Origin of the sequence: Olsenella sp. An290, from assembly GCF_002159535.1 — a bacterium.
Taxonomy (GTDB): Bacteria; Actinomycetota; Coriobacteriia; order Coriobacteriales; family Atopobiaceae; genus Thermophilibacter.
The window spans coordinates 113,658-295,220 of the sequence record NZ_NFIU01000002.1; the positions used below are offsets into that span (position 1 = coordinate 113,658).

133 protein-coding genes, 5 tRNA genes and 1 pseudogene (1 of these 139 cut by a window edge) are annotated in these 181,563 nt (G+C 68.7%); 30 read left to right on the top strand and 109 right to left on the bottom strand.

The annotated features are described in order from the left end of the window. From B5F84_RS02085 to B5F84_RS02115, 7 genes are all read right to left on the bottom strand, one after another. Positions 1 to 526: the 5' portion of a DHH family phosphoesterase gene (locus tag B5F84_RS02085; RefSeq protein ID WP_087320189.1), read on the bottom strand. The gene continues 521 nt to the left of window position 1, outside the view; the window shows 526 of its 1,047 coding nt (coding positions 1-526); it begins with the start codon at positions 524 to 526; its stop codon lies beyond the left edge, outside the window. Between the two features lie 12 nt (positions 527 to 538). Beyond that, complete coding sequence (gene rbfA, locus B5F84_RS02090) at positions 539 to 964, bottom strand: 30S ribosome-binding factor RbfA (RefSeq protein WP_087320191.1); 426 nt, start codon at positions 962 to 964, stop codon at positions 539 to 541. A gap of 11 nt (positions 965 to 975) precedes the next feature. Continuing rightward, a complete protein-coding gene (infB, locus tag B5F84_RS02095; protein ID WP_087320193.1) occupies positions 976 to 3,597 on the bottom strand; it encodes a translation initiation factor IF-2 in 2,622 nt (873 codons plus the stop codon). Positions 3,598 to 3,661: 64 nt separating this feature from the next. Beyond that, positions 3,662 to 4,903 (bottom strand): transcription termination factor NusA, encoded by a 1,242-nt coding sequence (gene nusA / locus B5F84_RS02100; protein ID WP_087320195.1) that lies wholly within the window; start codon positions 4,901 to 4,903, stop codon positions 3,662 to 3,664. Positions 4,904 to 4,912: 9 nt separating this feature from the next. Continuing rightward, the gene (rimP, locus tag B5F84_RS02105) at positions 4,913 to 5,404 is read right to left on the bottom strand and encodes a ribosome maturation factor RimP (RefSeq protein ID WP_087320197.1); all 492 of its coding nucleotides are present in this window, start codon (positions 5,402 to 5,404) and stop codon (positions 4,913 to 4,915) included. 265 nt (positions 5,405 to 5,669) lie between these two features. Then, positions 5,670 to 8,231 (bottom strand): leucine--tRNA ligase, encoded by a 2,562-nt coding sequence (leuS, locus tag B5F84_RS02110; RefSeq protein ID WP_087320199.1) that lies wholly within the window; start codon positions 8,229 to 8,231, stop codon positions 5,670 to 5,672. 721 nt (positions 8,232 to 8,952) lie between these two features. Next, positions 8,953 to 10,464 carry an IMP dehydrogenase gene (locus B5F84_RS02115; RefSeq protein ID WP_087320201.1) on the bottom strand — a complete coding sequence of 504 codons (1,512 nt, stop codon included), beginning with the start codon at positions 10,462 to 10,464 and terminating at the stop codon, positions 8,953 to 8,955. 162 nt (positions 10,465 to 10,626) lie between these two features. Here B5F84_RS02115 and B5F84_RS02120 point away from each other — a divergent pair, with 162 nt between their 5' ends. Continuing rightward, positions 10,627 to 11,454, top strand: coding sequence for an AraC family transcriptional regulator (locus B5F84_RS02120; RefSeq protein ID WP_087320203.1), 828 nt, complete (start codon positions 10,627 to 10,629; stop codon positions 11,452 to 11,454). 203 nt (positions 11,455 to 11,657) lie between these two features. On the opposite strand, the gene B5F84_RS02125 is transcribed toward B5F84_RS02120, so the two are convergent. From B5F84_RS02125 to B5F84_RS02165, 9 genes are all read right to left on the bottom strand, one after another. After that, positions 11,658 to 13,271, bottom strand: coding sequence for an ABC transporter ATP-binding protein (locus B5F84_RS02125; RefSeq protein WP_158094456.1), 1,614 nt, complete (start codon positions 13,269 to 13,271; stop codon positions 11,658 to 11,660). 235 nt (positions 13,272 to 13,506) lie between these two features. After that, positions 13,507 to 14,796, bottom strand: coding sequence for a glycosyltransferase family 2 protein (locus tag B5F84_RS02130; protein WP_087320207.1), 1,290 nt, complete (start codon positions 14,794 to 14,796; stop codon positions 13,507 to 13,509). A 20-nt stretch (positions 14,797 to 14,816) separates the two neighbouring features. After that, on the bottom strand, positions 14,817 to 15,845 hold the full coding sequence (locus B5F84_RS02135; RefSeq protein ID WP_087320209.1) for an RluA family pseudouridine synthase: 1,029 nt from the start codon (positions 15,843 to 15,845) through the stop codon (positions 14,817 to 14,819). A 2-nt stretch (positions 15,846 to 15,847) separates the two neighbouring features. After that, entirely contained in the window at positions 15,848 to 16,366 is a 519-nt protein-coding gene (lspA, locus tag B5F84_RS02140; RefSeq protein ID WP_239378187.1) for a signal peptidase II, read from the bottom strand. Between the two features lie 3 nt (positions 16,367 to 16,369). Next, positions 16,370 to 19,147 carry an isoleucine--tRNA ligase gene (gene ileS / locus B5F84_RS02145; protein WP_239378209.1) on the bottom strand — a complete coding sequence of 926 codons (2,778 nt, stop codon included), beginning with the start codon at positions 19,145 to 19,147 and terminating at the stop codon, positions 16,370 to 16,372. A gap of 445 nt (positions 19,148 to 19,592) precedes the next feature. Further along, entirely contained in the window at positions 19,593 to 20,807 is a 1,215-nt protein-coding gene (locus tag B5F84_RS02150) for a hypothetical protein (RefSeq protein WP_143786029.1), read from the bottom strand. Beyond that, positions 20,788 to 21,000, bottom strand: coding sequence for a hypothetical protein (locus B5F84_RS02155; RefSeq protein ID WP_087320215.1), 213 nt, complete (start codon positions 20,998 to 21,000; stop codon positions 20,788 to 20,790). The genes B5F84_RS02150 and B5F84_RS02155 overlap by 20 nt, the downstream gene beginning before the upstream one ends. A 13-nt stretch (positions 21,001 to 21,013) precedes the next feature. Then, positions 21,014 to 21,193 carry a hypothetical protein gene (locus tag B5F84_RS02160; protein WP_087320217.1) on the bottom strand — a complete coding sequence of 60 codons (180 nt, stop codon included), beginning with the start codon at positions 21,191 to 21,193 and terminating at the stop codon, positions 21,014 to 21,016. Between the two features lie 46 nt (positions 21,194 to 21,239). Beyond that, complete coding sequence (locus tag B5F84_RS02165; protein WP_087320219.1) at positions 21,240 to 21,707, bottom strand: hypothetical protein; 468 nt, start codon at positions 21,705 to 21,707, stop codon at positions 21,240 to 21,242. A 240-nt stretch (positions 21,708 to 21,947) separates the two neighbouring features. Here B5F84_RS02165 and B5F84_RS02170 point away from each other — a divergent pair, with 240 nt between their 5' ends. Together B5F84_RS02170 and ftsH are read left to right on the top strand one after the other, a co-directional pair. Then, on the top strand, positions 21,948 to 23,837 hold the full coding sequence (locus B5F84_RS02170) for a fructose-1,6-bisphosphatase (protein ID WP_087320221.1): 1,890 nt from the start codon (positions 21,948 to 21,950) through the stop codon (positions 23,835 to 23,837). Positions 23,838 to 23,995: 158 nt separating this feature from the next. Further along, positions 23,996 to 25,900 (top strand): ATP-dependent zinc metalloprotease FtsH, encoded by a 1,905-nt coding sequence (gene ftsH, locus B5F84_RS02175; protein ID WP_204205477.1) that lies wholly within the window; start codon positions 23,996 to 23,998, stop codon positions 25,898 to 25,900. Positions 25,901 to 26,008: 108 nt separating this feature from the next. Here the strand turns inward: ftsH and B5F84_RS02180 are convergent, their stop codons facing one another. Beyond that, a complete protein-coding gene (locus B5F84_RS02180; RefSeq protein WP_087320223.1) occupies positions 26,009 to 26,827 on the bottom strand; it encodes an RNA methyltransferase in 819 nt (272 codons plus the stop codon). A gap of 109 nt (positions 26,828 to 26,936) precedes the next feature. Here B5F84_RS02180 and B5F84_RS02185 point away from each other — a divergent pair, with 109 nt between their 5' ends. Beyond that, a complete protein-coding gene (locus B5F84_RS02185) occupies positions 26,937 to 28,382 on the top strand; it encodes a L,D-transpeptidase family protein (protein ID WP_087320226.1) in 1,446 nt (481 codons plus the stop codon). Positions 28,383 to 28,506: 124 nt separating this feature from the next. On the opposite strand, the gene ffh is transcribed toward B5F84_RS02185, so the two are convergent. The 14 genes from ffh to B5F84_RS02255 form a co-directional block, all read right to left on the bottom strand. Next, positions 28,507 to 29,880 carry a signal recognition particle protein gene (gene ffh, locus B5F84_RS02190; RefSeq protein WP_087320228.1) on the bottom strand — a complete coding sequence of 458 codons (1,374 nt, stop codon included), beginning with the start codon at positions 29,878 to 29,880 and terminating at the stop codon, positions 28,507 to 28,509. 2 nt (positions 29,881 to 29,882) lie between these two features. Beyond that, entirely contained in the window at positions 29,883 to 30,782 is a 900-nt protein-coding gene (gene ftsY / locus B5F84_RS02195; protein ID WP_087320230.1) for a signal recognition particle-docking protein FtsY, read from the bottom strand. Beyond that, the gene (gene smc, locus B5F84_RS02200) at positions 30,783 to 34,322 is read right to left on the bottom strand and encodes a chromosome segregation protein SMC (protein ID WP_087320232.1); all 3,540 of its coding nucleotides are present in this window, start codon (positions 34,320 to 34,322) and stop codon (positions 30,783 to 30,785) included. 21 nt (positions 34,323 to 34,343) lie between these two features. Next, positions 34,344 to 35,072 (bottom strand): ribonuclease III, encoded by a 729-nt coding sequence (gene rnc, locus B5F84_RS02205; protein WP_087320234.1) that lies wholly within the window; start codon positions 35,070 to 35,072, stop codon positions 34,344 to 34,346. 12 nt (positions 35,073 to 35,084) lie between these two features. Beyond that, positions 35,085 to 35,324, bottom strand: a complete 240-nt coding sequence (locus B5F84_RS02210) for a phosphopantetheine-binding protein (RefSeq protein ID WP_087320236.1) — start codon at positions 35,322 to 35,324, stop codon at positions 35,085 to 35,087. A gap of 56 nt (positions 35,325 to 35,380) precedes the next feature. Then, positions 35,381 to 36,370: a phosphate acyltransferase PlsX gene (plsX, locus tag B5F84_RS02215; protein WP_087320238.1), complete on the bottom strand. Its 990-nt coding sequence runs from the start codon at positions 36,368 to 36,370 to the stop codon at positions 35,381 to 35,383. A gap of 143 nt (positions 36,371 to 36,513) precedes the next feature. Further along, positions 36,514 to 36,693 (bottom strand): 50S ribosomal protein L32, encoded by a 180-nt coding sequence (rpmF, locus tag B5F84_RS02220; protein WP_087320240.1) that lies wholly within the window; start codon positions 36,691 to 36,693, stop codon positions 36,514 to 36,516. Positions 36,694 to 36,813: 120 nt separating this feature from the next. Further along, positions 36,814 to 37,413 carry a DUF177 domain-containing protein gene (locus B5F84_RS02225; protein ID WP_087320242.1) on the bottom strand — a complete coding sequence of 200 codons (600 nt, stop codon included), beginning with the start codon at positions 37,411 to 37,413 and terminating at the stop codon, positions 36,814 to 36,816. 2 nt (positions 37,414 to 37,415) lie between these two features. Next, a complete protein-coding gene (locus B5F84_RS02230) occupies positions 37,416 to 37,913 on the bottom strand; it encodes an ATPase (RefSeq protein ID WP_087320244.1) in 498 nt (165 codons plus the stop codon). A gap of 128 nt (positions 37,914 to 38,041) precedes the next feature. Continuing rightward, positions 38,042 to 38,572, bottom strand: a complete 531-nt coding sequence (coaD, locus tag B5F84_RS02235; RefSeq protein ID WP_087320246.1) for a pantetheine-phosphate adenylyltransferase — start codon at positions 38,570 to 38,572, stop codon at positions 38,042 to 38,044. A 4-nt stretch (positions 38,573 to 38,576) separates the two neighbouring features. Continuing rightward, the gene (rsmD, locus tag B5F84_RS02240) at positions 38,577 to 39,158 is read right to left on the bottom strand and encodes a 16S rRNA (guanine(966)-N(2))-methyltransferase RsmD (RefSeq protein ID WP_087320248.1); all 582 of its coding nucleotides are present in this window, start codon (positions 39,156 to 39,158) and stop codon (positions 38,577 to 38,579) included. After that, complete coding sequence (recG, locus tag B5F84_RS02245; RefSeq protein WP_087320250.1) at positions 39,155 to 41,317, bottom strand: ATP-dependent DNA helicase RecG; 2,163 nt, start codon at positions 41,315 to 41,317, stop codon at positions 39,155 to 39,157. Before recG ends, rsmD begins: the two co-directional genes overlap by 4 nt. Before the next feature lie 5 nt (positions 41,318 to 41,322). Then, positions 41,323 to 42,990 (bottom strand): DAK2 domain-containing protein, encoded by a 1,668-nt coding sequence (locus B5F84_RS02250; protein ID WP_087320252.1) that lies wholly within the window; start codon positions 42,988 to 42,990, stop codon positions 41,323 to 41,325. 28 nt (positions 42,991 to 43,018) lie between these two features. Further along, positions 43,019 to 43,366 (bottom strand): Asp23/Gls24 family envelope stress response protein, encoded by a 348-nt coding sequence (locus tag B5F84_RS02255; RefSeq protein ID WP_087320254.1) that lies wholly within the window; start codon positions 43,364 to 43,366, stop codon positions 43,019 to 43,021. Positions 43,367 to 43,512: 146 nt separating this feature from the next. Between B5F84_RS02255 and B5F84_RS02260 the strand changes: the two genes are divergently transcribed. Then, positions 43,513 to 44,676 (top strand): amidohydrolase, encoded by a 1,164-nt coding sequence (locus tag B5F84_RS02260; RefSeq protein WP_087320472.1) that lies wholly within the window; start codon positions 43,513 to 43,515, stop codon positions 44,674 to 44,676. Positions 44,677 to 44,760: 84 nt separating this feature from the next. Here the strand turns inward: B5F84_RS02260 and B5F84_RS02265 are convergent, their stop codons facing one another. From B5F84_RS02265 to B5F84_RS02275, 3 genes are all read right to left on the bottom strand, one after another. Beyond that, a complete protein-coding gene (locus B5F84_RS02265; RefSeq protein WP_158094457.1) occupies positions 44,761 to 50,421 on the bottom strand; it encodes a bacterial Ig-like domain-containing protein in 5,661 nt (1,886 codons plus the stop codon). A gap of 241 nt (positions 50,422 to 50,662) precedes the next feature. Continuing rightward, entirely contained in the window at positions 50,663 to 50,851 is a 189-nt protein-coding gene (rpmB, locus tag B5F84_RS02270; RefSeq protein ID WP_072371255.1) for a 50S ribosomal protein L28, read from the bottom strand. A gap of 116 nt (positions 50,852 to 50,967) precedes the next feature. Beyond that, positions 50,968 to 52,353 carry a thiamine diphosphokinase gene (locus B5F84_RS02275; protein WP_087320258.1) on the bottom strand — a complete coding sequence of 462 codons (1,386 nt, stop codon included), beginning with the start codon at positions 52,351 to 52,353 and terminating at the stop codon, positions 50,968 to 50,970. A gap of 152 nt (positions 52,354 to 52,505) precedes the next feature. Here B5F84_RS02275 and B5F84_RS02280 point away from each other — a divergent pair, with 152 nt between their 5' ends. Then, positions 52,506 to 52,733: a zinc ribbon domain-containing protein gene (locus B5F84_RS02280; RefSeq protein ID WP_087320260.1), complete on the top strand. Its 228-nt coding sequence runs from the start codon at positions 52,506 to 52,508 to the stop codon at positions 52,731 to 52,733. Between the two features lie 269 nt (positions 52,734 to 53,002). Here B5F84_RS02280 and B5F84_RS02285 read toward each other — a convergent pair whose 3' ends face one another. From B5F84_RS02285 to B5F84_RS02300, 4 genes are all read right to left on the bottom strand, one after another. Then, positions 53,003 to 54,862: an ABC transporter ATP-binding protein gene (locus B5F84_RS02285; RefSeq protein ID WP_087320262.1), complete on the bottom strand. Its 1,860-nt coding sequence runs from the start codon at positions 54,860 to 54,862 to the stop codon at positions 53,003 to 53,005. After that, entirely contained in the window at positions 54,855 to 56,579 is a 1,725-nt protein-coding gene (locus B5F84_RS02290; protein ID WP_087320475.1) for an ABC transporter ATP-binding protein, read from the bottom strand. Before B5F84_RS02290 ends, B5F84_RS02285 begins: the two co-directional genes overlap by 8 nt. Before the next feature lie 77 nt (positions 56,580 to 56,656). Next, a complete protein-coding gene (locus B5F84_RS02295) occupies positions 56,657 to 57,124 on the bottom strand; it encodes a MarR family transcriptional regulator (protein ID WP_087320263.1) in 468 nt (155 codons plus the stop codon). Between the two features lie 626 nt (positions 57,125 to 57,750). Beyond that, positions 57,751 to 57,954 carry a cold-shock protein gene (locus tag B5F84_RS02300; RefSeq protein ID WP_075279965.1) on the bottom strand — a complete coding sequence of 68 codons (204 nt, stop codon included), beginning with the start codon at positions 57,952 to 57,954 and terminating at the stop codon, positions 57,751 to 57,753. A gap of 465 nt (positions 57,955 to 58,419) precedes the next feature. On the opposite strand from B5F84_RS02300, the gene B5F84_RS02305 reads away from it, so the two are divergent. Beyond that, complete coding sequence (locus B5F84_RS02305) at positions 58,420 to 58,926, top strand: hypothetical protein (protein WP_087320266.1); 507 nt, start codon at positions 58,420 to 58,422, stop codon at positions 58,924 to 58,926. 58 nt (positions 58,927 to 58,984) lie between these two features. On the opposite strand, the pseudogene B5F84_RS02310 reads toward B5F84_RS02305, so the two are convergent. Continuing rightward, positions 58,985 to 59,281, bottom strand: a pseudogene (locus B5F84_RS02310) (peptide chain release factor-like protein); the annotation flags it as partial. A 168-nt stretch (positions 59,282 to 59,449) separates the two neighbouring features. On the opposite strand from B5F84_RS02310, the gene B5F84_RS02315 reads away from it, so the two are divergent. From B5F84_RS02315 to B5F84_RS02325, 3 genes are all read left to right on the top strand, one after another. Beyond that, the gene (locus tag B5F84_RS02315; RefSeq protein WP_087320268.1) at positions 59,450 to 61,582 is read left to right on the top strand and encodes an LTA synthase family protein; all 2,133 of its coding nucleotides are present in this window, start codon (positions 59,450 to 59,452) and stop codon (positions 61,580 to 61,582) included. Positions 61,583 to 61,658: 76 nt separating this feature from the next. Then, positions 61,659 to 63,776, top strand: a complete 2,118-nt coding sequence (locus tag B5F84_RS02320) for an LTA synthase family protein (RefSeq protein ID WP_087320271.1) — start codon at positions 61,659 to 61,661, stop codon at positions 63,774 to 63,776. Between the two features lie 562 nt (positions 63,777 to 64,338). After that, the gene (locus tag B5F84_RS02325) at positions 64,339 to 65,268 is read left to right on the top strand and encodes a phage integrase SAM-like domain-containing protein (protein ID WP_158094458.1); all 930 of its coding nucleotides are present in this window, start codon (positions 64,339 to 64,341) and stop codon (positions 65,266 to 65,268) included. 488 nt (positions 65,269 to 65,756) lie between these two features. Here the strand turns inward: B5F84_RS02325 and B5F84_RS09435 are convergent, their stop codons facing one another. The 30 genes from B5F84_RS09435 to murJ form a co-directional block, all read right to left on the bottom strand. Next, entirely contained in the window at positions 65,757 to 66,026 is a 270-nt protein-coding gene (locus B5F84_RS09435) for a transposase (protein ID WP_158094459.1), read from the bottom strand. A gap of 176 nt (positions 66,027 to 66,202) precedes the next feature. Next, the gene (locus tag B5F84_RS02340) at positions 66,203 to 66,391 is read right to left on the bottom strand and encodes a hypothetical protein (protein WP_087320277.1); all 189 of its coding nucleotides are present in this window, start codon (positions 66,389 to 66,391) and stop codon (positions 66,203 to 66,205) included. A 496-nt stretch (positions 66,392 to 66,887) separates the two neighbouring features. Then, a complete protein-coding gene (locus B5F84_RS02345; RefSeq protein WP_158094460.1) occupies positions 66,888 to 70,607 on the bottom strand; it encodes an N-6 DNA methylase in 3,720 nt (1,239 codons plus the stop codon). A gap of 517 nt (positions 70,608 to 71,124) precedes the next feature. Beyond that, a complete protein-coding gene (locus tag B5F84_RS02350; RefSeq protein WP_158094461.1) occupies positions 71,125 to 72,105 on the bottom strand; it encodes an Abi family protein in 981 nt (326 codons plus the stop codon). 42 nt (positions 72,106 to 72,147) lie between these two features. Continuing rightward, positions 72,148 to 72,960 carry an FRG domain-containing protein gene (locus tag B5F84_RS02355; RefSeq protein WP_158094462.1) on the bottom strand — a complete coding sequence of 271 codons (813 nt, stop codon included), beginning with the start codon at positions 72,958 to 72,960 and terminating at the stop codon, positions 72,148 to 72,150. A gap of 376 nt (positions 72,961 to 73,336) precedes the next feature. Next, positions 73,337 to 73,411 (bottom strand) — tRNA-Val (locus tag B5F84_RS02360). Between the two features lie 523 nt (positions 73,412 to 73,934). Then, complete coding sequence (locus B5F84_RS02365) at positions 73,935 to 75,428, bottom strand: lysylphosphatidylglycerol synthase transmembrane domain-containing protein (RefSeq protein ID WP_239378189.1); 1,494 nt, start codon at positions 75,426 to 75,428, stop codon at positions 73,935 to 73,937. A 107-nt stretch (positions 75,429 to 75,535) separates the two neighbouring features. Beyond that, positions 75,536 to 76,015, bottom strand: a complete 480-nt coding sequence (locus B5F84_RS02370) for a YbaK/EbsC family protein (RefSeq protein ID WP_087320284.1) — start codon at positions 76,013 to 76,015, stop codon at positions 75,536 to 75,538. 87 nt (positions 76,016 to 76,102) lie between these two features. Continuing rightward, positions 76,103 to 77,182, bottom strand: coding sequence for a tRNA 2-thiouridine(34) synthase MnmA (gene mnmA / locus B5F84_RS02375; RefSeq protein ID WP_087320486.1), 1,080 nt, complete (start codon positions 77,180 to 77,182; stop codon positions 76,103 to 76,105). Continuing rightward, on the bottom strand, positions 77,182 to 78,435 hold the full coding sequence (locus B5F84_RS02380; protein ID WP_087320289.1) for a cysteine desulfurase family protein: 1,254 nt from the start codon (positions 78,433 to 78,435) through the stop codon (positions 77,182 to 77,184). Before B5F84_RS02380 ends, mnmA begins: the two co-directional genes overlap by 1 nt. Then, positions 78,432 to 79,382, bottom strand: coding sequence for a putative ABC transporter permease (locus B5F84_RS02385; protein ID WP_087320291.1), 951 nt, complete (start codon positions 79,380 to 79,382; stop codon positions 78,432 to 78,434). The genes B5F84_RS02380 and B5F84_RS02385 overlap by 4 nt, the downstream gene beginning before the upstream one ends. Before the next feature lie 81 nt (positions 79,383 to 79,463). After that, a tRNA-Gly gene (locus B5F84_RS02390) sits at positions 79,464 to 79,539 on the bottom strand. 209 nt (positions 79,540 to 79,748) lie between these two features. Beyond that, a tRNA-Cys gene (locus B5F84_RS02395) sits at positions 79,749 to 79,822 on the bottom strand. 39 nt (positions 79,823 to 79,861) lie between these two features. Further along, positions 79,862 to 79,937 (bottom strand) — tRNA-Gly (locus tag B5F84_RS02400). Between the two features lie 123 nt (positions 79,938 to 80,060). Beyond that, positions 80,061 to 80,825 (bottom strand): anti-sigma factor antagonist, encoded by a 765-nt coding sequence (locus B5F84_RS02405; protein WP_087320293.1) that lies wholly within the window; start codon positions 80,823 to 80,825, stop codon positions 80,061 to 80,063. Between the two features lie 93 nt (positions 80,826 to 80,918). After that, positions 80,919 to 83,156, bottom strand: coding sequence for a SpoIIE family protein phosphatase (locus B5F84_RS02410; protein ID WP_087320296.1), 2,238 nt, complete (start codon positions 83,154 to 83,156; stop codon positions 80,919 to 80,921). A 107-nt stretch (positions 83,157 to 83,263) separates the two neighbouring features. Next, positions 83,264 to 83,354, bottom strand: a tRNA-Leu gene (locus tag B5F84_RS02415). A gap of 209 nt (positions 83,355 to 83,563) precedes the next feature. Further along, on the bottom strand, positions 83,564 to 83,815 hold the full coding sequence (gene secG / locus B5F84_RS02420; protein ID WP_204205480.1) for a preprotein translocase subunit SecG: 252 nt from the start codon (positions 83,813 to 83,815) through the stop codon (positions 83,564 to 83,566). Between the two features lie 102 nt (positions 83,816 to 83,917). After that, a complete protein-coding gene (gene tpiA, locus B5F84_RS02425) occupies positions 83,918 to 84,685 on the bottom strand; it encodes a triose-phosphate isomerase (RefSeq protein ID WP_087320300.1) in 768 nt (255 codons plus the stop codon). Next, positions 84,678 to 85,868, bottom strand: a complete 1,191-nt coding sequence (locus tag B5F84_RS02430; RefSeq protein WP_087320303.1) for a phosphoglycerate kinase — start codon at positions 85,866 to 85,868, stop codon at positions 84,678 to 84,680. Before B5F84_RS02430 ends, tpiA begins: the two co-directional genes overlap by 8 nt. 96 nt (positions 85,869 to 85,964) lie before the next feature. After that, the gene (gap, locus tag B5F84_RS02435) at positions 85,965 to 86,990 is read right to left on the bottom strand and encodes a type I glyceraldehyde-3-phosphate dehydrogenase (protein WP_075279897.1); all 1,026 of its coding nucleotides are present in this window, start codon (positions 86,988 to 86,990) and stop codon (positions 85,965 to 85,967) included. Between the two features lie 319 nt (positions 86,991 to 87,309). Beyond that, positions 87,310 to 88,242 carry a DNA-binding protein WhiA gene (whiA, locus tag B5F84_RS02440; RefSeq protein WP_087320305.1) on the bottom strand — a complete coding sequence of 311 codons (933 nt, stop codon included), beginning with the start codon at positions 88,240 to 88,242 and terminating at the stop codon, positions 87,310 to 87,312. A 1-nt stretch (position 88,243) separates the two neighbouring features. Further along, the gene (gene rapZ / locus B5F84_RS02445) at positions 88,244 to 89,170 is read right to left on the bottom strand and encodes an RNase adapter RapZ (protein ID WP_087320308.1); all 927 of its coding nucleotides are present in this window, start codon (positions 89,168 to 89,170) and stop codon (positions 88,244 to 88,246) included. Positions 89,171 to 89,491: 321 nt separating this feature from the next. Continuing rightward, positions 89,492 to 90,550 carry a Gfo/Idh/MocA family oxidoreductase gene (locus B5F84_RS02450; RefSeq protein WP_087320310.1) on the bottom strand — a complete coding sequence of 353 codons (1,059 nt, stop codon included), beginning with the start codon at positions 90,548 to 90,550 and terminating at the stop codon, positions 89,492 to 89,494. 104 nt (positions 90,551 to 90,654) lie between these two features. Then, a complete protein-coding gene (locus B5F84_RS02455) occupies positions 90,655 to 92,631 on the bottom strand; it encodes a fructose-specific PTS transporter subunit EIIC (protein ID WP_087320313.1) in 1,977 nt (658 codons plus the stop codon). Between the two features lie 138 nt (positions 92,632 to 92,769). Next, the gene (gene pfkB, locus B5F84_RS02460; RefSeq protein ID WP_087320315.1) at positions 92,770 to 93,672 is read right to left on the bottom strand and encodes a 1-phosphofructokinase; all 903 of its coding nucleotides are present in this window, start codon (positions 93,670 to 93,672) and stop codon (positions 92,770 to 92,772) included. Beyond that, entirely contained in the window at positions 93,669 to 94,418 is a 750-nt protein-coding gene (locus B5F84_RS02465; protein WP_087320317.1) for a DeoR/GlpR family DNA-binding transcription regulator, read from the bottom strand. The genes pfkB and B5F84_RS02465 overlap by 4 nt, the downstream gene beginning before the upstream one ends. A 234-nt stretch (positions 94,419 to 94,652) precedes the next feature. After that, on the bottom strand, positions 94,653 to 96,542 hold the full coding sequence (gene uvrC / locus B5F84_RS02470; RefSeq protein ID WP_087320318.1) for an excinuclease ABC subunit UvrC: 1,890 nt from the start codon (positions 96,540 to 96,542) through the stop codon (positions 94,653 to 94,655). A gap of 3 nt (positions 96,543 to 96,545) precedes the next feature. After that, on the bottom strand, positions 96,546 to 96,863 hold the full coding sequence (gene hisE, locus B5F84_RS02475; RefSeq protein WP_087320319.1) for a phosphoribosyl-ATP diphosphatase: 318 nt from the start codon (positions 96,861 to 96,863) through the stop codon (positions 96,546 to 96,548). 63 nt (positions 96,864 to 96,926) lie between these two features. Next, a complete protein-coding gene (gene murJ / locus B5F84_RS02480; protein ID WP_087320321.1) occupies positions 96,927 to 98,711 on the bottom strand; it encodes a murein biosynthesis integral membrane protein MurJ in 1,785 nt (594 codons plus the stop codon). 84 nt (positions 98,712 to 98,795) lie between these two features. Here murJ and B5F84_RS02485 point away from each other — a divergent pair, with 84 nt between their 5' ends. Beyond that, positions 98,796 to 99,497: an amino acid racemase gene (locus B5F84_RS02485; protein ID WP_087320322.1), complete on the top strand. Its 702-nt coding sequence runs from the start codon at positions 98,796 to 98,798 to the stop codon at positions 99,495 to 99,497. 19 nt (positions 99,498 to 99,516) lie between these two features. On the opposite strand, the gene hisI is transcribed toward B5F84_RS02485, so the two are convergent. From hisI to hisG, 8 genes are all read right to left on the bottom strand, one after another. Continuing rightward, entirely contained in the window at positions 99,517 to 99,906 is a 390-nt protein-coding gene (gene hisI / locus B5F84_RS02490) for a phosphoribosyl-AMP cyclohydrolase (protein ID WP_087320324.1), read from the bottom strand. 9 nt (positions 99,907 to 99,915) lie between these two features. Continuing rightward, a complete protein-coding gene (hisF, locus tag B5F84_RS02495) occupies positions 99,916 to 100,686 on the bottom strand; it encodes an imidazole glycerol phosphate synthase subunit HisF (protein ID WP_087320326.1) in 771 nt (256 codons plus the stop codon). A 516-nt stretch (positions 100,687 to 101,202) separates the two neighbouring features. Then, positions 101,203 to 101,937, bottom strand: coding sequence for a 1-(5-phosphoribosyl)-5-[(5-phosphoribosylamino)methylideneamino] imidazole-4-carboxamide isomerase (locus B5F84_RS02500; RefSeq protein ID WP_087320328.1), 735 nt, complete (start codon positions 101,935 to 101,937; stop codon positions 101,203 to 101,205). Beyond that, entirely contained in the window at positions 101,934 to 102,581 is a 648-nt protein-coding gene (hisH, locus tag B5F84_RS02505; protein ID WP_087320331.1) for an imidazole glycerol phosphate synthase subunit HisH, read from the bottom strand. The genes B5F84_RS02500 and hisH overlap by 4 nt, the downstream gene beginning before the upstream one ends. Further along, on the bottom strand, positions 102,581 to 103,168 hold the full coding sequence (gene hisB / locus B5F84_RS02510; RefSeq protein ID WP_087320333.1) for an imidazoleglycerol-phosphate dehydratase HisB: 588 nt from the start codon (positions 103,166 to 103,168) through the stop codon (positions 102,581 to 102,583). The genes hisH and hisB overlap by 1 nt, the downstream gene beginning before the upstream one ends. Beyond that, positions 103,165 to 104,256: a histidinol-phosphate transaminase gene (gene hisC, locus B5F84_RS02515; protein WP_087320335.1), complete on the bottom strand. Its 1,092-nt coding sequence runs from the start codon at positions 104,254 to 104,256 to the stop codon at positions 103,165 to 103,167. The genes hisB and hisC overlap by 4 nt, the downstream gene beginning before the upstream one ends. Positions 104,257 to 104,258: 2 nt before the next feature. Then, the gene (gene hisD / locus B5F84_RS02520) at positions 104,259 to 105,662 is read right to left on the bottom strand and encodes a histidinol dehydrogenase (protein ID WP_087320339.1); all 1,404 of its coding nucleotides are present in this window, start codon (positions 105,660 to 105,662) and stop codon (positions 104,259 to 104,261) included. Then, positions 105,659 to 107,329 (bottom strand): ATP phosphoribosyltransferase, encoded by a 1,671-nt coding sequence (gene hisG, locus B5F84_RS02525; RefSeq protein WP_087320341.1) that lies wholly within the window; start codon positions 107,327 to 107,329, stop codon positions 105,659 to 105,661. The genes hisD and hisG overlap by 4 nt, the downstream gene beginning before the upstream one ends. Before the next feature lie 351 nt (positions 107,330 to 107,680). Here hisG and B5F84_RS02530 point away from each other — a divergent pair, with 351 nt between their 5' ends. Further along, complete coding sequence (locus B5F84_RS02530) at positions 107,681 to 108,115, top strand: hypothetical protein (protein WP_087320343.1); 435 nt, start codon at positions 107,681 to 107,683, stop codon at positions 108,113 to 108,115. Positions 108,116 to 108,134: 19 nt separating this feature from the next. Here B5F84_RS02530 and ybaK read toward each other — a convergent pair whose 3' ends face one another. The 3 genes from ybaK to B5F84_RS02545 all read right to left on the bottom strand — a co-directional run bounded on the left by ybaK (position 108,135) and on the right by B5F84_RS02545 (position 112,762). Beyond that, on the bottom strand, positions 108,135 to 108,635 hold the full coding sequence (gene ybaK / locus B5F84_RS02535; protein WP_087320345.1) for a Cys-tRNA(Pro) deacylase: 501 nt from the start codon (positions 108,633 to 108,635) through the stop codon (positions 108,135 to 108,137). Between the two features lie 8 nt (positions 108,636 to 108,643). Next, positions 108,644 to 111,523: an excinuclease ABC subunit UvrA gene (uvrA, locus tag B5F84_RS02540; RefSeq protein WP_087320347.1), complete on the bottom strand. Its 2,880-nt coding sequence runs from the start codon at positions 111,521 to 111,523 to the stop codon at positions 108,644 to 108,646. Between the two features lie 168 nt (positions 111,524 to 111,691). Further along, on the bottom strand, positions 111,692 to 112,762 hold the full coding sequence (locus tag B5F84_RS02545; RefSeq protein WP_087320349.1) for an MBL fold metallo-hydrolase: 1,071 nt from the start codon (positions 112,760 to 112,762) through the stop codon (positions 111,692 to 111,694). Positions 112,763 to 112,890: 128 nt separating this feature from the next. On the opposite strand from B5F84_RS02545, the gene B5F84_RS02550 reads away from it, so the two are divergent. The 3 genes from B5F84_RS02550 (at position 112,891) to B5F84_RS02560 (ending at position 117,237) form a co-directional block, all read left to right on the top strand. Then, a complete protein-coding gene (locus B5F84_RS02550; RefSeq protein ID WP_087320351.1) occupies positions 112,891 to 113,769 on the top strand; it encodes an Mrp/NBP35 family ATP-binding protein in 879 nt (292 codons plus the stop codon). Between the two features lies 1 nt (position 113,770). Continuing rightward, positions 113,771 to 115,021 carry an NAD(P)/FAD-dependent oxidoreductase gene (locus B5F84_RS02555; protein ID WP_239378192.1) on the top strand — a complete coding sequence of 417 codons (1,251 nt, stop codon included), beginning with the start codon at positions 113,771 to 113,773 and terminating at the stop codon, positions 115,019 to 115,021. A gap of 554 nt (positions 115,022 to 115,575) precedes the next feature. After that, positions 115,576 to 117,237 (top strand): FAD-dependent oxidoreductase, encoded by a 1,662-nt coding sequence (locus tag B5F84_RS02560; RefSeq protein ID WP_087320353.1) that lies wholly within the window; start codon positions 115,576 to 115,578, stop codon positions 117,235 to 117,237. A gap of 49 nt (positions 117,238 to 117,286) precedes the next feature. Here B5F84_RS02560 and B5F84_RS02565 read toward each other — a convergent pair whose 3' ends face one another. Next, a complete protein-coding gene (locus tag B5F84_RS02565; RefSeq protein ID WP_087320355.1) occupies positions 117,287 to 117,571 on the bottom strand; it encodes a PTS sugar transporter subunit IIB in 285 nt (94 codons plus the stop codon). Between the two features lie 104 nt (positions 117,572 to 117,675). Further along, positions 117,676 to 119,919 (bottom strand): excinuclease ABC subunit UvrB, encoded by a 2,244-nt coding sequence (gene uvrB / locus B5F84_RS02570; RefSeq protein ID WP_087320357.1) that lies wholly within the window; start codon positions 119,917 to 119,919, stop codon positions 117,676 to 117,678. 157 nt (positions 119,920 to 120,076) lie between these two features. On the opposite strand from uvrB, the gene B5F84_RS02575 reads away from it, so the two are divergent. Next, positions 120,077 to 122,407 (top strand): tetratricopeptide repeat protein, encoded by a 2,331-nt coding sequence (locus B5F84_RS02575; RefSeq protein ID WP_087320359.1) that lies wholly within the window; start codon positions 120,077 to 120,079, stop codon positions 122,405 to 122,407. An 87-nt stretch (positions 122,408 to 122,494) separates the two neighbouring features. Here B5F84_RS02575 and B5F84_RS02580 read toward each other — a convergent pair whose 3' ends face one another. The 14 genes from B5F84_RS02580 to rpsA form a co-directional block, all read right to left on the bottom strand. Beyond that, positions 122,495 to 123,091: a lytic transglycosylase domain-containing protein gene (locus B5F84_RS02580; RefSeq protein WP_239378194.1), complete on the bottom strand. Its 597-nt coding sequence runs from the start codon at positions 123,089 to 123,091 to the stop codon at positions 122,495 to 122,497. Beyond that, on the bottom strand, positions 123,078 to 123,749 hold the full coding sequence (coaE, locus tag B5F84_RS02585; RefSeq protein ID WP_158094463.1) for a dephospho-CoA kinase: 672 nt from the start codon (positions 123,747 to 123,749) through the stop codon (positions 123,078 to 123,080). Before coaE ends, B5F84_RS02580 begins: the two co-directional genes overlap by 14 nt. A gap of 135 nt (positions 123,750 to 123,884) precedes the next feature. Beyond that, positions 123,885 to 124,478 (bottom strand): ATP-binding cassette domain-containing protein, encoded by a 594-nt coding sequence (locus tag B5F84_RS02590; RefSeq protein ID WP_239378196.1) that lies wholly within the window; start codon positions 124,476 to 124,478, stop codon positions 123,885 to 123,887. A 32-nt stretch (positions 124,479 to 124,510) separates the two neighbouring features. Further along, on the bottom strand, positions 124,511 to 125,305 hold the full coding sequence (locus B5F84_RS02595; RefSeq protein ID WP_239378205.1) for an ABC transporter permease subunit: 795 nt from the start codon (positions 125,303 to 125,305) through the stop codon (positions 124,511 to 124,513). 3 nt (positions 125,306 to 125,308) lie between these two features. Continuing rightward, on the bottom strand, positions 125,309 to 126,352 hold the full coding sequence (locus B5F84_RS02600) for a PhnD/SsuA/transferrin family substrate-binding protein (RefSeq protein ID WP_087320363.1): 1,044 nt from the start codon (positions 126,350 to 126,352) through the stop codon (positions 125,309 to 125,311). 84 nt (positions 126,353 to 126,436) lie between these two features. Further along, a complete protein-coding gene (locus tag B5F84_RS02605; RefSeq protein ID WP_087320365.1) occupies positions 126,437 to 126,847 on the bottom strand; it encodes a hypothetical protein in 411 nt (136 codons plus the stop codon). A 117-nt stretch (positions 126,848 to 126,964) separates the two neighbouring features. Further along, on the bottom strand, positions 126,965 to 128,020 hold the full coding sequence (locus B5F84_RS02610; protein WP_087320367.1) for a M20/M25/M40 family metallo-hydrolase: 1,056 nt from the start codon (positions 128,018 to 128,020) through the stop codon (positions 126,965 to 126,967). Between the two features lie 57 nt (positions 128,021 to 128,077). Next, on the bottom strand, positions 128,078 to 129,328 hold the full coding sequence (gene pepT, locus B5F84_RS02615; RefSeq protein WP_087320369.1) for a peptidase T: 1,251 nt from the start codon (positions 129,326 to 129,328) through the stop codon (positions 128,078 to 128,080). A gap of 168 nt (positions 129,329 to 129,496) precedes the next feature. Further along, positions 129,497 to 130,552, bottom strand: coding sequence for a dipeptide ABC transporter ATP-binding protein (locus tag B5F84_RS02620; protein WP_087320496.1), 1,056 nt, complete (start codon positions 130,550 to 130,552; stop codon positions 129,497 to 129,499). A gap of 19 nt (positions 130,553 to 130,571) precedes the next feature. After that, a complete protein-coding gene (locus B5F84_RS02625; protein ID WP_087320371.1) occupies positions 130,572 to 131,651 on the bottom strand; it encodes an ABC transporter ATP-binding protein in 1,080 nt (359 codons plus the stop codon). 12 nt (positions 131,652 to 131,663) lie between these two features. Continuing rightward, positions 131,664 to 132,632: an ABC transporter permease gene (locus B5F84_RS02630; RefSeq protein ID WP_087320373.1), complete on the bottom strand. Its 969-nt coding sequence runs from the start codon at positions 132,630 to 132,632 to the stop codon at positions 131,664 to 131,666. Continuing rightward, complete coding sequence (locus B5F84_RS02635) at positions 132,632 to 133,567, bottom strand: ABC transporter permease (RefSeq protein ID WP_087320374.1); 936 nt, start codon at positions 133,565 to 133,567, stop codon at positions 132,632 to 132,634. The genes B5F84_RS02630 and B5F84_RS02635 overlap by 1 nt, the downstream gene beginning before the upstream one ends. A 120-nt stretch (positions 133,568 to 133,687) precedes the next feature. Continuing rightward, positions 133,688 to 135,334, bottom strand: a complete 1,647-nt coding sequence (locus B5F84_RS02640; RefSeq protein ID WP_087320376.1) for an ABC transporter substrate-binding protein — start codon at positions 135,332 to 135,334, stop codon at positions 133,688 to 133,690. Between the two features lie 388 nt (positions 135,335 to 135,722). Next, positions 135,723 to 136,916: a 30S ribosomal protein S1 gene (gene rpsA, locus B5F84_RS02645; protein ID WP_087320378.1), complete on the bottom strand. Its 1,194-nt coding sequence runs from the start codon at positions 136,914 to 136,916 to the stop codon at positions 135,723 to 135,725. A 244-nt stretch (positions 136,917 to 137,160) separates the two neighbouring features. Between rpsA and B5F84_RS02650 the strand changes: the two genes are divergently transcribed. Next, the gene (locus tag B5F84_RS02650; protein ID WP_087320380.1) at positions 137,161 to 137,898 is read left to right on the top strand and encodes an HAD family hydrolase; all 738 of its coding nucleotides are present in this window, start codon (positions 137,161 to 137,163) and stop codon (positions 137,896 to 137,898) included. A 123-nt stretch (positions 137,899 to 138,021) separates the two neighbouring features. Here the strand turns inward: B5F84_RS02650 and B5F84_RS02655 are convergent, their stop codons facing one another. Continuing rightward, complete coding sequence (locus B5F84_RS02655; RefSeq protein ID WP_087320382.1) at positions 138,022 to 140,112, bottom strand: glutamine synthetase III; 2,091 nt, start codon at positions 140,110 to 140,112, stop codon at positions 138,022 to 138,024. Between the two features lie 247 nt (positions 140,113 to 140,359). On the opposite strand from B5F84_RS02655, the gene polA reads away from it, so the two are divergent. The 3 genes from polA to B5F84_RS02670 all read left to right on the top strand — a co-directional run bounded on the left by polA (position 140,360) and on the right by B5F84_RS02670 (position 145,014). Further along, a complete protein-coding gene (polA, locus tag B5F84_RS02660; RefSeq protein WP_087320383.1) occupies positions 140,360 to 143,044 on the top strand; it encodes a DNA polymerase I in 2,685 nt (894 codons plus the stop codon). A 53-nt stretch (positions 143,045 to 143,097) separates the two neighbouring features. Beyond that, positions 143,098 to 143,574, top strand: a complete 477-nt coding sequence (gene rnhA / locus B5F84_RS02665) for a ribonuclease HI (RefSeq protein WP_087320498.1) — start codon at positions 143,098 to 143,100, stop codon at positions 143,572 to 143,574. A gap of 507 nt (positions 143,575 to 144,081) precedes the next feature. Next, a complete protein-coding gene (locus tag B5F84_RS02670) occupies positions 144,082 to 145,014 on the top strand; it encodes a zinc dependent phospholipase C family protein (RefSeq protein WP_087320386.1) in 933 nt (310 codons plus the stop codon). 38 nt (positions 145,015 to 145,052) lie between these two features. Here the strand turns inward: B5F84_RS02670 and B5F84_RS02675 are convergent, their stop codons facing one another. The 3 genes from B5F84_RS02675 to gltB are packed head-to-tail and all read right to left on the bottom strand — an operon-like array spanning position 145,053 to position 151,337. Continuing rightward, positions 145,053 to 145,235, bottom strand: a complete 183-nt coding sequence (locus B5F84_RS02675; RefSeq protein ID WP_087320388.1) for a hypothetical protein — start codon at positions 145,233 to 145,235, stop codon at positions 145,053 to 145,055. 2 nt (positions 145,236 to 145,237) lie between these two features. Further along, positions 145,238 to 146,710 (bottom strand): glutamate synthase subunit beta, encoded by a 1,473-nt coding sequence (locus B5F84_RS02680; protein WP_087320390.1) that lies wholly within the window; start codon positions 146,708 to 146,710, stop codon positions 145,238 to 145,240. Between the two features lies 1 nt (position 146,711). Next, positions 146,712 to 151,337 carry a glutamate synthase large subunit gene (gene gltB / locus B5F84_RS02685; RefSeq protein WP_087320392.1) on the bottom strand — a complete coding sequence of 1,542 codons (4,626 nt, stop codon included), beginning with the start codon at positions 151,335 to 151,337 and terminating at the stop codon, positions 146,712 to 146,714. 251 nt (positions 151,338 to 151,588) lie between these two features. On the opposite strand from gltB, the gene B5F84_RS02690 reads away from it, so the two are divergent. Beyond that, positions 151,589 to 152,590 carry a membrane dipeptidase gene (locus B5F84_RS02690; protein WP_087320394.1) on the top strand — a complete coding sequence of 334 codons (1,002 nt, stop codon included), beginning with the start codon at positions 151,589 to 151,591 and terminating at the stop codon, positions 152,588 to 152,590. 600 nt (positions 152,591 to 153,190) lie between these two features. Here B5F84_RS02690 and B5F84_RS02695 read toward each other — a convergent pair. From B5F84_RS02695 to B5F84_RS02710, 4 genes are read right to left on the bottom strand one after another with little or no spacing between them, the layout of a single operon-like run. Beyond that, positions 153,191 to 153,730 (bottom strand): ECF transporter S component, encoded by a 540-nt coding sequence (locus tag B5F84_RS02695; RefSeq protein ID WP_087320396.1) that lies wholly within the window; start codon positions 153,728 to 153,730, stop codon positions 153,191 to 153,193. Then, positions 153,727 to 154,458: an energy-coupling factor transporter transmembrane protein EcfT gene (locus tag B5F84_RS02700; RefSeq protein ID WP_143786034.1), complete on the bottom strand. Its 732-nt coding sequence runs from the start codon at positions 154,456 to 154,458 to the stop codon at positions 153,727 to 153,729. Before B5F84_RS02700 ends, B5F84_RS02695 begins: the two co-directional genes overlap by 4 nt. Next, the gene (locus tag B5F84_RS02705; RefSeq protein WP_087320402.1) at positions 154,455 to 155,333 is read right to left on the bottom strand and encodes an ATP-binding cassette domain-containing protein; all 879 of its coding nucleotides are present in this window, start codon (positions 155,331 to 155,333) and stop codon (positions 154,455 to 154,457) included. The genes B5F84_RS02700 and B5F84_RS02705 overlap by 4 nt, the downstream gene beginning before the upstream one ends. After that, on the bottom strand, positions 155,324 to 156,148 hold the full coding sequence (locus tag B5F84_RS02710; protein WP_087320404.1) for an ATP-binding cassette domain-containing protein: 825 nt from the start codon (positions 156,146 to 156,148) through the stop codon (positions 155,324 to 155,326). Before B5F84_RS02710 ends, B5F84_RS02705 begins: the two co-directional genes overlap by 10 nt. Positions 156,149 to 156,291: 143 nt before the next feature. On the opposite strand from B5F84_RS02710, the gene B5F84_RS02715 reads away from it, so the two are divergent. From B5F84_RS02715 to B5F84_RS02730, 4 genes are all read left to right on the top strand, one after another. After that, a complete protein-coding gene (locus tag B5F84_RS02715) occupies positions 156,292 to 157,098 on the top strand; it encodes an FAD binding domain-containing protein (protein WP_087320407.1) in 807 nt (268 codons plus the stop codon). Then, positions 157,092 to 159,884, top strand: a complete 2,793-nt coding sequence (locus B5F84_RS02720; protein ID WP_204205481.1) for a molybdopterin cofactor-binding domain-containing protein — start codon at positions 157,092 to 157,094, stop codon at positions 159,882 to 159,884. The genes B5F84_RS02715 and B5F84_RS02720 overlap by 7 nt, the downstream gene beginning before the upstream one ends. Positions 159,885 to 160,167: 283 nt before the next feature. Continuing rightward, complete coding sequence (locus B5F84_RS02725; protein WP_087320408.1) at positions 160,168 to 161,895, top strand: ABC transporter ATP-binding protein; 1,728 nt, start codon at positions 160,168 to 160,170, stop codon at positions 161,893 to 161,895. Beyond that, the gene (locus B5F84_RS02730) at positions 161,892 to 163,658 is read left to right on the top strand and encodes an ABC transporter ATP-binding protein (protein ID WP_087320410.1); all 1,767 of its coding nucleotides are present in this window, start codon (positions 161,892 to 161,894) and stop codon (positions 163,656 to 163,658) included. Before B5F84_RS02725 ends, B5F84_RS02730 begins: the two co-directional genes overlap by 4 nt. A 23-nt stretch (positions 163,659 to 163,681) precedes the next feature. Here the strand turns inward: B5F84_RS02730 and B5F84_RS02735 are convergent, their stop codons facing one another. Together B5F84_RS02735 and B5F84_RS02740 are read right to left on the bottom strand one after the other, a co-directional pair. Then, the gene (locus tag B5F84_RS02735; protein WP_087320413.1) at positions 163,682 to 163,891 is read right to left on the bottom strand and encodes a hypothetical protein; all 210 of its coding nucleotides are present in this window, start codon (positions 163,889 to 163,891) and stop codon (positions 163,682 to 163,684) included. Further along, complete coding sequence (locus B5F84_RS02740; RefSeq protein WP_087320416.1) at positions 163,891 to 164,241, bottom strand: hypothetical protein; 351 nt, start codon at positions 164,239 to 164,241, stop codon at positions 163,891 to 163,893. The genes B5F84_RS02735 and B5F84_RS02740 overlap by 1 nt, the downstream gene beginning before the upstream one ends. Before the next feature lie 409 nt (positions 164,242 to 164,650). Here B5F84_RS02740 and B5F84_RS02745 point away from each other — a divergent pair, with 409 nt between their 5' ends. The 4 genes from B5F84_RS02745 to B5F84_RS02760 all read left to right on the top strand — a co-directional run bounded on the left by B5F84_RS02745 (position 164,651) and on the right by B5F84_RS02760 (position 172,289). After that, positions 164,651 to 167,854 (top strand): DEAD/DEAH box helicase, encoded by a 3,204-nt coding sequence (locus B5F84_RS02745; protein WP_158094464.1) that lies wholly within the window; start codon positions 164,651 to 164,653, stop codon positions 167,852 to 167,854. 105 nt (positions 167,855 to 167,959) lie between these two features. Continuing rightward, positions 167,960 to 169,762 (top strand): hypothetical protein, encoded by a 1,803-nt coding sequence (locus tag B5F84_RS02750; RefSeq protein ID WP_087320425.1) that lies wholly within the window; start codon positions 167,960 to 167,962, stop codon positions 169,760 to 169,762. 54 nt (positions 169,763 to 169,816) lie between these two features. Beyond that, entirely contained in the window at positions 169,817 to 170,995 is a 1,179-nt protein-coding gene (locus tag B5F84_RS02755) for a nucleotide sugar dehydrogenase (protein WP_087320429.1), read from the top strand. A 148-nt stretch (positions 170,996 to 171,143) separates the two neighbouring features. Beyond that, a complete protein-coding gene (locus B5F84_RS02760; protein ID WP_087320432.1) occupies positions 171,144 to 172,289 on the top strand; it encodes an acyltransferase in 1,146 nt (381 codons plus the stop codon). Positions 172,290 to 172,479: 190 nt separating this feature from the next. On the opposite strand, the gene B5F84_RS02765 is transcribed toward B5F84_RS02760, so the two are convergent. Continuing rightward, positions 172,480 to 174,351, bottom strand: a complete 1,872-nt coding sequence (locus B5F84_RS02765) for a DUF4422 domain-containing protein (protein ID WP_087320437.1) — start codon at positions 174,349 to 174,351, stop codon at positions 172,480 to 172,482. A 118-nt stretch (positions 174,352 to 174,469) separates the two neighbouring features. Then, the gene (locus B5F84_RS02770) at positions 174,470 to 177,478 is read right to left on the bottom strand and encodes a DUF4422 domain-containing protein (protein WP_087320441.1); all 3,009 of its coding nucleotides are present in this window, start codon (positions 177,476 to 177,478) and stop codon (positions 174,470 to 174,472) included. Between the two features lie 333 nt (positions 177,479 to 177,811). Here B5F84_RS02770 and B5F84_RS02775 point away from each other — a divergent pair, with 333 nt between their 5' ends. Continuing rightward, positions 177,812 to 180,586, top strand: a complete 2,775-nt coding sequence (locus B5F84_RS02775; protein ID WP_158094465.1) for a YfhO family protein — start codon at positions 177,812 to 177,814, stop codon at positions 180,584 to 180,586. 85 nt (positions 180,587 to 180,671) lie between these two features. Here B5F84_RS02775 and B5F84_RS02780 read toward each other — a convergent pair. After that, positions 180,672 to 181,563 (bottom strand): L,D-transpeptidase family protein (locus B5F84_RS02780; protein ID WP_158094466.1); only part of this gene is annotated, 892 nt, incomplete at its 5' end.

The window sequence follows — 181,563 nt, forward strand, 5'->3', positions numbered from 1 at the left end:
CCGTGTCGGTGACGAGGGCGCAGAGGAGGCACTGGGCCATCGTGGGCGTGAGCGCGCCCGCGACGCGCTGGGCGAACTCCGCCACGATCACGCCCGCGGCGGCCGCGTCCGTGCGCACCACGCCGGCGTCCCAGAAGGGCTCCGCGCCGGGGTGGTGGTCGATCACGGCGCTGCGGCGGGCGCGCTCGAGCACGGCGCGCGCGTCGGCGAGCCGCCCGGGCTGCGAGAGGTCGACGCAGATGAAGAGGTCTGGCGAGGCGCCGTAGGCGCAGGCGCGGACGAGCCGCTCGGAGCCCGGGAGGAAGGCGTAGGTGCGCGGGACGACGTCGTCGTCGGCCAGCAGCGCCGCCACCTCCTTGCCGGGCCAGGTGCGCTCGATCAGCTCGACGAGCGCGAGCTGGGAGCCGAGCGCGTCGCCGTCCGGCGAGGTGTGGGCGCAGACCGCGATGGTCTGCGCCCCCTCGATGAGGCGACGGATGGCGTCGAACTGCTCGTCCTGCGCCTTCCTTTCGCAAGATCGGTCCACGCGAGCGCCTCCCTACTCCGCGTCGTCGGGCGCGCCCGGGGCGCCCGCCCGCCCGTCGGCGTTGACGGGATAGCCGAACTCGTCCTTCTCGACCGCGATCGTGGGCGGCACGACCTCGAGGGCGCGGGCGATGCGCTCGGCCTCGTCGGTCGTGGTGTCGATGCGGAAGTCGAGCTCGGGCGTCACGCGCCAGCCGAGCGCCCGCCCCAGAAGCGAGCGGATGCGCCCGCGGGCGCGGCCGAGGGCGGCCGTGACCTCGTCGTAGCGGTCCGCGTCGCAGGTCACGAAGGCGCGCAGCAGCGACTTGTCCACCGAGACCTCCACGCCCGTGACGGTCACGAGCGCGAGGTCGGGGTCGGACACCTCGAAGAGCAGGATGTTCGCGAGCTTCTCGCGCGCGATCGCGTTGGTCCTTCTCGAGTACTGGTTCTGCTTCATCTGCGCCCCCGCTACTCCGTGCGCGCGACCTGGTCGATGCGGTAGCCCTCGATCTGGTCGCCGGGCTTGACGTCCTGGAAGTTCTCGAGGCCGATGCCGCACTCGAAGCCCGCCTTGACGCTCTTGACGTCGTCCTTGTAGCGGCGCAGCGAGGCGATCTTGCCCTCGTAGACGACGATGCCGTCGCGCACGAGGCGGACGCGGTCGTCGCGGGAGAGCTCGCCCTCGGAGACCATGCAGCCCGCGGCGATGCCGACCTTGGGCACCTTGAAGGTGTCGCGGACCTCGGCCGTGCCGGTCTGGACCTCGACCTCGGTGGGCTTGAGCATGCCGATGCGCGCGGCGTCGATCTCCTCGATCGCCTTGTAGATGACGCTGTAGGTGCGGATCTCCACGCCGTCGCGCTCGGCCGCGGCACGGGCCTTGGCCTCCGGGCGCACGCCAAAGCCGATGATGATGGCGTTGGAGGCGTCCGCGAGGACGACGTCGGTCTCGGTGATGGCGCCGACGGCGGAGTGGATCGTGTTGATGCGGACCTCGGACTGGTCCATCTTGTCGAGGGAGTCCTGGAGCGCCTCGATCGAGCCCTGGACGTCGGCCTTGATGATGAGGTTGAGCTCCTTGACCTCGGCGTCGGCCATGGTGTCGAAGAGGTTCTCCAGCGTGACGTGCTTCACGCGGTTCTGCTCCTCGATGCGGGCCTTGAGGGCGCGCTGGTCGGCGAGGTCGCGGGCGTCGCGGTCGTCCTGGAAGACGCGGAACTCGTCGCCGGCCATGGGCACGCTCTGCAGGCCCAAGATCTCCACGGCGTCCGAGGGGCCGGCCTCGGTGACGGAGTTGCCCTTGGGGTCGAGCATCGCGCGGACGCGGCCGTAGGAGAGGCCCGCCACGAGGGCGTCGCCGATGCGCAGGGTGCCGCGGGTGACGAGCACCGTGGCGACCGAGCCGCGGCCGCGGTCGAGCTTGGCCTCGAGGACGTTGCCGGAGGCGAAGGTGTCGGGGTTGGCCTTGAGCTCGAGGACGTCGGCCTGGAGCAGGACGGTCTCCAGCAGCTCGTCGATGCCGATCTTCTGCTTGGCGGAGATGTTGACGAACATGTTCTGCCCGCCCCACTCCTCGGGGATGACGCCGTACTCGGTGAGCTCCTGGCGCACCTTGTCGGGGTTCGCGCCGGGCTTGTCGATCTTGTTGACCGCGACGATGATCGGGACGCCGGCGGCCTTGGCGTGGTTGATCGACTCCACGGTCTGGGGCATGACGCCGTCGTCGGCCGCGACGATCAGGATGACGATGTCGGTCACCTTGGCGCCGCGGGCGCGCATGGCCGTGAAGGTCTCGTGGCCCGGGGTGTCGATGAAGGTGATGGTGCGGTCGCCGACCTTGACCTGGGAGGCGCCGATGGCCTGCGTGATGCCGCCGGCCTCGCCCTCGGCCACGCCCGTGTGGCGGATGGCGTCCAGAAGCGAGGTCTTGCCGTGGTCGACGTGACCCATGACGGTGACCACCGGCGGGCGGGGCTTGAGGTCCTTGGGGTCGTCGTAGAACGTGAAGGAGTTCTCCTCCTCCTTGGTCATGACCTTGACGTCGCGACCGAGGTCGTCGGCCACGAGCTCGATGAGCTCGTCGGACATGGACTCGGTGAGCGTGAGCGGGGTGCCCAGCAGGAAGAGGCGCTTGATGATGTCGTTGGCGGGCACGCCGAGAAGGTCGGCGAGCTCGGAGACCGTGGAGCCCTGCGGCACCTTCACGGTGTCGAGCTGCGAGAGGTCCTGGTCGTTGGCGAGCGCCTCCTCGATGCGGTGCTCCATCGCCGCCTCTGCGGCCTGCTTCTGGCGACGCTCCTTGCGGCGCTTGCGGCGGCCGGTGGACTCGCGCGAGGCCTCCTCGACGGCGACGCGCGCCTCCTCGAGCACGCGGCTCCTGTTGTAGGCCTCGGCCTCGCGGGCCATGCGGCTGTAGCGGTCCTCGCCGCCGTCCTCGCCGCGACGGCCCTTCTTGCCGCGACGGCGGCCGTTGGCGTCGCCGGACGGGGCGCTGGCGGGAGCGGGGGCCGCCTCGGGGCGCTTGGCGCCGCCGCGCGGGCCCTCGGCGCGCTTGGCGCCACGGCCCTGGCCGGCGGCCTTCTTCTGGGCGGCCTCCTCGGCCTGCTGCTTCAGGATCTGCTCCTGCTGGGCGATCTGGTCGAGGAGCGAGGTGAAGGAGGGCACGCTCTTGGGCGCGTTGTCGCGCACGCGGTTCTTCTCGGCCTCCTCGCGGGCCTTGCGCTCGGCCTCGGCCTTGGCCTCCTCGCGCGCCTTGCGCTCGGCCTCGGCGGCGGCGCGGCGGCGCTCCTCCTCGGCGCGCTCGCGCTCGCGGCGCTCCTCGGCGGCGATGCGCTCGGCCTCGGCCTTCTCGGCGGCGATGCGGGCCTCCTCGGCGCGGGCCTCCTCCTCGGCGCGCTTGGCGGCCTCGATCTCGGCGGCGCGGGCCTCGAGGATCGGCTTGAGCTTCTTGCGGACCATGGAGACGTAGGCGTCCTCGAGCGTCGAGGACGCGGACTTGGCCGGGATCTTCATGTCCTGAAGGTGGCCGAGCATCTCCTTGCTCGACATCCCGTATTCCTTAGCGAGGTCATGTACGCGCGTCTTTGCCATGTGACCTACCTTCCCAAACGTTCGTGCGCGGGCGGCGAGCCCGGATCAGCTTCTTGACGTTCCCCTAGATGAGCGAGTCGGGGTCGGAGGACACCTCCGCGCTCGCGACGGCCTCGTGGACGCCGCAGTAGCGCGAGCCGGGGCGCGCCATGTTGCGGCACTGGATGCCGTTGGCCCCCACGTACTCGCAGCGGTGCGCCTCGCCGTCGTCGACGAGGTCGTCCTCGACGGCGCGCGGCAGGTCGCGCAGGACACCGGCCGCGAGCGACTCGTTCTTGATGTCGATGTGCAGGCCCGTGAGGCGGGCGGCGAGGCGGGCGTTCTGCCCCTCCTTGCCGATGGCCAGGGAGAGCTGGTCGTCCGGCACGATGACGGTGGCGTAGTTGCTCTCCTCGTCGACGATCACGCGGGAGACGCGGGCCGGGGAGAGGGCGGCGGCCACGCGGCGGGCGGGGTCGTCGCTCCACAGGACCACGTCGACGCGCTCGCCGCGGAGCTCGGAGACCACGGTGCGCACGCGGCTGCCCTTGGGGCCGACGCAGGCGCCCACCGGGTCGAGGCGGTCGTCGTTGGAGGAGACGGCCACCTTGGAGCGCACGCCCGGCTCGCGGGCCACGCTGCGGACCTCGACGACCCCGTCGTAGACCTCGGGGACCTCGAGCTCGAAGAGGCGGCGGAGCAGGTCGGGGTGGGTGCGGGACACCACGATGGGCGGGCGCTGGCGCTCGCCGCGAACCACGGGCTGCGTGGAGTTGGGATCGCGCACGTCGATGATGATGGCGCGGAGGCGCTGGTTGTGCGCGTAGCGCTCGCCGGCCGGGCGCTCGTTGCGCTCGTCGGGGAAGCGGCGCTGGTCAAAGTGCGGAAGCTCCGCCTCGACGCCCTCGCGGATCTTGATGATCGTGAAGTCGGGCGTGGTCTGCAGGACCGTGCCGGTGATGATGTCGCCGACGCGCTGCGAGAACTCCTCGTAGATCTGGACGCGCGCGGCGTTGCGCACGATGGCCTTGATCTCGGCCTTGGCGTGCTGGGCGGCGATGCGGCTCGTGTCGGCCGGGGTCACGTCGACCTCGTCGAACTCGGTGTACTCGCCGGTCTCCGGGTCCTCCTCGCCCTTCGGGACGAGCTCGTAGACGTAGACGTGACCGGTCTGGCGGTCGATGGTGACGCGCGCGCCGAAGGGCAGGTGCAGCACGTCGGTGTAGCTCTTGGCGAGCGACTGCTCGAGGCGGTCGATCAGGTAGAGCTGGTCGATGTGCTTCTCCTGGCAGAGCAGCTCGAGGGCTTCCATCATCTGAGAGGCCATGGTGACTCCTTACTTCTTCGAGCCCGAGGCGGAAAAGTCGGGCTTGATCGTGCACTTCCTGATGTCGTCGAAGGAGAGCTCCACGCGCTCGCCGTCGCACTCGAGCGCGACGGTGGGGCCCTCGATGCCCAGAAGGACGCCGGTGTAGCGGCGCCTCCCCTCGCCCGGGGCAAGGCTCACGGCGACCGTGGACCCGGCGAAGCGCTCGAAGTCGCGGGGGCGGCGCAGCGGGCGCGCCATGCCCGGGGAAGAAACCTCGAGCGTGAAGCTCGAGGGAATGGGGTCGAGCTCGTCGAGCGCGGCCGAGATCCACTCCGTCTCCGCGGTCACCTCGTCGAGGGAGATCGTCGGCGCGGACTCGTCCGCGTGGTCGATCCTCACGCGCACGCACGGCGCCTTGCTCGCGCCGACCACCTCGACGTCGACGACGTCGATGCCGCGCTCGGCGGCGGTGGGCTCGAGGGCGTCGATGATCTCCTGCTCGAGGCCAAGCTTCTTCATGGACCCTCCTCACCTGCATACAGAAAGGAAGCGGGGCGAGAAGATCCACCCCACTTCCTACGATTACAGCTTCGAATACGCAGCTAGTCTACGGTGTTTCTCGTCCCGCGTCAACCGCAGCTCCACGATATGCCCACAAGCCAGCGTTCTTCTCGCCCGCGCGCGAGGGCCGAGACGCAGGAGGCCCGCCGATGTTCCGGAGAGAAGTTCCACGAAGTGCACTTCTCGAAGGAACATCGGCGGGCCTCCCCCATTGCGTGAGGACCTACACCGCCACGATGTTGACCAGCCGGCCCTTGATGACGATGACCTTCTTGATCTCCTTGCCGGCGAGCTGCTCGGCCACGGCGGCCTTGGCGGCCTCGGCGACCTCGTCGTCGGTGGCGTCGGCGGCAACCGTGACGTGGCCGCGCACCTTGCCCTTGATCTGGACGGCAAGCTCGACCTCGTCGGCCTTGGCCGCGGCCTCGTCAAACTCGGGCCAGGCCGCGTTGTAGACCGAGCCCTCCTGGCCCAGGGCGCCGTGCCAGAGCTCCTCGGCCCAGTGCGGGCAGATCGGCGCGAGCATGGTCACGATCGCGTGCGCCACGGCAAAGCAGAGCGCCGGGTCGCGGCGCTCGGGCGCCACGTCGTTCACGTACTTGGACGCCGCGTTGGTGATCTCCATGACGGCGGAGATGGCGGTGTTGAACTGGCCGCGGTCGAAGTCGGTGGTGCACTTGATGCCCATGCCGTTGAGCGTGCGCCAGAGCTCCTTGCCCGCCGCGTCGAGGGTGCCCGCGCTCACGGCGCCGGCGGCCGCGCCCTGGGAGAGCAGCCAGACGACGCGCCACGCGCGCTTGATGAAGCGGTTGGCGCCGGCGACGGCCTCCTCGTCCCAGTTGAAGTCCTTCTCGGGCGGGGCGATGAAGAGGATGGCCAGGCGCATGGTGTCCGCGCCGTAGGGCTCAATCACCGAGGACGGCGGCACGACGTTGCCCTTGGACTTGGACATGGTGTCGCCGTTGGCGTCCTTGACCATGCCCTGGCAGAGCAGGTTCTCAAAGGGCTCGTCGATGCCGATCATGCCGAGGTCGCGCAGGACCTTGGTGAAGAAGCGGCTGTAGAGCAGGTGCAGGATGGCGTGCTCGATGCCGCCGATGTAGTTGTCCACCGGCATCCAGCGGTCCACCGCCTCGCGCGAGAAGGGCAGCTGATCGTTGTGCGGGTCGCAGTAGCGCAGGTAGTACCAGCTGGAGCACGTGAAGGTGTCCATGGTGTCGGTGATGCGCTTGGCGGGGCGGCCGCACTTGGGGCAGGTGGTCTCGTAGAACGGCGCGTACTCGGCGAGCGTCTCGCCGGCACCGAGGTCCAGGTTGTCCGGCAGGCGCACCGGCAGGTCCTCGTAGGGCACCGGCACGTCGCCGCAGCAGTCGCAGTGGATCATCGGGATGGGGTTGCCCCAGTAGCGCTGGCGGCTGATCAGCCAGTCGCGCAGGCGGAACTGCACCGTCTTGCGGCCGAGGCCCTGCTCGCCGAGCCAGTCGATGATGGCGTCCACGGCCTCGGAGTGCTTGCCGCCCTTCATGCCGGTGAACGGGCCGGACTGCACGAGGTAGCCCTCGGCCTCCATGGCGTGGTCCCAGTCCACCGAGGTCACGCGGAGCTCGCGCTCGTCCTTGAGCTCGTCGTAGAGCGGGTCGTCCTTCTCGCAGATGATCGGGGCGATCTCAAGGCCGTACTTCTTGGCGAAGTCGAAGTCGCGCTGGTCGCCGCAGGGCACGCCCATGACGGCGCCGGTGCCGTAGTCCATGAGGACGTAGTCGGCGACCCAGATGGGCGCGGGGCGGCCGTTCACCGGGTTGATGACGTAGCGGCCCGTGAAGACGCCGTGCTTCTCGCGCTCGGAGCCCTGGCGGTCGACCGAGGAGACCTTCTCCGCGGCCGCCTTGAGCTCGAGGAAGGCCCCCTCGTGCTCCGTGCCGGCCACGAGCTCCGCGGCAAGGGGGCTCTCGGGCGGCAGCAGGAAGAAGGAGACGCCGAAGAGCGTGTCCGGGCGCGTGGTGAAGACGGTGATCTTGGTGTCGGTGGGGGTCACGCCGTCCTTGTCGGCCAGCGCGAAGTCGATCTCGGCGCCCTCGGAGCGGCCGATCCAGTTGGCCTGCATCGCGCGGACGCGCTCGGGCCACTTGCCCTCGAGCTTCCCCAGGTCGTCCAGGAGCTCCTGAGCGTAGTCGGTGATCTTGAAGTACCACTGGGAGAGCGGGCGCTTCTCGGGCACGGAGCCGCAGCGCCAGCACTTACCGTCCACGACCTGCTCGTTGGCAAGGACGGTCTGGCAGCCGGGGCACCAGTTCACCGGCGAGCTGTCTCGGTAGACGAGGCCCTTCTCCCACATCTTGAGGAAGATCCACTGGCCCCACTTGTAGTACTCGGGGTCGCAGGTGTTGAACATGCGGTCGTAGTCGTAGGAGAAGCCCATGCGGCGCATGGTCTTGGTGGCCTGCGCGATGTTCTGGTGCGTCCAGACGCTCGCCTGCGTGTTGTGCTTGATGGCGGCGTTCTCCGCGGGCAGGCCAAAGGCGTCGTAGCCCATCGGGTGCAGCACGTCGAAGCCGCGCATGCGCGCCTGGCGGGCCATGGCGTCACCGATCGTGTAGTTGCGTGCGTGGCCCATGTGCAGGTCGCCCGAGGGGTACGGGAACATCTCGAGCACGTACTTCTTGGGCTTGGCGGGGTCCTCCTCGGTCTTGTAGAGGTCCTCGGCGTCCCAGGTCGCCTGCCACTTGGTCTCGATGGCCTCGGCGTCGTAGGCCGGGACCTCGAAGTTCTTCTCGGCGTCGCTCATCTGCGTGACTCCTTCTCCTGCGATGGCCAACCGCTTGATTGTAGCAGGACAGGCGCGCCGGGCGAGAAGAACCTCGTGGCGACGGCGGGTCCGGCTCGCTCGAAGTCACGCTTCGGCGGCCAAGGCGTTACTTTGAGCGAGCTTTCTTGCTTGGCTCACTCGAAGTCACGCTTTGTGCCCGGAATGCGTGAGTTCTGCTGAGTTTTCTTTCTTTGCTCACTCAAAGTCACACTTTGCGCGGGCAAGGCGTTACTTTGAGTGAGCTTTCACGCGCAGCTCACGAAAGCTCACGCTTCGACGGCCGGACGTGACTTTTAGCGAGCTTGCGCGCGCGGCTCACTCGAACTCACGCTTCAGACGATCAGAACGTGACTTCGGACGTGCTTTCTTGCGTAACTCACTCGAACTCACGCTTTGCGCTCGGAAAGCGTGAGTTATGGTGAGTTTTCTTTCTCGACTCGTTAAGACTCACTCAAAGTCACGCTTTGCCAGTCAGAGTGTGACTTTGAGTGAGCTTTCTCGCACAGCTCACGAAAGCTCACGCTTTGAGCAGCGAAAGCGTGAGTTTGAGTGAGTCGTCTCCCCCGGCCCGCACAAAGTCACGCCCCGGGCGAGAAGAACCTGCGCAAGAAAGGCCTCCCGGGCGCTCCGAAGAGACGCCCGGGAGGCCGGGAGGCTGAGACCGCCTCGAGTTATTCTCGCCAGAAGCTGACGAATGCGGCTAGCGATAGCTCACGGAGTGCTGCGAGTCCTTGACCACGACGTCGTGCGCGCCGCCCTCGACGATCGAGGTCGAGCTCACGAGCGTGAGGCGCGCCTTCTCCTGCAGCTCCTTGATCGTGAGCGCGCCGCAGTTGCACATCGTGGACTTGATCTTGTAGATCGTCTGGCCCACGCCCTCCTTGAGGGAGCCCGCGTAGGGCACGTAGGAGTCAACGCCCTCGACAAAGCCCAGCTTGGAGGCGCCGCCCTGGTCGTAGCGCTGCCAGTTGCGGGCGCGCGCGGAGCCCTCGCCCCAGTACTCCTTCATGTACTGGCCGTTGACGTTGACGCGCTCGGTGGGGCTCTCGTCGAAGCGGGCGAAGTAGCGGCCGAGCATCATGAAGTCGGCGCCCATGGCAAGGGCGAGCGTCATGTGGTAGTCGTAGACGATGCCGCCGTCTGAGCAGACGGGCACGTAGACGCCGGTCTCCTCGAAGTACTTGTCGCGCGCGCGGCAGACGTCGATGACCGCCGAGGCCTGGCCGCGGCCGATGCCCTTGGTCTCGCGCGTGATGCAGATCGAGCCGCCGCCGATGCCCACCTTCACGAAGTCGGCGCCCGCGTCGGCGAGGAACCGGAAGCCGTCCTCGTCCACGACGTTGCCGGCGCCCACCTTGACGGAGTCGCCGTAGTTGGCGCGCACCCACTCGAGCGTGCGCTTCTGCCACTCGGAGAAGCCCTCGGAGGAGTCGATGCAGAGCACGTCGGCGCCGGCCTCCACGAGCAGCGGCACGCGCTCGGCGTAGTCGCGCGTGTTGATGCCCGCGCCCACCATGTAGCGCTTGTTGGCGTCCAAGAGCTCGTTGGGGTTGGACTTGTGCTGGTCGTAGTCCTTGCGGAAGACGATGCCCACCAGGTGGTCGTTCTCGTCCACCACGGGAAGGGCGTTGAGCTTGTTGTCCCAGATGACGTCGTTGGCGCGCTTGAGCGTGATGTCCTTGTCGCCCACGATGAGCTTCTCGCGCGGCGTCATGAAGTCGCGGACCTTCTTCTGGTGGTCGTCGCGGGAGGGGCGATAGTCGCGGGAGGTCACGATGCCAAGGAGCCTGCCGCGGGAGGAGCCGTCGTCGGTGACGGGCATGGTGGAGTGGCCGGTGTGCTCCTTGAGAGCCATGACCTGCTCCATCGTCATGTCGGGCGTGAGGGTGGAGTCGGACTCCACGAAGCCGGCCTTGTGGTCCTTGACGGCCTTGACCATGGCCGCCTCCTGCTCGGGCGTCTGGTTGCCGTAGATGAAGGCCAGGCCGCCCTCGGTGGCCAGGGCGACGCCCATGCGCGCGCCGGAGACCGACTGCATGATGGCCGAGACCATGGGGATGTTGAGGCTGATGGCAGGCTCCTCGCCGCGGCGGAACTTCACGAGCGGCGTCCTGAGCGACACGTTGTCGGGGATGTTCTCCGCCGAGGAGTAGCCGGGGACGAGCAGATACTCGGAAAAGGTGTGGGACTCCCCCTCGAAGAACGTTGCCATGCGATGGCTCCTCTCCCCGCCTGAGCGGTGTCGTCTGAGTTCACGCCATTGTAACATCCGCTCACGGGTTTTTCAGGGGCCGTTTGCCGAGAAGTGCCAGCGTGCGACAAGGACACACGGGAGGGGTGCGACCCGTATACTTGACGTGTGGAGAGGGGGCTCATGGAAGGCGCGCGCGTTGCCGCGGCGGTGCGGCAGATCGTGGACGAGACGGGCAGGCGCGAGCCGCGGGCGGGGCGCAACGTCCTCATGCTCGCGTGGCTCGAGGGCGAGCTGGACGGGCTGCCGCCCAACCCCGGCGACTTCGACATCATCTCGGCGGCCGTGCCGCTCGGCAGGCTCACCGGAGAGCGCGAGGAGGGGGATGCCTGCGGGAAGGTGTTTCTCGCCCTCTACTTCAGGACCAAGCAGTTCGTGCAGAGCCTCATGCCCATCGCGGACGAGGGATCGCCGCTCTTTCGCATGCTCACCACCTCCGCCACGAAGCGCCACCCCGTGCGCCGCGTCAGCACGCCCGACCCCGACAGCGAGCTCATGGCCGACCTCTTTGCCGCCGCGGCGGTGACGTACGTGGAGCGGCGCGACGGCTGGGAGCAGGTGGTCGAGGCGCTCGGCGTCGCCATCACGGCCCTGGTCTCCCCCGTCGTCCCCGAGGAGGGGCCCAAGGGGGCCGACGAGGTGCTCGCCGTGATCTTGCAGGACATCGCCGCGCGTCCGGAGAGCGCGAGCCTCAAGGACCTGGCGCGGCGCTACTCCTACAGCACCACCTACCTCTCCGAGCTCATCCACGAGCGCTGCGGCATGACGTTCACGGAGCTCGTGACCAAGCAGCGCATGGAGCGCGCGGCCATGCTACTGCGCGCGACGAGCCTCCCGGTGCGCGAGGTGGCGCGGCAGGTGGGCTACGCCGGGACGAGCAACTTCTACCGGGCGTTTCGGGCGCAGTTTGGGTGCGGGCCGGCCGAGTGGCGGGAGGCGGCGCGAAATTAATCCGCCCTGGCGGCCCGTCGGCTCATGATCAACTGGGCTTTTCCAAAAAATCGGAGCCACAGGGCGGATTAATTTGGGGCGCTCGGCCGAGCGGCGGGCGGGGGACGCGCGAGGGTTCCTGGCCCCCAAGCGGCCCCCAAGCCGGCACTCATGAGTGCCGGCGGGGAGTGCGGGCCGATTCGAGAAGGATGGGCGTGACGCGCCTACTTGACGCGCGCCAGGCGCCCGTCGCGGATCTCGTAGATGCGGTCCGCCGCGGCGTCGAGCTCGCCCGAGTGCATGATGGCCACAACGGTCCTGCGCCGCCTGAGCCCCGCGAGGTAGTCGCAGAGCCGCGCGGACGTGGCCGCGTCCAGGTTCGTGAGCGGCTCGTCCAGGAGCACGACCGGCTCCGGGCGCGAGAGGGCGCGCAGGAGCCCCAGCTTCTGCCGCTCGCCGAGCGAGAGGTTGAGCGGCTGGTCCGTGATGGCGCGCCCGGGCAGGTCGCCCAGGTCGAGCATCTCAGCGACCTCCGGGTCCGCCGCGGCGCCGAGGAGGTTGTCCTCGAGCGTGCCGGACACGACCGGCACCGGGTAGGTGAGATAGGCCGCGTCGAGCGCCCCGGGTGCAAGGGCGGCCCCGCCGTCGAGGTCGGCCGGGTCGGAGAGGCCGCGCAGGAAGTCCAGCAGGCGCGACTTGCCCGTGCCGTTGGCGCCCTTGATCACGACGAGCTCGCCGGGACGCACCTCGAGCTCCCCCGCGAAGAGGCGCTTGCCCTCCTCGCCGCGCTCGGGCGTGGCCCAGAGGGTCCCGTCGACGCGCGCCACGGGACCCGCGTCGGCGCGCGCCGCGAGCGTCCCGAAGCCGGAGGGCTCCTCGGCCTCCCCCGCGTGCTCGCGCAGCAGGACGAGGTTCGGTCGGCTGGCAACGTAGAAGCTCACGAACGAGCAGAGGTCCGCCATGGGCGACTGCAGCAGCGAGAAGAGCTGCCATGCCGCGACGACCGCCCCGAGCGTGATCTGTCCCGCGGCCCAAAGCGCCACGCACACGGCGAGCGCCGCGACCTGGAGCGCCGGCGACACGGCGGCGGGAAGCGTCGTCTGCGCGGTGTCGGAGAGGCGGTACCGGCGGAGAAACGCGCGGTACGCGTCCGTGCTCTTTGCAAAGCGCCGCTCGTAGAACCCCTCGGCACCCGCCGCGTTGGCGACGCGCTTCTCCTCCACGAGCCGGCGGACCTCCTCCTGCCAGGCCTCGCTCGCGGGCATCATCTCCATGAGCAGGCGCCCGGCGGAGTGCATGGGGCCCCAGTTGACCGCAAAGTACACGGCCAAGCCACAGAGAAAGACCGGCACGAGCAGGACGTCGATCGCCGCGGCGCAGCCCAGCAGCGCCACGACCGCGATCGCGCAGCCCACCACGTTCACGCTCAGGTAGACGGACATCGAGCCGTAGCCAAACGCCGCGGCGTTGACCACGTTGAGGAAGTGCCCGGCGTCGTGGCGCTCGAAGGCGCGCTGCGGCATGGCCAGCAGCTGGTCGATTGCCTCGTCCGAGGCGTCCACCTCCGCGCGGAGGTTGGCCTTGAGCGGCAGCCAGTCGTCAAGGGCGAACTTCGCGAGCGCGGCCGCAAGCGACACCACGAGAAACGCCCCCAGCCGCCCCGCCGTCTCCCGGGGCGCAGGCGCGCCCGACGCCAGCCCGTCCACGATCGCGCCCAGCAGGTACGCCGCACCAGCCGACAGCACGGTCCCGGACGCCACGCCGAGCGCCAGCGCGAGGTTGCGCGCGCTCGGCCTGAAGAGGGGGTAGGCCCTCTCTTTCGATGCTCTTCTCGCCATGCCCTTCTCCTTCCACGAGGCTGGAACCATCGTAGGAACGAGAAGGACGCCGAAGGCCAGAAACGCGACACCGCCGAAGGAGCATCACCCGCAACCCGAAGATCCGGCGCACTCCCGTTGTCGGGCAAAAGGGGACGTGTTTTCTCGCTCAGAGTTTTTGGGACAGGCCTGCCCGCGTAAGCGCGGAGCAGGCCTGTCCCAAAAACTCTGAGCGAGAAAACACGTCCCCTTTTGCCTACGCGTCGCCCACGACCTCGTCAACGTTGACGGCGATGTCGTGCTTGGTGGGGACCCACTCGACCTTCTTGAAGAGGGCGGCCACCGTGATGGGGATGTAGGTCATCATGAAGAGGGGGAACGTGAAGAGGTTCGTGAAGATCCGCCACTTCTTCTTGGCGTGGATGTGGCTACGCTCGGAGATCGTCGTGATCACGGCCAGGATGAAGAAGACGATGTACATGGAGGCAAAGGTCATCACGAGCGAGCCCACGCACATGGAGAGCTCAGCGTCGGTGGCGATGAAGCCGTGGCTGAGCGAGCCCACAATGAGGTAGGTGGCGTTCACGAAGAACGAGAGCAGCGTCAAGATCATGCCCGGGGCCACGGTCATGAGCATGTCGTAGCTCGCAAAGCGGCCGCGGGAGATGCCCTTGAGAAGGTCTCGCCCATACGAGAAGAACACCTGATAGAAGCCTTTGGTCCAGCGCATGCGCTGGACCCAGGAGGCCTTGAGGGTGAGCGGCTGCTCGTCGAAGAACTCGGCGGGCGCAAAGCCGATCTGCACGTTGTTGGCGCAGCAGAACGTGGAGAACTGGATGTCCTCGGTGAGCGTGTGGAAGCCCCATCCGTGCATGCCGCGCACGATACGCTCGGAGACCATCCAACCGGAGCCGGAGATCGCGCAGCTCGTCCCCATCATCATGCGGGCGTTGTTGAGGAACTTGGCCTCGCGCATGAACCAGAGCGCGTAGGCCGAGCTCACCCAGCTCGAGTCGAAGTTCTTGGAGTTGCGGTAGCTCGTGCAGACGAGGTACCCCGCGTCGAAGGCCTGGTTCATGATCTTGAGGTAGTCGCGCGAGACGAGGTTGTCGGCGTCCATGACGATGAAGGCCTCGTAGCGGTCCCCGTACTCGTTGAGGATGCGGTCGAAGCCGTAGTCCATCGCCCAGCTCTTGCCGCGGCGGGCGAGGTCGTTTCTGTCCCAGACGATGGCGCCGGCCTTCTCCGCCTCCTCGTGCGTGCCGTCCGTGCACGCGTCGCAGACCACGAAGACGTCCATGAGCTCGCGCGGGTAGTCCTGCGCGAGGATCGAGCGCACGAGGTTGCCGATGACGACCTCCTCGTTGTGCGCGGCGATGAAGAAGGCGTAGCGGTGCTGCTTCTTGGCCTCCGGCAGGCGCACCGTGCCCCGCATCATCACGCGCAGGATGTAGACGATCTGGTAGAAGTACGCGAGCGTAAAGAACAGCCAGATTACCAGGTTGAAGATGACGATCGGCGTGAGGCCGAGCCTGTTGAACTCCATCGCGGTGCCTTCCTCCGGCGTTACTCCCCCGCACGGGCGCCGAGCGCGGGGCAGATCAGCTCCCCCGCCTCCGTGCGGCCCATGGTGCGCTCCTTCAGTGAGTCCAGTATAGCGAGAAGGTCCTCGGGCAGGCGGTCGGCGAGCTCGACGACCTCCCCCGTCGCGGGATGGTCGAAGCGGATGCGCCACGAGTGGAGGAACTGCCGGGTGAGCCCGAGGTTCTGCCGCGCGTCGCCGCGGCCGTAGAGCGGGTCGCCCACGAGGGCGTGGCCGATGTGGCGCATGTGCACGCGGATCTGGTGCGTGCGCCCGGTGTAGAGGTGGCACTCCATGAGCGTGTAGCCGTCGTCGCGCCGGCCCGCCTCGAAGCGCTCGAGGACGCGGAAGGTGGTGATGGCCTCGCGCGCGCCGGGCGCGTCCGAGACCGCCATGCGGATGCGGTCGCGCGTGGAGCGCGCGATGCCGGTGACGACGGTCCCCTCGTCATGGGCCACGTAGCCGTGCGTGAGGGTCACGTAGCGGCGGTCGAGGACGCGCAGGCGAATGAGGTCCTGGAGCGCCTTCTGCGTGGCGTCGTCCTTGGCGGCCACCATGAGGCCCGAGGTGTCCATGTCGAGCCTGTGCACGATCCCCGGCCGCTCCTCGCCCTGGAGCATGCCGAGGTGCGCGTAGCCGCAGTGCGCCACGAGCGCGTTGGCGAGCGTGTCGTCCACGTGGCCCGGGCTCGGGTGGCAGACGAGCCCCGCCTGCTTGGAGAGCACGATGAGGTACTCGTCCTCAAAGCGCACGTCGAGCGGGATGTAGGGGTTGGGCGCGAGGGGGCCGGCCGGGGCGTCGGGCTCGTCCACGGTCGCGCGGACGCGGTCGCCCAGAAGGACCCTCTCGCTCTTGCTCGTGGCGGGCGTCTCGTTGATGGTGACGGAGCCCTCCTCCACCAGGCGGGCGCACGCGGAGCGGCTGGGCATCCCCTCGCCGGCGGCGAGAAACGCGTCGAGCCGCATGCCGTCGCCGTCGGGCCCCACGAGCAGGTTGACGATGCGCTGCGGCATGGCTACTCCCCCGCCCCGGCGCGCTCGCGCTCGACCCGGGAGTCCCAGCGCCAGAAGAGCACGAGGGCGAGAAGAACCCCGCAGGTGACAAAGACGTCCGCCACGTTGAAGACCGCAAAGTCGACGAAGGTCGTGGCGAAGAAGTCCGTGACCGCGCCGAGCGCCACGCGATCGATCGCATTGCCGATGCCGCCGCCCGCCACGCCCGCAACGGTGAGCACGAGGGAAAGCGGCGCGTCCGTCCGGCGCCAGGCAACCCAGAGGCCCGCGCAGGTGATGGCCGCGGCGATGAGCACAAAGACGGGCCCCGCCCCCTCGCCGAGCGAGAAGGCGGCCCCGGTGTTGTAGACGAGGGAGAGGTCCATCACGCCCGGGATCAGCGTGACGGGCCTGCCGGGGACGAGCTCGGCGCGCACGGCAGCCTTGCTCAGCTGGTCAATGAGGACGACCGCGGCGGCGACCAGCGCAAAGAGCGCCAGCCGCCGCACGCGGGCGGAGGTTGCGGAGTCGGCCGCGGACAAGCCCTACTCCCCGAGCGCTGCCACGGCGTCGTGGCAGCGGCAGCAGAGGCCGTCCTCGCCGAGCTCGCGGAAGTTCCAGCAGCGCGGGCACTTCTCGCCCGCCGCGGGCTCCACGGAGCAGGCGAGCTCCTCGCCCTGGGCGAGCTCGACCTCGGAGCAGACGAAGGGCTCCGCGAGGTCGCAGCCCAGCTCGCCGGCAAGCAGCTCGTAGGTCTCGGCGGGCGCCGTGAGCGTGGCGCGGGCGGCCTGCGTGGTCTTCTCGGCGAGCGTGCCGTCGGCGACGGCGGTCTCGTAGGCCTTGGTGAAGGCGGCACGGGCCTCCACCACGGCGTCGTAGGCGGCCAGATAGGACTCGTAGGTCTCGGCGGTCCAGGGGGCCTGGTACCAGTCCAGAAGGGCGGCGTACTCCTGGCCGTCGCGCAGGGAGGCCGGCAGGTAGCTCATGGCCTCGTCGGTGGTGTAGACGAGGATGGGCTGGAGGTCGTGCACCAGCATGGAGAGGATCTGCGCCCAGACGGTGAGGGCGCTGCGGCGCTCGAAGGAGTTCTTCTCGCCGCAGTAGACGCGGTCCTTGGTGGCGTTGAGGTAGCCGTTGGAGAGCTCCGTGATCACGTAGTCGTACAGCGTGCGGTAGACCACGTTGAAGCGGTAGGACTCGTAGGCCGCGCTCACCTGGTCGTGGACCTGGCAGAGGCGCGCCAGGGTGAGCTTGTCGTAGGGCATGAGCTCGTCCACGGGCACGGCGTCCGTGGCCGGGTCGAACTGGCCCTCGATCTCGCCCAGGAGGAAGCGCAGGGTGTTGCGGAAGCGGCGGTAGGCCTCGCCCACGTGGTCGAGGATCGTGCCGTCGCAGGGGATGTCGTTGGAGGTGTCCACGGAGGTGACCCACAGGCGCAGGATGTCGGCGCCGCGGGTGTCGCACTCGGCGTTGGGGTCGATCACGTTGCCGAGCGACTTGGACATCTTGCGCCCCTGGCCGTCGAGCGTGAAGCCCTGGGAGACCACGGACTTGTAGGGGGCCACGCCGTAGGCGCCCACGGAGGTCATGAGCGAGCTCATGAACCAGCCGCGGTGCTGGTCGGAGCCCTCGAGGTACATGTCGGCCGGGAACGTGAGGTTCTTGCGGTGGCGGCAGACGGCGGTGTGGGAGACGCCGGAGTCCCACCACACGTCCAGGATGTCCTTGTTGGCCTTGAGGTGGTGCCCGCCGCACTTGGGGCAGACGCAGGCGTCACCGAGGTAGCTCGCCGGGTCGTCGGTGAACCAGGCGTCGGAGCCCTTCTCGCGGAAGAGCTTGATCACGGCGTCGAGCGTGTCGTCGTTCATGACGGTCTCGCCGCAGTCCTGGCAGGTGAAGGCCGGGATGGGCACGCCCCAGTTGCGCTGGCGGGAGATGCACCAGTCCGGGCGCCCCTCGACCATCGATCCGATGCGCTTGATGGCGTGCCCCGGGTAGAACTGGACCTTCGCGAGCTCCTCGAGCGCCTGCTCGCGGAGGCTCTTGCCGCCGCGCAGGGGCTTGTCCATCGAGACGAACCACTGGCTCGTGGCGCGGAAGATGACGGGCTCCTTGCAGCGCCAGCAGTGCGGGTAGCTGTGGTTGATGTCCTCGTGGAGGATCAGCGTGCCGCGCTCGCGCAGCCACTCGATGATCTTGGGGTTGGCCTCGGTGACCTCCATGCCGGACCACGGGCCGCCCGTGCCCATGCCGTCGCCCACGAAGAAGCGGCCGTCGTCGTCCACGGGCATGACCGTGGGGATGCCGAACTTCTGGCCGGCGAGGTAGTCGTCCACGCCGTGGCCGGGCGCGCAGTGGACGATGCCCGTGCCGTCGTCAAGCGTGACGTAGTCGGCGTAGATGAACTCGCCCGTCTCGCCCTGGTCGCCAAAGATCGGCTGCTTGTAGCGGTTGTGCGCGAGCTGCTCGCCGGTGGCGCGCCAGGGCTCGCCGTCGGCGCCGCGCACGAGCTCAACCTCGCCGTAGCCAAACTTGGCCGCGCAGCGCTCGGCCAGCGCCTCGGCCACGATCTCGGCGCGGCCCTCGTGGAGGAGCGCAACGTAGGTGGCCTCGGGGTGGCAGATGACCGCATCGTCGGCGGGAAGGGTCCACGGCGTGGTGGTCCAGATGTCCACGAAGAGCTTGCCGGCCCACTCCTCCAGGCCCTCGGGCACCGTGGTCATCTCAAAGCGCACGAAGATGGCGGGGCTGACCTCGTCGCCGTACTCGATCTCGGCCTCGGCGAGGGCCGTGTGGCAGTGGCTGCACCAGTGCACGGGCTTGGAGCCCTGCGTGATGGCGCCGGCGTCGAAGATCGCCTTGAAGATCTCCACGTCGGTGGCGTCGTAGTCGTTCACGTAGGTGAGGTAGGGGTTGTCCCACTCGCCGAGGACGCCCAGGCGCTTGAAGCCCTGGCGCTGGGTGTCCACCTGCTCGACCGCCATCTTGCGGCAGAGCTCGCGGATCTTCTCGGTGGGGAGCTGGTTGAACTTCTCCGTGCCGAGCATGGTCTCGACCTTGTGCTCGATGGGCTGGCCGTGGCAGTCCCAGCCGGGGACGTAGGGCGTCTGGTAGCCGCGCATGGACCAGTAGCGATTGATGACGTCCTTGGAGATCTTGTTCTGCGCGTGGCCCAGGTGGATGGGGCCGTTGGCGTACGGAGGGCCGTCGTGCAGGACAAACTTCTCGTGCCCCTCGTTCTTGGCGATCATCTGCTCGTAGACGTGGTTCTCCTCCCACAGGGCAAGCCGCTTGGGCTCGTTCTGAGCCAGGCTGGCACGCATGGGAAAGCCCGTGCTCGGCAGGTTCGTCGTCTTCTTGTACTCGTTCTTGGCCACGCTTCCTCCTTCCGTGCAAAGGGGACAGTCCCTTTTGCACGCCTCCCTCGGGCACAAAAAACGCGCCCGTCCCTCCTGCTGGGACGAAGCGCGCTTGCGACTTCGCTTGTGAACCACCCAGCGAGCGGATATCCGCCGTACTCGGCTGGCCTGTCTCGGCGGCCACTCCGGCGACGCCTACTCGCGCGGCGAGAAGAACGGTCCTCTCGGCGCTTTGGGGCCGCGGCTCGGGGGCGATCTTCGCCGGGACGCAGCCGCGGGCTCCCACCGTCCCCGCTCTCTCTGGGCCGCGCGCCCCCGGGTACTCTCCCCGTCAACGCCTTGGCTCAGCATGGTAGCACGGATGCGGACGGAGAGGCGAAATAAGACGAGAAGAACTTGTGGAGCAGACCTAGCCGCTCACCGGGTCATAACTATAAAGTCGCATGCCGTCCCAGTAGTTCATAATGGTTGTCCCAGCAAAGACGACAGTGCCCTTGGGAGCACGAGTGTTGCCCATGGGATAAATTGCCCATCCAGCGATGTTCTTGAACTTGTCAACGTAGCCCTCGGAGATGTTACCGACTACCTGCTTCTGCACGCTAATGGTGTTATGGCTGGAGCCAAATTGGCATATCATTTCACGAGCCTCTCCGACCTCAAGGTCGTCACCCGCGTTATACATAGTACCGCCGGAGACCTTGCTCGCCGTAAGGGCAGAGAAGCTCTGGCAGAAGACCTCACCGTAATCCGGATTGCATTCCGACTCGTAGTCAAAGGGATTGAGGTAACGAGTCTCGTAGGCATACTCTCTCATATCCCCAAGCGCTGACTCATCCTCTAACGTCACCGGTTGTGACAACGGTCCGAACGTCGCGACCTCATACTTCAGGCTGCCCCCGTCATCTAGGATGATGAAGTCGGAGAAGTCGCTGACGTTGTAGAGCGGGATGAGCGAGAACGCCATACCCGGGGCCTTCTTGCCCGGAGTCGTGTTGGTGAGCGTCACGGAGCAGTCGGTGAAGTCGAAATAGAGGCCCACCTGCCCCGGCTTGCCCTCCGTCGAGTCGACCGTTATCGCAGGGTTGAGGTCGTAGTCGATGCGATAGGTGTAGCCGTCCCAGTCGGTATAGGTGAACGACCCCTCCCCCGGCTGGCGCAGCTCGACTGCGCGCTGGGCATCGGCAAGCTTTCGAGCTGCCGCCTCGTAGTCGTCCGACGCCGCCTCGAGCCGCTCGGTCGCCTCGACGAGCTCCTCGGACGTCTCGGGCTCGTCCCCATAGTCGTCGTGCTCGTTCTGCACTGCCTGAGCGTCCGCAAGCGCGTCCTCGAACGCCTCCAGGGTGTCGGGGTTCTTGACGACACCCGCCTGGAACTCCGCGTCTGCGGCCTGCGCCGACTCGATTGAGTCCTGCAGTGAGAACCAGGACTCCCGAGCGTCGTCATAGGCGGACTCGAAGTCCTCGCGCGCCTCGTCCAGACCGGAATCCGGAACCTCCGCAGGCATGTCAACAGTGGCTTCCCCACAACCAACGAGCCCCGAGGTCAGGCCGAGGAGCCCCAGCGCAACCACCGTGCGTCTGGAGACGCCTCCACGCGCGAGTCCGTCAGGCGTCGTGTCCCTCACCATGGCTCCCCCGTCCATCGTCTATAACCTTGGCCTCATCTCTCTCGACCGTGTCGGGAGAGTCGGCCTTGCTCGCTGCATCCACAGCGGCGTCCCCGGCACGGTCGACAATTCCGTTCACGATGCTGGCGAGAACATCACGCAGCAGATAGATTGCGACGACCGCCACGATCGCCAGAATCAGCTCTCCCATAGCTCCGGCCCCATCACTTGAGGCGGTCGCTCAGGTTCTCCTCCTGAGACGGCTCGTACTTGCCGGCGCGCTTGTCGATCTCCTTGCGGGCGGCGTCCATGCCGGCACCCACGCCCTTGCGAATCAGACCCCTCAGCACGGCGACTCCAACCACGAACAGTACGATAATGACGATGGGCGGAACGCTCTCCACTTTGAACCACTCCCTTAGCTTCCCTAAGTCACCACGCAAGACTGCCTCAAAGGATGCTGCGCTTGGTGGTGATATCCTCCTTCTGGCTGACGACCTTCGTGTTAGGGTCAAGCGATACGAACATGCGCTCAACGGCCGTGAGGAGGAGGTTCATCTCCTCCTCGTCGTTCGGGACGCCATACCTGGACTTCCAGTTCGTAAAGCGAAACGTGTAGACGCTCTTCTCGTCCGTCTGCTCGGTGCGCACGAGCTCTGCTCCGAACGAGCCCTCGAAGACGAGCTTCGCGGCGTTGCCGTGCATGGACTCGCCAGCCCTGGCATGCGGAGCAGAGGCCTTCACCGCGGCGGTGAACTCGTCATCGGAGACGTGACGCAGCGTGAACGTCTCGGAGTACGCGGCAAAGTCACGGGAGCGGCTGACGGTGCTCCCCTCCTTGCGGTGCTGGACCTTCTGGTAGAAGCCGATCGCCGCAATCACGAGCGCGATGATGATCGCAATCGTCTTGGCGTCCATCAAATCTCCTCTCAACGGCATCTAGGCCAGACTATCCCTCCCCCGAGCTACCACGTCAAGAGAAAAACGTAAACAAGTTTGTTACGTCTTTGTGCCCGGGGGACCGGCGCCCCGAGAGCCGCCCGCCGCGTCCTTCTCGCCCTTCTCGCCCTTCTCGCCCTTCTCGCCGAAAACCGGTTGCCGGAATCGTTCCCGGGCGCGCACCATGGGGTGACCACGCGTCGAGAGAAGGGACGCCGCATGCCAGACCGCAAGTACCTCGAGCTGCTCTCCGAGAAGTTCCCCACGGTGCGCTCCGCATACGCCGAGATCATCAACCTCGAGGCCATCCTCAACCTGCCCAAGGGCACCGAGCACTTCGTGTCCGACGTCCACGGCGAGTACGACGCCTTCAAGCACATCCTCAACAACTGCTCGGGCGTCATCCGCGAGCGCGTGGCCGCCACCTTCCGCTTTGAGCTCACCCACGACGAGCAGGCGGACCTCTGCACGCTCATCTACTACCCGCACCGCAAGCTGCGACGCCTGCGCTCCGCCGGCACCACGACGCCGGAGTGGTACGCGATCACGCTCATGCGGCTCGTCCGCCTGGCGCGCTACCTCTCCGACTCCTACACGCGCTCCAAGGTCCGCAAGGCCATGCCGCCCGAGTACGCCTACATCATCGACGAGCTCCTCCACGCCGCGCCCGGCGAGCGCGACGAGCGCCAGCGCTACCACCAGCGCATCATCGACACGATCGTGGACACGGGCTCGGCGGACGACTTCATCGTGAGCCTCGCCTCGCTGATCAAGCGCCTCGCCGTGGACCACCTCCACCTCGTGGGGGACGTCTTCGACCGGGGCGCCCACGCCGACAAGATCTTGGACAGCCTCATGGGGTACCACTCCGTCGACCTCCAGTGGGGCAACCACGACATCGTCTGGATGGGCGCGGCGGCCGGCTCGGCCACGTGCCTGGCCGCCGTGATCCGCAACAACATCCGCTACGACTCGCTCAAGATCCTCGAGAGCACCTACGGCGTCTCCCTGCGCGAGCTGGCGCTCTTCGCCGAGGCGACGTACTCGGCGGACGACGCCATGACGCCGATGGAGAAGGCCATCTCGGCCATCCTCTTCAAGCTCGAGGGCCAGACCATCGAGCGCCACCCCAACTGGCACATGGAGGACCGCCTGCTCCTCCGGCACGTTGACCCGGCCCGCGGCGTGGCGCGCGTGGGCGAGAGGGACCGCGAGCTCGTCACGCGGGACTTCCCCACCCTTGACCCGCGCGACCCCCACGCGCTCTCCGAGGACGAGACCCTCGTCATGGACAACCTGCTGGAGGCCGTGCGCACCTCCTACAAGCTGCAGGCGCACGTGAGCTTCCTCTACGAGCGCGGCAGCGCCTACCTCGTCCACAACGACGACGTGCTCTTCCACGCCTGCGTCCCCATGAACGAGGACGGGACCTTCCACCCCGTGATCCACCAGGGGCGGCCGCTCGCCGGCAAGGCCTACTACGACTACGCCGACCGCCTCGCCCGGCGCGCCTGGCACGAGCACGACGAGGTCTCGCTCGACTGGATGTGGTACCTGTGGTGCGGGCGCTACTCGCCGCTCTCGGGCCGCGTGATGAAGACCTTCGAGCGGACCTACCTCCGCGACCGCTCGACCTGGGCGGAGCCGCGCGACCCCTACTACGCGCTCACCGACGACCCGGCGGTGTGCCGGCGCATCCTCGAGGAGTTCGGCGCCGACCCCGAGCGCGGCCACATCATCAACGGCCACACGCCCGTCCACGCCGCCGAGGGCGAGAAGGCCGTGCGGGCCGGCGGGCGCCTCGTCGTCATAGACGGGGGCTTCTGCCAGGCCTACCACAAGACGACGGGCATCGCCGGCTACACGCTCATCTCGGACCCGCGCGGCATGCGCATCAAGGCGCACCGGCCGTTCGGCTCGATCGCCGACGTGCTCGACCTCAACGCCGACATCATGAGCGACGACGACCGCTTCGAGCTCGAGCCGCGCCCGCTCACGATCGGCGACACCGACACCGGCGCCGACATCCGCGAGCAGATCTCTGACCTGCGGGCGCTGCTCGAGGCCTACCGCACAGGAGAGCTCCCCGAGCGCGCGGCGCGCCCGTAGCGCCCGGCGGGGCGCCGCCGGCGCCGGATGCTGGCCCGACGCCGGATGCTGAGGTTTTTGTTGCCGGCGCAACGTCTGGGATAATCTGGGTATCAGTGACGCATGGGCCGGCCCGTCCGCGGTCGGCCGTCGCAGCGAGACGAAGGGCAATCCACACGATGGACATGAACGAGAACAAGCGTCGGCGCTCGATGCTGCTCTACATCCTGATCGCGATCGTCGGCTACCTCGCGATCAGCCAGATGCTCGGCTCCAACCTCACCGCGCGCCGCGTGGAGACGGTCGAGTACAGCGAGTTCGTCTCGATGGTCGAGAAGGGCGAGGTGACGTCCGCCAAGACCACCGTGGGCAGCTCGGAGATCACCTTCACCACCGGTGAGGGCGACTCCCAGAGGGTCTACGAGACCGTCCAGTGGCCCGGCGCGGAGGAGCAGTCCTCCCAGCTGCTCGAGGACCACGACGTCAAGATGGTGGCCGAGATCCAGGACACCTCGGGCGACCTCTGGCTCATGCTGCTCGTCTCCTACGGCCTGCCGATCCTCGTCTTCGTGGGCATCGGCTGGTGGTTCAACCGCCGCATGAAGAAGGCCATGGGCGACGACGGTCCCTCCATGAACTTCGGCGGGGGCGGCTTTGGCATGGGCGGCGGCCTCGGCAAGTCGAACGCCAAGGAGATCAAGGGCGAGGACACCGGCGTCACCTTCAAGGACGTGGCAGGCCAGGACGAGGCCAAGGAGTCGCTCCAGGAGATCGTGAGCTTCCTCAAGAACCCCGAGAAGTACAACGAGATCGGCGCGCGCTGCCCGCGCGGCGCGCTGCTCGTGGGCCCTCCGGGCACGGGCAAGACGCTCTTGGCCAAGGCCGTCGCCGGCGAGGCGGGCGTGACCTTCTTCCAGATCGCGGGCTCGGCCTTCGTTGAGATGTTCGTGGGACGCGGCGCCGCCAAGGTGCGCGACCTCTTCAAGCAGGCCAACGAGAAGGCGCCCTGCATCATCTTCATCGACGAGATCGACGCCGTGGGCAAGCGGCGCGACTCCTCCCTCTCCTCCAACGACGAGCGCGAGCAGACCCTGAACCAGCTCCTCTCCGAGATGGACGGCTTCGACAACCACAAGGGCATCGTCGTCCTGGCCGCCACCAACCGGCCCGAGACGCTCGACCAGGCGCTCCTGCGCCCGGGCCGCTTCGACCGCCGCATCCCGGTGGAGCTCCCCGACCTCGCCGGCCGCGAGGCCATCCTCAAAATCCACGCCGACGACGTCAAGATGGAGGCGGGCATCGACCTTGGGGTCGTCGCGCGCTCCACGCCGGGCGCCTCGGGCGCGGACCTCGCCAACATCATCAACGAGGCGGCCCTGCGCGCCGTGCGCCTCGGCCGGCGCCGCGTGACGCAGGAGGACCTCCTCGAGTCGGTCGACGTGGTCATCGCCGGCGAGAAGAAGAAGTCCACGGTGCTCTCCCAGCACGAGAAGGAGGTCGTCTCCTACCACGAGACGGGGCACGCCATCGTGGCGGCCATGCAGAAGGGCTCGGCCCCCGTCTCCAAGATCACCATCGTGCCGCGCACCTCGGGCGCGCTCGGCTTCACCATGCAGGTCGAGGAGGACGAGCACTTCCTCACCACCCGCCAGGAGGCCAAGGACAAGATCGCCGTGCTCTGCGGCGGCCGCGCCGCCGAGGAGCTCATCTTCAACGAGATGACCACCGGCGCCTCCAACGACATCGAGAAGGCCACCCAGATCGCGCGCGCCATGGTCACCCAGTACGGCATGTCCGACAAGTTCGGCATGGTGCAGCTCGGCCAGCCCGCGAGCCGCTACCTTGGCGGCGGCGCGCAGCTCACGTGCTCCGAGGGCACGGCGCAGGAGATCGACGCCGAGGTCCAGGCGCTCGTCGAGGAGGGGCACCAGGCGGCGCTCAGGACCCTGCGCGAGAACCGCTTCAAGCTGCACGAGATCGCCCACTACCTCCAGAAGAAGGAGACCATCACGGGCGAGGAGTTCATGAACATCCTCACCCGCGACGACGGCTTCGCCCCCAAGATGCCCAAGCCGGCCGAGTAGCGGCACCGCAAAGCCGCAAAAAACGGAGAGACTGGCCCTCACCGCTCACTGCTTCGCAGAAGTCGCGCGAGGGCCGGTCTCTCCGTTTTTTGCGGCGGAGCCGCGGCCTCAGCGGAAGAGCTGCCAGAAGGCGACGGCCGAGCTGGCGGCGACGTTCAGGGAGTCCACGCCGTGGGCCATGGGGATGACGACGGAGCGGTCGCAGGCGTCGAGCGCGGCGCGGGAGAGCCCGTAGCCCTCGCTGCCAAAGAGCAGCGCCCGGCGCCCGGGCTCCGCGAGCGACGGGTCGTCTATGGGGACGGCGTCGGGCTCGAGCGCCATGGCCAGGCACGAGAAGCCGCGCTCGCGGAGCTCCCCCAGGGTGCCGCGCGGCCAGGCGTCCGCGGCGCAGCGCGCCCAGGGCACCTGGAACACCGTGCCCATGGACACGCGGACGCTCCGGCGGCAGAGCGGGTCGGCGCAGCGGGGCGAGAGGATCACGGCGTCGGCGCCGAGCGCGGCGGCGGAGCGGAAGAGCGCGCCCACGTTGGTGACGTCGACGAGGTCCTCGAGGACGGCGACACTCCGGGCCCCCTCCACGACCTCGGCGACCGTGCGCTCCGGAGGGCGGCGCATGGCGCAGAGAAACCCGCGCGTGACCCGATACCCGCAGAGCCGCTCCAGCTGCTCGCGCGGCAGGACGTAGGCGGGGACGTCCGGGCCCGCGGCCTCGAGGAGCGCGGAGCACGAGACGAGCTGCCGCTCGTCAGCGAGAAACGCCAGCGGCTCGACGCCCGCGCCCAGTGCCACCTCAACCGCGATGCGCGACTCGGCCACGAGGACGCCACGCCCGGCCTCGAGCGCGCCCCTCAGCTGATGGTCCGTCAACCGCGCGAAGACGTCCAGCCGAGCGTCCTCGATCGAGTCGAGCCTCACGATTTCCGCCATGTGTCCCCCTCAAGTTGTGACGTCTGCGCGCGGAGGTCGTGCGCGCCCACCGTCTAGGGTACGATAACAAGGCTGTACCGCCGATGCACGCGCACTCACGAGGTGAACCATGCCCAGCCACATGAACGTCGAAGCCCAGCCCGAGCGCCCGAGGAGCAGGCTCGTCTGGATCGTCCCTCTGGCCATCCTCGGCGTGCTCGTCGCCGCCTACGCCATAGGCGCGGCCGTCTTCTCGACCCGCTTTCTTCCCGGCACCACCCTCGACGGCCAGGACGTCTCCCTGATGACGCTCGACGCCGTCGCGGCGCAGAAGGCCGACGACCTCGCCGGCTTCCAGACGCACGTCTCCGGCGACGGCGTTGACCTCAGCCTCACCGGCGCCGAGATCGGCCTTGCCTACGACGGCGACGCCTACGCCCGCGACGCCCTGCGCCAGGCCCCCGCCTGGGCCTGGCCCTACGAGCTCGCGCGCACCCGCTCCATCAGCGCGGAGGCCCCCGTCGTCTACGACCGCGACGCCATCGTCGCGCTCGTCCAGCCCTTCGTCGACGCCGCCTCCCAGAAGGAGGCCGAGGCCGCCGGCTCGGGCATCGCCTACGACCCCGTCTCCGGGACCTTCACCTACGAGGCGAGCATCATCGCCCAGTTCCTCGACCCCGAGGCCGCGGCAGACGCCATCGGGGCCGGCCTCGAGGCCCTCGAGCCGGAAATCTTGCTCGGGCCCGACCAGCTCGTCTCCGGCGGCGACGCGCTCGACGCGGCCACGGCTGCCGCGAACGCCTATCTCGGCGCGGCGCCCACCCAGCTCACCGTGAACGGCCAGGCCGTGCTCGAGCTCGGGCGCGACACCATCGCCTCGTGGGTCAGCATCGGCGACGACCTGAGCGTCTCGCTCAACCAGGAGGCCCTCTCCCAGTGGGTCGCGGACAACGTCGGCGCCCTCGACACCGCGGGCCGCGAGCGCACCTACACGCGCGCCGACGGCAAGCAGGTAAGCGTCTCGGGCGGCTCCTACGGCCTTGTCACCAACGAGGACGAGACCGTGACGGCCCTTGCCGGCGCCCTCGCCGCGGGCGCGCCGAGCACCCTGGAGATCCCCCTCAAGCAGTCCCCCCAGACCGCCCCCGACGCGGGCGGCCGCGACTGGGGCAACCGCTACGTGGACATCGACCTCTCCGAGCAGCACGTCCGCATGTACGATGACGCGGGGGCGCTCGTCTGGGAGTCCGACTGCGTCACCGGCGACGCGAGCAAGGGCTACGACACCCCGACGGGCGTCTACACCATGAACCAGAACCGCGCCTCCGGAAACGTGGAGCTGCGCGGCAAGATCGACCCTGAGACCAACGAGCCCGAGTACATCAGCTACGTCGAGTACTGGATGCCCTTCATCGGCAACTCCTACGCCCTGCACGACGCAAGCTGGCGCGGGAGCTTCGGCGGCACCATCTACCAGTGGAACGGCAGCCACGGCTGCGTGAACCTCCCCACCGGCAAGGCGGCCGAGCTCTACGGGCTCTGCCAGGTCGGCGACGTCGTGGTGGTCCACTACTAGCCGCGCGTCCTTCTCGCCAGAAAAAGGGAGGGGGCGGCACGGGCCCGACGCTCGTCGGGTCTCGTGCCGCCCCCTCGTCACATGGAGCGGGAAAGAAGGGCCCGGGCGGCACCCGGGCGGCGCCCTAGAACGGCAGCTTTCCGCCGCCCATGTTGCGCATCATCTGCTGCATGGCGCGCCGGCCCTTCTTGCCGCCGCCCTGGGCGGCGAGGCCGCGCATCTTGCCCATCATCTTGTTCATCTCGTCCCACTGCTTGATGAGCTGGTTCACCTCCTGGACGCTGCGGCCGGAGCCGCTCGCGATGCGCCGGCGGCGCTGGCCGTTTATGATCTTGGGGCGGGCGCGCTCCTCGCGCGTCATGGAGTGAATGATGGCCTCGATGCGCGTGAGCTGGGAGTCGTCGGCAGCCTGGGGCATCTGCGCCATGGCGCGCTCCATGCCCGGGATCATGCCCATGATCTTGGCGAGGCCGCCCATCTTGCGGATCTGCTGCATCTGGGCGAGCAGGTCGTCCATCGTGAACCCCTCGCGCAGCATCCGCTCCGCGTCCTCGATCTGCTGCTCGTCGGCGACCTTCTGGGCCTGCTCGATGATGCCCACCACGTCGCCCATGCCCAGGATGCGCTTGGCCATGCGGTCGGGGTGGAAGACCTCGAGGGAGTCCGGCTTCTCCCCCATCGAGACGAACTTGATCGGCTTGCCCGTGACCTCGCGCACGGAGAGCGCGCCGCCGCCGCGGGCGTCGCCGTCGAGCTTGGACATGATCACGCCGTCAAAGTCAACGCGGTTGGCGAACTCCGTGACCACGTTCACGATGTCCTGGCCGGTCATGGCGTCCACGACCATGAGGATCTGGTCGGGCTTGACCGCGTGCTTGATGGCCACGGCCTCCTGCATCATCTCCTCGTCGATCTGGAGGCGTCCCGCGGTGTCCACGATCACGATGTCGTTCAGGTGGTCGACGGCCTCGCGAATGGAGGCCGACGCCACGGCCACGGCGTCCCTCCCGTCGCCGCGGAAGACCGAGACCCCGATCTCGCCGCCCAGCGTGGCGAGCTGGTCGGCGGCGGCCGGTCGGTGCGTGTCGCACGCGGCCAGAAGCGGGCTGTGGCCCTGGCTCTTGAGCAGGTAGGCGAGCTTGGCCGCGGCCGTGGTCTTGCCCGAGCCCTGCAGGCCCACGAGCATGATCACGTTGGGCGTGCGGTTCTGGGCGAGCGTGAGCTTGGAGTCCGTGGAGCCGAGAAGGGAGGTCAGCTCGTCGAGGACGATGCGCACGACGTTTTGCGCCGGCGTGAGCGAGTCGAGGACCTCGGCGTCGAGGCACTTCTCCTTGCAGCGGCCGACAAAGCCCTTGACCACGCGGTAGTTGACGTCGGCCTCGAGGAGCGCCATGCGGATCTCGCGCATGGCGACGTTGATGTCGTCCTCCGTGAGGCGGCCCTTGCCGCGAAGGCGCTCGAAGGTGTCCTGGAGGCGGTCGGAGAGAGAGTTGAACATGGCTACATCCCTTCGCCCACGAGCGCGCGGCAGAAGTCGAGCGCGTCGAAGGTCTGGAGGTCGTCGAGGGCCTCGCCCACCCCGATGCGGTAGATGGGCAGGCCCAGCTGGCTGGAGATGGCAAGGGCGATGCCGCCCTTGGCCGTGCCGTCGAGCTTGGTGACGATGAGGCCGTCGAGCTCGAGGGCGTCGTTGAACTCGCGCGCCTGGCTGAGGCCGTTCTGGCCCGTGGTGGCGTCGATCACGAGCACCACCGTCACGGGCACGGACGAGCGCTTGCGGGTGACGTTGACCACCTTGGCAAGCTCGCGCATGAGGTCGGAGGAGGTGTGGAGGCGCCCGGCGGTGTCGATGAGCGTGAGGCGGGCGCCGCGGCGCTCGGCCTCGTCCACCACGTCGTAGCAGACGCTCGCCGGGTCGGCGCCGCGCTCGCGCGTGACGACGTCCACGCCCGCCCGCTGGCCCCAGACCTCGAGCTGCTCGATGGCGGCCGCGCGAAACGTGTCGGCCCCGCCGATCACGCAGGGCACCCCCGCCTCGCGGGCGCGCCCGGCGAGCTTGCCCACCGTCGTGGTCTTGCCGGCGCCGTTGATGCCCACAAAGACGACGGTGCTCGGGAGGTCGGTGAAGGGGTCGCGCTCGGCGGCGGGAAACTCCGCGGCGAGCCGGCGCGCGAGCGCGTCGCGGAGCTGCTCGGCGCGCGTGAGGTTCTCGCGCGCGGCGCGCTCGCGCAGGTCGTCGGTCACGCGCATGGCCACCTCGGCGCCCATGTCGCCCATGACGAGCGTGTCCTCGAGGTCCTCCCAGAAGTCCTCGTCGACCTCGCCGCCCATGTAGAAGATCTCGTTCAGGGCCTCGCGCGAGCGCTTGAGTCCCTGCTTCAGGCTGTCGAAGAAGCCCATTTACGCATCAACCACCTTTCCGGTCGTACGGTCGAGTCGCTGCGAGACCACGCGGCTCACGCCGTCGGCCTGCATGGAGACGCCATAGAGGACGTCGGCCTGCTCCATCGTGCGGCGCTGGTGCGAGATCACGATGAGCTGCGTGGTCTCCTTGAGCCGCTCGATGGCGTCGAGCAGCTTGGAGAGGTTGGAGTCGTCGAGCGCGGCCTCGACCTCGTCGAAGACGTAGAACGGCACGGTGCGCACCTTGTAGACCGCGAAGAGCAGGGCAAGCGCCGTGAGGGACTTCTCGCCGCCGCTCATGAGCATCATCTTGGCAAGGCGCTTGCCGCGCGGCTGGGCCACGATCTCGATGCCGGTGTCGGAGGGGTTGTCCGGGTCCGTCATCTCGATGTGCGCCTGGCCGCCCGGGAAGAGCAGCGAGAAGATCTCCGAGAAGTTCTCGTTCACCTTGTCGAAGACGGCGAGGAACCGGCTGCGCATCTTGCGGTCGATCGCCGCGGTGATCTTCTTGAGCGAGGAGCGGGCGCTCTCGAGGTCCTCGACCTGCTCTCCGATGTAGTCCGCGCGCTGCTTGAGCCGCAGGTACTCGTCCATGGCCACCTCGTTGACCGGGCCGATGGACTCGATCTGGCGGCGCAGCTCCGCCACGCGGCGCTCGGCGGCGCCGCGGTCCTCCGGCGAGGGCAGCGCGAGCGCGTCGTCAAGGATCGCGCCCGTTGCCGTGATCGCGTTGATCGCGGTCTCCACCTGCACCTCGAGGCGACCGAGGTCGACCTTGACCTCGGAGGCGGACGCGCGGGCCCGCTCGAGCCCCTCGCGGGCCGAGGAGACGGCGTCCTTCGCCTCCCCGATCGTGCGCTTGAGGGAGTCGGAGTCCGCCTCGGCGAGCGAGGCGCGGTCCTCGAGGCGCGCCGCCCACTCGAGGGCGCGGGCGCGGATCTCCTCGTAGCGGTCGTGGAGCGGGTCCACGCGCAGGCGCACCACCTCGAGGGCGCGCGCGGCCTGCTCGGTGCCGGCGATGCGCGCGTCGAGGTCGCTCGCGCGGCGCGCGAGGTCCCGCTCGCGGGACGCGAGGTTGCTCTTGCGCTCCTTGGCCATGGCGGCCTCGAGGCGGGCGTCCGAGAGGGCCCGGCTCGCCTGGCCCTGCGCGCGGATGGCCTCCTCGTGCTCGTCGGCGAGCGCGGAGAGCTCTCCCTCGAGCGCCTCGGCCCGCTCGCGCGCGGCGCGGGCCGCGGCGCGGTGGCCGTCGATCTGCCGACGGGCCTCGGCGGCCTTCTCGGAGGCGGCCTCGCGGCGGCGGGTCACCTGGGCGCGCTCGGAGGCCGCGCCCGAGAGCAGGGCCTCGAGGCGGCCGCGCTCGGAGGTGGCCGAGGAGAGCTCGGCGGAGAGGCGCGCGACCTCCCCCTTGGCCCGGGCGCTCGCCTCGCGGGCCTCGGAGAGGGCGCGCTCGGCGCCCTCGACGCGCTCGCAGGCGGCCCCGAGCGCGTCCTCGAGCTCGGGCAGGCCCGCCTCGAGGGCGCGGATGCGGCGCTTGCGCTCGAGGGCGCCGGCCTCGTTCGTGGGGGCGGTGCCCACGTGGAGGCGACCGTCGGGCAGCACGGCCACGCCGTCAGCCGTCACGTAGGTGAGCTGGGGCGCGCGCTCGTGGCCGGCCATGGCCTCGGCGGCGCTCCCCACGAGCCTCACGTCGCCGAGCAGCGCGTGAAGGAGGTCGCGGGCGCCCTCGGGGACGCGCAGGCGAGAGACGACGGGCTCGCCCGGCGCGTCCGCGGCGTCGGCCGTGGCGGCGCGGGCCGCGCGCGAGACGATGGTCGCCCGCCCGCCCGCGTCGGCGAGGCCGAGCGCGGACTCGGCGAGGGTGGCCGCCTCGTCGGGGCCGGGGACGACGAGGGCGGCGAGGTCGTCGCCGAGCAGCTGCTCGAGCAGGGCCTCGACGGCAGGGTCGGTCTCGATGAGGTCGGCGAGCCGGCACTCGACGCCGAGGTCGCCCCGCTCGGCGAGCGCCGCGACGAGCGGGCTCGCCTTCTCCACGTCGGCGTCCACGGAGCGCAGCGCCTCGAGGGTGGCGCGCGAGGAGGACAGCTGCGAGCGCGCCTCGGCCTCCTCGCGCCGGGCGGCCTCGAGCTCGCCGGCGTGGGCGCTGATGGCCCCCGCGAGGCGGTCGGACTCGCCGCGGGCCTCCTCGAGCTCGCCGGCGAGGCGCTCGGCCGCCTCGGAGCGCTCCCTCAGCGCCTCCTCGGCCGTCCGGACGCTCTCCTCGAGCTGCTCGAGGCGCGAGACGAACATCTGGTCCTCGACCTCGGCGTTGCCGATCTGGTCCTCGAGCTTGGCATAGGCGAGCGTCTCGCGGTCCGCCTCGGCGCGGGCGGCGCGCTCGTCTGCGGTGAGGCGCGAGATCCGGGCGTCGAGCTCCTTGCGGCGTGCCACCGCCTCGTGCGAGGCGCGGGAGAGCTCGTCGAGGCCCTCCCTGAGGTCGGCCTCGCGGACGGTGAGGTCGGAGAGCTCGCTGGCCACGCGCTCGTGCTCGACGCGGGCGTCCCCGCGCTGCTTCTCCATGGAGGAGAGCTGCATCCGCATGTCGGAGAGGCGCGCGACCATGTTACGCCCCTTCTCCTCGAGCAGGCGCATGTCGGAGTCCATCCTGCCCAGGACGTCCTGCATGCGGCGGCGCTGCTCTCCGAGGTCGCCCACGAAGAGGCCCTTCTCCTCGAGGAGCAGCTGGAGCTTCTCGAGCTCGGCGCTCTTCTCGTCGAGGCGGTACTGGGCGAGCTCCACCGCGGCGTCGGCCTCGTTGCCGCGGGCGGTGAGGCGCAGGTAGCTCTCCTGGAGGCGGCGCAGGTCGTCGACGGCGAGCTGCACCTCGAGGCCCTTGAGCTCGTCGGTGAGCTCGTGGGCGCGCCGGGCCTTGTCGACCTGGCGCTCGAGCGGGCGGAGCTGCCGGGCGATCTCGCGCGAGAGGACCTTGGCGCGGGCGAGGTTCTCGTCCATCGAGACGAGCTTCCTCTGGCTGCGCTCCTTGCGGCGGCGGTGCTTGGAGATGTCGGCCGCCTCCTCGATGAGCGCGCGGCGCTCCTCCGGGCGGCTCGAGAGGATGGAGTCGAGCTTGCCCTGGGAGATGATCGAGTGCGTCTCCTTGCCGAGGCCCGAGTCGTGCAGGATGTCCTGGACGTCCATGAGGCGCGCCGGGGAGCCGTTGATGAGGTACTCGGACTCGCCGGAGCGGTACATCCGGCGCGTGATCCCGACCTCGGAGAAGTCGATGGGCAGCGTGTGGTCGGAGTTGTCGAGCACGAGCGTGACCTCGGCCACGCCCACGGCGCCGCGCGCCGACGAGCCGGAGAAGATCACGTCCTCCATCGCCTGGCCGCGCAGCATCTTGGCGCTCTGCTCGCCGAGGACCCAGAGGATCGAGTCGGAGACGTTCGACTTGCCCGACCCGTTGGGGCCCACCACCACGGTGAGGCCCGGGTCAAAGGTCATCTGGGTCTTGTCGGCAAAGGACTTGAACCCCTTGAGTGTGAGCGACTTCAGGTACACCGGATCCCTCTGCCTTTCGTGCTAGTTGGTGATGCCGGCACCGGCGAAGTCGCCCTCGCCGGCGTACCCCATGCGGACGAGCGCGTCGAGGGCGGCGGCGCTCTCGGAGGACTTCTTCGAGGGGCCCGAGCCGCGCCCGATGCGGCGCCCCTCCACCATGACCACGGAGGTGAAGGTGGGGTCGTGGGCGGGGCCCTCCTCGGAGACGAGCTTGTACTCCGGGCCGCAGCGCAGGTCACGCTGGGTGACCTCCTGGAGGCGCGACTTGGGGCTGATGGGCTTCTTCGAGAGCGCGGGCGAGACCTCGGGGCCGAGAGTGCGCATGACGAACTCGTGCGCGGCCGTGTAGCCGGCGTCCAGGTAGAGCGCGCCCACGATGGCCTCGTAGACGTTCTCGAGGGCCGAGTGCATGCCGCGGGCGCCCGTGCCACGCTCGGACTCGCCCATGAGGATGAGCGGGCCCACGCCGAGGCGCTCGGCCACGCTCGAGAGCATGCGGCCGGACACGAGCGAGATCTTGGCCTGGGTGAGCTCGCCCTCGTCCATCTCGGGGAAGCGGGTGAAGAGGTCCATGGCCACGATGGCCCCCAGGACGGAGTCGCCGAGGAACTCGAGGCGCTCGTAGGAGGCCGCATGGGACTTGCCCTCGGCCGCCGACGGGTGCGTGAGCGCGGCGACGATGAGGTCCTGGTTTTCGAAGTGGTGGCCGCAGACGCGCTCCGCCTCGGCCACCCGGCGATGCATCTTCAACGAACGTGCCCCCTACTGGGCCGCCTCGATGGCGTCGACGACCTGCCCGATGGTGGCGACGCGCGAGACGGCCTCGTCGTCCATCGTGAGGCCGAACTCGTCCTCGATGGCGGTCACGAGCTCGAGCAGGTCAAACGAGTCGGCGCCGAGGCTCTTGAACTCGGTGGCCTCCGTGAGCTGCGTGCCCTCGCCGAGGGAGAGGGTGTCCTCGACGACCTCGACGACCTTCTCGAAGATGGCGTCACGATCCATGTTCTCCTCCTTGCGACGGGGGCGCCTGCGCCCCGCTTCTTCTGTGGGCGGCCTTGCTAGCGCGAGAGGTCGCAGGCCGCGGCGACCTTCTCCGTGAGGCCGGCGCGCACCGCGGCGGCGGCCGCGAGCGTGCCCTGGCAGACGGCGCGGGCGCTCGTGGCGCCATGCCCCTTCACGACGGGGGCGCGCAGGCCCAGAAGGACCGCGCCGCCGTACTCGTCCCCCGAGAGCTCCGTGGCCATGGACCTGAGCGCGTCCCTGAGCAGCGCCATGCCGAGCTTGTTGGTGAGGGAGGCGCCCATCGCGGCCTTGAGGCGCGACAGGACGAACTTGCCCGTCCCCTCGATGGACTTGAGCGCCACGTTGCCGGTGAAGCCGTCGGCCACGATGACGTCAAAGGTGCCGGCGAGGATGTCGGTCCCCTCGGCGTTGCCCGCAAATCCGCAGTCGCCCGCCTCGAGCGCCGCGTGATAGGCGAGCGCCATCTCGGAGCCCTTGGTGTCCTCCGAGCCGTTGCAGAGAAGGCCCACGCGCGGCTCGGCGACGCCCATGACGGCACGCGCGTAGGCGCGGCCCATGTGCGCGAACTGCACGAGGACGTCGGGCTTGACGTCGGCGTTGGCGCCCATGTCAAGAAAGACCGTGCTCTTCCCGGAGACGCCGGGGAACGGCAGCGAGAGCGCCGGGCGCTTCACGCCCTTGAGGCGCCCCACGCCAAAGGTGGCCGCCGTGAGCACGGCGCCGGTGGAGCCGGCCGAGAAGAGCCCGTCGGCCTCCCCCGCGCGCACGGCCGCGGCCGCCCGGACGATGCTCGCGTCCTTCTTCTGGCGCACGGCCTGGGCGGGATGCTCGGACATGGAGATGACCTCGGTGGTGACAAGGGCACGGGCGCGGGCGTGCGACGCGCAGAAGGGCTCGACGACGCCTGCGTCGCCCGCGACGAGGACCTCGAGGTCGGGGTCGGCGGAAAGCGCCTGCTCGACGCCGCGCAGAAGCTCCTCGGGCTCCTTGTCGGCACCCATGACATCAACGCATATCGTGGTCATGACCCCTCCTTCTGGCCGTAACGCTCTCCAACCTCACCATTATGCCGCAACGGCGCGCCGAATGCCGGGGCGAGGCCGCCCCCCCGATACAAAAGGGGGCCGGCCCCAACGGGCCGGCCCCACGGGCGCGCTCTTGTGCGTCACTACTCGGTGACGATGACCTCACGGTCCTTGTAGTGGCCGCAGTTGGGGCACACGTGGTGCGGAAGCTTGGGGGCGCCGCACTGCGGGCACACGGAACGGGCCGGGGCGTCGATCCTGCTGTTGGCGGAACGACGGGTGTGGGTGGCGCTGCGGCCCTTCTTTTGCTTGGGTACTGCCATGTCAAACTCTCCTGTTCGCAAACGTATGCCCCTCCGCTCGCGCACGGAGGCAGGCTATCGCCAAAGTCATGCGAGGAAGTACTATAGCACGTCTCTTCCCAAAGAGCACGAAATCAGCAATTATCCACGCTTGGGCTCCGGGGAGCCGCTCGGCTGCTCCCCCGCCTCCCCCAGGTCGAGCCCGGCAAGGGCGGAGAAGGGCGAGGCGGCCAGGCGCTCCCGCTCGCGCTCGGCGGCGAGCTTGGAGGCGTGCCCGCAGTCCCCCTCGTTGAGGTTGGCGCCGCAGACCGGGCAGAGCCCCGCGCAGTCCTCGCGGCAGAGCACCACGAAGGGGGTCTCCATCACGAGGGCGCACGCAAGGGCCCCCGAGAGGTCGATCGTGTTGTCCGGCGCGACGAGCTCGAAGTCGGCCTCGTCCTCGTCCTCGCCCATCTGCTCGGGCTCCTCGAAGAGGTAGTAGCCGTCGACCTCGGCGTCAACGTCAAAGGCCGCGTCCTCGAGGCAGCGGTCGCAGGTGCCCACCACATGGGCGCGCACGAGGCCCGTCGCGAGGATGCCCTCGCCCGCGTTGGTGAGGACGAGGTCGTAGTCGATCCCGGAGGGAAGGCGGAACTCGTGGTCGCCGAGCTCGTAGGAGGGCTCGTCGAGGTGGCCCGCCAGCGTCCAGGTGTCCCCGGGGTTGGCCAGGCGCTCGTCAAGGGAGACGATCAGCGGCTCCATGGCTACCAGGGCACGTTGTTGGTGGTGTTGCGGGCACCCGAGTTCTCGTCGAGCGTCTGGCGCACGCGCGTCACGGAGCTCGTGAGGCTCTTGAGGTTCTCCTCGAGGTGCGCGAGCACGGTGTCGGCGTACTCCTCGGCGTTGTAGCGGGTGTCGCGCTCGTACTGAGCGGCCTGGTCGCGGATGCCGTCGGCCTGCTGCTGGGCCAGGCGCACGATCTCCTGGTCGCCCGCGAGGATCATGGCCTGCTGCTGGGCGTCCGCGATGATGGAGTTGGCCTGCTGCTGGGCGCTGTCGATGCGCTCCTGCTCCTCCTTGAGGATGCGGCGCGCGTCGGTGAACTCCTGCGGGAAGACGCGACGAATCTCGTCCAGAATCTCATAGATGTCCTGGGCGTCGACGATCTTCTTCTGGCCGTTGTCCATGAGCGGGGACTTGGCCTCGCTCACGATCTGCTCGAGCTCGTCGACCAAGCTCTCGATTTCCTCACCTGGCTGCATCTATGGTTCCTTTCACCTGATCAAGCGGGCGCGCGGGCCCGAGTCAGAGCCTATCTCCCTAGCATAGTAGCAGATTGGGGACCTCTGCACGAAACGTGCGCGCGGGGCGCGGGGCCTCAACGCCTCACTTAGGCCTGGGCGGCCTCGGCGCCGTAGTGCTCGCGCAGGCGCTCGTCCACGTTGGCGGGGACGAGGATGCTCACGTCGGAGCCCATCGCGGCGATCTCGCGCACGATCGAGGACGAGACGTAGCCGTACTCCGGGCTCGACATGACGAAGATCGACTCGAGGTCGGGCGCCATGTGGCTGTTGAGGTCGGCCTGCTGGAGCTCGTACTCGAAGTCCGTCATCGCGCGCAGGCCCTTGACCACGCCGCCCGCGCCGAGCTCGTGGCAGAAGCTCACGAGCAGCCCCCGGAAGGGCGCAACCTCGATGTCGTCGGGCAGCCCCTCCACGCGGAGCGCCTCGCGGATCATCTCGACGCGCTCCTCGAGGGTGAAGGCCGTGCCCCGGCCGTTCTTGTTGGCCGAGGCGGCCACGGCGACGGTCACCCGGGGAAAGAGCCTCCGGGCACGGCGGATGACGTCGATGTGGCCCAGGGTGACCGGGTCGAAGGTGCCCGGGACGACGACGTGCGAGATGATGGGCTCGGCGGCCATGCGCTCACTCCCCCTTCACCGCGACCATGAGGTCGACGGTCGAGATTCCCTTGGTCCTGCTCTTCCTGGGCTCGAGCAGGCCCGGGCAGGAAAGCCCGGGCGCCGACGCCGCGTGCTCGTAGACCACGACGGCCCCGTCCGCGAGCTGCCCCGTCCGGGAGAGCTCGCGGACAAGCCCGGAGACCCGCTCCGCCTCCACGGCATAGGGAGGGTCCAGGAAGACGACGTCGAAAGGCGCCCCCGCAAGGCCGCGCCCCGCGAGCTGGAAGACGTCTCCCGCGAGCGAGAAGAACTCCCCCTCCCCCGCCCCGAGCGCCCGCGCGCTGCGCCTCACGCGCGCGGCGGCACGGCGGTCGCGGTCCACGAAGGTGGCCCGCGCCGCGCCGCGCGAGAGGAGCTCGAGCCCCATGGCGCCCGACCCCGCGAAGGCGTCGAGCACCGCGCTCCCGGACAGGTCGAGCCCCGCGGCCGAGAGGATCATCGAGGCGATGGCCTCGCGCGTCCGGTCGGTCGTGGGCCGCGTGGTCCCGCGCCCCTCGGGCGCCTCGATGGCGCGTCCGCGCCACTTTCCTCCAACGATCCTCATGCTCGCTCCAGTTCCTCGAAGTAGGCGCCAAAGCGGTCGCGCACCTCGATCGCAAGGGCGCGGTGCGCGGGCGCGGACAGGCGCGGGTCGTCGTCTGCCAGGGCGCGGGCGTCCGCGTGCGCGGCCTCGACGAGGTCGCGGTCGGCCTCGAGGTCCGAGATCTTGAGGGTGACGCCGCCGTGCTGGCGGTACCCCAGCACCTCGCCCTCGTGCCGGAGCCTGAGGTCGAGCTCGGCGAGCTCGAAGCCGTCGGAGGTGGCCTCGAGGGCGGCCAGGCGCGTGCGGGCGGCGCTGCCGCGCTTGGCGGCGCAGCTCAGAAAGACCGTCCCCGCCTCGTCGCCTCGGCCCACGCGCCCGCGCAGCTGGTGGAGCGTGGCCAGGCCGAAGCGGTCGGCGTCGAGCACCACCATCACCGTCGCGTTGGGGACGTCGACGCCCACCTCGACGACCGTCGTGGAGACGAGGACCTGGGTCCTGCCGGAGCGGAAGCGCTCCATGGCAAGGTCCTTCTCGGCGGCGGGCATGCGGCCGTGCAGGAGGTCGCAGGCAAGGCCGGGCAGGACCTGCGTGCGCAGCTCCTCGACCGTGGAGACGGCCGAGCGCGGGCGCGGCGCGGCCGAGCGCAGCCCCTCGGGGACGTCGTCGAGCTCCGAGCCGTCGTCGGCGTCGTCGACGAGCGGGCATATCACGTAGGCCTGCCGGCCGCGCGAGACGGCGTCGCGCACGGCGCCCCAGGCGAGGTCGAGGCTGTCGGGGGCGATCACCTTGGTCGTCACGCCCGCGCCCGCGCGCGGCCGGCGCCTGATCTCGGAGAGCGAGACGTCGCCGTAGAGCGAGAGCGCGAGCGTGCGCGGGATGGGGGTCGCCGTCATGGCGAGCAGGTCGGCCCCGGCGCCCTTGCGGCGCAGGGCGGCGCGCTGGTCCACGCCAAAGCGGTGCTGCTCGTCGATCACGACGAGCGAGAGCTGGGAGAACTCGAGCCCCTCGGAGAGCAGCGCGGTCGTGCCAAAGACCACCGTGGTCCCCCCGCGCGCCACGGAGGACTCGATGAGGGCGCGCTCGTCGGAGGGGGTCGAGCCCGTGACGAGCGCCCAGCTCACGCGCGCGGCGTCGAGGACGGGACCGAGCTTCTCGGCGTACTGGCGCGCGAGGACCGAGGTCGGCGCCATCACGGCGGCCTGCGTCCCGGTGTCGGCGCACGCGGCGAGCGCGACGGAGGCGACGGCGGTCTTTCCCGTGCCCACGTCGCCGAGCAGCAGGCGGTTCATCACGCGCGGGGCGGCCATGTCCGCGAGGGTCTGGTCGGCGGCCAGGCGCTGCTCCTCGGTGAGCGTGAACGGCAGCGCGGCGAGCAGGGCCTCGAGGTGCGGGCCCGAGGTCACGTGGCAGGTCGGCTCGACGCCCGCGAGCTCGACGTCCCGACGGCAGAGCAGGGCGAGCTGGAGGCAGAGGAGCTCGTCGTAGGCGAGCCGGCGCCGGGCGAGCTCGGCGGCCGCGGGCGTGGAGGGAAAGTGGACCTCGCGCAGGGCGCGCGCGAGCGTCATGAGGCCGTGGCGGGCGCAGAGCCCGGCCGGGAGCCAGTCGCAGACGTCCCCCACGTCCGAGAGGGCCGCCGCCATGATGCGGCGCATCCACGGCACGCTCACGCCCTCCCCCACGGGGTGCACCGGGAGCACGCGCGCGTAGCCCGCGGCGCTCCCCTCGGAGCCGAGCACCTCGTAGAAGGGGGCCTTCATCTGCTTGAACCCGTAGCCGAAGGTCACCTTGCCCGACAGGGCCACGCGGTCGCCCGGGCGCACCTGCTCGGCCACCCAGGGCTGGCGGAAGAAGGTGGCCACGAGCACGCCCGTCTCGTCGGCCACGGAGAGCTCCACGATCTGCATGCGCGGGCGGGGCCGCTTGAGCTGCACGCGGTCCACGGTCGCCACCACCGTGGCGTCCTGGCCCACGTCCGCGCAGCCGATGGGCACCACGCGCGTGAAGTCGAGGTAGCGGTGGGGGACGTGGAGCAGGAGGTCCCGCACGCGGCGGAGCCCGAGCCGGGCGAGGGCCTCGCCGCGCGCGCCCGTCGCGTAGCGCAGCCTCGACACAGAGTCGGAGAGGGCGCAGGTTCTCTGCACCCTCTCCGCAGCGGACGCTATGGCCGGACGCGTGCCCACGCGCCCTACTCGATCGAGAAGATCACGGGGTAGAGGGGCTGCTCGCCGCGGTGCGGGTCGACCTCGAGGTCGGGCTGGGCCTCCTCGATGGCCGCCACGAGCGCCTCGAAGGCATCGTCGTCCAGGTCCTGGCCGGCGAGGATGGTGAGCGAGTCGCCCTCCTCCTCGTCCTGCATCCTGGCGATGAGGTCGAGCGTCACCTGGGTGACGTCGGAGCCCACCACCTCGATCGAGTCGTCCTGGATGCCCATGACGTCACCGGCGTGGATGGGCGTGCCGTCGGCGGCGGCCGAGTCGCGCACGGCAGTGGTGACCTCGCCGCCGCGGACGCAGGAGATGGCCTCGGTCATGGCCTCGACGTTGTCCTCGAGGGTCCCCTCGGGGTCCGCGACGAACATCGCGGAGAAGCCCTGGAGCACGGTCTTGGTGGGGACCACGGCCACCTGCGCGTCCTCGCAGGCGGAGGCCGCGGCCTCGGCGGCCATGCGGATGTTGCCGTTGCCCGGGAGCACGATCACGGCGTCGGCGTTGGCCTCCTCGACGGCCGAGAGGATGTCGGCCGTGGAGGGGTTCATGGTCTGGCCGCCGGAGACGACCACGTCCACGCCCAGCGAGCGCAAGATCTCCTCCTCGCCCGAGCCGGCCGCCACGGCCACGAAGCCGAGCGCCTTCCTCGGCCCGTCCTTCTCGTCCCCCGCCGCCTGGTCCGCGGCGATCTTGGCGGTGCGGTCGTGGGACTCCATGTCCATGTTGTGGATGAAGACCTCGTAGACCTGGCCAAACTGGAGCATGTACTCGAGCACGCGGTTGGGCTCGTTGGAGTGCACGTGGACCTTGAAGTCGGGGTAGGCGCCCACGATCAGCTCGCAGTCGCCGAGCGTGGCGAGGTGGGCGAGCGAGGCGTCCACGTCGAAGGGCTTCTCGGCCTTGAAGAGGAACTCGTTGCAGTAGCGGTACTCCGAGCCCTCCCAGTCGTCGTTGAGCTCGATCTGGACCTTGGCCGAGACGTCGGCCTTGGCGTCGACCGTGGTCTTGAAGTCGGTGAGCTCGCCGGACTTGCCGGTGGCGGCGTTGACGAAGGCCTCGAGGAAGGTGGCAAAGCCGAAGGCGCCCGAGTCCACGACGCCGTTCTCCTTGAGGACGGGCAGGAGCTCGGGCGTGCGGGCCACGGACTCGTAGGCCTCCACGACGAGCGCGTCGAGCATGTCGCGGGTGGCGAGGTCGCGGTTCTTCTCGAGCTGGTCGGCCTTGGCCGAGACGTCGCGCAGGACGGTGAGGATGGTGCCCTCCACCGGCTTGCGGACGGCCTTGAAGGCCACCTTCACGCCGCGGCGCCAGGCGTGCGCGACGTCGGCGGGCGTGGGGTGCTCCTGGTTCTTGGCGTCGCAGAGGCCCTCGGCGATGCCGCGCAGGATCTGGCTCGTGATGACGCCGGAGTTGCCGCGCGCGCCCATGAGCGAGCCGTGCGTGATGGCCTTGGCGATGTCGTCGATCGTGGCGGAGGCGGGCAGCGCCTCGATCTCGCGGACCACGGTGTTCAGCGTGAGCGACATGTTGGTTCCGGTGTCGCCGTCGGGCACGGGGAAGACGTTGAGCTTGTTGATCTCCTCGGCACGGTCGGCCACGACCTTGGCGGCGACGGGGAAGCACGCGCGAATGACGCTTGAAATCATCTTGGGGACCTCGGTTCTGTGCTCGGGACTAGCGGGCGTTGCGCAGGCCCTCGATGTGGACCTTCACGTCGACGTTGTCGAGCTCGGCGATCTGCTTCAGCAGGAACTTGACGGAGCTCGTGAGGTTGCTGACGACGGAGGACATGTTGACGCCCTGCTCCACGATCACGTGCAGGTCCACGCCCACGCGGCCGCCCGAGGCGGCGACGTCGATGCCCTTCCTCAGGCGGAAGGAGGGGAGCAGGCGCGCGACGCCGGCCTGCTCGTCGATCTCGGCCATGCCGACGACGCCGTAGCACTCGAGGGCGGCGTAGCCCGCGAGGTCGGCGATGCAGTCGTTGGACACCCTCAGCGTTCCTGGAACGGCACCGGACATGTGGTCTCCTCTCGCTGGAAGGACGAGCGTGCTCCTTGGGCGTTGCTCTCAATTCCAAGGATTATAGCGCAGGCCACACGAGGCGGGGCCCGCGCGCGCATTCGCTATACTTTGCGCAGGTCGCAAGGACGGGAGGTCACATGGGCATGGCAAGGGGACACGACGGCGAGCAGGACCGCGCGCTCGGGGAGCTCACGCGCTACCGGCGCGACCTTCACCGCATCCCCGAGCTCGACGACGAGCTGCCCCAGACCCTCGCCTACGTGGCAGGGGTCCTCGAGGGGCTGCCCTGCGAGGTCCTCGCCCCCTGCGAGGGCGCGCTCTGCGCCTACTTTGACCTCGGCCGCGAGCGAACGGTGGCCCTGCGGGCGGACATGGACGCGCTGCCCGTGGCCGAGCGCACGGGAGCCCCCTACGCGAGCGGGTGCCCCGGGCGCATGCACGCCTGCGGCCACGACGGGCACATGGCCATGGCCCTTGCCGCGGCGACCTGGCTCGGGCGCGTCCTGGCGGGCGAGGATCCGCAGGCGCGCGCCGCTGACCTCCCCCGCAACGTCCTCATCGTCTTCCAGCCCGCCGAGGAGACCACGGGCGGCGCGGCGCGCGTCTGCGCGAGCGGCGTCTTTGGGAGCGTGCGCGCGGAGCGCGTCTTTGGCTTCCATCTCTGGCCGGACCTCCCCCTCGGGGCGGTGGCGTCGAGGGCCGGGGCGCTCCTCGCCCGCTCGAGCGAGGTCACGGCGTGCTTCCGGGGCCGCTCGAGCCACATCGCACGCTGGCGGGAGGGCCGCGACGCCCTTGCGGCGTCGGCCAGGCTCGTCCCCTCGGCCGAGGCCCTGTGCGCCCGCCTCGCACGGGAGGCGGGCGAGCCGTGCCTGCTGCGCTTCGGGCGGCTCGAGGCGGGGACCGTGCGCAACGCCATCGCGGGCGAGGCCCGGGCGGAGGGCAGCCTGCGCGTCTTCTCGGACGCCATGTTCGACCGCGCCCGCGAGGGCGTGCGCCGCGTCGCCGAGGCGACGGCCCGCGCCGAGGGCTGCGCGGTCGAGCTCTCCTTCTCCGAGGGCTACCCGCCCGTGACCAACGACGAGGCGCTCTTCGGCCGCGTGGCGGCGGCCCTGCCCGAGCTCGGGCGGATCGAGGAGCCCCTGCTCATTGCCGAGGACTTCTCCTTCTACCAGCGGGAGCTCCCGGGGGTGTTCCTCCTTCTGGGCACGGGGACGGGGATTCCCCTGCACTCCGACCGCTTTGACTTCGACGAGCGCGCGCTGCTTTGCGGGCTCGACTGCTACCGTCGCCTCGTCCTCATGGACTAGCCGCGCTCGGGAACGGGCGCGGCATGAAAGGCGGGCCGGGGCCCACGTGGGGTCCCGGCCCGCCGGCTCGTTCGTGGGGCGTGCCTACGGCCTGTGGCGCAGCGAGCGCACGGCCGCCGCGACGGACGCGAGGCCGCCCGCGAGCAGCGCTCCCAGGGTGCCGGCGAGGGTGGTCGCGTCACCGGTCCCGGGCAGCTCGCCGGGGCCGTGGCCCGAGGTGCCGGGGGCGGTGGCGCCGGGCGCCTGGGTGCCGGGCGTCTGGCCGGCGGGCGTCTGGGTGCCGCCGGGACGCGCGCCGCCCTGGGTGCCGCCCTGGCCGCCGTCGCCGGGCTCGGGCGTCTCCTCGGCCGACGCGAGGATGGAGAACTCGAAGGCGCGCTCGGTCGTGGGCTCGTAGTTGGGGTCCTCGCTCGTGACGGTCACCACGAGACGGTAGGAGCCGACCTCGGACGGGGCGGCGTCGAGCTGGCGCCAGCCGTCCTCCGTGCGCTCCTGCCAGGAGAGGGTCACGAGGACCTCCTGGCCGTAGCCGATGACCGTGACGTCGTCCGTCGTGAGGTCGACGGGCGTGCCGTCAAAGGTGGCGTCGAGCGCGGGCACCTCGATGCCGTAGCGCGCCCGCGCGATCTCGAAGGTCGCGGTGGCCGTGGCCACCTCGTAGTTGCCGCCGGGGGCGTCCGTCACGGTCACCGTGGCGGTGCCGGCGTCGACGTTGTCCTGGTAGGTGACCACGTACTCCGAGGCGGAGAGGGGCTCCCCGTCCACGAGGACGGACACGACGGGCTCCTGCGGCCGGCCGTTGTAGACGAGGCCGTCGGCGCCGGTGAGCTCGAGCGTGGGCGTGACGGCGCACGGGGCAACCGTGACGCCGACCGTGGCCGTGGCCACGTCCGCCCCGTCGGCAAAGGTGAGGGCAACCGAGGTCTGCCCCACCTCGAGCGCGCGCTCAAAGCTCACGAGCGCGGTGACGTCGGCCGTGCGGCCGCTCGCATAGGTGGCCGTGACGACCATGCCGGCGGGGTCGAAGGCCTCGCCAAAGACATAGGAGGTCTTGGAGGGCGCGGAGGTGAGCTCGATGCCCGTGAGGGCGTCGCGGGAGACCGTGAGGGTCACGCTGCCCGTGACCTCGTTGTAGGCGGCCGGGTCGGCCGGGGTGAAGGTCCACGCGTAGTCGTGCGTGCCCACCTGGAGCTCGGTCGCGTCGAGCGAGAGCGTGCCCGGGACGTCGGACGCCACCTGGAGGTTCTTCTCGACCTCGGAGAGCGGCGTGGTGGGGAAGATCTGGCCGCCCGCGTAGGTCACGCTCACCTCGGGTGTATCCCTGGCGATCGAGAAGGACGTGGCGGCCGTGGCCGGCTCGTAGTTGGCGGCGCCGGCGAAGGAGGCGGAGACCTCGTAGGTGCGGGCCTCGTCGAGCCCCTCGAGCGTGAGGGAGCCCGCGCCGCCCGCGACCGCGACCTCGTGGTCGGCGCCGTCGACGCGCACGGTGACGGTGCCGTCCAGCCCCCGGCCCGAGACGCCCGTGAGGCTCACGGAGAGCGTAACGGGGTCGCCGACGGCGGCGCCCTCCGTCCGGGCGCTCACGGAGAGGGCGGCCTGCGCGCGGGCGATCTCAAAGGTCGTGCTGGCCGTGCCCACCTCGTAGTTGCCGCCGGGGGCGTCCGTCACGGTCACGGTGGCGGTGCCGGCGTCGACGTTGTTGGCGTAGGAGACCACGTACTCGGAGGCGGGGACCACGGCGTCGCCGTCCATTGCCACGACCCCCGGCTCCAGGGCGGAGCCCGTGTAGACGAGGCCCTCGGCGCCGGTGAGCGCGAGCGTGGGCGTGACGGCGCGGGCGGAGACCGTGACGGGAACCGCGCACGTCACGGTCCTGCCGCCCGAGGCGTATGCGAGCTCGACCTCGGTCTGCCCCACCGCAAGGGCCGCCTCATAGGACACGGCGCCGCTCACGTCCGCGGTCCGGCCGGAGGCCCACGTGGCCGTGACGACCATGCCGGCGGGGTCGAAGGCCTCGCCGTAGGTGTAGGAGGTCTTGGTGGGCGGCGTGGTCACGGCGATGGAGGCGAGGGAGTCCTCGACGACCGTGAGGGTGACGGTACCGCGCACGACCTCGTAGTTTCCCGTGTCCGCCGGCGTGAAGGTCCACGCGCACTCGTGGTCGCCCGGCGTGAGCGACGCGGGAAGCTCAACGGACAGGGTTCCCTCGACGGCGGGGTCTGCCTGGGCGGCGTAGTTGGACGCGACGAGCGTGCGGTCGGTCGTGGGGTAGACGACAAGGTCAGGGTTGACCTCGGTGACCGTCACCTGGGGCGTGGCCTTGGCAAGCGAGAAGGACGCGGAGGCCGTGGCGGCCTCGTAGTTGCCCGCGGCGGGGACCGAGGCGCTCACGGCGTGCTTCCCCGCCTCGAGGCCGTCCAGCTCGAGCGCGCCGGAGCCGTTGGTGATGACAACCTGATGCTCGACCCCGTCGACCGTCACCGTGGCGGTAGCGGACGGGGCCTCGCCGGCCACGCCCTCGAGGGTGAGCGCAAGCGCGACCGGGCTGCCGTACGTCGCGCCGCCGGCGGGCGCGCTCACGGAGAGCGCGGGGCGCGCCGGCGCGATCTCGAAGGTCGCGGAGGCCGTGTCCACCTCGTAGTTGCCGCCCGGGGCGTCCGAGACGCTCACCGTGGCGGTGCCGGCGTCGACGTTGCCCTGGTAGGTGACCACGTACTCCGAAGCCGGAATCGCGGCGTCGCCGTCACGGGCCACAACGCCCGGCTCCTGCGGCCGGCCGCTGTAGACGAGGCCGTCCGCGCCGGTGAGCTCGAGCGTGGGCGTGACGGCGCGCGGGGCCACCGTGACGCCGACCGTGGCGCTCATGCCCTCGTAGGCCACGCTCACCTGGGTCGTGGCGACGGTGAGCTCCTCGGGCGAGAAGGACAGCCTCTCCGGCGCGACCTCGCTCGTGGCGCCGCTCGCGTAGGTGGCCGTGACGACCATGCCGGCGGGGTCGAAGGCCTCGCCGTAGGTGTAGGAGGTCTTGGTGGGCGGCGTCGTCACGGCGATGGAGGTGACGACGTCCCGGGCCACGGTGAGCTCGACTGTGGTCTCGAGGGTCTCGTAGTTCTGGGTGTCGGCGGGCGTCACCGTGCAGGCGTACGTGCGCGTTCCCTCGACGAGCGCGGTACCCGGGGCCAGGGAGACCGCGGCGTCCGCGGGCGTGCCCGCCCAGGTGAGGCCCTGCGCGACCTCGGAGAGGTCGCTGCCGGTCCACAGCTCGGGGCCCTCGTAGGTGACGGCGCCGGAGAGCGTCGCCTTGGCGATGGAGCCCACGCCCGCGGCGGTGAGCTCGCTCGCCGTGAGCTCGTAGTTGGCCGCGTCGGCGCCCGCGAGGGCAAGGCCGGACACGAGGACGTCCTTGCCCTCACCGGCGTTGGCGTCCGCGTAGGAGTACGTGGCCGTGGCGGTGACGTCGTCTCCTGCTACGACGCCGGCGAGCGCGATGGCAAGGTCGCCGCCCGTGACGGCGGTGGTGCCGTCGTAGGTCTTGGACGTCGTGCCCTCGACGCTCGGGACAAGGCGGGCGCGCGCGATCTCAAAGCTCGCGGTCACGGGCTCGAACTGGTAGCGGCCGCCCGCGGCGTCGCTCACCATCACCGTGGCCGTGCCGGCGCTGACGTTGTCGGCGTAGGTGACCACGTACTCGGCGGGGTCGAGCGCCGAGCCGTCCGCCGTGACGGAGACGGCGGGACGCTGCTCGGAGCCGTCGTAGACGAGGCCCTCGGCGCCCGAGAGGGTCACGGTCGGGGTAATCGCCTGCGGGGCCACGGTGACGGAGAGCGTCGCGGTGCTGCCCTTATAGGAGACGGTGATCGTGTTCTCGCCCACCGTGGTGAGCGGGCCCGCCGGCTCGACCGCGTAGCCCGAGACCGGCTCGGTCCGGCCACTCGCGTAGGTGGCCGTGACGACCATGCCGGCGGGGTCGAAGGCCTCGCCGTAGGCGTAGGAGGTCTTGGTGGGCGGCGTCGTGATGGCGATGGAGGTGACGACGTCCTCGGAGACGGTGAGGGTCAGCGTGCCCGTGACCGTCTCGTAGTTGGCGGAGTCCTCCGGAGTGAAGGTCCAGGCGAGGGCGTTCTCGCCAACGGTGAGCTCAGCGTCGCCGAGCGCAAGGGCGCCCTTGACGTTGGAGGTCACCTGGAGGTTCTTCTCGATGTCCTCGAGCGGGGTGCTCGGGAAGACCTGGCCGCCCGAGTGCGAGACGCTCACCTGGGGCGTGGCCCTGCCGATGACAAAGGTTCCCGTGGCGGAGCCGGTGTAGCCGCTGCCCTCCTTGGCGGTGACCGTGACCGTGGCGGTGCCGGCGTTCACGTTGTCGCTCGCCTGGACGGTGTAGGCGTCCGTGGGGACCGTCTCGCCGTTGACGGTCACGGTGAGGGCGTCGGCAGGGGGCGTTTGGGCCGCACCGGTGTAGGTGTAGGTGCCCGAGACGCTCACCGTCGCGTCGGAGAGGTCAACGTCCACGACGACCGCGGAGTCGTCGTAGGGCTCATGGGAGATGGTGAGGTAGTCGGCCGGGTAGAGGTCGAGCGTGGCCTTGTCGTAGATGTAGGAAATCTCGGCGTCGCCGATTTTGAAGACGTAGCCGGAACAGTAATCGTTGCCAATCATATGGTCATAGTTCTCGATGAAGAGGCCGCCGTCCTGGCCGATGGTTCCCGTGTCGCTGTTGGTGACGTCGACGAGGTAGGTGCGGCCGTCGCCCATGCGGATGACGTTCCACATGTGGTTGCCCGCGCCGGTGCCGCCGTCCATGACGCCGTGCACGGTGGTGCAGCGGATGTTCGAGTTGAAGTGGGAGAGGTCGCAGAGGTACTGGAAGGCCTTGGCGTAGCCCTCGCAGACGACCTTGGTCTCCCCTTCCCCGTCAAAGACCGAGACGATCTGCCAGGGGTCGCCGTAGGGGGTCTGTGTGCTGGGGTCAGCAGCCTCATCGTCGTAGGACACGAGCTCGCAGATAGCATCGCGGTAGGCGTTGAGCTTCTCGTAGTCGCTCTTGTTCTCGTTCTTAGTGACGATCTCCTGCGCCTTGACGCGGGCCTTGAGGGCACGCTGGGCGTCGGTGCCGTCCACGGTGTAGGCGTCCGCCGGGTCAGCGCGATAGTCGAGCGCGACGCCCATGCTCACGGAGGGGGTGAGGGTGACCTCGATACTGTCGCAGCTGATACTGAAGAGCATCCGCGTGCCGCCGCCGTTATCCCCCGTCTTGTCGTACCAGTAGAGCTCGTAGGGGCAGTCGTCGAGCAGGGCGTCGAGGGCGCGGCTGATTGCGTCAGAGTAGAGCGTGGTGGCGGGACCGAAGTCCGTGTCATGTCCGTTGTACTCGATCCCAAGCTCCTCAAGGGTCCAAGTATGCTCGGGGAGCATGATGTCTTTCGTCGACGTGTGCTCGCCCAGGGCAATCGGGGTAATCTCGTCGTGGAGCGCGTCGTAGACCTCGAGGGCGAGGCCGCTCAGCTGGTCGTGGCCGCTCGTGCTGTAGAACGAGACGAACGGGCCGCCGTAGAAGAGGCGGTTGACGAACTCGGAGAAGAGGGCGTCGTTGTCAAAGGGCGCCCAGGAGCGCGTCGACAGGAGCGGGCTGCCCACCGCCGAGAGCGTCGTCGTGCCGGGCTGGGCCTGGGCGATGCCAGGGGCCGCCAGTGTCGTGGTCACGATGGCCGCCGTGGTGATGCCCGCCGCCCAAGTCTTCTTCTGCACCAATGGAATCAGCTCCCCGCGCACGCGCGCTCCAAGGGAGGGAAATCTACCCCCTCCCGCAGGCATTCAGATGCAGCCATGGTACCAGAAGACACGCACGTCAGCGGCAGAGGGCGGTCGAACAGGCGCCCTACGGGAATGACGGAGCGTCGCCGCTGTGTCCCGTGGCGGTGCGTCACAGAAAACGGGAGGCCGCCGAGGCGACCTCCCGTGCAGATCAGCGTTGCGCGATGCGACGAGCCTAGCTGCGGGCAATCTTGCCGGACTTGAGGCAGCGGGAGCACACGTTGGCCTTGCGGCGGTGACCGTCGACGACCACGGTGACGCGCTGGATGTTGGGCTTGAACGTGCGGTTCACCACACGGTGGGAGTGGCTGATGGAATGACCGGCAACGGCGTGCTTGCCGCAGAACTCACAGACCTTGGACATGCTTACCTCCTCGGGGGCGCGGCGCTCTTCTCGCGCCCGCTTTTACACAGCTCGCCAACTATAGCACATGCGCCTGTCCCTGCAACCTAAAACCCCAAGCATTTGTGGCGTTTTTGTCACGCGCCACAAATGCTTGGGAGCCGGCCGCCCGTCTCCCGCTCCTCGGGGAGCAGGAAGGCGGCGACGGCGCCCGAGCGGCACGCCACCTCGGCGGCGGGGCTCGTGACGACGTTGGAGACGCCGAGGTCCCCCAGGAGCTCCATGGGGTGGTCGTCAAGCTCCCAGCGCATCCCGCGCTCGTCGATGCGGGTGCCCGGCGCCACCGCGATCGCGGAGAACGTCCGGCCCACGGCCTCGGGGCCCAGACGCCAGGCGCGCTCCCCCGCCGCCGAGACGATCCTCATCTCGAAGCCGTCCTCCACAAGGCGCGCGCGGGCGGCACCCGCGGAGGCGAGCTGCCCCACGACGGCCAAGGCGTGGTCGGGACGCCCGCCCGCGGCGCAGGTGAGGGTCACCGCGAGCGGTGCCTCGCGGCGGGTCGCCTCGTGGCGCGCGCAGTCGAGGGCGAGCGCGAGGTCGGTGGCGTACTTCTCGGCAGGAAAGCCCACGCAGGTCCGCGCCGCCGCGCGGGCCCAGCGCGCCGCCTCGTCCGAGGCGGAGTCCGCGTCGCCGCAGAAGACGTCGGGGGCCACCCCGGCGGCGTGGCAGACGTCGGCGCCGCCGTCGGCGACGACCACATAGTCCGCCTCGTCGGCGAGCCTCGCCACGAGCTCGGGCGAGCTTGGCTCCGGGGAGCCCGCCACCACGAGCGCGGCGAGGGGCCGGCCGTGGGCCGCGGCGGGGCGCTCGTAGTCGCGCAGGAGGGCCGGCGAGAGCTCGGCGAATCCGTGGGCGAAGACGTCGCAGTAGGGGCGAACGTCCTCCTCGCGCCGGCCGTCGTGCTCGTTCAGGAGCCCGACCACGGGAAAGCCCGCCCGGCGTGCCGTGCGCACGCCGAACGGCGCGTCCTCGAAGACCCAGGTCGCCTCGCGCGGCGTGCCCAGGCGGCGCGCCGCCTCCAGGTAGACGTCGGGGAACTCCTTGTCGCGCCCGCCGACGTCCTCGGTGCTCACCACGTCCGCGAAGAAGTGCTCGATCCCGTGGGCCGCGAGCGCGCAGCGCAGCTCGCGCACCGGCGTTGACGACGCGATGACCATGGGGACCCCCGTCGCCGCGAGCTCCTCCAGAAAGGCGCGGGCGCCGGGCATGAGGGCGACCTCGTGCTCGTAGGCGTCGCGGACGTGGGCGCAGAGCTCCTCGTAGAGCGCCTCGGGGGAGGTCCCTATCCCAAGATCGTCATGGAGGAGCGCGCAGGTGTCGCGCAGGGAGAGCGCCTCGATGCGGTCAAAGGGCGGCGGCGTCGCGCCGTGGCGGGCGCACAGCCACGCGGCCGCGTGGCTCCACATCCCCATCGAGTCCACAAGCGTCCCGTCACAGTCAAAGATCGCCCCCGCCAGCTCCATCGCTTCCCCCTCTTCCCGGCCGCCCTTCTCGCGGGCGGCCCACGCGGCACAGATATGATGATATACGCGCGACCGCAAAACCTCGCGCTCGTCGAGGCGCGCGTTGGGTAAAGTAAGAGCGTTTGAACGTCTGAGTCCTCACGGAGGAAACCATGGCTCGTTACGACTACCACTGCCCCGACTGCGGCGCCACCTTCGAGGTCGAGCACCCGATGAGCGCGCATCCCAAGGTGAGCTGCCCCACCTGTGGGCACGAGGCCGAGCGCGTCTTTGACCCCTCGGGCATCGTCTTCAAGGGTTCCGGCTTCTACAACACCGACCAGCGCGGCAAGGGCGCCCCCAAGCCCGAGAAGTGCGCGGGCTGCCCGCACAGCGAGTAGCCGCCGCGAGCCGCGCGAGCCGCGCCCTGGGCACACGGGACGCGGGGCCAAGCGCTCTCAAGGCGCGCACCGGACGACCCAAGGCGCGCATCGGACGAGATCTCACGTAATCGCGTCCGGTGCGCGCCTCTTTTCTGCCCGCAGCGCACATTCGGCTTGATTTGCATCCGACCGGACGAGAAGAACGTCGAGTGCGCGCCTGTCGCCGCGCACCCGACGCGTTCTCTGGCGCGCCGCGCGCCCCGGCCGCGCGGGCCCCCGCAAGCCCGCTACGCGAACTGCGACCGGTAGAGCTCCGCGTACGCGCCGCCCGCCGCGAGAAGCTCCGCGTGGTTGCCCTGCTCGATGATCGTGCCCTTCTCCATCACGAGGATGAGGTCGGCGTCGACGATCGTGGAGAGGCGGTGCGCGATCACGAAGCTCGTGCGGTTCTCCATGATGGCCTCCATCGCGCGAACGATGGCCTGCTCGGTGCGGGTGTCCACGCTCGAGGTCGCCTCGTCGAGGATGAGGATCGCCGGGTCGGTGAGCATGGCGCGCGCAATGGTGAGGAGCTGCCGCTGGCCCTGGGAGATGTTCTCGGCATCGTTGGAGAGCATGGTGTCGTAGCCGTGCGGCAGCGTGCGCACGAAGAAGTCCACGTGCGCGGCGCGCGCGGCCGCCTCCACCTCCTCGCGCGTGGCGCCGGGCTTGCCGTAGGCGATGTTCTCGGCGATCGTGCCCTCGAAGAGCCAGGCGTCCTGGAGCACCATGCCAAACTGGCGGCGGAGCTCTGCGCGGGTGAGCTCGCGGGTGTCCACGCCGTCGAGCGTGATGCGCCCGCCGTCCACCTCGTAGAAGCGCATGAGCAGGTTGATGAGCGTCGTCTTGCCGGCGCCCGTGGCACCGACGATCGCCACCTTCTGGCCGGGCTCGGCCGCAAGCGAGACGTCGCGCATGAGCGGGCGGTCCGGCGCGTAGCCAAAGCGCACGTGCTCGAAGGCCACGCGCCCCTCGACGGGCTCGGGCAGCTCGGCGGGAGCGGCGGGGTCCGGCACGACCTCGGGCTCGTCGATGAGGCGGAACACGCGCTCGGCCGCGGCGAGGGCGCCCTGCAGCATGTTGAGCGTGAGGGAGAGCTGGGTGAGGGGCTCGGAGGCGTGCATCACGTACTGGAAGAACGCCTGAAAGACGCCGATGGAGATCTGCCCCGCCACGAGCATCCCGCCCGCGAGCAGGCCCACGGACACCTGGCAGAGACGCATGAGGAAGCGGATCGCCGGCGTGATGGCGTTGGTCACGAAGTCGGCCTCGGCCGAGGTCTCGGCAAGCTCCTCTGCGGCGTCGCGGATCTCCTCGAAGCTCGCCTTCTCGCGGCCGAACGCCTTGATGACCGCGCGCCCGCTGTAGGCCTCCTCCACGCGCCCCGTGAGCGTGCCGAGCGCCGCCTGGCGGCGGGCCGCCACCTTGAGCGTGTGCGCGGTCACGAGCCGGGTCACCACGCCAGCCACCAGCGCAAAGGCAACGAACACGCCCGTGAGCATGAGGTCGTAGGTCGCCATGAGCAAAACGGCGCCGCCGACCATGCACACGGCGATGAGCAGCTGGAGCACGCCGCGCTGGAGCACCTCGGAGATCTTGTCGAGGTCGTTGGTGGCGCGGCTGATGGTGTCGCCCGGCTGGTGCGCGTCATAGTAGGAGAGCGGAAGCCGCGCGAGCTTGGAGCCCATCTGCCGGCGCAGGCTCAGGTTGAGGCGCTCCGCGAAGCTCGCCATGACGAGGACCTGGATCGTGTAGAAGAGCCAGGAGCCCGTCCAGATGCCGAGGAACGTGAGGATCTGGAGGCCACCGTTCTCAAGGGTCACCACAAAGGCGCGCCCCTCGGAGAAGGACGCCTGGATGTTGCCCCAGAGCAGGTCGATGAGCCCCGCGCTGTAGGCGGTGGCGCCAAGGCTGCCCGCGACGTAGAGCATCGAGCAGAGCGCCGCCACGACCAGCCGCCAGCGCTGGCCGGCGGCCGCCCCCCAGAGGCGCCGGGCGGTGCCGAGGGCGTCGGCCGGGACCTCGAGCTCGGCCTCGGCGGCCGGCGCGGCCTCGCCGCGCTCGAGCTCCGCGAGGTCGTCGAGCTCGCGGTTCTTCTCGCTAGGCATGGGCGTCCTCCCCTCTCGTCTGGGAATCGGCGATGGCACGGTAGGTGGGGCAGCGCTCCATGAGCTCGTCGTGGGTTCCCAGGCCCACGACCTCGCCGTCCTTCAGGACCACGATCTGGTCCGCGTCGTGGATGGTGCTCACGCGCTGGGCGATGATGAGCGTCGCGGCGTCGGTGAGCTCGCCGGAGAGCGCGCGCCGCAGGGCCGCGTCGGTCTTGTAGTCGAGCGCGGAGAACGAGTCGTCGAAGACGTAGAGGTCCGCCTTGCGCACGAGTGCGCGGGCGATGGCCAGGCGCTGGCGCTGGCCGCCCGAGAAGTTCGTGCCGCCCTGGGCCACGCGCGTGCCGAGCCCGTCGGCGAGCTCGCGGACGAACCCTCCCTGCGCGACCTCGAGCGCGTGCCAGAGGCGCTCGTCGGAGGCGTCGGCGTCGCCGTGGCGCAGGTTCTCGGCAATGGTGCCCGAGAAGAGCCATGCCTTCTGCGGGACGTAGGCGATGCGCCGGCGGAGGTCCTCCTGGGCAAGGCGGCGCACGTCGACGCCCTCGAAGGTGAGGCTGCCCGCCGTGACGTCGTTGAAGCGCAGGAGCACCTTGGCAATCGTGGACTTGCCGGAGCCGGTGTTGCCGATGATGGCCGTCACCTGGCCGCGGCGCAGCGAGAACGAGATGTCGTGCAGGGTGTCCTCATCGGCGTCCGAGAAGCGCAGGCCCACGTGGTCGAAGCGCGCCACCTCCCCCGCCCGGCCCGTCCCGTCGGCGGGGGCCAGGCGCGCCGGCGAGGCGTCGTCGGCGATCTCGGGCTCGGTGGAGAGGACCTCCGCCGCGCGCGTGAGGCAGGCGAGCGCGCGGGGGACCTGAAGGATCGCGAACTGCGCCATCATCATGAAGATCATGATGAGCATGGCGTACTCGATGAGGGCGCTGATCGAGCCGATCTGCATGGCGTGGGCGCCCACGCGGTCGGCGCCGAACCACATGATCGTGGCCTCGACGACGTTCATGAGGAAAAACGTCATGGAGTCGGTGAGCGCAAAGACCACGTTCACGCGGATGGCGTTGGACGCGTACTCGGAGAACGTCTCGTCGAGGCGGCCCCGCTCGTGCGCCTCCTTGCCGAAGGCGCGAATCACGCGCACGCCCGTGATGGACTCGCGCAGCCGCGTGTTCATGTTGTCGATGAAGCCCTGAAGGCGCGTGAAGATGGGCGCGGACCTGGCCACCGCCGCCGCGGAGATCGCGATGATCGCCACCGTCACGGCCAGGAGCACCCAGCCCATGACCGCGTCCGTGGAGAAGGCCAGCGCCACCGAGATGACGCACATGATGGGCACCGGGAAGATCATGAGGATGGACATGAGGAGCGTCTGCTGGACCACGTTGGCGTCCGAGAGCGTGCGCGTGATCATGGAGCCCGTGCCGAACGCGTTGAAGTCCGAGCCCGAGTACGCAAGCGACGCGTCGTAGATTCGCAGGCGCAGGTCGCGGCCCACCTTGGCGCACAGGCGCGAGGCGAGAAACACCGAGGTGATGTAGCCGCCCGAGCCCAGGAGCGCCGCGAAGAGCATCGCGACGCCGTGACCCATGAGGGCGCTCATGTCGCGCGAGTTCACGGCAACGTTGACCATGGCCGAGAGCTGCGTGGGGATGAAGAGCATGCCGCACATGTCGCAGATCGAGGTGAAGAGGATGGCGGTGAGCAGGCCCTTGTACGGGGCCATGAGGGACAGCAGCAGCCGGGCCGAGGTGCGCTTGCTATAGTCGCGCCGGGGCCGTTCGTGCGCGGTCGTTCGTCTGGTCACTCGGTTGCTCCCCTCTCTGCGAGCCGTGCTCTCTCGTGGTCGATCGCGCGGGCGTAGGCGTCTGCCAGGCGCAGGAACTCCGCGCGCTCGTCCGGCGTCAGCGTGGCGAACGCCCGCTCCTCGGCCTCGATGGCCGGGACGATGCGCTCGTCGGCGAAGGTCCGCCCGGCGGGCGTGAGCAGGACCGTCTTTGCGCGGCGGTCCCCCTCCGCGGACGCGAGCGCCACGAGGCCCTTTGCCTCGAGCGCCTTGAGCGCGGAGTTGACGGTCTGGCGCGAGTACGAGAACTCGTCGGCGATGCGCGCCTGCGTGGCGCTGCCACCCGAGACCTCAATCGCGTAGAGAATCCAGTACGCCGTCTCCGAGAGCCCGCAGCCGCGCGCGAGCTCGTAGTAGACCTTGTCCGTCTTCTGGTAGAGGGCATCGAGCGCGCGGACGCTCGCGACCTCGGCCTTGTCCGTCATGTGCCGTCCCCCGTCCGGTCCGTCCGGTTGCGGGAGGACAGACTAGTCCGATTTCGGATTGTTGTCAAGGAGGCGAGAAGGACGGCCGCGCGGGACGGGTTGGCGCGGGGGAGGCGGGCGGCCGCGCGCAGGAGGCGGTTGGCGCGGAGACGCCGCGGCGCGCAGAGCGTGACTTCGAGCGAGCTTGTGCGGAAAACTCACTCGAAGGCACGTTTTTCTCGCCAGAAGCGTGACTTTGAGCGAGCTTTCCCACTCAGCTCGCGCAAAGTCACACTTTCGGGGCTGAAAGCGTGACTTCGAGCGAGCTCACACGGCAAGCTCGTTCAAGATCACGTTCTTCTCGCCCGAAGCGTGAGCTAGAGCGAGCTGGCACAGATACCTCACAAGAGATAACGCCCGCCAGCCAAAGTGTGACTTCGAGCGAGCTTTGCGGCCCGCCTCACTCAAAGTCACGGTTGCGACGCGGAAAGCGTGATTCTGAGTGAGCTGGCGCGGATAGCTCGCTCAAAGTCACGCATGCGGCCCCAAAAGCGTGACTTTGAGCGAGTCTCCTTGAACGAGTCCCTGAAGACAAAAGAAGGGGCCCGCGTCTCCGCGGGCCCCCAAGTCGCCATGTTCGCTAAAGCTTAGAGCTTGCGGACGTTGGAAGCCTGGAGCTTGCCGTTCTGGCCGGTCGTGACGTCGAACTCGACAGCCTGGCCCTCGTCCAGCGTCTTGAAGCCGTCCATCTGAATCTCGGAGTAGTGAACGAACAGGTCGTCCCCATCCTCACGGGAGATGAAGCCGTAGCCCTTGTCCGGATTGAACCACTTAACAGTACCCTGAGCCATGTCGTGCCTTTCTTTCTCTGCCCCGCGGGGCAAAAGCTGCGCTTGCGCGCGATACCCGTGGCCGAAAAGCCACAAGGGGTATGTTACCCCGAAACCCTCGTCTCAACCACCAGAATCCGTTGAGGGGGAAATCGAGACCGGTGGGCAGGGTTACACAAGACGTACGGGAGGCACACGGCCCCGCAGCCTGCAGAAACCTCTGCACGGACGGAATCCGTGCATGCTGACCTCGCATGAATTGCCCGGCGGGGGCCGGCGGCGGGCCGCGCGGCGGAACGCGCAGGCGGCGCCGCGGGCAGAAACTGCGCCGAGTGCGCGCCCGAGAAACCCATCGAGCGCGCACTCGACGCGTTTCTCGGCAAGGGCAGGGGCGGGGCCCATGGCCGCAGCCGCAGGGGCGCCGCCGGCAACCGGTACGGCTACAATCTGAGGGCGTAACGACCCACGGACGGAGCGGAGGCCATCGTGAGGGAATCGAGGAACTTCTGGATCGCGTTCGCCCTCCTCTGCGGCGCCGCCGCGCTCGACGTGGCCAATCCCTGCGTCGGCGTCCTCGCCCTCCTCCACCTGGCCCTGGCGCTCGCCGCCCTCCTGGGGTACCGCACCATGCGCCGGCGCGCCCGTACGCTGCGCGACGGCTCCCCCGCCCTCAGTCGGGAGCGCGAGCTTGGCGGAGCCGAGGGCGAGCGCCTCGCGCGCGAGAAGATCCGTCGGACCGTCAGCGTCATGAGCCGTACCTACCTGGGCTTCTGCTCCATCCTCACGATCTGCGTCGCGGTGGCCACGTGCCTGCTCACGATGCTCGGCCTGGACCCCGTGCACGGCGGCGCGACGATGCTGCCCGTGCAGCTCGCGCCCCTCGACGCGGCGCTCGACCTCTGGGCGCTCTCGGCCGTCATGAGCGTCGCCGCGGCGGTGCTCCTCACGGTAGCCGGCGGCGACGTGCGCCGCTGGCTGCACAGCCTCCCCTAGGGACCAAGCGCGGCGGGCGAGAAGGACCGCGCGCCCTCACCGCGCGCCAGCCGCGCTCCTACTCCCCCTCCACGCGGCGGCGCAGCCGCTTGACCTCGCCCCTCGAGCGCTTGGCCTCGAGCCGGCGACGGCGCTGCCCCGCCGGCACGCGCGTCTTCTTGCGCGGGCGCGGCGGCCGGGCGCGCAGGCGGCACGCCTCGAGGATCTTCTCGAGGCAGCGCTCCCGGTTCTGGAGCTGGCTGCGCCGCTCGCGCGACACCACCACGATTCCCGTGGGGACGTGGCGCATCCGCACCGCGGAGTCGGTCGTGTTGACGCCCTGGCCGCCGGGGCCGGTCGCGCGGAAGACCTGGACCTCGCAGTCGCGCGCGAGCTCCTCGGGGCTCATCCGCGCAAACGCGGCGTAGTCGCGGTATGTCAGCTTCCTCTCATCCATGCGCCCACTCTACCAGACCCCCCGGACACCGCGTCCGATGCCCTATCATGAGGGGCCCATACGACCGCTCGCAGGCAAGGACTCCCCATGGCCCTCATCCCGATAGTCGCGCTCGCGCTCGTCATCGCCTCCGTCGCCCTCCGCGCCCGGCGGCAGGGCGCGCCGCGTCCCGGCACCCCGCGCGTCTCCACCCTCTGCTGGGCGTCCCTGCCGGCGCTTCCCCTCGCGCTCGCCGCGGCATGGTGCGCGCTCGGCCTCTACGAGGGCGGGCCCGCCGAGCTCCTCGCGCTCGCGGCGGCGTCCCTGCTCGCGCACGGGACCGCGCTCGGCCGGGACGCCCTGCGTGCCCGCCTCGACGCGTGGGCGCAGGCCGGAGGCGTCCCCCTCCCCCTCGCGCACGCCCTTCTCGCCACGGTCGCGGTCCTCGCCTGCTGCGCGCTCGGGCTTCTCGCGCTCGAGCTCCCCTACAACGCCGAGGCCCTCGGAATCGCGCCCTGGTTCGCGCTCATCGAGGGCACCCTCATCCTGCTGGCCCTTCTCGCGCTCTACTTTCTGGCGCAGCGGTCGGGGGCGGGCCTCGCCCTGGGCGTGGCCGCCTGCTGGCTCGTCGGCCTGGCGCAGTTCTTCGTCGCCGCCTTCAAGGGGACGGCCATCCTCCCCAACGACCTCTTCGCCCTGGGCACCGCGGCCGCGGTGAGCGGGAGCTACGTCTACGCCGTGGACGGGCAGGTCGTGCTCGGCCTGGCCTGCGTGGCGCTCGCCGGGGGAATTGCCTCGACGGCCTTCAGGGCCCCCGCGCCCGGCGGCGCCGCCACCCGCGCCCGGCGGGCCCGGGGCGTCTGCGCCAACCTCGCCGGCGGCGCGCTCGCCGCGGGCGCGCTCGCGCTTCTCGTGACCGTGCCCAGCTTCACCGGCACGCTCGGGGTGGGCATGGACTACTGGTTCACGCTCGACTTCTACCGCCAGCAGGGCATGCTCACCACCTTTGTCGCCATTGCCCAGGACATGCGGATCGACGTCCCCGAGGGCTACGACGAGCAGGACGCCCGCGCGCTCGAGGCCGAGCTCGCGAGCACCTACGACGAGACCCTCGGCGCCACCCCCGCCCGCGAGGCGGCGCGGCGGCAGTTCTCCGAGAGCGCGCCGTCCATCGTCTGCGTGATGAACGAGACCTTCTCCGACCTCTCCGCCTTCCGCGGCGAGGCCTGGGGCTATGCCGGCACGACGGCCCTGGACGGGCTCGCCGGGACGCTCGCGCGCGGGCGTGCGAACGTCTCGGTGCTCGGCGGCGGCACCTGCAACTCGGAGTTCGAGTTCCTCACGGGCGTCCCGCTCGCCTACGTGGGGGACGGCAAGTACCCCTACCAGATCTACGACCTCACGGGGACCCCGAGCCTCGCGCGCCAGCTCTCCGAGCTCGGCTACGACACCACCGCCATCCACCCCAACCTCGCGAGCAACTGGAGCCGCGACGAGGTCTACCGCACGATGGGCTTTGACCGCTTCCTCTCCATCGACGACTTCGAGGGCGCGCCTACCTTCCACAGCGGTGTCACCGACGAAGCGACCTACGACAAGGTCCTCGAGCTCCTGCGCTCCGAGGACGCGCCGCAGTTCGTCTTTGACGTGACGATGCAGAACCACTCGGCGTACGACCAGGGCAACATCGCGCCCGAGCTCCTTGGCGGCTATTCCGTGGACGGCTTTGGCGCCTACGACAACGGGCAGCTCAACGAGTACCTCGCGTGCATCGAGTCCTCGGAGCGCGCGCTCGCCGACTTCGTCGCGGCGCTCGCGGAGCTCGACCGCCCGGTGGTCCTCGTCTTCTTTGGGGACCACCAGCCCTACCTCTCGACCGCGCTCAACGGCACCCTCTTCCCCGAGGAGGACCGGACCTCGCTCGAGCACAACCTCCGCACCCACCAGACCGAGTACCTCGTCTGGGCGAACTACGACGTCAGCGGCCATGACGGGCCCGTGGAGGCGGACACGAGCCTCCCCTTCCTCGCCGCGTCCACGCTGCACGCCGTCGGCGCGCCGCTCACGGACTTCCAGCGCGCCGCGCTCGTCGCGCACGAGGAGATGCCCTCGCTCAGCCTCGTGGGCGTGCAGGACGCCACGGGCGCCTGGCACCCGCTCGACGCCGCGGACGACCTCCCCGCGCGCTTCGACGAGCTCGCGCGCGTCACGTACCTGGAGTTTGCGAGCAAGGTGGAGTAGGGCCCGCGCCGGTCGGGCCGCGTCCTTTCCTTGGCCTATCATTAGCTTTGTGTAAGCAGCCAATCAGAGGACCTTCATGACCAGCACCCTTGCCCTGCCCCTCTCAGCCATCGCCCTCATCCTGCTCGCCGGTGCGGCGCACGTCGCCCGTGAGCTCGCGCACGGTCGCCGGCCGCGCGCCGGCACCATCGCGTGGCTCGCCGTGCCCGTGGCCGTCCTCGCCGCGCTCGGCGTGGCGTGCGGGGCGGGCCTCTACACCGGGGGCGCCCTCGAGCTTGTGCCTCCCTGCGCGACGGCGCTGCTCGCCGCCGCCTCGGCGCTCCTGAGGCAGCGCGCCCTCGATGCGCTCGAGCGCCTGGGCGAGAAGAACCCCACGGCCGCGCGCGTCGCACGGGCCGCCGTCGCCCTTGTCGCGATCGCGGGCTCGGCGGTCCTCGGGTTCCTTGCCGTCGAGCTGCCCTACAACCCGACGGCGCTCTCCATCGCCCCCGGCTTCGCCCTCATCCAGGGCCTGCTCATAGCCGGTGCGCTCACGCTGCTCTACTTCCTCTTCCAGCGGCACGGGGCAGGCGTCGCCCTGGGCGTGGGAGCCTGCTCGCTCATCGGGCTCGCGCAGTTCTTCGTCGCGAGCTTCAAGGCGTCCGCGATCCTGCCCAACGACCTCTTTGTCCTGGGGACCGCCGCGGCCGTGAGCGGGGGCTACGTCTACTCCTTCGGCGCCACGGTGGCGCAGGGGCTCGCGTGCCTGCTCGCGGCCGTGGCGCTCTGCGCGCCCGTGGCGCCCGCCCGGCGCGCGAGCGGGCGCGCCGTCGTGCGCGGGGCCCTCGTCAACCTGGCCTGCGCGCTCGCGACGCTCGTGGCGCTCTGGGCCGGCGTCACCGTCCCCAGCTACTTCGACGACCTCGGCGTGGGCATGGAGTACTGGTACACGCTCGACTACTACCGGAAGCAGGGCTTCATCACCACGTTCGTCGCCGTGGCGCAGGACCTCCCCATCGACGTCCCCGAGGGCTACGACCCCGCCACCGCCGCCGAGACCGAAGCCGCCTACGCCGCGACCTACGACGAGACGCTCGGCGCCGCACAGGGCCGGGCGGCCGCCGAGGCGCAGTTCGCGGAGACGCGGCCGAGCGTCGTCTGCATCATGAACGAGACCTTCTCCGACCTCTCGGAGCTCGCGGGGGAGCGGTGGGGCTACACGGGCCCCAGTCGCTACCGGTCCCTCTCCGACACGCTCCTCGGCGGCTCGCTCGACGTCTCTGTCCTTGGCGGCGGCACGTGCAACACCGAGTTCGAGTTCCTCACCGGAATCCCGCTTGCCTACGTGGGCGACGGGAAGTACCCCTACTCGCTCTACGACCTCGCCGAGGCGCCGAGCCTCGCGCGCCAGTTCTCCGAGCTCGGCTACGGCACCACCGCCCTGCACCCCAACTTCCCCACCAACTGGAACCGCAACCGCGTCTACGAGGCGCTCGGGTTTGACCGGTTCCTCTCCTTCGACGCCTTCGACGGCGACCCCTGGTACCACAGCGGGGTCTCCGACGAGGCCACCTACGACAAGGTGCTCGAGGTGCTCTCGGAGAGCGACGAGCCGCAGTTCGTCTTTGACGTGACGATGCAGAACCACTCGAGCTACGACCAGAACAACCTCGGCGACGTGCCGCAGTACCACGTGGACGGCCTGAGCGACTACGACAACGCCCACCTCTCGGAGTACCTCGCGTGCATCGAGGAGTCCGACCGCGCGCTCGACGAGTTCCTGGGACGCCTGCGCGAGCTCGACCGGCCCGTCGTGGTGGTGTTCTTTGGCGACCACCAGCCCGCGCTCTCCTCGATTCTGAACGACGCGCTCTTCCCCGACGAGGACCCCGCCTCCCACAGTGCGCGCACCTACCAGACCACCTACTTCGTCTGGGCCAACTACGACGTTGCGGGAAGCGACCAGACGGGCGCGAGCGAGACCACGAGCCCGGCCTTCCTCGCCGCCATGGCAAAGGAGGCGATCGGGGCGCCGCTCACGGACTTCCAGAAGGCGCAGCTCGTGGCGCGCGGGGAGATGCCCGCCCTGAGCCTCCTGGGGGCGCTCGACGCCCAGGGCGCCTGGGTCGGCCTCGACGACGAGGAGGCGCTGCCGCAGGCCTTCCGGGACCTTGCGTGCATGTCCTACCTGGAGTTCGCCGAGAAGCTCGAGTAGCGCCGGGCGAGAAGGACCGGGCCGGGCGGGGGCGTTCTTCTCGCGAAGGGCGTTCTTCTCGGCGCTCCCCTTAGGCGGCCTCTCGGCCCCCTTGGACCCTCTCCCTTGGGCACGGACCGGCGCAACGAAAAAGGCCAGAGCACGTATGCTCTGGCCTCGTCATGTATGGTGGGCGTTACAAGATTTGAACTTGTGACCTCTTCCGTGTCAGCGCCCTGCTACTTCGCTAACAGGCGTTTCCCAGCGAATCAATCTTCACACTTCATGCATCCAGAGCGTCCGATAGGTCCATCTATCTCGGCTTTTCCGATTCTCTATGATTCCAGACATGCCGTCCGTTACGGTGAGTCCGAACCCATTTTGGACAGCGTTTGGACGGCAGAAGTCGTTCATTTGGACAGACACTCGGGAGCTGGTTTCAATGGCAACATACTCGAAAGGCAGCCTGCGAGAGCGAAGCGAGGGGCACTGGCAGGCGCGTTTCTGCCGTACCGACAGAAACGGCTCGAGCATTGTAACCAGATCGTTCGAAGCAACCTCCCGCAGGGCGGCGACCCTCATCATGGAGGACATCAGAAGGGAGCTGATCGAGCAGGACGCCGACAGCGCATCGGATTGCAATCTCGTTGCATACATGCTGGATTACGTTGACGAGCGCGAGCGCTCCCAGCAGATAGAGCCGAGCACCGCAACCAACTACCACAGCTCCATCAAGCATCTCGCGCGCTATCTCGAGGGCTACTCAATCGGAGAGATGACATCGGAGAGCGTCATGGACGTGCAGGCGGGCCTGCTTGCCGACGGACTCGTCGCCGACACCGTTGCAAAGGACCATCGCTTCTTCAAACAGGTGATGGACTACGCCTGCGAGATGGGCCATATCCATCGCAGCCCCTTTAACAAGGCGACCAAGCCGCCGAAGCGTTGGAAGCCTCGTCCGAACGCGCTCGACGAGAGGAGCCGTTCGATGCTTTTATCCGTCCTGGACGCGTCCCCCACGACCAAGCAGAGCGTTGCGGCACGCCTCGGGCTGCTCGCCGGACTCAGAAGGGAGGAGGTCGCTGGCCTCAGGTGGGGCGACGTTGACCTCGTTGCCAACAGAATCAGAGTCGGTCGCGCCGTCGGGGTGTCGAACGGGAGACCCTATCTCAAGGGCACGAAGACCGAGGCAGGCGAACGGGAGGTCGTCCTCGAGAAGGGGCTCGCCGATACTCTGCGCTCCCTCAGGAGCTCTCTCGGGGTAAGCGCGCGGGAGGACCACTATGTCCTCGGAGACGGAGACTCGTTCTACACGCCCGATCGCATCACGAAGGACTTCACGTCGCTCGCCAAGGCGATGAACCTCATCGGAGCGGCTGGAAAGCGAGCTATGATGCACGACCTCCGCAACACGTTCGTACGGATACCATCAAGACTTTTGTGTACTTTCCGACAGCCTCATAGGCCCGCCATCCGGTGCGGCTACTCGTCCAGCAGGGTGACGTCCTGGTAGCGGCTCGAACTCCACTCGCTCTCCGCGACGCATTTCAGCCTCGCGGTCACGCGTATGAGGGCGAATCTCCGTCGGGGAAGGTGCCGGCCTCGCGCGTGCGCCTGCGGATCTCGCGGTTAAGGTGCTCGACGGCGTTGTTGGTGTGTATGCGCTGCCAGTGGTCGCGGGGGCCTGATATAAGTCAGCATCTCCGCGTGGCCGTCTTTACGACTTTGGCAGCCTTCCTCAGCTTGGATTTCTCGAGCTCGTTGGCTACCTCAAGCGTCTTGGTCTCGGAGGCCTCGCGCGACTCCATGACGTGGAGCGCCTTGGGCGAGGCAGCGACGCGGGCCTCTTGGACTTGGGTACCCTGGCCGACACGTTCCTGCAGAAGTGGACCGTACGCCTCTGATACACCGCGTCGGGAAAAGTCCGGCGATTGGGCTGACCATGCCGGCGGTCTTGTCGCTGGTGAACATCCTCATGCCGCGCGTTCCGCGCGACCTGAGTCACGAGAGGAACTCGCGCCAACACTCGGCAGATTCGGTTGACCTCTCGACGGCGCCCATGACCGCACGGCAGCCGTCGTCGTTGACGCCTATGGCCACCATCATGGCCACGTTCCCGTGGGAGCATCTCCAACTTCTTTTCAAGTGGATCTCGCCGACGTAAACGTAGGGGCAGACCCAATCGAGGAACCCGTTTCTCCACTCCTCGACAGAGGCGAAGGCCTTCTCTTGAGGTTGGAGAGGGTGGCCGCTGAGACGCTCGAACCCCACAGGATTTCGAAGATGCCCTCGATGATCCTGGCTGAGGTACCCGCGACGCACGTCTCGATCATCGCCTCTTCGACTGAGATCTCGCGGCGCCGCTACCTAACGCTCGATGATCGCCATGGTGAACCTTATGCCCTTGAGCCTGGGCATGCGGGATGTTGCCTCGCCGAAGCTCTTGGTCAGGCCCTGTCATAGTGGTAAACGCGGTGCGCCTCGGACTCGGCCGTGCGCTCGTAGCGCTCCGCGCCGACGAGGTCGTCCTCCTTGTCCAGAAGACCCTTCAGGGTGTCTTCGGCCGTTCTCCTGACGAGCTCGTGCAGGTCGGACTTCAGGCTCTCCTCGTTTAGCGTTTCGATTGGCTCGGGCATGGCTCTCCTCCAACATGTTACTCGCCTCGACAACTCGAATCATGCCGGGCAAGGCCGTGCCACCTTCCTGTCTGGACGCTATTCCGCTGTAAAAGTGCGCAAGCAATTGCACGTCACCGACCTAGGACGTCGAGAACGATAGACCGCTCGCGGTTGGAAAGGGATCACTCGGGGATATCCCCGAACGTCTCGATATTCTCGCCATTGCTGCGGCCAAGCTCTACTGCGGCGTCCCCGTCGTCAGGAACACCCAACGACGGCAGAGAGGGAAACGAATGTCGCGTTGACGAGTCGAGACATCAACTTCATCGAACCCCCTTGAGCTGGTACCATTTTCTCTGTCACCCTGCTGCCGCTACCTAGTGACCCATATCGAGTCGTCGTCGCGGACAGCGAGACTTCCAAATGTCTCATCAACTCTTTCAAGGAGTGGCATACTCTAGATTTCTACAATATCTTATGCGCACCAGGTGTCGTCGGTAGTCGTTTTCGCCGTTCATGCGAGGTACCTGTCAAGCAGGCCATCACGCTGCGAAACGAGTTTGTCAATCTGATGCTCAAGCTCTGTCTGGTCCTTGTCTGCCCGCTCTGCATAGTCGGCGAATTTCTGTTGGAGAGCGAGAGGCGGCAAGGGGATGGTGATTCTCCTTACGTCTTCTTGATTGATGCTTGCCTGGTGAGCAGCACGCTTTGCCATTTGCTCGACTTGCTGATGCGCCTCGTCACGAGAGAGGGCGAAAGCGACATAACGTGGAAGAGCAGCATTCTTTAACCTAATGCGCATCATGTTCGACTCGAAGACCGTAGGCTCGGTAAGCCCCTCAATGTAGGCAGTTTTGCCGAGATATGGCACGCTGTTCACTCTGTTCACAAGAAGATCGCCCTCATGCAACCCGTAGAGAGAGACCTCGTCGTCGGAACAATAAAGTCGTTTCAACACGTCCCACCTTGGGATTCCTCCGCTCGTAAACGAGTCGATACGGACTATCGGAACGCCACTGCCGTCCCGTCGGTAATGGCTTTGGGGCTTGTATAGCCCGTTCTGGGGATCAGTGCTGAAAAGGCTGCCAAGTGGCGTGTTTCTATCAGCCTGGCGTGAGACGTCGACAAAGAAATCCGCAACGTTGTTTTCAAGTTTCCGAACCTCGGTGCGTTTCGCATCAATCTCGCCCGAAAGCCGACTGAACTCCTCTACCAATGCCTGTTGCTCACCAAGGTTTGGAACTGCAAACCGGTAGTGTAGGATCTGCATCTTGTCGCCACGTGGCCTACCGGTACCAGTAAAGGTCGACATGTCGTAGTCGAAGAAGTCCCTCTGCCAAAGGAGCATGTGTAGGAACTCGGGCAGGACAACGTTCTCGTTCCTGCTGCGGAAGACCAATACATCCTTGGAGCACGCTCCATCGCGGTCGGCAAACCATATCTTCTGCAAGTAGGGACGGATATTCGAGACGAGCGTGTCCCTGGCCTTGTACGCAGTTCCAGATGTCGCTGGAGCGTCACCCTCGTAAGGCGTGATACCCTTCCGCCCCTTTGCCATGTTCTCAGTCGTTACGTAGTCGCCCAGGACAATCTCGGACTGGGGTACGCTCTTGGTAACATAGTAAGCCACGTCTCCCAATGTGCACACTGAGACACCTGAGATGAACTCACGCTGTCGATAGAAGGTCCTCGGCATCTTGAGTGCCTCGTCAAATTTATCGGCGTCGTAATCTATGAAGTCTGCAGTATCCGCATAGTAGAGCCATTGGGAGAGATCGCCAGGCTCGGCCTCCTTGCCCCCAAACCAGGCCCGTATTATTCCGCTAAGCTTGTCCTTGCCGCCGGCCGCAGGGCCATCGGAGTAGAGAACGCCCTCGCCGTCGAGGAGCTGGATTCCCTCGTTGCCCTTGCGGTTGCTCCACTTGTACCCCAGGAAGGAGGCCACTTCCTTGGTTGCCGTGGGAGAGTTGACCACCAGGGTTCGCTCACCCGAGACCAATCCCCAAACTCGTAGTCGCTTGCGCTCCTCCTCGTGCGCGTAGGCATAGAAACGCTCGTTCTCGAGCGTCTGCTTGCCCGCAGCATCCGAGGCCTTGTATGCCCTCGTCTTTCTCAGCGTCTTGAGCTCAGGAGAACCGACGAAAACTCGGAAATAGGTAACGAAATGGGGGACGCCTGACCACTCGGTCCAGTCCCTCTTGCTACAGACGAAGGTGCGATAGTCGTCCTCGCTCACCTTGACCTTCTTGAGGTAGGCGGCGAGGTCGTCCGCATCGCGCCAACCCTTGAGGTCCTTTCCGGCGAAGACGGCATCCACGAAGTCACAGGCGCTCGCTTCCCGCGTAGGCACCTCGTCGAAGCGCCGCATGAATAAAATTGCGACGTTGGTCCCAGTAGCCGCGAAGGTACCCGACCCGAACCTTGCTATGGCAACCAACTCGAAGGAGCTGAGCAACACGTCACGCGCGGCCACGAAGCTCGAGCTCGTCCCCTTGTCGAGGATGGAGCTGGGAAGGATGATGGCGGCGTAACCCCCTGGCCGCACCAGCTGGGCCGCGCGCTCGACGAAGAGGGTCTCTATCTCGGACCCGTTGTCGCTTATCTCGTCTAGTACCTTGATCTCGTTGTTTCGGAGCTTGAGGTGGGGCTTGAAGGCCGCAACAGAATAAGGTGGATTCGCGGCAAGGACGTCGAACCTGCCGGAGTCTTTGCGACTGTCGATGCCTTTGTCGGGATAGTTCTCCAGCCCGTCGCCGAAGACAATCTCACCCTGGCCAGCCCCATGCATGTAGAGGGCCACACGCGACACGCGGGCGAGCCGGTAGTCCCTCTCCACGCCCACCAGGTTGCCGCGAACCCAGTCGGCATCTCCCAGGCTATCCTCGAAGTAAGGGTCATATTGGCAGGCGGCGTTGGAAATCTCCTCGAACCCCTCGGTTAGGAAGTGCCCGGCCCCGCATGCGTAGTCGATGACGCGAGGATAGCGGACACCCTCCCCCTCATCGCGCACTAGCTCGTCAAGAGGGAGAGAGCGCCAGATGAAACGCGTGATAGGCATCGGCGTGAAGAACTGTCCCTCGTTCTGCTTGAAGCCCTGGTTCAATAGCTGCTCGAAGAGGTCTCCGAGGAACTGCACATCGCCAGACTCGACGATCCTATAAGGCTGGAGAAGCTGCACGACCTCCACGAGCACTTTCCCGTTCTGCAAGAAGAGCTCCTCGTTGTGCACGTCCTTGAAGGCGAAGTCGCTGTTCGTGTAGAACTTGAGCTTGCGCAGCGTCCCGTTGAGCTCCTCGATAAGACGCTTGCGCTCCTGCCCGGTGAAGCGGCTAACGACCTGATCGACGTAGTCGTTCGGGACGTAAAGCACATCCTCGCGCATAAGCTTGCGCATTCCCTCGGAGTGAAGCCTCTGGAGCCGGTCCTGCAGCGTCTCATAGGTGTCGCGCCCCTGGCGGTACTGGAACTCCACCTCCTGATTGGGGCCCTTGGAGAGCTCGTCCTGCAACTTGGCTATGAAGAGCGCCACGAGTCGGTTGAAAGCGTTCTCCTTATCAGATACGTTGTTGTGGCGCAGTATCTCCTCGAAGCGGTTGACGATTCGGTCCTCCGCCCGGAAGTCAACAAGGTCCTTCTTCAGGAGCGGCGGCACATCTGGATGGTAGGCCGTCGCGCGCCTCCCAAAGAGGATATCACCCTCAACCTGCTGGTTGTAGGTTTCCGTCCAGGTCTCGTGGAGTTGCTCGACCGTATGGGCGGCGCCGTAGAGCAGGATGGTGTCGTCGCGGCTCGCGAGTGACTTGAAGTTTTCGTCGTCCTCACAGCTGATGGAGCGCTGCTGGACGTTTATCTCGCCGTCTACAAAATCGCAAGCGTAGAGCACCAACCAGCGACAGGCGCGCTCTTGCTGCCAGTAGGAGAAGAGCTGACCACCGTCCGCCTGCATGGTCTTCCACTCATCGCGAAACTCGGTGCCGGGCGTCTTGCACTCGATGATGCAGAGCGTCTCGCCGTACTCGTCGTTCACGCATATGTCGGCACGTCCGCTTTTCTGCTCATGGCCGAGCGTCCACTCCCGCTCGAGCTCAAGGGATTCTGGCCGGTAGCCCTTGTCGAAGAGCTTGGCAACACAGACAAGAACTACGAAGTTCTCGTTGTCGGAGAAGTTGCAGGTTGTAGACTTGTTGACCTTGAAGCCATCATCAACCGGATAGATGATGCGCCTCTTGTCCATGTCCACCCTGATAGAGGCCCCTGAGTCCCAGACTTTGGAAAAAACGCCAGAGCTTTCGGAAGGCTGAAAACCCAAGGAGACAAGTGCATCGGATAGATTCTCCTGAGTAATCATCGCTAATCTCCAAACGACGAACGTGCAACCGCCGGAAGACGACCGACGCCTAATACGCACGCCAGGCAGCAGACGAAAGCGCCCCATTGCGTGCATGGACGATTATAACCCGAGAATCAATAAGCCTTGAGACATGCGTGCCAGCACAAGAGTAAAGGAAGAGGGCGATATATTCTCACCCTTTCTTCCACTGTCTCCGCTACGGACGCTCCATCAGGGCGGATCATGTCTGGGGCTACATACACTGAGGAAGGCTGAACTGTGCGAATGTTCCTTCCGCATCTCAAAAATGTAAGGCCTAGTAATTCAAAACAACTAGAGCCAGTCCCCGAGAGGACCGGCCCTTACAAAACCTCGAAGGTTTTTGCATCTGAACGCATCATGACATCAGCTTTGTGCCGCGTCAAGAACCCTCGCAAGAAACGCAAGATGGGACACAAGGGGGGTTCTGCGTCCCATAGCGCGCGATCGCGTCGTCCATCAGGGGACGGAGGCCAGCGATCGCGTCAAGCATCGCCGGAGCGGCGTGCTCGCCCGCAAGCATGTCATGCAGCGCCACGGTGGTCACGAGCTGCTGCGTTCGACGGTTGCGCAGCCTGGCTCGGCGGCCCTTGCTGTTGCGGATGTCGTGGGCGTTCAGCCACTCGAGCGCGACTCCCGAGGTTGCGTGCCTCGTCTCGCGCTCGGGCACGAAGCCGTTGCACAGGCAGCCCACATGGCTCGCGCAGTTGCGAACGGCCTTCACGTCCTTAAGAGCGTAGTGGATCTCCCGCCTCCCCACCTCCTCCCAGCGTTCAACGCAGAAGAGGTAAAAGGCGAGCAGCGTCCCAAACGGTACCACTTCCAACAGCACCCATACGGGCATGGCATCCCGGTAGTGGTCGATCAGCGACCCCGCGCACTCGTCCGCCTGGGAACGCGATACGAGATCGCGTCTCAGCCCCTCGCGGAAGCCGCGCGGCAGGGAGGACACGAAGTCGGCGACGATCCCGTAGCCGTCCTCCCCGCGTCTGGCGGCCTCGGACACGAGCCATGCCCTGACCGCGCGCTCGACATCCTTAGCCATGAGGCGAAACGTCTCACGGAGAACGTCGTCGAGAGAGTTCATATCCAAGAGGTCCCCGAAGTCGAGGCTCACGAACTTCCCGGCGTCGGGGCCGTCCTCATGGCGCTGGAAAAGCACCCGGTAGGCGGAGAGGTGCAGGTAGGTCTCGGCACTCGAAAGAATCTCGAGCGCACGCTCCTCCGCACAGCGCTCAAACGTGACGCCCTTGCCCCTGAGTAACTCAATCTGCTGCTCAGGAGTCGTTATGGGCTTAAGGGATAGCGCATCATGCACGCCGTCATCCATACCCCAAGCTGTGAGTTTCTTCGCATCATCCATCATGCAAGCAATTCTACCCCACGACCAGAAACTGAAGACAGCTTAGGAAAAGCAGTGCGGTCCGAGTTTGCGGGCTTTCACTTCTCTTACTGTATGGGCAATTGCATGCGGCAAATCGGGAAACAATGATGATTCGTCGATTCCAATCGCTTCGAGCTGACGCAGAATATCTTCTTTGCATTGATGGGGAACTATCAGGGAGAACGCACCCTGCTTCTCTAAGTTCCCATACAGATCACTGGTGGGACCAAAAAAGTAGTACTGCTTGTTAGGGTCAACGTGACTTATCGCCGGCTCAACGCGCAGCAAATCCATTCCGCAGACAATAAACGCCCCGCGTTGAGCGCCTATTCGAGGGTTGGTCCATTCTGGCAAGACAAACTGGTACGGAATTGTTAGATGTACCAAAAGTCGCTTCACCGTATCAGGCATTATGTGATGCGGAGTAACCGGGTACCTTGCTTTTACCTGATCCAATGCAGCATCCAGGTCACACTTTACAGCGCAGAAATCAAAGCAAAAGTCGACAACCATACTTATGAAGGGGTCAGATCCCCATGACGTGGGCATTTTGGGAAAAACAAATACTTGGCCATCCGCATCTTTAGGTCCTCCGCATGCAAAATACAACCCCACTAACGGATTGGTCGTCACGTCAAGCAACCTTGTAGGCATCCCATAATGCTGGAGCAAAGCCAGTTGCTGCAATCTGCTACCCGTAAAATCATCCGGACGGTACCGCCTAATTGAGGTAAGCAATACGTTCTCGCTATCGAGAAGCCCCTCACGAAACAAACTTGGAGACAATTCCCACTTGCTATCCGATTGGCCTCTATAAAAAGTGACTCCGTTCACCCCATTGATCAGGAAGTCCCGATTTGACGCGTTGTCTACGATAGCCAGGTAGTCACTAACGCTACTAATTCTGCAAGATTCCTGATCGCGTGCTTCCAATTAATGGGGCTCCATTCTTGATGGCGGCTTGAGTAACAGCCAAGATATTATCCTGCTGGATCCTACGAGAAAAGGCTATTTCTCGCGTATGCCATGAACAACCATGGAATATTGGTGTAGATAAAACGTCTCCCCGAAGCCATGTAACTCAAGTCCATGCATAACTTGATTTTCCACATCGTCCGGTAAATCCCGCCGAATTTGGACAGCTGTTTGGACACCATTTGGACAGATACGAAAACAGCTCAGAGCGAACATGCTCTGAGCTGCGAAAGTTTGGTGGGCGTTACAAGATTTGAACTTGTGACCTCTTCCGTGTCAGGGAAGCGCTCTCCCCCTGAGCTAAACGCCCTTGATGTTCCGCTGCGTTGGGGACCGCAGCGCGAGGAGTATCTTAGCAAGAATCCGCTCCGCCGTGCAAGCCCCAATTTTGACTTTTTTGAAAAACGCTCGGGGACTTGGGGCCGCAGGCCCAACGTGGGTAGGAGCGCGCGTCACGGCGTCGGGTGCGACCCCGATTGCGCTCCAGCCGGAATAGTATACAAATCAGGCTCCGAACCTGAAAAAACGGGGCCGTGCTGGCCAAATTTGCATGCTATTCCGCCGTACCGCTCCGGCCGCCCGCGCACGGCCGGCCTTCCGTGGCCTGCCAAGATCTCCGCCGAGTGCGCGCGCTCCGGGCATCCCTGAAGCGCACTCGGCGGATTTTTCTATCCGCGCGGACACAGGTTTTGTCCGCTGCGCACCGCCCGGCGCGCACTCGGCGGAATTCTTGTCAGCGACTCGGGAGCCGGCGCGCACCCGCAGGCACCTGTGTCCGCACCGTCAGCACCCTCGGCCGCCGTGGCCGCGCGACCCTCCCCGCCCTCGCGGGGCTACTCCCCCTTTGGAGCGGCGGGCTTCTTCTTGGCCGCGGCCGCGGCCGCGGCCTTGCCCGCGGCGATTCGCGCCTCGACGTCCGACCCCTTCCCGGCGCCGCCCTTGCCCGAGGCGGCCGCGAGGGACGCCTTCCCCGTCCCTGGACCGGCCGTCTTCTTGGCGGGCGCGGCCGACCCCTTCTTGGAGCCCGGGCGCACCGTGACGCCGCCCGCGCGCGCGGAGCCGTGGCGCTTGCCGGGGCCTCCCGCCACGAACTCGCGCACCCGACGAAACGCCCGGCGCCAGCGCCGGTTGATGGACTCCCCGCTCGCCGAGCGCATGCCCATGCAGGGCGCGGCGATAAGAACCGGCAGCAGGTACTCAACGGCGCGCCAGATGACGAAGCCGGCGGAGAGGTGGACCCCGTACATCCCGCCGAAGAGGTAGGCAAAGCCCACCTCGGCGCCGCCCGTGCCGCCGGGGAGCGGCACGGCGTTGATGAGGAGCTCGAGCATGGAGCCGGAGGCCAGGCACACGAGGAAGTCGGCGGGCTCCCCGAAGGAGCGGAGCACGAACCACGGCAGCGCGTACATGCACCCCAGCTGCAGAAGCGTCACGAGCATCGTGAGGAGCATCTCGCGCACGTTGGCCGCCGAGCGCTTGAAGGCAGTCGAGAACTTGACCACCTGCGTGTTCACGACCTCGTAGTAGTGCTCGTACTTCTCGTCCTTGAGCCAGCCGCGACGGTTGGCAAAGCGCAGCGCCCAGTTGCCGATGGCGACGACCGGTCGCGGGCACAGGCACAGCACCAGCATGGCACCCACCTGGACCACCTTGAAGCCAAAGAGGAAGAGGCCGATCAGGGTGACGTCGCCGAAGGTCTCGTAGAAATAGCTCCCGCAGAAGACGAGCATGATGGCGGCAAAGACGCCCTCGCCCGCCTCGTAGAGCACGGTGCGCGTGAAGTTGAGGGCGCTCGCCTCGCCCACGGAGAGCCCCGCGCGCGTGAGGCGGTAGATCTGGGCGGGAGGGGCGCCGGCGCTGTTGGGCGTGAGGCGCATGAAGAAGACGCCCGAGGCCTCGACGCTCATGAGGTCGCGGATGCCCACGGGGTTGTCCGGGTCCGCGATGATCGAGAGCACGTAGGCAAGGACGCCGAAGACGTAGTAGAAGAGGAAGCAGACGATCCCCGCCACGATCCAGGCCATGTCGACGCCCGCAAGCGACGACACGAACTCGTCGACCTGTCCGGTGAACACGAGGTAAAGGGCATAGGCCACGGCAACGAAGCCCAGGAAGATGACGGTCTTTCTCACCTGTCCCATGGACTTCTTGTCGGCGGCGCGATCCTCCGCGGGCACGGACCTCAGGGCCGAGACCTTGAGGGGCACCTTCTTCTTGGCCGACGCCTTGGCAGCCGAAGTCTTGGCGGCCGACGCCTTCGCGGCCGACGTCTTGGCGTCCGCCTTGGCCTCATCCGGCCTCTGGGGGCTCTTCTTCTCTTCTGCCACGCACACGCTCCAGACGTCTGACGGGGATTCGCGTCACCCTAGTGTAACGCGGCCGCGCGCGCCGCGGCACGCAGCGGGCGGCGAGCGGAGAACGAACAGGCGCGGGCCTAGGCCTGCTCGCGCCAGCCCTTGGCCACGTCCACCCAGCCGTGCGCGCCCGAGAAGCGCTCGAGCTCCTCGCAGGTGAGCTCGATGGCCGAGTTGGAGCTCCCCGCCGCGGGCCACACCGTCTCGAAGCGGCGAAGCGACTCGTCGAGAAAGACCTCGACCCCCGCCTCCACGCCAAAGGGGCAGACCCCGCCCACGGCGTGGCCCACGAGCTCCTCGGCCTGGGCGGGCGCGAGCATCCGGGGCTTTGCGTGAAACGTCGCCCTGAAGGCCTGGTTGTCGATCCGCGCGTCGCCGGCGAGGACCACGAGCGTGGGCGTATCCCCCACCATGAAGCTGAGCGTCTTGGCGATGCGCGCGGGGTCGGTGCCCACCGCCGCCGCCGCGAGCTCGACGGTGGCGCTCGAGGCGTCGAACTCCCGGACGCGGCCCTCGGCGCCAAAGCGCGCCAGGTGCGCGCGGGCCCTCTCTATTGACATACGCCCTCCTCAGATTGGGATAACAACAAGGTGACGGGCCCGCTTGCCTCATGCGCCCCGGCGAGACAAGCGGGCCCGTCCCCCGCCTCACTTCGCAACGATGCCGCCGCCGAGGCAGCGAGGCCCATCGTAGACCACGGCGGACTGACCGGGCGCCACGCGGCGCACCGGTTCTTCAAAGCGCAACGTCTCCCCGTCGAGCTCCGCCTTGCGAAGCTCCCCCGTGTGGCGCGTCCGAACGAGGTAGCGCCCCGCCGCCGGCGCCTCGCCGGAGATCCAGCGCACGTCGTCGAGCTCCACCTCGCGGCAGAAGAGCGCGGGGCTCATCCGGTCGGCCGTCACGTACACCACGTTCTTCTCGACGTCCGTGGAGACCACGTAGCGGGCCGGGCCGCCGCCCAGGTCAAGACCGCGCCGCTGGCCCACGGTGAAGAGGAACGCCCCGTCGTGGCGCCCGAGCACGCGCCCGGTCTCCCACTCCACCACGTCTCCCGCGCGCCGCTCGAGCGCGTCGAGCAGAAACGTCCGGATGCCCACCGGGCCCACGAAGCAGATGCCGTCGGAGTCCGGCTTGCTCTCCACCCCCAGGCCGCGCTCGGCGCACATGCGGCGCACCGTGGCCTTGTCGCGGACCTCCCCCACCGGCAGGAGCGCGCGGGAGAGCGCCTCCTCGCCCACGCGCCAGAGGAAGTACGTCTGGTCCTTGTGCTCGTCGCGGGCGCGGAGCAGCCGAGGCCGCCCGTCCTCGCCCCGCTCGACGCGCCCGTAGTGGCCCGTCGCCACGAAGTCCGCGCCCTCCGCGAGCGCCCGGTCCAGAAACGTCCCGAACTTGATCGTCTGGTTGCACATCACGTCCGGGTTGGGCGTGTAGCCGCGCGCGTAGGCGTCCACGAGGTAGTCCACGACGGTCGCGCGGTACTCCTCCTCGCAGTCCCAGACCTGAAGGTCGATCCCCAGGGTGACGGCGACGCGCTCGGCGTCGGCGAGGTCGTCGGCCCAGGGGCACCTGAAGCCCGGCAGGTCGCGCGACCAGTTGCGCATGTAGACGGCCGTGACGTCATAGCCGGCCTCGACGAGCAGCGCCGCCGCGAGGGCCGAGTCCACGCCGCCGGAGAGGCCGCAGAAGACGCGGGCGCCGCGCGCGGGCGCAAGGGACGCGGGCGCCATCAGCGCCACCCCGCCAGGAGCTCGGCCGTGCGAGAGGCCATCCCCTCGTCGTCAAGCGCGAGGCGCGCCATCTCCGCGCGGACCGCGCGCTCGATGGCCTCCGCGGCATAGTCGACCTCGGCCTCCGTGGTCGGGCGGCCCAAGGTGAGCCGCAGGCTCCCCTCGGCGAGCGGCCGCGGCATCCCAATGGCCTCGAGCACGTGCGAGACGCGCATGCGGCTCGCCGCGCAGGCCGAGCCCGTCCCCACCGAGACCCCCGCGCGCTCGAGCGCGATGACGAGGCGGCGCGCCTCGAGCCCCGCAAAGGAGACGTGCAGCAGCCCCGGGAGGCGCCGGCGCGGGTTGCGCGGCCCCGACACGACCACCCAGGGCAGGCGCCCGACGAGCTGCGCGCGCAGGCGCTCGCGCAGGCGCTCGAGGCGACGGGACTCCTCGCCGCGGCGCTCGCACGCGAGCTCGAGCGCACGGGCCATGCCCACCACGCCCGAAACGTTCTCGGTCCCCGAGCGCACGCCGCCCTCCTGGCCGCCGCCAAGGACGAGCGGCCGAAGGCGGACGTCGTCGGAGGCCCACAGCACGCCCACCTGCTTGGGCCCGTAGAGCTTGGCGGCCGAGAGCGTGAGCAGGTCGACGCCGAGCGAGCTCACGTTGACCGAGAGCGCACCGGCCGCCTGCGAGGCGTCGGAGTGGAGGTAGAGCGGGGTGCGCTCCCGCGCCTCGAGGCGGCGCGCCCGCTCGGCCGCCACCACCCGCGCGATCTCCCGCACGGGCTGCACGCAGCCGATCTCGCCGTTCGCGAGCTCCACGGAGACGAGCTCGGTGTCGGGCCGGATGGCGCGCGCCACGGCCGCGGGGTCCACGATGCCGTCCGTGCCCACGCGCACGGTGCGGCGCGCGTGCTGGCCCGCGCAGGCGAGCACGCTCTCGTGCTCGACCGCGTCGACGACCACGTGGCCGCCGACGGCGGCGAAGGCGAGGTTGTTGGCCTCGGTGGCGCCCGCCGTGAAGACCACGTTGCCCGGCCGCGCGCCGATGAGCCGCGCGACGGTGCCGCGCGCCCGCTCGACCTCGTCGCGGACGTCGCGGGCAAGGGCGTAGGGCGCGCTCGGGTTCCAGAACCGCTCCGTGAGGAAGGGGAGCATGGCCTCGAGGACCTCGGGCGCGAGGGGCGTGGCCGCGGCGTAGTCGAGGTAGGCGCCGCGCTCGGGCGCGGCGGCGCGCGGCCCCGGGCCGCCGGGCGAGAAGGACGTCATCTCCCCTCCTCCCACTCGAGCGGCCGGCCGTTCTCGTCCAGCTTGTCCCGCTCGTCGCCGATCTTGAGGTTCTGGAAGCGCTTCGAGATGAACTCGTCGGAGTAGTTGGTGTCCACCCACTGCTCGAAGGCGTTCGCCGGGGGCACGCCGAGGTCGCGCTCCACCTTGCGGTCAAAGCAGACGATCGTCATGACGATGTCGGCGACGAGGTAGAGGGCCACGAGCGTGACAAAGACGACCTGCCTGCGCGCCGTGGGCATGCCGATCTGGTAGAGCAGGCGCGGCATGATCGCCCGGCACCACACGAGCCCGAGCAGGCCCCACATGGCCAGGAAGCGCCACGCGACCCACGGGGTGATGGCGTCGGGGAGGTAGGCGTAGGTCCAGGACTCCGCGTTGAAGAACGTCCCCATGACCCAGCCGGTCAGCTGCTCGAGCACGCCGCCCACCAGGGCGGAGACGAGAAACACCTGCCAGCCCCGCGCGCCGTGGCGGCGCAGGTGAAAGCAGAGGACCGTGAGGAGCACCGCGCCCACGCCGTAGAGGGGCGAGAAGGGCCCCCAGACGAGCCCCACGCGGCTCTCCGTGAGGCCCGCGGTGAGGAGCATCCACACCTCCTCGATGAGCAGGCCCGCCATCGACCCCAGGAAGAAGAGGAAGACGACCTGGTACCAGCCCAGGGAGAGATGGTCGAGGTACTCGTCGACGGCCTCGTTCGAGGCGCGCCAGCGCGCGAAGAGCCTCCCCAGGCCGCGCGCGCCCTGCGCCCGGGCGAGCTCGCGCTCGAGCACGTCCTCCGACTCCTCGAGGGCCGCCTCGGCGCGCTCCACGTGGTCGGCGGGCAGGCGGTCGCCACCGGAGAGCCAGTCCCAGAAGAAGACGACCGTCCTCACGAAGCCCCGGGCCACGAGGAACAGGAAGATGAGGAATATGACAGTGAAGAGCATGCAGGGCACTCCCGTAAGACGGCTGAACAGCCCTCTTAGAATAGCAAAAGGGCCGGTCAGGTGACCGGCCCCTCATACACATGGAGCGGGCTACGGGGTTCGAACCCGCGACCTCCACCTTGGCAAGGTGGCGCGCTACCAACTGCGCTAAGCCCGCGACGCAAGGAGACATATTACGGAAAGCGTCAGCGGATTGCAAGCGTCTTTTTTTGACAAAGGTGACGGGGCACGCCGTCGCGGCCCCGCGACGGCGCGGGCCCGGCGCGCGGGCAGGAGGGGCCGCCCCGCCGGGAGGGCCTGGCGGGGGCCGTGCCGGCGAGAGCCCCACAGCATATGAAAGGCACCCCGCAGGGTGCCGAAGGTTTCTGGAGGCGAAGCCCGGATTCGAACCGGGGGTCAGGGCTTTGCAGGCCCGTGCCTTACCACTTGGCCACTTCGCCGTATGAAAAAGGCCGATCGAGACCGGCCTTGTGTTCACATGGAGCGGGCTACGGGGTTCGAACCCGCGACCTCCACCTTGGCAAGGTGGCGCGCTACCAACTGCGCTAAGCCCGCAAGCGCAGGGAATACTATACGGACCGGGCCCCGCTTGCGCAAGGCCCAATGCGCGGGCGCGTGGAGGAATTGTGAAGTGGCCGCTCAGAAGGCACGACGACGGGGCGACGCGGCAGGGGCCGCTCAGGCGCCTCGGGCCACGGCGGGCGCCGCCGCGGCGTCGAAGAGCTTGACGAGGCGCACCACGGTCCCCTCCCCCGCCCGCTTGGGCGCGATGCTCACCGAGTCGGCGAGAAGCCTCATGAGCCGGATGCCGCGCCCCCGCTCGGCCCCGGGGCCCGTCTCGGGGGGCTCCTCGCCCTCCGCGAGCTCGAAGCCCTCCCCGCAGTCGGTCACCTCCACGGTCACGCGGTCGGGATAGGCCGTGACCGTGGCGAGCACGCCACAGCCGCAGGTGTGGTCGATGGCGTTGCCCAGCGCCTCCCCGCAGGCGAGCGTGAGGTCGAAGACCCCGTCGGGCGAGAAGGGCAGGCGGGACACGAGCTCGCAGACGCGCTCGCGCGCGGACGCGAGCTCGGCGGGGCCCACGCGGAAGGTCGTGCGCCAGCGGGGCAGCACGGCCGGGTCGAGCGCGGACACCTCGCGGCGCGACCCCGCGCGCGCGACCGGCATGTAGTCGACCATGCGCATGAGGGAGAGCGCGCGGTAGAGCTGCGGCGAGACGTTGTAGAGCGAGAGCAGCCCGCCCGAGGCCCTCATGTGGCGCAGCTCCGTGAGAATGAGGCCCATCCCCGCCGAGTCCACGTAGCGCGCCGCGGCCATGTTCATGAAGATGCGCCGCGCACCGCCCGCGATGAGGCGGTCGATGCGGCGGCGCACGACGGGCACCGTGGTGACGTCGAGGTCCCCCTCGAGGTTGACGAGCGCTATGTCCACAGGAGCGTTCATGCTGTGTTTATTCCCCATGCGCGACGCCGCTAACCGCGCGCCGCGAGCGGCGCGGGACGGGCCGGGCGCGGCCGAGAAGGCGCCACAGGCGCGCTACCGCGCGCGGCCCACCTCGTCGAAGCGCAGGGCGAGCATCGCGACGTCGTCCTCGAGGTTGCGTCCCGTAAAGGCCTCGAGCCCCTCGAGCAGGCGCCCCACGAAGCCCTCGAAGGGCCGGTCCGCGGCGGACTCGCGCATCACCATCTCGCGCAGGCCCTCCTCGCCGAAGAACGCCCCCTCGGGGTCGCGCGCCTCGGTCGTGCCGTCGGTGTAGAGGAGAAGGACGTCGCCCGGCGCGATCCGCACCGTCCCGTCACGGTAGGCGATGTCGTGGAAGGCCCCCACGACGCCGGACTGGACGTCGAGCGCCGAGATCTCGTCGGCGCCGTCGCGCACCATGATCGCGGGCGGGTGCCCGGCCGAGCAATACCTGATCTTGCCCGCCGAAAGGTCGACGATGCCCACGAAGAGCGTCGCGAAGGTCTCGAGCCGCGAGAACCCGAGCAGAAACTCGTTCAGGGACCGCACCATCCGCGCCGGGGCGAGCCCCTCCCAGGCGTACGCCCCGAGCGCGGTCTTCACGGCCGCGGAGACCGAGGCCGCCTCCACGCCCTTGCCCGAGACGTCGCCCATGATGACGCAGGCGCGCCGTCCCGGCAGCCGGATGAGGTCGTAGAAGTCCCCGCCCACGGAGGCCGCCTTGGTGGCGGAGGAGTAGACGGCCTCGGCCGTGATGCCGTCGACCTGCTGGAGCTCGTTTCTCATGCCGGTCTGGAGCGCCTGGGAGATCCGCTTGTCCCGCTCGCGCGCCTCCTCACCGCGGGCGATGTCGCGCACGTCCTCGAGGAGGCCCCAGAGGAACTCGAGCTCGAGGTCATCGAGGGGCTCGGCCCCATAGGGGCGCAGGAGCAGCGCGCCGCAGCGCTCCCTCGCGAGCTCCCCCAGGTCCACGAGGGCGCCCTCGCACGGCTCCCCGAGCTCGCGCAGGAAGGCCCCGAGGTCGGAGCCGGGCAGGATCGGCGCCACGCAGATGCCGTCGCGCTCGTAGGCGCGCACGAGGTCGGCCGTGGCCCCCGGGAGCGCGCGGGTGCCCGTGAGCGGAAGCTCGGCCACCGAGACGCCCTGGTGGGGGTTCACGCGGACGCGGACGGGCACGGCCTCGAGCTCCTCCGCCGCGGCGGAGAGGACGTCCCACACGCGCCCGAGAAGGCTCTCCTCGCCCGTCTCGGCCGAGGAGGCGTCGAGCAGCTCCTCGCGGAGCTCGGTCGAGAGGGCGGCGAGCCGCTCGGCCCGCTGGGAGCGCAGCGCCGCGAAGGCGCCCTCGAGCTGCACCGCCAGATAGTGCGCGACGGAGTCGAGCAGGCGCGCGTCGTCGGCCGGAAGCGGGTGCATCCGGCGCCAGCCAACCTCGATGATGGCGATGACGTGCCCGCCAAACCACACGGGCACGGCCATGAAGCTCGTGAAGGGCGGAAGGATGTCGCTCTTGAGGGTCAAGATCTCGTGGGTCTCCTCGTTCACCACCTCGCGGGTGGCGAGCCTGCCGCGCCGCAGCTGCTCCACGAGCGGCGCGCACACCCTAAGGCGCACCGCGCAGCCCTCGTGCACGGCGAGCCGCTCCACGGCGCGGTCGAAGGCCATGAAGCGGGCGACGCGCTCCCCCGCAAGGCCGCTCGAGAGCCCCCGCAGGTGAAAGCCGTCGGAGCCGGCGAGGTAGACGATCGTGCCGTCCGCCTCCATGGCGTCGGTGATCTCCTCGAGCACGCGCCCGAAGAGCTCGGAGAGGTCGCTGATGTCGATGGTGTCGAGCACGATCTTGAGCGTGCCCGACAGGCGGTGGTTGGCGCGGCGCAGGTCGTCGAGGGCGCGGTCGTGCTCGCGCTCCACGCGCTCCGTGTCATCCACGGGCAGGGCCACGAGGACGTGCGTGCCGGCCGTCCCGACAACGGCGCCGCAGCGCACGCGGGCGCGGCCGAGCCGGCCGTCGGCCCCCACGCAGGGGGCGAGCGCAAGGGAGCCGTCAAGGGGGAACGGCAGGTCGCCGGGCGAGAAGGACCCCGTGGGCTCGGAGCCGTCCTCGGCCGGGAAGACGCGGCGGACGTCCGCGCCCACGAGCGGCGTGGCACCGCCGAAGAGCGCGCCCGCCTCGTCGTTGGCGAGAAGCACGCGGCCGGTGCCGTCAAAGACGAGCACGGCCTCCCCGGTGAGCTGGAGGAGCTTCGCAAGGGTCCCGACGAGGCTCCCCTCGCCGAGGCCCTCCACCCGTCTCGTGCTGAGCTTGCCCGCCGTCATGGCTCATCCCCCGCTCGGGTGCCGCTTCACGCCGGGAGGTGCGGGGCCCGGCCGCGCCGACGGCACGTATACGAAAACGGGCCCCTTGCGGGGCCCGTACACCTTCGTGGTGTCGGAGGCGGGACTTGAACCCGCACGACCTTTTAGTCAGTCACTAGCACCTCAAGCTAGCGCGTCTGCCAATTCCGCCACTCCGACTTGTCACTGCGCTGCGTTCGCGCATGGGATAGTATGCACGAGAGCCCGCCCGTGTGCAACCCCCTTTTTTGGATTTTTTTGCACGTCTCGCAAAATTCCTCCCCGCGCATGCGACTACCTGCGAGTTTGCCCTCAGACGACGGGCGCGGCATGAAAAAAGGAGGCGCCCTCGGGCACCTCCCCTAGCACGTGTGCTGTCCGGCGGCCGCCTAGCCGAGCACGCCCGTCGGGAACGTGAGCGCCATGACGAGAACGCACGCGATGAAGACCACGGAGGTGATCACCGTGAGGCGGTTGAGGTTCTTCTCGAGCACGCCCGAGCCCGCCCCGGAGTTGTAGAGCGAGGAGGCGATCATGTCGGAGACACCGGTCCCCTTGCCGGAGTGCATGAGAACCAGGATGACGGTGAGGGCACCGGAGAGGAACAGCAGGACGGTCAGGATGATGTTGAGCGGGGTCACGAGCGTCTCCTTTGGGAACAGATGCATAACGACGAACCATGGTAACACAAAGGGGCCCGGACGTATCCGGGCCCCAGAATAAACAGACGCTCCTGCGAAGGCCTACGCCATGGCGCTCTTGACCATGGCCGCAAAGCTGTCGGCCTTGAGGGAGGCGCCGCCGACGAGCGCGCCGTCGACGTCCTCCTTCTCCAGGAAGCCGGCGATGTTCTCCGGCTTGGCGGAGCCGCCGTAGAGCACGCGGATGCCCTGGGCGGTCTCCTCGCCGAAGATCTCGACGAGCGTGGCGCGGATGGCGCCGCAGACCTCCTGGGCGTCATCGGCCGTGGCGGTCTTGCCGGTGCCGATGGCCCAGATGGGCTCGTAGGCGATCACGTACTTGGAGGGGTCGGTAATCTCGAGGCCCTCGGTGTCCTTCTTGATCTGGTCGACGACGAACTCGACGTGCTTGCCGGCCTCGCGGACCTCGAGGGACTCGCCGCAGCAGGAGATGGGGACGATGCCGTGAGCCATGAGGGCCTTCGCCTTCTTGTTCACGTCCTCGTCCGTCTCGCCGAAGTAGTCGCGGCGCTCGGAGTGGCCGATGATGCAGTGGGTGGCGCCCACGGCCTCGAGCATGTCGGGAGCGGTCTCGCCGGTGTAGGCGCCGGACTCCTCCCAGTAGACGTTCTGCGCGCCGAGCGCGAACGGCGCGGAGGCCTGCTCGATGACCTCGGAGACGCCCTTGAGGTCGACGGTGGGCGGGCAGACGACGACGTCCACGTCGCCGGTGCCGCCGGCCAGCTCGTCGGCAAGGCCCTGGGCGAGGACGACGCCGTCGCTCCAGGTCTTGTTCATCTTCCAGTTGCCAGAGATCATCCTCTTACGCATCGAGAAGCGCCTCCACTCCAGGCAGGGCCTTGCCCTCGACGAGCTCCATGGAAGCGCCACCGCCGGTGGAGATCCAGCTCATCTTGTCGGCCAGGCCGAACTTGTTGATGGCCGCGACGGAGTCGCCGCCGCCGATGATCGAGGTGCAGTCGGAGTCCGCGATGGCGCGGGCGACGGCCTCGGTGCCGTGGGCGAAGTTGTCGAACTCGAAGACGCCCATCGGGCCGTTCCAGAAGACGGTCTTGGCGCCCTGGATGGCCTCGGCGTAGAGCTTCTCGGTCTCGGGGCCGATGTCCATGCCCTCACGGTCGTCGGGGATGGCGTCGGAGGTCACGACCTCCGGCACGGCGTCCTCGCCGAAGTGGTCGGCGACGCGGTTGTCCACGGGGAGCAGGATCTTGACGCCCTTCTCCTCGGCCTTCTTGAGCATCTCGCCCGCGCGCTCGACCCAGTCCTCCTCCTTGAGGGAGTTGCCCACGCTCATGCCCTGGGCGAGGAAGAAGGTGTAGGCCATGCCGCCGCCGATGATGAGGGTGTCGGCGGAGTCGATGAGGTGGTCAAGGACGCCGATCTTGGAGGACACCTTGGAGCCGCCCACGATGGCGACGAAGGGACGCTCGGGCTCGGCGAAGATGGAGGTCAGCGTGTCGACCTCCTTCTCGAGCAGGAAGCCGGCGACGGCGGGCAGGTACGCGGCGGGGCCGACGACCGAGCCCTGGGCGCGGTGCGCGGTGCCGAAGGCGTCGAGCACGAAGACGTCGCCGTAGGAGGCGAGGGTCTTGGCGATCTCGGGGTCGTTCTTCTTCTCGCGCTTGTCAAAGCGGACGTTCTCGAGGACGAGGATGTCGCCCGGCTCGAGGGCGGCCACGGCCGCGGCGGCCTTCTCGCCGTAGGTGTCGTCGACGAACTTGACGTCATAGCCGGTGAGCTCGGCGAGCTTGTCGGCGGCCGGCTTGAGCGAGAGCGCGGGCTCGGGGCCGTCGCCCTTGGGGCGGCCAAGGTGGCTCATGAGGATGACCTTGGCGTTGTGCTCCTTGAGGTACTGAATCGTCGGGATGGCGGCACGGACGCGCGTGTCGTCGGTCACCACGCCGTCCTTCAGGGGCACGTTGAAGTCAACGCGCATGAGGACGCGCTTGCCGTCGACGTCGATGTCGCGAACGGTCTTCTTGGTGAAAGCCATGTTCACTCCTTGCGATTGGAACCTTACGAAAAGGGGCGCGGCCGCGGCCCTGTGAGCTGCGACCGCACCCCTCTTGAAGCTGATGCGAAGCGAGAACTACGCGACGAACTTCTCGAAGTACTTGATGGTGCGGACCATCTGGGAGGTGTAGGAGTTCTCGTTGTCGTACCAAGAGGTGACCTGAACGAGGCTCTGGCCGTTGCCGAGGTCCTGGACCATGGTCTGGGTGGCGTCGAAGATCGAGCCGTGGGTCTCGCCGATGATGTCGGAGGAGACGATGTCGTCCTCGTTGTAGGCGAAGGTCTCGGGGATGGTCTCGGCGTAGGCCTTCATCGCGGCGTTGACCTCATCCTTGGTGACGACCTTGTCAACCACGCAGTAGAGGTTGGTGATGGAGCCGGTCGGCGTCGGGACGCGCTGGGCGGCACCGATGAGCTTGCCGTTGAGCTCCGGGAGGACCAGGCCGATGGCCTTGGCGGCACCCGTGGAGTTGGGGACGATGTTCTGCGCGCAGGCGCGGGAGCGACGCTTGTTGCCCTTGCGCTGCGGGCCGTCGAGCGGCATCTGGTCGCCGGTGTAGGCGTGGATGGTGGTCATGATGCCGGAGACGATCGGCGCGAAGTCGTTCAGACCCTTGGCCATGGGGGCGAGGCAGTTGGTGGTGCAGGAGGCCGCGGAGATGATGTTGTCATCGGCGGTCAGCTGCTCGTGGTTGACGTTGTAGACGATCGTGGGGAGGTCGTTGCCCGCGGGAGCGGAGATGACGACCTTCTTGGCGCCGGCGTCGATGTGAGCCTGGGCCTTGGCCTTGGAGGTGTAGAAGCCGGTGCACTCGAGGACGACGTCAACGCCGAGCTCGCCCCAGGGGAGCTTGGAGGCGTCGGCCTCCTTGTAGATGGTGATCTTCTTGCCGTCGACGGTGATGGAGTCCTCGCCGGCCTCGACCTTGTGGTCGCGGGCGTAGTTGCCCTGCGTGGTGTCGTACTTCAGGAGGTACGCGAGCATGTCCGGGGAGGTGAGGTCGTTGATGGCGACGATCTCGGAGCCCTCGTGACCGAACATCTGACGGAACGCCAGACGGCCGATGCGACCAAAGCCGTTGATAGCAACCTTTACTGCCATGCTTTCTCCTTTCACGGGGCCGACGGGGCTTCTCCCCGGCGGACCAAAGCAACACGAGGGCTCGCGCCCTTGCCAACCGATAGTGTACCCCAGCCGCGCGGCGCTGAACCACGTAATCTGAAACAGCGGAGAAATTTGAGCGGTGGGCGCTCAGGTTTTCTCGGCGGAGAGTCGCTCGGGGCGCTCCCCCTCCCCCTCCGGGGCGCCCGAGTCATTTGGGGACGGGTTATTTCGGCCAGAGATTTTGGGACAGGCCTGGCCGCTGAGTCGCCAGGCCTGTCCCAAAATCTCTGGCCGAAATAACCCGTCCCCAAATGGGTCACGCCTCGGCCTCCTCGACGACCTGCTGGAGGCGCAGCACGCGATGGTACATCGCGGACTTCGACGCCGGGGGATCGAGCTCGTCGCCGAGGGCGGCGAGCGAGAGCTCCGGATGCGCCCGGCGCGCGCGGCAGAAGGCGCGCAGCGCCGGGGGGAGCGCCGACAGGCCGGGGTTCCTCTCGGCACGGGCGATGAGCTCGAGCTGGGCGGCCGCGGCCCCGGTCTGGCGGGCCTGGTTTGCCATCTCGGCGTTGACGCGGCGGTTGACGTCGTTCTTGACGGACTTCTTGGCCCGGGCCACCTCGACGACGCGCGCCATCCTGAGCGCGCCCATCGCGCGCAGGAGCGCGATCACGTCGTCGTAGCTCTTGAGGTAGATGGCGAAGGCGCCGCGGCGGCGGTTGAGGCGGCTCGTGACGCCGAAGGAGTCCACGATCTGCGCGAGGCCGTGGGCGAAGTCCTCCCCCGTCACCGCGATCTCCAGGTGAAAGTCCCCGCGCGGGTCCGCGATGAAGCCGCCGGCCATGAAGGCGCCGCGCACGAAGGCCGCGCGGGCCCGGGCGTCCCTCAGGAGGTGCGTGGGGACCGTGGTGGCAAGGCCGTGGCCGGGGACCAAGATCCCGAGCGTCACGAGGTCGCGCGCGAGCTCCTCCTGCTCCGGCATCTCGATGAGGTAGTTCCTCGTCTTGTGCAGGACCGAGCGGCGCACCGTGAGCGGCGTCTCCAGGTCGAAGAGCTTGTGCGTGAGCTTGATGATCGTGCGCGCGACGGCGCCGGTCTCGGTGGCTATGCGGATCGAGTAGCGCCCCGCGCCGCGAAACGACAGCGTGCCGCACACGCGCACAAGGGCGGAGAGCTGGGCGAGCTCCGCGGCGGGCGTGCCGCCCTCCACGCGGGAGAGCTCGTCTTTGACCTGCGCGGTAAACGACATGCTAGCTCGTCCTCACGTTGGCGAGGGCGAGGTCGCGGTGGGAGAGGCACACGTGGTAGCCGCCCTTCTCGAGGTAGGCCGCCGTGGCGTTGGCTATGGCCACGCTCCGGTGCTGGCCGCCCGTGCAGCCCACGGCGATCGAGAGGCTCGTCTTGCCCTCGGCCACGTAGCCGGGCATCGTCACGTCGAGCAGGCGGTACCACGCCTCAAGGAACTGCTCGGTGATGGGGTTGCCGAGCACGAAGTCGGCCACGAGCCGGTCGTTGCCCGTGAGGGCGCGCATCTCGGGGTCGTAGAAGGGGTTGGGCAGGAAGCGCACGTCGATCATGAGGTCGGCCTCCACGGGCATGCCGTGCTTGAAGCCGAAGGAGAAGACCGAGACCTCCATGAGCTGCTGGTCGGTGAGCTCGGAGAAGGCGCGGGTGAGGCGGCGGCGCAGCGCGCTCGTGCGCAGGCGGCTCGTGTCGATCACGAGGTCCGCGGCGTCGCGCACGCTCGAGAGCTGGGCGCGCTCGCGGGCGATGGCGCTCGTGAGGGACTCGCCGGGGGCCGCGAGCGGGTGGCGGCGGCGGTTCTCGTCGTAGCGGCGGATGAGCACCTCGTCGGAGGTGTCCAGAAAGACCACGCGAACCGTGAGCTCGTGCTCGCGCAGCTGCGTCACCGAGTCGCTGAACTCGTCGAAGAGCCCCTGGCTGCGCAGGTCGCAGGTGACGGCCAGGTGGCGTCCCACGCCCGAGTTGATGCCCACGAGCTCCGCGAGCTGCAGCAGCAGGCGCGGCGGGAGGTTGTCGATGCAGAAGTAGCCCATGTCCTCGAAGACGTGGAGCGCCTGCGTGCGGCCCGAGCCCGACATGCCCGTGATAACCACGACGTCGGGCACGCGGGCGGCGCCCTCTGCGGCGCGCATCTGCTGGCCGTCTCCTGACATGGGACCTCCTCTCGACTGAGGTCCAGTATAGCCTGCGCACCTGCGCCGTGCTCCTCTCGGCGGCGGGCACGTCCTTTGCCAAGGCGACGGCCCCGGCCTCCCACCGCACCCCTTTGTTCTGGGCGACGACTTTGATGCAGAGCGCGCTCAATCCGTGCAAAACCTTGACGATTCTGGCAGTGGGGAAACAAAACCTTGTCAATCATGGCGGCAACATGAAAGGTGTTGCCCAAAACATGAGGGGGAGCCACGGAAACGGCGCCCGCGCGAGCGTGCGGGCGCCGTTTCCCCAAAACCCTGCGATACGTGGCAGCCCGCGGCCTAGCGCTCCTCGGGGTAGACGACGCCCCAGTCGGCGCGCAGGCGGTCCATGAGCTCCATGACGTCGGCGGCGTAGTCGAGAAGAGCGCGCTTCTCGGCATCCCCCGCCACCGCCGCCTCGAGGTCGGCCACCTCGTAGCAGAGCGCGTACGCCTCCTCGCCGCACGACACGCTCTCCCGGCGGCCGTCCTCGGTCCAGACGATGGTCGCCTCGTCCGCGCGCGGGTACTCCGCGACCTCGACGTAGCAGCGGTCGAAGGAGAGCACGGCGCGCTTGGGCTGCTTGGAGTGGAGTGTGAGCGAGACCACGCCGAGCTGCCCCTCCGGGTTGCGGCAGACGATGCCGCCCGCCTCGTCGACGCCCGTCGCGGCGAGGTTGCCGAGCGAGACGACCTCGGTGGGCTGCCCCTCCATGAACAGGCGCATGATGCTGAGCGCGTAGACGCCGATGTCGAGCATCGCGCCCCCGGCGAGGTCGATGTTGTAGAAGCGGTTGGTGAGGTCGCCGTACTCCTTGTACGAGCCAAAGCTCACCTGCGCCAGGTTCATGCGGCCAAACTCGCCGGAGCGGGCGCGGCGCAGCAGCTCCCGGTAGAGCGGCATGTGCAGGATCGTCGTGGCGTCCATGAGGACCGCGCCGCTCCTCTCGGCGAGCGCGCGGGCCTCGTCCAGCTCGGCGGAGTTGAGCGTGATGGACTTCTCGCAGAGCACGTGCTTGCCCGCGGCCAGGGCGCCGCGCAGGTAGCGGATGTGCGTGTTGTGCGGCGTCGTGATGTAGATGGCGTCCACCTCGGGGTCGGCGTAGAGCTCCTCGACCGTGTCGTAGACGCGCTCGACGCCGTGGCGCGCGGCGAAGGCGACGGCCTTCTCGCGCGTGCGGTTGGCGACCCCGTAAAGGCGCCGGCCGGCCAGCGCGAGCGACTCCGCCATCTGGTTGGCGACGACGCCGCAGCCGACGACGGCCCAGGAGAGCTGCGGGGCGCCGAAGACGTCGTCCGGGAACGGGCGGTCCTTGGCGGCCTCGTAGGCGGCAGCGGCTGCGGTTGCGGCATCGGGCATGGGAGTCACCTCTCACGGGTCGGTTCTTGTCCATGATGGCCGTCGGGCCGCGGCCGGCGCCGGGAGCACAGCCACCGGCGCCGGCCGCGAGCCCGACGGGCGTCCTACTTGGCGAGGCCGGACTCCTCGGGAGGAAGCGGCTTCTTCCAGAGGGAGAGGATCAGGCAGGCCACGACGGCTCCGACCAGCGCCGCGACGAGCCACATGAGGCCGTTGCCGATGACGGGCGTCACCCAGGCGCCGCCGTGCGGGGCGGGGCTGGTGCAGCCGAAGAGCGCCGAGAGGCCGCCCGCCACGGCGGAGCCGATGATGCAGGAGGGCAGCACGTGGCCGGGGTCGGCGGCGGCAAACGGGATCGCGCCCTCGGTGATGAAGGAGAGGCCCATGATGTAGTTCACGATGCCGGCGTTGCGGTCGGACTTGGTCCAGCGGTTCTTGAAGAGCGTGGTGGACAGGGCGATCGCCAGCGGGGGCACCATGCCGCCCACCATGACGGAGGCCATCATGATCTGGCCGGTGGTGCCAAGGCCGCTCGCCGGGTCGAGGGCCGCGGTGCCAAAGACGTAGGCCGCCTTGTTGAAGGGGCCGCCCATGTCAACGGACATCATGCCGCCGAGCACAAGGCCGAGAAGGACGATGTTGTTGGTGCCGAGGCCCTTGAGGAAGCCGTTGAGGCCGGTGTTGATGAGGGCGAAGAGCGGGTTCAGGACGAGCATCACCACGCCGATGGCAAGGACGCCGAACACCGGGTAGATGAGCGTGGGCTTGATGCCCTCGAGCGAGCTCGGCAGGCGGTCGCAGAGCCGCTCGATGCCCAGGGTGAGGTAGCCCGCGGCAAAGCCCGCGAAGAGCGCCGCGATGAAGCCGCCCGAGACGAGCGTCGAAGCGTCAAGGGTGCCCAGGTAGGCCAGGTCGTAGCCCGTCTTGGCGAGGATGCCGCCCACGAAGCCGGGGGCAAGGCCGGGACGGTCGGCGATGGACATGGCGATGTAGCCGGCGAGGATGGGAAGCATGAAGCCGAAGGCCTCGCTGCCGATGGTCTTGAAGAGCGCTGCCGCCGGAATCGAGGAGCCGTAGGCCGCGGTGCCGAGGCCCGGCTGGTCCACGAGGAACGCGATGGCGGTGAGGATGCCGCCGCCGATCACGAACGGAAGCATGTGGGAGACGCCGTTCATGAGGTCCTTGTAGATCTTCCGGCCGATGCCCTCGCCCTCGGCGCTCGCCGAGGAGGCCTCGGAGGCGCCGCCCGCGTGGTGGTAGACGCTCGCCGTGCCGTCCATGATGGTCCCGATGAGCTTCTCGGGCTCGTTGATGCCGCGCGAGACCGGGCAGCTGTAGAGGGGCTTGCCGTCAAAGCGCGCGAGGTCGACGTTCTTGTCGGCCGCGATGATGACGCCCCGTGCCCCCGCGACGTCCTCGGCGCTGAGCACGTTCTTGGCGCCTCCCGAGCCCTGGGTCTCGACCTTGATGCGCACGCCCATCTCGGCGGCCTTCTTCTCGAGCGCCTCGGCCGCCATGTAGGTGTGGGCGATGCCCGTGGGGCAGGCCGTGATGGCGACGACGTCGTAGCCCGCGGCGTCGCGCGCGGCGGCGCCGGCCGCCTTGGCCTCCTCGGCCGCGCGGTGCTTGTCCTCCTCGGCGTCCACGAGCGCGCGGAACTCCTCCGGGGTCTTGGCGGCGCGCAGCGCGGAGCAGAAGTCCGCGTCCAGAAGGAGCGTGGAGAGGCGGCTCAGCACCTCGAGGTGCGTGTTGGCCTCGCCCTCGGGCGCGGCGATGAGGAAGAGCAGCGTGGCGGGCTCGCCGTCGAGCGACTCGTAGTCCACGCCACCGGGCGCGCTCATGGCCGCGAGGCCCGGCGCCGAGACGGCCGCCGTCTTGGCGTGCGGGATGGCGATGCCGTCGCCGAGGCCCGTGGAGAACTGCGCCTCGCGCTCGCGCACCGCGGCGGCGTAGGCCGCCTTGTCAGCCACGTTGCCGCCCTTCGCCATGAGGTCGACGAGCTCGTCGATCGCCTCGTCCTTGGTGGCCGGGGCACCTCCGATCTTGATTGACTCGGGCCTCAGCAGATCCGTGATTCTCATGTCTTCCCTTTCTCCCAGGGCGGCTGGCCGCCCGCGACAGACTGACGGTGCGCCCGCGACCTCGGACAGGGCCGGGCGGGCAAGAAGGAACGGCCGCGGCACGTCCCGGAGGACGCCGGGACGGGCCGGCGCGGCGCGCTACGCCGAGGCGAGAAGCGCCTCGACCTCGGGACGCGTGGCCAGGTGGTCGGAGAACGCGCTCGCCGACCCCGTGGCGAGGCCCATCCGGAACGCGGCCTCGTAGCTGCCGGTCTCCATGAGGCCCGCAAGGAAGCCGGCCACGGAGGAGTCGCCGGCGCCCACGGAGTTGACCACGGTGCCGCGCGCCGCCGGGCTCTGGAAGACCTCCCCGGTCTCGGCCACGAAGACGCCGCCCTCCCCCGCCATGGAGACGAAGACGTTCGTGGCGCCCATCTCCTGGAGCCTCCGGGCGTAGGGCACGACCTCGTCGCGGGTGCGCAGCGTGACGCCGAAGATGTCCCCGAGCTCGTGGTTGTTGGGCTTCACGAGGAAGGGGCGGTACGGCAGGACGCGCGTGAGCAGGTCGCGCTCGGCGTCCACGACGATTCGAACGCCCCGGCCGTCCAGGCGCGCCATGATGCGCTCGTACATGTCGTGGGGCAGCGTCTGGGGCACGGAGCCGGAGATGACGAGGGTGTCGCCCTCCCCGAGGTCCTCGAGGCGGGAGAAGAGCTCCTCCACGTCCTTCTCGCCGATCTTGGGGCCCTGGCCGTTGAGCTCGGTCTCCTCGGCGCTCTTGATCTTTGCGTTGATGCGGGTCATGCCCTCGGCGACGCGGATGAAGTCGGTGGTGACGCCCGCCTCGGCGGTGAGGCGGCAGAGCTCGTCGCCCGTGAACCCGGCCACGAACCCGAGCGCGCGGCTCTCGTGCCCGAGGTTGCCGAGCACGATGGAGACGTTCACGCCCTTGCCACCGGGAAGGATCTGCTCGTAGGTCGTGCGGTTGATGGCCCCGAGCCGCATGTCGTCCACGCGGACGATGTAGTCGAGCGAGGGGTTGAAGGTGACGGTCGAGATCATAGCGATACCTCCACGACGTTTTCGTACATCCGATACTCCAACGGCGCGCGGTCGCTCGTGACGAGCGTCGCGGCACCGAAGTCCGCAAAGGTGACGAGGCTCGTGGCGCCGAGCTTGCTCGCGTCGGCGAGCACGTAGCGGCGCGCGCAGCGCTCCATGGAGGCCTGCTTGACCATGGCCTCGCTGCGGTCGGGCGTGGTGAAGCCGTCCTCGGGCGTGGCGCCGTTGGTGCCCCAGAAGCCCAGGGTGAAGTGGTAGCGGGAGATCGCGGCGAGGGCGTCGGGGCCCACGAGCGCCTCGGTGAGGCTCTTGAGCTCGCCGCCGAGCACCACCACGCGGCAGCCCTTGGAGGCGAGCTTCATGGCGTGGGAGACGGCGTCGGTGGCGTAGAGGGCACGCGTCTCGTCGATGAGGTTGACGAGCTCCTCCACGGTCGAGCCGGCGTCCAGGTAGACGAAGTCGTCCGGCCCTATGAGCGAGACGGCGTGCGCGGCTATGGCGCGCTTCTCCTCCACGTTGAGCCCGTGGCGCTCCGGCAGCGCGACGTCGCGCGTGATGTGCGCGGACCCGAGCGCGGCGGCGCCGCCGTGGACCTTCACGAGGCGACGGGCCTGGTCGAGCTTGTCGAGGTCCCGGCGGATGGTGGACTCGGAGGCGTCGAGCGCGGCGGCGAGCTCGGACACGCTCGCCGCGCCGCGCCGGGCCACGATCTCGGCGATGCGGCCGAGCCGCTCCTCGGCGATCATGCGAGCCCCCTTGCGCGGGCGGCGGGGGCGGTCCGGGAAATGGCGTCCTTCATGCGGCCCTCCTGTTCTTCTCGGTGATTGTCATTTTTGCTCAAATTCATCCATAAATGAGCAAATTTGCGCATAGTTCCGGCAAACGGCGGAATTGATGCCTCAAACGGTCAATTTCACTCATTTTTAGTCAGATTTGCGCAAGCGGAGCACGCCGCGCGAGAAGAACCGGCGGCGGGCGCCCTACTCGAGGGCGCGCAGGGCCTCGAAGACCGTGCGGGCCACCTCGGCGGGGACCCCCGGCGTGGACGCGATCTCCTCGACGCTCGCGGCGCGCAGGCGCCTGAGCGAGCCGAACCGGCGCATGAGGGCGCGCTTGCGCTTGGGCCCCACGCCCGGCACGTCATCGAGGACCGAGCGCGTCATGGCCTTGTCGCGGAGCTCCCGGTGGAAGGTGATGGCGAAGCGGTGGGACTCGTCGCGCACCTGCTTGATGAGGTAGAGCGAGGGCGAGCCGGAGGGCAGCACGACCGGGGTCTCGTCCCAGGGGACGAAGATCTCCTCGTCGGACTTGGCGAGGCCGCAGACGGGGATGTCGAGCCCGAGCTCCGAGAGCTGCGCCATGGCGGCCGTGAGCTGCGGCTTGCCGCCGTCGACCACGAGCAGGTCGGGGCGCGCCCCAAAGCGGCCGTCGGCCATGCGCTCCGGGGCGTAGCGCCTACCCAGGACCTCGGACATGGAGACGAAGTCGTTGGCCTCGGTGAGCGGCGTCTTGATCTTGAAGCGCCGGTACTGGGACTTGTCCGGCCGGCCGTTGGTGAAGACCACCATCGAGGCCACGGTGAAGCTGCCGTGGAGCGTGGAGATGTCGAAGCACTCGATCCGCATCGGCGGAGCGTCGAGGGCAAGGGCGCTCTCGAGCTGGAGGAGCGCCTGGTTGGTGCGGTCGTCCGCGTAGCCCGTGCGCACCATGTAGCGCATGAGGGCGTGGCGGGCGTTGGCGGCGGCCATGTCGAGGAGGTGGCGCTTCTCGCCGCGCTGCGGGCGGTGAATGCGCACCGAGCGCCCGCGCCGCTCGGCGAGCCAGCCGGCGATGACCTCGGCGTCCGCGAGCTCGCAGGGGAGGTCGACCTCGGAGGGGACGTCGGAGGTCTCGTCGTAGTAGCGCTTGACGAAGCCGGAGACGAGCTCCTCCTCCCCCACGTCGAGGCCCTTGTCGAGCACGAACTCGACGGAGCGCACCGTGCGGCCCTCGCGCACGGCGAAGACGCAGGCGCAGCTGATGGTCTCCTCGCGGTAGAAGCCGATGAGGTCGGCGTTCACGCCGGACGAGAAGACCACCTGCTGGCGGTCGTCGAGCGCGTCGATGCCGTCGAGGCGGGCCTTGAGGCGCCCCGCGCGCTCGAAGTCGAGGTCCGCCGCCGCCTCGCGCATCTGCTCGGTGAGCTCGCCCACCACCTGCGAGCGGTTGCCGCGCAGGAAGCTCTCGACCTGGCGCACGTGCCGGGCGTACTCGACGGTGTCGATCATGCCGGCGCAGACGCCGGGGCCGCGTCCCACGTGGTAGTCGAAGCACGGGCGGCACCGCTCGGCGAGCATGAGGTTGGCCACGGCGGCCTGGTCGGGCTCCTTCTCCAGGAGGCGGCGCGCGCGCTTCCACTCCGCGCAGGTGGCCATGCAGATGGGGATCACCTTGCGCAGGGTGTCGATGGTCTCGCGCGCGGCGCGGGCGTCGGTGTAGGGGCCAAAGTAGCGCGTGCCCTTGCGGTGCTTCTCGCGCGTGTACTTGATGGCCGGGAAGACGTCGGACTCCGTGATCGCGATGTAGGGATAGGACTTGTCGTCCTTGAAGTCCACGTTGAAGTAGGGGTGGTACTGCGCGATGAGGTTGCGCTCGAGCACGAGCGCCTCGTGCTCGGAGCCCACCACGACGTAGTCGAACGACCTCACGACCTGCATCATGAGGGGGATCTTCTCGCGGTCGTCCTGGAGCGTCACGTACTGGCGCATGCGGGCGCGCAGGTTCTTGGCCTTGCCCACGTAGATGACCTCGCCGGCGGCGTCCTTCCAGAGGTAGCACCCCGGGCTCGTGGGGACCTTGGCCACCTGCTCGGCGAGGGTGGGCTCGGCCATGGGCTACCTCCGGCGGGCGTCGAGCTCGCCGGCGAGCTCGGGAAGGCCCACGCCGTAGCGCTCGAGCGTGACCATGAGGTGGTAGACGAGGTCGGCGGCCTCGTAGCGGATGTGGTCGTGGTCGCGGTCCTTGCAGGCCATGATGACCTCCGAGGCCTCCTCCGCGAGCTTCTTGAGAAGCGCGTCCTCCTTGCCCTGGAGCAGGCGCGCGGTGTAGGAGGAGTCCGGCGAGGCCCCCCGGCGCTCCGCGATGACCCGGGCGAGCCCCTCGAGGGTCTCGCCGATGCTGCCGTCCCGTACGCCTTCCGTGCGCTCGCCCATGCCTGCTCCTTCACTCGGGGTCACGACCCACCCTAGCACAAGCCCCGGACGGGGCGTGCGCGATCAGCCGCGGCGCAACCTGCCCGTCACGCGGGAGAGGGCACGGGCGTAGAACGCCGCCTCCGGGACCCCGAGCGCGATGGCCGCGCCAAAGGTGGCCGCGAGCGCGGGCAGGCCGCCCGCCGCCACGTAGGCGAGGGCGCGGGCCGGCGAGTCCGCCGGGCCGGCGAGCGTGGTGAGCCCCCAGAGGATGCCTGCGCCCACGGCCGCGCCGAGCGCGCCCAGGGCGAGCGAGCGGGCGGCCGAGCCGACGATGCCCCTGAGGCCAAAGCCCGCGACCGAGCGACGCAGCATGATGACGGAGACCACGTCGATGAGGGCGGCGCACAGGGCGCTGCCGAGCGAGACCGCGTGGATGCCGATGACCGGCGTGAGGGCCACGGTGAAGGCGACCTGCGCGACCGACGCCACCACGTTGGCGATAGCAAACAGGACCATGCGGCGCATCGACGAGAAGACCTTCTGGAAGAAGGTGGTGAGGCCGTAGAACGGCAGCGCCACGGCGAGCGAGGTGAGGTAGGCGGAGGTGAGCTGGGCGCTCTCCGCGCCGAACTGGCCCATCCGCATGAGGGTCATGAGCGGGCGGGCGAAGACCATGAGGTAGAGCATGAAGGGCACGAGGACAAAGAGGATCTGCCGCATACCCGAGACCACCGCCTGCGCGAAGCCCGAGAGGTCGGCGTCGGCGAAGAGGCTCGAGAGCTCGGTGAAGAGCGCCGTGGTGATGGGGATGGCAAAGATCGAGTACGGCAGCGTGTACCAGAGCCGCGCGTAGTACTGGATGGAGCTGCCCTGCTCCGGCACCGCCACGAGGGCCGAGGAGTTCATGACCGCGACGGTCACGAAGGAGCACAGCGTCACCACGAGCGAGGGGACGCCGATGGCGAGCGTCTCGCGCAGGGCGGGGTCGCGAAGGTCGATCCTGAGCGTGAGGCGGACGCCGCGGCGCCTGAGCGACGGCAGCTGGACGAGGACCTGGACGAGGACGCCCAGGGGGTGCCCCAGCCCCAGCACGAGCAGCGCGGCGGCGGGGTTGGCGCGGGAGACCACGGCGTAGAGCGCGAAGGAGGAGATGGTGATGAGGTTGTTGAAGATGGGCGCGGCGCTGCTCCAGAAGTAGTCGCGCTCGGCGTTGAGCACGCCGGAGGCGACCGTGGAGAGGCAGTAGAGCACGACCTCGACGGCGAAGAAGCGGAAGAGGAAGACCGCGTCGACCATCTGGGACTGGTCGGTCCCGGCAGACTGCACCCACACGAGCGGCGCCGCGAGCGCGACGCAGCCCACGGCGAGCACGCCCATGAGAAGCAGGACGATCGAGAGGAGGTTTGAGATGTAGCGGTTGGCGCCCTCCTGCCCCGCGCGCCGCTTGGCGCCCAGGTAGACGGGCAGGAACGCCGTCACGAGCATGCCGCCCATCACGAGCTCGTAGAGCTGGTTGGGGAGGTTGTTGGCAACGGTGTAGCAGCTGGCGAGCAGCGTCGTGCCGAGCGCGTAGGCCTGCGCCCAGGTGCGCACGAAGCCCGTGATGCGGCTCACGATGACAAGGGCGCTCATCATGGCGGCGGAGCGGCCGACGACGTCGGAGGTGCCGGCGTCACCGGCGGGGGCGGCCGGCGTGCGGGACGCGGAGCCCTCCCGGGGCGCGAGGTTCTTCTCGCCGGCGGGGGCGTTAGGCGACGGCGCCGCGTCAGGGCCTTCGGGGAGGTGGCGGGCGCGATGGTCCTGGCGTCCCCTCCTGCCGCCTCGCGTGCGCTCCGGGCCCCCTGCGGGGGCAAAGTGCTTTGCCATGTTCACCTCGCGTTCACATCGCCATGACAGCCGAAGAGTATAGTAAAGCACTCATGACGTGCAGAACGTATGGAGGAGGACCCCATGGGAAAGCTCGGCGTCATCGGGGGCATGGGCCCCGAGGCCACGTCGTACTTCTACGACGAGGTCATCGAGCACACCGTGGCGAGCCGTGACCAGGAGCACCTGGACATGGTCATCATCAGCCAGGCCTCCATGCCCGACCGCACGCACGCCATCCTCACGGGCAACGACCGGCGCCTCCTCGAGGTCATGCGCGAGGACGCCCAGGCGCTCGAGTCGCTGGGGTGCACCTGCATCGCCATCCCGTGCAACACCTCGCACTACTTCTACGACAAGATCCAGGGCTTCACCTCGGTGCCCATCATCAACATGCCGCGCGAGGCCGTCCGCGAGGCCGTGGAGGCGCGCGGCGCGCGGCGCGTCGGCGTCATGGGGACGGACGGCACCATCAGGTCGGGCCTCTACGCGCGCGAGTGCGAGCGCGCGGGCGTCGAGTGCGTGGTCCCCACCCCCGAGCGCCAGGCCGACGTGATGTCGCTCATCTACGACGACGTCAAGGCGGGCCGGCGCGCGGACATGCGCAAGCTCGAGCGCGCCGTGGACGAGCTCTGCCGGCGCGGCTGCGACGTCGTGATCCTTGCGTGCACGGAGCTCTCCGTCGCGCGGCGGCGCCACGGGGCGCCGGCGGCCTGCCTCGACGCGATGGACGTCCTCGTGCGCGAGTCCATCCTGCGCGCCGGCGGCCTGTACCGCGCCGACTGACGACGGGCCCCGTGACGGCCTACTCGGCCGCCGGCGCCACGAGGTTGCGGTAGAAGCAGCTGCGGTGGCCGGTGTGGCACGCGGGGCCCGGGGAGTCCACCTCCACGAGCAGGGTGTCGGCGTCGCAGTCCACGAGGACGCGGCGCACCCGCTGCACGTTGCCGCTCGTGGCGCCCTTGTTCCAGAGCTCGCGACGGCTGCGGCTCCAGAACCACGTGGTGCCGGTCTCAAGCGTGAGCCGCAGCGACTCCTCGCTCATCCACGCCACCATGAGGACCTCGCCGGTGCCGGCCTGCTGCACCACGGCGGGCACGAGCCCCCGCTCGTCAAAGCGCACGGCCCCGACGCCCGGCGCCTCCGGCTCGATCCTCTCGCCTGCGTAGCGCTCGCCCGCGCGCGCGTCGTCCATCATGCCTCCCTAGAAGTCCAGGCGCACCGGGATGCCCTGGCTCGCCAGGTACTCCTTGACCTGGCGGATCGTGAACGTGCCAAAGTGAAAGACGCTCGCGGCCAGGACCGCGTCCGCCTCGCCCTCGAGGATGCCCTCCGCAAAGTGCTCGAGCGTCCCCACGCCGCCGGAGGCGATCACCGGGATCGGCACCGCGCGCGCGACCGCGCGGGTGAGCGCGAGGTCGAAGCCGTCCTTGGTGCCGTCGCGGTCCATGCTCGTGAGCAAGATCTCCCCGGCGCCGCGGCGCGCCGCCTCCTCGGCCCAGGCCACCGCGTCGATGCCCGTGGCCTGCCGGCCGCCCGCAAGGTAGACCTCCCAGCGGTCGCCCGCCCCGGGCACGCGCTTGGCGTCGATCGCCACGACCACGGCCTGCGAGCCGAAGGCGGCCGCGGCCGCCGTGATGAGGCCGGGGTCGCGCACCGCGGCGGAGTTCACGGAGACCTTGTCGGCGCCGGCGGCGATCATCTCGCGACAGGACGCGACGTCCCGGAAGCCGCCGCCAACGGCATACGGGATGCGCAGCTCCGCCGACGCGTGGCTCGCAAGGCCGATCTTGGTGGCGCGGTCGTCCGAGGTGGCCGTGATGTCAAGGAACACCACCTCGTCGGCGCCCTCGCAGTCGTAGCGCCGCGCAAGCTCCACCGGGTCGCCCGCGTCGCGCAGGTCCACGAAGTTGACGCCCTTCACCACACGACCGTCCTTTACGTCCAGACACGGGATGACGCGCTTGGTCAGCATGGCTTCCTTTCGTCGTCCGGGACCTCGCGGTCCTTCTCGCCGGCCTCGGCGCTCGCTCACCGCGTGACGCGCCTGGCGAGAAGGGCCGCGGCCCGCCTCTCCATCGACCTCCATCGGGCCAATCATACCGTGCGCCGCGGCAAGCCCCGCCCGCCGCGCGCCTCTCGCCCCGAGGATGTTACATGGGGCTCGGCGCCGGCGGCCCGGGAAGGCGCATGCAGCCAAGGCCGAGCGCCGAGATGCGCTCGCCGTTCCTGGGGTTCGCGCGGTGCTGCGCGTTCTTCTCCCCTCCCCCGGCGCGCCGTCGGATCCGGCCCCAGGCCCTCACATCAAATCTGGCTACGTGATTTTGGCAGTTTCTGCCCTTTAAAGCCCCCTCAAACAGCCAAAATGACGTAGCCAGATTTGATGTGCGTGCGAGGCGGGGCGCAGGGGGCGGGGCAAGAAGGACGCGCGGAGGGGCGCGCGGCATCGCAAGCGAGAAGAACCTCGGCCGGGCGCGCCCCCGGGGCCGCGCTACGCGCAGGCCGCGAGCGCGTCCCTGAGCGAGAAGGACCCCTCGTAGAGGGCGCGGCCGGTGATGGCGCCCTCCACCACGTCCGGCCCGAGCGCCGCGAGCGCGCGCAGGTCGTCGAGCGAGGCGATGCCGCCCGAGGCCACCACGGGAAAGCCCGCCACCTCGGCCACGTGGGCGTAGGCGGCGGCGTCCACGCCGCAGCGCATGCCGTCGCGCGCGACGTCGGTGAAGACGAGGTGGCGGTACCCCAGCTCGGCGAGGCGCGCCACGAGTTCGTCGGCCGCAAGCGCCGCCCCCTCGCGCCAGCCGTTCACGCGGACCTCCCCGTCCCGGGCGGCCACGTCAGCGACGACGAGCTCGCCGAACTCGCGCGCCGCCTCGGCAGCGAAGGCCGGGTCGCGGACGAGCGCCGTGCCGATGGCGATGCGCCGCACGCCAAGGCCCGCGAGGCGCTCCACCGCGGCGAGGTCGCGCACGCCGCCGCCGGCGTCCACCGAGATGCCCTCCACGGAGCAGATCGCGCGGATCGCCGCGTCGTTGGCGGCGCGGGCGGCCTCGTCCTCCTCGAGCGTGGCCGAGAGGTCCACCACGTGGACCCAGGAGGCGCCGGCGTCGCGGAACTTCTCGGCAACTGCTGCCGGGTCGTCGGAGTAGACGTCCATGTGGGCGCGCTCGCCGCGCGCGAGGCGCACCACGCGCCCACCCACCAGGTCGATCGCGGGGAAGAGGATCATGCGGCACCTCCCGCCACCCGGACAAAGCCGCGCAGCATCGCCAGGCCCGTCGCGGAGCTCTTCTCGGGGTGGAACTGGACGCCAAAGGTGGCGCGCCCGTCCCAGACCGCCGAGGCGAAGCTGCGCGCGTAGTGCGTGCGCGCGGCGACGATGCCCTCGGGGACGTCGTCGGCGAGGGCGAAGGAGTGCGTGAAGTAGACGTTGGCGCCGTCGGGCACGTCCGCAAAGAGCGGGCACGCGCGCCCGTGGGGCGTCAGGTTGATCTGGTCCCACCCCACGTGGGGGACCTTGAGGCGCGTGGACTCGAGGCGCGACGCCGAGCCGGGGAGCACGCCCAGGCCCTCCGCCCACGAGCCGTCGTCGGTCTCGCTTCCGCGCTCAAAGAGGAGCTGGAGGCCCAGGCAGATGCCCAGGAACGGCACGCCACGGCCGAGCGCGTCGACGAGGGCCTGCGCCTCCCCGCTCTCGCGGAGGTAGCCCATGGCGTCCCCGAAGCTGCCCACGCCGGGCAGCACGAGCGCGCCCGCGGAGCGGATGGCGGCGGGGTCGTCGGAGATGACGGCGTCCCCGCCCGCCTCGCCGAGCGAGCGGACCACGGAGCTGAGGTTGCCCTTGTGGTAGTCGACGACCACGATCCGCGCCATCAGAGGCTCCCCTTGGTGGAGGGCACGTCGTCGACGCGCGGGTCGGGCTCGACGGCCTCGCGCAGGGCCCGCGCCGCGGCCTTGAACGTGGCCTCGAGGATGTGGTGGGCGTTGTGGCCGCACACGAGCCGCAGGTGAAGCGTCACGCCCGCCTCGCGGGCGAGGCCGCGGAAGAACTCCTCGCCGAGCTCGGTGTCGAAGGTCCCCACCTTGTCCGGGCCGATCGCGACGTCCCAGTAGAGCTCGCCGCGGCCGGAGACGTCCACCGCCGCCATGACGAGCGCCTCGTCGAGCGGCACGAGGGCGCTGCCGAAGCGGCGGATGCCGCGCTTGTCGCCGAGCGCCTCGGCAAGGGCCCGGCCAAGGACGATGCCCGTGTCCTCGACGGTGTGGTGGTCGTCGACCTCGGTGTCCCCCTTCACGCGGACGGTGAGGTCCACGAGCGAGTGCCGGGCGAGCGCGCAGAGCATGTGGTCGAAGAAGCCCACGCCCGTCTCCACGTCGGCCGCGCCCGTCCCGTCGAGGTCAAGGGACAGGCCGATGTCGGTCTCGGCGGTGGCGCGGACGGCCTTGGCGGTTCTGGTCATGCTTCCTCCCTCAAAAGCGTCGCGAGCGCGTCGAGAAGAACGTCGTTCTCCTCGCGCGTGCCCACGGTGAGCCTCAGACAGTTCTCGAGCCCCGGCGTGGCGCTGAAGTCGCGGACGAGGACCGAGTGCTCGTCGCGCAGCCGCTCCCAGGTGCGGTGCGCGTTCGGGACGCGCGCCAGCACGAAGTTGGCCGCGGACGGCCACGTGCGAACGCCGGGCAGCCCCGCGAGACCCGCGGCCAGGCGCTCCCGCTCGGACACGATGTCGTCCACCACGGGGGCGATGAGGTCGCGGCGCTCCACGAAGGCGAGCGCGACCGCCTGCGCGAGCACGTCCACCGAGTATATCTGCCGCACGGCCCCGAGCGCGTCCACGACCGCCGGGTCCGCCACGAGGTAGCCCACGCGCAGCCCCGCGAGCGCGAACGCCTTGGAGAGCGTGCGCAGCACGATGAGGCGGGGGTTCTCCGCCACGAGGCCCGCGAGGCTCTTGCCCTCCCCCGCAAACTCCACGTACGCCTCGTCCACGAGGACGAGCGCCTCGGTCTCCGCGAGCAGGCGGCGCACGAGGCCGGGGTCCAGGAGGTCGCCCGTGGGGTTGTTGGGCGAGGTGAGGACCACGAGGGCCGCGTCCGCCGCGGCGGCGAGAAGGGCGTCGGCGTCCACGGAGAAGTCCTCCGCGTCGCGCGGGACGGCCACGACCGGCGTCTCGCACATCGCGGCGAAGTTGGCGTACTCCGCAAAGTCCGGCGGGCAGGTCACGAGCGCGCGCCCGGGGCCGCCAAAGGCGAAGAGCAGGTTGAAGAGCAGCTCGTCGCCGCCGTTGCCCACGATCACGTGCGCGCGGTCCGTGCCGTGGCGCACGGCGAGCGCGTCGCGCAGGGCGTTGGCCATCGGGTCCGGGTAGCGGTTGAGCGGCGTGGCCGCGACGGCCGCGCGCGCCGCCTCGGCGAGCTCGGCCGGGAGCGGGTGGGTGTTCTCGTTCGCGGAGAGGTTCACGCGCACGGGCGAGAAGCGCGGGTCGTAGGGCTCGAAGCCGCGCAGCGCCGGGCGCAGGCGGGCGGTAACGTCCAGGTTCCTCCTGTCCATGGCTAGCCCTCCGCGTGGAAAGGTGACTGTCCCCTTTCCACGCCCAGCGGGACGGCGGCGGGGGCGGGCAGGTCCTCCGGCCAGGCCACGCGGCGGACGTCCGCGACGTCAAAGCCGCCGCCCTCCGCGACGCGGCGCCGCAGGCCCACGGAGAGCGCGTGGGCCCAGAGGCCCTCGGCCTGGGCGATGGTCTGCGTGGCGGGGGCGTCCGCGAGCAGGCCCTCGGGCGTGTAGCAGATCACGCTCGAGCGCTTCTGGAAGTCGTAGACGCCGAGCGGGTTGGCCCAGCGCGCGGTGCCCGAGGTGGGCAGCGTGTGGTTGGGGCCGGCCACGTAGTCGCCCAGGGGCTCGGAGCTCCAGGGCCCCACGAAGATCGCGCCGGCGTTGCGGACGCGGCCGAGAAGGGCGAGCGCGTCGTCGCAGTGGAGCTCCAGGTGCTCGGGTGCGATCACGTTGATCGCGTCCACGGCGGCGTCGAGCCCGGGCGCCACCACGATCACGCCGCGCCCGTCAAGGCTCGCGCGGGTGACCTCCTCGCGCGGGCTCTGCGAGACGAGCGTCTCGATGGCGGCCTCCACGCGCTCGGCGAGCGCGGCGTCGCAGGTCACGAGGTAGCAGCTCGCCAGCGGGTCGTGCTCGGCCTGGGCCATGAGGTCGGCCGCCACCACCGCGGGGTCGGCGCCGCCGTCCGCGAGCACGCACACCTCCGAGGGCCCGGCCACCATGTCGATCCCCACGTCGCCGGAGACGTGGCGCTTGGCGGCGGCCACGTAGGCGTTGCCCGGCCCCACGATCTTCTCGACCGCCGGGATGGACTCGGTGCCGTACGCCACGGCGGCAATCGCCTGCGCGCCGCCCACGGCGTAGACCTCGTCCACGCCCGCGAGCGCCGCGGCGGCGAGCGTGTAGGCCGAGAGCGTGCCGTCGGCCTGCGGCGGGGTCACCATGACCACGCGCTCCACGCCCGCGACCTTGGCGGGAATGGTGTCCATGAGGACCGTGGAGGGGTACTGGGCACGCCCGCCGGGCACGTAGACGGCGGCGGAGGCCACCGGCGTCACCTTCACGCCGAGCAGCGTGCCGTCCGCGCGCGTGGTGAACCAGGACTGCTCGCGCTCGCGCTCGTGGAAGTCGCTGATCTGGCGCTGGGCGCGGCGCAGGGCGTCCAGGAACGCGGGCGGCACGGCGTCCAGCGCCCCGCGCACGAGCTCGTCCGGCACGCGGAAGCTCGCCGGGCAGGCGCCGTCGAAGCGCAGGCAGAACTCGCGCACCGCCGCGTCGCCGCGCTCGCGCACGGCGTCCACGATCTTCTCGGCCGAGGCCACGACCTCCGCCGGCAGCGTCCCGGAGAGGTTGAGGTCGGCGCGCTCAAGGCGCCGGCCCCCCTTCAGCTCGATGCGCCTCATGCGCGGCTCCCCCCTTCGGCGACCTCGGCGAGACGTGCCGCGAGGTCGCGGATCCTCTTGTCGCAGCGGTACGCCGCCGGCCCGGCGAAGAAGCGCGCCGTGCACTCCATGACCTCGTCCACGATCACGAGGTCGTTCTCGGCGAGCGTGGTGCCGGTGGCGGTGATGTCGACGATGCGGTCGGTCATGCCCACGATGGGCCCGAGCTCGATGTTGCCGTGCAGCGTCACGATGTCGACCTGCTGGCCGAGGCCGTCGTAGTAGCGCTGCGTGATGCGCGGGTACTTGGTGGCCACGCGCACCGTGCCGCGCCAGGCGTAGGCGCGCTCGGCCTCACCCGCGCGCTCGGCCGGCTCGGCCACGACGAAGCGGCACGCCCCGAAGCCCAGGTCGACGAGCTGGAGAAGGTCGAGCCCGGCCTCGACGAGCGAGTCGGCCCCGCAGATGCCGCAGTCGGCGCCGCCGTGCCCGACGAAGGTCGGCGCGTCCTGGGCGCGCACGATGACGTACTCCACGTCGCCGCAGCGCACCACGAGGCGCCGGCCCGGGTCAGCGAGCTCCTCGGTGGGCAGGCCCGCGGCCGCGAGCGCGGCGACGGAGTTCGCGAAGAGCGAGCCCTTGGGCACGGCCACGCGCAGGGGCCGCTCCCCCACGCGCACGCCGGGCGTCACCACGCCCGAATCGCCGGGCTCTCCGAGCACCTCCTGCAGGCGCTCGAGGGAGAGGGCGAAGCCCGACGCGGCAAGCCCCGGGCGCCCCAGGTTGGAGAGGACCGCGTCGTAGCGGCCTCCCGAGGCGAGGCTCGCCGCGATGCCCTCAGCGTAGCCCTTGAAGACGATGCCCGTGTAGTAGTCGAAGGAGTTGATGATGGAGAAGTCGAAGGAGAGGCGGCCCGCGTCGATGAGGTCGGAGAGCGAGCCGGCGAGGGCGGCGAGCTCGTCGGTGCCGCGCGCGCCCTCCGCGACGCCCGCCCCGGCGAGAAGGACGTCGAGGCGCGCCACGACCTCGGAGCCGCCGCCCATGCGGCAGACCTCCGATATGGCCCGGACGCCGTCCTCGGAGAGCCCCTCCTCGCTCGCAAGGAGCTCGTCGAGGCCGACGAGGTCGGACTCGTGGACGAGCGCAAGGACGCGCTCGCGGAAGGCGGGCGTGGGGGCGCAGGCGTCAAGCAGGGCGGTGAGCGGCCTCACCGAGCCCAGGACGATCCGCCAGGCCGGCACCTCGAGGGCCTCGAGGACGTCGGCGAGCAGGCGCACCGCCTCGAGCTCCGCGGCCGCGCCGTCCTCGCTCACGTGCTCGATGCCGAGCTGGGTGAACTGGCGGGGCTGTCCGCGCAGGCCCGTGTCCTCGCGGACCACGGGGGCGGCGTAGCGGAAGCGCGCGGGGAGCTGGGAGGCCGCCACGCGCCCGGCCACGAGGCGCGCCACGGGGAGCGTGAGGTCGGGCCGGAGCACCATGAGGCTGCCGTCAGTGTCGAAGAGCTGGAACGGCGAGTCCTTGAGGCGGCCGCCGCGCTCGAGCGCCGAGCGGTCCTCCAGAAGCGGCGTCTCCACGGGGAGGTAGCCGTGCTCCGAGAAGCAGCCACGCACCACGTCTGAGATGCGCTCCCGCGCGAGCGCCTCGCGCGGGAGGATGTCGCGGAAGCCGCGGGGGGTTCCTTGGGTCACGTCAGGTCCTTTCCGGCCGGGTTCGGCGCGTCAGGGGATGCTGCGTGAACTTTAGCACAGTAAAGTACGGCATGGGCCCACGACGCAGCGACGTCGCACGAGCGTAACAAACGCCGGGCCGAGGCGGGGCCCGTGACAACGGTAACCGCCGCGAGCCCGCGCGCGGGGCCCGGGCCCAGGGCACGCCGGCCGCGGGGCAAAAGCGACCGCCCGCCGAGAGCGCACGAGCCCGAGCGGAGGGCGCGCGGGCGCTGGGCTGGGACGTGAGCCCCGTGGCAGAGGGCGGGAAGACAACTCCGGCGCGCGCCCTGCTATGCTCGCCCGACCACAGGAGACGAGGAAGGGAGCGACATGGCACTGTACTGGCCCGAGGCGCGCGTGGCGGTGGTGTACCGGGAGCCGGCGGGAGACGAGGACTACCCGCCCGACGTGCTCGTCATCTCGATGAGGCCGAACCAGGTCGAGGACCCCGCCTTCGCGGCGACGGTGCGCGACCTCGTGAGCGAGCGGGCGGCGGGCGGCCTCAGGCCCGAGGGCGCGCCCGCGGGCGGCCCGGGGACGGAGGAGGAGCGCCGGGCGCTGGACGCCGAGCGGCGCTTCGAGAGGGCGTTCCTCGGCGTCGAGGACGAGTGCAGGGAGGGCGAGGGGGACGACGGCCCCCTCGACCTCGACGACCTGCTCGACGGCACATTCTGGGGCGGCTGCGGCACCTGCCCCGACATGGGCCGGCCCGCCACCGTGCACGTCACGATCGGCCGCTGCGGGGAGCTTCTGGTGGGACGCTAGGGCCGCGGGCCGCCTGCGCCTACCCTCGGACGAGGTCGGCGTAGGCGGCCCCGCAGAACCCCGCGAGGTCATCGGGCGCGAGCGCGAGGCTGAGCCCGCGCCGACCGCCCGAGACGTGGACCTCGTCGAAGAGCTGGGCCGTCTCGTCGATGAGCGTGGGGAAGCGCTTTTTCATGCCCACCGGCGAGCATCCGCCGCGCACGTAGCCCGTGACCGGCTCGAGGTCGCGCACGTGCATGAGCGCGAGGCTCTTCTCCCCCGCCGCCGCGGCCGCCTTCTTGAGGTCGAGCTCGTCGGCCACGGGGATGCAGCAGACCACGTGCCCTCCCGAGGGCGTCACGCACACGAGCGTCTTGAGGCTCGCCGCCGGGTCCTCTCCCAGGCGCTCGGCGATGTGCAGGCCGAGCTCGCTCGAGGTGTCCGTCTCGTCGACCTCGTAGGTCACGTACGAGAAGGGCACGCCCGCGGCCTCGAGCTCGCGCATGGCGTTGGTCTTCTGGAGCTTCTCCCTGCGTGCCACGCGTCCCCCTACCCGCGCGCCTGGCCCTGGCGGGCGCGGTCACGGGCGAGGACGTCGCGCAGGAACCGCCCCGTGTGGCTCTCCGGCACCTCGGCGACCTTCTCGGGTGTGCCGTAAGCGACCACCGTGCCGCCGCCGTCACCGCCCTCGGGGCCCATGTCGAGCACGCGGTCGGCCATCTTGATGACGTCGAGGTTGTGCTCGATAACAAGGACCGTGTTGCCCGCGTCCACGAGCTTCTCGAGCACCTCCACGAGCTGGCGCACGTCCTCGAAGTGCAGGCCCGTCGTGGGCTCGTCGAGGATGTAGAAGGTCCTGCCCGTCTGCTGGCGGTGGAGCTCCTTGGCGAGCTTCACGCGCTGGGCCTCGCCGCCGGAGAGCGTGGTGGCGGGCTGCCCCAGGTGGATGTAGCCCAGGCCCACGTCGTAGAGGGTCTGGAGCTTGTTCTTGATGCGCGGGATGTTGGCGAAGAAGGCCAGCGCCTCGTGGACCGTCATGTCCAGCACGTCGGAGATGGACTTGCCGTGGTAGAGCACCTCGAGGGTCTCGCGGTTGTAGCGCTTGCCGTGGCAGACCTCGCAGGGCACGTAGACGTCCGGCAGGAAGTTCATCTCGATCTTGATCTGGCCGTCGCCCTTGCAGGCCTCGCAGCGGCCGCCCGGCACGTTGAACGAGAAGCGCCCCGGGGAGTAGCCGCGCGCGCGGCTGTCCGGCAGCGACGCGAAGAGCGCGCGCAGGTCGTCCCAGAGGCCGATGTAGGTGGCGGGGTTGGAGCGGGGCGTGCGGCCGATCGGCGACTGGTCGATGTCGATGACCTTGTCGATGAGGTCCACGCCCTCGAGCTTCTTGTAGGGACCGACGGGGCGCTTGGAGCGGTGCACGGCGTTGGTGAGCGCGGGCGCGATGGTGTCTGTGACGAGCGAGCTCTTGCCGGAACCGGAGACGCCCGTGACCACGGTGAGCGTCCCGAGCTCGATCTTGGCGCTCACGTTCTTGAGGTTGTTGGCCGAGGCGCCCGTGACCTTGATGGCGCCCTTGCGCGGGTTGCGCCGGCGCGCGGGCAGGCGAACCTGGCGGGCGCCCGTGAGGTAGGCGCCCGTGACGGACTCCGGGCAGGCCGCGATCTCATCCGGCGTGCCGGCGGCCACCACGCGCCCGCCGAGCTCGCCGGCGCCCGGGCCCATGTCGATCACGTAGTCCGCGGCACGGATGGTGTCCTCGTCGTGCTCGACCACGATGACCGTGTTGCCCTGGTCGCGCAGGCGCTTCAGGGTCTCGATGAGGCGGTTGTTGTCACGCTGGTGCAGGCCGATCGAGGGCTCGTCCAGGATGTAGAGCACGCCCATGAGGCCCGCGCCGATCTGGGTGGCCAGGCGGATGCGCTGGGCCTCGCCGCCGGAGAGGGTGGCCGCCGCGCGGCTGAGCGTGAGGTAGTCAAGGCCCACGTTCACGAGGAAGCGCAGGCGCGCGACGACCTCCTTCACCACGGGCCCCGCAATGAAGAGCTGGCGCTCCGTGAGCTCGAGCCCCTCGAAGAACGTCAGGCAGTCGCGGCAGGAGAGCTCGCAGACTTCCCAGATGTTCTTCCCGCCCACCGTGACGGCCAGGATCTCCGGCTTCAGGCGCGCGCCGTGGCAGGTGGAGCAGGGCACCTCGCGGATGTACTTCTCGAGGTGGGTGCGCATGGTCTCGGACGTGGTCTCCTGGTACTTGTCAAAGAGAATCTTGCGCACGCCCGCGTAGGTGGTGAACCAGTGGGTGTTGCGGCCGTCGCGCGTGACGTAGTCCACGCGCACCTTGGTGGCTCCGAGGCCGTCGAGGAGCGCCCTCTGGACCTTCTTGGGAAGCTCCCTCCAGGGCGTCTCCTCGGAGGCGCCGAGATGACGGCACACGGCGGCGAGCACCTGCGGGTAGTAGTTGGAGTGGCCGAAGAGGCTGCCGAAGACGCCGCCCGCCACGGAGAGCGCGGGGTCCTCGATCAGGGCCTCGGCGTCCACGACCTTGCGAAAGCCCAGGCCGTCGCAGTCCGGGCAGGCGCCGTAGGGGGCGTTGAAGGAGAAGTCGCGCGGCTGGAGGTCGTCCATGGAGTGGCCGTGCTCGGGGCAGGCCAGAGCGAGCGAGTAGCTCAGGAGCTCGCCGGGGTAGCGCTCCGGGTCGTCGCGGTCCGGCAGGAGGTAGAAGCCCACCTTACCCTGGGCGAGGCGCGTGGCCTGCTCCACGGCCTCGGCGATGCGCCCGAGGCTTCCCTCGCGCACGACGATGCGGTCCACCACGACCTCGACGTTGTGGCGGAGCTTCTTCTCAAGGCGCACCTCCTCGTCGCCGAGCTCGCGCACCTCGCCGTCGATGCGAACGCGAGAGAAGCCCTCGCGGCGGAGGTCCTCGAAGAGCTTGGTGTACTCGCCCTTGCGGTCGAGCACCACCGGCGCCAGGACGAGCGCCCGGCGCCCCTGGGCGCGCTCGAGGACCTTGTCGGCCACCTGGTCGGTGGTCTGGCGCTCGATCACGCGCCCGCACTCCGGGCAGTGCGGGGTGCCCACGCGGGCGAAGAGCAGGCGCAGGTAGTCATAGATCTCCGTCACGGTGCCCACCGTGGAGCGAGGGTTTCTCGAGGTGGTCTTCTGGTCGATGGAGACCGCCGGCGAGAGGCCGTCGATCGAGTCAAGGTCGGGCTTGTCCATCTGCCCGAGGAACTGGCGCGCGTAGCTGGAGAGGCTCTCCACGTAGCGGCGCTGCCCCTCGGCGTAGATGGTGTCGAAGGCGAGGCTCGACTTGCCGGAGCCGGAAAGGCCCGTTATGACGACGAGCTTGTCGCGCGGTATGTCCACGTCCACGTTGGCGAGGTTGTGCTCGCGCGCGCCGCGGATGACGATAGAGTCCTGGGCCATGTGCCCTCCTGCTCCTGGGAGATTTCAACGAGTCACAGTGTAGCAAGGGGCCCGGGCGCCGCGGCGCAAGGCGCGCGCCTTCACGCAAACCGCACATGTGTTCTAGTTTTTCAGCTGGGGACGAATGACGGGGACCGTGCACCCCCGCCGAGGGAGCCCCGCCCGCCGCTAGGCGGGCCGGTAGCGGCTCACGCCGTCCGCGTCCTTCTCGCGAAGGACCGCGTCGATGGCGACGAGGTGGTCCAGGTGGGCGATGCTCTCGGAGACGAGGAACCACCGCGTGAGCGCCGGAGTCTCCCCCCAGTGCTCGAAGGGCGCGCGCCAGCCCAGGGCGGGGACGAGCTCGTAGCCGCTCCGCCCCGGACGCTCCGAGATGGCCGCGAGCGCGCGGGCGCTCCGGCGCTCGTGGTGCGCCGCGTTGGCGCGGCAGCGCTCGGCGACGTCCCCCTGCTGGAGGCCATGGCCCATGAACGCGTGCTCGATCCCCATGGCCGCAAGACGGGAGAGCGTCTCGAGCTGGGCCCCCAGGGGGTCCTCCCCCTCGCCCCAGAACCCGATGCAGGTGGAGCAGAGGAAGAGCACGGCGTCCCCGAGGAAGGCCACGCGCGCGGCGGGCTCCCAGAGGACGCACTGGCCCTGCGTGTGCCCCGTGGCGCTCACCACCTCGAAGGACCAGCGGCCCACGCCCACGTGCCCGCCCACCGGCACGGTCTCAAAGGAGACGCCCTCGCGCTCGAAGTTGAGGGTGTGGTCCCAGATCGCGTCAGCGAGCTCGACGGCCTCGGCGGCGGGCGTGCCCTCGGCGGCGAGGCGCCGCGCCATCTCGTCGCGCCAGGCGCGCACGGCGAAGCGGCGCATGTCGCCCGCGACGCCCTCGGGCACGAGCACGCGGGCGCCCGCCTCGCAGAGCTCGCGCGCGAGGCCCGTGTGGTCGATGTGGGCGTGCGTGCAGAAGAGCGAGGTCGCGGACGGGTCCACGCCCAGCCGCACGAGCGCGCGGGCCAGGCGCGTGTCGTTGAACCAGTCGGGGGTGCCCGCGTCCACCACGAGCGCCTCGCCGCCGTCGAGCACCACGAAGGCGTTCACCGAGGGGAGGAACGTGTCGTGCATGAGGAGCTCCACGCGCCAGACCTCGGGCTCGTCGAGCACCTTGTGGCAGGTGAAGCCGTCCTCGTCGAGCGTGAAGCAGTCCGGCCCGCAGCCGCAGCCCCAGGCCCCTTCCCCCAAGCGCTCTCCCATGAGCCCCCCTTCGCCCGGCAGGCGCCCGCCCGCTCCCTTTCCCGTCAAGTATGAACCATACCCGCCCGGCTTGGGTAGAATCGTGGCGTCAGAGAAGCGGCGCGGCCGCACGGGAGAGAGGATGCGCGATGGACCAGAGCGAGCGGGACCAGCTCCGCCAGGAGGTCGACGAGGTGCTGCACGGGCAGAAGCAGCCGAGCGAGCCGGCCGGCTTCCAGCAGAACGACTACTCCAACATCCGCCACGTCGTCGGCGTGTGCTCGGGCAAGGGCGGCGTCGGCAAGTCGCTCGTCTGCGGCATCCTCGCCGTGGAGCTCGCGCGGCGCGGGGCGCGCGTGGGCGTGCTCGACGCCGACATCACCGGGCCCTCCATCCCCAAGATGCTCGGCCTCTCCGGCCAGCGCGCCCGCGGCGTCGACGACCTCATCGTCCCCAACAGGACCGAGGGCGGCATCGAGGTCATGAGCGCCAACCTCGTGCTCGAGCACGAGACCGACCCCGTCATCTGGCGCGGGCCCGTGGTGGCGGGCGCCATCAAGCAGTTCTGGGAGGACTGCGCCTGGGGCGAGCTCGACTACCTGCTCGTGGACATGCCCCCGGGAACGGGCGACGTGCCCCTCACCGTCTTCCAGTCGCTGCCGGTGGAGGGGATCGTCATCGTGAGCTCCCCGCAGGACCTCGTGCAGATGGTCGTGGGCAAGGCCGTCAACATGGCGGGCATGATGAACGTGCCCGTGCTCGGCCTCGTGGAGAACATGTCCTACGTGGCGTGCCCGCACTGCGACGAGAAGATCTACCCCTACGGCCCCTCGCGCCTCGAGGAGACCGCGGCGGCGCTCGACGTCGAGGCCCTGGGGCAGCTGCCCATCGACCCCGCGCTCGCGGCCGCCTGCGACGCCGGCACCTTCGAGCGCGACCTTCCCGAGGGCCTCATCCCCAACGCCGTCGAGGCCGTGGTGCGCACCGCCGAGTTCTACGACGCGCTGCGCGGCGGCGAGGGCGCCTAGCGTGACGCGCCCGGCGAGCAGGGCCCAGCGCCCGAGACGGGCCTCGCGCTCGCGCGAGCGCGAGGGGGCGCTCGCGGCCGCGGCCGCCGTGCGCGTGCCCGCGAGCTGCGACGTCGTCGTGGCGGGCGGCGGCGCCGCGGGGCTCGTCGCGGCCATCGCGGCGGCCGAGGCGGGCGCCTCGGTCACGGTCCTCGAGCGGGACGCGACCTGCGGCCGGCCCATCCTCGCCACCGGCAACGGCCGCTGCAACTTCATGAACGAGGCGCTCCTGGGGCCCTCCCCCGTCTGGGATCGCTACAACGACCCCGCGTTCGTGGCCGCCGTCTGCGGCGAGCGCGTGGGCGAGGACGTGCTCGCCTTCTTCGAGGGCTGCGGACTCGCCTGGGCGTCCGAGGAGGGGCGGCTCTACCCGCTCTCGCGCCAGGCGTCCTCCGTGCGCGAGGTCCTTCTCGCCCGCGCGGGACGGGCCGGCGCGAGGCTGGCCCCGGCCCGGGAGGTGCTCGGCGCGCGGCGCGGCAAGGATGGTTGGCGCGTCTCCTTTCGAGGCGAGGCGGCGCCCGACGGGGGCGAGGTCGAGGCGGCGGCCGTCGTCCTTGCGGCGGGCGGCGGGTCCGCGCTCGGGCGGGAGGCGGGCCTTGCCGTGACTCCCGCCGAGCCGGTGCTCTGCTCGCTCGCGTGCGCGCCGGAAGACGGAGGCGTCTCGCTGGCCGGGCTCGACGGGCGCCGCGCCCGCGCCGTCGCACGCCTCCTGCGCGACGGCGCCGAGGTGGCGCGCGAGTCCGGCGAGGTGCTCTTCCGGGCCTACGGGCTCTCGGGGATCGTGGTCTTTGACCTCTCGCGCGTGGCGCGGGCGGGCGACGTCATCGCCCTCGACCTGCTCGACGGCCTGGGGGCGCCCCGGGCCGAGGCTCTCGTGCGCGCGGCGGGCGGGACGTTTGGGCTCATCGACCCGCTCATTGCCGCAGCCCTGGGGGCAAATCCTCTTGACACAGCCCGTGACCTGCGCTTCATTGTGTCGGGACCGGCCGAGCCCAAGCGCGCGCAGGTGACGCGCGGCGGTCTTGCCACGAGCCAGTTCCTCCCCGCGACGCTCGAGGCGCGCGAGCGGCCGGGGCTCTTCGCCTGCGGCGAGGCGCTCGACGTCGACGCGGCCTGCGGCGGCTACAACCTGGCCTGGGCATGGAAGAGCGGCCTCGTCGCCGGGCGGGCGGCGGCGGAGCGCGCCGGCTCGCGCCCGGAGGGGCCGCGCTGACACGGCGGCCGATGGCCCCGCTCACGGCCGTGCCCCTCCCGACTGGGCGGCGCGCCCGGGGCCTTACGGGCGGGGTGCGCTCCGACGTCGGGATTGGGTGGCTCGCCCGGGCCCTTCCGGGCGGGGTGCGCTCCGGCGCCGGGATTGGGTGGCTCGCCCGGGCCCTTCCGGGCGGGGTGCGCTCCAGCGCCGGGATTGGGTGGCATCCCTGATATAAAACATGGTCAATATCAGGGATGCCACCCAATAGCGTGCAAATTGCGGTCATTTCATATCGTAAGACTTTAAAGTCTCTCCCCGAACCCTCCCGACCTTCTCGCTAGCATCAAACATGCCACCCAAAATCGCCAAAGGAGCACCCGGTCCGCGGCAATGAGGCGCGCGCCAAGGGGCGCCCGGTCCACGGCAATGAGGCGCGCGCCCACGCCGGGGGGGCGTTCCGGTGCGGGTCGGGCGGCGTCTCGCATCCCCCGGGGGCGCGCGGCCGTGCCACCGCCGCCCCGGAGGGGCGCACATGTGTGACAATGTCACAGCAGGCAAGAGAAAGGACTCCCATGCTCGAGGTCTCCGGCATCCGCATCCCGCTCTCCGCGCTCGACGGCACGGACGGCCGAGAGCTCGCCGCGTGCCGGCGCGCCCTCGCGCGCAGGCTTCGCGTGGACGAGAAGGACCTCGCTCGGGTGGAGCGCCGCCGCAGGTCGATTGACGCCCGCAGGCGCGACGCCATCCAGCTCACCTACACCCTGCGTCTCGAGCTTACAGGGGGCCCTCACGCGGAGCGTGCCCTGCTCGCCCGCCTTGCCAGAAAGCACGCCGAGAAGAACGTTCGGCTCGTGGACGAGGTGCCCTACGGGTTCCCCGCCCCCGTCGCGCACCCGGTGGCGCGACCCGTCGTCGTGGGCGCCGGGTGCGCCGGCCTCTTCTGCGCGCTCTCGCTCGCCCGAGCGGGGCTCGAGCCGCTGCTCGTTGAGCGCGGCGACGACGCGGCAAGGCGCGCCGAGGCCGTGGCGCGCCACAACGAGACCGGCGAGCTCGACGGCGAGAGCAACATCCAGTTTGGCGTGGGCGGAGCGGGCACCTTCTCCGACGGCAAGCTCCAGACCGGCACCAAGAGTCCCGCCCACCGCCTCATCCTGGAGACCTTTGTCGCGGCGGGCGCGCAGCGGGAGATTCTCTGGGACGCCAAGCCGCACATCGGCAGCGACGTCCTGCCGCGGGTGGTGACCAAGCTCGTCCGGCAGATCGAGGAGCTGGGGGGCGAGGTCCGCCTGCGGTGCCGCATGACGGACCTCGACGTCACCGCCGGCGAGGTCCGCTCCGTGACGCTCTCCTCCACGCTGGGCGACGGGACGTCCCGCGAGGAGCGCGTGGAGGCGAGCTGCGTCGTCCTTGCCTGCGGGCACTCGGCGCGCGACGTCTTTGAGCTGCTGCGGTCGCGCGGCGTTCCCATGGAACGCAAGACCTTTGCCATGGGCGTGCGCATCGAGCACCTTCAGGTCGCCGTGGACCGCGCCCTCTACGGCTCCGCCGCCGGGCACCCCGCACTCGGGGCGGCCCCCTATGGCCTCTCCTGCCACCTGCCGTCCGGGCGCAGCGCCTTCTCGTTCTGCATGTGCCCCGGCGGCTACGTGGTCTCCGCCGCGAGCGAGCCGGGCGGCGTCTGTACCAACGGCATGAGCCTCTCCGACCGGGCGGGCACAAACGCCAACGCCGGCCTGCTCGCCAACGTCTTTCCCGAGGACCTGCCCGGCGACGACGTGCTCGCGGGCGTTGAGCTCCAGCGCGCCTGCGAGCGCGCGGCCTTTGCGGCGGGCGGCGGCGCCTACGTGGCGCCGGCGCAGCTCGTGGGTGACTTCCTGCAGGGGGTCCCAAGCACGGCGGGCGGGCTCGTCGTCCCCACCTACCCGCGCGGCGTCGCCTGGGGCGAGGTGGGACCCTGCCTGCCGGACTACGTCTCCGAGACCCTGCGCGCGGCGCTGCCCGCGCTCGGGAGGAGGCTGCGCGGGTTCGACATCCCCGACGCCGTGCTCACCGGCGTGGAGACGCGCTCGAGCTCGCCGGTGCGCGTCACCCGCGGCAAGGACGGGCAGAGCGTCGGCGTGCGCGGCCTCTGGCCCGTGGGCGAGGGCGCGGGCTATGCGGGCGGCATCATGAGCGCCGCCACCGACGGCATCCTCGCCGCCGAGAAGATCGTGGCCGCGCTCGCCGCGCGGTAGCGCCGACCCGCCGCCCGGGGCGAGCGGACGGCGTCGCAGGCCCCGCGCGCTAGTGATCCCGCACGAGCTCGAGCAGGCGCGCGAGCTCCTTCTCCTGGTTGATGCCCGTGAGGAAGGCAACGCCGCTCACCACGGGGACGTCGGAGGCGCTCTCGGTGTTCACCACGGGGACGTAGACGTCCGCACCCTCGAGCGCGCGCTCGACTTCGGCAATCTCAACGGCGACGACCTCGGCCTCGACGCCCTCCGCCTCGAGGAGCTTCCTGATCTTTGCCGCAACCATCTCAGAGGTCGCGACCCCCGAGCCACACGCCACCACAATCCTCGCCGCCATGTCAGACTCCCGCCTCTCCGCTTGTGTTTGTCCCCTCCATTCTACCCGGGAGGAGCTCATCGAGGTCGGGGAAGTGCGGGAGGCCGGAGGCCGGGCGAACGCCGTCACTTCTTTCTGGGACGATAGCGCCGGCGCGTGGCGTGCGCGCTCCCCTTGCGCGCCCCCGCCTTGAGGCGGGCGATGACGTCGTCGGCGGAGCCGCCCTCGAGGCGCGTGCGGATGGCGACGATCTGGTCGCGAATGCGCGCCGCAGCCTCGAAGTCCATGGCCTCCGACGCGACGGCCATCTCCTCCTCGAGCGCGTCAAGGACGTCGGTGACCTCATGCTCCGAGAGCAGCGCGAGCTCGGCCGCGACGGCGTCGGCGGCAGCCGGGTCCTCGGCGGGAGCCTCGGTCAGGCTCTCGAAGGCGCCGTGGCTGCCCGTGCCGTGGCGGTCGCGCGTCTTCCCCTCGAGGGTGTGCTCGGCCTCGGAGATGAACGAGGAGACGTCCGTGATCGACTTCCTCACGGTCTTGGGCACGATGCCGTGCTCCTCGTTGAACGCCTCCTGGATCTGGCGGCGGCGCGCCGTCTCCCCGATCGCCTCGCGCATGGAGTCCGTGATCGAGTCCGCGTACATGATGACCTCGCCCTGGGCGTTTCTCGCCGCGCGGCCCATCGTCTGGATGAGCGAGCGCCGGTTGCGGAGGAACCCCTCCTTGTCCGCATCCAGGATCGCGACGAGCGAGACCTCGGGGATGTCGAGGCCCTCGCGCAGGAGGTTGATGCCCACGAGCACGTCGATCTTGCCGAGACGCAGGTCTCGGATGATCTCCACGCGGTCGAGCGTGGCCGTGTCCGAGTGCATGTAGTTCACGCGGATGCCCTCGTCCAGAAGATGGTCGGTGAGGTCTTCCGCCATGCGCTTGGTGAGGGTGGTCACGAGCACGCGCTCCTTCCTCGCCACGCGCTCCTTGATCTCTGCGATGAGGTCGTCGATCTGGCCACGGACGGGTCGGACGTCGACCTTGGGGTCGAGAAGGCCCGTGGGGCGGATGATCTGCTCGACCTCCTGCTGCGTGACCGACTCCTCGTAGTCGCCCGGCGTGGCCGAGACGTAGATGAACTGCGGCACGCGCGCCTCGAACTCGTCAAAGCGCAGCGGGCGGTTGTCGAGCGCCGAGGGCAGACGGAAGCCGTGGTCGACGAGCGTCACCTTGCGCGAGCGGTCCCCCTCGTGCATGCCCCTGATCTGCGGCACCGTGACGTGGGACTCGTCGATGATGCAGAGCATGTCCTCGGGGAAGTAGTCGATGAGCGTGTAGGGCGGCTCGCCGGGCTTCCTGCCGTCGAGGTGGCGCGAGTAGTTCTCGATCCCGTTGCAGTAGCCCATGGTCTCGAGCATCTCGAGGTCATAGCTCGTTCGCTGGGCGAGCCTTTGGGCCTCGAGGAGCATGTCCGCGGCCTTGAGCTCGGCCACGCGGGCCTCGAGCTCCTGGTTGATGGTCTCGATGGCATGCGCGACCTTGGGCCGCTCGGTCACGTAATGGGACGCCGGCCAGATGGGGATGGCGTCGAACTCGCGCACGATCTCTCCGGAGAGGCTGTCAACCTCGGCAATGAGCTCGACCTCGTCCCCGAAGAACGAGATGCGCAGGGGGTTCTCGGCGTAGGGAGGGAACACGTCCACGGTGTCGCCGCGCACGCGGAAGGTCCCGCGGGAGAGGTCGTAGTCGTTGCGGTCATACTGGATGTCGATGAGGTCACGGATGAGGTCGTCGCGCTCGAGCGGGACCTCCTTGCTCACGTTGGGCGCAAGGCCCGCGTAGTCCTGCGGGCTGCCGATGCCGTAGATGCAGCTCACGGACGCGACCACGATGACGTCGCGCCGCGAGAGCAGGCTCGAGGTGGCCTGGTGGCGGAGCTTCTCCACCTCCTCGTTGATGGAGGCGTCCTTCTCGATGTAGGTGTCCGTCTGGGGGACGTAGGCCTCCGGCTGGTAGTAGTCATAGTAGGAGACGAAGTAGACCACCGCGTTGTTGGGGAAGAGCTCCTTCATCTCGCTTGCCACCTGGGCGGCGAGGGTCTTGTTGGGCTCCATGATGAGCGTGGGGCGATTGAGCTTCTCAATGGTCTTGGCCATGGTGAAGGTCTTGCCCGAGCCCGTGACGCCCAGGAGCGTCTGGTAGCGCAGGCCGCGCTCCACTCCGTCGGCAAGCTTCTCGATGGCCTGAGGCTGGTCTCCCGCAGGCTCGAAGGGCGAGACCACCTCAAGCCGCTCTCCCCCCGTGGCGCGCCCGAACCTCACGAGCTCGCCGCCAAAGCGCTCCGGCGCCCGTCCCCCCGCGCTGACCTCAGTTTCCGCCATGGGACCTCCCCTCTTCTCCGCGTGCCAGCATTGTACCCCAGTTTTCTTTCTACAAACACTTGTTCTCATTTTCTTTTCGGAGTACCATGCGCTCACCCGCCGGGCTCCGAGGTGGGTATACCGTACAATCGTGAGGGCAACGGACGGAGGGATGCGCATGGCCAGGGAAAACGACCGACCGAGGGGCTCGAGGGGCCCCGGCAGGCTCGAGGGCGCGCTCGTAGCCGCAGCGCTCCTGCTCGTCTTTGCCGGGCTTCTCTTCTACCTCTCGGAGGAGCACCCCACGCTGAGCGACATCCGCAGCGGCTCGAGGGCCATCATCGCCGGCGTCGCGCTGCTCACGGGCATCGTCGTCTACCTGCGCGGCCGAGCTCGCCGCGAGGACGGCGCGACGGACGGGCCTTCCCCCTCGACCCGGGCCGAGGCCGGCGACGAGGCGCCAGAGGCTCCCGCGCCGGCGCCGAAGGCCGAGCTCGCAGGCATGCTCGCCCACGCCGAAGACGCCCTCAGCGCCCTGCGGGACCTCGTCGAGCATGGCGCGGGGCACGGGGACTTTGGAGCCCTGCCGGGGTTTCTTCGTCGCATGGGCCTCATGGAGTGGCACCCCGCCTTTTCCGTGGGCGCGACTCGCCTCAGGAGGAACGGGCGCTGGTGGCTCACGATGCACGGCAACGAGCTCTCCGAGGACGACGTCGACCATGCCATGGCGCTCGAGTTTGCCCTCAACCTGAGCGAGGACCTCGCGCGGGGCCGCTGGCCCCAGCAGATGACGGACACCTGGAGGACCGCCCGGGTGCTCGCCGAGGTCGCCGAGCTCAAGCCCCTCGAGATAGGGACGGACCCGGCGGTCGACCTCCTTCTCTCGGGGTCGGACCCAGCCGGCGAGTGGGCGGGCAGGATCGGCCTCGCCCGTTACCTCGAGGCGCTTCCGGCACCCTTTCGCGTGGGATACGCCTTTCAGTCAAACTCCGCGGAGCACGTCGCCTGCGTCGAGACCACGGTCCCTCGCCCGGAGTGCTTCGCCGTCGTCGCAGGCGAGGATGCGGCGCGCCGGGACGCGCTCGCGCGCGCCTATGCGCTGCGCATCTCGCTCGCGGTGGGCCGGGGGGCCCTCTCCCACCTCCCCGAGGTGGAGCGGGTCGTGGTCAACGCCCACGCGCACGGCTCGGGGGACGTCCTGCTCTCCCTCGATCTCACCACGGCATCCCTCCAGCGCCTGCGCGCGGCCGTAAGGTCGGACTCCTCGCTGGACGACGCCCTGCCGAAAGACCCCGCGCTGCGCGCCGCTCCGAGCGCCGAGGGCTGGCTCGCGCCCGTTGAGCCCTGGCTCTCCCGTCAGGACGAGCGGGTCGCGCCGCAGGCGCGCCGAAGGGAGCCAGAGCTCGTCGACGCCCCGGCCACCGAGGACATGGCGCGCTCCTGCGGCGCTCGGCGCGTGAGCGACCTCGCGATCATGGAGCGCGCGGGGCGCGTGAGCGCATGGAACGCCATCCTGCACGAGCTCGGCAACACCACCCAGGAGGCCGTCTCCCGCCTCATGGCGCTGCGCGACGAGACCTCTGACCCCACGGTGGCCAAGGCCTGCTCGCGCACCTGCGCCGCGCTCGTAGACGGCACCTGCGACGTCGCGGAGAGGCGCGAGCTCGCCTGGGTCTTCGTGAGCGGGGACGCCCTGAGCGTCCAGGCGTGTCGAGCGCGAGAGGCACTTGAGGGCGAGGTCACGCCCGACGACCTCACGCGGACCCTGGAGGGCCTCGAGCGGGTCCTCTCCCCCATCGCCGAGAAGGGCCTCTACCTCGACGGCCCGGACGCGGTCTTTCGCTACTTCAACTCCGTCGCGGAGCGCGTCTCCTACAACCTGGCCTCCCCCGACGGCGGGCGCCAGGTGCGCCTTGTGCCCGACGAGTACTACACCGCGCACTCGGTCGCGGCGCGCGTCCTCACCATGCTCGGCCGCCCCGAGGAGGCCCTCGCGCACGCCGACGAGCTCATGCGCGTGGCACCGCTCACCCCGGACGCCGCCCTCTCCAAGGTTCGCTGCCTCGAGGAGCAGTCCCGCATCTTCGAGGCGGCCGACCTGCTTCGTGAGACCATCGCCCGCTCCTCCACGGTGCGCGACATGTCCATCTGCCACTACCGCCTCGCGTTCATGGAGTGGAAGCTGGGGCGGAGCGACCTCGCCGTGGCGTGCTACCAGCGCGCCATTGAGCTGCATCCCGAGATTGCGGCGCAGGCGCGGGAGGAGCTCTCCGACCTTCTGCAGAGCGAGCCGTCGCTCAGGTCCCTGGAGGGCGAGGAGGTCGCCGCCACGCTCAGGGCGGCCGGCATCCCGCTCGGCAACGTCGACGAGCTCTACGGGGTCATGCGTGACGCCGCGCGGGCATGCACCGACGCGGGGGTCTTCTCCGTGGCGCGGCCGCTCGTGAGCGTTCTGCTTGAGATGCGCCGCGACGACGTGCTCCTGGGAGCCTACACCTCGCTCGCCTAGGGGCGCGCAGGCGAGAAGGACGCACCGCAGGGCGTGCCCGGCAGCAGCCGGGCACGGCGGCCGGGCGGCCACCCCAGGCGCGCGGCCCTACTCGGTGATGCCCGCGGGGTAGCTCTTCTCGTAGCCCTCGAGCGCGTCACGGACGCGCCCCAGGTAGGTGCGCGTCTCCTCGTACTCGATTCCCTCCGGGATGGAGCCGCCGTCAGAAAGCCAGCCCTGGACCGCGCCCAGGCCGGCGTTGTAGGCCGCCACGATCTCGTCGATTGAGGAGAGGTTCCTCTGAAGGTAGCTCAGGTACGTGCAGCCGTACTCGATGTTGACCCTAGGGTCGCTCAGGCTGGCCGGGTCGTACGAGCTGGCGTCCACAAGCCCCATGTCCGCGAGGCTTTGGGCCGTCGAGGGCATGACCTGCATGAGGCCCACGGCGCCCACGGGCGACAGCGCCTCCTCGTCCCAGCCGGACTCGCACTTGATGACCGCGCAGACGAGGTTGGGGTCGAGCCCGTGGCGCTCGGCCGCCGACTCGATGGTCTCGGCATGGTGCACCGGGTAGAAGAGGGCACGCCCAAGCTGGCTCGGCAGGGCGGCAAGGGCGCCGCACACGAGGAGCGTCACGCCGAGGGCGAGGGCGGGGACGACCCGGTACCAGCGCCAGAAGGGCTCTCGACGCCTACGCCTGGGCACCGCGCGCCCTTCGGGGGACGGGCGCCCAGCCGGACGCCTCGCGCTCGCGCCACCAGGCGCGGACCTCATCGGCCATGACGTCGGCCGTGCGGATGTTGTTGAAGACGTGCGAGCTGTGGGCGCGCAGGTAGGCCTCGGTCGGCTGCTGCTCGCGCCGGCGCTCGAAGTCGCCGCGGTCCATGCCGCGCTGGATCGCGCGAACGCGGCGGGCGTTGAGCGGGCACACCACGCTCACGATCTCGTCCGCCATGTCAAAGGAGCCGCGCATGCGGTCGAGCAGCGGGACCTCCACCACCACGACGCGCTCGGGGGCCGCGGGGTCCTTCTCGCGCTCGGCGGCCTCCTCGTCCCGAAGGGCGGCGATGCGCGCGCGGAGGAGCTCGTCGATGAGCGGCAGCTCGATCTCCTCGAGGGTGACGGAGCGCTCCAGGGAGGCGAAGGCGCGAGCCGCGAGGAGACGGCGGTTCACGGTTCCGTCGGGGCGCACCACGTCGTCGCCGAACTCGCGGCAGATGTCCGGCAGGATGCGCGAGCCCGGCGCGAGGGCCTCACGGGAGAGCTCGTCAAGGTCCACGAGCACGGCCCCGCACTCGCGCATGGTACGGGCGATGGTCGACTTGCCCGAGGCGATTCCTCCGGCGAGGTAGATGACGTGCATGCGTCCTCCTGATTCTTGCGTCTGACAGCGCACCATCATCGCACGCCGGCGGCCAGCCGGCACGAGCCGCGCCGAGAAACCCGCCACTCTCCAGAAGTGGGGCGCCCGCGGCCCCGTAGCCCCGCCCGCGCCCCGTCAGCGGCGCGTCAGGAAGCCGCCACCGACGTCCCAGCGGACGGCCTCGGGGAACCAGGCAAGCTCGCGCTCGTCGTGCGTGACCCAGAAGGCCGTGCGCCCCAAGAGGAGCGGCGCGAGAAACGCCATCACACGCGCGACCGTCTCGTCGTCCATGCCCTTGAGCGGCTCGTCGAAGAAAAGCGCGTCGGCGTCCGCGAGCGCGCAGCGCAGGATCGCCACGCGCCGGCGCTGGCCCCCGGAGAGCTCGCGCACGGGTCGCGCGTCCACCGGCAGCCCCACCGAGGAGAGGGCCGCCCGCTCGCGTGCGAGGAACGCCTCGAGCGCGGCCCCGCGCAGGCGCCCGTGCGGCGCGCGGATGTTGGCCGTGGCCGTGAGGCCCTCGAGCAGCCGGTCCTCCTGGAAGGTCGCCGCGAGCCGGACGCCGGCGGGCCGGTCCACCTCGCCCTCGTCGGGGCGCTCGAGCCCCAGAAGGAGGCGGAGCACCGTCGTCTTGCCCGCGCCCGAGGGGCCCATGAGGACGTGCGTCCGGCCCGCGCCGAAGCGCGCGGACGCCCCGCAGAGCACCCGAACGTCACCGTACGCACGGCTCACCGACCGCAGCTCGAACGCCCCCGCCCCGCCCGTCACGGCCGTGCCTCCCAGCGCGCCTGGGCGGCCGCGAGCGCCCGGCCCACGAGCGCCTCGAGGACCACGGACACCACGACGATGGCGACCGTCCACGCAAAGAGGTCCGGCGTGTCGAGATAGACCTTCGCGTTGTAGAGGTGCTCGCCAATCGTGAGGTCCGGCAGGCCAATGACCTCGGCCGCAATGCCCGCCTTCCACGAGAGGCCAAGGGAGAGCGCGAGCGCCGCCCTGAGATAGGGCAGGACCTGCGACGCGTAGACGAGCCGGACGCGCTCCCAGCCGACGATGCCAAAGACGTCGGCCATCTCGAGCAGGGCCGGGTCGGTCTGCTCGATCCCCTCGAGCACGTTGGTGTAGACGACCGGCAGCGCCATGAAGAGCGCGATCACCACGGAAAGGTAGCTCGAGGACACCCAGAGCAGCACCAAGATCACGAAGGACGCCACGGGGACCGCCTTCATGGCCCCGACGACCGGTGCCACGAGCTCCCTCACGACCCGCGCGCGGCTCGAGAGCGCGGCGAGAAGAACCCCGAGCACCGCCCCGCCGAGGTAGCCGGCACCGATCCGCGCGAGCGAGAGGCCGACGGAGGCCCAGAACTCCCCCGTCGCCGCAAGCCCGCCCAGGCGCGCGAGCACCTCGAGGGGCCCCACGAGGACGATGCGCGCGTCAATGGCCCGCGCGGCGAGCTCCCAGACGACGAGCCAGAAGGCCGCCGCGGCAAGGCGGGCGGCCCACGTCCGGGTACGGCGCGCGGGCGCCGTCAGGTTCTTCTCGCCCGAGCGCGCCACGCGCTACGCGCCGTAGTAGAAGTCGTCCCCGGGAAGGGAGCCGCCCACGGCCTCGGGGTTCTGCTCCGCGAGGACGGCGAGGTAGCCGGAGAGGCGCTCCCTCATGTCCTCGCCCGTCATGCAGACGATGTTGCACTCCGGGATGGCCTTCTCGGCCACGGAGGCGGGAACGATGTCATAGGAGCCCACGAGCTCGGCCGCCTCCGCCACGTGGTCGTTCACAAAGTCGACGGACTCCGCGTAGTGCGCGAGGAACGCGTCGACGGCGGCAGGGTGCTCGTCGGCAAACGCGGAGCGCACGATGGCCACGCCCGTGACCATGGAGCTCCGCTCGTCGCCCGTCTGGACGGCGTCCCACTCCTTCGTGAGGTCGAGCGCCACGCGGATCTGGTCGTTCTTGGCCTGGGCGGTGGTCACGAAGGGCTGCGGGAGCATCGCCACCGCGCCCTCCTGGGCCGCGGCGAGGGCGGCCACGCACTCGGCGTGCTCGCTCTTCCACTCGATGGTCACGTCCTCGCCCACCGCAAGGCCGTTCTTCTCGAGGATGTAGGCGAGGCCGTACTCGGGCGTGGAGCCCTTGCCGGAGGCGTAGATGGTCTTGCCCCTGAGGTCGGCGACCGTGTGGACGGTGTCGCCGAGCTCGCAGACGTAGAGGACGCCGAGGGTGTTGATCGCGATGGTGCGGACGCCGCCCTCGGTCTTGTTGTAGAGCACCGAAGCAAGGTTGGCGGGCACCGCGGCAATGTCGACCTCGCCCTTGGCGATGAGCGGGGTCACCTCGTCGGGCGAGGCCACGATCTGGAACGTGTAGTCGTTGTCCGCAAGGTTGCCCGCCTCGGACTCGCTCATAAAGCGGACGAGGCCCATGGCCGTGGGGCCCTTGAGGGCGGAGGTGCGCACGGCAACGGGCTGGGCGTCCTCGGACGCCCCCTGGCCGCCCTCCTCCCCGGCGCCCGAGGAGCCCGGCGCCCCGCCCTCGCACGCGGCAAGCGCGAGCGCGGCGGAACCTGCCCCCACGACCTGCAGGAATCTTCTGCGATCAAGCATGTGAGACCTCCCCGTGACATTTTGCTGACGTGACAACGATAGCACGCGGGAGCGTCTCCCGCCGCCTGACGCGGCGGGAGGCGGCTACGACCTGACCTCGAACTTGCTGCCGCAGCGCGGGCAGGTGACGCGGAGCTTGCCCTTGCCGCGCGGCACGCGGACGCGCTGCTTGCAGGAGGCGCAGCGCGCGTGCTTGTAGTGGCGCAGCTCCCCCCATGCGGCGCGGGGGTTCTGCACCCAGGGGCGCGCGGGGCCGAGCGCCTTGAGGAAGGCCTCGTTCTCGCGGGAGCGCGCGCCGAGGTTCTTGGACTGGATGCGGAAGGCGCCGTAGGCGACGAGCGCGAGGCCCACCCAGGCGAGCCAGGACGTCCGCGCGAACAGGTTCACCACCACGAGCACCACGGCCAGGTTGATCGCAAAGACCGCGAGGTCGTCGGGGCCCTGTCGCCCGCGAAGCCAGTCCACGAGCTTGCGCTGCCAGTCACCAGATGCCATCTTCGTCCCCCCTTCATCGCTCAGCAACGCTTCAGTGATACCCATTCCGGCACGGTCGTACACCCGGCCGTGACGAGGGGCCAGGCAAGCCGCTCCCCCGCCACGGCCGAGCGGGCCCTAGCGGCCCTCGCCCATCACGTAGGCGCGCGCCAGGCGCTCGGTCTCCACGAGCGCGTCCACGTGGCAGCGCTCGCGGCCGTGGGTGTTGAGGCACGCCATGCCAAAGGCTCCGCTGCGCAGGTTGTTGCTGCGGGTGTAGGCACCGTTGGCGTCCGTGGAGTAGTGGAAGCACACCTGCGTGGTCCAGCGGCCCTCGGTGCAGGCCGCGCCCGCGCACGCGATGAGCGTGTTGGTGAGGTCCCAGTCATAGGGGCCCTTGGCGTCGGAGCAGATGACGGACGCGCAGTGCTCGTCGGTGCCCGCGTAGTCGGGGCCGATGAGCGTGATGTCCACGGCCACGTACTCGCAGACCTCGGCCGGCACCCAGGAGGCGCCGTGGCCGATCTCCTCGTAGATGGGGAAGGCGAAGAGCGTGTCGTACGCGGGCCGCTCGCCCGTCGCCTTGAGCCAGCGCAGGACGTCAAGCAGGACGGCGACGCTGGCCTTGTCGTCGATGTGGCGGCTCACCACATAGCCGTTGTCAAAGGCCTCGAAGTGCGGGTCGATCCCGATCACGGCCCCCTCGGTCACGCCGAGCGCGCGGGCGTCCTCAGGGCCCTTGACGTCGGCGATGAGGCTCACGGACATGGTGTCCTCGGTGCGGGGGTCCGTCTTGGCCTCGCCCCACACGTGGACGGAGTGGTGGTTGCAGATGACCTGGCCGGCCACGGTGCGGCCGTCACGACAGTGCACGAGACAGGTCTCGCCCTCGATGCTCGCGTAGTTGATGCCTCCGAGCTGGCGGACGCGCAGGGTGCCGTCATCGTTGAAGCCGCGCACCACAAGGCCGATGGTGTCAAGGTGGGCGCCCAGGCACACGGTCTTCTCGGCGCTCCTGCCCGGAACGCGCACGTAGGCCGTCGCCTTGTTGTCGACGGTCATCTCGTAGCCCATCTCGGCGAGCGTCTCGCGCAGCCAGGCGTGGGCCTCGGGGTAGTAGCCCACGGGGCTCTCCACCTCCACGCACTCGCGAAGGGTGTCGATCAGGTACTGGGGGTCGATCTGATAGCTCAAGGGTCCTCCTTCGTCGTGGCGGGCACGCGCCCGCCAGGTTCTTCTCGCCGGGCTATTCTACGCCTGCGGGCGCGCGTAGAGCGCCACGAGCTCCTGGAGCACGTCGACCATGCGCTCCAGCTCGCGCACCGGGACGAACTCGCGCACGCCGTGGGCGTTGTAGTAGCCGGCGGAGAGGTTGGCGCACGGGAAGCCGCGGAAGGAGAGCTGCGAGCCGTCGGTGCCGCCGCGCATGGGCACGCAGAACATCTCCTGCTCCGCCGCCGCGTACGCCGCGCGGGCGTTCTCGATGAGGTGGGCGTACTCCGGGCGGCAGATGACCTCGGCGAGGTTGCGGTACTGGTCCTTGAACTCCACGGAGATGACGTCGGCGCCCATCTGCGCGTTCACGAGCGCCGCGGCGTCGCGCATGATCTTCTCGCGGCGCTCCACCTGCGCCCAGTCGTGGTCGCGGATGATGTAGTCCGAGGAGGCCTCCTCGCAGGAGCCCTCGATGCGCTCGAGGTAGAAGAAGCCGTCGTAGCCCTCGGTGAACTCCGGGCGCTCGGCGGCGGGAAGGAGCTGGTGGAAGCGGACGAGCGCCTCGGAGGCGTTGATCATCTTGCCCTTGGCGGTGCCGGTGTGGACGGAGACGCCGTGCGCGCGGACGAAGGCCTCCACGGCGTTGAAGGTCTCGTAGCAGAACTCGCCGAAGGGGCCGCCGTCGATGGTGTAGCCGTACGCCGCGCCAAAGCGCTCGAGGTCCAGCAGAGCCGCGCCGTGGCCGATCTCCTCGTCCGGGACGAAGGCGAGCGCGAGGCGCGGGTGCGGGAGCGCCGGGTCCGCCTTCAGACGGGCGAGAAGGGCCACGCACTCGGCCACACCGGCCTTGTCGTCCCCGCCGAGCAGCGACGTGCCGTCCGTGACCACGAGCTCCTCCCCTGCCATGCGCTCGAGCTCGGGGTTCATCTGGGGGCTCAGGGTCACGGGGCGGCCGTCGCGCCCGGTGCCCAGGGCGAGCTCGCCGCCCTCGTAGCGCACGACGCGCGGGTGCACCGGGTCACCCCAGCTCTGCCAGGCGGTGTCCAGGTGGCAGCAGAGGCCGAGCGTGGGCTGGTCCTCGGCGCCGGCGCTCGTGGGCCAGTGGGCCGTCACGTAGGCGTGCTCGTCAACGGTCACGTCCTCGGCACCGAGCGCGCGCAGGTCCGCGGCCACGACCTCGGCGATCTTGAACTGGGACTCGGTCGACGGCACGTGGTCGGCGGTCAGGGGGTTGGACTGCGAGGGGACCTCGCAGTAGCGGATGAAGCGGTCAAGCACGTCGGACATGGGGACTCCAATCGACGATGGTCCGTTCGAACGCGATTCTCCCACAAAGGTCCCTCGCAAAGAGTGACAGGCTTCGAACGGATGAGGCCCCCGAGGGCGCCCCGTCCGTCCAAAACCTGTCACCCACTACAAACGCTCAGAACCTGACAGATGACCCTGACACCTTTGTCATGATTGCGCGCCGGAGAGGGCCGCCTCCGCCTCGGCGAGGGCGGCGGCCATGACGGGCTGGCGCTCCTCGGCGGTGAGCCCCTCGTCAAAGAGGTGGCAGGCGCAGCGGTGGCCGGGCATGACCTCATGCATCTCGGGCGCCCGCTCGCCGCAGACCCGCATGCACTGCGGGCAGCGCGTGTGGAAGACGCAGCCCTGGGGTGGGTTGGTGGGGCTGGGGACGTCGCCCTCGAGGATCTTCTTGTCCTGGATGCGCTCGTGGCGGATGCGCGGGATGACGTCCAGCAGCGCCTTGGTGTAGGGATGCAGCGGGTTGTCGAAGAGCTCGTCCTTGCTGGCGAGCTCCATCGTGTGGCCGAGGTACATGACCATCACGGTGTCGGAGATGTGCTTGACCACCGAGAGGTCGTGGCTGATGAAGATGTAGGAGAGGCCGAACTCCTCCTGCAGCTCCTCCAGCAGGTTGATGACCTTTGCCTGGACCGAGACGTCGAGGGCGGAGACCGGCTCGTCGCAGACCACGACCTCGGGCTTCAGCACGATGGCGCGCGCGATGCCGATGCGCTGGCGCTGGCCGCCGGAGAACTCGTGCGGGTAGCGGTACTTGTACGCGAGGTCCAGGCCCACGGCCTTCATGATCTGCTCGACGCGGGCGTCGCGCTCGGCGCGCGTCTTGTAGGTCTTGGCGATGTCAATCGGCTCGGCGATGATGTCGGCCACCGTCATGCGCGGGTTGAGCGAGGAGTACGGGTCCTGGAAGATGAGCTTCATCTTCTGGCGGGCGCGCGTGAGCTCGTCGCCCTTGAGCGAGGTGAAGTCCTCGCCGTCGAGCGTGACCGTGCCCTCGGTGGGCTCGGTCAGGCGCAGGACGCACTTGCCCGTGGTGGACTTGCCGCAGCCGGACTCGCCCACGATGGCGAAGGTCTCGCCGCGGTGCACCTCAAAGGAGACGTCCTCGAGCGCGTGCACGTAGGCGCCGGTCCTGCCGAAGACGCCTTTCTTCACGGGATAGCGCTTGGTGAGGTGCTCCACCTTGAGCACGACGTCCGTCATGTCGGCGTTTCTGCCCACGCTACTCACCCCACTTCTTGGAGTCGAACATCCAGCAGGCCACGGTGTGGTTCTCGTTGCCGTCGAGCGGCGCCACGTGCGGGCACTCGCGCCGGCAGACGTCCTTGGCGTACGGGCACCTCGGGTGGAAGGGGCAGCCCGAGGGCAGCTCGTCGAGCATGGGGACGTTGCCCGGGATGGCGTAGAGCTTCTCCACCGCGTCGTCGAGCGACGGGATGGAGTTGATGAGGCCGATCGAGTACGGGTGCTTGGGGTTGGTGAAGAGCTCGGAGGCGAGCGTGTACTCCACGAGGTGCCCCGCGTACATGACGGCCACCCAGTCGGCCATCTCCGAGACGACGCCCATGTCGTGCGTGATGAGCATGACCGCGGTGCCCAGCTCCTCGCGCATGCGGTCGATGAGCTGGAGGATCTGCGCCTGGATGGTCACGTCGAGCGCCGTGGTGGGCTCGTCGCAGATGAGCAGCGCCGGCTGGCAGGCAAGGGCCATGGCGATCATCACGCGCTGGCGCATGCCGCCGGAGAGCTCGTGCGGGTAGCTCTTGAAGACCTTCTCGGGCGCGGGGATGCCCACGAGCTTGATCATCTCGAGGGCGCGCGCGTCGGCGTCCTTCTTGGGCATCTTGGGGTTGTGCACGAGGATGCCCTCGCGGATCTGGCGTCCCGCCGTCATGACGGGGTTGAGCGAGGTCATGGGCTCCTGGAAGATCATGCCGATCTTGCTGCCGCGGTAGGTGCGCATCTCGTCGCGCGTGAGCGCCGCGAGGTCCGTCCCCTCGAGCATGATCTTGCCGCCCACGATCTTGGCCGGCGGCTGAGGCAGAAGGCCCATGATGGAAAGCGCGGTCATGGACTTGCCGCAGCCCGACTCGCCCACCACGGCGAGCGTCTCGCCGCGGCGCATGACGAAGGAGAGGTTGCGGATGGCGGGCAGCGCCCCGTCCTCGGTGAACAGCGTCACCGAGAGGTCCTGGACGTCGAGAAGGACCTCGGTGCGGGCGGCCTGGTCGAGCGCCTGCTCGGTGACCTCCTCGGCGACGTCGCGGAGCTCGGCGTTGACCGAGACGTTGGTCTCTGACATGGGTCCTCCCTCCTAGGAGCGCATCTTCGGGTCGAGGGCGTCGCGCAGGGCGTCGCCGAGCAGGTTGAACGCCATGACCGTGATGATGATGGCGATGCCCGGGATGACGCTGTAGTACGTGCTCGACTGGATGTAGGGCTGGGCGGCGTTGATCATCTGGCCCCAGCTCGACATCGGCGGCTGGACGCCGAGGCCGAGGAAGGAGAGCGAGGCCTCGGACATGATGGCCGACGGGATGCCGAGCGTGGTGGTGACGATCAGCGTGGAGACGCAGTTGGGAAGCAGGTGCTTCATGATGATGCGCCAGCTCTTGCCGCCCGAGAGGATGCAGCTCTGGATGTACTCGGAGCCCTTGAGGCGCATGACGTCGCCGCGCACGAGGCGCGCCGTGGACGCCCAGCCCAGAAGGCCCAGCGCCACGTACAGGTTCACGAGGCCGGGGCCCAGCGCGTACATGACGACGATGGCGAAGAGCAGGAACGGGAAGCTCGAGAAGACCTGGATCACGAAGGAGATGACCGCGTCGACCTTGCCGCCGAAGTAGCCGGCGCACACGCCCGCGAGAAAGCCGATGACAAGGGCGATGGCCTGCGAGACCACGCCCACGGAGAGCGAGACGCGGCAGCCGTAGAGCACGCGGGAGAGGATGTCGCGGCCGTACTCGTCCGTGCCAAAGAGGTGCGCGGCCGAGGGGGCCTGGAGCATGTTGGTGAGCTCCTGGGCGTCCGGGTCATAGGGTGCGAGCACCGGCGCCAGGATCGCGATGAGGGCGAGAAGGACGACGACGCCGAGGCAGAAGACGCCGACCTTGTTCTTCTTGAAGATGTTCCAGCTCACGGCCCAGTAGCTCGAGGCGCGGCGCTTCACGGGGCCGCCGTTCTCGGGGCTGCCGGTGGGGACCTGGGCCTCGGAGGCGCGCTCGGCGACGTCCATGGCCTTCTGGACCTTGGGGCTGTTCTTGTCGCTCGTGAGGAGAGCCATTACTCAGCCGCCTCCTTCCCCAGTCGGATGCGCGGGTCGACGACGGCGTAGAGGATGTCCACGATGAGGTAGACGGCCACGCAGATGATTGCGATGTACATGACGCCGCCCTGGATGAGGGGCAGGTCGCGGGAGTTGATGGCGTCGAGCAGAAGCTTGCCCATGCCCGGCATCATGAAGATCGACTCGATGAGGATCGAGCCCGTGAGGATCTCGCCGAGCTGCGTTCCCGCGATCGTGATGATGGGGATGAGCGCGTTTCTCAGGCCGTGGGCGATGATGACCGCCCACTTGCGCACGCCCTTGGCCTCGGCCGTGCGCATGAAGTCCTGCGAGAGGACGTCGAGCATGCTCGTGCGCGTGACGCGGGCGATCGAGGCGGCGTAGCGCACGCCGAGCGCGATCACCGGCAGCACGAACGCCTGCCAGGTCTTGATGCCCGAGAGCGGGAACCACTTGAGCGTGAGCGCGAAGACGATCTGGAAGATCACGGCCACCCAGAAGACCGGGGCGGAGATGCCCAGGATCGAGAGGGCCATGAGCGCGCGGTCGATCCACTTGCCGTGGTTGACCGCCGCCACGACGCCGATGACGAGTCCGAGCACGAGCGCGAAGACGTAGGCGAGGCCAGCGAGGCGGGCCGTGGTGAGGAAGGCCTGGCCCATGAGGGTCACGACGGGCTTGCTCTGCGTGTAGGAGGTTCCGAAGTCGCCCTGCAGCATGTTGGTGAGCCATCGCGCGTACTGCACCTCTACGGGGTCGTTCAGACCCATCTGCTCGCGGATGCGCTCCACCGTGGCGTCATCGGCCATCTCGCCCACCATGATGCGCACCGGGTCGCCCGGCACGATGTTCAGGACGAAGAACGTGATCGCGGAAATAGCGAAGACCACGCCGATCGCCAGCAGGACCCTCTTGATGAGAAAGCTTCTCACCGCCCGCTCCTTTCTTCTCGCTCGGGCGCGCCGCCCTACCCGCCCGGGCCGCGCGCCGCGACGTGGGGCGCCCCGGCACGCGAAACCGCCGTGCCGGGGTGCCCCCTCTCAGGACGTCGACTAGGCCGAGTAGCTCGGGTCGGACGTGTCGATGTCGATGTCGAACATGTGGTAGATCAGGTTGCCGACCTTGGCGTTCTTGACGTAGGACTTGGCGACGAAGGAGTTCTTCGGCCAGTACAGCGGAATCGTGGCAAAGTCGACGCGGGTGACGAGGTTGTCGGCCTGCTTGTAGAGGTCGGCGCGGACGTCCTGGTCCTGCTCCTGGCGCGCCTCGGTGACGAGCTGGTCGAACTCGGCGCTGTTGTAGAACGAGGACTTGCCCTTGGCGTTGTCGGAGAGGAAGTACGTGTAGAGGTGGTTGTCGCCGTCGGCGTAGAGCGGGAACCAGCCCACGGCCGTGATCTGGCAGTTGCCGTCGGCCCAGTCGGAGGACCAGACGCCGTTGTCCTCGATGGTGAGCTTGAGATCGACGCCAATCTCCTTCCAGTAGCTCTGGACAACGGTCATGTACGTCTCGTAGAGGTTGGCGCGAATCTTGGCCTCAAGGGTCAGGCCCTCGGCGCCGGCCTCCTTGATGAGCTCCTTGGCGCGCTCGGGATCATACGGAATCTCGGCATCGGGGTCGTGACCCGGCGTCTGCGGGGCGAGCCAGCCCATGGCGGGCGTGCCCGCGCCGGCGAGGACGGTGTCCACGAGAGCCTGGCGGTCGATGGAGATGGAGAGCGCCTCGCGAACGCGCGGGTCGGTGAGGCCCATGTCGTCGCGGAGGTTGAGGTTCACGAAGTGCACACCGAGCGTCTCGTAAAGCGTGATCTGGTCCTTGACCTCCGGGTCCTCCTGGTACTGCTTGAGCAGCGTGGCCTCGAGGTCGCACCAGTCGATGTCGCCGTTCTTGAAGGCGAGCAGCTTGGTGTTGTTGTCGTCATAGTAAATGATGTGGACCTCATCGAGGGCGGGCTCGCCGTCGTGGTACTCGGCGAACTTCTCCAAGACGACCTCGGTGGTGTCATCGTTGGAGACGATCTTGTACTTGCCGGTGCCCACGCAGTCGGTGCCCCAGCCCCACTTGCGGCCCTCGGACTCGACCTTCTCGACGGCGGCCTGCGGGAAGATATCGGCGTAGTTGATGCCGAGGTTGTTGATGAAGGAGACCATCGGGTACTCGAGGACAAAGGTGAAGTGGGTATCGTCCTCGACGGTGAGGCCCTCGAGCTCGGTTGCCTCACCGTTGAGCATGGCCTTGGCGCCCACGATCATGTCGTACATGTAGGTGGACTTGGCCGCGGTCTCAGGCTTGAACATGCGCTCGAAGGAGAACTTGACGTCGTTTGCCGTGAGCGTGGAGCCATCGTGGCACGTAATGCCCTCCTTGAGGGTGCAGTGCAGGGTCACGCCGTCGTCCTCGAACGTGGGAATCTCGGTGAGCAGACACGGGACGAGCTCGTTGTCCTCGGTCCAGCGCAGCGGGGCCTCGAAGATGCAGTCGGCAACCGAGGCGGAGCCGGAGTTCGTGGAGATCTGCATGTCCAGGCCGAGCTTCGGGTTGGACTGGCCGAAGCGAAGGATCTTCTTGACGGAGCCGTCCTCGTTGGTGGCCGGGGCCGCGTCCTCCCCGCCGCATCCGGCGAGGGCAGCGGTGGCGGTGGCGGCACCCGCGAGGGCAGCGCCCTTCACGAAGCCGCGACGGGTGATCTTGTCGCTCATTGGCATTCCTCCCTTGGGTTCCTGGCGCGCCGTCCTCCGACGCGTGGCAGGTCCAATTATGGGAGGGGACTTGACCGTAGAAAAAAACCTTAACGTACGATTTACTTTGCTAAAGTCCGCTGTCGCAGTCCCTTAACGAGTCCGCAACCAGAAGTCACCCCGTTTGGGCTTGCCCGGCGTTGTCCAATCTGGAGTGAGGTGACAATCGGACCGCCATAGCCCCTAACCCCAAAAGGGCGAGAAGAACGCCCAGCTGGCGCCCGGCCATGACTGCCATATCCCCTGACCCCGCAGATCGCGGTCACGGGGCGGGATACGTGGAAAAGGGGCCTCTGCCGAAAAAGGGCCGCCCCGAAGGGCGGCCCCTGTGCGTGCGATGCGAGAAGAACTACTCCTCGACGACGGCCTCGGACTCGGCCTCAGCCTCGGTCTCGGCAGGCTTGTCGCCCTCGGGGAGCGGCTTGACCTCGACCTCGGTGCCGAGGGTCTCGGCGGCGGCCTTCATGGACAGGGAGATGCGACGACGGTCGAGGTCGATCTCCATGACCTTCACCTGGACGTGGTCGCCCACGGAGCACACCTGGGACGGCTGGTCCACGTGCTGCTTGGCCATCTCGGAGATGTGCACGAGGCCCTCCACGCCCTCGCCGAGGTCGACGAAGGCACCAAAGGTGACGAGCTTGGTGACGGTGCCCTCGACGATGGCGTCGACGGGGTACTTCTTGACGAGGGAGCGCCAGGGATCCTCGGTGGTCTGCTTGAGACCGAGGGAGATGCGCTCGCGGTTGAGGTCGACGTCGAGCACCTGGACCTCGACCTCCTGACCGACCTTGACGACCTCGGAGGGGTGGTTGACGTGGTTCCAGGAGAGCTCGGAGATGTGCACGAGGCCGTCGATGCCGCCGAGGTCGACGAAGGCGCCGAAGTCGACGATCGAGGAGACGGTGCCCTTGAGGCGCATGCCAACCTGGAGCTTGGAGAGAATCTCCTGGCGCTCGGCCTTGCGGGCCTCCTCGAGGACGACGCGACGGGAGAGGACGACGTTGTTGCGGTTGCGGTCCATCTCGATGACGCGGGCCTCGATGCGGGTGCCGAGGTAGGCGTTGAGGTCCTTCACGCGGCGAAGGTCAACGAGGGAGGCGGGCAGGAAGCCGCGCAGGCCGATGTCGAGGATGAGACCGCCCTTGACGACCTCGATGACCTCGCCCTCGACGGTCTCGCCGGAGTTGAACTTCTCCTCGACGGCGTTCCAGGCGCGCTCGTACTCGGCGCGCTTCTTGGACAGGACCAGGCGGCCCTCCTTGTCCTCCTTCTGGAGCACGAGCGCCTCGATCTCGTCGCCCATGGCCACGACGTCGGCCGGGTTGACGTCCTTGCGAATGGAGAGCTCGCGGGAGGGGATGACGCCCTCGGACTTGTAGCCGATGTCAAGCAGGACCTCGTCGCGCTCGATCTTCACGACGCTGCCGGTGACAAGATCGCCCTCATCGAAGTCGGTCACGGTGCCGTCAATGAGGTTGTTCATCTCCTCGTCGGAGATGTCGTCCAGCGCGAAGATGGACGAGTTCTGAATCTCACTCAAAGGTGGACCCCTTTCGAACAACGGGGCCCCGGTCGTCATGGTCGCTGCCTGCAGTGCCTAGAATCGTGGCGTCTACGTGGAAACTTACATGCTCTCGGGGGCCGACAGATACGGTTGTGCGGGCCCGGTGCCCACACGGAGGATAGAGTAACGTTTTTCGCGTGTGTATTTCAAGCGTGGCCGCTGGGTATCTATTATTTTTTCTGGAACGCACACGGGCAAGGCACGCAGAGAGGAGGACGGGATGATACGCGCGGTGCTCTTTGACCTTGACGACACGCTGCTCAGCCTCAACCTCTCCGCCTTCATCACCCGCTACGTGGCCGGCGCCTCGCACCTGCTCGGCGAGGTCGCGCGCATGAGCCCGCTCTCACTCGGCCTCCCCTACGTCCGCGCCTTCCTCGCGCTCGAGGACGCCGGGCGCACGGACGCCCTCACCAACGAGCAGCTCTTCAACAAGGTGATCTACGACGCCACGGGCATCCCCCTCGACGACCCGGCGCTCCGCGACCTCATGACCTACTACGAGCGCGAGATCGTCCCCGGTTTCGCGGGAGGGCTCGTGGGGGCGCGGCAGCAGGAGGGCGCGCGAGACCTCGTCGAGCGCGTCGGGGAGCTCGGCCTCACGTGCGCGCTCGCCACCAACCCGACCTTCTCGCTCGCCTGCGACGAGGCGCGGATGGGCTGGGCGGGCCTTCGCACGGAGGACTTCGCCCTTGTCTCGACCTACTCCAACACCACGCGCTGCAAGCCGAGCGCCCGCTACTACCAGGAGGTCGCCGACGCCCTTGGCGTGCGGCTCGATGAGTGCCTCATGGTGGGCAACGACGTCAAGCGCGACTTTGCCCGCCCCGACTGCGGGCTGCGCACCGCCTACGTGGGGCACGCCCGGCCAAGGCGGGCCGTCTGGCGCGGCTCGGTGGCCGAGCTCTCGCGCGAGCTCCCCGAGCTCATCAGGCGCCTGGACGAGAAGGACGCCTAGCCGCGGGCACGGGCCTAAGGTAAGAGCCGAGAAAAACGTCCCCCACGACCGATCAGGCGCGAGACGCCCCGCGGCCGCAGCGCGGTCGCGGGGCGTCGCTGTCTCATGGCTCCCGGAGGCTCGCTACACCCAGAAGAGCATCTGGTTGTAGGTGGGCACCGGCCAGTAGTCCTCGCCACAGACCTTCTCCATGGCGTCCACGCACTCGCGCAGGTGGGCCATCGAGGGAAGCACGGTGTCGCGGTAGGACTCGCAGCGCTCCTGCGGGTCCTCGACCGCGCGCGCGGCGGAGTTGTTGGCCTCAAGGTCGCAGGCCGCCTCGTGGATGGCGGAGATGCCGTCCGTGAGCGTGCGCACGAGCTCCTTCTCCACCGGGCTCTCGATGCCGATCTCGGCCTTGGTGGCCACGGAGGTGGCGATATCGCCCGAGTAGTCGAAGAGCGCCGGCAGGTAGAGATGGCGCGCCATGTAGACCATGGTGTTGGCCTCGATGTTCAGGAGCTTGGCGTACTGCTCGGCCTTGGAGACGTAGCGCGCGCGGATCTCGGCCTCGTCGAGCACGTGGTACTTCTCGTAGAACGCCACGTTTTCGGGCTTGACCATGCAGGGCAGCGCGTCCGGCGTGGTCTTGAGGTTGGGAAGGCCGCGGCGGGCGGCCTCGGCCTCCCACTCGTCGGCGTAGCCGTTGCCCTCAAAGAGGACGCGCTGGTGGTCGCGCAGGGTGTGGCGCACCCACCTCATAGCGAGGTTGGTGAACTCGTCGGCCGGAACGCCCTCGAGCTTGGTCGCAAAGCGGTCGCACTGCTCGGCGACGGCGGTGTTGAGGACCACGTTGGGGTCGGCCAGGTTCTGCTGGCTGCCGCACATGCGGAACTCGAACTTGTTGCCCGTGAACGCGAAGGGAGAGGTGCGGTTCCTGTCCGTGGAGTCGCGCAGGAGGTCGGGCAGGGCGGGCACGCCCAGGTCCATGCGCTCGGCCTCGTGGACCTCCGGCTCCTCCTTGTTGATGAGCGCCTCCACGATGGCGTGGAGCTGGTCGCCCAGGAACACGGAGATGATCGCCGGGGGCGCCTCGTTGGCGCCGAGGCGGTGGTCGTTGCCGGCGGAGGCGACGCTCATGCGCAGGAGGTCCGCGTGCTCGTCAACGGCCGCCACGAGCGCGGCCAGGAAGACGAGGAACTGCAGGTTCTCGGAAGGCACCGCGCCCGGCTCCAGGAGGTTCTTGCCGTCGGCACAGATGGACCAGTTGTTGTGCTTGCCGGAGCCGTTCACGTACTCGAAGGGCTTCTCGTGCTCGAGACAGGCAAGGCCGTGGCGCGTGGCCATGAGCTTGAGCTTCTCCATGGTGAGGAGGTTGTCGTCGATGGCGAGCGACCCCTGCTCGAAGATGGGCGCGAGCTCGTGCTGGGCGGGCGCGACCTCGTTGTGCTTGGTCTTGACGGGAATGCCGAGCTTCCAGAGCTCGTCGTCGACCTCCTTCATGAAGTCGTTCACCGTCGGGCGGATGGCGCCGAAGTAGTGCTCCTCGAGCTCCTGGCCCTTGACCGGCTCGCAGCCAAAGAGCGTGCGGCCGCAGTAGATGAGGTCGGGGCGCTTCTCGTAGTCCTCCTCGCGCACGAGGAAGTACTCCTGCTCGGGGCCGATGGTGGTGAAGACGCGCTTGGGCTCGCGGCCAAAGAGCTTGAGCACGCGCTTGGCCTGCGTCTCAAGAGCCACCTGCGAGCGCAGAAGCGGCGTCTTCTTGTCGAGCGCCTCGCCGGTGTAGGAGACGAAGGCCGTGGGGATGCAGAGGACCTCGTCCTTGATGAAGGCCGGGCTCGTGGGGTCCCAGGCGGTGTATCCGCGCGCCTCGAAGGTGGCGCGCAGACCGCCGGAGGGGAAGCTCGAGGCGTCCGGCTCGCCCTGGACGAGCTCCTTGCCCGAGAAGGACATGAGGATCGTGCCGTCGTCCTTGGGCGTGAGGAAGCTGTCGTGCTTCTCGGACGTAATGCCCGTGAGCGGCTGGAACCAGTGCGCGAAGTGCGTGGCGCCCTTCTCGAGCGCCCACTCCTTCATCGCGTGCGCGACCTCGTTGGCGATGTCGAGGTCGAGCGGCTTGCCGTCATCGATGACCTGGCGAAGCTCCTTGTACGTCGGCTTGGGGAGGCGCTCCTGCATCACGGCGTCCGTGAAGAGCAGGCTCCCGTACTCCCCTGTAACCCTGTCCTTGCCCATGTGCGCCCCTTTTCGTCGCTGGCGTGTGGAACGCCGAATACTCTAAGGGGACATTATTTCACGACCGTTGCCCTTGCGTGAAGCTCACGGAGACGTTTGGTTGCAGCCGTGGTGACACCCGGTAACGAACAGCCGCGCGGAGGGCGTGCAAAGGGGACCGTGCAAAGGGGACAGGCACTTTTGCACGCCCTCTGCGCGGCCCTCTCTCGCCTACAATGGGGCGAGCCAACAAGACGAGAGGACCCCCATGGCAGACACCGCCACCCGCACCATCGCCGTCATCGACGGCAACTCGCTCATGCACCGCGCGTTCCACGCGATCCGCCAGCCCATGTCGGCGCCGGACGGCCGCGCCACCAACGCCCTCTTCGGCTTCTTCAACATGTTCATCAAGCTCGTGGACACCTTCCGCCCCGACGGCGTGATCTGTGCCTTTGACAAGGGCAAGCCGCGCGTGCGCATGGAGATGCTCCCGCAGTACAAGGCCCAGCGCCCGCCGATGGACCCGGCGCTGCGCGAGCAGTTCCCCATGGTGAAGGAACTTCTCGCCGCGCTCGACGTCCCCGTGGCCGAGCTCGAGGGCTGGGAGGGCGACGACATCCTGGGCACGCTGGCCCGCCGCGGCGAGGCGGCCGGCTACGACATGTACCTCTTCACCGGCGACCGGGACATGTACCAGCTCACCACCGACCACGTGAAGATCGTCTCCACCAAGAAGGGCGTGACGGACGTGGCGATCATGGACCCCGCCACGGTGGAGGACCTCTACCACGGCATCACGCCCGAGCTCGTGCCGGACTTCTACGGCCTCAAGGGCGACTCCTCCGACAACATCCCCGGCGTGCCGGGCATCGGCCCCAAGAAGGCCGCGGCGCTGATCGTGCAGTACGGCAGCCTCGACGAGGTCATCGCGCACGCCGACGAGGTCAAGGGCAAGATGGGCGAGAACCTGCGCGCCCACGTGGACGATGCGCTCGTCTCCCGCCGCGTGGCCACGATCCGCACGGACGCCCCGATTGAGCTTGACCTCGCGGACGCGCGCTTCCCCACCTTCGACCCCGCCGAGGTGGCCCGCGCCTTCTCCGCGCTCGGCTTCACGGGCATGACGAGCCGCCTCGTGCGCCTGGCGGGCGAGGACGCCGTCGTCGCCGCGCGCTCCGCTCTGCCCGAGGAGGCCGCGCCCGCCGCGACCCTCTCGCTGTCCTCCCCGCTCACCGGCGACGACGCCCGCGCCGCGCTCGACGAGGCCCTCTCCGAGGACGGCTGGCTCGGCTGCGCGCTCGACGACGACCGCGCGGACGGGGCGCTCTTCGGGCTCTCCCACGTCCTGTGGGTCTCCGCCGGCGAGAAGAACCTGCGCCTCGAGGGCGAGGACGCCGACGTGGCGCTCGCCCGGCTCCTGCGCGAGGGGCGCGTGGCCGCGGGCGACGTCAAGGCCCTCGTCCACGCGGTCTCCCCGACCGACTCCTCGCTCCCCGAGGCCGTGGCCCCCGCCGAGGTGGACCCCGCCCGCATCTTTGACGCTGCCGTGGCCGCCTACCTCCTCGACTCCGAGCGCGGGTCCTTCGGCCTGGCCGAGCTCGCCGAGGCCTACCTCGCCGAGACCCTCCCCGCCCCGACCGAGGAGCTGCCCGAGGCCGCGCTCGACGCGGTGCGCGCCCGCCTGCTGGTGCCGGTGCTCCGCGCGCGGCTCGAGGCCGAGGACGCGACCGGCCTCTTCGACGACATGGAGATGCCGCTTCTGCCCGTGCTCGCTGAGATGGAGCGCGCGGGACTCTCCGTGGACGTGAGCGTGCTCGCCGCGCAGTCGGCCGAGCTCGGCTCTGAGATCGACGCCATGGTGGAGCGCATCCACGCCGAGGCCGGCGAGGACTTCAACCTCGACTCCCCCCAGCAGCTCTCCCACATCCTCTTCGACGTGCTGGGGCTTCCCACCTTTGGCCTCAAGCGCACCAAGCGCGGCTTCTACTCCACCAACGCCAAGGTCCTCGGCGACCTCGCGGCCGACCACGCCATCGTGGCCGAGGTCCTGGACTACCGCGAGCGCTCCAAGATCAAGAGCACCTACCTCGACGCGCTGCCGGCGCTCGTGGCGGGAGACGGGCGCATCCACACCACGCTCAACCAGACGGTCACGGCCACCGGGCGCCTCTCGAGCTCGGACCCCAACCTGCAGAACATCCCCACGCGCTCGGAGCTTGGCCACCGCGTGCGCCAGGCGTTCACCGTGCCCGAGGGGTCGGTCTTTCTCGCCTGCGACTACTCTCAGATCGAGCTCAGGCTGCTCGCGCACCTCTCCGGGGACGAGCACCTCATCGCCGCCTTCTGCGAGGGCGCGGACTTCCACGCCGCCACGGCCGCGCGCGTCTTTGGCGTGCCGGTTGAGGAGGTCACGCCCGCGCTGCGCAGCCGCGCCAAGGCCGTGAACTTTGGCATCGTCTACGGGCAGCAGGCCTTTGGCCTCGCGAGCTCGCTCAAGATTCCGCGCGCCGAGGCGCAGGAGATGATCGACCGCTACTTCGAGGCGTACCCGGGCGTGCGCGCCTTCCTCGACGAGGCCGTGCGCACGGCGCACGAGCGCGGCTACGCCGAGACGCTCTTTGGCCGCCGCCGCCACATCAAGGAGTTCGCGCAGAGGAACCGTCAGCTCGTGGCCTTTGGCGAGCGCACCGCCATGAACCACCCCATGCAGGGAACCGCCGCCGACATCATCAAGCTTGCCATGGTGGGCGTTGAGCGGCGCCTGCACGAGGAGGGCCTCGCCGCCAAGCTCGTGCTGCAGATCCACGACGAGCTTGACCTCGAGGTGCCCGAGGCCGAGGTCGAGGCCGTGAGCGCGCTCGTGCGCGAGACGATGGAGGGCGTCTGCTCGCTCAGGGTCCCGCTCATCGCCGAGGTCTCCTGGGGCGCCAACTGGGCGGAGGCCAAGTAATGGCCACCTGGAGCGAGTTCTCCGCCGGCCAGGCGCCGTCCCCCGCGGGAAGGATGCGGGTCGAGGCCTGGTCGGACGGCTCCTCGCGCGGCAACCCGGGGCCCGGGGGCTTTGGCACGGTGCTGCGCTACGTGGGCCCCGACGGGCGCGCGCACGAGCGCGAGATCTTCGCGGGCTACCGCCGCACCACCAACAACCGCATGGAGCTCATGGGGGCGATCGCCGCGCTGGAGGCGCTGCGGCGCCCGTGCTCGGTGACCATGACGACGGACTCGCAGTACGTGTGCAACGCCTTCAACCAGCACTGGATCGCCGGCTGGGAGCGCCGCGGGTGGAAGACCGCGAGCAAGCAGCCCGTCAAGAACGTCGACCTCTGGAAGCGGCTCATCGCGGCCGCCGCGCCCCACGACGTGACGTGGGTCTGGGTGAAGGGGCACGCGGGCCACGCCGAGAACGAGCGCTGCGACGCGCTCGCCACGGCGGCCGCCGACGGCACGGACCTGCTCGAGGACGCGGGCTTCGAGGGGTAGCGACCGCGGCGCGGGCGGGACGCCGGCCCCGATGCGCGCTCCGGCGCTGACGCAAGCTCGCTCAAAGTCACGCTCTGCGGCCGCAAGGCGTGACTTTGAGCGAGCTTTCTTCGTTCTTCTCGGCGCAACTCACTCAAAGTCACGGAATCGATGCCGTAAGCGCGACTTTGAGTGAGCTGCGCTCGTTCTTCTCGCTTTAGCTCACTGAAAGTCACAGAATCGGCGCTTGAACCGTGACTTTCAGCGAGTTGCGCCAGCGCGCCCGACAGCTCGACACTGTTCGAGAAAACTCACTCAAAGTCACGTTTACGGTGCTGATTCCGTGACTTTGAGTGAGCTCTGCTCTTTCTTCTCGCTTTAACTCACTCAAAGTCACGCTTGAGGCGGGGTTTCCGTGACTTTGAGTGAGCTACGCCACGCTGAGCGCCCCGGCCCGCGCCCGGGCGGCGAGAAGGACGTGCGATGCGCTACCCTAGGAGTGACACGCCGACCGCACAGGGAGGGACCATGCCCGCACTCATCACGCACCACATCTTCGGCGAGGACGTCGTCGGGACGCTTCCCGCCGGCATGGTCGACACCGAGGAGGAGCTCCTCGCGTTCCTGCTGGGCAACCAGGGCCCGGACCCGCTCTTCGCCCGCGTCTCCGCGCTCCCCGCCACGGGCCGCGCGTGCCGGCGGCTCGCGGGCAAGATCCAGGGCGAGCTCACCACGCGCGCCTTCATGGCGGTGCGCGACGGGGTGAGCCACCTCCCCGTCCCCGACGAGCGCGTGGGCCGCGCCTTCTCCTTCGGGCTCCTCGCGCACTTCGCGCTCGACTGCACCGCGCACCCCTTTGTCATCGGCCAGGTGCGCGCCCTGGCCGAGGCGGACCCCTCCCTCGCGCCGGCGCGCCGCGAGGTCCACGCCCTCGTCGAGTCCGACCTCGACAGCTGGATCTTGTGGGAGAAGCGCCGCGCCACGGTCCGCGAGCGGCCCGCCGCGTCAAACCTCATGCGCACCGAGCGCGTTGAGCGCGTCGCCGGGGCGCTCTTCTCGCAGATGGCGCTCTCGGTCTACGGCATCGCCATCGGCGCGGGCGAGTACGCGGGCGCCGTCCGGGACTACGAGCTCGTCTACCGCGCCGTCGACCCGGCCGGCTCGGTGCGTGCGCGGGCCCTCGGCGCGGCCGAGCGCCTTGTGCGCGGCAGGTCGTTCGCGCAGGCCCTCGCCCACTACGTGCGCCGCGACGGGGAGTGCCCCGCCGCCAACCTGGAGCGCCGCGCCTGGCGGGACCCCTTCACGGGCACGGTGCGCCACGAGAGCTTCGCCGACCTCTTCGACGAGGCCACGCTCCTCTACCCCCGGCTCGCCGAGGCCTTTGCCCGCGGGGACGAGAAGCGCCTGCGCGCGCTCGTGGCCGGGCGCAACTACGGAGGCCGCCCCGGCATGGACGCCTAGCCGGCCGACACGCGGTGCCGCGCGCCGGCCGGCGCGCCTCAGACCCACACGAGCGCCGGGGGCGACGGCTCCTGCCCGTCACCGGGCTCCTCGGGCGGCGGCTCGGGCGTGCCCCACGACGCGACCTCCTCGAGCCAGGGGCGCCGTACCTCCTCCGGAAGCGGCTCGAAGGGCCGCACGGACCCGTCGACCACCCAGACGATGTCGCCGACGTCGCACATGGCTAGAGCCCGAGCTCGGCCGCAACCTCGTCTGCGCAGGACAGCGCGTCGGCCATGGCGCTCACCACGAGCGAGGCGCCCATGCGCGCGTCGCCCGCCACGAAGACGGGGCGCTCCCCCGCGGCGCGGGCGCGATGGGACCCGGGCTGGGCGGGCGCGGGCAGGCCCCGCTCCCCCGCCTCGACGCCCAGGGCGGAGAGCACCTCGGCGCGCGGCCCCGTGAAGCCGCAGGCCACGAGCACGAGCTGGGCCGGGATCTCCCGCTCGCTGCCCGCCACGCGCTCAGGCCGGCCGCCCGACCAGTCGAGGTCGGCCACGACGAGGCCGCGGACGGCGCCCGCGCCGTCGAGAAGAACCTCGAGCGTGTCGACCGCCCACGCCCGGCACTCCCCGCCCATGAGGTCGAGGGCCTCCTCCTGGCCGTAGCCCGTGCGGAGCGTGTCGGGCCACTCGGGCCAGCGCCCCTGGCCGCACCCGGGCTCGGGCGGGCGCGGCATGAACTCGAGCTGCGTCACGCTGCGCGCCCCCTGGCGCACGGCCGTGCCGAGGCAGTCGTTGCCCGTGTCGCCGCCGCCCACGACAACGACGTCGCGGCCCGCGGCGGTGAGCGCCGGCCCCGTGCCGTCGAGGAGCGCGCGGGTGGCGTCGGTGAGGTAGTCCACGGCCCAGGCCACGCCGCCCGCGGCAAGGCCCTCCTCGAAGCCGGCGGCGGAGAGCCCGCGCGGCGCGCCCGCGCCCGCGGCGAGCACCACGACATCGTGCTCCGCCCGCAGCGAGTCCGCCACGCCCTGCGCGCAGACGTCGGTCCCCAGGCAGAACTCGATCCCCAGCTCCTCCATGAGCCTGACGCGGCGGGCGACCACCTCCTTGGGGAGCTTCATGTTGGGGATGCCGTAGGTGAGGAGGCCCCCCGCACGGTCGGCGCGGTCGACCACCGTCACGCGCGCGCCGCGCCGGGCGAGCTCCCAGGCGGCCACGAGGCCCGCCGGGCCCGACCCCACCACGGCCACCGAGGGCGCGTCGGCGCGCGCGGGCGAGAAGCGCCGCGGGCCGCCGTGGGCCCACTCCCAGTCCGAGATCGCGCGCTCGTTGTCGTGGATGGTCTCGGGCTCGCCGTGGCAGCCAAGGTTGCAGGCCGCCTCGCAGGGCGCCGGGCACACGCGGCTCGTGAACTCGGGCATGGGCGACGTGAGCGCGAGGCGCGCGGCGGCCTCCCGCCAGAGCCCGCGGTAGACGAGGTCGTTCCACTCCGGAATGAGGTTGTGGAGCGGGCAGCCCGAGGGGCGCGCCCCGCCAAAGGAGATTCCCGCCTGGCACGTGGCGACGCCGCACTTCATGCAGCGGCTCGCCTGCTCGCGGCGCGCCCGCTCGCCAAGGCCCTTGGTGAGCTCGTCGAAGTCGCGCACGCGCTCGTCAACGCGCCGCAGGTCGCGGGCCTTGCGGTCCACGGTGAGAAACGCTCCGGTCCTTCCCATGCTAGCCCTCCCTCATGACGTCGAACGCGTGCTGGAGCGCGGCCTCGTGGCTCGCGCCGCCGCGCTCGGCCTCCTCGACGAGCGCCTGGACGCGCCCGTACTCGCGCGGGACCACCTTCACGAAGCGGTCGCTCACGGACTCGAACAGATACAGCAGCTTGATGCCGCGCGGGCTCGCCGTGCGCCGCACGTGCTCCTCCACGAGCGAGCGCACGAGGGCAAGGTCCTTCTCGCCCGGGCGCTCGAGGTCGACGAGCTCCTGGTTGCAGCGGTCGGCGAGGGTCCCCAGCCGGTCGTAGACAAAGGCCACCCCGCCCGACATGCCCGCCGCGAAGTTGGGGCCCACCTCGCCCAGGACCACCACGACGCCGCCCGTCATGTACTCGCAGCCGTGGGCGCCCACGCCCTCCACCACCACGGTGGCGCCGGAGTTGCGCACGCAGAAGCGCTGGCCCGCGAGGCCGTTCACAAAGCCCCGGCCGCCCGTGGCGCCGTAGAAGGCCACGTTGCCCACGATGACGTTCTCGTCGAACTTGTAGGTTGCACCCTGTGCCGGCCGCACGGACAGCACGCCGCCCGAGAGCCCCTTGCCAAAGTAGTCGTTGGCGTCGCCGGAGACGTTCAGCGTGACGCCCGCCGGCAGGAACGCGCCGAAGCTCTGGCCGGCCGACCCCGCGCAGTCCACGGTGATCGACCCCTCGGGCAGGCCCTCCGGGTGCTGGCGCGTGACCTCGCTGCCAAGGAGCGTCCCCACGCAGCGGTTGACGTTGGCGATGTCGGCGCGCAGGCGGATGGGCGTCAGGTGCGCGCGGGCCGAGGCGGTGTAGGGCACGAGGAGCGTGGCGTCGAGCGTGCGGCCGAGCTCCAGGTCAGGCGCCATCTCGGGGAGCGCGTGCGGGGCGTCCGCGCCGGGGATGGCGCGGCCGAACTCGCAGCTACCGGGGGCGAGCAGGTCGGAGAGGTCGAGGAGGTTGGCCCTCCAGTTGGCCTTCCCCTCCACGGGGACCTGGCGCAGGCAGTCGGCGCGCCCCACCATCTCCCCCACCGTCCGGAACCCCAGCTGCGCCATGACCTCGCGCAGGTCCTCGGCCACGAAGCGCATGAAGTTCTCGACGTGCTCGGGCGCGCCCGAGAAGCGCGAGCGAAGCCGGCAGTCCTGCGTGGCGATGCCCGCCGGGCAGGTGTCGCGCTGGCAGTCGCGCTGCATGAGGCAGCCCATGGCCACGAGCGGCATCGTGGCAAAGCCGAACTCCTCGGCGCCGAGAAGCGCGGCGATCGCCACGTCGCGCCCGCTCATGAGCTTGCCGTCGGTCTCCAGGACCACGCGGCTGCGGAGGCCGTTTCGCAGAAGCGTCTGCTGCGTCTCCGCCAGGCCGATCTCAAAGGGGATGCCGGCGTGGTAGATGGAGTCGCGCGGCGCGGCGCCCGTGCCGCCGTTGTGCCCGGAGACGAGGATCTTGTCGGCCCCTCCCTTGGCCACGCCCGTGGCGATGGTGCCCACGCCGGCGAGGGCGCAGAGCTTCACGGACACGCGGGCGCGGGGGTTCGCGCACTTGAGGTCAAAGATGAGCTCGGCCAGGTCCTCGATCGAGTAGATGTCGTGGTGCGGCGGCGGCGAGATGAGCCCCACGCCCGGCGTGGACTGGCGCACCTCCGCGATCCAGGGGTAGACCTTCTTGCCGGGCAGGTGGCCGCCCTCGCCGGGCTTGGCGCCCTGGGCCATCTTGATCTGGATCTCGTCGGCCGAGACGAGGTAGCGGCTCGTGACGCCAAAGCGGCCGGAGGCCACCTGCTTGATTGCCGAGCGGCGGGAGTCGCCGCTGGGAAGCGGCGTCTCACGAGCCGGGTCCTCGCCGCCCTCGCCGGTGTTGGAGCGGCCGTGCAGGCGGTTCATCGCGATGGCCAGGCACTCGTGGGCCTCCCGCGAGATGGAGCCGTAGCTCATGGCGCCGGTGTTGAAGCGGCGCACGATGCTCTCGACGGGCTCCACCTCCTCCAGCGGCACGGGCGCGCCGGCGGGCGAGAAGCCCATGAGGTCGCGCAGGGTGACGGCACGGCCGGGGCGGTGGACCCAGGCGGCGTACTCCTTGAAGAGGCCGTAGTCCCCCTCGCGGCAGGCGCGCTGCAGGAGGTAGATGGCCTTGGGGTCGATGAGGTGCTCCTCGCCCGCGGGCCGCCAGGTGGCAAGGCCGAGCGTGGGGAGCTGGTCGGGGGCGCGCGACGCGGCCACGGCGCGGGCCTCGGCGCGGCGCTCGGCGAGCGCGCGCTGGAGGTCGTCCTCGGTGAGGCCGCCCACGCGCGTGGCGGTGTGCGAGAAGTTCTTCTCGACGAGCTCCTCGGAGAGGCCCAAGATCTCGAAGATCTGCGCGGAGTGGTAGCCCTGCATGGTGGAGATGCCCATCTTGGACATGATGGAGACGATCCCGGCCGTGAGGGCGCGGTCGTAGTTGGCGAGGGCGCACTCGGGGTCGAGGGCGAGCTCGCCGCGCGCGCAGAGGTCCCGGATGCAGTCGTGGGCGAGGTAGGGGTTGATGCCGGAGGCCGAGTAGCCCACAAGACAGGCGAGGTCGTGCGGGCTCAGGGCGTCGCCCGTCTCCACGACGAGGTCGGCCCGGGTGCGCACCCCGCAGCGGATGAGGTGGTTGTGCACGCGGCCAAGGGCCAGAAGCGAAGGGACGCTCTCCTCGCCGGCGCCCGCGCGGTCGGAGATCACGACGATGTTGGCACCGGCGCGCACGGCCTCCTCGGCCTCACGGGCGATCTTCTTAAGCGCGTGGGAGAGGGCGTGCGGGCCGCCCTCGGACGGGTAGGTCGCCCGCACGCGGGCCACCGAGAAGCCCGCCCGGTCGATGGCGCAGAGGCGCCGGAGGTCGTCGTCGGAAAGGACCGGACCCGGCAGCCGCACGAGACGGCAGGCGTCGCGGCTGTCCTCGAGGAGGTTGCCGTGGTTGCCGAGGTAGAGCGTGGTGCTCGTGACGACCTCCTCGCGCAGGGCGTCGATGGGCGGGTTGGTGACCTGCGCGAAGAGCTGGTGGAAGTAGTCGAAGAAGGAGCGCGGGCGCGCGGAGAGGCACGCGAGCGGCGCGTCGGTGCCCATGGAGGCCAGAGGCGCCGAGCCCCGCTCCGCCATGGGCCGCACGACCTCGTCGACCTCGTCGTAGTGCCACCCCATCCCCGCCGCCCTCGCGACAAACGCGGCGGGGTCGGGCGCCGGGACGGCGGGCGTCGGGGCCGCGGGCGCCTCCGCCCCCGCGGCCGGCAGCGGCAGCTCCGCCACGTCCACGGCCTCCTCGCGCAGCCAGTCCGCATAGGGCTTCTCGGCCGCCAGCCGGTCCCTGATCTCGTCGTTGCCCACCACGCGACCGTGCGCCGTGTCCACCTCGAGCATCTCCCCGGGGCCGAGGCACCCCGTGCGAAGGATGTTCTCGGGCTCCACGTCAATGGCGCCCACCTCCGAGGAGAGGATGAGGCGGTCGTCGCGCGTCACGTAGTAGCGCGCGGGGCGCAGGCCGTTTCTGTCGAGCGCGGCGCCCAGCGTGCGCCCGTCGGTGAAGACCACCGCCGCGGGCCCGTCCCAGGGCTCCATGAGCATGGACTGGTAGGCGTCGTAGGCGCGGCGCCTCTCGCTGAGCGCGGGGTTCTTGTCCCACGGCTCCGGCATCATGAGCGAGACCGCGCGGTCAAGCGGGCGGCCGTTCATGACGAGGAACTCAAGCACGTTGTCCAGAATCGCGGAGTCCGAGCCCTCGCGGTTGATGATCGGCATCACGCGCTCGAGGTCCGAGCCCAGAACCGGCGAGTAGAGCCCCGGCTCGCGGGCGCGGATCCAGCTCACGTTGCCGCGCAGGGTGTTGATCTCGCCGTTGTGGATGAGGTAGCGGTTGGGGTGCGCGCGCTCCCAGGAGGGCGTGGTGTTGGTGGAGTAGCGCGAGTGCACGAGCGCCAGCGCCGTCTCCACCGCGGCGTCGTTCAGGTCCAGGTAGAAGCGGCGCATCTGGGTGGCCACGAGCATGCCCTTGTAGACGATGGTGCGGCTGGACATGCTGCACACGTAGAAGATCTTGCCCTCGAGCGCGGGCTCGGCGTCGGCCGCGCGCTCGATGGTGCGCCGGGTGACGTAGAGCCGGCGCTCGAAGTCCTGACCGCGGGCGACGTCCTCCGGACGGCGCAGAAACGCCTGGTAGATGGCCGGCATGCACGCGCGCGCCGTGGAGCCCAGGTCGTGCGGGTCCACCGGCACCGCGCGCCAGAACATGAGCGGCACGCCGCACTCGGCGCAGCCCCGCTCAAAGACCTGCCGCGCCGCGGCGAGCCCGGCCGCGTCGTCGTGCGGCAGGAAGAGCATCGCGACGCCGTAGTCGCCCTCGTCGGGCAGGAGCTGCCCCTCCTTCTGGGCCTCCTTGCGGAAGAAGCGGTGAGGCACCTGGAAGAGCACGCCCGCGCCGTCGCCGGTGTTCTTCTCGAGGCCCTTGCCCCCGCGGTGCTCCAGGTTCACGAGCACGGAGAGCGCGTCGTCGAGCGTGCGGTGGCTTCGATGCCCGTGCAGGTGGGCAATGGCGCCGATGCCGCAGGCGTCGTGCTCGTACTCGGGCCGGTAGAGGCCGCGCGGTCGCTGGTTCTGGCTCATGGGACTCCCCTCTTTTCGTGGCTCACCGGCGAGTCTACGAGCCCCTTCCCGCCGGCGAGAAAAACGAGACCAAAACGCTACGCGCTCGCCACCTGCGCGTTGCAGGACCGCCACGTGCCGGAAGCGTTCCCGCAACGGGCGGGAAACGTTCCCACATGAGAGCGCTGGCCGGCGGCGCGGGAAGGCCCGCCCAACTGCTAGACTCCCGTACAGGAACCACCCGCCAACCGCCGCGCACACCAGGGGGACCCATGACGCTTCCTGTCTTTGACCTGCACTGCGACACCGCCGACCGCCTCGCGTGGCAGTCGCTCCCCCAGGACCTGCGCGCGGCGTGCGGGCAGGACTTCTACGGCCCCGGCGACGAGACCGACCCCGAGGCCTGCCGCGACCTCGCGCGCAACCGCTGCCACCTCTCGCTCGAGCAGGTCGGCGCGACGCCCTGGGCGCAGTGCCTCGCCTGCTTCGTGCCCGACGAGCTCTCCCCCGAGCAGGCCGTCCGCTTCTACGAGCACGTCTCCTCCCACATCACCCGCGAGGTCGGGAAGAACCCGGGCGCGGTGACCCTCGCGCACGGGGCCGCCGACGTGGCGCCCGCCCTCGCCAGGGGCGGGTTCGTCGCCGTGCGCACCATAGAGAACGCCCGGCTCTTTGCCGCTGACCTGGGGCTCGTTGCGCGCCTCGCGGAGGAGGGGCTCGTCATGGCGTCCCTCAGCTGGAACGCCTGCGGCCCCCTCGCGAGCGGGCACGACACCCACGCCGGCCTCACCGACCTCGGCGCGCAGGCGCTCCGGGAGATGGAGCGGGCGGGGGTGACCCTTGACGTCTCCCATCTCAACGACGAGTCCCTGGAGGACGTCCTCGCGCGCTCGCGGCGCCCGCTCGTGGCAAGCCACTCAAACGCGCGCGCCGTCTGCGACCACCCGCGCAACCTCACGGACCGGCAGTTCCTCGAGATCAGGGACCGCGGGGGCCTCGTGGGCCTCAACTTCTGCCCGGCCTTTCTCGCAAAGGAGCCGGGCCAGGTCGGCTTTGACGAGGTCGCGGCGCACATCGAGCACTGGCTCGACCTCGGCGGCGAGGACGTCGTCGCCCTGGGGAGCGACTACGACGGCACCGACGTCCCGCCCTTCCTCGACGGCGCCGCGACCATGCCCGCCTTTCAGCGCCTCCTCACCGACCGCTTTGGCGAGGACCTCTGCGCCAGGATCTGCGCGGGCAACGCCCTCGCGTTCTTCGCTCGGCAGGGCTAGCGCCGGGCGAGAAGAACCGCGCGCCGACGGCTCGGAGCAAAAGCTCACTCGAAGTCACGCTTTTCTCGCCCGGGGCGTGAGTTTCTGTGAGCTGCGTGCGCAAGCTCACGCAAAGTCACGTTTTCTCGCCCGGGGCGTGAGTTTCTGCGAGCTGCGTGCGCAAGCTCACCCGAAGTCACGATTTTCTCGCTCGAAGCGTGATCTTCTGTGAGTTGCGAGCGAAAACTCGCTCAAAGTCACGCTCTGCTTGCCGAAGCGTGAGTTTCTGTGAGTCGCGAGAGAAAGCTCATGCAAAGTCACGTTTTTCTCGCTCGAAGCGTGATCTTCTGTGAGTCGCGAGAGAAAGCTCATCCGAAGTCACGCTCTGCTTGCCGAAGCGTGAGTTTCTGTGAGCTGAGAGAGAGCTCACTCAAACTCACGCCCCGGCGGCGCAAAGCGTGAGTTTCTGTGAGCTGCAAAAGATAACTCGCGCAAAGTCACGTTGCGGCAACGTCGCGCGCGAGAAGAACCGCGGCACGCCGCCTCTCCCGTGCGCAAGAAAGCGGCCCGGCCCCGCACGGCGGCGGGACCGGGCCGTCTCGGCGTCATCTCAGCCGGCCGCTACGCGGCGTCGGGGTAGCGCGGCGGAACGAGCCCCGCGCGCTCGAGCGAGACCACGATCGGCACCACCACCGCGAGCTGGAGCACGATCCCCGTGATCCCCGTCACGAAGGAGGCGGTCAGCCACACGGGCAGGGAGTAGGAGCCCGCGGAGAAAACGAGCGCCTGGAGCAGGCCGTTTGCCACGCGCCCCGCGAGCATCGCGCCCACGAGCGAGACGTAGAGGTCCACGCTCTCGCGCCCGGTGCGCACCACGCGGGCAAGCAGCCCGGACACGAGCCCGTAGACAAGAAGCTCGCAGGTCATGGCCGGCAGGATCGGCGCGGCGGGCATGCCCGTGAGCACGCTCGAGAGCACCGGCGCGAGGACCCCGGTGGCCGCGCCCGCCGCCGGGCCCGCCACGAGACCGGAGATCATCACGGGGATGTGCATGGGCAGCCACGTGGCGCCCGCGTTGGGAATGGAGTGGAAGGCCATCGGCAGCACGATGCCGAGCGCGGCGCACACCGCGGCAATGACGACTCTCTTGACCTGGCTCATGGGCGTGTCTCCTTCTCTCCCGCCCGCGCGGCCCCGCGCGGCGGGGACAGCCGGTACCCGCGCGCCTCCATGGCGACGGACAGCTCGTCCGCCCGGCGCATTGCGGATACGAAGATGGGTACGAGCAGCCGCACATAACTGACGGCACGTCGCATAATACCACGCGACGCGACGGCACCGCACCTGAGCGCCTGGGCGCGCATGAGCTGGTGGCTCTCCCTGAGGAGCGTGGGCACAAACTGCACCGTAACCCCCACGGCGAGCGCCGCCGCGTCCACGGGCGCCCCGACCCGCGCGAGCGGCGAGAGGAGCGCGCGCACGCCGTCGACGAGCTCCTGGGGACGGGTCGTCGCGGTGAGGAGCGACCCCAGCACCACGACGAGCAGCGTGCGCGCGACCACGCGGCCTCCCTGGGCGAGGCCCGCCACGGTGAGGTGGAGGGGGCCCAGCGCAAGGAGCGGGTCGACCTCGCTGAAGAGCAGCGCGTTGAGCGCGAGCACCAGGGCGAGGAACCACCGCATCCCCCAGGCGGCCCGACCGGCGGCGCGCCAGCCCACGCGCGAGGCGGCAACGAGCGCGGCCACCCCCGCCGCGACGACGCCGAGCTCGACGGGCGTCGAGGCGAGGACCACGAGCGCCACGCACGCGACAAGCCCGCAGAGCTTGGGCGCGGCGGGCATCCGGTGAAGCGGCGAGTCCGCCCAGACGTATCCCGCGGGCGCCCTCACGAGCGGCCCCCGGAGACGACCCCGCGGGAGCCCCCGGCGCCGAGGGCGCGGCAGACGGCCTCGGCGAGCTCGTCGGCCGTGAGCGGGGACCCCGTGACCGAAAGGCCGGCGCGGGCGAGCGCGGAGGCCGCGCGGGCGGCGCAGGCGGGCTCGAGGCCGTGGGCGCGCATGAGCGGCGCGTCCCCCAGAAGCTCGCGCACGGGGCCGTCGAGCGTCACGCGCCCGCCCTCGAGCGCGACGACGCGGTCGGCCACGGCCGCGAGGGCGTTGGCGTCGTGGCTCGCCATGACAACGGTCGCGCCCGCCGCGCCGGCCGCGCGCACCGCCTCGAGGCAGGCCGCGCGGGCGCGCGGGTCGAGCCCGGCCGTGGGCTCGTCGAGCAGCAGCAGCCGCGGCCCGAGGGCGAGCACCGAGGCAATGGCCACGCGCCGCCGCTCGCCGCCGGAGAGCGAGAAGGGCGAGCGGCCCGCGAGCCCGTCCAGGGAGAGCCCCATGAGCGCGAGGGCGCGCGCCGAGCGCGCGCGGGCCTCGTCGGGGGCCACGCCCCGCGCGAGGAGCCCGAAGGAGACCTCGCGCTCGACGGTGGGCTCGAAGAACTGGCGCTCGGGCAGCTGGAAGACGAGCCCCACCGACGCGGCGAGCGCGCGGGCGCCGGGCCCGCGCAGGGCGTCCCGGCCGTCGACGAGAAGGCGGCCCGCGTCCGGGCGGAGCGCGCCGGCCATGACCTCGAGAAGCGTTGACTTCCCCGAGCCCGTCCTCCCCATGAGGCCCGTGACACCGGGCCCCACCTCGAGCGTGACGTCGTCGAGCGCACGGTTCCTCTCGCCGCGGGCGCCCTCGAAGGAGAGGGCCACGCCCTCAAGCCTCAGCCGCACAGCGCGCTCACCAGCCCCTCCACCGTGACCGGCGCGGGACCGGACGCCGCGCCGCGGGCGACGAGCCCCTCCCAGACCCTCGCCGCGAGGGGCGGCTCGAGCCCGGCCCTCTCGAGCAGGGCCCGGTCGGAGAGCAGCTCCTCGGGGCGGCCCACCGCCAGGACCTCCCCCGCGGCCATGACCGCCACGCGGTCGGCGCGGGCGGCGAGCTCCATGTCGTGCGTGATCCAGACGACGGTGGTGCCGCGCCGCGCGCGGGCGAGAAGGACCGCGCGGACGAGCTCGTCTCTGCCCTGCGGGTCGATCATGGAGGTCGCCTCGTCGAGGACGAGGACGTCCGGGTCCGCCGCGAGGGCGCCCGCAAGGGCCACGCGCTGCTGCTGGCCTCCGGAGAGCGCGTGGACGTCGCGGCGCTCGAAGCCGGAGAGGCCCACCGCGGCGAGCGCGCGGGAGGCGGCGGCGCGGGCCTCGTCGGGGGTGGCGCCGAAGTTGCGCGGCGCAAAGGCGACGTCCTCGGCCGCCACGGACGAGACGAACTGGTTCTCGGGGCTCTGGAAGACCATCCCGCAGGCGCGGCGGAGCTCCCAGGCGCGGCGCGGGTCGGAGGCGTCGATGCCCGCCACGCGGAGCTCCCCTCGCTGGAGCGGGACGAGCGCGTTCAGGTGGCGCGCGAGGGTCGTCTTGCCGGAGCCGTTCTCGCCGACCACGGCCAAGAACTCGCCCGCCTCCGCGCGGAGCGTGACCCCGCGCAGGTCCGGGCGCCCGGGCACGTACGCGTGCGACACCCCGCGCGCCTCGACGGTCCCCTCCGGCATCTTCCCTCCCCTCTTTGTTGACGTAGCGTCGTTTATTGTAGCGGCTCGGCGCGCCAGCAGGGGCGACGAGCCGCCCCCGGCACGTCAGCGCCCCATAGCTGCGGTAAACTGAAAGGGACACCGACGACCCCAGAGGAGGACACGTGCTCAGGTTCCAGAAGTACGTCTGCCCCGAGACCCCACGGGAGGCCTACGACCTCCTGCGGGAGGACCGGCTCGCCACCGTCGTGGGCGGCATGATGTGGCTGCGCCTCGCCGACCGCACCGCGCCGCTCGGCATCGACCTCTCCCGCTGTGGGCTCGACCGCATCGAGGAGACCGAGGACGCCTTCCGCATCGGCGCCATGGTGACCCTCGGCCAGCTCGAGCGCCACGAGGCCTTCAGCGCGGCCACGGGCGGCGTCTTCGCCGAGGCGGTCCGCGACATCGTGGGCACCCAGTTCCGCAACCTCGCCACCGTCGGCGGCTCGGTCTTCTCGCGCATGGGCTTCTCGGACGTGGTCTGCGCGCTGCTCGCCCTGGACACCGAGGTCGAGCTCGTGGGGGCCGGCACGATGCCCATCATCCCCTTCGTCGAGCGCGGAGCCGGGCGCGACGTCCTCACCCACGTCGTCGTGCGCAAGCACGCCTACCGTGCGGCCTTCGCCTCCGTGCGCAACGCCGCCACGGACTTCTCCGCGCTCAACGTCGCGGCCGCCTGCTGGCGCGGCTCCTGGCACGTCACCGTTGGCGCGCGCCCCAAGAAGGCGCAGCTGCTCACCGGCGGCGAGCGCACCCCGCTGCGCGAGCGCTTCTCGCCCGCCGAGCTCGACGCCGTCTGCGCGTTCGCCGAGAGCCTCGACTTTGGCTCCGACCTGCGCGCGACCGCCGAGTGGCGTCGTTCGGTGACCCCCGCCCTCATCCGCCGTGCCATCGAGGCCGCGTCCGCCAAGGAGGCCGCCGCATGCTAGTCACCCTCACCCTCAACGGGCGCCGCCTCGCCGAGGACGTCCGCCCCGACATGACCCTCTTCGACTTCTGCCGCGCCCACGGCGCGAAGTCCGTGAAGTGCGCCTGCGAGACCTCCAACTGCGGCCTGTGCTCGGTGCTCCTGGACGGCGAGCCCGTGCTCTCCTGCTCCGTCCTCATGGCGCGCGTGGACGGCCGCGAGGTCACCACCCTCGAGGGCATGGGCGCGGAGCGCGAGCTGCTCGCCCGCTGCCTCGCCGAGGAGGGCGCCGAGCAGTGCGGCTTCTGCGCGCCGGGCATGGAGGTCGCGGTGCTCGCGCTCGACCGCGCCCACCCGGACGCCGACGACGAGACCATCCGCCGCTACCTCTCCGGCAACCTCTGCCGGTGCTCGGGCTACGCGGGCCAGATGCGCGCGATCCGCCGCTTCCTCGCGCGCCACGAAAACGGCGGCGAGCTGCCGCCCCGCGAGGTGCCCGCCGACGCCACCACGGAGTCGGGCGAGAAGCACCGCGAGATCGCGCGCCCCGTGGCCAAGAAGGACTCCGAGGCCCTGCTCGCCGGCAGGCCCGTCTACACCGCCGACCTCGCGCCCGAGGACGCGCTCGTGGTGAGGCTCGTGCGCTCCAAGCACGCCAACGCCCTCGTGACCGCCGTCGACGCCGAGGCGGCGCGCGCCATCCCCGGCGTCGTGGCCGTCTTTGGGCCGGACGACGTGCCGCACCACCGCTTCACGCTGGCCGGGCAGTCCTTCCCCGAGCCGAGCCCCTACGACACGGTCCTTCTCGACAGGCACGTGCGCTACGTGGGCGACGAGGTGGCGATCGTCGTGGCCGAGACCGCCGAGGCGGCCGACGCGGCCGTGCGCGCCGTGAAGGTGTCCTACGAGGTGCTCCCCGCCGTGATCTCCATGGACCACGCCCTCGACGCCGAGGTCGTGGTCCACGACGAGGACGACTGGACCCCCGGCGGCGACAAGTCCGGCGACCCCAGCCGCAACCTCGTGGCGCACGGCGAGCGCGTCCACGGGGACCTCGACGCCGCCTTTGCCGCCTCCGACGTGGTGATCGAGCGCACCTACCGCACCCAGGCCACCGAGCAGGCCATGATGGAGACGTTCCGCTCCTTTGCCTACACCGACGCCTTCGGCCGCGTGACCGTGGTGAGCTCCACCCAGGTGCCCTTCCACATCCGCCGCCAGGTGGCCACGGCGCTGGGCCTGCCCAAGCACCAGGTGCGCGTCATCAAGCCGCGCGTGGGCGGCGGCTTTGGCGCCAAGCAGAGCGGCTGCAACGAGGCCTTCGCCGCCTTTGCCGCGATGAGGACCGGGCGGCCGTGCGTGTGCACCTACACGCGCGAGGAGACCATGTGCTGCTCCAACACGCGCCACGAGATGCGCCTCACGGTGCGCGTGGGCGCGCGGCGCGATGGCACGATTGAGGCCATCGACCTCTCCGTTCTCTCCAACGCCGGCGCCTACGGCTACCACGCCACCACCACGGTGACGCTCGCCGGCGGCAAGGCGCTGCCCATCTACAACCACGCCGTGGCGAGCCGCTTCTCCTACGACGTGGTCTACACCAACACCACGCCGGGCGGCGCCTACCGCGGCTACGGCGCCACGCAGGGCTGCTTTGCCGTGGAGTCCGCGGTGAACGAGCTTGCCGACGAGCTTGGCATGGACCCGTGCGAGCTGCGCCTCAAGAACCTCGTGAAGCCCGGCGAGACCCTCTGGCAGCTGAACGACGAGCACCTCTACAGCTGCCGCCTCGACGAGTGCCTCGGGCGCGCGATGGACCTGGTGGGCTGGCGCGACCGGCCGCTTTGCGAGGACCTCGGCGACCGGGTGCGCGGCCTGGGCGTGGCCCTCACCATGCAGGGCTCCGGCATCGCGATGGTGGACATCGCCAACGTGGACATCCGCCTGGAGGACGACGGCTTCTACGTGCTCTCCATCGGCGCCACCGACGTGGGCACCGGCGCGGACACGATCCTTGCCCAGATGGCGGCCGAGGCGCTGGGCTGCGGCGTGGACCGCATCGTCACCAAGGGCGTGGACACCGACACCTCCCCCTTCGACACCGGCGCCTACGCCTCCTCCGGCACCTACACCACGGGCGGCGCCGTCGTGCGCGCGGCCGAGGACCTCATCCGGCAGATCCGCGAGCAGGCGGCGCGCGTGTGGGGCGTGACGGCCGACGACGTGGAGTTCGACGGCGAGTCCATACGCTGCGTGGGCACGGACGGCGCCGAGCAGGAGATGACGGTCGCGGCGCTCGCCAACAGGCTCATCGGCTTTGGCCTCAACCCCGGCATGCTCGAGGGCCACGGCACCAACGCCCAGCCCACCTCGCCCCCGCCCTACATGGCCGGCATCGCCGAGGTCGAGGTCGACAAGGCCACGGGCCTCGTGCGCGTGACCGACTACGCGGCCGTCGTGGACTGCGGCACCGTCATCAACCCGGCGCTCGCGCGCGTGCAGGCCGAGGGCGGCATCGCCCAGGGCATCGGCATGGCGCTCACCGAGGACGTCTCCCGCGACGAGAAGGGGCGCCTGCGCACCGGGTCGTTCATGACCTACAAGCTGCCCTGCCGCCTGGACGTGCCCGAGCCGCGCGTGGAGTTCATGCCGAGCTTCGAGCCCACGGGGCCCTTCGGCGCCAAGTCCATCGGCGAGGTCGTCATCAACACGCCGTCGCCCGCCATCATGAGCGCCGTGGCCCACGCGACGGGCCGCTACGTGCGCGCGCTGCCCATCACGCCGAGCAAGGTCCTTCTCGGCGAGTAGGCGCCGCGGGGCGCGGGCGGATACGCAACCTGGGATTGTCGGACATCCCCGTCTACGCATGCTCTGGACCATGCGTAGACGGGGATTTCCCGTCATTTTGCGCGCTTTTCGGCAGCCACGTATCCGATGGTTCAACTTATATGACGCGCAAACGGCGATGTCCGGAAACGGTAAGCTACGCATGTCCGGAGGGTAAGGCCACTCCCTGCGGAGGGGGCGAGAAGGACCTCGGCGCGGGCGGCGCGCTAGAATTGTGCGGGTTTACGTTCTTCTCGGAGGCTGCATGTTCAAGCTCAGGCGCTACCTCGCGGGACACTACGCAGAGTGCGTGCTCGCCCCGCTGTTCAAGATGCTGGAGGCGCTGCTCCAGCTCCTCGTTCCGCTTGTCATGGCGCAGGTCATCGACGTGGGCATCGCGAACCGCGACGCATCGTACGTGCTCGCCCACGGCGCACTGCTCGTGCTCATGGGCGTCTTTGCCTGGACGGTCGCCGTCACGGCGCAGTACTTCTGCTCCAAGCTTGCCTCGGCCTTCGGGACCGCGCTGCGCGATGACCTCTTCGCGCACGTCCTCACGCTCTCGCGCGAGGACGTCGAGCGGCTGGGGCGCGCGACCCTCGTCACGCGCATCACCAACGACTCGCAGCAGGTCCAGGACGGGCTCAACATGTTCTTCAGGCTCATCCTGCGCTCGCCCTTCGTGACCTTTGGCACCGTGGTGGCGGCGTTTCTGGTGGACGGGCCGGAGGGCGCGGCGCTGCTTGCCGCCGTGCTGGTCTCGGGGGCGCTCATCATGGGGTTCATGCGCGTCACCACCGGGCGGTACCGCTCGATTCAGCAGGGCCTCGACGAGGTGCTCCTGCGCACCACGGAAAGCCTCGAGGGCGTCCGGGTGCTGCGGGCGTTTCGGCGCGAGGCGGACGAGCGGGGGCGCTTTGCGGAGGTCGCCGGGACCGTGCGCGACCGGCAGGTCTCGACGGGCTACCTCTCCGGCCTTGTGAACCCGCTCACCTACGTCACCATCAACTGCGGCCTCATCGCGCTGCTCTGGGTGGGCGGGCTCCAGGTGAACGTGGGCAACCTCACGCAGGGCCAGCTCGTCGCGCTGGTGAGCTACGTGAGCCAGGCGCTCGTCGAGCTCCTCAAGCTGACCAACCTCATCGTGCTGCTCTCCAAGGCGTCGGCCTGCGCGCGGCGCCTGAACGAGGTCTTTGAGACGCGGCCGTCGCTCTCCGACGGCGCGGGCGAGGCCGGGCTCCCGGCGGGCGCTCCCGCGCTGGCCTTCGACGACGTGAGCTTCACCTATCCCGACGGGGCGGGGCGCGCGCTCTCCCACGTGAGCTTCTCCCTGGCGGCGGGCGGGACGCTCGGCGTGATCGGCGGCACGGGCTCGGGCAAGTCCACGCTCGCGAGCCTGGCGATGCGCTTCTACGACGCGAGCGCGGGCACGGTCCGCGTGGGGGGAGAAGACGTTCGCGGCCTCACGCGGAAGAGCCTCAGGCGCGTCGTCTCGCTCGTGGAGCAGGGGGCGACGCTCTTCTCGGGCACCGTCGGGTCAAACCTGCGCTGGGGGGACCCGGAGGCGGACGAGGCGGCCCTCGCGGGCGCGCTCGCCACGGCGCAGGCCGCGGGAGTCGTCGAGGGGAAGGGCGGCCTCGAGGCCGAGGTCGAGCAGTTCGGGCGCAACTTCTCCGGGGGCCAGCGACAGCGGCTCGCCATAGCGCGGACGCTCGCGCGGCGGCCGGGCGTCCTCATCCTTGACGACGCGTCCTCGGCGCTCGACTTTGCCACGGACGCCGCGCTGCGGCGCGCCATCCGTCACGACTGCGCGGGGACGGCCGTCGTCACGATTTCGCAGCGCGTCGCCGCCGTCCGCCACGCCGACCAGATCCTCGTTCTTGACGGAGGGCGCCAGGTGGGGCTGGGCACCCATGAGGAGCTGCTCGAGGGGTGCCCGGTCTATCGGGAGATCTGCGAGTCGCAGCTCACGGCCGAGGAGGTGGCGCGATGAGGGGCTTGCGCGGGAAGGCCGCGGTGAGCGGGGACGCGACGGTCCGGCGCATTGCCGGGCTCTTCTCGGGGCGGACGGGCAGCGTGCTCGCGGCGGGGCTCCTTGCCGTGGCCGTCGTGGTGGGCACGCTCTTGCTCCCGGTGCTCTCGGGGCGCGCGGTCGACTGCGTCGTGGGGCCGGGGCAGGTGGACTTCTCGGGGCTGTTCCGCGCGCTCGCCCTGATTGCGTGCGCGCTCGGGGCGACGGCGGCCTGCCAGTGGGCGCTCACCGCCGTGACCAACCGGCTCGCCTTTGGCGCGGTCCTGAGCCTGCGCTGCCGGGCGTTCGACCACCTCCAGGAGCTCCCCCTCTCCTACCTTGACTCCCACGGGCACGGCGACCTGGCGAGCCGCATCGTCACGGACGCCGACCAGCTCACCAACGGCCTGCTCATGGCCTTCCAGCAGCTGCCCGTGGGTATCCTCACGATCGTGGTCACGCTCGTCTTCATGTTCGTGCTGAACCCCGCCATCGCGGCCGTGGTGGCGCTGCTCACGCCCATCTCCATCTTCACCGCGCGGTTCATCGCCGCGCACAGCGCGAGGCACTTCTCCGGCCAGACGCGCCTGCGCGGCGAGCTCACCGCCTACGTCGAGGAGATGGTGGGCGGGATCTCCGCCGTCGAGACCTTCCAGGTGCAGGAGGCCGTTCGGGAGCGGTTTGCCCGCACGGACGCGGAGCTGGGGCAGGAGAGCTTCAAGGCGGTCTTCTTCTCGTCCCTCGTGAACCCCACCACGCGCTTTGCCAACGCGCTCGTATACGCCGCGATCGGCATCTTTGGGGCGTTCGTGGCCATGGCGGGCGGAATCACGGTGGGCGGGCTCTCGGCGTTCCTCGGCTACGCGGACCAGTACGCCAAGCCCTTCAACGACATCTCCGGCGTGGCCACGGAGCTGCAGAACTCCGTGGCGTGCGCGCGGCGGCTCTTCGAGCTCATCGACGAGCCGGCCGAGGAGCCGGACGCGGCGGACGCCGCCGTGCTGGCCGAGCCGCGCGGCGAGGTGCGACTGGACCACGTGGCCTTTGGGTACGAGCCCGGTCGTCCGGTGCTGCGCGACGTCGACCTTGCGGTGCGTCCCGGCCAGCGCATCGCGCTCGTAGGCGAGACGGGCTGCGGAAAGACGACGCTCATCAACCTCATCATGCGCTTCTACGACGTGAGCGGGGGCGCCGTGATGGTGGACGGCCGCGACGTCCGATCCTGGACTCGCGAGAGCCTGCGCGGCGCATGGGGCATGGTCCTGCAGGACTCGTGGGTGCGGAGGGCCACCGTCCGCGAAAACGTGGGCATGGGGCGCCCCGACGCCACGCTCGAGGAGGTGCGCGCCGCATGCCGCGAGGCCTATGCGGACGACTTCGTCATGCGGCTGCCGCAGGGCTATGACACCGTTCTCGACGGCTCCGCCTCGCTCTCCGCGGGGCAGCTGCAGCTCCTGTGCATCGCACGCGTGATGCTCGCGCGTCCGAGCATGCTCATCCTCGACGAGGCCACGTCCAACATCGACACCCGCACCGAGCTCCTGGTACAGCGGGCGCTCGCGCGGCTCATGGAGGGCCGGACGAGCTTCGTCGTGGCGCACCGCCTCTCCACCGTACGTGACGCGGACCTCATCTGCGTCATAGCCGACGGCGTGATCGCCGAGCGCGGGACGCACGAGGAGCTGCTTGCCGCGGGAGGCCGTTACCGGCGCATCTACGAGGCGCAGTTCGCTCCGACGGAGTAGGCAGTGAGGCCGGGGCCGCAGGCCTAGAGACCCCGCACGGCGAGGCGGGCGTCGATCTCCCTGAGCGTGACGCGCGCCGCAAAAAGCTGCCGGTAAGTCGCCGTCTTCACCCTGCCCTGGGCGGCGAGCTCGTCCATGCGCGCCCGCGTGGCGTCGAGCTCGGCGCGCACGTCGGCCGCAAACGCATCGAAGGCGGCAAGGCGCTCCGCATCCGGAAGGGGCACCCCCGCCATCAGAAGTTCGCCCCGTTCCAGCCAAAGTTGGCGGTCGCCCCGTAGCTTAGGTAGAGTCGCGCAGGGCCCACGCCGAGCTCGCGGGCGATCACCGGCGTGACCTCCTCGGTGAAGCGCTCCCACGCGGACGAGGGAACCTCGCCGCGGGAGAAGACGCCCACCTCGACGTAGGCCGAGGGGGCCGAGTCATCCCCCGCAAAGTAGATGGGGGTCGACTCGTCGAAGAGGCACATGAGCCAAGCCTCGGACTTCCCGGGAATAGCCTCGATGGCGCGGCCGTAGGCCTCCTTCAGGGCAAGGCGGGCGGCGGGCGGGATGGCCTCCGAGCAGTAGGTGTGGACGACGGGCATGGGGTCTCCTCTCTCTTGACCTGCTGACAGGATAGCCCACGGAGGCGCCTGCGCCGCGCGGCGGGGATGCGGGCGGGCTCGCGGCTCGCCTGGGCGGGCCCGTGCGGGCGCGAAGGGCGGGGCCGATGCCTTCTCGGAGGGCGGGACGGCGGGACGCCCACGCGACAGCGCGCAGAACGGGCCTTCTGGTAGTGAAGCGGCCTCGTCGATGTGCAGAAACCCTCTTCTGGCAGTGGCATTCCGAGACCTGAGCCGGCACGAGTTGCGCAAACGCCCTGGATTGGCAACAAAATTAAAACCATCTGCGCCTGAACGGCGGGTTTTCCCACTACCAGAACGCGGTTATTGCACATCTCCGGCGGCAGTTCACTACCAAAAGGGGCAAACTGCGCACATTCGCGGCACTGCGATGGTATATCGTCAGAAAAACACGGGCAAGAGGCGGGAGGCCACCATGGGGGAGCCGGAACGATCCATCACGGAGTACCTGAGGGCCGCACTCGTGCTGGACCAGCTGACGCCCGTCGACTTCTCCGAGGACACGGGCGCCTTCCTTGCGCTCGATGGCGAGGAACTGGAGTCCGGATGCCTTGCGGACGAGAAGACGGCCCGGCTCTTTGAGGTCGCCCGGCGCTCGGGGGCGCACGGTTCCAAGGCCCCCATCCCCATCGTCATCTCGCTGCTCTCCCTCCGGGAGACCGACCAGCGGAGCCGCAAGCCCGTCTGGCGCGGCCTGATCATGCTTCCCGCCCAGCTGAGAAGCGACGGCACCCTCGCCTTCGACCTCTCCCAGGACGAAGCCTGGGCACCGCGCGAGCGACTGTCCTCGGCCGGAACGGAAGAGCGCGAGGTCATGATTGCACCGCTCGAGCGCTTCTGGTCTGTCCGGCGCTCGCTCGCGCCGGAGCGAAGCCTTGCCAACGACTCCCAGGAGTGGGGAGACTATCTTGCCTACGGCCGGAAGTTCCTCCACCTCCTCACGGCGCCCTCTCCCGGGGAGGAGCCCCTTGACCGTCAGGCGGAGGAGGCCCAGGCCACGCTCGAGGAGCAGGCCTTCTTCGTCCGCCCCCTCGAGCGCATCAACGCGAACGCCCCCATCATCGCCGCCTACGACCGCATCCTCTCCGGCAAACGGGACGCGGCCCACCCGCTCTTTGACCGCATGGTCTCCCCCGCCTCGCCGACGTCCCAGGGCACCGTCAACGCCGGCCAGGTGGATGCCGGTGCGCGCCAGCTCGAGAACGCGCTCGCCTCGCTGGGCACCATGAGCGCGCGCTTTCCGCTCGCCCGGTCGCAGCGGGTGGCGGCCCATGCGGGGGCCACCCTCGCCGAGGGCGAGGTGCTCGCGGTGAGCGGACCCCCGGGCACGGGAAAGACCACGCTCCTCCAGTCGATCGTCGCCACGGCCCTTGTGGGGCGCGCGCTCGAGGGAGGGCCGTCGCCCGTCGTCGTGTGCACCTCGACCAACAACCAGGCGGTCACAAACGTCATCGACTCCTTTGGCAGCGTCGCGCCAAAGGACCATGGCCTGCTCGACGCCCGCTGGCTTCCTCAGGCGGGCAACGGTCACGAGGAGCCGCTCGCGGGCATCGCCGCCTACTGCCCCTCGAGGGCAAAGGCCCAGGAGGCGCGCGAGCGCGGCTACCTCGTCGAGCAGACCAACCGCAGCGGCGTCTATGCGGAGTACTCCGAGGCGGGCTACGTCGAGGCGGCACGCGCCTTCGCCCTCTCCCGCGCCTCGGAGTACCTTGGGATCGGCGTCTCCTCGCCCAGGCAGGCCGCGCGCCTTCTCAGGGAGCGCCTCGAGCGGGTTGACCGCGCGCGCCGCTCGGTTCTTGCCACGGGGTGGGACTGCGCCGGCCGGGGCGGTCGGGACCCGGAGGCCCTGAGGGGCCTCGGTGACGCCTTGAGCCAAGCCGAAGGCCTGCTCTCCCACGAGCCCTACGCGGGAAGCCAACGGGTGGAGGGGGCCTTCAGGGACACCCTGCCCGGGCAGAGCCCCGACTGGTTTCGCTCCCTTGACGAGGCGCTCGACACCACCCTGCGCTATGTGGCCTTCTGGCTCGCCGTCCACTACTACGAGTTCCGCTGGCTCATGGCCTGCGCCGCGCCGGGCGACGAGGGCATCATCCCCGAGGAGGACCGCTTCAAGAACACGCCCGCCGTCCGAGACCGCTACTGGTCCCAGGCGGCCAGCCTCACCCCCTGCTTCGTGATGACGCTCTACCAGGCGCCCCGCTACTTCACGCTTCGTGAGGGAGGGACGGACCGCAACGACTATGGGCGCATCGACCTGCTCATCGTCGACGAGGCGGGGCAGGTGAACACGCCCGTGGCGCTGCCCGCCTTCGCGTTTGCCCGGCGCGCCGTCGTGGTGGGCGACGTCCACCAGCTGGCACCGATCTGGTCCTTCGACCCCTGTGAGGACCAGGGCGTGGCACAGGACCATGGCATCGCCCCGACCGAATGGGACGCGCTCGCCGAGGCCGGGCTCACCTGCTCGCAGCCGTCGAGCCTCATGCGCGCCGCCGCGCACGCCTGCGCCTGGCGGCACTCCCCGCGCGAGGCGGGGCTCTTCCTCGAGGAGCACTATCGCTGCGTCCGCGGCATCATCGAGTTCTGCAGCGAGCTCGTCTATGACGGGAAGCTCGTGCCCTCGCGGACCGAGGGCCCGGACGACCCGGGGCGACGCCTGTCCGAGCGCCCGTTCCTCTTCAGGCTCGTCCCCGGGAGCGAGGACCGTCGGGCGGGCTCGAGCCGGAGCAACTCTGCCGAGGCCTCGTCCATCGCGGAGTGGGTTGCGCGCCAGCGAGCCACGCTGGAGGAGGTCTACAAGAAGCCCGTCGAGAAGGTCGTGGGCGTGGTGACGCCCTTCAGCGCACAGGCACGGCTCATACGACGGAGGCTGCGCGAGCTCGACAAGGGGCTCGCCGGCATCACCGTGGGCACCGCCCACAGCCTGCAGGGAGCCGAGCTGCCCGTGGTCCTCTTCTCCGCAACCTACGGGGAGGGGGCGGCGGACGCGAGCTTCATCAACGCGAACCCCGAGCTCATGAACGTGGCCGTCTCGCGCGCAAAGGACCTCTTCATCGTCTTTGGCGCGCAGGCCCGCCGCTCCGACACCGGGGCGGTCATGAGCGTCGTGAACCGGTTTGCCCTTGAGGGCCCCTGCGACTTTGCGGGGGCAAGTCAGACCGAGGCGGCACCCCAGGCGGAGGCACCGGCCGTCACGGGCCAAGGCCCCGCACCAACCGCCGAGCCGGACGCGAGGCCTCCCGTCGCCGAACAGCAAGACCCCGCGCCCAGCACCCAGGAGGCCAGCCCCGTCGCCCTCAGCAAGGTCCTCGCCGCCCTCTCCGAGCAGGGGCTCGTTCGCGGTCGCATCTCCACCGCACAGGCCAACGCCCTCCTCGGCGAGGCCGGCCTCATCGAGCGACGGACCTGGGAGGAGACCGGCAAGGAGAACTGGTTCGTCACCGAGCTCGGCGCCCGCCTGGGCATCACGCAGCGGGAGGTCCACGGCGAAAGCCCCTACACCTATCCCGTCTACGACGAGCGCTCCGCCCTCGTGGTGCTGGGGGTGCTGCTGGGAAGGTCGGACGCGCGCAGGTGAGGACGGTCGGCCCCATGGGGCCCGCGCCGAGCCAGCGACACCACAGCCAGACTCCTCCGATTGAGCGTAAACTGAAGAGCGGACAAACCATCCGAGGAGGCCCGCATGCCCGATGGAAAGAGCGTCTCACCCAAGAAGTACCGCTGCAGCGAACCGAAGACGCAGGAGCTGCTCGAACGTGTCTTTACCGTTCCTGCAGACGACCACGAGTCGCGACGCTATGACGAGAAGCTCTCACTTCCCCATCGGAGCACGCAGGCCGAGGAGTACACGGGCTCGCTCAAAGCGCTCTTGGATCATTACCTGAAAAAGCTGCGCGAGGCCAACGACGCCATGCGGCACGGGGCAGATGCCGGCACCCCAGCATCGGAGTCCGATGGCGCCGACGCCAAACCGGAGCCAGCCAATACTGCCGACAAGAAAAAGCCTGCCAACACAAACCTTGTCCCGGAAAGTCCTGTCGAGACGCTCTGCACAGGGCTTCTCAACGTGCTCGCAGAGTATCACCGAGGTCTCCCCGCCAGTGCCTTTAACAAGTTCGACCGTCTTATGACGGAAATAAGCAGAACGCATGAGATGCCGAGGGCTTCGCTCAAAGACTCAACTCAAGCCAACTGCCTCTTCCGGATGAGGCTCATAGACGAGGGGCTCGTCTACCCCCGAAAGGAGATCTTCCACCCCTCGACGAGCTGTCGTCACCTTATCGGCACCAACCGATACAGCATCCCCGGGTATCCGACCCTCTACCTCACCGACAGCCTCACGCTCGCGCAAAGGGAGTCAGGAGGCGCCTCTTCCGCCATTGTCGCCCTCTTTCAGCTAAACAGGGGCTTCCAGCTTGGGATTATCGAGCTTGGCATACGCCCACGAGACTTCGACCTAAACGTGGAGAGCCCTCGCTCGAAAACAAGCACTTCCGTTGAACGGCTCAGCGGACGCGCCGTGCAGAACTATCTCATCTGGTTCCCCCTGCTTGCCGGCTGCTCGTTCGTACGAGCGCACCCCGGTAGCCCATACGCGGACGAATACGTCCTTCCCCAGCTCCTCATGCAGTGGATCAGGATGCAGTCCTCCGGGCCCGGTGGCGCCACCCTACCCCCTAACGGAGGCGGCGGGCCACGTGGGAACGGCCCCGGGCCAACCGGACCCACAACGGAGAGAGAACGTGCCGAGATCCCCCTCCACCAGGAGGAGGGCATCACGGAGCTCATGATGGCCTTCACGCCAACCATGGACAAGCTGTCGGGCCTCTATGATCAACTGGACCCTGAGCTCACCGAAGTGCTCCGCAACGTGCCCGAATCACTTCATACCTTTACGCGCGCGTCACAGCAGCTTGCCGCCATGGTCATGGATGCGGTTCGTTTTGTCCAAACAACGCATCCTGACCCCGAACAGACCAAACAAGAGCTCGATGAGTCCGGCGCATCGGAGCGAAGGGTTCTGCTAGAGACGCTCAGAGAGCGGGTCAACGAGCAGTTCAAGAGGTACACGAGCCTTCGCAACGCCATGGCGCGCGGCGGCATGGGCCCCAACGACCCCTCTCTTTCAAGGGAGCGCCGCATCTCCGTCCAAGCGACGCAGAAGCTCCTCAGGGACTCGAGCGCCGCGCTCTACCACGCAAGACGCAGCCTCAACTGGCTTCTCAACCTGCCCACCCGAATCATCGGCATCCGGTACTTCTCCTGTAAAAACGACGTGGCGCCCACACTGGGAACGAACTTCGCCTTCCCCATGGAGCCCGTTCCCGGAAAGGGCGGCAAGGAGTCCTCCTCGCTCAACGAGTACTTCTCCTGGACCAATCCCGTGAACACGGCCGACTTCCCCACGCTCGAAGAGTGCGAGAAGTACCTCACGAATCTCGCGCGAGACAGGCTTAATCTCGGCAACTGCGATGACGGAAGCTGACGCCCTGGCACCGCGTATACTTGACCATACGCTTATCCACCCGAGAGGAGCACCATGCGCATCGCCGTCGCCGGACTCGGATATGTTGGCCTTTCCCTGGCCTGCCTGCTCGCACGTCACAACGAGGTACGTGCGGTAGACATCTCAGAGGAGCGTGTGAACGACGTCAACGCAGGCACCTCTCCCATCGCGGACCCCCTTATCGAGGCGTACCTAGCCACCCATCCCACCTCACTGTCCGCAACGAGAGATGCCCGCCTCGCCTACTCCTGGGCGGAGATCGTCATTGTGGCAACGCCCACCAACTACGATGACGAGACCCATTCCTTTGACACCTCGAGCATCGAAAGCGTCCTGTCGCTTGTCGCGGAGGTCAGCCCAAGGGGCTGCGTCGTTATCAAGTCGACCATCCCCGTTGGATATACGCGGCGCATTACGGAGCTCCACCCAGGGCTGACCATTCTCTTCTCACCAGAGTTCCTTCGCGAAGGACATGCTCTCGACGACAATCTTCACCCCAGCCGCATCGTCGTAGGAATGACCAAGCCGGAAGACCGTCCCCTCGCCGAGCAGTTCGCCGCGCTCCTTGCCCAGGGCGCCGAGGACACAGACGTCCCCACGCGCGTCATCGGCTCAACGGAGGCCGAGGCCATCAAGCTCTTTGCCAACACCTACCTGGCCCTGCGCGTCTCGTTCTTCAACGAGCTCGACACCTATGCGGAGGCTAAGGGACTCAGCTCGGAGGAGATCATCGACGGCGTCTGCCTGGACCCTCGAATCGGAGGCCACTACAACAATCCGTCCTTCGGATACGGAGGATACTGCCTTCCCAAGGACACCAAGCAGCTCCTCGCCAACTACGAGGATGTCCCACAGAACCTCATGCGCGCAATCGTTGACTCTAATGCCACGCGCAAAGACTTCATCGCTGACTCCGTGCTCGAACGCAACCCCCGGCGCGTCGGAATCTATCGCCTCGTCATGAAGTCGGGTTCTGACAACTTCCGCCAGAGCTCCACCCTTGATATCATCAGCAGGCTTCGCGAGAAGAACGTTGACGTGCTCATCTACGAGCCAACGCTATCGGGCGACGAAGCATTCGGATGCCCGCTCTGCACCGACCTCGACAGTCTCAAGTCCTCCTGCGACCTCATCCTTGCCAACCGATGGAGCGATGAGCTCCTGGACGTGAGCCGAAAGGTATACACGCGCGATCTTTGGAAGAGAGACTGAGGACACAGCCGAGAACCCCTCGGGCCCGGCGGGCACCCACGTTGACGTCGCGTAGCATCCAAATAGAATAAACAGGCTACCCACCTGAGCGCCTCCGTGGGAAAGCCTCACGGCGAACGCTCCCTCTACACGAGATGCGGAGTTTGGTTTGAGAGAGACCTTGGATACGATTGCGGGCGCATCTGATCAAAGCCCTGCCCCGGCAACACAAAAGCGTCGCAACAGGCTCATTTTTGTTGACGTACTCAATATCATTTCCAGTTTTGCCGTGGTACTGCTGCACACCTCCATCGGCGCCTTCTCTCCCGAGCGCTCCTCTCAGTGGCTGTCCTCATTGCTCAGCCAATCGCTCGCAATCTTCGCCGTTCCGATCTTCTTCATGGTGAGCGGCATGAACCTGATCGGCTACCGGAGCAGATACTCAACGCGGACCTTCCTAAAAAGGAGGCTCCTCAGGGTAGGCGTCTCGCTCTTTCTTGCGTCTCTTTTCGCATACCTGCTGCTCTGCACCTTCCCGCATTCGTTTTTTGACGCCGAGAGCTTTGAAGGGGTGGCGAGCGCAGGCGACTTCCTCACCAGGTTTCTGACTAACGGAATCCTGGACATATACTGGTTTCTTTACGCAATAATCTATCTTTACCTTCTCACCCCCCTTCTCTCGCTCATGACGAGAAGGAAGAGGGTGCAGGAGTACATACTCGCGCTCTGCCTAATCGTCAGCATCGTCATCCCGTTCATGACCCACCTGGGCGTCGATTCCGCCTATTTCCAGACGTTGTTTGGATGGCCGCTGTTTTCCAATGTGAACCTCTTTTATTTTCTTCTTGGCTATTACATCAGCACGCATGTTCGTCCCTCAAAACGAATCTGGCCCTTCGTCGGTGCATACCTCCTCTCCGCCGTGCTCATGTTTGCGGGCGGATTGCTGGAGTGCGGTTATTTCGGCAGCTCGGAGATGAATCCCTATAACAACTATCTCATAGGGATAACCTCCCCGTTTTGCGTCCTGATGTCCATCTCCCTTTTCCAGCTCGCCAGGTCACTCGAAGGGCGCCTTCAGAGGCTTTCCGGCCGTGTCAGGCAAGCCATCTCACGCATATCCGGATGCGCGTTCGGGATCTACCTCTTCCATATCCTGTTCGTCAACCTGACCGGAGGCGGCCTGCTTGGAAAGCTCCTCAACCACTCCGCCAATCCCTTTGTGAGGGCGGTCCTGATTTACGGCGTCACGCTTTGCCTCGTTGCGCTCACAAAATATTTATTAAATATTTTGAAAAGGATTCTACTAAAGTAGCCCCACAAGGCGCAGGGCCCATCTGTCGCAAACAGGTGGGCCCTGCGCCTTGTGGGGACTTTCGTCCGGAATTACCGCACGTTTTGATGCCAGGCATATTGCCAAGCGTAGCCCCCATCGCCCTCGCGCCTCTCGCCACCCGGCCACCGCCACAAGAAGACGATCCGGAGGGCGTGGAGCGCAAGGGGGCCTATTTCCTGCTCAATGCAATGCCAATCGCACGGGCAACCTCACGTCTGCGCGATCCATAGGGCAGAAATGGATCAACGATGCGCCGGAGGGGGTTATCCTCCCCAATCGCTCGAGGCGAGGACGGGCGCGCCCGCCGTGTCTCACCACCAGAAAACCGGGCCAGCAGCTCCTCATAAAAGGGAGTGTCACGCGCATACTCCCAGTAATCCTCCGCGCGATCGCACCCGACGGTGCTCCAGGGCTTCTCAACCCCCGCATAATGAATGATGCGCTCGCTACTTCTCGCGGACTGGAATTCCGTAAAGTACCGGGCCGGAGCGTACGAGAAGACCCGCTCGATTCTTCCCGCGCAGTCAATCATCACGTTCCACGAGGCGTCAAGATAGGTGACCCGCCCCTCGCACTTCGCGTTAAGAACATCCTGGTCGTTATAGATAAGGCGCGTGTCCGTCGCAAAAGAGAGCCATTCCTCGATGGTGTGAAGCCTCCTCATCGCCTCCGTGTTAAGGAGGAGCACCCCCGCTTGGAAGTACGAGTACGGGTCACTCATGCCAAGCACCTCGCGAGCATAGCGAAGGCGCTTGCCATCACGATATCCAAGGTTACCCAGGAAGTCGATGTCGCGGACCGCGCCAAGAAGCGTGTCTCCCAGCTCCACGTCAAAGAGCTGGGCAACGTCGCCCCGTATCACCAGGTCCGAATCAAGGTAAAGCACCTTTTCATAGAACGGGAGAATCTGCTGGATGAGGAAGCGATAGTACGTCTCGATGCTGATGTGCGGGTTGTTGGTCGTGAGCCCGTACCCCTCGACAAGATTGCCAACGTTCACAAACCTCAGGGTCGCGTTCTCAAACCGCAAGAAGAACCTCGTCATGCGAAGCTGATGCTCTCGCGTGATATCGCGTTCGAGGACGACGATGTCATAGTGGCGCTGAGAAGAGGCGTTTGAGAGCATCGAGTAGATGGTCGTCGTCAGCATGGGAACGTATGCGTCATCTGCCGCAAGGACAACGGGAACGATCGGCCGACCATCCTCTCGGGGCAGCGGGGACAGCTCGTCGTGATGTTCGGGGTAGTTGAAGTGGACGCACTGCAGCTGCCTGGTCTTCCAGCCAGCGTCGCAGCGCATGTTGTGCCGATAGTAGATATTGAAGAGACGCTCTGCCAGATGGCCGGGCGTGCGAAGCGCCTCGACGCTGTACAAATCAAAGTCCGTCTCGTCAACAAAGCGAAAGAGAATGGGGAACAGCCATGAGCAGTACTTCCTGAAGACGTCACGCCTCATGATGAACATGTTGCAGAAACAGCTCTCGTGACCATTCAGGAACTCGTCGGCATCCTCCGCGTAGTCGGGATGCATATCCTTAAGAATCTCGACGACATGCTTAAGGTCGGCCGGGTTAAGGCGATCTGCCATCTCGTAATGGCGAATCGGCGTCTTAACGGATCCCGGAAACCGCCTCAGGTCCTTGATTTCCGTCGTAATGACATCGTATCCGCTAACCACCGAACGGATCGTCTCGTCATCGAGCCCGTACTTTCGCTGCGACTCCTTGTTGATGTAGCCCTCCATGACTTCGCCCCAGGGGTTCTCATGATGGCGCTCGGAGCAGAAATCAAAGTAGCGCCGATAGTGGCAGAAGCCGTAGTAGTCCGCCTCGACGTTTTTCCAAGCCCAATACTGGGTGGTTAGCTCGCAGTACATGGGATTCTGGAGAGAGATGTTATCTCCCTCGTCATCGTGAAGCGACCAGTCATACCGTTCACGGGCACCCGCGCTGCCCACTTGAACGGGCTGAAGAATCTCGCTTTCAAAGAGGTCGACCGGCTTATGGGTGGAGACGAAGATGCGAATGCTCGGCTCGCTCATGTAACTACCTTTCCAGACCACCTAGTGCCCTGTGCCCCGAAAAATGGAGGCGCCCGTGTCTCATCTTACGGGACACGGGCGCACCAAAAAAGTGAGGAGCACCGAACGCACGAACTCGCTACCTACCGCGCAGGGCGCGACCAACGGACTTGGCAAGCTCCCTTCTGCGTGAGCCAGGCGGCATGAAGGGGTCCACAACTCGTCTGAGCGGATTGTTCTCCCCCATTGCGCGAGGCGGCAGGACGGGGCCGGGAGGAGGAACGACGGGCCCCGAGAGGAGACTCAGCAGCTCCTCGTAGAAAGGTGTCTCGCGGGCGTACTTCCAATACCTTTCGGACTCATCGCAGCGATAGGTCTTCCACGGCTTCTCAAACCCGGCATAATGCACGACCTTCGGCTGCTTTCGCGCGGCAAGGTAGGCGTCATAGACTTCCGCCGGAGCGAAGGAGAACACATTGGCTATGCGGCCTCCACAGTCGTTCATTACATTCCATGCATTATCAAGATAGGTCACACGGTCTTGGCAGAACGCGTTGAGGATATCCTGGTCGTCGTAGATGAAGGTGGAGTCCGACGCAATGCGCAGCCACTCATCAACATCCTTGAACGCGCGCAGCTTCTTGGTGTTGAGCACGAGCACGCCAGCCTGGAAGTATCCGTACGGATTGGAGAGCTTGAGCACCTCACGGGCATAATCCATGCGGTCACCATGCTTCATGTTGAGATTGCCGAGGAAGTCAACGTCGACAACACCCGCGATGAGGCTGTCCCCCATCTTCGTTCGATAGAGCTCAGCGATATCGCCCTCAACGACCAAATCCGAATCGAGATACACCACCTTGTCGTAGAACGGAAGCAGGCCCTGGATCAGGAAGCGATAGTACGTCTCTAGGGAGATGTGCTCGTTGTTGGTGACAAGGTTGTACTTCTCAATGGAGGCCCCCACGTCAACAAAGCGGACCCTCGCAAAATCAAAGACCGAGAAGAACTCCTGCATCATTGCCTTTCGAGAAGGCATGATGTTTCGCTCGAAGACGATTACGTCGTAGAAGTAGGACATCGAAGCGTTCTTAAGGAAGGAGTAGATTGTCGTCGTGAGCATGGGAACGTAGTTGTCATCCGCCGCGAGAACCACGGGGATGACGTGCCTACCGTCTTCGGGAGACGCCGGGGCAAGCTCCTTCTTGGGCTCAGGATGTACAAAATGAACGCACTGGACCTGCTTGGTCTTCCACCCGGCCCCAATGCGCATATGGTGCCTATAGAAGATGTTGAGGAGACGCTCGGAGAGATGTCCCGGCGTTCTCAGCATCTCCTTGTCATAGTGGGACATATCCGTCTCGTCCATGAAACGCTGGAGAATGGGGAACAGCCAGGCGCAGTAGTCCTGGAAAATCTTCTTGCGCATGATGAACATGTTGCAGAAGCAGCTCGTGTTTCCGTTGAGGAACTCGTCGACGTCCTCCGCATAGTCCGGATGCATCTCTTTGAGAATGTCCATCGTACGCTCAAGATCTTCAATGCGGAGATGAGGGGCGGCGTCGTAGTGCTCGAGCGGAGTCTCGTAGTCAGCCGGGAAATCTCTCAGGTCCTTGAACTCCGTCGTGATGACATCGTATCCCTCTATCGCACGGGCAATGTTCTCGTCATCGAGACCAAATTCCCGCTGCGACTTCTCGTCGATATACGGCCACATGATCTCGCCCCAAGCGTTCTCCTCATGACGCTCGGAACCAAAGTCGAAGTACCGGCGATAGTGGCAGAAGCCATAGTATTCTGCGTCGCAGTTCTTCCACGCCCAGTACTGCGTGGTGAGCTCGCAGTACATGGGGTTGAGGTGAGAGATGTTATCCCCGGTCGAGTCCATGAAAGCGCATCCGATTGGCGTGTTACCGGAACGCACGGCACCCACCTGAACGGGCTGGAGTATGTCGCTCTCAAAGAACTGTGCCGGCTTGTGGGTGGAAACGAAAATCCGCACGGGCTGCTTCGCATATCCCTCCCACGCCTTAAAACGAGTGTAGTTGTCCTGAAGGTGGCGCTCCGCGCCCGCCTCCATGGCATCATACTCCCCGCTCTGGGGCAGTCCTTCGCGAAGCTCCCTTGCAACCTCAAACCACTCCCACAGCGGCGAGGAGCCATCGAGCGTCCCTCCCCCGCACCAGAGCGCGTAGGCGTCGTCGCGCACGAATCGCATGAGCTCAATCGAGAGGTAGTCTCTTCCGATAATATCCGCCAGGTCCGGAATGACCGCGATTTTGTCCTCGTCAGAGAGGCGGGCGTGCCAGTCGTTCATAAGGAGCTGGACGAGCTTATCGGCTGCACCGCGTGCCTCAGTAGCAAAAGCGTTTCCCGGGAGCGAGGATTGATAGCTCATGATCGCGTCAATGGCAGCCTGGAAGTCTTGGGCGCTCTTGATGAACTTCTCTACCCCAAGGGCCGCGGCGCCATTGACCCCACGGCCGTAGTAGTAGGAGAGCGCTACAAGATCGGCAATGGTGACTTGCTTTTGCGCGAGGGTTGAGATGACAAAGTACTCGTAACCATCCTGTGCCCTACCCAGACGCTCCTTAACCATGACACCATAGGCTGACTTGAGCAGGTCTGCGGAATAGACTCGCTGGGTCACACGCCAGTCCTGAAGATATCCCATCTCGGGACTGAACGCAGCCGCACAGATGTCGGCGCCCTCGAGCGTCTCGACTTTCTTGTTGATGTACGACTCGAACGAGCGACGCTCGCCCTCATCGACATCGACACCAACTACGCTTATGCCAAAGTGGAGCATGTCGGCATCAGCGCCTTCAAGAGCGTCGTGCAGCTGCTGGAGCGCCTCGGCCGGAATCGCATCATCGGCGTCAAGGAGATAGATGAACTGCCCTGAGCTTGCCTCGACGCCACTCGTGCGCGCAAGGTGCACCCCTTCGTTTCGCTTCTTGTCAATGACCTTAACGCGGGGGTCCCGAGACGCATAGTCCTTTGCGATGGCACCACAGCAATCCGGGCTGCCGTCCACAACGACGACGGCCTCCCAGTCGGCAAAGGACTGGGCGAGCACGCTCTCAAGGCAGCCGGGAAGAAACTCGTCATTGTTATAGGCAGGAATGACTATCGAGAAAAACGGCATCGCTATCCCTTCATCGGCACGTCAGAGCCGGTCTGTGGACGAATCATACTATACGCGGCCGCTCTCCACCCGCCCCGCATCACGCGATGCGGTCGAGGCGGCCCGTCGAGTCGCATCGTGAGGAAGTGGAAGGCAAGCCGCATGCTCCCCAATTGTAGATTGCCCCATCACGGGCGGGATGGCCAACCGCAGAAGCCCCGTGCCCCCACGCACTTTTCATACGCTCGGTAAGGCGTGCGGGCAGCAAGAGAAGACGCATTAAAATTGTGACCTTGCTGAGCTTCTTTTATCATGGCATGGACTTATCCCTTGTTGTCCTCGGAAGGACCGCACGTGAAACTCGCTGCAAGCGCCGAAGCAATCCTCAACGACTTTTTAACAGAGCGGGACACGCCCCGCGACAAAAGGCAGCGCAGAAGACAGTTTCTCGCCTTTCTCGCGCTCCTTTCTGTTTTTACGCTGCTCATCTATTCATCGTTTCTGACCACCGCGCGCTATCTCATCTACTACGGCGTCGGCTCGGACAGCATTGGGCAAACCGTTCCCTTCTTCCTAAATGCAGCCGACCGATTCTCAGAGCTGACGTTCTCAACCTGGAACCCCTCGCAGTTCTTGGGGTCAACCACGATCCAGCTGTTCAATCCCGAGTACTTCGTCTCGTTCTTCGGACGCGAGGCACTCCCCGTCATGATGCTCGTCTCACAGCTCGCAAAGGTGATACTGGCGGGCGTCTTCTTCTATCTCTTCCTCGGGTATTATCGCGTCAGCTACAGGACGAGGGTCGTCGCGAGCCTAGGCATAGCGTTTTGCGGGAGAATGCTTGCGCTCGCACCCTGGACGGCGTATACGGCCGAGGTGACGCTCCTCGCCGCCCTCCTCTGGGCCATTGAGCGAGCGATTACGCACCCAAGGAAGCTCGTTGCCTTCCCCGTTACTTTCGCGCTCATCGTCATGGTCCTCAGCGTGTACGGCATGGTCCTCTATACCGCCATCACCATCATGTACGCATCCTTCAGCATGGGGTACCGCCACCCAGAGCTTGATCGCAAGGCAGTGGGCAGAACCATTCTGAGGCTCCTTATTCTTTATGCCTGCGGCGTCCTCCTCTCGTGCCCTGCGCTCCTCCCCTACCTCGACGCCTACGGAAAGAGCGCGCGCGTCTCCCAGGACATATCCCTCTCGAGCCTTCTGGGAAACCTGACGCAGCTCACGAGCCCCGAGCTGCTGAGCGAGGAGTATTTGAAGGCGCTTTCCCCAAGCGTCACCGGCTTCATGGAGAGCTATACCGGATGCGTCGGCTTTCTCGACACGCCTAACTACTACTGCGGTGTCCTTGCGCTCATGGGTCTCCCCTTCGCCTTCTGCGGCAAGACAACCCGACAGAGAGTCTGGCTCGGAGTCATTCTGCTCTTCACGGGACTGTTCTTTATCTCGGGAGGCTTCCGTTTCCTGCTTGGGGGCGCCGCGGTCGAGTCTGACAGTTTTCGCATGTCCTCCACGTGGGTAATCTTTGTCATCGCCCTCGTGGGGGCAATCGGAACCGAAGAGCTTTGGGCGCGGGCGAGGGGCAGGCTTCTGCTTTGCTATGCGGGTGTCCTTATCATCCTCGCACTCGTCTCCGCCCTTCTCCTCGCGGGACACATCAGGCCTTTCCGCCTGCTTCTCCCGCTCGTCGTTATTGCTGGCTATACCACCCTGCTCCTGCTGTATCGCTCGACAAAGCGGCCGCTCTTTGTTCTGCTCCTTGCCCTCGCCGTCCCGATCGAGCTTCTTCTGAGCGGGTATCGTCTGGTCACGGACGTCCCCGTTCTGACCAAAGAGAGCTATGATTCGAGTTTTAACGATGACTTGTCGGATCTTCTTGAGGAGCAGACCTCTGACAACCAGCCCAGCAGGGTTGACTACCAGACCGATCTCCTCACCAGCCCCATGGCAAACAGCTACTTGGGGACAGAGTCTTACATCGGAGGCATCGGCTCTTTTGACTCCGTCACCAACTTTATGAAGAGCGTCGGAAACGACTACATCGAGACCCTGGGATACTCCCGCTACACCTACGGTTTTTCTGACCCCTCCCTCAACGCCATCCTCGGCGTACGCTACACCGTCTACCCCGGCGCCGACAACTTCTTCTGCCCGCTTGGGTATCAGCGGGTCGAGACGGACGGCTACTACCAGCTCTTCGAGAACCCTAACGCCCCCGGATTCTTCTCGTTCTTCCCATCCTCGAGCGTCATAAGCAAGGAGGACTACCTCTCCGTGGAGCGAGGCCAGCGCGGGCCCCTGCTTCTCCACTCCCTCGTTGTCCAAGATTGGGACGAAAACAGTTCGCGTAACTTTGAGTCGATCTCGGGCGATCTTTCTGCTGCCCTGCGCAGCGGAAGCGTTCTTGGCGACGCGCCGAACGACGTCACGAGCTCCCAAGGCGCCGAGTTTAGCCTGGCAATGTCGGAGAGCAAGTACATCGCCCTACGCTTTGACCTATCGGCAACGTCAACCCCCAGCGGAAACATTAGAGTGCGAGCCGAGTTCTACCGTGACGAGAACGATGACAGCCCTGTGGTGGCCCCGCTCTACCTCGCCGCTGGAAACGAGCACGTCTATCTTCCCGTTCCCAACGAGGGATACCGCAAGGTCAAGGTTTGGATTGTCTCCACAAACGCGTGCGATGACGCAAGACTGAGCAACGTTGGCATCGAGGAGGTCACCGACGACTACGTTGACTACTATGAGTCGGGCTGCGCAGAGCGCGCTTCCGCCAACGCCACCGTCACCCAGTACTCAAACGATGCCATCTCCGCCGAAGTCACCGCCCCCGAGGATGGAATGATGCTCGTCCCCATTCCAAAGACTGACTCTTGGCACGTGTCGATCGACGGGAACGAAGTCGAAACCTTTGTTGCAGACCTAGCGTTCATCGGGTTCGAAGTCCCCCAGGGCAATCACGTCATCCAGCTCACGTATAAGGACGAGTCGTATGGACTTGGCGTCGGATTGTTTGCCCTTTCCTCTGGTGTCCTCGCAGGCACAAAGATTACCCTGACGCGACGCGAGCGCAAAGACACAGGCAAGCACTTCGGGACACCTCCGAGTACCACGCTGCCGTAGGAAGCCGTTCTTTGCATTAGTCAAGCAAGGGGGCGCATCGTAACGTCGATGCGCCCCCTTACGTCTTTGCTGAACCGTCGTAGAGCTAGCGATACGTTACGACCTTGGTTCCAGTTGGGATGGTGCTATAGATCCACCGTGCCTCGTCAAGGGGAAGCCTCACGCACCCGTGCGAAATGTTCATGCCCAGTCGCCCGTCGAGGACCGAGAAGGTGTTCTGGTAGTACTTAATCGAGTGAATGAGGTAGTCACCGAAGAACTGCGTGTAGTAGTAGCAGGTGTAACCCGACCCAAACGAGTACCCCTTTGCCCCGACCGTAAACTGGCCAAGAACCGTAGGGGTCGAGGAGGCTCCCGTGGAGCAGCGCCAGAACTTGAGGAGAGACCAGTTTCCATAGCTCCCCGTGAATACGCCCAGATAGTTATTGGTCGTATCCACCATGACGAGATAGCCCGTGTTGCTGCCGTAGTACTGAGCCTTTGAGGCCATCTGGGCCTGAACGGGAGTAACCGTTGTCCTGCCGTACTCATCAAAGGTGTACTGAATACCATCAATGACATGCGTACCCGTATAGATGGCGCCATCCGGCCCGCCGTAGTACCAGTATCCATCGCCGACCGAGAACCAACCGGTCCAGAGGAAACCGTTGTTGATGTCGAGGCGGTAGCGCTTGCCATCGAGGTCGAGCCAGCCGTAGACGATCGACCCGTCCTCGCGGGCGTAGTAGACGCGCCCGTCGGCGCCGTACCAGCCGGTCCAGAGGTACCCGTAGTCCTTGTCGAGGCGGTAGCGCTTGCCGCCGAGGTCGAGCCAGCCGTAGACGATCGACCCGTCGGAACGCCCGTAGTAGACGCGCCCGTCGGCCTCGTACCAGCCGGTCCAGAGGTACCCGTAGTCCTTGTCGAGGCGGTAGCGCTTGCCGCCGAGGTCGAGCCAGCCGTAGACGATCGACCCGTCCTCGCGGGCGTAGTAGACC

Excerpts from the sequence above, each read along its gene's own strand:
- B5F84_RS02530 (WP_087320343.1), top strand. The coding sequence starts at position 107,681 with ATGGCACTGTACTGGCCCGAGGCGCGCGTGGCGGTGGTGTACCGGGAG.
- B5F84_RS02725 (WP_087320408.1), top strand. The coding sequence starts at position 160,168 with ATGTTCAAGCTCAGGCGCTACCTCGCGGGACACTACGCAGAGTGCGTG.
- rpmF (WP_087320240.1), bottom strand. The coding sequence starts at position 36,693 with ATGGCAGTACCCAAGCAAAAGAAGGGCCGCAGCGCCACCCACACCCGT.
- B5F84_RS02280 (WP_087320260.1), top strand. The coding sequence starts at position 52,506 with ATGGCTCGTTACGACTACCACTGCCCCGACTGCGGCGCCACCTTCGAG.
- B5F84_RS02650 (WP_087320380.1), top strand. The coding sequence starts at position 137,161 with ATGATACGCGCGGTGCTCTTTGACCTTGACGACACGCTGCTCAGCCTC.
- uvrA (WP_087320347.1), bottom strand. The coding sequence starts at position 111,523 with ATGGCCCAGGACTCTATCGTCATCCGCGGCGCGCGCGAGCACAACCTC.
- B5F84_RS02155 (WP_087320215.1), bottom strand. The coding sequence starts at position 21,000 with ATGGGAGAGCTGATTCTGGCGATCGTGGCGGTCGTCGCAATCTATCTG.
- B5F84_RS02620 (WP_087320496.1), bottom strand. The coding sequence starts at position 130,552 with ATGACGGACGTCGTGCTCAAGGTGGAGCACCTCACCAAGCGCTATCCC.
- B5F84_RS02455 (WP_087320313.1), bottom strand. The coding sequence starts at position 92,631 with ATGAGAATCACGGATCTGCTGAGGCCCGAGTCAATCAAGATCGGAGGT.
- B5F84_RS02670 (WP_087320386.1), top strand. The coding sequence starts at position 144,082 with ATGCCCGCACTCATCACGCACCACATCTTCGGCGAGGACGTCGTCGGG.
- B5F84_RS02325 (WP_158094458.1), top strand. The coding sequence starts at position 64,339 with ATGGAGGACATCAGAAGGGAGCTGATCGAGCAGGACGCCGACAGCGCA.
- hisD (WP_087320339.1), bottom strand. The coding sequence starts at position 105,662 with ATGAGGCGCATCGAGCTGAAGGGGGGCCGGCGCCTTGAGCGCGCCGAC.
- hisF (WP_087320326.1), bottom strand. The coding sequence starts at position 100,686 with ATGCTGACCAAGCGCGTCATCCCGTGTCTGGACGTAAAGGACGGTCGT.
- B5F84_RS02230 (WP_087320244.1), bottom strand. The coding sequence starts at position 37,913 with ATGCAGCCAGGTGAGGAAATCGAGAGCTTGGTCGACGAGCTCGAGCAG.
- hisH (WP_087320331.1), bottom strand. The coding sequence starts at position 102,581 with ATGGCGCGGATCGTGGTCGTCGACTACCACAAGGGCAACCTCAGCTCC.
- B5F84_RS02125 (WP_158094456.1), bottom strand. The coding sequence starts at position 13,271 with ATGGCGAGAAGAGCATCGAAAGAGAGGGCCTACCCCCTCTTCAGGCCG.
- B5F84_RS02500 (WP_087320328.1), bottom strand. The coding sequence starts at position 101,937 with ATGATCCTCTTCCCCGCGATCGACCTGGTGGGTGGGCGCGTGGTGCGC.
- pepT (WP_087320369.1), bottom strand. The coding sequence starts at position 129,328 with ATGTCCGACGTGCTTGACCGCTTCATCCGCTACTGCGAGGTCCCCTCG.
- rimP (WP_087320197.1), bottom strand. The coding sequence starts at position 5,404 with ATGAAGAAGCTTGGCCTCGAGCAGGAGATCATCGACGCCCTCGAGCCC.
- B5F84_RS02290 (WP_087320475.1), bottom strand. The coding sequence starts at position 56,579 with ATGGCCCCGTACAAGGGCCTGCTCACCGCCATCCTCTTCACCTCGATC.
- infB (WP_087320193.1), bottom strand. The coding sequence starts at position 3,597 with ATGGCAAAGACGCGCGTACATGACCTCGCTAAGGAATACGGGATGTCG.
- leuS (WP_087320199.1), bottom strand. The coding sequence starts at position 8,231 with ATGAGCGACGCCGAGAAGAACTTCGAGGTCCCGGCCTACGACGCCGAG.
- B5F84_RS02565 (WP_087320355.1), bottom strand. The coding sequence starts at position 117,571 with ATGGCGGCGAGGATTGTGGTGGCGTGTGGCTCGGGGGTCGCGACCTCT.
- B5F84_RS02605 (WP_087320365.1), bottom strand. The coding sequence starts at position 126,847 with ATGGCATCTGGTGACTGGCAGCGCAAGCTCGTGGACTGGCTTCGCGGG.
- B5F84_RS02430 (WP_087320303.1), bottom strand. The coding sequence starts at position 85,868 with ATGGCTTTCACCAAGAAGACCGTTCGCGACATCGACGTCGACGGCAAG.
- B5F84_RS02350 (WP_158094461.1), bottom strand. The coding sequence starts at position 72,105 with ATGGATGATGCGAAGAAACTCACAGCTTGGGGTATGGATGACGGCGTG.
- B5F84_RS02165 (WP_087320219.1), bottom strand. The coding sequence starts at position 21,707 with ATGGACGCCAAGACGATTGCGATCATCATCGCGCTCGTGATTGCGGCG.
- tpiA (WP_087320300.1), bottom strand. The coding sequence starts at position 84,685 with ATGCGTAAGAGGATGATCTCTGGCAACTGGAAGATGAACAAGACCTGG.
- B5F84_RS02285 (WP_087320262.1), bottom strand. The coding sequence starts at position 54,862 with ATGCCTAGCGAGAAGAACCGCGAGCTCGACGACCTCGCGGAGCTCGAG.
- B5F84_RS02560 (WP_087320353.1), top strand. The coding sequence starts at position 115,576 with ATGCTCGAGGTCTCCGGCATCCGCATCCCGCTCTCCGCGCTCGACGGC.
- B5F84_RS02625 (WP_087320371.1), bottom strand. The coding sequence starts at position 131,651 with ATGTCAGAGACCAACGTCTCGGTCAACGCCGAGCTCCGCGACGTCGCC.
- B5F84_RS02545 (WP_087320349.1), bottom strand. The coding sequence starts at position 112,762 with ATGGGAGAGCGCTTGGGGGAAGGGGCCTGGGGCTGCGGCTGCGGGCCG.
- B5F84_RS02250 (WP_087320252.1), bottom strand. The coding sequence starts at position 42,990 with ATGATTTCAAGCGTCATTCGCGCGTGCTTCCCCGTCGCCGCCAAGGTC.
- B5F84_RS02260 (WP_087320472.1), top strand. The coding sequence starts at position 43,513 with ATGGCAAGGGGACACGACGGCGAGCAGGACCGCGCGCTCGGGGAGCTC.
- rapZ (WP_087320308.1), bottom strand. The coding sequence starts at position 89,170 with ATGTCAGGAGACGGCCAGCAGATGCGCGCCGCAGAGGGCGCCGCCCGC.
- ileS (WP_239378209.1), bottom strand. The coding sequence starts at position 19,147 with ATGCGTGCCAGCCTGGCTCAGAACGAGCCCAAGCGGCTTGCCCTGTGG.
- B5F84_RS02745 (WP_158094464.1), top strand. The coding sequence starts at position 164,651 with ATGGTATATCGTCAGAAAAACACGGGCAAGAGGCGGGAGGCCACCATG.
- B5F84_RS02630 (WP_087320373.1), bottom strand. The coding sequence starts at position 132,632 with ATGGCTCTCCTCACGAGCGACAAGAACAGCCCCAAGGTCCAGAAGGCC.
- B5F84_RS02740 (WP_087320416.1), bottom strand. The coding sequence starts at position 164,241 with ATGCCCGTCGTCCACACCTACTGCTCGGAGGCCATCCCGCCCGCCGCC.
- B5F84_RS02680 (WP_087320390.1), bottom strand. The coding sequence starts at position 146,710 with ATGGGAAGGACCGGAGCGTTTCTCACCGTGGACCGCAAGGCCCGCGAC.
- B5F84_RS02295 (WP_087320263.1), bottom strand. The coding sequence starts at position 57,124 with ATGACGGACAAGGCCGAGGTCGCGAGCGTCCGCGCGCTCGATGCCCTC.
- B5F84_RS02720 (WP_204205481.1), top strand. The coding sequence starts at position 157,092 with ATGCTAGTCACCCTCACCCTCAACGGGCGCCGCCTCGCCGAGGACGTC.
- B5F84_RS02710 (WP_087320404.1), bottom strand. The coding sequence starts at position 156,148 with ATGCCGGAGGGGACCGTCGAGGCGCGCGGGGTGTCGCACGCGTACGTG.
- B5F84_RS02485 (WP_087320322.1), top strand. The coding sequence starts at position 98,796 with ATGGGAAAGCTCGGCGTCATCGGGGGCATGGGCCCCGAGGCCACGTCG.
- B5F84_RS02275 (WP_087320258.1), bottom strand. The coding sequence starts at position 52,353 with ATGGAGCTGGCGGGGGCGATCTTTGACTGTGACGGGACGCTTGTGGAC.
- ftsH (WP_204205477.1), top strand. The coding sequence starts at position 23,996 with ATGGACATGAACGAGAACAAGCGTCGGCGCTCGATGCTGCTCTACATC.
- B5F84_RS02180 (WP_087320223.1), bottom strand. The coding sequence starts at position 26,827 with ATGGCGGAAATCGTGAGGCTCGACTCGATCGAGGACGCTCGGCTGGAC.
- nusA (WP_087320195.1), bottom strand. The coding sequence starts at position 4,903 with ATGGCCTCTCAGATGATGGAAGCCCTCGAGCTGCTCTGCCAGGAGAAG.
- coaE (WP_158094463.1), bottom strand. The coding sequence starts at position 123,749 with ATGCACGTCATCTACCTCGCCGGAGGAATCGCCTCGGGCAAGTCGACC.
- B5F84_RS02130 (WP_087320207.1), bottom strand. The coding sequence starts at position 14,796 with ATGGAGTTCAACAGGCTCGGCCTCACGCCGATCGTCATCTTCAACCTG.
- B5F84_RS02600 (WP_087320363.1), bottom strand. The coding sequence starts at position 126,352 with ATGCTTGATCGCAGAAGATTCCTGCAGGTCGTGGGGGCAGGTTCCGCC.
- B5F84_RS02170 (WP_087320221.1), top strand. The coding sequence starts at position 21,948 with ATGCCAGACCGCAAGTACCTCGAGCTGCTCTCCGAGAAGTTCCCCACG.
- hisE (WP_087320319.1), bottom strand. The coding sequence starts at position 96,863 with ATGGGCGAGCGCACGGAAGGCGTACGGGACGGCAGCATCGGCGAGACC.
- B5F84_RS02370 (WP_087320284.1), bottom strand. The coding sequence starts at position 76,015 with ATGTCAATAGAGAGGGCCCGCGCGCACCTGGCGCGCTTTGGCGCCGAG.
- plsX (WP_087320238.1), bottom strand. The coding sequence starts at position 36,370 with ATGACCACGATATGCGTTGATGTCATGGGTGCCGACAAGGAGCCCGAG.
- rpmB (WP_072371255.1), bottom strand. The coding sequence starts at position 50,851 with ATGTCCAAGGTCTGTGAGTTCTGCGGCAAGCACGCCGTTGCCGGTCAT.
- rsmD (WP_087320248.1), bottom strand. The coding sequence starts at position 39,158 with ATGAGGATCGTTGGAGGAAAGTGGCGCGGACGCGCCATCGAGGCGCCC.
- B5F84_RS02690 (WP_087320394.1), top strand. The coding sequence starts at position 151,589 with ATGACGCTTCCTGTCTTTGACCTGCACTGCGACACCGCCGACCGCCTC.
- B5F84_RS02675 (WP_087320388.1), bottom strand. The coding sequence starts at position 145,235 with ATGTGCGACGTCGGCGACATCGTCTGGGTGGTCGACGGGTCCGTGCGG.
- B5F84_RS02185 (WP_087320226.1), top strand. The coding sequence starts at position 26,937 with ATGCCCAGCCACATGAACGTCGAAGCCCAGCCCGAGCGCCCGAGGAGC.
- B5F84_RS02135 (WP_087320209.1), bottom strand. The coding sequence starts at position 15,845 with ATGCCGCAGCGCATCGTCAACCTGCTCGTGGGGCCCGACGGCGACGGC.
- pfkB (WP_087320315.1), bottom strand. The coding sequence starts at position 93,672 with ATGATCTCGACCGTCACCTTCAACCCCTCGCTCGACTACATCGTCCGC.
- B5F84_RS02225 (WP_087320242.1), bottom strand. The coding sequence starts at position 37,413 with ATGGAGCCGCTGATCGTCTCCCTTGACGAGCGCCTGGCCAACCCCGGG.
- B5F84_RS02120 (WP_087320203.1), top strand. The coding sequence starts at position 10,627 with ATGGAAGGCGCGCGCGTTGCCGCGGCGGTGCGGCAGATCGTGGACGAG.
- B5F84_RS02750 (WP_087320425.1), top strand. The coding sequence starts at position 167,960 with ATGCCCGATGGAAAGAGCGTCTCACCCAAGAAGTACCGCTGCAGCGAA.
- B5F84_RS02320 (WP_087320271.1), top strand. The coding sequence starts at position 61,659 with ATGACCAGCACCCTTGCCCTGCCCCTCTCAGCCATCGCCCTCATCCTG.
- B5F84_RS02765 (WP_087320437.1), bottom strand. The coding sequence starts at position 174,351 with ATGAGCGAGCCGAGCATTCGCATCTTCGTCTCCACCCATAAGCCGGTC.
- uvrB (WP_087320357.1), bottom strand. The coding sequence starts at position 119,919 with ATGGCGGAAACTGAGGTCAGCGCGGGGGGACGGGCGCCGGAGCGCTTT.
- B5F84_RS02755 (WP_087320429.1), top strand. The coding sequence starts at position 169,817 with ATGCGCATCGCCGTCGCCGGACTCGGATATGTTGGCCTTTCCCTGGCC.
- B5F84_RS02380 (WP_087320289.1), bottom strand. The coding sequence starts at position 78,435 with ATGACGTCCTTCTCGCCCGGCGGCCCGGGGCCGCGCGCCGCCGCGCCC.
- gap (WP_075279897.1), bottom strand. The coding sequence starts at position 86,990 with ATGGCAGTAAAGGTTGCTATCAACGGCTTTGGTCGCATCGGCCGTCTG.
- murJ (WP_087320321.1), bottom strand. The coding sequence starts at position 98,711 with ATGGCAAAGCACTTTGCCCCCGCAGGGGGCCCGGAGCGCACGCGAGGC.
- B5F84_RS02465 (WP_087320317.1), bottom strand. The coding sequence starts at position 94,418 with ATGATCGCCGAGGAGCGGCTCGGCCGCATCGCCGAGATCGTGGCCCGG.
- B5F84_RS02345 (WP_158094460.1), bottom strand. The coding sequence starts at position 70,607 with ATGGACAAGAGGCGCATCATCTATCCGGTTGATGATGGCTTCAAGGTC.
- B5F84_RS02735 (WP_087320413.1), bottom strand. The coding sequence starts at position 163,891 with ATGGCGGGGGTGCCCCTTCCGGATGCGGAGCGCCTTGCCGCCTTCGAT.
- B5F84_RS02410 (WP_087320296.1), bottom strand. The coding sequence starts at position 83,156 with ATGACGGCGGGCAAGCTCAGCACGAGACGGGTGGAGGGCCTCGGCGAG.
- B5F84_RS02315 (WP_087320268.1), top strand. The coding sequence starts at position 59,450 with ATGGCCCTCATCCCGATAGTCGCGCTCGCGCTCGTCATCGCCTCCGTC.
- B5F84_RS02300 (WP_075279965.1), bottom strand. The coding sequence starts at position 57,954 with ATGGCTCAGGGTACTGTTAAGTGGTTCAATCCGGACAAGGGCTACGGC.
- ffh (WP_087320228.1), bottom strand. The coding sequence starts at position 29,880 with ATGTTCAACTCTCTCTCCGACCGCCTCCAGGACACCTTCGAGCGCCTT.
- uvrC (WP_087320318.1), bottom strand. The coding sequence starts at position 96,542 with ATGGCCGAGCCCACCCTCGCCGAGCAGGTGGCCAAGGTCCCCACGAGC.
- B5F84_RS02695 (WP_087320396.1), bottom strand. The coding sequence starts at position 153,730 with ATGAGCCAGGTCAAGAGAGTCGTCATTGCCGCGGTGTGCGCCGCGCTC.
- B5F84_RS02340 (WP_087320277.1), bottom strand. The coding sequence starts at position 66,391 with ATGCCCGAGCCAATCGAAACGCTAAACGAGGAGAGCCTGAAGTCCGAC.
- B5F84_RS02115 (WP_087320201.1), bottom strand. The coding sequence starts at position 10,464 with ATGGCAACGTTCTTCGAGGGGGAGTCCCACACCTTTTCCGAGTATCTG.
- whiA (WP_087320305.1), bottom strand. The coding sequence starts at position 88,242 with ATGTCGTTTACCGCGCAGGTCAAAGACGAGCTCTCCCGCGTGGAGGGC.
- hisB (WP_087320333.1), bottom strand. The coding sequence starts at position 103,168 with ATGACCAGAACCGCCAAGGCCGTCCGCGCCACCGCCGAGACCGACATC.
- coaD (WP_087320246.1), bottom strand. The coding sequence starts at position 38,572 with ATGGCCGCCGAGCCCATCATCTCGCACGTCGTCGTCCCGGGCACCTTC.
- rnhA (WP_087320498.1), top strand. The coding sequence starts at position 143,098 with ATGCGGGTCGAGGCCTGGTCGGACGGCTCCTCGCGCGGCAACCCGGGG.
- ftsY (WP_087320230.1), bottom strand. The coding sequence starts at position 30,782 with ATGGGCTTCTTCGACAGCCTGAAGCAGGGACTCAAGCGCTCGCGCGAG.
- B5F84_RS02550 (WP_087320351.1), top strand. The coding sequence starts at position 112,891 with ATGGACCAGAGCGAGCGGGACCAGCTCCGCCAGGAGGTCGACGAGGTG.
- rbfA (WP_087320191.1), bottom strand. The coding sequence starts at position 964 with ATGAAGCAGAACCAGTACTCGAGAAGGACCAACGCGATCGCGCGCGAG.
- B5F84_RS02575 (WP_087320359.1), top strand. The coding sequence starts at position 120,077 with ATGGCCAGGGAAAACGACCGACCGAGGGGCTCGAGGGGCCCCGGCAGG.
- hisC (WP_087320335.1), bottom strand. The coding sequence starts at position 104,256 with ATGGACAGGAGGAACCTGGACGTTACCGCCCGCCTGCGCCCGGCGCTG.
- B5F84_RS02450 (WP_087320310.1), bottom strand. The coding sequence starts at position 90,550 with ATGCCCGATGCCGCAACCGCAGCCGCTGCCGCCTACGAGGCCGCCAAG.
- B5F84_RS02770 (WP_087320441.1), bottom strand. The coding sequence starts at position 177,478 with ATGCCGTTTTTCTCGATAGTCATTCCTGCCTATAACAATGACGAGTTT.
- B5F84_RS02255 (WP_087320254.1), bottom strand. The coding sequence starts at position 43,366 with ATGTCCGGTGCCGTTCCAGGAACGCTGAGGGTGTCCAACGACTGCATC.
- polA (WP_087320383.1), top strand. The coding sequence starts at position 140,360 with ATGGCAGACACCGCCACCCGCACCATCGCCGTCATCGACGGCAACTCG.
- B5F84_RS02640 (WP_087320376.1), bottom strand. The coding sequence starts at position 135,334 with ATGAGCGACAAGATCACCCGTCGCGGCTTCGTGAAGGGCGCTGCCCTC.
- B5F84_RS02730 (WP_087320410.1), top strand. The coding sequence starts at position 161,892 with ATGAGGGGCTTGCGCGGGAAGGCCGCGGTGAGCGGGGACGCGACGGTC.
- B5F84_RS02655 (WP_087320382.1), bottom strand. The coding sequence starts at position 140,112 with ATGGGCAAGGACAGGGTTACAGGGGAGTACGGGAGCCTGCTCTTCACG.
- hisI (WP_087320324.1), bottom strand. The coding sequence starts at position 99,906 with ATGGACGACGCGCGCGCGGGCGAGCGCTACGCAGGCGAGAGGATCGAG.
- B5F84_RS02405 (WP_087320293.1), bottom strand. The coding sequence starts at position 80,825 with ATGAACGCTCCTGTGGACATAGCGCTCGTCAACCTCGAGGGGGACCTC.
- B5F84_RS02210 (WP_087320236.1), bottom strand. The coding sequence starts at position 35,324 with ATGGATCGTGACGCCATCTTCGAGAAGGTCGTCGAGGTCGTCGAGGAC.
- gltB (WP_087320392.1), bottom strand. The coding sequence starts at position 151,337 with ATGAGCCAGAACCAGCGACCGCGCGGCCTCTACCGGCCCGAGTACGAG.
- mnmA (WP_087320486.1), bottom strand. The coding sequence starts at position 77,182 with ATGGCGCCCGCGTCCCTTGCGCCCGCGCGCGGCGCCCGCGTCTTCTGC.
- B5F84_RS02385 (WP_087320291.1), bottom strand. The coding sequence starts at position 79,382 with ATGCTCTTCACTGTCATATTCCTCATCTTCCTGTTCCTCGTGGCCCGG.